The 230,686-nt window shown below is 66.6% G+C and carries 205 protein-coding genes, 8 tRNA genes and 1 other RNA gene (2 of these 214 only partly in view); 69 read left to right on the top strand and 145 right to left on the bottom strand.

The genetic code is table 11. The annotated features are described in order from the left end of the window. The 6 genes from mltG to FB562_RS05095 all read right to left on the bottom strand — a co-directional run. Nucleotides 1-517, bottom strand: partial view of an endolytic transglycosylase MltG gene (gene mltG / locus FB562_RS05120; RefSeq protein ID WP_141880157.1) — the 5' portion only. Its footprint begins 743 nt before the window's first position; only the first 517 of its 1,260 coding nucleotides appear in the window; the start codon lies at nt 515-517; its stop codon lies off the left edge, out of view. After that, a complete protein-coding gene (gene ruvX / locus FB562_RS05115; RefSeq protein ID WP_141880156.1) occupies nt 517-978 on the bottom strand; it encodes a Holliday junction resolvase RuvX in 462 nt (153 codons plus the stop codon). Before ruvX ends, mltG begins: the two co-directional genes overlap by 1 nt. 2 nt (nt 979-980) lie before the next feature. Then, on the bottom strand, nt 981-3,638 hold the full coding sequence (gene alaS / locus FB562_RS05110; RefSeq protein ID WP_141880155.1) for an alanine--tRNA ligase: 2,658 nt from the start codon (nt 3,636-3,638) through the stop codon (nt 981-983). A gap of 72 nt (nt 3,639-3,710) precedes the next feature. Then, entirely contained in the window at nt 3,711-3,938 is a 228-nt protein-coding gene (locus tag FB562_RS05105; protein WP_141880154.1) for a M15 family metallopeptidase, read from the bottom strand. Nucleotides 3,939-4,130: 192 nt separating this feature from the next. After that, nucleotides 4,131-4,760, bottom strand: coding sequence for a 30S ribosomal protein S4 (gene rpsD, locus FB562_RS05100; RefSeq protein ID WP_141880153.1), 630 nt, complete (start codon nt 4,758-4,760; stop codon nt 4,131-4,133). 193 nt (nt 4,761-4,953) lie between these two features. Beyond that, the gene (locus FB562_RS05095; RefSeq protein WP_141880152.1) at nt 4,954-6,312 is read right to left on the bottom strand and encodes a replication-associated recombination protein A; all 1,359 of its coding nucleotides are present in this window, start codon (nt 6,310-6,312) and stop codon (nt 4,954-4,956) included. 112 nt (nt 6,313-6,424) lie between these two features. On the opposite strand from FB562_RS05095, the gene FB562_RS05090 reads away from it, so the two are divergent. From FB562_RS05090 to FB562_RS05080, 3 genes are all read left to right on the top strand, one after another. After that, on the top strand, nt 6,425-7,234 hold the full coding sequence (locus FB562_RS05090; RefSeq protein WP_141880151.1) for a peptidylprolyl isomerase: 810 nt from the start codon (nt 6,425-6,427) through the stop codon (nt 7,232-7,234). Nucleotides 7,235-7,329: 95 nt separating this feature from the next. Further along, nucleotides 7,330-8,562, top strand: a complete 1,233-nt coding sequence (locus FB562_RS05085) for a DUF349 domain-containing protein (protein ID WP_185740460.1) — start codon at nt 7,330-7,332, stop codon at nt 8,560-8,562. Between the two features lie 120 nt (nt 8,563-8,682). Beyond that, on the top strand, nt 8,683-9,243 hold the full coding sequence (locus tag FB562_RS05080; protein ID WP_141880150.1) for a hypothetical protein: 561 nt from the start codon (nt 8,683-8,685) through the stop codon (nt 9,241-9,243). Here the strand turns inward: FB562_RS05080 and FB562_RS05075 are convergent. The 16 genes from FB562_RS05075 to FB562_RS05000 all read right to left on the bottom strand — a co-directional run bounded on the left by FB562_RS05075 (nt 9,233) and on the right by FB562_RS05000 (nt 22,696). Beyond that, complete coding sequence (locus FB562_RS05075) at nt 9,233-11,482, bottom strand: RelA/SpoT family protein (protein ID WP_141880149.1); 2,250 nt, start codon at nt 11,480-11,482, stop codon at nt 9,233-9,235. The two genes, FB562_RS05080 and FB562_RS05075, sit on opposite strands and share 11 nt — an antisense overlap. 44 nt (nt 11,483-11,526) lie before the next feature. Beyond that, nucleotides 11,527-11,874 (bottom strand): rhodanese-like domain-containing protein, encoded by a 348-nt coding sequence (locus tag FB562_RS05070; RefSeq protein WP_141880148.1) that lies wholly within the window; start codon nt 11,872-11,874, stop codon nt 11,527-11,529. Then, the gene (gene secF, locus FB562_RS05065; RefSeq protein WP_141880147.1) at nt 11,871-12,863 is read right to left on the bottom strand and encodes a protein translocase subunit SecF; all 993 of its coding nucleotides are present in this window, start codon (nt 12,861-12,863) and stop codon (nt 11,871-11,873) included. Before secF ends, FB562_RS05070 begins: the two co-directional genes overlap by 4 nt. Further along, entirely contained in the window at nt 12,863-14,587 is a 1,725-nt protein-coding gene (gene secD / locus FB562_RS05060; RefSeq protein WP_141880146.1) for a protein translocase subunit SecD, read from the bottom strand. Before secD ends, secF begins: the two co-directional genes overlap by 1 nt. A gap of 99 nt (nt 14,588-14,686) precedes the next feature. Then, nucleotides 14,687-15,073 carry a preprotein translocase subunit YajC gene (gene yajC, locus FB562_RS05055; protein WP_141880145.1) on the bottom strand — a complete coding sequence of 129 codons (387 nt, stop codon included), beginning with the start codon at nt 15,071-15,073 and terminating at the stop codon, nt 14,687-14,689. Nucleotides 15,074-15,144: 71 nt separating this feature from the next. After that, the gene (gene ruvB / locus FB562_RS05050; protein WP_141880144.1) at nt 15,145-16,194 is read right to left on the bottom strand and encodes a Holliday junction branch migration DNA helicase RuvB; all 1,050 of its coding nucleotides are present in this window, start codon (nt 16,192-16,194) and stop codon (nt 15,145-15,147) included. Beyond that, nucleotides 16,191-16,817: a Holliday junction branch migration protein RuvA gene (gene ruvA / locus FB562_RS05045; protein ID WP_141880143.1), complete on the bottom strand. Its 627-nt coding sequence runs from the start codon at nt 16,815-16,817 to the stop codon at nt 16,191-16,193. Before ruvA ends, ruvB begins: the two co-directional genes overlap by 4 nt. A 9-nt stretch (nt 16,818-16,826) precedes the next feature. Continuing rightward, the gene (ruvC, locus tag FB562_RS05040) at nt 16,827-17,417 is read right to left on the bottom strand and encodes a crossover junction endodeoxyribonuclease RuvC (protein WP_141880142.1); all 591 of its coding nucleotides are present in this window, start codon (nt 17,415-17,417) and stop codon (nt 16,827-16,829) included. Between the two features lie 13 nt (nt 17,418-17,430). Beyond that, nucleotides 17,431-18,195: a YebC/PmpR family DNA-binding transcriptional regulator gene (locus tag FB562_RS05035; RefSeq protein WP_141880141.1), complete on the bottom strand. Its 765-nt coding sequence runs from the start codon at nt 18,193-18,195 to the stop codon at nt 17,431-17,433. A 57-nt stretch (nt 18,196-18,252) separates the two neighbouring features. After that, nucleotides 18,253-18,876 carry a pyridoxal 5'-phosphate synthase glutaminase subunit PdxT gene (gene pdxT / locus FB562_RS05030; protein WP_141880140.1) on the bottom strand — a complete coding sequence of 208 codons (624 nt, stop codon included), beginning with the start codon at nt 18,874-18,876 and terminating at the stop codon, nt 18,253-18,255. Then, nucleotides 18,866-19,780, bottom strand: a complete 915-nt coding sequence (gene pdxS, locus FB562_RS05025) for a pyridoxal 5'-phosphate synthase lyase subunit PdxS (protein WP_141880139.1) — start codon at nt 19,778-19,780, stop codon at nt 18,866-18,868. Before pdxS ends, pdxT begins: the two co-directional genes overlap by 11 nt. Nucleotides 19,781-19,829: 49 nt before the next feature. Continuing rightward, nucleotides 19,830-20,393, bottom strand: coding sequence for an HIT family protein (locus FB562_RS05020; RefSeq protein ID WP_141880138.1), 564 nt, complete (start codon nt 20,391-20,393; stop codon nt 19,830-19,832). Beyond that, nucleotides 20,393-22,348 carry a threonine--tRNA ligase gene (thrS, locus tag FB562_RS05015; RefSeq protein WP_141880137.1) on the bottom strand — a complete coding sequence of 652 codons (1,956 nt, stop codon included), beginning with the start codon at nt 22,346-22,348 and terminating at the stop codon, nt 20,393-20,395. Before thrS ends, FB562_RS05020 begins: the two co-directional genes overlap by 1 nt. Before the next feature lie 75 nt (nt 22,349-22,423). Then, nucleotides 22,424-22,498 (bottom strand) — tRNA-Val (locus FB562_RS05010). A gap of 20 nt (nt 22,499-22,518) precedes the next feature. Then, a tRNA-Cys gene (locus tag FB562_RS05005) sits at nt 22,519-22,589 on the bottom strand. Between the two features lie 35 nt (nt 22,590-22,624). After that, nucleotides 22,625-22,696: transfer RNA gene (locus FB562_RS05000), tRNA-Gly, on the bottom strand. A gap of 136 nt (nt 22,697-22,832) precedes the next feature. On the opposite strand from FB562_RS05000, the gene FB562_RS04995 reads away from it, so the two are divergent. Then, nucleotides 22,833-22,908, top strand: a tRNA-Val gene (locus FB562_RS04995). Nucleotides 22,909-22,928: 20 nt separating this feature from the next. Here the strand turns inward: FB562_RS04995 and FB562_RS04990 are convergent. The 3 genes from FB562_RS04990 to zapE form a co-directional block, all read right to left on the bottom strand. Then, a complete protein-coding gene (locus FB562_RS04990) occupies nt 22,929-23,807 on the bottom strand; it encodes a hypothetical protein (protein ID WP_141880136.1) in 879 nt (292 codons plus the stop codon). A gap of 101 nt (nt 23,808-23,908) precedes the next feature. Further along, nucleotides 23,909-25,114: an ammonium transporter gene (locus FB562_RS04985; RefSeq protein WP_141880135.1), complete on the bottom strand. Its 1,206-nt coding sequence runs from the start codon at nt 25,112-25,114 to the stop codon at nt 23,909-23,911. 206 nt (nt 25,115-25,320) lie between these two features. Beyond that, entirely contained in the window at nt 25,321-26,367 is a 1,047-nt protein-coding gene (gene zapE, locus FB562_RS04980) for a cell division protein ZapE (protein ID WP_246081341.1), read from the bottom strand. A 154-nt stretch (nt 26,368-26,521) separates the two neighbouring features. On the opposite strand from zapE, the gene FB562_RS04975 reads away from it, so the two are divergent. Beyond that, nucleotides 26,522-27,421 carry a sulfurtransferase gene (locus FB562_RS04975; RefSeq protein WP_141880134.1) on the top strand — a complete coding sequence of 300 codons (900 nt, stop codon included), beginning with the start codon at nt 26,522-26,524 and terminating at the stop codon, nt 27,419-27,421. Nucleotides 27,422-27,485: 64 nt separating this feature from the next. After that, on the top strand, nt 27,486-27,947 hold the full coding sequence (locus FB562_RS04970) for a SufE family protein (protein WP_141880133.1): 462 nt from the start codon (nt 27,486-27,488) through the stop codon (nt 27,945-27,947). Here FB562_RS04970 and FB562_RS04965 read toward each other — a convergent pair. Next, on the bottom strand, nt 27,904-29,106 hold the full coding sequence (locus FB562_RS04965) for an alpha/beta hydrolase (protein ID WP_141880132.1): 1,203 nt from the start codon (nt 29,104-29,106) through the stop codon (nt 27,904-27,906). The two genes, FB562_RS04970 and FB562_RS04965, sit on opposite strands and share 44 nt — an antisense overlap. A gap of 22 nt (nt 29,107-29,128) precedes the next feature. On the opposite strand from FB562_RS04965, the gene FB562_RS04960 reads away from it, so the two are divergent. The 4 genes from FB562_RS04960 to FB562_RS04945 all read left to right on the top strand — a co-directional run bounded on the left by FB562_RS04960 (nt 29,129) and on the right by FB562_RS04945 (nt 34,351). After that, the gene (locus tag FB562_RS04960) at nt 29,129-29,728 is read left to right on the top strand and encodes a DUF3000 domain-containing protein (protein WP_141880131.1); all 600 of its coding nucleotides are present in this window, start codon (nt 29,129-29,131) and stop codon (nt 29,726-29,728) included. Continuing rightward, nucleotides 29,718-30,941, top strand: coding sequence for an HRDC domain-containing protein (locus tag FB562_RS04955; RefSeq protein ID WP_141880130.1), 1,224 nt, complete (start codon nt 29,718-29,720; stop codon nt 30,939-30,941). The genes FB562_RS04960 and FB562_RS04955 overlap by 11 nt, the downstream gene beginning before the upstream one ends. A 74-nt stretch (nt 30,942-31,015) precedes the next feature. Further along, complete coding sequence (locus FB562_RS04950) at nt 31,016-32,215, top strand: thiolase family protein (RefSeq protein ID WP_141880129.1); 1,200 nt, start codon at nt 31,016-31,018, stop codon at nt 32,213-32,215. After that, nucleotides 32,216-34,351, top strand: coding sequence for a 3-hydroxyacyl-CoA dehydrogenase NAD-binding domain-containing protein (locus FB562_RS04945; protein ID WP_141880128.1), 2,136 nt, complete (start codon nt 32,216-32,218; stop codon nt 34,349-34,351). 55 nt (nt 34,352-34,406) lie between these two features. Here FB562_RS04945 and dxs read toward each other — a convergent pair whose 3' ends face one another. From dxs to dut, 5 genes are all read right to left on the bottom strand, one after another. Further along, a complete protein-coding gene (gene dxs, locus FB562_RS04940; RefSeq protein WP_141880127.1) occupies nt 34,407-36,350 on the bottom strand; it encodes a 1-deoxy-D-xylulose-5-phosphate synthase in 1,944 nt (647 codons plus the stop codon). Nucleotides 36,351-36,359: 9 nt separating this feature from the next. Then, complete coding sequence (gene acnA / locus FB562_RS04935) at nt 36,360-39,170, bottom strand: aconitate hydratase AcnA (RefSeq protein ID WP_141881089.1); 2,811 nt, start codon at nt 39,168-39,170, stop codon at nt 36,360-36,362. Between the two features lie 237 nt (nt 39,171-39,407). Beyond that, the gene (locus tag FB562_RS04930) at nt 39,408-40,172 is read right to left on the bottom strand and encodes a DUF3159 domain-containing protein (protein WP_185740459.1); all 765 of its coding nucleotides are present in this window, start codon (nt 40,170-40,172) and stop codon (nt 39,408-39,410) included. Between the two features lies 1 nt (nt 40,173). Then, entirely contained in the window at nt 40,174-40,809 is a 636-nt protein-coding gene (locus tag FB562_RS04925) for a DUF3710 domain-containing protein (protein ID WP_141880125.1), read from the bottom strand. Continuing rightward, nucleotides 40,806-41,264, bottom strand: a complete 459-nt coding sequence (gene dut / locus FB562_RS04920) for a dUTP diphosphatase (protein ID WP_141880124.1) — start codon at nt 41,262-41,264, stop codon at nt 40,806-40,808. The genes FB562_RS04925 and dut overlap by 4 nt, the downstream gene beginning before the upstream one ends. Before the next feature lie 94 nt (nt 41,265-41,358). Here dut and FB562_RS04915 point away from each other — a divergent pair, with 94 nt between their 5' ends. Then, nucleotides 41,359-41,805 carry a DUF3093 domain-containing protein gene (locus tag FB562_RS04915; RefSeq protein WP_141880123.1) on the top strand — a complete coding sequence of 149 codons (447 nt, stop codon included), beginning with the start codon at nt 41,359-41,361 and terminating at the stop codon, nt 41,803-41,805. Between the two features lie 22 nt (nt 41,806-41,827). Here FB562_RS04915 and FB562_RS04910 read toward each other — a convergent pair whose 3' ends face one another. Beyond that, the gene (locus FB562_RS04910; RefSeq protein WP_141881088.1) at nt 41,828-42,121 is read right to left on the bottom strand and encodes a DUF4193 domain-containing protein; all 294 of its coding nucleotides are present in this window, start codon (nt 42,119-42,121) and stop codon (nt 41,828-41,830) included. A 204-nt stretch (nt 42,122-42,325) separates the two neighbouring features. On the opposite strand from FB562_RS04910, the gene sepH reads away from it, so the two are divergent. Continuing rightward, nucleotides 42,326-43,402 carry a septation protein SepH gene (sepH, locus tag FB562_RS04905; RefSeq protein WP_141880122.1) on the top strand — a complete coding sequence of 359 codons (1,077 nt, stop codon included), beginning with the start codon at nt 42,326-42,328 and terminating at the stop codon, nt 43,400-43,402. A gap of 31 nt (nt 43,403-43,433) precedes the next feature. Here the strand turns inward: sepH and FB562_RS04900 are convergent, their stop codons facing one another. Then, entirely contained in the window at nt 43,434-44,585 is a 1,152-nt protein-coding gene (locus tag FB562_RS04900; RefSeq protein ID WP_141880121.1) for an alkaline phosphatase family protein, read from the bottom strand. Between the two features lie 11 nt (nt 44,586-44,596). On the opposite strand from FB562_RS04900, the gene FB562_RS04895 reads away from it, so the two are divergent. Continuing rightward, nucleotides 44,597-47,059, top strand: coding sequence for a DNA gyrase/topoisomerase IV subunit A (locus FB562_RS04895; protein ID WP_141880120.1), 2,463 nt, complete (start codon nt 44,597-44,599; stop codon nt 47,057-47,059). 62 nt (nt 47,060-47,121) lie between these two features. Here the strand turns inward: FB562_RS04895 and FB562_RS04890 are convergent, their stop codons facing one another. Then, nucleotides 47,122-49,203, bottom strand: coding sequence for a DNA gyrase/topoisomerase IV subunit B (locus FB562_RS04890; protein ID WP_141880119.1), 2,082 nt, complete (start codon nt 49,201-49,203; stop codon nt 47,122-47,124). A gap of 238 nt (nt 49,204-49,441) precedes the next feature. Between FB562_RS04890 and FB562_RS04885 the strand changes: the two genes are divergently transcribed. Continuing rightward, on the top strand, nt 49,442-49,666 hold the full coding sequence (locus FB562_RS04885; RefSeq protein ID WP_141880118.1) for a DUF7455 domain-containing protein: 225 nt from the start codon (nt 49,442-49,444) through the stop codon (nt 49,664-49,666). 110 nt (nt 49,667-49,776) lie between these two features. Here FB562_RS04885 and alr read toward each other — a convergent pair whose 3' ends face one another. Further along, nucleotides 49,777-50,865: an alanine racemase gene (gene alr, locus FB562_RS04880; RefSeq protein ID WP_141880117.1), complete on the bottom strand. Its 1,089-nt coding sequence runs from the start codon at nt 50,863-50,865 to the stop codon at nt 49,777-49,779. Beyond that, nucleotides 50,862-51,617 (bottom strand): alanine racemase, encoded by a 756-nt coding sequence (locus FB562_RS04875; protein WP_141880116.1) that lies wholly within the window; start codon nt 51,615-51,617, stop codon nt 50,862-50,864. Before FB562_RS04875 ends, alr begins: the two co-directional genes overlap by 4 nt. Before the next feature lie 174 nt (nt 51,618-51,791). Between FB562_RS04875 and FB562_RS04870 the strand changes: the two genes are divergently transcribed. Next, the gene (locus FB562_RS04870) at nt 51,792-52,814 is read left to right on the top strand and encodes a sugar-transfer associated ATP-grasp domain-containing protein (RefSeq protein WP_141880115.1); all 1,023 of its coding nucleotides are present in this window, start codon (nt 51,792-51,794) and stop codon (nt 52,812-52,814) included. Between the two features lie 64 nt (nt 52,815-52,878). On the opposite strand, the gene FB562_RS04865 is transcribed toward FB562_RS04870, so the two are convergent. The 4 genes from FB562_RS04865 to FB562_RS04850 all read right to left on the bottom strand — a co-directional run bounded on the left by FB562_RS04865 (nt 52,879) and on the right by FB562_RS04850 (nt 57,450). Then, nucleotides 52,879-53,580, bottom strand: coding sequence for a coenzyme F420-0:L-glutamate ligase (locus tag FB562_RS04865; protein WP_141880114.1), 702 nt, complete (start codon nt 53,578-53,580; stop codon nt 52,879-52,881). A 29-nt stretch (nt 53,581-53,609) separates the two neighbouring features. Beyond that, nucleotides 53,610-54,950 carry an RNA polymerase sigma factor gene (locus tag FB562_RS04860; protein ID WP_141880113.1) on the bottom strand — a complete coding sequence of 447 codons (1,341 nt, stop codon included), beginning with the start codon at nt 54,948-54,950 and terminating at the stop codon, nt 53,610-53,612. A gap of 199 nt (nt 54,951-55,149) precedes the next feature. Further along, nucleotides 55,150-56,478 (bottom strand): MFS transporter, encoded by a 1,329-nt coding sequence (locus FB562_RS04855; protein ID WP_141880112.1) that lies wholly within the window; start codon nt 56,476-56,478, stop codon nt 55,150-55,152. 48 nt (nt 56,479-56,526) lie between these two features. After that, on the bottom strand, nt 56,527-57,450 hold the full coding sequence (locus FB562_RS04850; protein WP_141880111.1) for a proteasome assembly chaperone family protein: 924 nt from the start codon (nt 57,448-57,450) through the stop codon (nt 56,527-56,529). 77 nt (nt 57,451-57,527) lie between these two features. Between FB562_RS04850 and FB562_RS04845 the strand changes: the two genes are divergently transcribed. From FB562_RS04845 to sucB, 3 genes are all read left to right on the top strand, one after another. Further along, nucleotides 57,528-59,018 (top strand): leucyl aminopeptidase, encoded by a 1,491-nt coding sequence (locus tag FB562_RS04845; protein ID WP_141880110.1) that lies wholly within the window; start codon nt 57,528-57,530, stop codon nt 59,016-59,018. 93 nt (nt 59,019-59,111) lie between these two features. After that, nucleotides 59,112-60,485 (top strand): dihydrolipoyl dehydrogenase, encoded by a 1,374-nt coding sequence (gene lpdA, locus FB562_RS04840; protein WP_141880109.1) that lies wholly within the window; start codon nt 59,112-59,114, stop codon nt 60,483-60,485. 51 nt (nt 60,486-60,536) lie between these two features. Beyond that, nucleotides 60,537-62,096, top strand: coding sequence for a 2-oxoglutarate dehydrogenase, E2 component, dihydrolipoamide succinyltransferase (gene sucB, locus FB562_RS04835; protein ID WP_141880108.1), 1,560 nt, complete (start codon nt 60,537-60,539; stop codon nt 62,094-62,096). A gap of 22 nt (nt 62,097-62,118) precedes the next feature. Here sucB and FB562_RS04830 read toward each other — a convergent pair whose 3' ends face one another. Beyond that, nucleotides 62,119-63,588 carry a protein kinase domain-containing protein gene (locus tag FB562_RS04830; protein WP_141880107.1) on the bottom strand — a complete coding sequence of 490 codons (1,470 nt, stop codon included), beginning with the start codon at nt 63,586-63,588 and terminating at the stop codon, nt 62,119-62,121. 122 nt (nt 63,589-63,710) lie between these two features. On the opposite strand from FB562_RS04830, the gene FB562_RS04825 reads away from it, so the two are divergent. Further along, nucleotides 63,711-64,427, top strand: a complete 717-nt coding sequence (locus FB562_RS04825; protein WP_141880106.1) for a DUF4191 domain-containing protein — start codon at nt 63,711-63,713, stop codon at nt 64,425-64,427. 10 nt (nt 64,428-64,437) lie between these two features. Here FB562_RS04825 and FB562_RS04820 read toward each other — a convergent pair whose 3' ends face one another. Further along, nucleotides 64,438-64,851 carry an RDD family protein gene (locus FB562_RS04820; protein WP_141880105.1) on the bottom strand — a complete coding sequence of 138 codons (414 nt, stop codon included), beginning with the start codon at nt 64,849-64,851 and terminating at the stop codon, nt 64,438-64,440. A 137-nt stretch (nt 64,852-64,988) separates the two neighbouring features. On the opposite strand from FB562_RS04820, the gene glnA reads away from it, so the two are divergent. Continuing rightward, on the top strand, nt 64,989-66,413 hold the full coding sequence (gene glnA / locus FB562_RS04815; protein WP_141880104.1) for a type I glutamate--ammonia ligase: 1,425 nt from the start codon (nt 64,989-64,991) through the stop codon (nt 66,411-66,413). 73 nt (nt 66,414-66,486) lie between these two features. Here glnA and FB562_RS04810 read toward each other — a convergent pair whose 3' ends face one another. Both FB562_RS04810 and FB562_RS04805 read right to left on the bottom strand, forming a co-directional pair. Beyond that, nucleotides 66,487-69,435: a bifunctional [glutamine synthetase] adenylyltransferase/[glutamine synthetase]-adenylyl-L-tyrosine phosphorylase gene (locus FB562_RS04810; RefSeq protein WP_141880103.1), complete on the bottom strand. Its 2,949-nt coding sequence runs from the start codon at nt 69,433-69,435 to the stop codon at nt 66,487-66,489. A 17-nt stretch (nt 69,436-69,452) separates the two neighbouring features. Continuing rightward, nucleotides 69,453-70,790, bottom strand: coding sequence for a glutamine synthetase family protein (locus FB562_RS04805; protein ID WP_141880102.1), 1,338 nt, complete (start codon nt 70,788-70,790; stop codon nt 69,453-69,455). A gap of 149 nt (nt 70,791-70,939) precedes the next feature. On the opposite strand from FB562_RS04805, the gene panB reads away from it, so the two are divergent. Together panB and gdhA are read left to right on the top strand one after the other, a co-directional pair. After that, nucleotides 70,940-71,773 carry a 3-methyl-2-oxobutanoate hydroxymethyltransferase gene (gene panB / locus FB562_RS04800; RefSeq protein WP_141880101.1) on the top strand — a complete coding sequence of 278 codons (834 nt, stop codon included), beginning with the start codon at nt 70,940-70,942 and terminating at the stop codon, nt 71,771-71,773. A 53-nt stretch (nt 71,774-71,826) separates the two neighbouring features. Beyond that, complete coding sequence (gene gdhA, locus FB562_RS04795) at nt 71,827-73,176, top strand: NADP-specific glutamate dehydrogenase (protein WP_141880100.1); 1,350 nt, start codon at nt 71,827-71,829, stop codon at nt 73,174-73,176. 63 nt (nt 73,177-73,239) lie between these two features. On the opposite strand, the gene FB562_RS04790 is transcribed toward gdhA, so the two are convergent. Then, nucleotides 73,240-73,413, bottom strand: a complete 174-nt coding sequence (locus FB562_RS04790; RefSeq protein ID WP_141880099.1) for an MDR/zinc-dependent alcohol dehydrogenase-like family protein — start codon at nt 73,411-73,413, stop codon at nt 73,240-73,242. 33 nt (nt 73,414-73,446) lie between these two features. On the opposite strand from FB562_RS04790, the gene map reads away from it, so the two are divergent. Both map and ppgK read left to right on the top strand, forming a co-directional pair. Then, a complete protein-coding gene (gene map / locus FB562_RS04785) occupies nt 73,447-74,322 on the top strand; it encodes a type I methionyl aminopeptidase (RefSeq protein ID WP_141880098.1) in 876 nt (291 codons plus the stop codon). Between the two features lie 32 nt (nt 74,323-74,354). Continuing rightward, complete coding sequence (ppgK, locus tag FB562_RS04780; RefSeq protein ID WP_141880097.1) at nt 74,355-75,134, top strand: polyphosphate--glucose phosphotransferase; 780 nt, start codon at nt 74,355-74,357, stop codon at nt 75,132-75,134. A 1-nt stretch (nt 75,135) separates the two neighbouring features. Here the strand turns inward: ppgK and rnpB are convergent. The 5 genes from rnpB to FB562_RS04755 form a co-directional block, all read right to left on the bottom strand. Continuing rightward, an RNA gene (gene rnpB, locus FB562_RS04775) (RNase P RNA component class A) lies at nt 75,136-75,520 on the bottom strand. 34 nt (nt 75,521-75,554) lie between these two features. Next, on the bottom strand, nt 75,555-76,295 hold the full coding sequence (locus tag FB562_RS04770) for a zinc ribbon domain-containing protein (protein WP_185740458.1): 741 nt from the start codon (nt 76,293-76,295) through the stop codon (nt 75,555-75,557). A gap of 74 nt (nt 76,296-76,369) precedes the next feature. Continuing rightward, nucleotides 76,370-77,188: a Nif3-like dinuclear metal center hexameric protein gene (locus FB562_RS04765; RefSeq protein WP_141880096.1), complete on the bottom strand. Its 819-nt coding sequence runs from the start codon at nt 77,186-77,188 to the stop codon at nt 76,370-76,372. 23 nt (nt 77,189-77,211) lie between these two features. Continuing rightward, complete coding sequence (locus FB562_RS04760) at nt 77,212-79,881, bottom strand: cytosine permease (RefSeq protein ID WP_141880095.1); 2,670 nt, start codon at nt 79,879-79,881, stop codon at nt 77,212-77,214. 145 nt (nt 79,882-80,026) lie between these two features. Further along, nucleotides 80,027-80,099: transfer RNA gene (locus FB562_RS04755), tRNA-Val, on the bottom strand. Nucleotides 80,100-80,149: 50 nt separating this feature from the next. Between FB562_RS04755 and FB562_RS04750 the strand changes: the two genes are divergently transcribed. Together FB562_RS04750 and FB562_RS04745 are read left to right on the top strand one after the other, a co-directional pair. Further along, a complete protein-coding gene (locus FB562_RS04750; RefSeq protein WP_141880094.1) occupies nt 80,150-80,887 on the top strand; it encodes a hypothetical protein in 738 nt (245 codons plus the stop codon). Nucleotides 80,888-80,933: 46 nt separating this feature from the next. Next, entirely contained in the window at nt 80,934-81,377 is a 444-nt protein-coding gene (locus FB562_RS04745; protein WP_185740522.1) for a DUF1003 domain-containing protein, read from the top strand. Here the strand turns inward: FB562_RS04745 and FB562_RS04740 are convergent. After that, nucleotides 81,374-81,841: a peroxiredoxin gene (locus FB562_RS04740; protein ID WP_141880093.1), complete on the bottom strand. Its 468-nt coding sequence runs from the start codon at nt 81,839-81,841 to the stop codon at nt 81,374-81,376. The genes FB562_RS04745 and FB562_RS04740 overlap by 4 nt on opposite strands. Before the next feature lie 258 nt (nt 81,842-82,099). Here FB562_RS04740 and aceE point away from each other — a divergent pair, with 258 nt between their 5' ends. From aceE to FB562_RS04705, 7 genes are all read left to right on the top strand, one after another. Further along, complete coding sequence (aceE, locus tag FB562_RS04735; RefSeq protein ID WP_141880092.1) at nt 82,100-84,826, top strand: pyruvate dehydrogenase (acetyl-transferring), homodimeric type; 2,727 nt, start codon at nt 82,100-82,102, stop codon at nt 84,824-84,826. Between the two features lie 17 nt (nt 84,827-84,843). Continuing rightward, nucleotides 84,844-86,058, top strand: a complete 1,215-nt coding sequence (locus FB562_RS04730; RefSeq protein ID WP_141880091.1) for a PucR family transcriptional regulator — start codon at nt 84,844-84,846, stop codon at nt 86,056-86,058. An 88-nt stretch (nt 86,059-86,146) separates the two neighbouring features. Then, complete coding sequence (locus FB562_RS04725; protein WP_141880090.1) at nt 86,147-87,064, top strand: ACP S-malonyltransferase; 918 nt, start codon at nt 86,147-86,149, stop codon at nt 87,062-87,064. After that, the gene (locus FB562_RS04720) at nt 87,061-88,065 is read left to right on the top strand and encodes a beta-ketoacyl-ACP synthase III (protein WP_141880089.1); all 1,005 of its coding nucleotides are present in this window, start codon (nt 87,061-87,063) and stop codon (nt 88,063-88,065) included. The genes FB562_RS04725 and FB562_RS04720 overlap by 4 nt, the downstream gene beginning before the upstream one ends. A 42-nt stretch (nt 88,066-88,107) precedes the next feature. Continuing rightward, nucleotides 88,108-88,356, top strand: a complete 249-nt coding sequence (locus FB562_RS04715; RefSeq protein ID WP_141880088.1) for an acyl carrier protein — start codon at nt 88,108-88,110, stop codon at nt 88,354-88,356. Between the two features lie 127 nt (nt 88,357-88,483). Then, nucleotides 88,484-89,722, top strand: coding sequence for a beta-ketoacyl-[acyl-carrier-protein] synthase family protein (locus tag FB562_RS04710; protein ID WP_141880087.1), 1,239 nt, complete (start codon nt 88,484-88,486; stop codon nt 89,720-89,722). 14 nt (nt 89,723-89,736) lie between these two features. Beyond that, on the top strand, nt 89,737-90,918 hold the full coding sequence (locus FB562_RS04705) for a glycosyltransferase family 4 protein (RefSeq protein ID WP_141880086.1): 1,182 nt from the start codon (nt 89,737-89,739) through the stop codon (nt 90,916-90,918). 7 nt (nt 90,919-90,925) lie between these two features. On the opposite strand, the gene FB562_RS04700 is transcribed toward FB562_RS04705, so the two are convergent. From FB562_RS04700 to FB562_RS04645, 12 genes are all read right to left on the bottom strand, one after another. Then, on the bottom strand, nt 90,926-91,429 hold the full coding sequence (locus tag FB562_RS04700; protein ID WP_141880085.1) for a DUF3145 domain-containing protein: 504 nt from the start codon (nt 91,427-91,429) through the stop codon (nt 90,926-90,928). 155 nt (nt 91,430-91,584) lie between these two features. After that, the gene (locus FB562_RS04695) at nt 91,585-93,243 is read right to left on the bottom strand and encodes a bifunctional 3'-5' exonuclease/DNA polymerase (RefSeq protein ID WP_141880084.1); all 1,659 of its coding nucleotides are present in this window, start codon (nt 93,241-93,243) and stop codon (nt 91,585-91,587) included. 84 nt (nt 93,244-93,327) lie between these two features. Continuing rightward, entirely contained in the window at nt 93,328-94,152 is an 825-nt protein-coding gene (locus FB562_RS04690) for a DUF1684 domain-containing protein (protein WP_141880083.1), read from the bottom strand. 151 nt (nt 94,153-94,303) lie between these two features. Further along, nucleotides 94,304-94,507: a cold-shock protein gene (locus tag FB562_RS04685; protein ID WP_141880082.1), complete on the bottom strand. Its 204-nt coding sequence runs from the start codon at nt 94,505-94,507 to the stop codon at nt 94,304-94,306. A gap of 333 nt (nt 94,508-94,840) precedes the next feature. Next, complete coding sequence (locus tag FB562_RS04680) at nt 94,841-96,055, bottom strand: MFS transporter (RefSeq protein WP_246081340.1); 1,215 nt, start codon at nt 96,053-96,055, stop codon at nt 94,841-94,843. A gap of 28 nt (nt 96,056-96,083) precedes the next feature. Then, a complete protein-coding gene (locus FB562_RS04675) occupies nt 96,084-97,157 on the bottom strand; it encodes an alpha/beta hydrolase (RefSeq protein ID WP_141880081.1) in 1,074 nt (357 codons plus the stop codon). Nucleotides 97,158-97,233: 76 nt separating this feature from the next. Continuing rightward, the gene (locus FB562_RS04670) at nt 97,234-98,058 is read right to left on the bottom strand and encodes an alpha/beta hydrolase (RefSeq protein ID WP_141880080.1); all 825 of its coding nucleotides are present in this window, start codon (nt 98,056-98,058) and stop codon (nt 97,234-97,236) included. Between the two features lie 36 nt (nt 98,059-98,094). Next, nucleotides 98,095-98,889, bottom strand: coding sequence for an SDR family NAD(P)-dependent oxidoreductase (locus FB562_RS04665; RefSeq protein ID WP_141880079.1), 795 nt, complete (start codon nt 98,887-98,889; stop codon nt 98,095-98,097). 10 nt (nt 98,890-98,899) lie between these two features. Next, nucleotides 98,900-99,754 (bottom strand): helix-turn-helix domain-containing protein, encoded by an 855-nt coding sequence (locus FB562_RS04660; protein WP_141880078.1) that lies wholly within the window; start codon nt 99,752-99,754, stop codon nt 98,900-98,902. Between the two features lie 301 nt (nt 99,755-100,055). Next, nucleotides 100,056-100,129, bottom strand: a tRNA-Ile gene (locus FB562_RS04655). 16 nt (nt 100,130-100,145) lie between these two features. Next, complete coding sequence (locus FB562_RS04650; RefSeq protein ID WP_246081339.1) at nt 100,146-101,384, bottom strand: glycosyltransferase; 1,239 nt, start codon at nt 101,382-101,384, stop codon at nt 100,146-100,148. Between the two features lie 129 nt (nt 101,385-101,513). Continuing rightward, nucleotides 101,514-102,431, bottom strand: a complete 918-nt coding sequence (locus tag FB562_RS04645; RefSeq protein ID WP_246081338.1) for a DMT family transporter — start codon at nt 102,429-102,431, stop codon at nt 101,514-101,516. A gap of 40 nt (nt 102,432-102,471) precedes the next feature. Between FB562_RS04645 and def the strand changes: the two genes are divergently transcribed. Continuing rightward, nucleotides 102,472-103,038 carry a peptide deformylase gene (gene def / locus FB562_RS04640; protein ID WP_141880077.1) on the top strand — a complete coding sequence of 189 codons (567 nt, stop codon included), beginning with the start codon at nt 102,472-102,474 and terminating at the stop codon, nt 103,036-103,038. A 6-nt stretch (nt 103,039-103,044) separates the two neighbouring features. Here the strand turns inward: def and FB562_RS04635 are convergent, their stop codons facing one another. The 13 genes from FB562_RS04635 to dusB form a co-directional block, all read right to left on the bottom strand. Next, nucleotides 103,045-103,356 carry an AzlD domain-containing protein gene (locus tag FB562_RS04635; protein ID WP_141880076.1) on the bottom strand — a complete coding sequence of 104 codons (312 nt, stop codon included), beginning with the start codon at nt 103,354-103,356 and terminating at the stop codon, nt 103,045-103,047. Continuing rightward, on the bottom strand, nt 103,353-104,135 hold the full coding sequence (locus tag FB562_RS04630) for an AzlC family ABC transporter permease (RefSeq protein WP_141880075.1): 783 nt from the start codon (nt 104,133-104,135) through the stop codon (nt 103,353-103,355). Before FB562_RS04630 ends, FB562_RS04635 begins: the two co-directional genes overlap by 4 nt. A gap of 41 nt (nt 104,136-104,176) precedes the next feature. Beyond that, on the bottom strand, nt 104,177-105,079 hold the full coding sequence (locus FB562_RS04625) for a sensor histidine kinase (RefSeq protein ID WP_141880074.1): 903 nt from the start codon (nt 105,077-105,079) through the stop codon (nt 104,177-104,179). A gap of 57 nt (nt 105,080-105,136) precedes the next feature. Continuing rightward, nucleotides 105,137-105,209: transfer RNA gene (locus FB562_RS04620), tRNA-Asn, on the bottom strand. Between the two features lie 59 nt (nt 105,210-105,268). Further along, nucleotides 105,269-106,258 (bottom strand): lactonase family protein, encoded by a 990-nt coding sequence (locus tag FB562_RS04615; RefSeq protein WP_141880073.1) that lies wholly within the window; start codon nt 106,256-106,258, stop codon nt 105,269-105,271. Further along, the gene (locus tag FB562_RS04610) at nt 106,239-107,084 is read right to left on the bottom strand and encodes an ATP-binding cassette domain-containing protein (protein WP_185740457.1); all 846 of its coding nucleotides are present in this window, start codon (nt 107,082-107,084) and stop codon (nt 106,239-106,241) included. Before FB562_RS04610 ends, FB562_RS04615 begins: the two co-directional genes overlap by 20 nt. Further along, a complete protein-coding gene (locus tag FB562_RS04605; RefSeq protein ID WP_141880072.1) occupies nt 107,081-108,766 on the bottom strand; it encodes a dipeptide ABC transporter ATP-binding protein in 1,686 nt (561 codons plus the stop codon). The genes FB562_RS04610 and FB562_RS04605 overlap by 4 nt, the downstream gene beginning before the upstream one ends. Further along, nucleotides 108,763-109,812, bottom strand: coding sequence for an ABC transporter permease (locus tag FB562_RS04600; protein ID WP_141880071.1), 1,050 nt, complete (start codon nt 109,810-109,812; stop codon nt 108,763-108,765). Before FB562_RS04600 ends, FB562_RS04605 begins: the two co-directional genes overlap by 4 nt. Nucleotides 109,813-109,814: 2 nt before the next feature. Further along, a complete protein-coding gene (locus tag FB562_RS04595; protein WP_141880070.1) occupies nt 109,815-110,912 on the bottom strand; it encodes an ABC transporter permease in 1,098 nt (365 codons plus the stop codon). A 143-nt stretch (nt 110,913-111,055) separates the two neighbouring features. Beyond that, nucleotides 111,056-112,687 (bottom strand): ABC transporter substrate-binding protein, encoded by a 1,632-nt coding sequence (locus FB562_RS04590; protein ID WP_141880069.1) that lies wholly within the window; start codon nt 112,685-112,687, stop codon nt 111,056-111,058. A gap of 213 nt (nt 112,688-112,900) precedes the next feature. Next, nucleotides 112,901-114,844 (bottom strand): DNA primase, encoded by a 1,944-nt coding sequence (dnaG, locus tag FB562_RS04585; RefSeq protein ID WP_141880068.1) that lies wholly within the window; start codon nt 114,842-114,844, stop codon nt 112,901-112,903. A 65-nt stretch (nt 114,845-114,909) separates the two neighbouring features. After that, the gene (locus tag FB562_RS04580; RefSeq protein WP_185740521.1) at nt 114,910-116,154 is read right to left on the bottom strand and encodes a deoxyguanosinetriphosphate triphosphohydrolase; all 1,245 of its coding nucleotides are present in this window, start codon (nt 116,152-116,154) and stop codon (nt 114,910-114,912) included. 37 nt (nt 116,155-116,191) lie between these two features. After that, the gene (gene dusB, locus FB562_RS04575; RefSeq protein ID WP_141880066.1) at nt 116,192-117,379 is read right to left on the bottom strand and encodes a tRNA dihydrouridine synthase DusB; all 1,188 of its coding nucleotides are present in this window, start codon (nt 117,377-117,379) and stop codon (nt 116,192-116,194) included. 33 nt (nt 117,380-117,412) lie between these two features. On the opposite strand from dusB, the gene FB562_RS04570 reads away from it, so the two are divergent. Further along, complete coding sequence (locus FB562_RS04570) at nt 117,413-117,919, top strand: aminoacyl-tRNA deacylase (protein ID WP_141880065.1); 507 nt, start codon at nt 117,413-117,415, stop codon at nt 117,917-117,919. A gap of 173 nt (nt 117,920-118,092) precedes the next feature. Here the strand turns inward: FB562_RS04570 and FB562_RS04565 are convergent, their stop codons facing one another. The 9 genes from FB562_RS04565 to recO all read right to left on the bottom strand — a co-directional run bounded on the left by FB562_RS04565 (nt 118,093) and on the right by recO (nt 127,687). Continuing rightward, on the bottom strand, nt 118,093-118,740 hold the full coding sequence (locus tag FB562_RS04565; RefSeq protein WP_141880064.1) for a DsbA family oxidoreductase: 648 nt from the start codon (nt 118,738-118,740) through the stop codon (nt 118,093-118,095). A 104-nt stretch (nt 118,741-118,844) separates the two neighbouring features. After that, nucleotides 118,845-120,230 (bottom strand): glycine--tRNA ligase, encoded by a 1,386-nt coding sequence (locus tag FB562_RS04560; RefSeq protein ID WP_141880063.1) that lies wholly within the window; start codon nt 120,228-120,230, stop codon nt 118,845-118,847. A 114-nt stretch (nt 120,231-120,344) separates the two neighbouring features. Further along, a complete protein-coding gene (locus tag FB562_RS04555; RefSeq protein WP_141880062.1) occupies nt 120,345-121,499 on the bottom strand; it encodes a cysteine desulfurase family protein in 1,155 nt (384 codons plus the stop codon). A gap of 2 nt (nt 121,500-121,501) precedes the next feature. Continuing rightward, the gene (nadC, locus tag FB562_RS04550; RefSeq protein ID WP_141880061.1) at nt 121,502-122,353 is read right to left on the bottom strand and encodes a carboxylating nicotinate-nucleotide diphosphorylase; all 852 of its coding nucleotides are present in this window, start codon (nt 122,351-122,353) and stop codon (nt 121,502-121,504) included. Then, a complete protein-coding gene (nadB, locus tag FB562_RS04545; protein WP_141880060.1) occupies nt 122,350-123,903 on the bottom strand; it encodes an L-aspartate oxidase in 1,554 nt (517 codons plus the stop codon). Before nadB ends, nadC begins: the two co-directional genes overlap by 4 nt. Continuing rightward, nucleotides 123,903-125,180: a quinolinate synthase NadA gene (nadA, locus tag FB562_RS04540; protein ID WP_141880059.1), complete on the bottom strand. Its 1,278-nt coding sequence runs from the start codon at nt 125,178-125,180 to the stop codon at nt 123,903-123,905. The genes nadB and nadA overlap by 1 nt, the downstream gene beginning before the upstream one ends. A gap of 52 nt (nt 125,181-125,232) precedes the next feature. Beyond that, on the bottom strand, nt 125,233-125,913 hold the full coding sequence (locus FB562_RS04535) for an NUDIX hydrolase (protein ID WP_141880058.1): 681 nt from the start codon (nt 125,911-125,913) through the stop codon (nt 125,233-125,235). 116 nt (nt 125,914-126,029) lie between these two features. Beyond that, nucleotides 126,030-126,848, bottom strand: coding sequence for an isoprenyl transferase (locus FB562_RS04530; protein WP_141880057.1), 819 nt, complete (start codon nt 126,846-126,848; stop codon nt 126,030-126,032). Next, on the bottom strand, nt 126,845-127,687 hold the full coding sequence (gene recO / locus FB562_RS04525; RefSeq protein WP_141880056.1) for a DNA repair protein RecO: 843 nt from the start codon (nt 127,685-127,687) through the stop codon (nt 126,845-126,847). Before recO ends, FB562_RS04530 begins: the two co-directional genes overlap by 4 nt. 110 nt (nt 127,688-127,797) lie before the next feature. Here recO and FB562_RS04520 point away from each other — a divergent pair, with 110 nt between their 5' ends. Beyond that, on the top strand, nt 127,798-128,472 hold the full coding sequence (locus FB562_RS04520; protein WP_141880055.1) for a trimeric intracellular cation channel family protein: 675 nt from the start codon (nt 127,798-127,800) through the stop codon (nt 128,470-128,472). Between the two features lie 152 nt (nt 128,473-128,624). On the opposite strand, the gene leuA is transcribed toward FB562_RS04520, so the two are convergent. After that, nucleotides 128,625-130,391, bottom strand: coding sequence for a 2-isopropylmalate synthase (leuA, locus tag FB562_RS04515; protein ID WP_141880054.1), 1,767 nt, complete (start codon nt 130,389-130,391; stop codon nt 128,625-128,627). A gap of 340 nt (nt 130,392-130,731) precedes the next feature. Between leuA and FB562_RS04510 the strand changes: the two genes are divergently transcribed. The 5 genes from FB562_RS04510 (at nt 130,732) to FB562_RS04490 (ending at nt 136,606) form a co-directional block, all read left to right on the top strand. Continuing rightward, a complete protein-coding gene (locus FB562_RS04510) occupies nt 130,732-132,018 on the top strand; it encodes an ABC transporter substrate-binding protein (RefSeq protein WP_141880053.1) in 1,287 nt (428 codons plus the stop codon). 94 nt (nt 132,019-132,112) lie between these two features. Beyond that, nucleotides 132,113-133,114 carry a carbohydrate ABC transporter permease gene (locus FB562_RS04505; RefSeq protein WP_141880052.1) on the top strand — a complete coding sequence of 334 codons (1,002 nt, stop codon included), beginning with the start codon at nt 132,113-132,115 and terminating at the stop codon, nt 133,112-133,114. Nucleotides 133,115-133,149: 35 nt separating this feature from the next. Continuing rightward, nucleotides 133,150-134,019 carry a carbohydrate ABC transporter permease gene (locus FB562_RS04500; RefSeq protein ID WP_141881081.1) on the top strand — a complete coding sequence of 290 codons (870 nt, stop codon included), beginning with the start codon at nt 133,150-133,152 and terminating at the stop codon, nt 134,017-134,019. A gap of 47 nt (nt 134,020-134,066) precedes the next feature. Then, entirely contained in the window at nt 134,067-135,503 is a 1,437-nt protein-coding gene (locus tag FB562_RS04495; protein WP_141880051.1) for a GH1 family beta-glucosidase, read from the top strand. 80 nt (nt 135,504-135,583) lie between these two features. After that, on the top strand, nt 135,584-136,606 hold the full coding sequence (locus FB562_RS04490) for a LacI family DNA-binding transcriptional regulator (RefSeq protein WP_141880050.1): 1,023 nt from the start codon (nt 135,584-135,586) through the stop codon (nt 136,604-136,606). Here the strand turns inward: FB562_RS04490 and FB562_RS04485 are convergent. The 12 genes from FB562_RS04485 to hrcA all read right to left on the bottom strand — a co-directional run bounded on the left by FB562_RS04485 (nt 136,603) and on the right by hrcA (nt 148,046). After that, nucleotides 136,603-138,000 (bottom strand): ABC transporter permease, encoded by a 1,398-nt coding sequence (locus FB562_RS04485; protein WP_141880049.1) that lies wholly within the window; start codon nt 137,998-138,000, stop codon nt 136,603-136,605. The two genes, FB562_RS04490 and FB562_RS04485, sit on opposite strands and share 4 nt — an antisense overlap. After that, nucleotides 137,997-138,758 (bottom strand): ABC transporter ATP-binding protein, encoded by a 762-nt coding sequence (locus tag FB562_RS04480; protein ID WP_141880048.1) that lies wholly within the window; start codon nt 138,756-138,758, stop codon nt 137,997-137,999. Before FB562_RS04480 ends, FB562_RS04485 begins: the two co-directional genes overlap by 4 nt. Before the next feature lie 116 nt (nt 138,759-138,874). Continuing rightward, entirely contained in the window at nt 138,875-139,543 is a 669-nt protein-coding gene (locus FB562_RS04475; RefSeq protein ID WP_141880047.1) for a response regulator, read from the bottom strand. Continuing rightward, nucleotides 139,540-140,817: a sensor histidine kinase gene (locus FB562_RS04470; RefSeq protein WP_141880046.1), complete on the bottom strand. Its 1,278-nt coding sequence runs from the start codon at nt 140,815-140,817 to the stop codon at nt 139,540-139,542. Before FB562_RS04470 ends, FB562_RS04475 begins: the two co-directional genes overlap by 4 nt. A 116-nt stretch (nt 140,818-140,933) precedes the next feature. After that, the gene (gene era, locus FB562_RS04465; RefSeq protein WP_141880045.1) at nt 140,934-141,857 is read right to left on the bottom strand and encodes a GTPase Era; all 924 of its coding nucleotides are present in this window, start codon (nt 141,855-141,857) and stop codon (nt 140,934-140,936) included. Further along, nucleotides 141,847-143,151, bottom strand: coding sequence for a hemolysin family protein (locus tag FB562_RS04460; RefSeq protein ID WP_141880044.1), 1,305 nt, complete (start codon nt 143,149-143,151; stop codon nt 141,847-141,849). The genes era and FB562_RS04460 overlap by 11 nt, the downstream gene beginning before the upstream one ends. A 46-nt stretch (nt 143,152-143,197) precedes the next feature. Beyond that, nucleotides 143,198-143,662, bottom strand: coding sequence for an rRNA maturation RNase YbeY (gene ybeY / locus FB562_RS04455; protein WP_141880043.1), 465 nt, complete (start codon nt 143,660-143,662; stop codon nt 143,198-143,200). Then, nucleotides 143,659-144,603: a PhoH family protein gene (locus tag FB562_RS04450; protein WP_141881080.1), complete on the bottom strand. Its 945-nt coding sequence runs from the start codon at nt 144,601-144,603 to the stop codon at nt 143,659-143,661. Before FB562_RS04450 ends, ybeY begins: the two co-directional genes overlap by 4 nt. 106 nt (nt 144,604-144,709) lie before the next feature. Further along, on the bottom strand, nt 144,710-145,066 hold the full coding sequence (locus FB562_RS04445; RefSeq protein WP_141880042.1) for a histidine triad nucleotide-binding protein: 357 nt from the start codon (nt 145,064-145,066) through the stop codon (nt 144,710-144,712). 57 nt (nt 145,067-145,123) lie between these two features. After that, nucleotides 145,124-145,852 (bottom strand): 16S rRNA (uracil(1498)-N(3))-methyltransferase, encoded by a 729-nt coding sequence (locus tag FB562_RS04440; RefSeq protein ID WP_141880041.1) that lies wholly within the window; start codon nt 145,850-145,852, stop codon nt 145,124-145,126. Nucleotides 145,853-145,874: 22 nt separating this feature from the next. Beyond that, nucleotides 145,875-146,975: a molecular chaperone DnaJ gene (dnaJ, locus tag FB562_RS04435; protein WP_141880040.1), complete on the bottom strand. Its 1,101-nt coding sequence runs from the start codon at nt 146,973-146,975 to the stop codon at nt 145,875-145,877. A 48-nt stretch (nt 146,976-147,023) separates the two neighbouring features. After that, nucleotides 147,024-148,046 carry a heat-inducible transcriptional repressor HrcA gene (gene hrcA, locus FB562_RS04430; RefSeq protein ID WP_141880039.1) on the bottom strand — a complete coding sequence of 341 codons (1,023 nt, stop codon included), beginning with the start codon at nt 148,044-148,046 and terminating at the stop codon, nt 147,024-147,026. A gap of 207 nt (nt 148,047-148,253) precedes the next feature. On the opposite strand from hrcA, the gene FB562_RS04425 reads away from it, so the two are divergent. Together FB562_RS04425 and FB562_RS04420 are read left to right on the top strand one after the other, a co-directional pair. Beyond that, nucleotides 148,254-148,652, top strand: coding sequence for a DUF4870 domain-containing protein (locus FB562_RS04425; RefSeq protein WP_141880038.1), 399 nt, complete (start codon nt 148,254-148,256; stop codon nt 148,650-148,652). Between the two features lie 78 nt (nt 148,653-148,730). Continuing rightward, nucleotides 148,731-149,141, top strand: a complete 411-nt coding sequence (locus FB562_RS04420; protein ID WP_141880037.1) for a DUF4870 domain-containing protein — start codon at nt 148,731-148,733, stop codon at nt 149,139-149,141. Between the two features lie 18 nt (nt 149,142-149,159). Here the strand turns inward: FB562_RS04420 and hemW are convergent, their stop codons facing one another. Genes hemW through lepA form a run of 3 tightly spaced genes read right to left on the bottom strand, consistent with a single transcriptional unit; the run spans nt 149,160 to nt 152,918 of the window. Further along, a complete protein-coding gene (gene hemW, locus FB562_RS04415; RefSeq protein WP_141880036.1) occupies nt 149,160-150,389 on the bottom strand; it encodes a radical SAM family heme chaperone HemW in 1,230 nt (409 codons plus the stop codon). Nucleotides 150,390-150,393: 4 nt separating this feature from the next. Further along, complete coding sequence (locus tag FB562_RS04410; protein WP_141880035.1) at nt 150,394-151,047, bottom strand: DUF1990 domain-containing protein; 654 nt, start codon at nt 151,045-151,047, stop codon at nt 150,394-150,396. Continuing rightward, the gene (lepA, locus tag FB562_RS04405) at nt 151,047-152,918 is read right to left on the bottom strand and encodes a translation elongation factor 4 (protein ID WP_141880034.1); all 1,872 of its coding nucleotides are present in this window, start codon (nt 152,916-152,918) and stop codon (nt 151,047-151,049) included. The genes FB562_RS04410 and lepA overlap by 1 nt, the downstream gene beginning before the upstream one ends. Before the next feature lie 312 nt (nt 152,919-153,230). Between lepA and rpsT the strand changes: the two genes are divergently transcribed. Continuing rightward, nucleotides 153,231-153,491 (top strand): 30S ribosomal protein S20, encoded by a 261-nt coding sequence (gene rpsT, locus FB562_RS04400; RefSeq protein ID WP_141880033.1) that lies wholly within the window; start codon nt 153,231-153,233, stop codon nt 153,489-153,491. A gap of 114 nt (nt 153,492-153,605) precedes the next feature. Here the strand turns inward: rpsT and holA are convergent, their stop codons facing one another. The 5 genes from holA to FB562_RS04375 all read right to left on the bottom strand — a co-directional run bounded on the left by holA (nt 153,606) and on the right by FB562_RS04375 (nt 161,925). Next, the gene (holA, locus tag FB562_RS04395) at nt 153,606-154,661 is read right to left on the bottom strand and encodes a DNA polymerase III subunit delta (RefSeq protein ID WP_185740455.1); all 1,056 of its coding nucleotides are present in this window, start codon (nt 154,659-154,661) and stop codon (nt 153,606-153,608) included. Nucleotides 154,662-154,719: 58 nt separating this feature from the next. Next, complete coding sequence (locus FB562_RS04390) at nt 154,720-157,086, bottom strand: ComEC/Rec2 family competence protein (RefSeq protein WP_141880032.1); 2,367 nt, start codon at nt 157,084-157,086, stop codon at nt 154,720-154,722. An 11-nt stretch (nt 157,087-157,097) separates the two neighbouring features. Beyond that, nucleotides 157,098-157,781, bottom strand: a complete 684-nt coding sequence (locus FB562_RS04385; RefSeq protein WP_246081337.1) for a helix-hairpin-helix domain-containing protein — start codon at nt 157,779-157,781, stop codon at nt 157,098-157,100. Nucleotides 157,782-157,888: 107 nt separating this feature from the next. Continuing rightward, nucleotides 157,889-160,465, bottom strand: a complete 2,577-nt coding sequence (gene leuS / locus FB562_RS04380) for a leucine--tRNA ligase (RefSeq protein ID WP_281284305.1) — start codon at nt 160,463-160,465, stop codon at nt 157,889-157,891. A gap of 101 nt (nt 160,466-160,566) precedes the next feature. Next, nucleotides 160,567-161,925, bottom strand: coding sequence for an anthranilate synthase component I family protein (locus FB562_RS04375; RefSeq protein ID WP_141880031.1), 1,359 nt, complete (start codon nt 161,923-161,925; stop codon nt 160,567-160,569). 11 nt (nt 161,926-161,936) lie between these two features. Here FB562_RS04375 and FB562_RS04370 point away from each other — a divergent pair, with 11 nt between their 5' ends. Beyond that, nucleotides 161,937-162,785: an aminotransferase class IV gene (locus FB562_RS04370; RefSeq protein WP_185740454.1), complete on the top strand. Its 849-nt coding sequence runs from the start codon at nt 161,937-161,939 to the stop codon at nt 162,783-162,785. A gap of 4 nt (nt 162,786-162,789) precedes the next feature. Continuing rightward, nucleotides 162,790-163,452 (top strand): DedA family protein, encoded by a 663-nt coding sequence (locus FB562_RS04365; protein WP_141880029.1) that lies wholly within the window; start codon nt 162,790-162,792, stop codon nt 163,450-163,452. A 36-nt stretch (nt 163,453-163,488) separates the two neighbouring features. Here FB562_RS04365 and FB562_RS04360 read toward each other — a convergent pair whose 3' ends face one another. After that, nucleotides 163,489-164,112, bottom strand: coding sequence for a TetR/AcrR family transcriptional regulator (locus FB562_RS04360; protein ID WP_185740453.1), 624 nt, complete (start codon nt 164,110-164,112; stop codon nt 163,489-163,491). A gap of 228 nt (nt 164,113-164,340) precedes the next feature. On the opposite strand from FB562_RS04360, the gene FB562_RS04355 reads away from it, so the two are divergent. After that, on the top strand, nt 164,341-165,375 hold the full coding sequence (locus tag FB562_RS04355) for an App1 family protein phosphatidate phosphatase (protein ID WP_141880027.1): 1,035 nt from the start codon (nt 164,341-164,343) through the stop codon (nt 165,373-165,375). Between the two features lie 90 nt (nt 165,376-165,465). Further along, nucleotides 165,466-166,335, top strand: a complete 870-nt coding sequence (locus FB562_RS04350) for a siderophore-interacting protein (RefSeq protein ID WP_141880026.1) — start codon at nt 165,466-165,468, stop codon at nt 166,333-166,335. A 12-nt stretch (nt 166,336-166,347) separates the two neighbouring features. Here the strand turns inward: FB562_RS04350 and FB562_RS04345 are convergent, their stop codons facing one another. Continuing rightward, nucleotides 166,348-167,733, bottom strand: a complete 1,386-nt coding sequence (locus FB562_RS04345; protein WP_141880025.1) for a glucose-6-phosphate dehydrogenase — start codon at nt 167,731-167,733, stop codon at nt 166,348-166,350. A gap of 29 nt (nt 167,734-167,762) precedes the next feature. Between FB562_RS04345 and FB562_RS04340 the strand changes: the two genes are divergently transcribed. The 4 genes from FB562_RS04340 (at nt 167,763) to FB562_RS04325 (ending at nt 172,375) form a co-directional block, all read left to right on the top strand. Beyond that, nucleotides 167,763-169,547 carry a glycoside hydrolase family 15 protein gene (locus tag FB562_RS04340; RefSeq protein WP_141880024.1) on the top strand — a complete coding sequence of 595 codons (1,785 nt, stop codon included), beginning with the start codon at nt 167,763-167,765 and terminating at the stop codon, nt 169,545-169,547. 39 nt (nt 169,548-169,586) lie between these two features. Then, nucleotides 169,587-170,738, top strand: a complete 1,152-nt coding sequence (locus FB562_RS04335; protein ID WP_141880023.1) for a winged helix DNA-binding domain-containing protein — start codon at nt 169,587-169,589, stop codon at nt 170,736-170,738. Between the two features lie 183 nt (nt 170,739-170,921). Beyond that, nucleotides 170,922-171,242: a hypothetical protein gene (locus FB562_RS04330; RefSeq protein ID WP_141880022.1), complete on the top strand. Its 321-nt coding sequence runs from the start codon at nt 170,922-170,924 to the stop codon at nt 171,240-171,242. A gap of 44 nt (nt 171,243-171,286) precedes the next feature. Next, nucleotides 171,287-172,375: an FUSC family protein gene (locus FB562_RS04325; RefSeq protein WP_141880021.1), complete on the top strand. Its 1,089-nt coding sequence runs from the start codon at nt 171,287-171,289 to the stop codon at nt 172,373-172,375. A gap of 18 nt (nt 172,376-172,393) precedes the next feature. On the opposite strand, the gene FB562_RS04320 is transcribed toward FB562_RS04325, so the two are convergent. Further along, nucleotides 172,394-172,873, bottom strand: coding sequence for a hypothetical protein (locus FB562_RS04320; RefSeq protein WP_141880020.1), 480 nt, complete (start codon nt 172,871-172,873; stop codon nt 172,394-172,396). A gap of 41 nt (nt 172,874-172,914) precedes the next feature. Here FB562_RS04320 and FB562_RS04315 point away from each other — a divergent pair, with 41 nt between their 5' ends. Continuing rightward, on the top strand, nt 172,915-173,892 hold the full coding sequence (locus FB562_RS04315; RefSeq protein ID WP_141880019.1) for an NAD(P)H-quinone oxidoreductase: 978 nt from the start codon (nt 172,915-172,917) through the stop codon (nt 173,890-173,892). 9 nt (nt 173,893-173,901) lie between these two features. Here FB562_RS04315 and FB562_RS04310 read toward each other — a convergent pair whose 3' ends face one another. Together FB562_RS04310 and FB562_RS04305 are read right to left on the bottom strand one after the other, a co-directional pair. After that, nucleotides 173,902-175,314 (bottom strand): MFS transporter, encoded by a 1,413-nt coding sequence (locus FB562_RS04310; protein ID WP_141880018.1) that lies wholly within the window; start codon nt 175,312-175,314, stop codon nt 173,902-173,904. A gap of 90 nt (nt 175,315-175,404) precedes the next feature. Then, a complete protein-coding gene (locus FB562_RS04305) occupies nt 175,405-177,933 on the bottom strand; it encodes a DEAD/DEAH box helicase (protein ID WP_141880017.1) in 2,529 nt (842 codons plus the stop codon). Between the two features lie 54 nt (nt 177,934-177,987). Here FB562_RS04305 and FB562_RS04300 point away from each other — a divergent pair, with 54 nt between their 5' ends. Both FB562_RS04300 and FB562_RS04295 read left to right on the top strand, forming a co-directional pair. After that, nucleotides 177,988-179,529 carry an SDR family NAD(P)-dependent oxidoreductase gene (locus FB562_RS04300; RefSeq protein ID WP_141880016.1) on the top strand — a complete coding sequence of 514 codons (1,542 nt, stop codon included), beginning with the start codon at nt 177,988-177,990 and terminating at the stop codon, nt 179,527-179,529. A gap of 31 nt (nt 179,530-179,560) precedes the next feature. Beyond that, nucleotides 179,561-179,923 (top strand): cupin domain-containing protein, encoded by a 363-nt coding sequence (locus FB562_RS04295; RefSeq protein WP_141880015.1) that lies wholly within the window; start codon nt 179,561-179,563, stop codon nt 179,921-179,923. 10 nt (nt 179,924-179,933) lie between these two features. Here FB562_RS04295 and FB562_RS04290 read toward each other — a convergent pair whose 3' ends face one another. From FB562_RS04290 to FB562_RS04195, 20 genes are all read right to left on the bottom strand, one after another. Continuing rightward, complete coding sequence (locus tag FB562_RS04290; protein ID WP_141880014.1) at nt 179,934-181,232, bottom strand: amidohydrolase; 1,299 nt, start codon at nt 181,230-181,232, stop codon at nt 179,934-179,936. Further along, nucleotides 181,207-181,962, bottom strand: a complete 756-nt coding sequence (locus FB562_RS04285) for a trimeric intracellular cation channel family protein (RefSeq protein WP_141880013.1) — start codon at nt 181,960-181,962, stop codon at nt 181,207-181,209. Before FB562_RS04285 ends, FB562_RS04290 begins: the two co-directional genes overlap by 26 nt. Nucleotides 181,963-182,051: 89 nt before the next feature. Beyond that, nucleotides 182,052-182,813: an amino acid ABC transporter ATP-binding protein gene (locus FB562_RS04280; RefSeq protein ID WP_141880012.1), complete on the bottom strand. Its 762-nt coding sequence runs from the start codon at nt 182,811-182,813 to the stop codon at nt 182,052-182,054. Continuing rightward, complete coding sequence (locus FB562_RS04275) at nt 182,810-183,676, bottom strand: amino acid ABC transporter permease (protein WP_141880011.1); 867 nt, start codon at nt 183,674-183,676, stop codon at nt 182,810-182,812. Before FB562_RS04275 ends, FB562_RS04280 begins: the two co-directional genes overlap by 4 nt. Nucleotides 183,677-183,743: 67 nt before the next feature. Further along, nucleotides 183,744-184,598, bottom strand: coding sequence for an ABC transporter substrate-binding protein (locus FB562_RS04270; RefSeq protein WP_141880010.1), 855 nt, complete (start codon nt 184,596-184,598; stop codon nt 183,744-183,746). Nucleotides 184,599-184,745: 147 nt separating this feature from the next. Next, complete coding sequence (locus FB562_RS04265) at nt 184,746-185,249, bottom strand: cupin domain-containing protein (protein ID WP_141880009.1); 504 nt, start codon at nt 185,247-185,249, stop codon at nt 184,746-184,748. Next, on the bottom strand, nt 185,246-186,580 hold the full coding sequence (locus FB562_RS04260; RefSeq protein ID WP_342777278.1) for an amidohydrolase family protein: 1,335 nt from the start codon (nt 186,578-186,580) through the stop codon (nt 185,246-185,248). The genes FB562_RS04265 and FB562_RS04260 overlap by 4 nt, the downstream gene beginning before the upstream one ends. After that, complete coding sequence (locus tag FB562_RS04255) at nt 186,577-188,496, bottom strand: adenosylhomocysteinase (RefSeq protein ID WP_246081336.1); 1,920 nt, start codon at nt 188,494-188,496, stop codon at nt 186,577-186,579. The genes FB562_RS04260 and FB562_RS04255 overlap by 4 nt, the downstream gene beginning before the upstream one ends. A 151-nt stretch (nt 188,497-188,647) precedes the next feature. Then, nucleotides 188,648-188,724, bottom strand: a tRNA-Ala gene (locus FB562_RS04250). 85 nt (nt 188,725-188,809) lie between these two features. Further along, nucleotides 188,810-189,781, bottom strand: a complete 972-nt coding sequence (locus FB562_RS04245) for a hypothetical protein (RefSeq protein ID WP_141880008.1) — start codon at nt 189,779-189,781, stop codon at nt 188,810-188,812. Nucleotides 189,782-189,799: 18 nt separating this feature from the next. After that, entirely contained in the window at nt 189,800-190,201 is a 402-nt protein-coding gene (gene rsfS, locus FB562_RS04240) for a ribosome silencing factor (RefSeq protein ID WP_141881074.1), read from the bottom strand. Between the two features lie 52 nt (nt 190,202-190,253). Beyond that, entirely contained in the window at nt 190,254-192,065 is a 1,812-nt protein-coding gene (locus tag FB562_RS04235) for a hypothetical protein (protein ID WP_141880007.1), read from the bottom strand. Further along, nucleotides 192,062-192,661 carry a nicotinate-nucleotide adenylyltransferase gene (nadD, locus tag FB562_RS04230; protein ID WP_425459815.1) on the bottom strand — a complete coding sequence of 200 codons (600 nt, stop codon included), beginning with the start codon at nt 192,659-192,661 and terminating at the stop codon, nt 192,062-192,064. The genes FB562_RS04235 and nadD overlap by 4 nt, the downstream gene beginning before the upstream one ends. 23 nt (nt 192,662-192,684) lie before the next feature. Next, complete coding sequence (locus FB562_RS04225; protein WP_141880005.1) at nt 192,685-192,879, bottom strand: hypothetical protein; 195 nt, start codon at nt 192,877-192,879, stop codon at nt 192,685-192,687. A 74-nt stretch (nt 192,880-192,953) separates the two neighbouring features. Beyond that, entirely contained in the window at nt 192,954-194,264 is a 1,311-nt protein-coding gene (locus FB562_RS04220; protein WP_141880004.1) for a glutamate-5-semialdehyde dehydrogenase, read from the bottom strand. 47 nt (nt 194,265-194,311) lie between these two features. After that, nucleotides 194,312-195,151 carry a glutamate 5-kinase gene (proB, locus tag FB562_RS04215; protein ID WP_141880003.1) on the bottom strand — a complete coding sequence of 280 codons (840 nt, stop codon included), beginning with the start codon at nt 195,149-195,151 and terminating at the stop codon, nt 194,312-194,314. Next, a complete protein-coding gene (gene obgE / locus FB562_RS04210) occupies nt 195,151-196,740 on the bottom strand; it encodes a GTPase ObgE (protein WP_141880002.1) in 1,590 nt (529 codons plus the stop codon). The genes proB and obgE overlap by 1 nt, the downstream gene beginning before the upstream one ends. Nucleotides 196,741-196,848: 108 nt before the next feature. Then, nucleotides 196,849-197,106 (bottom strand): 50S ribosomal protein L27, encoded by a 258-nt coding sequence (rpmA, locus tag FB562_RS04205; protein ID WP_141880001.1) that lies wholly within the window; start codon nt 197,104-197,106, stop codon nt 196,849-196,851. Nucleotides 197,107-197,125: 19 nt separating this feature from the next. Continuing rightward, entirely contained in the window at nt 197,126-197,434 is a 309-nt protein-coding gene (gene rplU / locus FB562_RS04200; RefSeq protein ID WP_141880000.1) for a 50S ribosomal protein L21, read from the bottom strand. A 135-nt stretch (nt 197,435-197,569) separates the two neighbouring features. Further along, nucleotides 197,570-198,151 carry a hypothetical protein gene (locus tag FB562_RS04195; RefSeq protein ID WP_141879999.1) on the bottom strand — a complete coding sequence of 194 codons (582 nt, stop codon included), beginning with the start codon at nt 198,149-198,151 and terminating at the stop codon, nt 197,570-197,572. A gap of 43 nt (nt 198,152-198,194) precedes the next feature. Between FB562_RS04195 and FB562_RS04190 the strand changes: the two genes are divergently transcribed. Further along, nucleotides 198,195-198,473 (top strand): DUF4031 domain-containing protein, encoded by a 279-nt coding sequence (locus FB562_RS04190; protein ID WP_141879998.1) that lies wholly within the window; start codon nt 198,195-198,197, stop codon nt 198,471-198,473. Nucleotides 198,474-198,494: 21 nt separating this feature from the next. Here the strand turns inward: FB562_RS04190 and FB562_RS04185 are convergent, their stop codons facing one another. The 4 genes from FB562_RS04185 to FB562_RS04170 all read right to left on the bottom strand — a co-directional run bounded on the left by FB562_RS04185 (nt 198,495) and on the right by FB562_RS04170 (nt 204,518). Continuing rightward, nucleotides 198,495-199,913: a hypothetical protein gene (locus FB562_RS04185; RefSeq protein WP_141879997.1), complete on the bottom strand. Its 1,419-nt coding sequence runs from the start codon at nt 199,911-199,913 to the stop codon at nt 198,495-198,497. After that, nucleotides 199,910-200,755 carry a TIGR03943 family putative permease subunit gene (locus tag FB562_RS04180; protein WP_141879996.1) on the bottom strand — a complete coding sequence of 282 codons (846 nt, stop codon included), beginning with the start codon at nt 200,753-200,755 and terminating at the stop codon, nt 199,910-199,912. The genes FB562_RS04185 and FB562_RS04180 overlap by 4 nt, the downstream gene beginning before the upstream one ends. Next, on the bottom strand, nt 200,745-201,797 hold the full coding sequence (locus tag FB562_RS04175) for a permease (protein ID WP_141879995.1): 1,053 nt from the start codon (nt 201,795-201,797) through the stop codon (nt 200,745-200,747). The genes FB562_RS04180 and FB562_RS04175 overlap by 11 nt, the downstream gene beginning before the upstream one ends. Nucleotides 201,798-201,893: 96 nt before the next feature. After that, the gene (locus FB562_RS04170; protein ID WP_141879994.1) at nt 201,894-204,518 is read right to left on the bottom strand and encodes an Rne/Rng family ribonuclease; all 2,625 of its coding nucleotides are present in this window, start codon (nt 204,516-204,518) and stop codon (nt 201,894-201,896) included. 410 nt (nt 204,519-204,928) lie between these two features. On the opposite strand from FB562_RS04170, the gene FB562_RS04165 reads away from it, so the two are divergent. Beyond that, nucleotides 204,929-205,786 (top strand): vitamin K epoxide reductase family protein, encoded by an 858-nt coding sequence (locus FB562_RS04165; protein WP_342777277.1) that lies wholly within the window; start codon nt 204,929-204,931, stop codon nt 205,784-205,786. An 89-nt stretch (nt 205,787-205,875) separates the two neighbouring features. Here FB562_RS04165 and ndk read toward each other — a convergent pair whose 3' ends face one another. From ndk to FB562_RS04135, 6 genes are all read right to left on the bottom strand, one after another. Beyond that, complete coding sequence (gene ndk, locus FB562_RS04160) at nt 205,876-206,295, bottom strand: nucleoside-diphosphate kinase (protein WP_141879993.1); 420 nt, start codon at nt 206,293-206,295, stop codon at nt 205,876-205,878. Nucleotides 206,296-206,325: 30 nt separating this feature from the next. Further along, nucleotides 206,326-206,715: a DUF4233 domain-containing protein gene (locus tag FB562_RS04155; protein WP_246081335.1), complete on the bottom strand. Its 390-nt coding sequence runs from the start codon at nt 206,713-206,715 to the stop codon at nt 206,326-206,328. Beyond that, nucleotides 206,712-208,103, bottom strand: a complete 1,392-nt coding sequence (locus FB562_RS04150; RefSeq protein ID WP_141879992.1) for a bifunctional folylpolyglutamate synthase/dihydrofolate synthase — start codon at nt 208,101-208,103, stop codon at nt 206,712-206,714. Before FB562_RS04150 ends, FB562_RS04155 begins: the two co-directional genes overlap by 4 nt. Beyond that, the gene (ileS, locus tag FB562_RS04145; RefSeq protein WP_246081334.1) at nt 208,096-211,422 is read right to left on the bottom strand and encodes an isoleucine--tRNA ligase; all 3,327 of its coding nucleotides are present in this window, start codon (nt 211,420-211,422) and stop codon (nt 208,096-208,098) included. The genes FB562_RS04150 and ileS overlap by 8 nt, the downstream gene beginning before the upstream one ends. Nucleotides 211,423-211,787: 365 nt before the next feature. Continuing rightward, the gene (locus FB562_RS04140) at nt 211,788-212,804 is read right to left on the bottom strand and encodes a DUF1648 domain-containing protein (RefSeq protein WP_141879990.1); all 1,017 of its coding nucleotides are present in this window, start codon (nt 212,802-212,804) and stop codon (nt 211,788-211,790) included. Next, nucleotides 212,801-213,151, bottom strand: a complete 351-nt coding sequence (locus FB562_RS04135; RefSeq protein ID WP_141879989.1) for a GntR family transcriptional regulator — start codon at nt 213,149-213,151, stop codon at nt 212,801-212,803. The genes FB562_RS04140 and FB562_RS04135 overlap by 4 nt, the downstream gene beginning before the upstream one ends. Before the next feature lie 48 nt (nt 213,152-213,199). Between FB562_RS04135 and FB562_RS04130 the strand changes: the two genes are divergently transcribed. From FB562_RS04130 to FB562_RS04085, 10 genes are all read left to right on the top strand, one after another. Further along, nucleotides 213,200-213,826, top strand: coding sequence for a hypothetical protein (locus FB562_RS04130; protein WP_141879988.1), 627 nt, complete (start codon nt 213,200-213,202; stop codon nt 213,824-213,826). Between the two features lie 368 nt (nt 213,827-214,194). After that, on the top strand, nt 214,195-214,716 hold the full coding sequence (locus FB562_RS04125) for a PKD domain-containing protein (protein WP_141879987.1): 522 nt from the start codon (nt 214,195-214,197) through the stop codon (nt 214,714-214,716). Between the two features lie 40 nt (nt 214,717-214,756). Further along, the gene (locus FB562_RS04120) at nt 214,757-215,944 is read left to right on the top strand and encodes a MalY/PatB family protein (protein ID WP_141879986.1); all 1,188 of its coding nucleotides are present in this window, start codon (nt 214,757-214,759) and stop codon (nt 215,942-215,944) included. Nucleotides 215,945-215,964: 20 nt separating this feature from the next. Beyond that, nucleotides 215,965-216,768 (top strand): enoyl-CoA hydratase/isomerase family protein, encoded by an 804-nt coding sequence (locus tag FB562_RS04115; RefSeq protein WP_141879985.1) that lies wholly within the window; start codon nt 215,965-215,967, stop codon nt 216,766-216,768. A gap of 197 nt (nt 216,769-216,965) precedes the next feature. Next, entirely contained in the window at nt 216,966-217,565 is a 600-nt protein-coding gene (locus FB562_RS04110) for a biotin transporter BioY (RefSeq protein ID WP_141879984.1), read from the top strand. A gap of 140 nt (nt 217,566-217,705) precedes the next feature. Continuing rightward, the gene (locus FB562_RS04105; protein ID WP_141879983.1) at nt 217,706-219,349 is read left to right on the top strand and encodes an ABC transporter substrate-binding protein; all 1,644 of its coding nucleotides are present in this window, start codon (nt 217,706-217,708) and stop codon (nt 219,347-219,349) included. Nucleotides 219,350-219,381: 32 nt separating this feature from the next. Continuing rightward, nucleotides 219,382-220,314, top strand: coding sequence for an ABC transporter permease (locus tag FB562_RS04100; protein ID WP_141879982.1), 933 nt, complete (start codon nt 219,382-219,384; stop codon nt 220,312-220,314). Beyond that, the gene (locus tag FB562_RS04095; RefSeq protein WP_141879981.1) at nt 220,311-221,180 is read left to right on the top strand and encodes an ABC transporter permease; all 870 of its coding nucleotides are present in this window, start codon (nt 220,311-220,313) and stop codon (nt 221,178-221,180) included. Before FB562_RS04100 ends, FB562_RS04095 begins: the two co-directional genes overlap by 4 nt. Then, the gene (locus FB562_RS04090) at nt 221,177-222,826 is read left to right on the top strand and encodes a dipeptide ABC transporter ATP-binding protein (RefSeq protein ID WP_141879980.1); all 1,650 of its coding nucleotides are present in this window, start codon (nt 221,177-221,179) and stop codon (nt 222,824-222,826) included. Before FB562_RS04095 ends, FB562_RS04090 begins: the two co-directional genes overlap by 4 nt. A 21-nt stretch (nt 222,827-222,847) precedes the next feature. Beyond that, nucleotides 222,848-223,462 carry a TetR/AcrR family transcriptional regulator gene (locus FB562_RS04085; RefSeq protein ID WP_141879979.1) on the top strand — a complete coding sequence of 205 codons (615 nt, stop codon included), beginning with the start codon at nt 222,848-222,850 and terminating at the stop codon, nt 223,460-223,462. A gap of 503 nt (nt 223,463-223,965) precedes the next feature. Here FB562_RS04085 and FB562_RS04080 read toward each other — a convergent pair. Beyond that, the gene (locus tag FB562_RS04080; protein ID WP_141879978.1) at nt 223,966-225,414 is read right to left on the bottom strand and encodes an HNH endonuclease signature motif containing protein; all 1,449 of its coding nucleotides are present in this window, start codon (nt 225,412-225,414) and stop codon (nt 223,966-223,968) included. A 110-nt stretch (nt 225,415-225,524) separates the two neighbouring features. Further along, on the bottom strand, nt 225,525-226,529 hold the full coding sequence (locus tag FB562_RS04075; RefSeq protein ID WP_141879977.1) for an NAD-dependent epimerase/dehydratase family protein: 1,005 nt from the start codon (nt 226,527-226,529) through the stop codon (nt 225,525-225,527). Between the two features lie 227 nt (nt 226,530-226,756). On the opposite strand from FB562_RS04075, the gene valS reads away from it, so the two are divergent. Both valS and FB562_RS04065 read left to right on the top strand, forming a co-directional pair. Then, nucleotides 226,757-229,327, top strand: a complete 2,571-nt coding sequence (gene valS / locus FB562_RS04070; protein WP_185740452.1) for a valine--tRNA ligase — start codon at nt 226,757-226,759, stop codon at nt 229,325-229,327. Then, complete coding sequence (locus FB562_RS04065; protein ID WP_141879975.1) at nt 229,327-229,572, top strand: hypothetical protein; 246 nt, start codon at nt 229,327-229,329, stop codon at nt 229,570-229,572. The genes valS and FB562_RS04065 overlap by 1 nt, the downstream gene beginning before the upstream one ends. A 3-nt stretch (nt 229,573-229,575) precedes the next feature. Here the strand turns inward: FB562_RS04065 and FB562_RS04060 are convergent, their stop codons facing one another. After that, on the bottom strand, nt 229,576-229,842 hold the full coding sequence (locus FB562_RS04060) for a hypothetical protein (RefSeq protein WP_141879974.1): 267 nt from the start codon (nt 229,840-229,842) through the stop codon (nt 229,576-229,578). A 106-nt stretch (nt 229,843-229,948) separates the two neighbouring features. Further along, a protein-coding gene (locus FB562_RS04055; protein ID WP_141879973.1) for a methyltransferase domain-containing protein crosses the window boundary here: on the bottom strand, nt 229,949-230,686 show its 3' portion. 87 nt of this gene lie beyond the right edge of the window; the window shows 738 of its 825 coding nt (coding positions 88-825); the start codon falls outside the window, past its right edge; it ends in the stop codon at nt 229,949-229,951.

The raw sequence follows: 230,686 nt of genomic DNA, 5'->3' as shown, positions 1-230,686 counted from the left end.
GGGCGCTCATCTTCTCGGCGACGGTGTACACGCCCGGATAGAAGGACGGATTCTCGGCGAGGAGAAGTTCATAGAAGGCGTCATAGCTCTTCACGACATCAGCGCCGACGAGGGTCTGCGCGATGGCATCGCCGTTGTCGCCCGGCTTGATCAGGATCGTGGTCGCTGTCGTCCCCGTGCCCTCGTAGTCCTCCGGCGGGATCTCCCAGCCCATGACCTTGCGGACCTGCTCCTCGTAGTTCAGCCACACATAGCCCACGCTCCCGGCTGCCAGGCCGAGCACGACGAGCAGGGCGACAAGCCAGCCGATCCACCCTCTCCTGCGCCGGGGGCGCCGAGGCTCGTCGTCGTACGGGTCGGGGCGTTGCTGCTCGGCGGCGGCGCGAGCCTCCCTGCGGGACGACGGCGCAGCTGCCCTGCCGTCGGATGCGGGCTGCTGAGCGCCTTCGGCCGGGGTGGGCTCGGGCGTGGGCTGCGAGCGGAAGATATCGTCCCAGCTCGTATCGTCATTCGCCATCATTCGGGTCCTTCGTCCGGGACGACAAGCGTTCCAGGGGGGGTCCCCGAGGACCTCTCGGCGTCGAGGGCATGCTGCAGAATTATAACGGCGGCGACCTGGTCGATGACCGCCCGAGAGTTCTTGGTTGTGCGTCCGTTGGCGCGCAGCGCCTGCTGCGCGGAGACCGTCGACAGCCGCTCGTCGACGAGACGCACGGGAACGCCTGAGACGCTGAGTTCTCTCGCGAAGGCACGCGCGTCATCCGTCGACGGGGTGCTCCCGCCTGACAGCGACAGCGGAAGGCCGACGACGAGCTCGACGGCATCGTGCTCGCGGGCGATCGCCAACACCTCGGCCGCGGAAGAAGCGCTACGGGCGACCGTCTGCACAGGCGTCGCGAGCATCCCATGCAGGTCGCTGCGCGCAACACCCACTCGGGCCTTGCCGACGTCGACGCCGACGCGGATGCCTGCGCGCATCGTCAGCTCGGGAGTTCCGCTTCGATGGTCGACAGCGCTGCCGGAATCGCCGACACGTCGCTGCCTCCGCCCTGAGCCAGGTCGTCTTTACCGCCCCCGCCTCCGCCGAGCATGCCGGCCGCAGCCTTCGCGAGTGCCCCGGCCTTCACGCCGAGCGCCCGGGCGGCCTCGTTGCTGGCAACGATCACGGCCGGCTTGCCACCGATCTCCGCCGCGAGGGCGACGACGGCCGGCTCGCTGCCGAGCCGAGCACGAACCCCCGTGACGAGGGACCGGAGATCATCGGATGACCCGAGCGTTCCGAGCGAGTCGCTCACGAACGTCACGCCTCCGCGACGGACTGCGGCGTCGACAAGCTGCGGGATGCGCTGCGCGAGGGCTGCTGACTCGTACTCTGCGACCCGCTTCTCCGCAGCCTTCAGGTTGGCGACGAGATCCGCGATGCGCTCAGGGAGCTGCTCGCGGGGTGTCTTCAGGCTCGCGGTGAGCTGCGAGACGATGGCCCGCTCCCCCGCCAGCTCGCGGAACGCCTCGATACCCACAAGCGACTCGATCCGACGGTTCGTGGACCCCACCGACGACTCGCTGACGAGGTTGATGAGTCCGATCTCCGAGCTGCTTGCAACGTGCGTTCCCGCACAGAGCTCACGAGACCAGGGGCCACCGATGTCTACGACACGCACGGTGTCGCCATACTTCTCCCCGAAGAGGGCCATCGCGCCGAGCGTCTTCGCCTCCGCGAGCGGCATGACCCGAGTCTCGACCACGAGGTTGCTGCGGATCGCGAGATTCGAGATCTCCTCGATCTCAGACCGTGTCTCCGGCGAGAGCGCCTGATTCCAGTTGAAGTCGAGCCTCATGTACCCGGCCTTGTTGTAGGAGCCGGCCTGGTGAGCATCCGAACCCAGTACCTGACGAAGCGCAGCATGCACCAGATGGGTCGCCGAGTGGGCCTGCGTTGCGCCGCGGCGCCATTCGGGGTCGACGACAGTCGTCGCAGCGTCGTCCACGCCGACCTCACCCGAACGCACCAGGACGCGATGGCTGATCAGCCCCTTGACGGGGCGCTGAACGTCGAGCACCTCGAGTTCGAAACCAGAGCCCACGATCTCGCCGGCATCGGCCTCCTGGCCGCCGGACTCGGCGTAGAGCGAAGTCTCGGCGAGGATGACCTCAGCCGTCTGGCCCGCGATGGCCTTCGTGACAGACTCGCCGTCAACGATGAGGCCCAGTACCCGAGTGTCGGTGTTGAGGTATTCGTAGCCCGTGAAGACCGTCTCACCCTTCGCACGGAACTCGCCATAGACGGAGAGATCAGCAAGGGCCGTCTTCTTGGCCTTCGCATCGGCCTTCGCCTTCGTGCGCTGTTCAAGCATGAGCGAGTCGAAGGCCGCGCGGTCCACACTCAGCCCCGCCTCCTCGGCCATCTCGAGCGTCAGATCGATCGGGAAGCCGAAGGTGTCGTGAAGCAGGAATGCCGTGTCGCCGGGAAGCTGTCTCGTGCCCGCATCACGCGTCTTCGCAACGGCCAGATCCAGGATGTTCGTGCCGCTCGCCAGGGTGCCCAGGAAGTTCTCCTCCTCGGCGTAGGCGAGGCGCGCGATGCGGTCGTAACCGCTCTCCACCTCTGGGTAGGAGGCCTTCATGGCATCGCGAGAAGCGGGGAAGAGCTCGCCGAACGTCGCCGTGTCGACACCGAGCAGTCGCATTGATCGCACGCTCCTGCGGAGCAGACGGCGCAGGATGTAACCACGGCCCTCGTTCGACGGAGTCACGCCGTCAGACATCAGCATCAGGGCAGAACGCACATGGTCGGCTACGACGCGCATCCGCACATCATCCTCGTGGTTGGCGCCGTAGCGACGGCCCGAGAGCTCTGCGGCGCGATCCAGAACAGGCCGTACCTGATCGATCTCGTACATGTTCTCGACGCCCTGCTTGAGGAATGCAACGCGCTCAAGGCCCAGGCCGGTGTCGATGTTCCGTTTGGGCAGTTCTCGAACGACTCGGAAGTCTGTCTTGCTCTTCACATCATCGAGCAGGTATTGCATGAACACGAGATTCCAGATCTCGATGTATCGGTTGTCATCGACGGCAGGGCCGCCCTCCGCGCCGTATGCCGGCCCACGGTCGACATAGATCTCGGAGCAGGGGCCACCGGGGCCCGACTGACCGGTGTGCCAATAGTTGTCGGCCTTGCCGAGTCGCTGGATGCGCTCGTCGGGCAGGCCTGCGATCCGCTTCCAGATCTCGATCGCCTCGTCGTCGTCTTCGTAGACGGTGACCCACAGATCCCGTTCCTCGAAGCCATAACCGCCATCCGCCTCTGACGTCGTCAGCATCTCCCAGGCATAGGCGATCGCCTGCTCCTTGAAGTAATCGCCGAAGGAGAAGTTGCCGTTCATCTGGAAGAACGTGCCATGCCGTGTCGTCTTGCCGACCTCCTCGATGTCGAGGGTGCGGATGCATTTCTGCACGCTCGTCGCACGAGGGTACGGTGCCGGGATCAAGCCGGTCAGATACGGGATGAACGGCACCATGCCAGCAACGGTGAAGAGCAGGGTGGGATCATCGCTGACAAGCGAGGCGGAAGGAACCACGGTGTGGCCCCGGTCGGCGAAGAAGTCGAGCCAGCGTTGACGGATATCGGCGGTCTGCATGTGTTCCTGTACTAGCGGGTCGGCGGCGAGCCGACCGGGTGACGAAGCCGGCGAGGCGGCGAGGTTCTGTGCCTACTCCGCGGCACGCTTGAGGTCGGCGATGGTCTCCTCCGCCTCGGCCACAGCCGCACGAAGCTCTGCCTCGCGGGCCTTGTAGCCGTCGACGACAGCACCGGTGAACTCGCCGACGCGGCTGTCGACCTCTTCAAAGAAGCGGCGACCCTCCGGCGTCTTGTTGATCTGGTGGGCTGCGACGAAGCCGATCGCGGCTCCGGTGATGAGCAACAGGATGTTCTTCATGTCAAAGGCTCCCTGATTGGGTGAATCGAGACGGATCGCGGTAGGCACGATCGGTGCCGTGCCGCCAGGTTCCGTATCGAGCTTAGTGTCTGCTTTCCGTGTGGATCGCCCGACGCTACCAGATGGGCATCCGAGCGTTAACGACAGAAGCGGGCCGCCCAGGGGCGACCCGCTTCTGCGCTCTGCGAGGAACTAGCGCGCGGCGTAGTACTCGACGACGAGCTGGACTTCACACGTGATCGGAACCTCGGCACGCTTCGGGCGACGCACGAGGCGCGCCTGCAGCTTGTCGATCTCGACCTCGAGGTACTCCGGAGTCTTTGGCAGCACGTCGACGTGACCGCCGGCCGCTGCGACCTGGAAGGGCTCCATGCCCTCGCTGCGCGCGTGAACCGCGACCAGCTGGCCGGGCTTGACACGGAACGACGGACGGTCGACGCGCTGGCCGTCGACGATGATGTGACGGTGCACGATCATCTGGCGGGCCTGCGCCGTGGTGCGCGCGATGGCGGCACGGACCAGGATCGCGTCGAGACGCATCTCGAGAAGCTCGACCAGGTTCTCACCGGTCAGGCCCTCGGCGCGGCGCGCCTCCTGGAAGACGATCTTGAGCTGGGCCTCGCGGATGCCGTACTGGGCACGCAGGCGCTGCTTCTCGCGAAGGCGGACAGCGTAGTCACTGTCGGTCTTGCGCTTGGTGCGGCCGTGCTCTCCGGGCGGGTACGGGCGCTTCTCGAAGCCCTTTGCGGCCTTCGGGGTCAGCGGGATGCCGAGCGCACGGGAGAGCTTGGTCTTGCTACGAGTACGTGACTTGGTAGACACGGGTTCCTTTCGATACTGACGTCATCGGTCTTCAGCTGGTTTCGAGCGTGCCGAATGCACGACGAAATATAAGAAGAGGGATGGTGCCGCGGGCCGTCCGGCTAAAGGACGAGCCCATTCAGCGCTGGTATCGAGGCAGCCGTGCACGAATACCCACTGTAGGCATCCGCAACTCTATCATCTGTCGCAGCTTTCACCTGCCGCGGATGATGCGCAGCAGCTTTTCGAGGCGCGAGGAGACATCGCGCTCATTACCGTGATCGGTCGGCGTGTAGTAGCTCGCCCCCGCGAGCTCCGCAGGAAGATAGTCCTGCTGCACGACACCGAGTTCGGAGTCATGCGGATAGCGGTAACCCTTGCCGTGACCGAGTTTCTTCGCACCCGCGTAGTGGGCGTCCCTGAGATGCTTCGGGACCCGGCCGAAGTTGCCGGCCCGAACATCCGCGATCGCCGCGTTGATTCCCATGTACGAGGCATTCGACTTCGGCGCGGTGGCGAGATAGACGACCGCCTCCGCCAGCGGGATGCGACCCTCCGGCATGCCGATCATCTGCACGGCCGTCGCCGCCGCAGTGGCGATCACCAGCCCCTGAGGATCCGCCATGCCGATGTCCTCTGCTGCGCTCACGATGATGCGTCGAGCGATGAAACGCGGATCCTCCCCCGCCTCGATCATGCGCGCGAGGTAATGCAGGGCGGCATCCGGGTCAGATCCGCGGATCGACTTGATGAACGCGCTGATGACGTCGTAGTGCTCGTCGCCGTTGCGGTCGTAGCGCAGCAGCGCGCGATCGACGGCGAGCGACACCGTCTCTGAGGTGACGACGGGCTTCGCCTTCTTCTTCGCCGCAGTGCTCGACTCGCCAGTGGTGACAGAGAGGGCCGACTTGGATGCCGCCTCGAGCGCCGTGAGCGCCCGTCGCGCGTCCCCGGATGCGAGCCTGATGATGTCGGCCCGCGCGTCGGCAGCGAGTGTGACCTTGCCGTCAAGCCCCTGCGGAGCCACGACCGCCCGATCGACGAGGATGCCGAGATCTTCGTCGCTCAGCTGTTCAAGCGTCAGCAGCAGGGACCGGGACAGCAACGGCGAGATCACCGAGAACGACGGATTCTCGGTCGTCGCGGCGACAAGGATGACCCAACCGTTCTCCACACCGGGCAGGAGAGCATCCTGCTGTGCCTTTGTGAAGCGGTGGATCTCGTCGAGGAAGAGCACGGTCGACTGCCCGTACAGATCACGCTGTGACAGCGCAGACTCCATGACCTCGCGCACGTCCTTGACCCCTGCGGTGACAGCGGAGAGCTCCACGAAGCGGCGCCCCGAGCTGTGCGCTATCGCCTGGGCGAGGGTGGTCTTGCCTGTGCCGGGAGGGCCCCACAGGATGACGGAGACCGAACCCTCATCTCCCCCCGGCTCAGATGCGAGACTCACCAGCGGCGACCCGGGGGTCAGCAGATGTCGCTGCCCGGCGACCTCGTCGAGGCTCCGCGGACGCATCCTGACTGCGAGAGGCGTTGCGCCCGTATAGAGCCCGGGCTGTCCATCCACCATGCCTCAATCGTAGGCCGAGCGCCCGACATCCGACTGCATGTGCGGCATGGGCGTGCGGCGAGGGGCGTTCCGCTAAAGTTCTTGGGGGTTACCCCTACCCGACGGAGGACATGTGGCTGGCAGCAGGAACGGCGAGAAGGATGCGCGCGCATCGCGGGAACGACTCCGCGTCTACACAGCGCGGCGCACGGTGCACGAGAAGAGCGTGCAGAGGCGCAAGCGAGACAACCTGCTCGCCATACTCGCAGGCCTCGTGATCGTGGCTCTCGCGACGGTTGCACAGTTCACCTTCTTCACGGTGGGGCCTGGAGCCCCTGAGCCAACGCCGAGCGCGACAGCCGAACCCAGCGCCTCGCCCGATCCTGCGGCGGAGGGTGAGAACGTGGGAGACGTGCCCGATCCGGCGCTCGCGGAATCCCGCACCTGGACCGGCGAACTCGAACTGAACTCGGTTCCCCTTGCAATAGAGCTCGACGGGGCCGCAGCGCCGCAGGCCGTCGCCGCCTTCGTGCAGGAGGTCACCGACGACTACTTCGTAGACAAGAGCTGCCACCGACTCACCGACGGTGGCTTCTTCGTGCTGCAGTGCGGTTCTCTCGACGGAACGGGCGCCGGCGATCCGTCCTTCAGTTTCGGCCCGATCGAGAACGCGCCCGTCGATGACGTCTATGCTGCCGGCACGATCGCCATGGCTCGGGCCCAGGGTGACGCATACAGCAACGGTCGGCAGTTCTTCATCGTCTACGACGACACCACCATCCCCTCGGATGCCGCTGGCGGATACACCGTCATCGGCAAGGTCACCAGCGGACTCGACCAGCTCAAGGCTGAGATCACCGATGCAGGGCTCACTCCTGTCAACAGCGAGAACGACGGCACACCCGTCGTGCCGACGACCATCACTCGCGTCACGATCGGCTGACATCCGACGAAGCTGGCACCGTCGCCGGAAGCTGTGCAATAGGCTGGTGGCCGATCGGACGGCAGTGCCCGATTCCTGCTAGCTGAGGTGAGGCTTTGACGAACAACAACCAGGCACCGTGGGGTCGCGTCGACGAAACGGGAACCGTGTTCGTACGCGACGGAGACGATGAGCGTGCTGTCGGCCAGTATCCCGACGGAACGCCCGAGGAGGCGTTGGCCTACTTCGAGCGCAAGTACACCGATCTCGCCGGGCAGGTCACGCTCCTCGAACAGCGCATCAAACGCGGCACCCCGGGCGCAGACATCGCGAAGACCGTTGATGCCCTGCGGGAGACCGTCGCCTCGGCGAATGCCGTCGGCGATCTCGCTGCGCTTCGCACCCGGCTGGATGCCCTCGGTGGCTCGGTCGACGAGCTGACGGAGAAGCAGCAGGCCGAGAATCGTGCAGCCCTCGATGAGGCGATCGCCTATCGCACCGCTCTCGTCGCCGAGGCGGAGCAGCTTGCCGCTCAGGATCCCGCTCGAATCCAGTGGAAGCAGACGAGCAGCGCGCTCGACGAGCTCTTCGCTCGCTGGCAGAAGCATCAGCAGGATGGCCCGCGCCTCCCGAAGGGTGAGGGCAATGAGCTCTGGAAGCGCTTCAGGGCGGCCCGCACGACCATCGAATCCCACCGCAAGGCCTTCTTCGCAGATCTCGACGCGGTGCACAAGGAGGCTCGGGCACTCAAGCAGGAGCTTGTGGCCAAGGCCGAAGCGCTCGCGCCTCGCGGCGCCGACGGCATTCCCGAGTACCGTCGGCTTCTCGATGACTGGAAGGCGGCCGGGCGTGCCGGCAAGAAGGTCGACGATGCTCTCTGGGCCCGGTTCAAGACGGCGGGAGACGAGCTCTACTCCGCGAAGTCTGAGATCGATGCCCGTGACAACGTTGAGTTCGAGGAGAACCTTCGTCTCAAGGAGGAGCTCCTCACCGAGGCTGAGCCCCTGTTGAAGGCCACCAACCGTGACAGCGCGCGCACGACACTGCTGTCGATCCAGCGTCGCTGGGATGAGATCGGCAAGGTCCCCCGTGAAAAGGTCAAGCCCGTCGAGGACCGCCTGCGCAAGGTGGAGAACGCGGTCAAGAAGCTCGACGACGATCACTGGCAGCGCAACAACCCCGAGCGCAAGGCTCGGGCGGAGGGCCTCGCCAGCCAGCTTCAGGATGCGATCGCGAAGCTCGAGGACGAGCTCGAGCAGGCAAAGGCTGGCGGCGATGCCAAGAAGATCGCCGACGCACAGGAGGCTCTCGACGCTCGCAGGCTCTGGCTGGGTGTCATCGACGCCTGAGACGGTCGCTCCGTCGTGACGTGAGGCTCTGCTCCCTGACAAGGGGAGACATCCGAGAGACTCTCCACAGATTCCCTCGTCTCGTCAGATCGGCACGGCCGGTATGGCGATGATGGGGTCATGGCTTCCCGACTCTCCCCCGTCCTCTCAGCTCTCGACCTGCCGTGGGAGGAACTGCAGGCGGCACGCCTCGACGGCGAGGTCTTCGCGATCGATGACTGCTTCTCCCCCATCGACGAGTTCGAACGGGGAACGCACCGGGGAATGTCGCTCGCAGCGACGGTCTCGCACAAGCTCATTGCCGAGCGCAGGACGGCGGCGTGGATCCACGGGGCGCGCGCGAATCCGCCTGTCGTCCATCAGCTGTGTGTGTCGTTGTCTGCACGGGCACACGTTCCCTGGAACCCCAGGATCGCGGTCAGGGAGGTCGTCATCACTGCCGAGGAGATCCTCAGCATCGGCGGCTTCGCGGTCACGACGCCGATGCGTACCGTTCTCGACTATCTGAGGACATCCGCTGAATTCGACGAGGACGATGCCACCGAGGTGCGCGCGCTCATGCAGCTGGCACGCCTCGATCCCGCGACGTGTCGGGAGCAGATCGCATCTCGCCGCAACCTCCCGGGAAAGCAGCGGGCGCTTCAGCGGCTAATGACGCTCGAAAGTACCGTCAGGAGTTGACCCTGTAGACGTCGTAGACCGTGTCGATCCGGCGGACGGCGTTGAGCACGCGATCAAGATGGGTGGTGTCGCCCATCTCAAACACGAACTTGCTGATCGCGAGCCGATCGGTCGAGGTTGAGACCGTGGCCGACAGGATGTTCACATGATGCTCCGAGAGCACACGTGTCACATCGGAGAGCAGCCCGGAGCGGTCGAGCGCCTCGACCTGGATCTGGACCAGGAAGACGCTGGTGGAGGACGGAGCCCACTCGACGTCGACGATGCGTTCCGGCTCAAGACGAAGGGCTGCAACATTCACGCAGGCGGACTGATGGACGGACACACCGGACCCACGGGTGACGAAACCCATGATGGCGTCACCGGGCACCGGAGTGCAGCACTTCGCGAGCTTCACGAGGATGTCGGGAGCGCCCTTGACCAGGACGCCGGAGTTTCCGCTCGCACGCCGCTTGCCACGTCCGCGAGACAGCGGGATATCGGTCTCATCCGCTTCATTCTCCGCCTGGAGCGTTGCCATGATCTTCTCCAGCACGGACTGCGTGGAGACATGGCCTTCGCCGACGGCAGCGTAGAGCGCTGAGACGTCGTCATAGCGCAGCTGCGCGGCGACCTCGCTGATCGAGCCCTGGTTCATCAGCTTCTGCAGGGGAAGGTTCTGCTTGCGCATGGCGCGGGCAATCGCATCCTTGCCCTGTTCCATCGCCTCGTCGCGGCGCTCCTTGGTGAACCACTGACGGATCTTGTTGCGGGCGCGGGTGCTCTTGACGAAGGTCAGCCATCCCTGGCTGGGACCGGCATCCGGATTCTTCGAGGTGAACACCTCGACGACGTCTCCGCTGCCCAGCTCGCTCTCGAGCGGGACCAGGCGACCGTTGACCTTGGCGCCCATCGTGCGGTGCCCCACCTCGGTGTGCACGGCATACGCGAAGTCGACGGGCGTCGCACCGGCGGGTAGGCCGATGACCTTACCCTGCGGAGTGAAGACGTACACCTCCTTCGCGCCGATCTCGAAGCGCAGAGAGTCGAGGAACTCCCCCGCATCGGCTGTCTCCGCCTCCCAGTCGCGAATGTGGGCGAGCCAGGCCATGTCGGAGTCACCGGCCATCGGGCTGTCGGACGACTTGCCGCCGTTGACACGCTCCTTGTACTTCCAGTGAGCCGCGACACCGTATTCGGCCCGTTGGTGCATCTCGTCGGTGCGGATCTGGATCTCGACGGCTCGCCCCTTCGGGCCTATCACCGTGGTGTGCAGCGACTGGTAGAGGTTGAACTTCGGCGTCGCGATGTAGTCCTTGAAGCGCCCGGGGATCGGCGTCCATCTGGCGTGAATCGAGCCGAGCACCGCGTAACAGTCCCGTACAGAGTTCACGAGCACACGGATGCCCACCAGATCGTAGATCTCGTCGAAGTCCCGGCCGCGCAGAATCATCTTCTGGTAGATCGAGTAGTACTGCTTCGGCCGCCCGACGACGCGGCCCTTGATGCGCGCCGCCTTGAGATCCTCGTTCACGGCATCGATGACCTGTTGCACAAACTCCTCGCGCTGCGGGGTTCGCTGCTTGACGAGGCTTTCGATCTCGACGTAGAGCTTGGGATAGAGCACAGCGAAGGAGAGATCTTCAAGCTCCCACTTGATCGCCTGGATACCGAGGCGGTGAGCCAGCGGGGCGTAGATCTCGAGGGTCTCCTGAGCCTTGCGCTTGGCCGAGTCTGAGGACACGAAGCCCCAAGTGCGGGCATTGTGCAGTCGGTCTGCGAGCTTGATGACGAGCACGCGGATGTCCTTGGACATGGCCACGACCATCTTGCGGACGGTCTCGGCCTGGGCGCTGTCACCATATTTGAGCTTGTCGAGCTTGGTGACGCCGTCGACGAGCATCGCGACCTCGTCGCCGAAGTCCTTGCGCAGGAGGTCGAGTGTGTAGTCGGTGTCCTCGACGGTGTCATGCAGAAGGGCCGCGGCAAGGGTCCTGGGGCCGATCCCCAGCTCGGCAAGAATCTGGGCGACGGCAACAGGATGGGTGATGTAAGGCTCGCCGCTCTTGCGCAGTTGGCCTCGATGAGCGATCTCGGCGACCTGATAGGCGCGCTCGATGATGTCGACGTCCGCCTTCGGGTGATGCGCGCGGACGGTCCTGATCAGGTTCTCGATAGCGCCGGCGTACTGCGCTCGTGAGAACAGTCTCGGCAGAAGTAGGCGCCGAGCCGCAGGACTGTTAGTGCTGACCTCGGTCATGCCACCTCCTGCTGTTCAATGGTAAAACTACCACTGCAGCCGGGCTATTCCACGCCAGCGGGCCCCGGGCCCTCGCCGACGAGGTCACCACCCGCCCTGTTCCAGTCGATCATGCCGCCGGCGACGTTGACTGCGTCATAGCCCGCGTCGAGCAGGGCAGAGGTGACGCGGGCGGAGCGGGCGCCTGAACGACAGACGATGAGCAGTCGGCGTCCCGTTGGCACCTCGTGGATGCGGGACGAGAACTCGGACATCGGAATGTGGACAGCCAGAGGCGAATGCCCGCGATCCCACTCCTGCTGCTCGCGCACGTCGATGAGCAGTCCGGATGCCTCACGCCATGATGCATCCTGCGCGAGCTGCAGGGCCTCTGCCGCTGTGATCTCCGTCACTGCTGCTCCGCGACAGCCCGACGGTTCGCGAGCAGCTTGGTGCGCTGCTTCTTGATGCCCTCCTCGTTCTCACGCAGGTGCGCGTAGACCGGGGCAGCGATGAAGATCGTGGAGTAGGTGCCCACGAGGATTCCGATGAACAGGGCGAGCGAGATGTCGCGGAGTGTGCCGGCACCGAGCACGAAGGCTCCGATGAAGAGGATCGCCGCAACAGGCAGAACAGCGACGACGGAGGTGTTGATGGATCTCACGAGTGTCTGGTTGACGGCGAGGTTCACGGACTCCCCGAAGGTGCGGCTCGACTCGGAGCCGTCTTCTGAGGTGTTCTCGCGGATCTTGTCGAACACCACGACGGTGTCGTAGAGCGAATATCCGAGGATCGTGAGGAAGCCGATGACCGCTGCCGGGGTGACCTCGAAGCCGAGGATGCCGTAGACACCCGCAGTGATGATGAGGTCGTGCCCGAGCGCGATCAGGGCAGCAAGCGACATCTTCCAGGTGCGGAAGTATAGGGCCATCACGGCGCCCGCGAGGATGATGAAGACAATGAGTGCGCGGATCGACTGCCCTGTGACATCCGCCCCCCAGGTCGCTCCGATGAATGAGGAGTTGACCTGCTCGGTGGGCACATTGTAGGCCGTGGCGAGTGCCGACTTGATCTCGAGGGCCTCGTCATCGGTCACGGTGTCGGTCTGGATGCGAACGTTCTGACCACCGACGATCGTCACGCGGGGGTTCGCATTGGAGACGATCGCCTTGACAGCATCCTCACCGATCGCCTGATCGGTGGTCGCTGCCGACTCGACCTGGAACTCGGACCCGCCGCGGAACTCGATTCCGAACTGGAAGCCACCTCGAAGGAACGGGCCGGCCACGGAGATGAGGATCATGATCGCGGCGACGATGTACCAGACACGCCGTTTTCCGACGATGTCGTAGGACCTCTTGCCGGTGTAGAGGTCGTTGCCGAACTGGGAGAAGCTGGCCATCAGGAATCCTTCCCCTTCGGAGCGCTGGTCGACTGCTCCGCAGCCTTGCGCTCGGCGATCGTCTGTCGGCGTGCTGCCTCGCGACTGGCACCCGCGGTCTTCTTACTCAGAGCTGCCGCAGGCTCCCGGAACTGTGCTCGCCCTCGGTAGACGGCACCCAGGGCGCGGGGGTCCAATCCGCTGAAGCGATGTCCCTCGCCGAAGAAGCGGGTCTTGGCGAGCAACTGGAGCACCGGATGCGTGAACAGCGAAACCACGACGATGTCGATGATGGTCGTGATGCCGAGGGTCAACGCGAAACCGCGCACATTGCCGACGGCAAGCACGAACAGGATCGCCGCAGCGAGGAAGTTGACGGTGTCTGAGGCGAGGACGGTGCGGAATGCACGCTTCCATCCTGACTCGACCGCCGAGTCCAGCGCGCGCCCGTCTCTGAGTTCATCTCGGATGCGCTCGAAGTAGACGATGAAGGAGTCCGCGGTGATACCGATCGACACGATGAGGCCGGCGACGCCGGCGAGGGAGAGTCGATAGCCTTCGCGCCACGACAGCAGGTTGATGACGAGGTAGACGATCACCGCAGCCACCGTCAGCGACGCGACCGTGACGAGGCCGAGAGTGCGGTACTGGAACAGTGAGTACACCACAACGAGCGCGAGGCCGATGAGTCCGGCCAGAAGGCCGCTGTAGAGCTGGCTGGTGCCCAGCGTGGCAGAAATGTTCTCGTTGCTCTGCACCACGAAGCCGATCGGAAGCGCGCCGAACTTGAGTTGGTCGGCCAGTGTCTTGGAGGTGTCCTGCGTGAAGTTTCCGGTGATCTGGGGTTTGCCGTTGGTGATCACGGCGTTCGTCGTCGGGGCGGAGATGACGCTGCCGTCGAGCACGATCGCGAACTGGTTCTGCACTCCGGTCATCGAGAAGAGGCGCGTCGTGACCTCGGAGAACTCCTTGCTGCCCTCGTCATCGAAGATGATGTTGACGCCCCACTGGCCCGTGCTGACGCCCTGGCTGTTGGCCACCAGGCTGTGCGTCGCATCCGCGATCCGTTCGCCGGAGACCTCGACCGGGCCCAGGATGTACTTCGCGGTGCGCGTGTCGTCGCAGGTGATCAGCGGTTCGTCGGCCGGGGCGACATTCGTGCCAGCTTCGTCGAGCGTCGCGCAGTCGAAGTTCGTGTACTGGTCTTCGAGCGCGGGCGTGATCCAGTTCAGGTCGCTCGCATTGCTCGGACTCACGCTCGGGGTGCTGCTGAGGCTCTCCGTGGGCTGCTCCGCCTCGGGCGTCGCAGACGGGGCGCCGGAGGCGTCGCCCATCGAGCCGGTGGAGGCACCGGATGCCACCAGAACAGGCCGGAACTCGAGCTTTGCGGATGACTCGATACGGTCGAGCGTCTCACGGTCGGGCGTGCCCGGGATGGAGACGACGATGTTCTGGGTGCCCTGCGTGTTGATCTCGGCCTCAGAGACGCCGGAGGCGTTGATTCTCTGGCGGATGATCGAGACCGCCTGATCGAGCTGCTCGCCTGTCACCTGCTGCCCGCTCTCGAGCTGAGGTGCAAGGATGATCTGCGTGCCGCCCTCTAGGTCGAGCGCGAGCTTCGGGGTCCAGCCGGAGCCCTGCCACAGAACGCCACCGGCGTTGAGGGCGATGAGGCCGACGATGATCACGCCGAGCCAGGTCAGGGAACGCCAGGCCTTCTTGACCGGGGTCGATCGTGGTGCCACCGAGGACTCAGCTTCCTTCGCCCCGGCTCGGCAGAGTCGGGGGCGAATCAAATCGGGAGTGTTGGCCGGATGAAGTCCGACCCCACAGAACTTTAGTGCCTAGGAGTCGCGCTTGTCCGCACCGTCATCGTCGGCGCTGTCGGCCTTGTCGACGCGCTCACCGAACGCTGGCTCGCTGTCGTCATCGAGCTCGACCGAATCGGTGGTGTCTTCCGCCTCGACGGCGTCGTCTTCCACGACCTTGAGGATCGTCTGACGGTGCACGCGCAGCACAGTTCCCGGCGTGGTCTCGACAAGAGCCTCATTGCTCTCCTCGTCGATCGACAACAGCGTGCCGTACAGGCCGAACTGCGTCATGATCTCGGCTCCTGGCACCATCTTGGACTGCAGCTTCTCCTGCTCTGCGCGCCGCTTCTTCGAGTTGCGGAACTGGAAGAAGATGAAGAGGGCCAAAACGGCGACCATGACGATGAGCAACGGATCCATGTGGAGCAGAGCCTTCCGGGGAGTTTGTGGATGGTGGGCGCTAGACGATTGCGCAAACGACCATCGTTAAACTATAGGCCATCCCCTGAGTGCCCCGCCGCCTGTGGGCTGAGGCCGAAATGCTCCCACGCCGACCGGGTCGCAACCCTCCCGCGTGGCGTCCGCGTTATGAGACCGACGCGCACGAGGAACGGCTCGACCACCGACTCGATGGTCTCGGCCTCCTCCCCGACGGAGGCTGCGAGGGTTCCGAGCCCGACCGGCCCACCGTCGAAGCGTTGGAGAACAGTCATGAGCACGGCACGGTCGAGGCGGTCGAGTCCGCGTTCGTCGACGTCGTAGAGCTTCAGTGCCGCATTGACGGCTTCGAGCCCGTCGGATCGGTGCACGAGCGAGTAATCTCGCACCCGTCGGAGCAGACGGTTGGCGATACGAGGCGTTCCCCTGCTCCGCCCGGCGATCTCGGCGAGCGAACCGCTGTCGATCCGTAGCTCGAGCATGTGCGCGGCGCGCGTGATCACCTGCTCGAGTTCGCCGTCGGAATAGAACTCGAGGTGTGCGGTGAAGCCGAAGCGATCACGCAGCGGGTTCGGCAGGAGGCCGGCCCGGGTCGTCGCACCAACGAGGGTGAACGGCGCGAGATCGAGCGGAATCGAGGTTGCCCCTGCCCCTTTGCCGACCATGATGTCGATCCTGAAATCCTCCATCGCGAGATAGAGCATCTCCTCCGCCGAGCGCGCCATGCGATGGATCTCGTCGATGAACAGCACTTCTCCGGGCAGCAGAGACGAGAGCAACGCCGCCAGATCACCCGCATGCTGGATGGCTGGGCCGCTGGACATGCGAAGTTGTCGCCCACTCTCGTGGGCGACGATCATGGCAAGCGTCGTCTTGCCGAGGCCGGGTGGCCCGGCAAGCAGGATGTGGTCGGGGGTCCTGTTCTGCATCGAGGCGGCCTGCAGCAACAGCTCAAGCTGTGCCCGCACCTTCGACTGCCCGACGAACTCGGCGAGCGACTTCGGGCGAAGCGCACCCTCGAAGGCGAGCTCGGCCTGCGACTCGGGCATGGGAGTCACGATGTCGGGACCCGCCCCGACCTCGTCGAAGTCGGCGGCGCTCATGCGTCGACCGCCGAATCACGCCGCGGAATCTGGCCGGGCCCCAGAGTGCCGAGCGCGATGCGCAGCAACTGCTGCACACTCGTGCCGGGTGCGGCATCGGTCACTGCCTCCTCCGAAACCTGCGAAGCGACCTTCTCGCTCCACCCGAGGCCGACCAGGGCGGCGACGAGGCTCTCAGTCGTGGCGTCGGCACCGGTACGGATGGTTGTGGCGGGGGCGGCAGGGCGCAGCAGTTTTCCGGTCAGTGAGAGCACGATGAGCTTCGCCGTCTTAGGCCCGATGCCCGAGACCTTGCGGAAGGCGGCGTCATCGTCATCCGCGACGGCAATGGCGACCTGGTCGGGAGTCATGGCGGAGAGCACTCCCATGGCCGATTTCGGCCCGACGCCGGTGACGCTCCGGAGGAGATCGAACACCCGCAGACCCTCCGCCTCACTGAATCCGAAGAGTGCGAGATCGTCTTCGCGCACGATGAGCGCCGTCAAGACCATCGCCTCGGCACCCGCTCTGAGAGACATTGCATGCTGTGGGGTCACGGTGATGGCGAGGCCGACTCCCCCGACCTCGATCACCGCAGTGGTGCCGGATGCTGACAGCACGATGCCGCGGACGGATGAGATCATGCCCCAAGCCTACGAGGGGCCGCCGACTTTCTTCGCACTGCTGCGCTCGGCGGCGCGCCACGCCCTCTGAGCGGGGGTGAGGGCATCCTGTGCTGCCGCCGTACCCCCGGAAGAGCCGCCAGCAGACCCCCGCCAGGCGTGGCAGAGCGCGAGCGCGAGCGCATCGGCGGCGTCCGCAGGCTGCGGAGGGGCGTCGAGCCTGAGGATGCGCGCAACCATCGTCGCAACCTGCTTCTTGTCAGCCGTGCCGTAACCGGTGACCGCCGCCTTCACCTCGGAAGGCGTGTGCAGCCCCACCCGCAGACCGCGCGCAGCCGCCATGTGGAGTGCCACGCCGCTCGCCTGGGCGGTGCCCATGACGGTGCGGAGGTTGTGCTGCGCGAAGACCCGCTCCAAGGCGACCGCCGTCGGGGCGAACTCCTCGATGATGGCCTGGATGCCCTCGCCGATCAGCAGCAGCCGTCGCTCGAGTTCCATCTCGGGCGGGGTGCGGATGACCCCGTAGTGCACGAGCCGTGCTGAGCGATCGGGCTCGACGTCGACGACCCCGACCCCGCAGCGCGTGAGTCCGGGATCGATGCCCAGCACCCTGAGGGTCATCTGCGGGTCGCGACTACTCGTCGTCTGCGTCGAGTTCGGCCTGTGTCTCAGCGCTAACCGAGTAGTTGGCGAAGATGTTCTGCACATCGTCGAGGTCTTCAAGGGCGTCGATCAGCTTGAACACCTTGCGTGCGGTCTCCGCATCGACCTCGACGCTGAGGTTGGGAACGAACTCCGCCTCTGATGAGTCGTAGTCGATTCCCGCCTCCTGCAGAGCAGTACGGGCGGCGACCAGTTCGCTCGGTTCGGTGATCACCTCGAAGCCCGCGCCGCGATCGGCGACCTCTTCAGCCCCCGCGTCGAGGACGGCCATGAGGATGTCGTCCTCGCTCACATCATCCGTCTTCGTGATGGAGATGACGCCCTTGCGGTTGAAGTTGTAGGCGACGCTGCCCGGGTCGGCCATGTTGCCGCCATTGCGGGTCATCGCGGTGCGAACCTCTGCGGCGGCACGGTTCTTGTTGTCGGTGAGGCACTCGATGAGCAGCGCGACGCCGCCCTGCGCGTAGCCCTCATACATGATCGTCGCGTAGTCGATCGACTCGCCGCTGAGCCCGGCGCCACGCTTGACGGCCCGATCGATGTTGTCGTTGGGGACCGAGGTCTTCTTGGCCTTCTGGATGGCGTCGACGAGTGTCGGGTTGCCGGAGAGATCGGCACCGCCCATCTTCGCCGCGACCTCGATGTTCTTGATGAGCTTCGCAAACGACTTCGCGCGGCGCGAGTCGATGATCGCCTTCTTGTGCTTCGTGGTTGCCCACTTGGAGTGACCTGACATGCTCAACATTCTAAGTGAGAGGCGCAGGACTCCTCACGTCACCGGGCGGACCGGCGCTCAGGCGTGGATGTGGCCGCGAACCTTCTGCAGAAAGTAGTCGTGGAATCTGTGGTCGCTGGTGACCTCCGGGTGGAAGGATGTGCCGAGCAGATTTCCCTGCTCGACTGCCACAACCCTCCCGTCTTCGAGCGCGGCCAGAACAGACACGCCCTCCCCCACAGATTCGACGACGGGCGCACGGATGAACACGGCATGAAGCGGATGCTCGCCCAGCGCCGGAATGTCGAGATCGGTTTCGAAGGAGTCGAGCTGGGAGCCGAACGCGTTGCGGCGTACGGCGATGTCCAGCCCGCCGAGAGACTGCTGCCCCTCCGCCCCGTCGAGGATCTCGCGTGACAGCATGATGAGCCCCGCGCAGGTCCCGTACACCGGAAGCCCCTCGGCGATCTTCTGTTTCAAGGGTTCCGAAAGCCCGAATGAGCGTGACAGTTTGTCCATGACGGTCGATTCCCCGCCCGGGATGACGAGCCCGTCGATCTCATCGAGCTCGGATGAGCGGCGCACGGCGACCGTGACCGCCCCCAGCTCCGCGAGCACCCGCCGGTGCTCGCGGAAGTCGCCCTGGAGCGCGAGAACTCCGATGCGGGGGCTGTCGTGCTGCGTCGTCGCGCTACCAGCCACGCTCGGAGAGACGGTGCGGAGCGGCCAGATCGGCGACGTTGATGCCGACCATCGCCTCGCCCAGACCGCGAGAGGTCTCGGCGATGACGGCGGGGTCGTCGAAGAACGTCGTCGCCTTCACGATCGCGGCAGCGCGCTTGGCCGGATCACCGGACTTGAAGATGCCAGAGCCGACGAAGACGCCGTCGGCGCCGAGCTGCATCATGAGCGCAGCATCCGCTGGCGTCGCGACGCCCCCCGCGGTGAAGAGAACGACGGGAAGGGTGCCGGTCTTCGCAACCTCAAGCACGAGGTCATACGGCGCCTGAAGATCCTTCGCGGCAACGTAGAGTTCGTCGTTGCTCAGTGAGGCGAGGCGGGCGATCTCCCGCTTGATGGTGCGGATGTGCTTCGTCGCCTCGGAGACGTCGCCGGTGCCGGCCTCGCCCTTGGAACGGATCATGGCCGCGCCCTCGTTGATGCGACGCAGCGCCTCACCGAGGTTGGTCGCGCCGCAGACGAAAGGAACCGTGAACGGCCACTTGTCGATGTGGTTGACATAGTCGGCCGGACTCAGAACCTCCGACTCGTCGATGTAGTCAACGCCGAGCGACTGCAGCACCTGTGCTTCGACGAAGTGGCCGATGCGGGCCTTGGCCATGACGGGGATCGACACCGTCTCGATGATGCCGTCGATGAGGTCGGGGTCGCTCATGCGGGCCACGCCGCCCTGCGAACGGATGTCGGCGGGAACGCGCTCGAGAGCCATGACGGCGACGGCGCCGGCATCCTCTGCGATCTTCGCCTGCTCGGCGTTGACGACGTCCATGATGACGCCGCCCTTGAGCATCTCCGCAAGGCCTCGCTTGACCCGGTTCGACCCGACGCCCGCGGTCGTGTCGTTGTTCTGTGTGCTGTCAACCATGGTGGTGATTCTACCTTCGTGTGGTGGTGGGGGTTACGGCGTATGGCCGCTATGCGGGCCAGGCCGAGGAGATCTCGTCCCGGACCTCGCCGAGCAGCTTCGGCATGGCTTTGGTGCGCGCGATGATCGGGAAGAAATTGGAGTCGAGCGGCCAGCGGGGCACGATGTGCTGATGCAGATGGCCCGCTATTCCTGCGCCGGCGATCTGCCCCTGGTTCATGCCGATGTTGAAGCCTTCGCAGGACGACGTCGCGGTGAGCACAGCCATGGCCGTCTGGGTGAGGCTGCCGATCTCGGCCACCTCCTCGGGCGATGCCTCGTCGTAACTTGCGATGTGCCGGTACGGGCATACGAGGAGATGGCCGGAGTTGTAGGGGAAGAGATTGAGCAGAACGTAGGCGTGCTGCCCGCGTGCCACGATCAGGGCGTCCTCGTCGGACTTGCCCGGGGCGAGGCAGAAGGGGCAAGCGTCCGCATCCGGCTGCTGCCCGTCCTCGACGTAGACGAGGCGGTGCGGGGTCCACAGACGTTGGAAGGTATCCGGCGTGGCCGCGAAATCGGCCCCCTTCTCAACCTCGAAGCCTGCGAACTCGTCGGGATCGTATGAGGCCATCACACCTGCACCTTGGTGCGGATGGCCTCCAGGATGCGGTCGATCGCCTCGTCGACGGGCACACCGTTCTCCTGCCGGCCGTCGCGGAACCTGAAGCTGACGGCACCTGCGGCGCGGTCCTCCTCGCCGGCGATCAGCTGGAACGGCACCTTCGCCTTGGTGTGGGTGCGAATCTTCTTGGGCATCCGATCGCTTGAGAGATCCGCTTCGGCGCGCACGCCACGGGACCGGAGCCGGGTGATGACATCGGCGAGGTACTCGTTATATTCCTCGGCGACGGGCACGCCCACTACCTGAACGGGCGAGAGCCAGACGGGGAATGCCCCCGCATAGTGCTCGAGCAGGATTGCAAAGAAGCGTTCGATCGAGCCGAGAAGCGCACGGTGGATCATGACCGGCTGCTGCCGGGAGCCATCGGATGCGGTGTACTCGAGGTCAAACAGGGCAGGCTGGTTGAAGTCCAGCTGCACCGTTGAGAGCTGCCAGGTGCGCCCGATGGCGTCACGCGCCTGAACCGAGATCTTGGGCCCGTAGAACGCGGCGCCACCCGGGTCGGCGACAAGCTCGAGCCCTGACTCGATGCCCACCTGACGAAGGGTCTCCGTCGCCTCTTCCCACTGTTCGTCAGTGCCGACGGACTTCTCGGGGTCGCGCGTCGACAGCTCAAGATAGAAGTCGTTGAGACCGTAGCCGCGCAGCGTCTCGAAGACGAACTCGAGCTGACTCTTGATCTCGTCCTTGACCTGGTCTGGGGTCACGTAGATGTGGGCGTCGTCCTGAGTGAGGCCGCGCACGCGGGTCAGTCCAGAGAGCGTGCCGCTCTTCTCATAGCGGTACACGGTGCCGAACTCGGCGAGTCGCAGGGGCAGCTCACGGTAGCTGCGGCCGCGCGCCCTGAAGATCAGGTTGTGGAACGGGCAGTTCATGGGCTTCAGGTAGTAGTCCTGGCCCTGCTTGGTGATGTTGCCCTCGGCATCCTGCTCCTCGTCAAGGTGCATCGCCGGGAACATCCCGTCCTTGTACCAGTTCAGGTGCTGGCTGGTCTCGAAGAGGTGCCCCTTGGTGATGTGGGGCGTGTTGACGAGTTCATAGTCGTTCTCGAGCAGGCGCTCGCGCATGAACTGTTCGATCTCGTGACGGATGATGCCGCCGCGCGGGTGGAACACCGCGAGGCCGGAGCCGATCTCGTCGGGGAACGAGAACAGGTCGAGCTCTGCGCCGAGCTTGCGGTGATCGCGCTTGGCGGCCTCCTCAAGGCGGGTCGTGTGAGCCCTGAGCTCATCCTTGGTGGGCCATGCCGTGCCATAGACGCGCTGAAGCTGCTTGTTCTTCTCCGAACCACGCCAGTATGCGGCGGCGGTGCGCATGAGCTTCCAGCCGTTGCCGATCATGCGGGTGTTCGGCAGATGCGGGCCCCGGCACAGGTCCTTCCAGACCGTCTCGCCGCTCTTCGGATCGACATTGTCGTAGATGGTCAGCTCGCCGGCACCCACCTCGACGGACTCATTGTCGCCACCTTCGGATGCGCTGCCCTTGAGACCGATGAGTTCCAGCTTGTACGGTTCACCCGCGAGCTCGGCCCTGGCCTCGTCGTCGGTGACGACACGACGGACGAAACGCTGGCCCTGCTTGACGATGCGTTCCATCGCCTTCTCGAAGGCCTTCAGATCCTCGGGAGTGAACGGCTCCTCGACATCGAAGTCGTAGTAGAAGCCATCGGTGATGGGCGGGCCGATGCCGAGCTTCGCCTCGGGGTTGATGGATTGGATCGCCTGAGCCGCGACATGCGCCGCAGAGTGACGCAGGATGTTCAGGCCGTCCTGCGAATCGATCGTCACCGCTTCGACGTCGTCACCTGTCGTGACCGTCGCAGCGAGATCTTTCAGCTCGCCGTTGACGCGCATTGCGACGATCGAACGGTCCGTGAAGAGGTCGAATCCTGTCTGCTGGCTCATTCGGCCAAGTTTAGTGGGGCATCCGGGGTCGTCTTAACGCCGAAAGCCCCCGGTGTCCGGGGGCTTTCGTGATGGTGGTGGGCGATACTGGGATCGAACCAGTGACCTCTTCCGTGTCAGGGAAGCGCGCTACCGCTGCGCCAATCGCCCAGGTGAACCTGAGTTGAGTGAGGTGGCGACGGGATTCGAACCCGTGTGGACGGCTTTGCAGGCCGCTGCCTCGCCTCTCGGCCACGCCACCATGGTGGGTCCCCACGAAGCGTGAGACTTCACTCGAGCGGATGACGAGATTCGAACTCGCGACCCCAACCTTGGCAAGGTTGTGCGCTACCACTGCGCCACATCCGCATTTGCGCGCATTTCTGCGTGCTGCATGACTCTAACCGATGATTCCCGCGCACACCAAACTGAGCGTCTTTCGGCGTGGCGCGCCGCGCTTTCGATGGCATCGGCGCGGCAAAAGCTATGGCAAGATTGTGTGCGCGGGCGATTGGCGCAGTTGGTAGCGCGCTTCCTTCACACGGAAGAGGTCATCGGTTCGAGTCCGGTATCGCCCACCATCTGATGGCTGTCACAGCACTCATCGCATCCGCTTGTAAGCCTGCGCCAGCAGCATGGTGACGATATACGCGTAGGCCAATGAGGCGAGTCCAAGCAGCACTTCGGCAATCAGTAGGCCGGGCTGCCCGGTGAAGAGAAGGCCCCGGCTGCGTTCGAGGAGCCCGACTGCGACGAGGCCAGCACCGACGCCAGCGACTCCGGACACGCAGACGATACGCCCGAGGCTCTTCGCGTCCGTGCGCCTGCCACCGCGAAGCAGCCAGCCGGCCAGCAGGCCGGCCACCGCGCCGACGATCGCTGCGGTGCCCGGTTCGAGGAACGCCGCCGAAGCAGTCGCTGCTGCGAGGCCGGCGCTGGAGCTCGCACAGAGCGTTGCGGGGTCCAGAGGTATCCGCCGGGCCGGAATGGCAGGGAGGGAGCCGCCCAGAACGGCACAGACCGACATCAGCGTGGTGTTCACCAGGATCGTCAGCGACAAGTCATTCAGGACGTGTTCGACAGACATGAGCCAGAGCGCCCACCCGACGGTCACGATGACGACGACCATGAGCATCCGGGCGCGAGGAATCACAGTCCACTCGATTGCCGCATGCACCGTCTGGCGGCGGAACACGTGCTCGACCGCAAGGGCGGCCCCCGAGAGGGAGAGGAACACGGGGACTGCTCCTCCGAAGTCGAGCGGTTCGGCATCGAGCATCGACGAGACGGGCGACCATACTGCCCCGGGCCAGGCGAACTGCGCCAACAACGGCAGGTACACCAGCAGAAACCATACGGTCGCGGGCAGAACGGACCTGCGTCCGTGCCGGCGCTCCGACAGGACCATCGCGAACATTCCCGCAACGGCCAAGCCCAGAGCGGCGAGGAGCGCGATGAGAAGCGGTGAGCTCGTCTGCATTCGCCCTCCTTAGCCCTCGGGGAAGAGACTAGCGGCGTGTGGCGAGCAACTGCGGCGGGGCGCCATCCTCCCGGACGGCGCCCCAACCCCTGCCAGTGGTTCTACACGGTCTCGAGCGCGTAGCCCTCCTCGCCGTGGACGGTCGTGTCGATGCCTGCGATCTCATCCTCGTTCTTGACCCGGAAACCGAGAGTCTTCTCGATGGCGAAGCCGAGCACGAGTGCCACCACGAAGGAGTAGATCAGCACGCCGAGGGCGGCGATGAGTTGGACAGCGAGCTGGCCGAAGTCGCCGCCGGTGAAGAGACCGGTGTCGATGGCGAAGAACCCGAGGAAGAGTGTTCCGATGAGTCCTCCGACGAGGTGGATGCCGACGACGTCCAGCGAATCGTCGAAGCCGAGCTTGAACTTCAGTTCGACGGCGAGAGCGCAGACCGCGCCGGCGAGGATACCGAGCACGATCGCCCAGCCCGGCTCGAGGTTGGCACATGACGGCGTGATCGCGACGAGGCCTGTCACCGCGCCGGACCCGGCGCCCACCGCGGTGGCCTTGCCGTCCTTGATCTTCTCGACGACGAGCCAGCCGAGGATTGCGGCAGCTGTGGCTCCAAGCGTGTTCACGACGATGAGGCCCACTCCGGCGAGATCGTTGGCGAACTCGGCTCCCGCATTGAAGCCGAACCAACCGAACCAGAGGATGGATGCCCCGAGCAGCACGAGCGGCACGTTGTGCGGCTTGTGTGCACCCTTCTGAAAAACGACCCGCTTGCCGAGCACGAGAGCGAGCGCGAGCGCCGCGGCACCAGCATTGATGTGGACGGCGGTTCCGCCGGCATAGTCGATCACGGCGGGGAGCCCGAGGGTGTCACCGAGGTTCAGGATCCAACCACCACCCCAGACCCAGGCCGCGACCGGGAAGTACACGATGGTCGCCCAGAGGCCGGCGAAGATCATCCAGGACCCGAACTTGGCACGGTCTGCGATCGCCCCGGAGATGAGGGCGACGGTGATGATCGCGAAGGTCGCGCCGAAGGCGGCCCCGACGAGCGTCTCGTTGTCGGCGCCGGCGAGGCTGAAGTTCGCGAAGGGGTTGCCTGCGAAGTCCCACACGCCGTCAACCGCGGACATGTTGTAGCCGTACAGGATCCACAGCACGCCGATGAGGGCGAGCGATCCGAAGCTCATCATCATCATGCTGACCACGCTCTTCGCCTTGACCAGTCCGCCGTAGAAGAACGCGACGCCGGGGGTCATGAAGAGCACCAGGGCTGTGGCCGTAATGGCCCACGCAAGTTCGCCGGTGTCCATAGGAGTACCTCTCTCGATTCACAAGGGACGCAGCAAACGCCGTGCCTGCCGATGCGGGCGCCGTGCGGTGCTACGCCGCAAGTCTCATTCGAGGAGATTTCTGTGGGGAGCGCGCCCCGTTACGCGGGGGTTACAGCAAGCTCTCCCACGTAAACAGCATGTTTCGGGCCGCCACAGAACGACTGCGAATCGCCTGCGGCCCGCGGTCAGCTGAGCTGTCCGGAGGTGAGCGCGATGAGCCGGGAGACCGCCCTCAGATACTTCTTGCGATAACCACCGGCGAGCATGTCATCGGGAAAGATCTCGTCGAGGGGGGTTCCGCTGGCGAGCACCCGCACCTGGGCGTCGTAGAGCCTGTCGACGAAAGCCACGAATCGGAGCGCATCCGTCTGGTGGGTGAAAGCGTGCACGCCTCGCAATCCGATCGCCGCGAGTTCATCCACGAGCGTGACGTAGCGTGAGGGATGCACGCGGGAGAGCAGACCGAGGACCGCATCGAAGTCGTCCATCGTGGTCGGGCCGTCCACGTCGGCCACCAGCTCGTCGAGCTCTTCGTCGGGGATGACCATGGCATGACCGGAGTTGTCGCGATGCCTGAAGTCGACCCCGTCGACCCGAAGGGTCGTGAAACGGGAGGCGAGCGCGTCGATCTCTCGAAGAAAGTCCTGCGCGGCGAAGCGCCCTTCGCCGAGGGCGTTCGGAGGGGTGTTGGACGTTGCCGCGATGCGGGTTCCGGATGCGACGAGCTCACCGAGCAGCCGCGACATCAGTCGCGTGTCTCCCGGGTCGTCCAGTTCGAACTCGTCGATGCACAGGAGTGTCGCCCCCCGCAGGGCGACGACCGTCTCTGCGTAGCCGAGCGCCCCCACCAGCGCGGTGTACTCGATGAAGGTGCCGAAGTACTTGCGCCCCTTCGCCATATGCCACAGCGATGCCAGAAGGTGGGTCTTACCGACGCCGAAGCCACCGTCGAGATAGATGCCGGGCTTGGCCTCCTCCGAGGACTTTCTGCGGCCGAACAGTCGACTCGGCCGACTCGAGGAGTTCGCGGCGAAGTTGCGGATGGCGGCGACCGCGGCGCCCTGTGACGGGTAGTCACGGTCCGGACGATAGTTGTCGAGGGAGGCTGCCAGGAACTGGCGCGGTGGCACCAGATGGGCGACCATCTGCTCGCCCCCCAGCGTGGTGTCGCGATCGAGGAGACTTCCCGGGGTCGCGCGCAGGCTACCGTCGGGAGAATGCTGAACTGTCACTGCGCGGGGCCCGTCTGTCGGCGAAAGAGTTATTCCCTCCTCCGGCCGTAACAGGTACGGAGCAGCGCCTACAGTCGTATGAGGGGACTTCCCAAGTTTAGCGAAGTCACATGTGCATCACGCCGCCCGCTCGGCGGCGGAACCGGAGGACAAGATGGCAGTTCAGGCCGACGCCGATCCGAAGTTCACGGACTACGCCCATCCGGAACGCCTTGTCAGCACCGAATGGCTCCAGGGCCAGCTGGGCTCCCCCGGCCTTGTCGTCGTCGAATCGGATGAAGACGTGCTGCTCTACGAGATCGGCCACATCCCCGGAGCCGTCAAGATCGACTGGCACACCGACCTCAACGACCCTGTCGAGCGTGACTACATCGATGGCGAGGCCTTCGCGGCGCTCTTGGGGTCAAAGGGGATATCGCGGGACACGACGGTCGTCGTCTATGGCGACAAGAGCAATTGGTGGGCCGCGTACGCGCTCTGGGTGTTCACCCTGTTCGGCCACGAGGATGTGCGCCTGCTTGACGGCGGACGAGCCAAGTGGGAGGCGGAGGGTCGCGAGATGACCGCAGCACCCGCTCAGCCGGTTCCCGTCGCCTACCCTGTCGTGGAGAGAGACGACACAGCCATCCGTGCCTTCAAGGAGGACGTCCTCAGCCACTTCGGCAGGCCTCTCATCGATGTGCGCTCCCCCGAGGAGTTCTCTGGTGAGCGCACGACGGCTCCCGCCTACCCGGAGGAGGGCGCACTCCGCGCCGGCCACATCCCCACCGCCCAGAATGTTCCATGGGGCAGGGCCGCCGAAGGCGATGGAACCTTCCGCCCGCGGTCCGAACTCGACGCTCTCTACCGAGACGAGGCCGGCATCGGCGACGAAGACGATGTCATCGCCTATTGCCGTATCGGCGAACGATCCGCGCACACCTGGTTCGTTCTGACCCACCTGCTCGGTCTCGACCGGGTGCGCAACTACGACGGCTCATGGACGGAGTGGGGATCGGCGGTACGGGTGCCGATCGTCACGGGAAGCGAACCCGGAGAGCTGCGTCGGCACTGATCCGTTCGCCGAGGGCTTGTCCGTCATCGACCTGCTCGCGCCCTGCAGTGGAATACTGGATCAGGTGACGACCGTCGAGACACCTGCAGCGCTGGAGGAGATCCGCGCCGAGTTCCTTGCCCTCGATCCGAATGACCGGCTCACCCTCCTGCTCGAGTTCTCTGCGGAACTCCCCGAGCTCCCGCCCCGCTATGCGGAGCATCCGGATCTCCTCGAGCAGGTCATCGAATGCCAGTCACCCGTGTTCATGTTCGTCGAGCTGGATGAGCACGGTATCGTGCATCTCCATGTGACGGCCCCGCGCGAGTCTCCGACGACCCGCGGCTTCGCCTCGATCCTCGCGCAGGGTCTGGAGGGGTTGAGCGCCGAGCAGGTGCTGGCGGTCCCCGACGACTATCCGAACACGATCGGACTCGCGAAGCTCATCAGCCCGCTGCGACTGCGCGGCATGAGCGCGCTGCTCGGACGCACCAAGCGCCAGATCAGAGAGAAGATGGCGGAAGCAGGCGCTGAAGCCACTCGCTGATCGCCCCGTTCCAGGCGTCGGTGTCGTAGTTCCAGATTCGGGTGTGGCCGGCGCCGGCGATCGCCGGGAACGTCACGATATCGGGCCGGGCCGCGGCGAGGGCACGGGATGCCGTGTCGGGGACGAAGGCATCACCAGAGCTGTGCAGAAGCAGCATCGGCAGCTCCAGTTCGACGGCGCGGGCCACGAAGTCGAGTCTCCGCAGATCGATCGGAGCGTGCTGTCCCGTGACGACGGAGCCCCACGGCCTGCTCAGGATCCGGAGTACGGCCCGCACGACCAGCGGCGGAATCCTGAGCGTGCCGGCCTGATGCCGGAGAGCCGTGACCCAGTCGACAACCGGCGAGTCGAGCACGATTCCTCGCACTGCGAAGGAGAGCCTTGACCGGGTTGCCGCCTGCAGCACAGTTGCGCCGCCCATCGACCAGCCCATGAGCACGATGTCGCGCGCGCCGTGGTCGATCGCGTACCGCATGGCCGATTCGACATCGAGCCACTCGATGTCGCCGAGGGCGTACCGTCCGTCTTCGCTCGGCGGCGCCACCCCGTCGTTCCTGTAGGAGATGAGCAGCGAGGTGAAGCCGGCATCATGGAACACGGGGATCGCACGAATCGTCTCCCGGCGGTCGACAGCGCGGCCGTGCACCTGGATGACCCAGCGACCGCCTGTGCCGCCTCCCGGCGCGGGGACCAGCCAGGCCGGTGCCGGGCCAAGTGTCGTGTCGATGAACACCTCGGAGTACTCGACTCCGAGAGGTTCAGGGCTCCTGTAGTACCAGCCGGAGAGGCGGCACTTCATCCCGACCGCAGGTGTGCCCTTGTCGATCCCCTCGAGGCGCCGGGTCACAGAGTCCCGCCCCCGCGAGACGACATCGCCGACACGCGCATGCCCGCGTTCAGCGTCGAACCACAGCCCATAGCGGCCCGCCAGAAGCGATTCCGGGCTCTCACTCAGGGTGACCGTTCCGGCCTTCTCATCGATGTGGACGATGCGGATGTCTTGGGCACGTCGACGAGGCGGCGTGATGACGTACCTGGCGATCGCGAAGGTGGCGACGGCCGTGCCCACGGCCGCCAGGCCGGCAGCAGTTGCAGCAACGATTCCCGCACGGTGCCATGAACGACTGCGGATGTCGGCGTGCCTTCGTGAATCCCTCACGGTTGAACTTTAGTCTTCACTCGTGCCCGAAACAGTTACAGCTCCCTCGGCTCCGGCCTCCTTCGTCGAGGCGGTCGAGGCGATCAGGCGCGCCGCCCACCGTTCGGAGTTGACGGTCACCGAGATCCCCGCGCCCTCCAATCTTGCGCCCTTCGCCTTCGCCCTCTCCGCAGATGTGACCCCGGCCCGGCACGGTGCCGATTCAGAACTCGGCACCGGCCGCTTCGTCCTCCTGCATGACCCCGCCATGCCTGAAGCCTGGTCTGGCGAGTTCAGGGTCGTCTGCTTCGTGCAGGCGCCCCTTGAGACCGACATCGGCATCGATCCATTCCTCGCGGATGTCGCCTGGTCGTGGCTCGTCGATGCGCTCGCCGCACGGGGAGCGCGCTACGAACACGCATCCGGCACGGCGACCAAGGTGCTGTCGAGCGGATACGGCGAACTCGCCGATCATGGCGACGGGGCGCAGATCGAGCTCAGGGCATCGTGGACCCCCCAGGATTCGGATGTCACGGCGCACGTAGAAGGATGGGGTGAGCTTCTGTGCATGCTCGCGGGGCTTCCGCCCGCCATAGAAGGCGTCACATCCCTCACGGCACGACGGGCAGCGCGTGAACAGTAGCCCGCAGGCGGATACGCAGCCGCATCACGTCATCGCCACCCGCGAGGAGTATCTCGACGCCGTCGCGCGCATCGCCTCGGGAACAGGGCCCATCGCCGTCGACGCGGAACGGGCATCCGGCTATCGATTCTCGCAACGGGCGTACCTGATCCAGCTCTTCCGGCGCGATGCCGGAACGTTCCTCTTCGATCCTCCCGCCGTCGGCTCATTCTCCGAACTGAATGACGCGATCTCCGGCGAGGAATGGATCTTCCACGCCGCAAGTCAGGATCTCGACTGCCTGCGCGAGGTCGGCCTCGACCCGACGCGTATCTTCGACACCGAGCTCGGCGCCCGTCTTGCGGGCCTACCCCGGGTAGGGCTGGGCACCGTTGTGGAGTCGCTCCTCGGCATCCACCTGGCCAAGGAGCATTCGGCGGCTGACTGGTCAACCCGCCCCCTCCCGGAGTCGTGGCTCGTCTATGCGGCGCTCGACGTTGAACTGCTCGTCGACCTGCGCGAAGCGGTCGGGAGGCTCCTCGACGACGCGGGCAAGGGCGCCATTGCGGAGCAGGAATTCGCCAATGTGCTCACTCAGGAGCATCGCCCCAGCTCTCGAGGGGAGGGCTGGCGCCGTCTCTCAGGCGCGCACTCCATCAGGGGCGGCCGCAACCTCGCCGTCGCCAAGGAACTCTGGGAGGCGCGCGACCGCTATGCCCGCGAGATCGACACCGCGCCCGGGCGGCTCGTGCCGGATGCAGCCCTGGTCGCCGCGGCCAAGGCCATGCCGTCATCCAAGGCCGAGCTTGCGGCGCTCAAAGAATTCACGGGCCGAGCAAGCAGATCTGAGCTCGGTCGCTGGTGGGAGGCCATCGAGGCAGGCCGTGCCGCAGAGCAGTTCCCCACCCTGCGCGGAAACGGTGACTCGCTCCCCCCGCCGAGATCGTGGTCGGATCGCAACCCTGAGGCAGATCTTCGCCTGAAGGCAGCGAAATCGGCCATGGCCGAGGCATCCGAGGAGATGGCGATCCCGGTCGAGAACCTGCTGACACCAGAAGCGCTGCGGCGTATCTCATGGTCACCGCCTCAGCCGGCCGGTGCCAGCGAGATCGGCGCGGCCCTTCTCGCGCTCGGTGCACGCCCGTGGCAGATTGACGTTACTGCACAGATAATCGAGCGCGCCTTTGTGGAGGCCAGCCAAGACAACGAGAACGATGAGGAATCGGCTTCGTAGAAAGAAGCAAACGATTCCAGCCCGTTTTTCGGCCAGCCTAGGATCAGGAGCAGACCTGATATCGAGGAGGCATTGTGGCCGAAAGACAAGAAGTCGTATTCGTGGACGGGGTTCGCACCCCGTTCGGTCGAGCCGGCGAAAAGGGAATGTACTGGAACACCCGTGCAGACGATCTCGTCGTCAAAGCCATGATCGGCCTGCTCGAGCGTAATCCGAGCGTCCCCAAGGATCGCATTGACGAGGTCGCCATCGCCGCGACCACGCAATCCGGAGATCAGGGCCTCACCCTCGGACGGAGCGCCGCCATCCTCGCCGGACTCCCCCAGTCTGTTCCGGGCTTCGCCATCGACCGGATGTGCGCGGGCGCGATGACCTCGGTCACGGCCCTTGCCGGCGGAATCGCCTTTGGCGCCTACGATCTGGCCATCGCCGGCGGTGTGGAACACATGGGGCACCATCCGATGGGCTCGGGCGTCGACCCGAACCCGCGATTCGTCGCGGAGAAGCTCGTCAACGCCGAGGCGCTCAACATGGGGAACACCGCGGAGAAGATTCACGATCGCTTCCCCGCCCTCACCAAGGAGCGTGCCGACCGTTTCGCCCTGGCGAGCCAGCAGAAGGTCGCAGCAGCCTACGCAGCGAACAAGATTCAGCCCGACCTCGTGCCTGTCGCCATCAAGACGGCGAACGGATGGGGGTTGGCGACCCGCGATGAGGCGCCACGACCCGAGACCACCATGGAGGGACTCGCTGGTCTGAAGACGCCTTTCCGCCCTCACGGCCGGGTCACGGCCGGCAACTCCTCCGGGCTCAACGACGGAGCGACCGTGAGCCTTCTGGCCAGCGCCGACGCGGCGAAGGAGCTCGGGCTTGCGCCCAAGATGCGGCTCGTCAGCTTCGCCTTCGCCGGCGTGGAGCCCGAGATCATGGGCATCGGCCCCATCCCGTCGACCGAGAAGGCACTGAAGAAGGCCGGGCTGAGCATCGACGACATCGGCCTCTTCGAACTGAACGAGGCCTTCGCCGTGCAGGTTCTCTCCCTGCTCGATCACTTCGGCATCGACGACGAGGACCCGAGGGTCAACATGTGGGGCGGTGCGATCGCGATCGGGCATCCTCTCGCATCCTCAGGCGTTCGCCTGATGCTTCAGCTCGCCCGCCAGTTCGAGGAACATCCCGAGGTCCGCTACGGCCTCACCGCCATGTGCGTCGGTCTCGGGCAGGGCGGTTCGGTTATCTGGGAGAACCCCCACTACGCAGGGAAGGGCAAGTAGATGACGACCCGATTTGATGACTTGAAGGCCATGTCCGGCGACGAGGTTGTCACACATTCCCTCGTGAGCGACATCCCGCTCGCCGGCGGCAGAGTCCTCGCGCTCGTGACACTCGACAACGGTCGGGATCACACCAGACCGAACACGTTCGGCGCACTCGGCCTCCTGGAGTTCGCCGAGACCATTGATGGGCTTCACAAGCGAGCGGCGAGCGGCGAGATCCACGCCGTGGCCGTCACCGGAAAGCAGTACATCCTCGCGGCGGGTGCCGATCTCAGCAAGGTCGGCGAGATCCCGAGCAGGGATGCGGCGCGCCAGCTGGCACAACTCGGACATCACGCACTCGGCAAGCTTCACGGCCTCGGCGTTCCGACGTTCGCGTTCATCAACGGGCTCGCCCTCGGCGGCGGCCTTGAGGTCGCCCTGCACGCCGACTACCGCACTATCGACCTTGCCGGAGCGGGCGTTGCGCTGCCCGAGGTGTTCCTTGGAATCATCCCCGGGTGGGGCGGCGCTTGGCTTCTGCCGAACCTCATCGGTATCGAGAACGCACTCAAGGTCGTCATCGAGAACCCCCTCAAGAACAACACCATGCTGAAGCCGAAGCAGGCCTTCGACATGGGTATCGCGGATGCCGCATTCGGCCCCGCAAACTTCTTGGAGGAGTCGATCCGCTGGGCCGACGGCGTCATCTCCGGTTCCACCAAGGTCAAGCGGTCCAACGAACCGGGCAAGATCGAGCGCGCCGTCAAATGGGACATCGCGATCGGTATCGCCGAGAAGATGCTGAAGAGCCGCATCGGTTCGATCGCGAAGTCTCCCTACGCAGCCCTGGAGCTGCTCAAGGCCGCGAAGAACACCGACCGTGAGACCGGATTCGCCGCAGAGGACGAGAAGCTCTCCGAGTTGATCGCCGGCGACCAGTTCGTCGCGAGCATCTACGCCTTCAACCTTGTGCAGAAGCGCGCCAAGAAGCCCGCAGGTGCCCCTGACAAGACGCTGGCGAAGCCGATCACGAAGATCGGCGTCATCGGGGCTGGCCTCATGGCACAGCAGTTCGCGCTGCTGTTCGTGCGACGACTCAAGGTCCCCGTCGTGATCACCGACATCTCACAGGAGCAGATCGACAAGGGCATCGGGTACATCCACGGTGAGATCGACAAGCTACTGGAGAAGGGTCGTGTGTCATCCGACGACGCGAACCGCCTCAAGGCCCTCGTCACCGGAACCACCGACAAGTCACAGTTCTCAGATGCAGACTGGGTGATCGAGGCGATCTTCGAACAACTCGAAGCCAAGCAGGATGTGTTCGCCGAGATCGAGCAGCACGTCTCCGAGACCGCAGTTCTGGCTACGAACACCTCCTCGCTCTCGGTGGCACAGATCGGTGCGAAGCTCGCTCACCCGGAACGCCTCGTCGGCTTCCACTTCTTCAACCCGGTGGCGGTCATGCCACTGATCGAGGTCGTCAGGACGCCGCACACCAACGACGAGACGCTGAGCACGGCCATGGTCACCGCGGGCAAGCTGTTCAAGACCGCAGTGATCACCGCTGACACCCCGGGGTTCGTCGTCAACCGCATCCTGGCGAAGCTTCTCGGCGAGGCCATGCATGCGGTGGACACGGGAACCCCGTTCGAGGTCGTCAACCACGCACTCGACCCCTTCGGCCTGCCGATGACAGCCTTCGAGCTCCTTGAGCTCGTGGGTCTCAAGGTCGGTGCGCACGTGCTCGACACTCACCATGCGGCGTTCCCTGAGCGCTTCTTCGAGAGTGCGAACCTGCACCGGCTCGCCGAGCACGGCCGCATCTTCGATCGTGACGGCAAGGGCAAGATCAAGGGCTTCGACAAGAAGGCTGTCGAGATCGTCGCAGGTGGCAGCTCCCCCATGACGGCAGAGCAGATTCTTCGTCGGGTCGAGGATGGCCTTGCCGACGAGATCAAGCGGATGCTCGACGACGGCGTGGTCTCTGCCGCAGAAGACATCGATCTGTGCCTCATTCTGGGTGCCGGCTGGCCGTTCCAGATGGGCGGGGCGACCCCCTATCTGGACCGTGTGGGAGCATCCGAACGCGTGTTCGGCAGCACATTCCACTCACCGGCCATCCGCGGAGTGGACGAGCAGCGCGGCTGATGATCTGAAGAATGGCGAAGGCCCGGGCAAGACGCCCGGGCCTTCGCCATTGTTGCTAGTCCTGTGAGCTTATTCGCGGAGCCTCGAAGGCAACGTCAAGCAGGGGTCGGGCCACGGGAATGCGGCTCCCCAACACCTGTGCGACGAGGTTGCGCGTGATCGCCTGCGGGGTCAACCCGATCTGCTCCATGATCTCGCCACGGCTCGCGTGGTCGAGGAACTCGTCGGGAAGGCCCAGCTCGGTCACTGCGGTGTCCACTCCCGCGGCACGCAGGTCCTGGCGGAGTCGGGTGCCGATCCCCCCGACCTTGACCCCGTCTTCGATGGAGATGACGATCCGGTGCTCCGCTGCGAGGCCGATGATGCTCGTCGGAATGGGCACAACCCAGCGAGGGTCGACCACGGTGGCCCCGATTCCCTGGGCTGCGAGCCGCTCGGCGACCTGCAGTCCAAGCTCAGCCATGGGCCCAACCGTCATGATGAGTACGTCCTTGTGCGGTGCCTCGCGCAACACGTCCACGCCGTCTTCAGTGCGCCGCACCGCCTCGAACTCCGCACCGACGCTGCCCTTCGAGAACCGGATGACCGTGGGCGCATCATCCACGGCCACGGCCTCGCCGAGCTGCTCGCGGAGACGGCTCGCGTCGCGAGGGGCGCTCAGCCGGATGCCCGGGACAACCTGAAGGAGAGCGAGATCCCACATTCCGTGATGGCTGGGACCGTCGGGACCCGTGACCCCCGCCCGGTCGAGAACGAAGGTGACGCCCGCTCTGTGCAGGGCGACATCCATCAGGACCTGGTCGAAAGCGCGATTCATGAACGTTGCGTAGAGGGCCACAACGGGGTGCAGCCCGCCGAAGGCGAGCCCCGCCGCCGAGGTGACGGCGTGCTGCTCGGCGATGCCCACATCGAGGACGCGATCCGGGAACCGCGCAGCCAGCTTGTGCAGGCCAACGGGACGGAGCATGGCCGCCGTGATGCCGACGATTCGGGGGTTCTTCTCGGCGAGCGAGACAATCTCGTCGGCGAAGACGGAGGTCCAGGAGGGCGCCCCGGCGGCCTGGACCGGCTCGCCCGTTTCGGGATCGATCTGCCCCACCGCGTGGAACTGGTCGGCCTCGTCGGACATGGCCGGCTGGTACCCCCGGCCCTTCTGAGTGATCACGTGCACGATGACTGGGGCGGAGTACGCCTTGGCCTGCCGCAGCGCCTCGGTCAGCGCCGCGATGTCATGCCCGTCGATCGGGCCGAGGTACTTGATGTCGAGATTGGAGTAGAGCGCCTCATTGTTCGTGAAGCGGCTGAGGAAGCCGTGCAGGCCGCCTCGGACTCCACGATAGAGCGCCCGCGCGGGGGCCCCGAGGCGGTCGAAGAGGCGACGACTGGAGAAATAGAGGTCGCGGTACGAGGCCTTGGTGCGAACCCCGTTGAGGAATCGCGCCATCCCGCCGATGGTGGGCGCGTAGGAGCGGCCGTTGTCATTGACCACGATGACGAGGTTTCGGCTGTTGTCGTCGCTGATGTTGTTGAGGGCCTCCCACGTCATACCCCCCGTGAGCGCGCCGTCACCGACGACCGCCACGACCGTGCGATCCTCCTGCCCTGTCATCTCGAAGGCGCGGGAGATCCCATCCGCCCACGACAGGGAACTGGAGGCGTGGGAACTCTCGACGACGTCGTGCACCGACTCTGAGCGCTGCGGGTAGCCCGCCAGGCCGCCCTTCTGCCGGAGCCGGCTGAAGTCCTGGCGACCCGTAAGCAGCTTGTGCACATAGGACTGGTGACCCGTGTCGAAGATGATCGGGTCACGGGGCGACTCGAACACGCGATGGATCGCGATCGTCAACTCCACGACGCCGAGGTTCGGACCGAGATGTCCGCCGGTCTTGGCAACTTCGGCGATCAGGAACTGACGGACCTCCCCTGCCAGCTGAACCAGCTGTTCAGGGGAGAGCCCGTCGAGGTCCCGAGGACCCGTGATGGTCTCGAGAAGGCTCATGGTGAAAGCCTAGACGAGGCTCCTGAGCACGTACTGCAGGATGCCACCGTTGCGGTAATAGTCGGCCTCACCCGGTGTGTCGATCCGTACGACGGCGTCGAACTCGATCGTCTTCTTGCCGGCGGGCGAGTGCTCGCTGGGCTCGGCGACGACCTTCACAGTGCGCGGGGTCGTGCCCTCGTTGAGCTCGGTGAGACCGGAGATGCTGATGATCTCCGTGCCGTCGAGACCGAGCGACTCCCAGGTCTCCCCTGCCGGGAACTGGAGCGGGACGACACCCATGCCGATGAGGTTGGAGCGGTGAATGCGCTCGAAGGACTCCGTGATGACGGCCTTCACGCCCAGCAGGCTGGTTCCCTTGGCAGCCCAGTCACGCGACGATCCCGAGCCGTACTCCTTGCCGCCCAGGATGACGAGCGGGGTGCCCTGCTCCTGGTAGTTCTGCGAGGCGTCGTAGATGAACGACTGCGGAGCATCCGGCTGCGTGAAGTCGCGCGTGTAGCCGCCCTCGACACCATCGAGGAGCTGGTTCTTCAGGCGGATGTTCGCGAAGGTTCCGCGGATCATCACCTCGTGGTTGCCGCGGCGCGACCCGTAGGAGTTGAAGTCCTTGCGGTCGACATTGTGCTCCGCGAGGTAATGGCCCGCCGGGCTGTCTGCCTTGATCGAGCCGGCCGGGCTGATGTGGTCGGTGGTGACCGAGTCTCCCAGCTTTGCGAGGACGCGAGCGCTCGAGATGTCTGTGACGGGAGTCGTCTCGATCGTCATGCCGTCGAAATACGGAGGCTTGCGAACGTAAGTGGAATTCTCGTCCCACTCGAACACCTTGCCCGCGGGCGTCGGCAGCGAACGCCAGCGCTCGTCGCCCTCGAACACGCTGGAGTACTCGTGCGTGAACATCTCCGTGTCGATCGACGAGTCGATCGTGCGCTGAACCTCAGCAGAGTCGGGCCAGATGTCCTTGAGAAAGACGTCGTTGCCGTCGCCGTCCTTGCCCAGAGCATCCTGTTCGAAATCGAAGTTCATCGAACCGGCGAGGGCGTAGGCGATCACCAGAGGAGGGCTCGCCAGGTAGTTCATCTTGACGTCGGGGTTGATGCGACCCTCGAAGTTGCGGTTGCCCGAGAGCACGGCCGTCACAGCGAGATCGTTGTCGTTGATCGCGGCCGAGATCTCGTCTGCCAGCGGGCCCGAGTTGCCGATACAGGTGGTGCAGCCGTAGCCGACCGTGTAAAAGCCGAGGGCCTCGAGGTCGTCGGTGAGTCCAGCCTTGGCGTAGTAGTCGGTGACGACCTTTGACCCGGGGGCCAGCGTCGTCTTGACCCACGGCTTCGCCTTGAGGCCCTTCTTGGCCGCGTTACGGGCAAGAAGGCCTGCAGCGAGCATCACCGAAGGATTCGAGGTGTTGGTGCACGAGGTGATGGCGGCGATCGTGACCGCACCGTGGTCGAGCACGAACGACGAACCATCGTCGAGGGTGACGTTGGTGGGCTTGGACGCCGTGGACGGCGCGTGGCTCACATGCGAGTGGTGGTGCGTGTTGTGCTCGCTCTCGGGGCTGTTCCCGGGCGGGTCCGAAGCGGGGAAGGACTCGGAGGTCTCGAGGTCAACGAGGTCGTGCTCCGTTGCCGCGTAGTTGTTGAGATCGCTCTCAAACTGCGTCTTGGCGACGCTCAGCTCGATGCGGTCCTGCGGACGCTTCGGCCCGGCGATCGACGGCACGACCGTGGCGAGGTCGAGCTCGAGGTACTCGCTGAAGGCGGGTTCGACCGCGGGGTCGTGCCACAGGCCCTGAACCTTCGAGTAGGCCTCGACGAGCTTGACCTGCTCCTCGCTACGACCGGTGAGTCGCAGGTAGTCGAGCGTCACATCGTCGATGGGGAACATGGCGGCGGTCGAGCCGAACTCGGGGCTCATGTTGCCGATCGTGGCGCGGTTCGCGAGCGGAACCTCTGCGACGCCCTCGCCGTAGAACTCGACGAACTTGCCGACCACACCGTGCTTACGCAGCTGCTGCGTGATCGTGAGCACGACATCCGTGGCGGTGACACCCGTCGGGATGGAGCCGGAGAGCTTGAAGCCGACGACCTTGGGGATGAGCATCGACACAGGCTGGCCGAGCATCGCGGCCTCAGCCTCGATACCGCCGACGCCCCAGCCGAGCACGCCTAGGCCATTGACCATCGTCGTGTGTGAGTCGGTGCCCACGAGGGTGTCGGGGTACGCCTGGAGCGCGCCACCCACGGTGCGGGTGTAGGTCACGCGGGCGAGGTACTCGATGTTGACCTGGTGCACGATTCCGGTGCCCGGGGGAACGACCTTGAAGTCCTCGAACGCCGTCTGGCCCCAGCGCAGGAACTGGTAGCGCTCACCGTTGCGTTCGTACTCGATCTCGACGTTGCGCTCGAGCGCATCCTCGCTACCGAAGAGGTCGGCGATCACCGAGTGGTCGATGACGAGCTCTGCGGGCGCGAGAGGGTTGATCTTGGCGGGGTCGCCGCCGAGGTCGGCAACCGCTTCACGCATGGTCGCGAGGTCGACGATGCAGGGAACTCCGGTGAAGTCCTGCATGACGACGCGAGCCGGGGTGAACTGGATCTCGGTGTCAGGCTCCGCACTGGGAACCCAGGAGCCGAGGGCCTGGATCTGATCCTTGGTGACGTTCTTGCCGTCCTCGGTACGGAGGAGGTTCTCCAAGAGCACCTTGAGGCTGAACGGGAGCTTCTCGTGGCCGACGACCTTGTCGAGCCGGAAGATCTCGTAGTCGGTCTCGCCGACCTTAAGAGTGTCTCGTGAATCGAAACTGTTTACTGACGACATGGCGTCGACTCCCTTGCTGAGCGCTGTCTGGCGTGGCTGCTTCACCGCGAATCACTTGCAATCCTTGCGCGCGGATTCGATCGTCACCAGCAAGGCAAGCCTAAGTCCGATGATGGTGCGGGGCGATGCCTGTTCGCCATCAATTTATCTTGATATCAAGATAAATATACCATGTCGGATGCTCCCCCGACGGCAAGCACGCCGCGTGGCGGAAAGCCACGGGCCCGGCTCTGGGCCTCAGGCGGAATCGCCTCGTGAGCTCTCATCCGCACCCTCAGGAGCCTGGCGGGAGTACACGGTGCGCGCCAGAAGCCAGGTCACCCACAGAACCCCCGCATACAGCGGGACACCCATGAGCAGCTTCGTGGCGGCAAGCGCCTCGGTGCTGCTGGAGAAGTAGAGCGGTGCCTGCACCAGCAGGCGCGCGGAGAACAAACCGACCCAGAGCCAAGTGGCGACCGTGAGCACACGGCGCTTCGCCCGGTCGGCACGCCATTCGGTGAGCTCATTGGTCAGCAGCCCCACGATCAGCCCGATCAGCGGCCACCGAGTGACGAGGCTGATGAGAAGCACCACAACCGAGACGACATTGATGATGAGGCCGGGCACGAAATTGTCTTCAGCTCGCCCCGTGAACAGCGCGAACGCCGCCGAGATGGCGATCCCGATGAGTCCGGCGACGGCCGGCATCATCGTCGTACGCCCCAGCGCCCGCGTCACGACGAAGCCGACGGCGAGAACGACGGGTGCCAACACCGAGATGACGAGGTCCTGGGTGAAGGTGTAGGCGAGAAGGAAGCCGAAGCCGGGCAGGATCGACTCGACGAGTCCGCGGATGCCACCGACTGCGGCGAGAAGCGACGAGGTCGTCGGAACCTCTCCCGGCGCGACCTGCCCGATTCCGGCGCGCTTGGCTGCGCTCGCGAGGCCTTCCTTCAGAGCTTCGGCCGTGCTGTCATCCTGCCGGTCACGGTCGCCCGCTTGGGGGTAGGCGGAATCCACGCTAGGCCGTCGTCGTCGGGGTGGGCAGCTCCTGCCCACCGGTGCGCGGAACATTCAGCGGGATGAGATCGCGCGGTGGCATCGGGGTGCTCCCCCGGACCACGACGACGCTGCGGAACAGCTCCTCGATCTTTGCGGCCGCCTCGGCATCCACCACGCCCTGCCCTGCAATGACTCCGCGGAGGAACCAGCGCGGGCCATCGACACCGATGAAACGCGCCAAGCGACGCGTGCCCGCCTGTCCGGCGGCGTTCGCCGGAATCTCAGCCAGCAGCTCGGGGCCGAAGGGGCCCGTCGTCAGCTTGGTCGTTCCACCCTGCTTCGCGATCTGCTCGGAGATCTGCTGGCGGATCTCATGCCACAGGCCGCTCGAACGGGGTGCCGCGAACGGCTGGACCTGAAGCGTGGAGCCGGCATAATCGAGCCCGACAGCGACCACGCGCTTGCTGCCCTCCTCGACCTCGAGCCGAAGCTGGAGGCCCTCGCGCGGCAGGATCTTGATGCCGCCGAGGTCCACATACGGCCGAACGGGGTTCGCCTCAGCCTCGTCGAGGGGGCCGTTCTCTGCGCGATCAGCCGGAGCCGACTTCGCCTGCTCGTCTGTCGCGTCCGTTGATTCGGGGGTTGTGTCGCTCACTCCCTGGCTCCTTCTTCACTGTCTCGGTACCCTGTCGATCCGAATCCCGAGGTGCCGCGTGGGCTCTCGGAAAGACTGTCGACGGGGATGAACTCGGCTTGGACCACCGGCATGATCACGAGCTGCGCTATGCGGTCGCCGACTGCCACAGAGTACGGCACCGAAGCATCCGTGTTGATGAGGGTGACCCTGATCTCGCCGCGGTAGCCCGCATCCACCGTTCCCGGGGCGTTGACGATGCCGATGCCATGTCTGGCCGCAAGACCGCTCCGGGGCATGACGAAAGCCGCATAGCCCTCGGGCAGCGCAATCGAGGTCCCCGTTCCGACGGTGGCGCGGGCACCGGGGGCCAATTCGACCGCTTCGGAAGCCGTGAGGTCTGCGCCCGCGTCTTCGGGGTGCGCGTAAGACGGCAGGCGATCGCAGGTGATCGGTACGTGGATGCTTTCAGGCACGAGAAGAGGCTAGTGCAGATTCCCGGGTGCCTGCAGCACGGCCCAGAAGCAGCACATGTCACCGCCTCGACCCTGGATCTGGTCGAATAGAGGCATGACCCTTTACCGTGAACGGCTGTGGCCGTCCGTCGGACTGTTGGTGGCGCTCCTGCTTGTCGTGCCCGCCTGCATCCTTGTATTCCAGCCGATCAACCCGACGGTCGGCGTGATCGTCGCCATCGCGCTCTACCTGGGCAGCGCGCTCCTGCTCATCGTGACGTCGCCTGTGATCGAGGTCACGCGCGAGTCGCTGAAGGCCGGCCGCGCATCCCTTCCGATCGGCATGGTGGGTGATGCGACGGCGTATGAGGGCGAGGATGCGACGAAGCAGAGGGGCCCCGTGCTCGACACCCGGGCGTGGCTCGTCATTCGGGGCTGGATCCCACCGGTCGTTCGCATCGAGGTCGCCGATTCCGCCGATCCGACGCCCTACTGGCTCGTGTCAAGCAGACGGCCAGACGCTCTCGTGCAGGCGGTGGCCCAGGCGCGTTCAGGCGCCTGAGCCAGCCGGGCCGTACTCGGGATCAGGCAGCGCACTCCAGGCAGACCGCGCCGAGCTTCTCGGTGTGGTCGATCTGTGAGCGGTGCTTGACCAGGAAACAGCTGATGCAGGTGAACTCGTCGGCCTGCGGCGGGAGGACGACGACATCGAGGTCGAGGTCTGAGAGGTCTGCGCCGGGGAGCTCGAAGCCACCAGGATTGTCGGCATCGTCGGAGTCGACGACTCCCGACATCTTGTCTGGTACGCGCTCCTTCAGTGCCTCGATGCTCTCGGAGTCATCATCGGTCTTACGAGGTGCGTCGTAGTCGGTTGCCATGCCCATCCAGTTCTTGTGATCCGCCGAAAGTTCTCCATCGGCGGCGACAGTTTGCCTTATTACTCGTGCGAATAGCAAACGGCACTTTCGCGTCTTTTTCGTTACGTCCTAGGCAACTTACGGCACGCCCGGGTTATTCCCCTCCGGATCGCGGAACACATGACAATCTAGAGGCGAATCACGACGGCCTGAGAGGCGATCAGCATGCAAGACCTGAGAGTCATCGGAGTTGAGAACGGCGCACTCCTCGTCGCAACAGAGGACGGCGCACGTTTCCGCATCCCCATCGACGAAGCGCTGCGGTCGAAGGTCCGCCAGAGCAGCCCCGAACCGCAGGGAGGCCGCAAGGTCGCCCCCAAGGAGATCCAGCAACACATCCGCGCGGGAATGTCCGCCGACGACGTCGCCTCGATGACGGGGGCATCCGTCGAGTACATCCAGAAGTTCGAACGCCCCGTTCTCGCGGAGCGTGAGTTCGTCGTGACCGCCGCGCTCGCCGTCCCCGTGCACACCGCCCAGGACACGAGTCCGCTCGATGGCGGAACCTTCGGCCAGGTCATCCAGGAGCGCCTCGGCGATCTCGGTGCCGCCGACATCCGCTGGGCGAGCTGGAAGGATGTCGAATCCGGCTGGATCGTCAAGCTCTCCTTCACCGCAGACGAGATCGAACACGACGCCCGCTGGCAGTTCGACCCGAAGAAGTCGACGCTCGTGCCTCTCGGGAATGAGGCCATCGCGCTCTCGCAGCAGGGAGAGTTGACCGGATCCCTCATCCCCCGCCTCCGTGCGGTGGGAGGGGAACCGCGAACCCCCGACACCTCGCGCTTCGACAGCGGAGCGTTCACCGACCGGGATCTCGAGCACCAGGACACAGCCCCCTACGTCGACCCGATCCCATTCACGAGGGCATCCGACCCCGCGGTGGCCGCCGCCGCCATCAACCGTTCGCCCGATGCGTCCACGGCCGAGTCCGGTCACACCGCAGATCTGCTCGAGGCCCTGCGTCGCCGCCGAGGTGAACGCGAACCCGCCGGCTATGACGAGCTCGAGGAGGCAAAGGCCTCGCACCCCTCCACCGGCAGCATCCGGGTGATCGACATTCCCCTCGACGATTTCAACGGAGACGACGAGGCAGATCCATCCGGTCCTTCAACGCCGTCAGCTCGCGACGAGAGTCGCCCCACGCCGGTCGCCTCCATCGCCAAGGGTGGCCGAAAGGGCAGGGTGTCGATGCCGAGCTGGGACGACATCGTCTTCGGCGCCAAGTCCGACGACGACTGAGGCCGAGAAGCACCTTCGCGACGCAACCAGATCAGGATGCGGCGTAGTCGCCCATTCGCAGCAGCGGGATCTCCGTCTCGGCTGACGAGACGGAGCCGTGCTGGCCGACCATGGCGCGCGCGGAGGCGGTCGCCGTTCGGGTGTCGTAATAGGCGATCCCGTCGCGGGCGGCCACGAGGACATCGCCGATCCGCGGCAGCACCTCGGGCTTGACCACAGGGCCGAACCAGCCTGCCGCGACAGCCTCCTCCCTGGTCACCACCCACGACCTGGCGCTCTCGCTGGCCTGCCACGCAGCGAGCGTCCGAGCACGAAGCGCCTCATCGGCATCCGGATCCCAGTGCAGCTGCAGGCAGCGCGGTTCGCCTGCGACATGGCGGATGCCGTCGAGGAGTCCCGGAATCTCATCGAAGTGAACGTGTGAGCCTGCGGGGACGTCGAGCACACCATGATCGGCGGTGAGCAGGGCCCCCTCTCCCTCACGCAACCCGGCCGAGAACATCCGGACGGCGGAGTCAAGCTCCTCAAGACGGGCGATCCACTGCTCGGACTCCCAGCCGTGGCGGTGCGAGACCTGGTCGAGCTCGGGGACGTACAGGTACACGAGCGCCCTGTCATTGGCATCGAGGATGTCACGGGCCACCTCGAAGCGGCCCTCGATGGACGGTGAGGCACGGAACTCGGCTCCCCTGAGCACGGCACGGGTGAAGCCGGAATCCGCATAGCGGGCGGCTCCCACGACGAAGGCAGGCACGCCATCTGCGACGGAACGCTCGAAGAGGGTCTGCTCGAGCTGCCACCGCTCGGGTGGCATGAGGTCATCCCATCCGGTGAGCTGGTTCACGACCCGATCGTGCGCTGCGTCGAAGGCCGTGTATCCCACGATGCCATGCTCACCGGGGTTGTGCCCTGTCGTGAGAGTCGCCAGGGCCGCAGCGGTGGTCGTCGGAAAGCCGGAGCCGATCGTCGTCGGTGCGGTGTCATCGAGGAGCATCCGCATGAGTGAACGGGCGTGGCCGGACCTCGCCCTCAGCGCTGCAACGCCCAGGCCATCCGCCACCACCACGACCGCTCGATCCACGGGGCGGAGATCCAGCGCGTTGTCCTCGTGCCGCACCGAAGCGAACAAACTCGACAGCACATCGGCAAGGCTGAACCGGTGGGAATGATGGGCCGGTAACATGAGGGCATCCTATGACTACATCTGCCAAAGCCCCCGCCGACGACTCCCAGGAACGCATCGACGACGTCGATCTCGCCACCGAGATGGAAGGCTCGTTCCTCGAGTATGCCTATTCCGTGATCTACTCGCGGGCCCTCCCCGATGCCCGCGACGGACTCAAGCCGGTACAGCGACGCATCCTCTTCCAGATGACCGAGATGGGGCTTCGACCAGACCGCGGCCATGTCAAGTCCGCGCGCGTCGTCGGCGACGTCATGGGCAAGCTGCATCCGCACGGTGACGCCTCCATCTACGACGCGATGGTGCGCCTCAACCAGCCGTTCATCATGCGCGTCCCCCTCGTCGACGGGCACGGCAACTTCGGCTCCCTCGACGACGGCCCGGCTGCCCCCCGCTACACGGAGGCCAGGCTCACCGCCGCTGCTCTCGCACTCACCGCAGACCTCGACGAAGACGTCGTCGACTTCGTACCCAACTACGACAATCAACTGACCCAGCCCGAAGTCCTTCCTGCGGCGTTCCCCAACCTCCTCGTCAACGGGGCGACCGGAATCGCGGTCGGCATGGCGACGAACATGGTGCCGCACAACCTCATCGAGGTGGTCGGCGCAGCCAGGCATCTTCTGCAGAATCCGGATGCACCACTCGACGAACTGATGGCGTACGTTCCCGGGCCCGATCTTCCGACGGGTGGAACGATCGTCGGACTCTCCGGTGTTCGCGATGCCTACGAGACGGGCCGTGGCAGCTTCAAGACCCGCGCCAGGGTCTCCATCGAATCGATCACGGCCCGCAAGATGGGGCTCATCGTCACGGAGCTCCCCTACATGGTCGGCGCCGAGAAGGTCATCGAGAAGATCAAGGACGGTGTGGGCTCCAAGAAGCTCAGCGGGATCTCCGACGTCACCGACCTCACCGACCGCAAGCACGGGCTCAGACTCGTCATCGGCATCAAGACCGGCTTCAACCCCGAAGCGGTGCTCGAGCAGCTCTACAAGCACACGCCTCTCGAAGACCAGTTCAACATCAACAATGTTGCGCTCGTCGGCGGTGGCCCCAAGACCCTCGGGTTGAAGGAGCTCCTGCAGGTCTACGTCGATCACCGTGTGTCGGTCACGACGAGGCGCAGCCGCTATCGCCTCGCAAGGAGGCAGGAGCGCCTGCACCTCGTCGAAGGGCTTCTTGTGGCCATCCTCGACATCGACGAGGTCATCCAGGTCATCCGCGCGAGCGATGACGGGGAACAGGCACGCAACAGGCTGATCGATGTCTTCGACCTCAGCCAGCTTCAGGCCGAATACATCCTGGAGCTACGGCTTCGGCGACTCACCCGCTTCTCCCGCATCGAGTTGGAGACCGAGCGTGACAAGCTCCGGGCCGAGATCGCCGAGCTGGAACTCCTGCTCTCGGACTCGGCACGCATCCGTGCACTCGTCGGTGACGAACTCGAGCAGGTCGCCGAAGAATTCGGCACGCCCCGGCGCACCCTGCTCACCGAGGCGAGCCGCAACGTCGTGGCCAAGGGAGCCTCGGCATCCTCCCCGGTTCTTGAGATCGCCGACACGCCCTGTCGCGTGCTGCTCTCCACGACGGGACAGATCGTTCGCATCGACCTGGCCGAAGGCGCCCTCGACGGTGTCACGCCGGCAGCCAGGCGGGCGAAGCATGATGCGATCCTCTCCGATGTGCACACCACCAGCAGGAGCGAGATCGGCGCGGTCACCACCCTCGGGCGGATCATCCGCTTCTCCCCCGTCGACCTGCCGGTCGTGCCCGAGTCGTCGGTCTCGCTCGCAGCGGGGCGGAAGGTCGCGGAGTACATCGGCATCGATCCCCGCAGGGAGAAGGTTCTGGCGCTTGTGTCCTTCACCTCCGAGACACCGCTTGCGCTGGGGACCCTGCAGGGGGTCGTCAAGCGCCTCTCCCCCGGCGAGCAGGCGAACAGACCAGATTTCGAGGTCATCGCGCTCAAGCCCGGTGACGAGGTCATCGGGGCCGCAGAGGCGCCCGACGACGCAGAACTCGTCTTCGTCACCTCCGACGCCCAACTGCTCCACTTCGGTGCTTCAGCCGTGCGCCCACAAGGGCGCACCGCCGGCGGCATGGCCGGCATCAAGCTCTCCGCAGGCGCCCGTGCCATCCACTTCGGCGTCATCGGCGATCGGGCCGCAGCCGTCGTCGCCACGGTCTCCGGTTCGAGCGCGACCATCCCGGGAACCGATCCCGGACGGGCCAAGGTGAGTGCCTTCTCCGAGTTCCCCGGCAAGGGTCGGGCCACGGGCGGCGTGCGTGCGCACTCCCTCCTCAAGGGTGAAGATGTGCTGGTGCTCGCGTGGGCCGGGCCCGCCCCCGTTCACGCCGTCGCCGCGAACGGAACCGTGCGGCAGCTTCCTGACTCCGGCGCACGCAGGGATGCCTCGGGTACGCTGCTCGACGACGTGATCGACTCCATCGGGCACGCCTACGGAGCCTGAGGCCCGCTCAGCGCCGGGCGAGCCGCGTCGCCGCGCTGTGCCACGCCGCCGCGCTGCGGATCCTAGACGTCGATACGGTCCCGGCTCAGGGCATCCGAACCCGCGATGATGAACTCCTTACGCGGGGCCACATCGTTGCCCATGAGCAGCTCGAAGACTTTGTCGGCAGCGGCCGCATCAGACACGTTCACTCGCCTCAGCAGGCGATGTTTGCGATCCATTGTCGTCGTCGCCAGCTGCTCGGCATCCATCTCTCCGAGGCCCTTGTAGCGCTGGATCGGGTCCTGGTAGCGCTTGCCGCTCTTCGCGAGCTGAGCAAGCAGGCGCTGAAGCTCGGCCTCCGAATAGGTGTACAGGGTCTCGTTGGGCTTGGAACCCGGATTCATCACGACGACACGGTGCAGAGGCGGAACCGCCGCGTAGATGCGCCCGTCCCTGATCATGTCGGGCATGTAACGGTGGAACAGTGTCAGCAGAAGGGTGCGGATGTGAGCACCGTCGACATCCGCATCGCTCATGATGATCACCTTGCCGTAGCGGGCGGCGCTGAGATCGAAGCTACGGCCCGAACCGGCACCGATCACCTGGATGATGGACGCGCACTCCGCATTCGAGAGCATGTCGGCGACGGATGCCTTCTGCACATTCAGAATCTTGCCGCGGATGGGCAGCAGGGCCTGATATTCGCTGTCACGCGCAAGCTTCGCCGTGCCGAGCGCGGAATCGCCCTCGACGATGAAGAGCTCGCTGTTGGCCACGTCGTTGCTGCGGCAATCGACCAGCTTGGCCGGAAGCGACGAGTTCTCCAGCGCGTTCTTGCGGCGCTGGGTCTCCTTGTGCGTCCGCGCCGACACGCGCGACTTCATCTCGGCGACGATCTTGTCCAGGACGAGAGACGCCTGCGTCTTGTCGTCACGCTTGCTGGAACTGAAGCGCTCCTTGAGCTGCTGAGCGACCACCTGCGTGACGATCGCCTTCACTGCAGGAGTGCCGAGGATCTCCTTCGTCTGGCCCTCGAACTGCGGCTCGGGCAGGCGGACGGTCAGCACCGCGGTGAGACCTGCGAGGATGTCGTCCTTCTCCAGCTTGTCGTTTCCGACCTTGAGGCGTCGGGCGTTCTGCTCCACCTGGCTGCGCAGGAACTTCATCAGTCCCTGCTCGAAGCCCGCCTGATGGGTTCCACCCTTCGGCGTGGCGATGATGTTGACGTAGCTCCGGAAGACCGTGTCGTAGCCGGTGCCCCAGCGCAGGGCGATGTCGACCTCGCACTCGCGTTCCAGCTCCGTCGCGACCATGTGCCCGCGGTCGTCGAGCACGGGCACGGTCTCCTTGAAGCTGCCGGTGCCGGTCATCCGCCAGGTGCTGGTGAGGGCGGTGTCCGGGGAGAGGAAGTCAACGTACTCGGAGATACCGCCGTCGAAGCGGAACGTCTCAGTGACAGGAGCATCGGCGCGCTCGTCGATGACCCGAAGCTCGAGCCCTCCCACGAGGAATGCCGTCTGCCGCACCCTGGACAGCAGTTCCTCCGCCTGAAACGCCGTGCCCTTTGTGAAGATCTGCGGGTCAGCCCAATAGCGAACACGGGTTCCGGTGACGCCCTTGGCAACCTTGCCGACCACACGCAGTTCGCTGCCCTTCTCGAACGGGGTGAAAGGGGCATCCGGGCGAGGCTCGCCCTTGTCGGCGAAGGTGCCCGGCTCACCGCGATGGAACGACATGGCCCAGGTCTTGCCATCGCGATCGACCTGCACATCGAGTCGCTCGGAGAGAGCGTTCACGACGGAGGCACCGACACCGTGGAGACCACCGGAGGATGCATAGGAACCGCTGCCGAACTTGCCACCGGCATGCAACTTCGTGAAGACGACCTCGACGCCGGAGAGGCCCGTCTTGGGCTCGATGTCGACAGGGATGCCGCGGGCGTGATCACGCACCTCGACGCTGTCATCGGGATGCAGCACGATTTCTATGGCGCTGCCATGCCCACCGAGAGCCTCGTCGACGGAATTGTCGATGATCTCCCAGAGGCAGTGCATGAGACCGCGAGAGTCAGTGGAGCCGATATACATCCCCGGGCGCTTACGTACCGCCTCGAGCCCCTCGAGAACGGAAAGATGCCGTGCGGAGTAATCAGAACTCGCCACCGAATAGTCTCCTTCGTGACCGGTAAACAGGGCTGCGCGTCACACGGCGAAGCCGGCGGCGGGCGTCTACAAGACTATTCGCGACGGCGACTGCTGCTCTGCAGGACACCCGGTGCGCTCAGAGACCTACGCGGTGAGCGAAATACCGCGCCACGATGCAATGGAAACGCTGCCGACGTGTTTGTATAGGTAGCACGACGATCAACCATCGCCGGTGCTTCACCAGAAGGAGGAACCCATGTCTCAGATCACCGAAGAGACCGTAGAGCGTGACTCCTACCAGTTGACCGCCTCCGACCGCTGCGACAGCTGCGGGGCGCAGGCGTACATCCGCGTCGCCATCGGTGACAGTGAGCTGTTGTTCTGCGCACACCACGGACGTCGGCACCAGGAGAAGCTCGAGGCCATCGCCACCGAGTGGCTGGATGAGTCCAGCAGGTTGCTCGAGTCCAACAACGCCTGATCCGCAGATCGCCCGAAGCCACCGCTCGGGCGCTGACTGCGTTTCGATGCCGGTCCCGTTGACGGGGCCGGCATCTCTCGTTTTCTGGGCGCGCGTCCGTGAGGCGCTGATCAGCCGATATGGATGCGCGGGATTGCTGCCGAAATCCTGACGACGATCTCCTCGCCAATCGTGCCCAGCGCATCCGCCCACTCCTGGAGTGTCGCTTCGCCGTCGTCACCGGGGCCGAACAGCCGAGCCGTATCGCCGAGAGACACAGCCGAGCGGTCCACCCGAAGCCTCAGGGCGTCGACGCCGACCTCGATGACGGGCCACCGCCGGCCGCCGACCGTCACCTCGACGCGCCCCGCGCACTCGCTCAGGATGCCGTCGCCGTAGCCGATCGGGATGGTCGCGATCGAGTGCCCCGCGGCATCCGGATCATCGTCAACCGAGACGATGGGAGCGCGCAATGTCATGACGGGAGTGAGGCCGAGTTCGCCCGGGCCGATGCCGCTGCCGGGTGCGATCCCGTAGCAGAATGCGCCGAAGCGGACCATGTCAAAGCGGGCGTCATCACGGCCGAAGCCGGCTGCGCTGGCCGCGAGATGACGAACGCTGAAACTCGCACCGAGCCCCTCCGCGATCGCGATCGCCTCGGTGAATCGTGCGATCGACGCCGAATCCTCTTCGTCGGATGCCTCGGAGATGTGCGTCCACACGCCCGCTAGGACGACGCTGCCCGCCTGCTCCGCAGCGACGGCGGATGCGACGAGCGTCGGCCAGTCCTCTGGGTCGGCACCATTCCTGTGAAGACCCGTGTCGATCTTGAGGTGGATGCGCGCGGGCTTCGCTCCCGACGCCGCGATGATCGCATCCAATTCGGCGACCGTTGAGATGCCGAGTTCGACACCGCCGTCGAGAGCAGCGCGCAGATCATCGTCTGGTGAGAAGAGCCAGACGAAGAGACGCACGGCCTCTCCGATGCCCGCCGTGCGCAGCGCAAGCGCGGGGCCCAACTCGAGGACCCCAAGTTCGGTGACTCCTGCAGCAACAGCAGCCCGGGCAATGGGCACGAGGCCGTGGCCGTAGGCGTCACTCTTGATGACGGCCATCAACCGGGCCGGAGCGATCCGCGAAGTGAGCAATGCGAGATTGCGTTCATAGGCCGCGAGATCGATCACAGCCTCAGCAGAAACCTGTTTCGGGCGCGAGTTCATGCGTACCTCCGCGGCAGGTGCGAGCCGAGCATCGTGACGATCTCCGATGCGGACTTCTGTAGCTGTGCGGCGAGCCCGGCCGCCGTCGGCTCGCCCCGGGTCGGGTCGCCCAGCAGAACGGCATGATCACCGACCGCCGCAATGCCGGAGCCGGTGTCGAGCACCGAGGCATTCATCGCCACCCGGCCCACGATGGGCCGATCCGCCCCGGCGCACCAGGCCGTCGCACGGTTGCCCGCCGAACGATCGAGCCCGTCGGCGTAGCCGATCCCGACGAGGGCGAGGCGGGTATCGCGCGGGGCGATGAAGGTGTGGCCATACGACACCCCTTCTCCTGCCGCGATGCGCTTGATGGCGACCACGCGTGCTCTCACGCGGAGAGCGGGCCGGAAGCCGTCGCCGAGCCCGTAGAGCTCAGGGCCGGATGCGATGAGAGAGTCGATCTCGACGCCGCGTGAGGGCTCCACCCCGGCGATCGGGCTCACGCGCCCGCCCCTCAGGGACACGATCGCGGCGCCCAGATCGAGCTGCCGGAGCGTGGCAGCGGCCTCGGCTGAACTGACGCCGAGCGTGCGCACGCCACCGTCGACCACGGCCGACGCAGCTTCAGCGAGTCCGTGACCATAGGCATCCGCCCTCAGATCGGCGACGAGCCGCTCGGGGTCGACGCCATCGATGAGGGATGCCGCATTCGACCGGATCGCTGCGAGATCGACCTGTGCCTCATGCAGCGCATAGGGATCGAGCACCACACCTCACAACTCTCGTCTGAACCGGATCAGATGGCCAATTCTAGCCGTCCGGGTGCGAACACAGTGGGCACACCGCTCCGAGCAACCCCTCTGCAGCGGGTACGCTGAGAGCTGGAATTCGCCCGGCCGAAGGATGGCCGGCAGACGATCGTCACCGACAGGAGACCCAGCACAGTGAGCAAGAAGAGCCTCGACCTCGGCGCCCGCCTGAAGTATTTCGTGGACCGGGTCCGGGGATTCAACGGCTCCGCGCTGTGGAGCCGCGCGCGCGCTGTCGCCGCTCAGCACGGTAAGAACCCGGTTGCGATCGTCGTGGACATGCTGTGGTCTGCTGCATTCCGCAGTGCACCGTTCCAGGACTACGTCGATTGGGACTTCGCGATCCTCAATCGCACAGAACGCGCGACCTACATGACCCACGCGATCTCGAACCATCTCGCCATGACGTTCGACGAACCCGCGTATCGCGGGCTGTTCCACGACAAGATCGAGTTCAACAAGACATTCGACGGCTTCCTCGGACGCGAATGGCTCGACGTCCGCGAGGCGAGCGCCGAAGAGCTGCAGGACTTCGTCGAGCGCCACGGTGTGGTCATGGGCAAGGTTCCCTTCAGCGACTCGGGCCACGGCGTCGAACGCTACGAGGCGGCCGCCACAAGCGATTGGGCGGCGTTCCGCTCGGAGCTGCTCACGAAGGGCCAGACCCTCGTCGAGGAGTACATCACGCAGCATCCGGTGCTCGCCGCGGTGTGCCCCGGAACCGCGAACACCACGCGCGTCACGACCTTCTTCGACGGCAGCACGACGCATGTGCTCTCCATGGCGCAGAAGTTCGGTCGCGGCCAGGCCAGCGACCAGCAGACCTTCGGCGGCTTCTACACGATGCTCGACCTCGATGGCGCTTCACGTGGTCCCGGCTACGACTCCCATGACGGGGTCCACCCGACTCATCCCGAGTCGGGTGTGTCCATCCCCGACTTCCGCCTCCCCATGATCGACGAGCTCTTCGCGTTCATGCAGGAGATCGGACGAGTCGTACCGCAGATGCGCTACGTCGGCTGGGATGTCGTGATCGGTGAGAAGGGCCCCGTGCTCGTCGAAGGCAACTGGGCTGCGGGCGTCTACGAGAACAAGCCGAGTATCACGGGGATTCGCACGGGCAGCCTCCCCCGCTATCGCGAGGTCATCGGCTTCTAGCCTCGGGAGCATCTCAGGACGCGGCCTGTGCGCTCACCACTTCTGACTGCGACTCCGAGCAGGTTCAGGAGGCGGGACGGATGATCCCCATGGGCGTGCTCTGGTGCCCTTGGCCGAGCGGGTTGTCGAGCAGAACCGAACGGATGCGTTTGGTCACCGACGCACTGACGGTGGACCCGATGATGTCCCCGCCGAGGTCGTTCATGTCGACGATCACGACCTCCGCACGCCCTCCGAGCAGCTCGCGCAGTTCTCGGGCAACAGCATCGGGCTTGGCAGGTGCCAGCACGACATAGTGGTTGTACGGCGGGATGGTGCCACTCGTCGGACCGTCGATCCCCCGTGCCTGTGTTCCCGCGATCCGATAGAAGTCACCTCGGCGACCGAACAGCTTCGTGATCGCAGCAACACCGGCGGCGAAGACGATACGAGGCACACCGCATTCCTGAAGCGCCATCTCCATGGTCTCCGGCATTCCCAAACCGATGCCTGCTGGCGTCTTCGTCACACGCTGAGAGAGCCAGCGGGCGAGCGGTCTCGGCGTCACACTGTCGATCGGATAGGCGCGGCCCTGCGCGATCGCGACGATCTTCTCCGTCACGAACAGCACATCGCCTGCTTGAACGAGCGGCGCGGCGAACTCTGTGACGATCTGGGAGATGTCGTCGCCGTCGACGACGAGCCTCGTCTTGATCGGGATGCGCTCGTAGCGGACGCCGTCGACCTCCGTGACGAGCTGTTTGCCGTCATTCGCCTCAACGGTCATCGTGCCGCCTTCCTCTTGTTTCGTACGGCCTACTCGAGGTAGTCGCGCAGCGACTGCGAGCGTGACGGGTGGCGCAGCTTGGCCATCGTCTTGGACTCGATCTGGCGGATGCGCTCACGCGTGACGCCGAAGGTGTCGCCGATCTGGTCGAGGGTCTTGGGCATACCGTCACCCAGGCCAAAGCGCATCCGGATGACCCCTGCCTCACGCTCGGAGAGCGAATCCAGCAGGGACTCCAGCTGCTTCTGCAGCATGGTGAAGCCCACAGCGTCGGCGGGAACGACAGCTTCGGTGTCCTCGATCAGGTCGCCGAACTCGCTGTCGCCGTCCTCACCGAGCGGGGTGTGCAGGGAGATCGGCTCGCGACCGTACTTCTGCACCTCCACAACCTTCTCCGGAGTCATGTCGAGCTCGCGGCTCAACTCCTCCGGTGTGGGCTCGCGGCCCAGATCCTGGAGCATCTGCCGCTGCACACGGGCCAGCTTGTTGATGACCTCGACCATGTGCACCGGGATGCGGATGGTGCGGGCCTGGTCTGCCATGGCGCGCGTGATCGCCTGCCGAATCCACCAGGTCGCATAGGTCGAGAACTTGAAGCCCTTGGTGTAGTCGAATTTCTCGACGGCACGGATGAGGCCCAGGTTTCCCTCCTGGATCAGGTCGAGGAACTGCATTCCGCGACCGGTGTAGCGCTTGGCGAGGGAGACCACGAGCCGCAGGTTCGCGCCGAGCAGATGACTCTTCGCACGCTGTCCGTCGCGGGCCACCCACTGCAACTCGCGCTTGTGTGTCGGCGAGAGCTTGTCACCCTCGCTGGCGAGCTTGTCCTCCGCGAAGAGGCCGGCCTCGATGCGCATGGCAAGCTCGACCTCCTCCGCTGCGTTGAGGAGTGCCACCTTGCCGATCTGCTTCAGGTAGTCCTTGACCGGATCAGCCGTGGCGCCCGTGATGGCTGCAGAGTAGACCGGGACCTCGTCGTCCTCGTCGGCCATCGACAGCACGATCGCGCCGGTCGGGAGCTTCTCGTCCTTGGACGTGTCCTCCTTGTCGGAGTCCTCATCGTCGTCGACCTCGGGGGCGTCGATGTCGACCTTGTCGCCCTCTGCTTCATCCTCGTCCTTGGCCGCGGCCTTCGCCGGAGCCTTGGCCTTGGCGGCGGGCTTGGTGGCCGCCTTCTTGGGCGCAGCAGCCTTGGCTGGCGCCTTGGCAGCTGTCTTGGTGGCCGGCTTCTTCACGGCCTCGTCGACGACGACCTCGTCGTCCGTCGCCTTCGATGCCTTCTTCGTCGTCGCAGCCTTGGCAGCCGAGGTCTTCGTCGTGGCGGCAGCCGCCTTGGACGTCGTTGCGGATGATGTGGCTCGGGTAGCCATACGGTTACCTTTCATTCAGGATGATCGTGCGGCACCTATTCGGGCAGCACTAAGACCCATGTCAAGTCCGGATTCCAACCGCAGCTAAGCGGAATGCCTGTCCGGACGTCGAACGGGTCTCGATTGCCAATTATTGCACGCTTTCAGGGGCGCAAAGTCCACCGCGGGATGTTCAGTCGTGCAGCGGAGCAGGCACACGTCAGTGCCCTCGTCTCTTCAACACCCTGGAGACTACAACCCACAACGGCGCCACTTCTATTCCCTCATCGGTGTGCATCTGGCGGCGAGTGCGGCGTCTCGCCCGGACTATGCCAACCACCCCGACGGCGAGCACGAGGTACTGAACGAGGAACGCGAGCCGGAAGGCACCCCACGAATAGAGGCCTCCTTCACCCCCGTCGATGACGCCGTGGCGATCGATCAGGTCGAGACTGACTCCCACGAGGAACATCATGACGAAGGTCGCGACGAAACCACCGACGTTCACGAAGCCGGTCGCAGAGCCGTGGCTGCGCATGGGATTGAACTCCCGGGCGAACTCGAAGCTGATGAGTGACCCCGGCCCCCCGACTCCGAGCACCACGATGAGTACGACGATGAGCCAGAACGGCGGCTGCGTGGGCCAGAGGAGGACGACCGCCCACGCCAGCGCCGTGAGCGCGATGACGGTGAGGACCAGATTCGATCGCCTCAGTGGGAATCGTGCGGTCAGGATGCCCAGAATCGGGCCGATCACGATCGCCGAGACGATGAACAGCGTGAGGAGTGAGGATGCCGTGGACGTGTCGTACCCGAGTCCGTTGACCATCAGGGGGAAACCCCACAGAAGGGCGAACATCGACCCGGGAGACTGAGTGGTGAAGTGCGACCAGAATCCCAGCTGCGTACCCGGACGGCGGAGGGCATCGCGGAGCTGCTGCATTGCCGTCTTCCAGTTCTGCTTCTGCTCCGGCCTCCAACTGTCGTCGCGGCCATTTCGGACGACGAGCGCCGTCAGCACGAGCGCAAGGACAGCCATGGCGGCGGCGCTGAGGAATGCACTCATCCATCCATAGCCGTGAAGAATCCAGACGAAGGGCACTGCCGACAGGATCTGCCCGAGCTGTCCGATGTTTCCCGTCCACTGCGAGACCTGCGGGAGCACCCTCCCCTCGAACCAGAGGGAAAGCAGCCGGAGCACGGAGATGAAGGTGAACGCGTCGCCCGCACCCACAAGCATCCGACCCGCAATTGCCACCGAGAACTCGGGGGCGAGCGCCACCGCGACCTGGCCGAGGCCCATCAGGGCTGCACCGAAGATGATCAGTGCCCTCGGGCCGACCCTGTCCAGAAGAACACCGACGGGCACCTGGAGGGCAGCGTAGACGACGAGCTGTAGGACGGCGAGCGTTGAAAGCTGTGAGGCAGAGATGTCGAACTTCGCGCTGGCGTCAACGGCCGCGACGCCGAGCGAAGAACGCTGCAGTACCGCCACGAGGTAGGCGAAGACGGCGACGCTCCACACAAGCCAGGAGCGCGCGGAATTCACAGCCCCGATCCTACCGGCCGGTGAGTGAAGACGGCGCAGTTGCAGCGCTCAGAGGCTGCGGCCATCCTCATCGTCGCGTCGAATCGCCAAGAACTTCTCCAGCTCGGCGGCGATCTCGTCTGCTGTCGGAAGCTCCCCATCCTCGTCCATCAGGGGCGAGCGGATCGCGTTGCCCTCCATGTAGGCGTCGTGACGCTCCTCGAGCGCGCCGACGAGCCGTGCGAGCTCGTGGTTCTCAGCGACCTGGGCGTCGATCTTCGCGCGGAACTCCCTGCCCTCGCCACGCAGGCTGTCGCTCGGGAAGATCAGACCCGTCGACGAGCTGATGTTCTCGAGCGCCGCGATCGCGGCGTCGGGGAACTCCGTGTCGGCAAGGTAGTGCGGAATCAGCAGCACGAAGCCGACGGCCGGGTGATCGGTCTGCTGCAGCCTGTACTCGAGCAGGTGCAGTGCGTTGGCAGGGACGGTCGTATGCGGCTTCCACACCGAGCGCGCTTCAATGAGGTCATTGCGGTTGCCGCTCACCGTCACCCCAAGGGGTCTGGTGTGCGGAACCGGCATCGGAATGGAGTGCAGCCACGTGGTGGATGCCACCTCGAAGTGGTCGATCAGCCCGAGCATGGCGGCGGTGAAGCGCTCCCACTGGAAGTCAGGCTCGTAGCCGGAGAACAGCAGGAACTGCTGCCCGATCTCATCGGTGACGAGTGCGAGCGAGAGCCGCGCAGGCTCGTAGTCCGCGAGATGGTCTTGATCGAAGTAGATCGTCGGGCGGCGGGCCCTGTAGTCGAGCAACTGGTCATTGTCGAAGGTCGCGACAACCGTGTGCTCGAGCGTGTCGAGCAGGTGTGCGGTGAACTGGGAGACGGCAGATCCCGCATCCGCGAACCCCGTCAGCGCTGCGACGAGCGGGAGCCCACTCGGCACCAGCGCGGAGTCGGCGTGCAGCTCGTAGAGGCCCTCGGGATCATGCATGATTCGATGCTAGCCGCCGCACTCGCAGGTATCGGCCGGAGCGGCACGCCCACAGCGAACACACCTAGCATTGAGGCATGGCCATCCCCACTCTCACGATTTCGTCGACCCCTCCGCAGCAGATCGACGGGGACATCCTCGTTCTCGGCGTCACTGCGAGCGATTCGGGCCCGGCTCTCGCCGCCGCCCCTGCCGGTCTCGAGCAGCTGGAGCTCTCACTGAGTTCGATCGGCGCGACAGGCGCACGCGACGAGCTGCTGCGGGTGCCGGCATCCGGGATCTCGGCCTCGGCAATCGCCCTTGTGGGCCTCGGCTCCGGAGAGCCGACGCCCGCCACCCTTCGCTATGCGGCCGGGGCCGCATCCCGACAGCTGACCGGTGTCGACTCGCTGGTCATCGCGCTGCCCACCGCTTCCGTCGACGACGCCGCCGCCGTATTGGAGGGCGCCGCGATCGGCGCATACGCCTTCACCAGACTCCGCTCGATGTCTGCAGCGAAGACGAAGGCCCCCGCCACGTCGATCGTCGTGGCCACCACCGTCGCTGTCGACGATGAAGCGGTTGTGCGAGCGAGCGTTGTGGCGGAGGCGATGGCATCCGTGCGCGACCTCGTCAACGCTCCCGCCTCGGAGCTCTACCCCGAGACGTTCGCCGACGCCGCCGCCGCGGCGGTCGCCGGTCTCCCCATCGAGGTCGAGGTGCTCGCGGAAGCAGAACTCGAGGCCGGAGGCTACGGAGGGCTGCTCGGCGTCGGGCAGGGCTCCGATCGAGGGCCCCGCCTGGTTCGGCTCAGCTACTCCCCGGCCAATGCACAGAAGCATCTCGCACTCGTCGGCAAGGGCATCACATTCGACACCGGCGGTCTCTCACTCAAGCCTGCGACCTCGATGGTCGGCATGAAGTACGACATGACAGGGGCCGCGACGGTGCTCTCCGTCATCGTGTCGGCTGCGCGCCTCGGCCTTCCGCTGCGGTTGACGGGGTGGCTGTGCCTCGCGGAGAACATGCCCTCCGGCCGGGCCATGCGGCCCAACGACGTGCTCACGATCCGCGGCGGCACGACTGTCGAGGTGCTCAACACGGATGCAGAGGGGCGACTCGTGCTCGCCGACGGACTGGTCGCCGCGAGCGAGGAGCAGCCTGACGCGATCATCGACATCGCGACGTTGACGGGTGCGGCGATCACCGCCCTCGGCACGCGCTACACCGGCGTCATGGGAGACAGCGAACTCGTCGCCAAGGTGGTCGACATCGCGGATGCCGTCGGCGAGCCGTTCTGGGCGATGCCGTTCCCCGAGGAACTCAGGGCCAGCCTCAATTCCGACGTCGCCGACCTCGCGAACGCGAAGATGGGCACCAGTGCCGGAGGCATGCTCCTTGCGGGCGTGTTCCTCAGAGAGTTCATCGGCAAGCGTGCGGACGGCGGAGAGCCGATCGCCTGGGCACATCTCGACATCGCCGGCCCCGCCCACAACACGGGAGGCGGATACGGATTCACCGGCAAGGGTCCCACCGCCGTGACAGTGCGTGCCCTCATCGCGCTGGCAGAGGAATTTAGCAGGGCGTAGTAGGGTTTTTGCGTACGACCAATCTGCCGCTGAGCCCGACACGACATCCCGCTGCCGGGCTTGCATGAATCCTGATCCACAAGGAGTTGCCGGGTGTCTGACCAGAATTTTGATGTAGTGATCCTCGGTGGCGGAAGCGGTGGCTACGCCGCCGCACTGCGTTCCGTACAGCTCGGCTTCAGCGTCGCGCTTGTCGAGAAGGGCAAGCTCGGCGGCACCTGCCTCCATGTCGGATGCATCCCCACCAAGGCCCTCCTGCACTCGGCCGAGGTCGCCGATGTGTCGCGCGAGTCCGCGAAGTACGGCGTCAACACGACGTTCGAGGGCATCGACATCGCTGCTGTGACGGCTTACCGGCAGGAAGTGGTCTCCAGCAAGTTCAAGGGACTGTCCGGCCTCATCAAGATGCGCGGGATCACGGTCATCGAGGGCGAGGGGCGCCTTGTGTCTCCCACGACCGTCGAGGTTGCAGGCGTCCAGTACACGGGCAAGAACGTCATTCTCGCGACAGGTTCATACTCGCGCTCGCTCCCCGGGCTCGAGATCGGCGGTCGGGTCATCACCTCCGAGCAGGCCCTTGACCTCGACTTCGTTCCCAAGAAGGTCGCAGTGCTGGGCGGCGGCGTCATCGGCGTCGAGTTCTCCAGCGTCTGGAAGTCCTGGGGCGCCGACGTCACCATCATCGAGGCGCTTCCGCACCTCGTTCCTAATGAGGACGAGGCGATCAGCAAGCAGTTCGAGCGTGCCTTCCGCAAGCGCGGCATCAACTTCAAGCTCGGCGTCCGCTTCCAGAGCGTGACGCAGAACGAGGATGGCGTAGTTGTCACCCTGGAGAACGGCGAGACCGTCGAGGCAGAGCTGCTTCTCGTCGCCGTCGGGCGCGGCCCGTCGACGGCTGGCCTCGGCTTCGAGGAGGCGGGCATCCAGCTCGACCGCGGCTTCGTCACGACCACCGAGCGCCTCGCCACCAACGTTCCCGGCGTGTACGCGGTCGGCGACATCGTGCCCGGCCTGCAACTCGCCCACCGCGGCTTCCAGCAGGGAATCTTCGTCGCCGAGGAGATCGCTGGTCTCAACCCGATCGTCGTCGAGGATGTCAACATCCCCAAGGTCACCTACTCCGACCCCGAGGTCGCCTCGATCGGACTCACCGAGGCGAAGGCCCGCGAAGTTCACGGCAACGAGAACGTGTCGACCTACGACTTCAACCTTGCCGGCAACGGCAAGAGCCACATCATCGGCACCTCCGGCAGCATCAAGGTCGTCCGGGTCAATGACGGCCCCGTCATCGGCGTCCACATGATCGGCGCCCGTGTCGGCGAGCTCATCGGCGAAGCCCAGCTCGCGGTCAACTGGGAGGCCTACCCGGAGGACATCGCGCCGCTCATCCACGCTCACCCCACGCAGAACGAGGCCCTCGGAGAGGCGTTCCTCGCCCTCGCCGGTCGCCCGCTTCACGGCGTCTGAATCAGCGCGAACTATGCTTTACACAGAGTATTCACATAAGGAGTTACAGTCATGAGCCAATCCGTCAACCTTCCGGCGCTCGGCGAAAGTGTCACCGAGGGTACGGTTACTCGCTGGCTGAAGAACGTGGGCGACCACGTCGAGGTCGACGAGCCCCTGCTTGAGGTCTCCACCGACAAGGTCGACACCGAGATCCCTTCGCCGGTCGCCGGCGTCATCGAGGAGATCCTGGTTCAGGAGGACGAGACCGTTGAGGTCGGAACCGCGCTTGTGACCATCGGAGACGGCTCGGCCGCAGCGGAGGAACCGGCTGCGCCCGCGTCTGAGACCCCGGCTGCCGAAGAAGCGCCCGCCGCCGCTGAGGCCGCCCCTGCTGCCCCTGAAGAGCCCGCCGCTCCCACGGCTGAGGCCCCGGCCGCCCAGCCGGCGCCTGTCGAGGCTCCCGTCCCGAGCACCGAGGCCCCTGTTGGGGCCCCCGCAGAGCAGACGCCTGCGGCCCCCGCAGCTGTCGATGCTCCTCCGGCGGCAGAAGCCGCACCTGCTCAGGGCGAGTACCTGCCGTCCGCTCCCCCGGCCGCGGTTCCGACCGCGGAGGCTCCGGCCGCTGCCCCTGTCGCGGAGGAGGCTCCCGCAGCGGTTCCCGCTGCCGAGGCACCCGCCGCACAGGAAGCCGCGTCTGCTCCGGCAGCCCCTGCGGCCGCCCCGGCCGCCGCGAACTCGGGCTACGTGACCCCGCTCGTACGCAAACTCGCCAACGAGAAGGGCATCGACCTGTCGGGCGTCACCGGCACCGGTGTCGGCGGACGCATCCGCAAGCAGGACCTGCTCGAGGGCGCAACAACCGCTGAGCAGCCCGAAGCTGCCCCGGCAGCCGCCGTCGCCGTCGAGGACTCGCCGCTCCGCGGAACGACGGTTCCGATGTCACGCCTGCGCAAGGTCGTGGCGGAGCGCGCCGTCATCTCGATGCAGTCGTCCGCGCAGCTCACCTCCGTGGTCGAGGTCGATGTGACCAAGGTTGCGGCTCTTCGCACCAGGGTCAAGGACTCCTTCCTGGAGAAGACCGGCGAGAAGCTCTCGTTCCTGCCGTTCTTCGCCCTTGCCTCCGCCGAGGCCCTCCGCCAGTACCCGATCATCAACGCCACCATCGACGGCGACAACATCGTGTACCCGGCTCAGGAGAACATGAGCATCGCGGTCGACACCGAGCGTGGCCTGCTGACCCCGGTCGTGCGGGATGCGGGCACACTCGACATCGCGGGCTTCGCCAAGCAGATCTCCGATCTGGCGAGCCGCACGCGTGACAACAAGCTCAAGCCCGACGAGCTCGCGGGGGGTACCTTCACGCTGACGAACACCGGTTCGCGCGGAGCCCTCTTCGACACCCCCGTGGTGTTCCTGCCGCAGGTCGCGATCCTCGGCACAGGCATCGTCACGAAGCGTCCCGTGGTGGTCTCCGCTGGCGGCACCGACGCGATCGCGGTTCGCTCCATGGTCTACCTGGCGCTCTCCTACGATCACCGCATCGTCGACGGGGCGGATGCCGCACGGTTCCTGGTCTCCGTGAAGAACCGCCTCGAAGCAGGAGAATTCGAAGCCGACCTCGGCATCTGATTCCGCATCCGCCCCGCACCCCTCACAGGGTGAACAGGTCGCGGATACGCCAACCGGCCTCGGTCCTGATCATCAGGACCGAGGCCGGTTCGTTTTCGGCTCCATCCTGCACGGCAGAGGACACGAGCGCCGTGTCACCCATCCTGTCGACCAGAAGCAGCTCTGAGCCGGCGGTCTCGTCGATCGACAGGGTCGGAGCATCCGCACCCTCCTGCATCATCCTGATCGCATGGCGATCGGCCTCCCACGCGACGGAGTCGAGCTGGTCGACATCGTCGAGGCAGAGCACCGACAGCGTCTCGAAACAGTGCTCACGCAGCATGAGGAGTGCCCGCGCAGCCTCCACCGGATCATCACCGAGCACATGCGCATTCTCTTCACCGCCCAGGCCTGTGTCTGCCTCCGGCGCAGCGGGAGCGTCCTGCGCCACATCGGCGAGCTGCTCACCAGGCGCCTCCTCGGGCGACGCAGCCGTGTCATCCAGCAGCAGCAACGCGGCAATCCCCCCGACCACAAGCACGGCGATGAGCACCCAGAAGCGCGGGCGGATGCTGCGCAGAGCATTCCGCAGACGAGAAGCCACCGCATCAGGCCGAAGCTTCGCGATCGCCTGCGCGAGAGCATCCGCGATCCAGTCCGGCATCCCGGCCGAAGTGAGCCACGACGGGATCGTCGCCTCGACCGCTGGCTCGGCCGACGGAGTACCACCCGACCTCAGAGCACCTGTTCTGCCGCCCCGGGTGGCCCACGACGCACGTTCGGCAGGGGGCGCCAGCCCGATGGCGACCGGATCGGATGCCTCGAACAGTCGCTGAACGAGTACATCGGTGAAGCCGGACTCGCCAGCCGCCCCTCCCCGCGGACCGAGCCATTCCAGGAGCCCGACGACTCTCTGGTCTTCGACGGCATCGGTCCTGAGCAGGATGCCCCGGGCGAGGTCAGCCATCGCGGTGCGATCAGAGTCGAACAGCCGCGCCGCCGCCTGTTGCTCCGGCTTGAGAACGCCGCCATTCTCGGTGCCGAACACGGCTGCGCCGAAGCCGCACAGAACAGGCGTTCCCTCATCATCGAACAGCACCTTTGCCGGGCCCAGACTGTTGTGGGCGATCCCTCTCCCATGCAGGAGCGCAAGCGTGCGAGCGAGGGGAACGAGAATCGTGACAGCCTCGCCGATACCCAGCGACTCTCGAGAGCCGAGGAGTTGCACGAGCCCAACAGCCTGAAGACGCTGCAGGACGAGCGCTGGGCGACCCCCGGCATCCGTCATCACATCATCAACCCGAGCCACATGCGGCGACCGGATGCGCGACAGCGCCTCGATCTCGGCATCGATCGAGGTCGTCGACACGTCGCGACGAAACAGTTTGACCGCAGCGGTCGTCGATGTCGCCAGCGCGGCGCCGCCCTCGCCCTGCACGCGTGCCAGCCACACCTCCGCCCTTCGCCCGCTGCCCAGTCGGCGAATCAATCGGTAGCCACCCACATCTGTCATGCCCTCAGCTTCTCGGTCCAAGACCGCACCGGAGTGTGAGCAGCGGGAAGCTGTGGAGCGGCTCCGCCCAGAGCGCAATGGTGAGGAGCACAGCAGGCTCCGACAGGCCCTATCCTTGAAGGATGGCACGCCGTGACTCGACAGCCCCCAAGGCCCCCAAAGAACCCGGTCGCATCAAGCAGATGTACCAGGTCTTCCAGATGACCCGGAAGTACGACCCGAGCTCCGTATGGTGGATGCTCCTCGGCTTCCTCGGGCCGCTCGCGGTCGTCGTCACGCTCGGAATCGTGCTCTCCAGCGGTAACGTCTTCGGCATCGTGCTCTGGAGCGTCTCAGGGCTGCTGGCCGGAGTTCTGGTCTTCCTGATCATCCTGAGCAGGCGTGCCGAGCGTGCCGCCTATTCGCAGATCCAGGGCCAACCGGGCGCTGTCGGTGCTGTGCTCAAGAGCTCGCTTCGCCGTGGATGGGCCGCGAGCGAGATTCCCGTGGCCGTCAGCCCTCGCACGCAGGACGCCGTCTACCGGGCCGTCGGCCGCGGCGGCATCGCACTGATCGGCGAAGGGCCCAAGTCACGTACGACGCGGATGGTCGAAGAGGAGCGCCGCAAGATCGCGCGGATCGTTCCCAACGTCGCCATCAACGTCATCCACGTCGGGCCGGATGCCGACTCCGTGCCTCTGCACAAGATCGCCCGCACACTCGGAACGTTCAAGAGGCAGCTCAGCAAGGCTGAGATCTACGCGGTGACGAACCGGATCTCATCCCTCGACAACAAGGGTGGGCTCGCGATCCCGAAGGGCATCGATCCCACGAAGGTTCGCGCACCGCGACCTCGCTAGCTGTTCGGCTCTAGATCCGCACCAGAACCGTTCCCGCAGCCTTGTCGTGGAGACCGCGCTGATCGGCATCCCAGATGAGGGCCGGCAGGACCAGAAGCAGTACGACCGTACGCACGATCGGCCGCCACACGCCGATCCAGCCACCCCTGAGTGGCACCACGCGCACGCCGACGCAGACATGGCCAATCCCCCCGGACAACAGCATGAGGAAGCCGATCTGCGTCACGGCGAAGATCAGCGTCGACGCCCAGTACTGGTAGTCGAAGAAGACGTACGAGAGCAGCATCGCGATCGCGAAGTCGATGAGCAGGGCGAGCAGCCTTCTCCCGAAGCGTGCCACGGAACGAGGCCCGTCGGAGGGAAGGCCCAGGCGCCTGCCCGGCCAGGTGTCCTCCTGGGGCGGGGAGGGGTGCTGTGAAGACATCCGGCAAGTCTATGAGCAACCGTGCCCGTAACATGGGTGAAACAATTGCGACATGGCCGAGAAATCCCCCGCGGCTAGCGTGTGGGATGGCTGTAGACGCAGTCCACCCCCGAACACGCCCAGTTGGAGTCTTGTCAATGTTCAGTGATTCGTCAGAAGTGCTCAAGTTCATCAAAGAGAACGACGTCAAGTTCCTTGACATCCGTTTCACGGATCTCCCCGGCGTCCAGCAGCATTTCAACATCCCCGCATCGACGGTCGACGAGGACTTCTTCCGCGACGGGCAGCTCTTCGACGGTTCCTCCATCCGGGGCTTCGCGTCCATCCACGAGTCGGACATGCAGCTGATTCCGGATGTCAGCACCGCCTACATGGACCCGTTCCGGGCCGAGAAGACGCTGATCATGGTCTTCGACATCTACAACCCCCGCAACGGTGAGGTCTACGGGCGTGACCCGCGCCAGGTCGCGAAGAAGGCCGAGAAGTATCTGGCATCGACCGGTATCGCCGACACCGCCTTCTTCGCCCCCGAGGCCGAGTTCTACATCTTCGACGACGTCCGTTACGAGACCACGCAGAACAGCAGCTTCTTCTCCGTCGACTCCGAGGAGGGCGCGTGGAACACGGGCCGCGTCGAAGAGGGCGGCAACCTGGGCAACAAGACGCCGTTCAAGGGCGGCTACTTCCCCGTCAGCCCGGTCGACAAGCAGGCCGATCTGCGCGACGACATCAGCCTCAAGCTGATCGATGCGGGCCTCATCCTCGAGCGCGCGCACCACGAGGTCGGCACGGGCGGCCAGGCGGAGATCAACTACCGCTTCGACACCATGGTGCACTCGGCGGATGACATCCTGAAGTTCAAGTACATCGTCAAGAACACGGCGAACGAGTGGGGCAAGACGGCGACGTTCATGCCGAAGCCACTCTTCGGCGACAACGGCTCGGGAATGCACACCCACCAGTCGCTGTGGAGCGATGGCAAGCCCCTGTTCTACGACGAGAGCGGCTACGGCGGGCTGAGCGACATCGCGCGCTGGTACATCGGTGGAATCCTCAAGCACGCGGCAGCCATCCTCGCCTTCACGAACCCGACGCTGAACTCCTACCGTCGGCTCGTGCCCGGCTTCGAGGCCCCCGTCAACCTGGTGTACTCGGCGGGCAACCGCTCGGCGGCCATCCGCATCCCGATCACCGGAACGAACCCGAAGGCCAAGCGCATCGAGTTCCGTGCCCCCGATGCCTCGAGCAACCCCTATCTCGCCTTCGCCGCCCAGCTGATGGCCGGACTTGACGGCATCAAGAACCGCATCGAACCGCACGAGCCGGTCGACAAGGACCTCTACGAGCTGCCGCCCGAGGAGGCCAAGAACATCCCCCAGGTTCCGGGCTCCCTCGCAGAGGCCCTCGACGCCCTTGAGGCGGACCAGGAGTTCCTGCTCGCCGGCAACGTCTTCACGACTGATCTGATCGAGACCTGGATCGCGTACAAGCGCGAGAAGGAGATCCTCCCGGCAGCCCAGCGCCCGACGCCGATCGAGTACGAGCTGTACTTCGGGGTCTGAGCACCGCACACAGAAGGGGCCGCAGCAGAAATGCTGCGGCCCCTTCGTGCGTCTCCGCAGCGGCCGGGTGACCCTAGTCGATCGACGGGGTGAAGGGCTCGGCGAGCCCGTAGAAGCCTCTCTCGAACACAGATCTGGCGTGCCTCGTGACGCGGAGGTAGTCCTCCTCGAGAAGGCTCGCCGAGTCGGGCGGGTACTCCAGCAGCCGGGCGATGCCGTCGAGCTGTTGCCTGTCGGTGGGCAGCACGTCTGAGGTGCGGGCCGACCACAGGGTCATGGCCGATCGGATGCGCGAGGCCAGCAGCCATGCATCCTTCAGGATGCCTTCATCCGCCGCCGAGACGAGCCCTGCATCAACCGCTGCGGCGAGGGCGTCGAGCGTGGAGGTCGTGCGCAGTTCCTCCACCGCTGCCCCGTGCTGCATCTGGAGGAGCTGAACGAACCACTCGACATCGCTCAACGAACCGCGGCCGAGCTTGAGATGCCGTGCGGGGTCTGCGCCCTGGGGCAGACGCTCCGACTCCACGCGCGCCTTGATTCGCTTCACCTCCCGAACATCCTGCTCGCGGACATCCTTCGGATAGCGAACCTCATCGGCCAACACCATGAAATCCTGGAGGAGCGTCTCATCACCGGCAGCTCCCCTCGCCCGCAACAGCGCCTGCGCCTCCCAGGTGAGCGACCAGCGCTCGTAGTACGTGCGATACGAGGCCAGCGAGCGCACGACCGGCCCCGTGCGACCTTCGGGGCGCAGATTGGCGTCGAGATCAAAGGGCAGGCGGATGTCCTCGGTGAGGCGAAGCAGACCCGCGACGAGCTGCTCCGCACGCTTCTGGGCCCCCTGGGTGTCGTCGTCCTTGGGCCGGAACACGTACATGACATCCGCATCCGAGCCGAAGCCGAGCTCGGCACCGCCGTAGCGGCCCATGGCGATCACGCCGAACTCGATGCCGTCGTCATCACGTCGCAGGGCCTCGAGAACCCCGTGGAGCAGCATGTCGTTGATCGCAGCAAGCCCTCGCCCGAGGTCTTCGACCTTCACCAGGCCCAGAATGGCTCCCAGCGCCAGCCTGAGGACCTCCCGTCGCCTTGTTGACAGGAGTGCCCGCGCGACATCCTCAGCCTTGTCATGACGGCGCAGGAGAGCTGCGGCCTCATCACGAAGCTGGGCGGCGGGACGAGGTCTAAGCTCCTCGTCGTTCTCAAGCCAGGCGACAGACTCGGGAAGGCGCTCGAGCAGCGAGCCGACGAAGCGCGAACCGGAGAGCACGCTCGTGAGCCGCTTCGCCGCACCCGAGGAGTCGCGCAGCATGCGCAGATACCAGTACGACTCTCCCAGTTCGTCGCTCAGCCGCCTGAACGACAGCAGACCGTAGTCGGGGTCGGCGCCCTCGGCGAACCACTCGAGCATGACGGGCAGCAGATGCCGCTGGATCTGCGCCCGACGCGAGACGCCCGAGGTCATCGCCGCGATGTGCCCGAGCGCGCCCTTCGCATCGACGAACCCGATCGCCCGCAGACGATCCTCCGCCTGCGCACTCGTGAGTACCAGGCCGTCCTCGGGCAGCGCGGCGACCGCCGAGAGCAGAGGGCGGTAGAAGAGTTTCTCGTGCAGCTTGCGAACGGCCGTGCGCCGGGATGCCCGCTGCTCGCTGATTCCGGCCGCCGTCGTCGCGAGACCGCTCGCACGCGCCAGCACGCGCAGCGCATCAGGATCGCGGGGCATGAGATGCGTGCGGCTCAGCCGAGACAGCTGCAGGCGGTGCTCGAGCACGCGCAGGAACTGGTAGTCGCCGGCGAACGAGGCAGCCTCGACCCGGCCGATGTAGCCCTGTTCCGCGAGAGCGCGCAGGGCCGGGAGGCTTCCACGCTGGCGCACCTCCTCGTCGGTGTGGCCGTGGACGAGTTGCAGCAGTTGGATGGTGAACTCGATGTCACGGAGGCCGCCCGGCCCGAGTTTCAGCTGGATGTCGACCTCGTCGGCCGGAATGTGCGCGGTGACCCGCTCGCGCATCTGCTGCACACCTTCGACGAAGCCCTCCCGACTGACGCTGTTCCACACGAAGGGCGCCACTGCTGCGGCGTAGCGCTCCCCGAGTTCGGCATCGCCTGCCAGCGGGCGCGCCTTCAGGAGAGCCTGGAACTCCCAACTCTTCGCCCACCGCTCGTAGTAGGCGAGATGCGACTCGAGCGTGCGGACGAGCGCGCCCTGCTTCCCTTCCGGCCGGAGATTGGCGTCGACCTCCCACAGTCCGGGCTCGGCGGACAGATCGTGGACACCCCGCATGGTCGCGACTGCGAGCCGCGAGCCGATCGCGACGGCGCGATCCTGCCCGATCTCGTCAGACCCCTCGACGACGAAGATGACGTCGACGTCGCTCACATAGTTCAACTCACGCGCACCGGACTTACCCATACCGATGATGGCCAGCCGCGTGCCCGCCACCTCGGCAGCGTCGAACGGGATCTCGGTGCGTGCGACGGCGAGAGAGGCGTCAAGCGCCGCGCCCGCGAGGTCGGCGAGGGCCGCAGTCACAGGCTCTACCGCGGCAAGCGGTTCGGCGTGCCCCAGGTCGAAGGCCGCAAGTGCGGCCACGTGGCGTCGATAACGGATGCGGAGGGCATCCCATCCGGCCTCGCCACGGATGCCGTCGACCGAAGCGAGCATGTCTGCCCGATACTCGTGGGCATCCAGCGGTGCGCCGAGCGGCTCATGAAGCACCTCCAACTGCACGGGATGACGGAGGAAGAACTCCCCCAGCCCGCTCGAGGCACCCAGCACCCTCGTCAGGCGCTGCAGGGCCGCGGCGTCGTCGAAGAACGGCGCTACGGCATCCGGGGCCGCCTCGAAAAGCTCCGACAGCATCCGGAGCCCCTGATCGGGGTCGGCCGCGAGCCCCAGTGCGGTCAGCACTGCAGACCGGTCGGGCGCCGCGACAGCCGCAAGACGATCTCTCGCCTGCCCCAGCTCTGCGAAGCCGAGGCGTGCGAGCTCGGAGAGCGAGGGGCCTGCGTCGGTCATCGGATGCGTGAACCCGTCTAGAGCATGCCGAGGTTGCGCTTGAGCTCATAGGGAGTGACCTGCGAGCGGTACTCCCGCCACTCCTGCCGCTTGTTGAGCAGCACGTAGTTGAACACGTGCTCGCCCAGCGTCTCGGCCACGAGCTCTGACTCCTCCATCATGGAGATCGCCTGATCGAGGCTCGCCGGCAGGGCGCGGTACCCCAGAACGCGTCGCTCTGCGTCGCTGAGCAGCCACACATCCGACTCTGCCTCGGGTGGCAGCTCGTACTCGCCCTCGATGCCCTTGAGCCCAGCCGCGAGCATCAGCGAGAACGAGAGATACGGGTTCGATGCAGAGTCGATCGAACGGTACTCGACCCGAGCGCTCTGGCCCTTGTTCGGCTTGTACAGCGGAACGCGAACGAGCGCTGAACGGTTGTTGTGGCCCCAGGTGACGAAGCTGGGCGCCTCGTCTCCTCCCCACAGGCGCTTGTAGGAGTTGACGAACTGGTTGGTGACCGCCGTGATCTCGGGAGCGTGGTGCAGAAGCCCCGCGATGAAGTGCCGGCCCGTCTTCGAGAGCTGGTACTTCGCACCGGCCTCGTAGAACGCGTTCGTGTCGCCCTCGAACAGCGACATGTGGGTGTGCATCCCCGATCCCGGATGATCCGAGAAGGGCTTCGGCATGAACGTCGCGTAGACGCCCTGCTCGATGGCGACCTCCTTGATGACCGTGCGGAACGTCATGATGTTGTCGGCGGTCGTCAACGCGTCGGCGTAGCGAAGGTCGATCTCGTTCTGCCCCGGCCCCGCCTCGTGGTGGCTGAACTCGACGGAGATGCCGAGGTCCTCGAGCATGCGCACGGAACGTCGGCGGAAGTCGTGGGCGGTGCCCCCCGGAACGTTGTCGAAGTACCCGGCGTGGTCGACCGGCTGGGGGCCGTCGACGCCGAAATCGGAGTCCTTCAGCAGATAGAACTCGATCTCCGGATGCGTGTAGAAGGTGAATCCGGCGTCGGCCGCCTTCTCGAGGGTGCGCTTGAGCACGTTACGAGGATCCGCCACCGCCGGCTGCCCGTCCGGGGTCATGATGTCGCAGAACATCCGCGCGGTCGGGTCGATCTCGCCGCGCCACGGGAGGATCTGGAAGGTCGCGGGGTCTGGATGCGCAAGCACGTCGGCCTCGAAGGCTCGGGTGAGTCCCTCAATGGCGGAGCCGTCGATGCCGAGCCCCTCGGAGAAGGCACCCTCGACCTCGGCAGGCGCGATGGCCACGGACTTGAGCGTGCCCACGACATCCGTGAACCACAGGCGAATGAACTTGATGCCCCGCTCCTCGATCGTACGGAGAACGAAGTCGCGCTGCTTGTCCATATGCCCCTCTCATTCCAGCAGAATCCCGGGCGGCCCAGGCGATGGCTGTTGCCCCTACAGGCTACTGGCTGCAGGGACTCTCCGCCTCGCGCCCGCGCGGGATTCACCGCGTCATCGTGTGAGGCGGATGCACGGAATAGAGTGTCAGAGTGACCTACTCAGAAGCCGCAGCAGCTCAGGCGAACCTGAAGCGCGTTCGCACCCGGCATTTCCAGTCGGCCAAGGAGAACGGGATCAAGATCACCGGGCTCACCAGCTACGACCAGCTGACGGCCGGAATCTTCGATCAGGCGGGAATCGACTTCCTTCTCGTCGGTGACTCTGCGGGCAACAATGTGCTCGGATACGACACCACCCTCCCCGTCACGATCGATGAACTCATCCCACTCACGCGCGCAGTGGCGAACGCCGTCAGCCGCGCCTTCGTCATCGCGGATCTGCCGTTCGGCTCCTATGAGGTCGGCCCCGAGGAAGCACTGCATTCGGCCTTCCGATTCATGAAGGAGACGCACGCGCACGCTGTGAAGCTCGAGGGCGGCGTGCGCAGCGCGGAACAGATTCGACGGATCGTCGCCGCCGGTATCCCCGTCATGGGTCACATCGGCTTCACCCCCCAGAGCGAGCACGGGCTCGGCGGTCATGTCATCCAGGGTCGTGGCGATCAGGTCGAGCAGTTGCTCGCCGACGCGCGTGCCGTGCAGGACGCCGGAGCCTTCGCGGTCGTGCTCGAGATGGTGCCTGCCGAGTCGGCCGCGCTTGTCACCGCCGAGCTCCGGATCCCCACAATCGGCGTCGGCGCCGGCCCCCATGTCGACGGCCAACTGCTCGTCTGGACGGACTGGGCAGGACTCACGGCAGGACGCATTCCCCGCTTCGTTCGTCAATATGCCGATCTACGCGGTATTCTCGGCGAGGCTGCTGCCGCATATCGAGCGGATGTTGCCGAGGGAACCTACCCGGGCCCAGAGCACAGTTACGACTGAGCACAGCGATCACCTCTCGCTACGGAAATCCCACCCACCCCCAGAAAGTCCCTATGCATTCCGTGTTGTCCCCTGCCCTTGTCGGAATCTACGAGCGCGCGGTGTCCCGCAGCTCCGGAGAGGTCGAGTTCCACCAGGCGCTTCTCGAAGTCCTCGAATCGATCTCTCCCGTCGTGGAACGGCATCCGGAATACATCGAAAGCGGCGTCGTCGAGGTTCTCGTCGAGCCTGAGCGCCAGATCATGTTCCGCGTGCCGTGGGTCGACGACAACGGCACCGTGCAGGTGAACCGCGGCTTCCGGGTGCAGTACAACTCGGCGCTCGGCCCGTACAAGGGCGGCCTGCGGTTCCACCCCAGCGTCAACCTCAGCATCATGAAGTTCCTCGGCTTCGAGCAGATCTTCAAGAACGCCCTCACCGGTCAGGGTATCGGCGGGGCCAAGGGCGGCTCCGACTTCGATCCGCACGGTCGATCCGACGGCGAGATCATGCGCTTCTGCCAGAGCTTCATGAGCGAGCTCTACCGGCACCTGGGCGAGCACACGGATGTTCCGGCCGGCGACATCGGAGTGGGCGGACGCGAGATCGGCTACCTCTTCGGCCAGTACCGTCGCCTCACCAACCGTCACGAGTCGGGCATGTTCACCGGCAAGGGCGTGCTCTGGGGCGGAGCGCAGGTGCGCACCGAGGCAACAGGCTACGGTGCCGTCTTCTTCATGCAGGAGATGCTCAACACCCGCGGCGAGGCGATCGACGGAAAGACTGCGATCGTCTCCGGATCGGGCAACGTGGCCATCTACGCGATCGAGAAGATCGCGCAGCTCGGCGGCCGCGCGATCACCGCATCAGACTCGAGCGGCTACGTGGTCGACGAGGCAGGCATCGATGTGGAGCTCCTGAAGCAGGTCAAGGAGGTCGAACGCGGTCGCATCTCCGACTACGTCGACCGTCGCCCCGGTGCGAGGCTCGTGACGAACGGACGGGTGTGGGATGTTCCCGGCCAGCTCGCCTTCCCCTCCGCCACCCAGAACGAACTGCTCATCGGTGATGCGCAGCGTCTCGTTGCCAATGGTGTGCTCGGCGTCGCCGAGGGCGCGAACATGCCCACGACCCCGGATGCCGTCGAGCTGTTCCAGGACGCCGGGGTGCTGTTCGGCCCGGGCAAGGCGGCGAACGCCGGCGGAGTGGCGACCTCGGCCCTCGAGATGAGCCAGAACGCTTCACGCCAGCGCTGGGACTTCGGCACCAGCGAGGGCCGGCTGCACTCCATCATGAAAGATGTCCACCGTTCCGCCTACGAGGCAGCCGAGCACTACGGACGCCCGGGAGACTACGTCGTGGGTGCCAATGCGAGCGGCTTCCGTCGAGTCGCCGACGCGATGATCGCCCAGGGCCTCATCTAGTACAAGGCCTCAGCTGGCAGAGGCATCATCCGGTGAGGAGCCCCTTCCGGGGCGGTGGCGAACTCAGTCGCCGTCCCGAGAATCCTCCTCCGCCCACCGGCGGGAACGCTCCTCGATGAGGCGGGGCGCCTGCTCGGCCTCTTCACGACTCGCGAAGGGCCCGGCTCTGTCGATCGCGGGCGAAACCATGCCCTCCTCGACCTCGCTGGTCCTGGTGTTGTACCACCATTCGGTCATGGCACCTCCCGCGCTCGAACTAAAATCGATCCTATGCCCAAGGATTCGAACGGTCACCTCATTCCCGGAACCATCACAGGCGACAGGCAGGTACCCGTCTCCATCCCCCGTCCGGAGTATGTGGGCAAGAAGGCTCCGGCCCGCTTCACCGGTTCGGATGTCTACCCGCCGGAGAAGGTGGAGCTCATCCGGGCCGCCGGTCGGATCGCGGCGGACGCCATCCAGAAGGTGGGCGAAGCCATCCGCCCGGGTGTCACCACCGACGAACTCGACCGGGTCGGGCACGAGTATGTGATCGCGCACGACGCCTACCCCTCGACCCTCGGCTACTGCGGCTTTCCGAAGTCCCTGTGCAGCTCGGTGAACGAGGTCATCTGCCACGGCATCCCCGATGACACGGTTCTCGAGGACGGCGACATCATCAATATCGACATCACCGCATTCAAGGCAGGCGTGCACGGCGACACCAACTTCACCTTCGTCGTCGGCGAGGCCCGCGATGAGGTCACCGATCTGGTCGCCCGCACGGCCGAGGCCCTCGCTCGAGGAATCAAGGCTGTCGCCCCGGGGCGTGAGGTCAATGTGATCGGACGTGCCATCGAGGCCTATGCGAAGCGCTTCGGATACGGCGTGGTCCGCGACTTCACCGGGCACGGTGTCGGCGAGGCCTTCCACTCCGGGTTGATCGTCCCCCACTACGACTCGGCACCACAGTTCGACACCGTCATGGAGCCAGGCATGGTGTTCACCATCGAGCCGATGCTCACCCTCGGAACCCACGAGTGGGACATGTGGGATGACGACTGGACGGTGACGACCAAGGACAGGAGCCTGACCGCGCAGTTCGAACACACGCTCGTCGTCACAGAACGCGGCGCGGAGATCCTCACGCTGCCCACAGCATCCTGAACCCACTCGGAACACTGGATTAGGGTCAAGGCATGAGCACAACAGCAGTCGGCATCGACATCGGCGGCACCGGGATCAAGGGAGCCGTGGTCGATCTGGCCTCCGGCGAACTGGTCAGCGAGCGATCCAAGGTCGCCACGCCTGAGGGCGGACGGCCAGAAGACATCGTCGCCGCGGTGAAGGACATGGTCGACGAGCTCGGCGTAGACGAGCGTGACGCCCCCATCGGCGTCTGCTTTCCTGCCGTCATCGCAGGCGGCCGCACGCTCTCGGCGGCGAACGTCTCCGACGAATGGATCGGACTGAAGGCAGAGAAGCTCTTCGAGCGGGCCCTCGACCGTGACATCCACTTCGTCAATGACGCGGATGCCGCCGGCTTCGCAGAGGTGCAGTACGGTGCTGCACACAACAGCGACGGGCATGTGATCGTCACCACGCTGGGCACCGGAATCGGTACCGCCTTCATCTACGACGGCGTGCTGATCCCCAATGTGGAACTCGGCCATCTCGAGATCAACGGCGTCGACTGGGAGACCAAGGCCTCGAATGCGGCGCGGGAGCGAGAGGAACTCTCCTGGGAACAGTGGGCGGCACGCCTGCAGAAGTTCTACTCCCGGCTCGAGACCTATTTCCATCCCGAACTCTTCATCGTGGGTGGCGGGGTCTCGAAGAGCCACGAGGAGTTCCTGCCGCTGCTCGACCTGAAGACGCGGATCGTGCCGGCCAAGCTTCGCAACAATGCCGGCATCCTCGGCGCGGCAGCGCTCGCGTCGCCGGAACACGCCAGGCGAGGCAAGCACCGTTCGAAATAGGCGAATGGGCCGGCTGATACGCCGGGTTCTGTCCCTGCCGCGCGAGCGGCGATGGACGGCCATCTATCTCGGGACTACGTTGCCGCAGCCCTCCAGCGGTCTACCCGAAGACTGGGCGGGCCACCCGTGACGCCTTCTGTCTGACCTTGCTCCGGACGAGGTTTACCCAGCCGACCCGATCACTCGGGCCGCTGGTGGTCTCTTACACCACCGTTTCACCCTTACCCCTGACCGAAGTCAGTGGCGGTCTGCTTTCTGTTGCACTTTCTCGCGGGTTACCCCGGGTGGGTGTTACCCACCATCCTGCCCTGTGGAGCCCGGACGTTCCTCGGCACGCGCTGCACCTTTTCAGAAGCAGCGCGTGACGCGACCGTCTTGCCGACCCATTCGCGGCACAAGTCTAGCGGCGCGCGGCGTGACTCAGAGCCCGGACTCCGCCGTGCGGACGAGGATGGCCTGACTGTCGGGGCAGAGCACGACAGCATCCGGGGCCGCAGCCCGAATGGATGCCATGTCGCTCTCGTTGAGCCTCACGCCGCTCGCGCTCGACACCCCGCCACGCAGGAGCGAAGCCCCGGTGCCATAACGCGCCCGCTGACGTTCGTAGAGGGCGAGGAGCCCCTCGGGGATCTTTGCAGCGATCTCGTCGCGGTTCGCCGCCGCGTTGGAGCGCTCAAGATCGATCGAGGAAAGGGCGGTGTCGCGGTCATCCTCGGTCTCGGCGATGGCCGCAAGGAGTGCCGCGTTGCGCTCCTGCGTGATCGCCGATGTCGCTTCGAGCTGCTCAAGGCGCTCCATGACGCCGAGCTCGATCTCCTCCAACTCGTCACGTCGCCGGCGCAGCGCTTCGAGCTCCTGCTCGAGGGCGGCCACATCCTTGGTCGATGATGACGTCGCGAGCCGCTCCGAGTCACGCGCCATACGGGCCTCGACGACAGCGACATCCGACTCGACGCGGGAGATCTCGAGCCGTGCGTCCTCGACGGCGCCGTTCTCGCCGAGCAACTGCACCCGCACTGTTTCGCGCTCCTTCGAGAGCGCCGCCAACTGGGACAGCTGCGGGATGCTGCGCGCCTGGTGGTCGAGCTGCTGGATACGCGTGTCGGCGGCCTGCAGTTCGAGGAGCAGTTCCTGGGAATCGGGGCTGGCCGTCAATGCCATAGTGCTGTCGCCTGTTCCTTACATGTCGAATGGTGGTGCATCGTTCGGCGAAGTCTACCGAGCGGCGGAGGTGCCTACTGCACGATCGCGAAGTCCCACGGGTCGGTGCGGAGCTCGCTCACCGTGACGTCGACGCCCGGCAGCCTCTCTCGCAGCTCCGCCGCGGCCGTCTCGAGCCAGAGCCACTCACTCGCCCAATGGGAGACGTCGATCAGCGCCGGCCCGCCGAAGAGACGGGCGTTCTCCCTCGCCTCGGATGCCGGGTGGTGTCGCAGATCAGAGGTCACATAGACATCCGCAGACAGCACCGCGGGGTTGCTGAGAAGAGAGTCACCCGCTCCCCCGCACAGCGCGATCGTCTCGACGGGGCGCTCGTAGTCACCAGCCACGCGCACGCCGGAAGCGGTCGGCGGGAGGATGTCAGCCAGCGCCCTGGCGAGACGGCCGAGAGTCATCGGCTCGGCGAGCCTGCCGACACGACCGAGCCCGCGATCAGGGTCGGTGCCCGGAACGATCGGATGTGTGTCGAGCAGTTGGAGCTCCTGTGCGATGACCGCAGATGTGCCGGTCTCGACGACGTCGGCGTTCGTGTGAGCAGCGACGAGAGCGCATCCGCCACGGATGAGCCGGGAGATCAGAGCGCCCTTGTAACGGTCCTCTGCGACGGATGTGACGCCCCTGAGCAGCAGCGGATGATGGACCAGCAGCAGACCGGCACCGAGCTGAAGCGCCTCGTCGACGGTGTCTGCGACGGCATCCACGGCAAGATGAATCGACTGGACCACGGCGGCGGGATCACCGACCAGAAGGCCGGGCGCATCCCACTCCTCGACACCCGAGAGCGGCCACAGGCCTTCGATTACGGCGTTGATCTCGGCGACTGTTGCTGGCACCCGCCAAGTCTACCGAGCGGCGTTCAGCCCTGCGCCCGCTCCTGCCGACGGATCGCGGGCACACCGGAGACGAGCGGCGTGAGCAGGCCGATCGCCAACGCGACGAGCACGCCGATGTCTGTGCCGGCCACGTCACCGGTCAGCGGAAGCCCTGCAACGGAGTACAGGTAACCCTGCCAGTCGAGGCCCGCGATGGCTGCTGTGGTGAGCCCGTAGCCGATCACCGATGCGATGACGAGTGCGCCCAGGTTCACCCAGTTGACGGCCGGATAAACGCCGCCGACGCGAAGCAACGACGAGCTGTCGAACCTGCGGTTGCGGATCATCAACTCGGCAGCGAAGAGACCGGCCCACGCGGCGACAGGCACCGCAATGGTCGTGGCCAGATCACGGATGAGCACGAAGAAGTCATCGACGGCGAAGGTGAGCGCGAGGGCCACCACGATCGTGAGCAGCCCGGCGATGAGAACGGATGCCTGCCTGCGCAGGGCGACCCCGCTCGCCTGCAGGGCGAAGCCGCCGGAATAGATCGCGAGCACGGTTCCGCAGAGCAGGCTGAGGCCGAGCGCGGCGAGCAGCGGTAGAGCAAACCAGTCGGGCACGAGGCCTGCGACGAGACCAAAGGGATCCGCGCCGAACGCGCTCTGGGCATCCGTTGCCGGCTGGGATGCCGCGAGCATGATGCCGTAGCCGATCAGTATGAGGCTCGGCACCGCCATGCCCACGGTCGCCCACAGCATGGAGGCTGCTCCGGAACCGGATGTGCGCTGGTAGCGGGCGACGTCGGCACCACTGTTCGCCCAGGCGAGGCCGATGAAGCTGAACACCAGCACGGCACCGGAGACGACAAGGATCCAGGGGCCGTCCACCTTGGACAGCACCTGCGACAGGTCGACGGCCGTCCAGGTCATCGCGATGAAAGCTGCCGTGAGCACCGCGCTCAGGATGCTCAACACGAGGAACACCCGCGAGATGAGCCGATGCCCGAAATAGGCGATGATCAGCGCGGGCACGGCGACGATCGCCAGCGTGACGACCGTCACGCGGAACATCCCAAACCCGCCCAGAAGCCCCGACTCGTCGAGCACGACCGCCGCACCCTCCGCGATGAACCAGAGCATCGCCGCACCCCAGAAGACCCTGGTGAGCACCGCGAGCACCGCTGGCACGATATTGGCCCGAATGCCGAAGACGGCGCGCGACACGATCATGGTGGGCTGGCCGCTCCAGCGACCGGCGAGCGTTCCGAGGGCAAGCGGGATGAAGGACAGGGCGATACCGGCGAGAGCCGCGACGAGCGCCTGCCGGGCGCTCATGCCGAGCGCGAAAAGACCGATGCCGAGCGCGATGCCCACCGCAGAGGAGTTCACGGCGAACCACATCCAGAACAGACTCACGGAGCGTGAGTTGCGCTGCTCGAGAGGGGTCGGTTCGACGCCGGGCTCCTCGCTCGCGAACACGGGCGCAGGAGCCGGAACCACCGCCGGGCCCGTCTGTGTGCTCGCCGGGGCGGCGACGGGAGCAACCTGAGGGATCTCCTGCGAGACCGGCTCGTCGAGGTCGTCCTCGGGAACCTCGCGGAGAGCATCCGAAATCGCCGTCTCAGCCGAATCGAACGACGGCCTCACCGCAATATCGGGCTCGGGTGGCTCCACGAGCGCAGGCGGAGCATCGTCGGCGGCCGGCGCCTCCGCCGACCAGTCGATCGGGGCCAACACCGACTCTGCAGGAACGCCGTCGGCCTGCACGTCCTGCGGGATGGGCGGTGCCGCGGATGCCACTGCGACAGCGGCAGCATCGCCCGCAGGGATCACCGTGATGAGGCCCGTAAAGACGGGGCGAGCCCGCTCGACCTCATCGATCGCCTCCGGCGTGCCGATCGCGAGCATCGAACGCTCCCAGACGGAGAACTCGCGCTGCTCCTCGGCACGCAACTGCAACTGGGTCTCGAGCTCGTCGATCGCACCCAGAGCGCTGCCTGTTCGGGCAGCCTCCTTCTCCACGACCGTCGCCAGGTCGCCGTCGTCCAAGGAACGCTTGCGAGGCTTCGCGGGAAGCTCCGATCCGGGCGGAGGCACGACAACAGTGTTCGGCGCGGGCGGCGGCGCAGCCAGAAGAAGGGAACTGATTCCGGGCGTCATGCCGTCGGCGTGCTGCTGCGGAGGACTGAACGAGGGTTCATTCAAGGGCGGCGGTACGAATGCGTAGGCGGGAGCCTCCGCTGGGGCAGCCTCCGGCTCTGCCCGGTGGAATGGCTCCTCTGCGGCCTCCGTGACCTCGGTGGGTGAACTCGGCAGCCAGGACTGCGCAGCAGCCACAGGCACGTCTTCTGGAACCGGCAGCCATTCAGGGGCCGACGCAGGCCCGGTTTCGGATGCTGAGAAGTCGAACGCGTTCGCCGCCTGCTGCACGGGCATCTCCGAATGCGCAGCGATCTCTGAGGGAAAAGCTGCGAGGAACGGTTCAGGGTCTACTGCCGCGGGCACATCGTCGACGAACGACGGGACGAACTCGGAGGGAACGGGGAGCACCGGTTCGGCCGGCTCAGGAAGCAGGTCCGGGGTGATCACTGGGATAGAGGCGGTATATCGCGAGATCTCATCGGCGAGAGCCGCAGCGAGCTCATCATCGTCATGGCGGTCAGTGCCGCCCACAGGCATTTCGCGCCCGCCGCCGTCGCCCCGCTCATCCATGGCTGAATTCTAGCGATACAGAGGGTGACCCGCGGCGTGCCACGCACCGAAACCGACAAAGCCTCCCTATACAACTCCGCCGCATAACGCGAAGGAGCCCTGAGATCGCAGCATGCCGCCCAGCCACCGAGCTTCTTCCATTCTGTGGGCCCTACCGGGATCGAACCGATGACATCCACGGTGTAAACGTGGCGCTCTACCAGCTGAGCTAAAGGCCCTCGCCCTGCACTGCGGGCGAGAACAATGGTAGCGGCATACACTCGGCAGCATGGACACGGCCGCAGGAAACGACCCCGGGGCAGAGAACCACGATGCCGCAGTCGAGCGTGACGCGCGAGCTGAGCATCGCTGGCCTGCAGTCGTCGCGCTAGCCGTCGCACTGATCCTCTACGCGCTCCTGCCGAGCGACATCCTCTCCGTTCCGCTTCGGTTCACCATGGTGGGGTTGGCGATCGTGATGCTGGTGCCCGTCGTGCTACTCAACCCGCACCGGCTCCGCCGGCAGACGACGTGGTCACGCTGGCTGTCGGTGGGCCAAGCAGTCGTGCTCGTGGTCGCGAATCAGGTTGCACTCGTCCAGCTCATCTTCCTCCTCATCAGCAGTGGCACGAAGGATGGCCCGTCGCTACTCGTGGCTGCCGTGCAGGTGTGGGTGACGAACGTGATCGCCTTCGCGCTGGTGTACTGGGAGATCGACCGAGGCGGGCCTGTCACGAGGCGTCACGATGCGAGGACCGAACTGCCGTCCGCCGACTACCGATTCGCTCAGGATGAGGATCACGACGCCATCGACGAGGTCGCGGCGCGCTCCTCAGCCAGGATTGACTGGACTCCGTCGTTCGTCGACTACCTGTATGAATCCGCAACCAACTCCATGGCGTTCAGCCCCGGAGCCGCAATGCCGCTGTCACCGCGGATCAAGGGGTTGATGCTGGTGCAGGCATTCGGCGGATTCGTCATGCTCGCCCTCGTGATCGCGCACGCCGTAGGCCAGCTCGGCGGCTGAGAATCAAAGTCGCCATCCGCGCCCGACGAAATACACTGCGGGAATGATGACAAACCAACCGCGCAATTGGCACGCTGAGCATCTGAACAAGCGCACAACAGGACAGCGCGCTGCTGACGTCATGCGCAACGTCATGGGCAGCTGGGGCTTCGTGGGCTCCTTCCTGTTGTTCATGGCCGTGTGGGCCACGATCAACAGCCTGCAGACGGCATGGGATCCGTATCCGTTCATCCTGCTGAATCTGTTTCTCAGCATGCTTGCCGGACTGCAGGGGGCCATCCTTCTTATCGCTGCAAAGCGCCAAGACGCGCTCTCAGCGGCATTGGCCCAGCATGACTACGACACGAATGTCGCAGCAAAAGCAGACATCGAGGCGCTGCTGGCGATCAACAGACAGCAGGTGATCATGATCGAGGAGTTGGGGACGATCCTGCGGCATATCGACGACGAAGCAGGACCCCGCACCGACGGCGCGACGAAGACGAACTAGGCAGAGACCAGTTCCGCCACGGCGGCGCGGTAGGCGTCGAGCGCGCGGGCCTGGCTCGGCTCGTTGACGATTGTCGAGCGGATGATGCCGTCACGGTCGATCACGAAGGTGGCACGCGTCGCGATCCCCCTGTCCTCGAGGAACACGCCGTAGCTCTTGGCGACCCCGCCGTGGGGCCAGAAGTCGCTCAGCAGCGAGAAGTCGTAGCCCTCGCGCTCGGCGAACACGCGAAGCGTCGCCTTGTTGTCGACCGACACCGCCAGCAGCTCGACATCGGCATCCTTGAACAGAGCGATGTTGTCGCGAAGCTCGCACAGCTCGCCGGTGCAGGTTCCCGTGAAGGCGAGCGGATAGAAGACGAGCGCAACCGCCTTCTCTCCCCGAAACGCCGAAAGCTTGACCGTCTCGCCGAACTGGTTCTGCAGTTCGAAATCAGGTGCCGTTGTGCCGACCTCAAGCGCCAATGTCCACTCCCCTGTCTTTCGAGGCCCCGGGCGCGATCGCTGCCGGAAGACACCTCGGGAGCCATGTTATGCATCCTCCACCAACGCCCCAAATGCGATGGGCAGGATGCCCCGGATGCGGTCCGTCCGTTCTCGACGGTCGGTTCCCATGTCGGGGAAGTCAGTAGGATGGAAAGGCCCGGGCAGTGTGCCGATTGTCGTAATCCGACAGTTCCGGCGTGACGGGCATGTCTATCCGCGAAACAGAACGAGGCCAGGGTGACTATTCACGACCAGGACCCTTATTCGGTGAACCACATCGATTCGGACCCACAGGAAACCGCTGAATGGAATGAGTCCCTCGACGGGCTCGTTCAGGCGCACGGGCGCGTTCGTGCCCGCGAGATCATGCTCAGCCTGCTGAAGCGCTCCAAGGAGCTTCAGCTGGGCGTTCCGATGGTTCCCACCACCGACTACATCAACACGATTCCGGTCGAGGATGAGTCGGAGTTCCCCGGCGACGAGGAGATCGAGCGCCGCTACAGGGCGTGGATCCGCTGGAACGCCGCGATCACCGTGCACAGGGCACAGCGCCCCGGTATCTCCGTCGGCGGTCACATCTCGACCTATGCGTCATCCGCATCGCTCTACGAGGTGGGCCACAACCACTTCTTCCGCGGCCAGGATCACCCCGGCGGCGGCGACCAGATCTTCTATCAGGGCCACGCCTCCCCCGGTATGTATGCCCGCTCCTTCCTCGAAGGCCGGCTCAGCGAAGATCAGCTCGACGGCTTCCGGCAGGAGAAGTCGCAGGCGCCGTTCGGCCTCTCGTCGTACCCGCACCCGCGCCTCATGCCGAACTACTGGCAGTTCCCGACGGTGTCGATGGGCCTCGGCCCGATCAACGCAATCCACCAGGCGCAGGTCAACAAGTACCTCACCAACCGTGGCATCAAGGACCTCTCCGACTCACACGTCTGGGCGTTCCTCGGTGACGGCGAGATGGACGAGGTCGAGAGCCGCGGAGCCCTCCAGCTAGCGGCAAACGATGGCCTCGACAACCTGACCTTCGTCATCAACTGCAACCTGCAGAGGCTCGACGGCCCTGTGCGCGGCAACGGCAAGATCATCCAGGAGCTCGAGAGCTTCTTCCGCGGCGCGGGCTGGAACGTGCTCAAGGTCGTCTGGGGTCGCAAGTGGGACGAGCTTCTCGCCCGCGACACCGACGGCGCGCTCGTCAACCTCATGAACGTGACGCCCGACGGCGACTACCAGACGTACAAGTCGGAGGACGGCGCCTACGTTCGCGAGAACTTCTTCGGCCGCGACCCCCGCACGCTCGAGCTGGTCAAGGATCTCACGGACGACGAGGTCTGGGCGCTCAAGCGCGGCGGCCACGACTACCGCAAGGTGTACGCCGCCTACAAGGCTGCGACCGAGCACAAGGGCCAGCCGACCGTCATCCTCGCGAAGACGATCAAGGGCTACGGCCTCGGCAAGTCCTTCGAGGGCCGCAACGCGACCCACCAGATGAAGAAGCTGACGCTGCCCGACCTCAAGCAGTTCCGTGACGAGATGCGCATCCCGATCTCCGACGCTCAGCTCGAGGCCGACTCGTACAAGCCGCCGTTCTACCACCCCGGTGCGGGCGACGAGGCGATCGAGTACATGCACGAGCGTCGGCGCGCCCTCGGCGGCTACCTGCCCGAACGTCGCTCCAAGTACACGCAGCTCACCCTGCCGGACGACAAGGCCTACGAGATCGCCAAGAAGGGCTCGGGCAAGCAGGAGATCGCCACCACGATGGCCTTCGCCCGGCTGCTCAAGGACCTCCTGCGGTCGAAGGACTTCGGCCACCGGGTCGTGCCCATCATTCCGGATGAGGCCCGCACCTTCGGCATGGACGCCTACTTCCCCACGGCGAAGATCTACAACCCCAACGGCATGCACTACACCTCGGTGGACCGTGAACTGCTGCTCGCCTACAAGGAGAGCGTGCAGGGCCAAATCCTGCACGTCGGCATCAACGAAGCCGGCGCGTTCGCCGCGTTCACCGGCGTTGGCACCTCCTACGCCACCCACGGCGAGCCGCTGATCCCGGTCTACGTGTTCTACTCGATGTTCGGGTTCCAGCGCACCGGCGACGCCATGTGGGCAGCGGGCGACCAGATGGCGCGCGGCTTCATCATCGGCGCCACCGCAGGCCGCACGACGCTCACCGGAGAGGGCCTTCAGCACGCTGACGGCCACTCGCCGCTGCTCGCCTCGACCAACCCGGCCGTCGTCTCCTACGACCCGGCATGGGGCTACGAGCTGGGACACATCGTCCGCGCAGGCCTCGAGCGGATGTACGGCGAGAACCACCCCAACCCGAACGTCATGTACTACATCACCGTGTACAACGAGCCGCTGCACCAGCCGGCAGAGCCGGAGGGGCTCGACGTCGACGGTCTGCTCAAGGGCATCTATCTGCTCAAGCCGGCCGAGACATCCGGGGTCAAGGCGCAGTTGCTCGCCTCCGGCGTCTCGGTACCCTGGGCCCTCGAAGCGCAGGAGCTGCTGGCCAACGACTGGGGCGTTTCAGCCGATGTGTGGTCGGTGACCTCATGGTCGGAGTTGCGGCGTGACGGCCTTGCGGCTGAGGAGCAGAACTTCCTCAACCCCAACGCGGAGAAGCAGGTCCCGTATGTGACCAGCAAGCTCGCCTCGGCAGAAGGCCCGTTCATCGCGTCGACCGATTACATGCACGCCGTGCCCGACCAGATCAGGCAGTTCGTGCCCGGCGACTTCGCGACGCTCGGTGCCGACGACTTCGGATTCTCTGACACCAGGGCCGCGGCCCGTCGCTTCTTCAAGATCGACGGACCCTCCATCGTGGTTCGGACCCTCGAGTCTCTGGTCGCCCAGGGCAAGCTCGACCCGAGCCTCCCCCAGCAGGCCATCGACAGGTACCGCCTGCACGATGTATCGGCAGGAACCTCCGGCAACGCCGGCGGCGAGAGCTGAAGGCCGGCAGCACGAAGATGGCACACCCTCGCACCAAAGAGCAGACGCTCGCTTGGCTGAAGACGGTGTCGGGCGAACTCGCCACGGCCACGCTCAAGAAGCTCGACGACACGCTGCCCTGGTACGGGGAGATGCCCCCCGGCCGCCGCTCGGCGGTCGGGATGGTGGCGCAGAACGGCATAACCTCGTTCATCCACTGGTTCGACGACCCGAGCTCAACCCCGTGGATTGCGGCGGATGTCTTCGGTGCGGCACCGCGTGAGCTGCTGCGTTCGGTCAGCCTGACCCAGACGCTGCAGCTCATCAAGGTCACGGTCGAGGTCGTCGAAGAGCGCGTCAAGGGCGGCGACGAGTCCCTTCGCGAGGCGATCCTGCTCTACTCCCGCGAGATTGCATTCGCTGCGGCGGATGTCTATGCGAGGGCCGCCGAGGCCCGCGGGCTCTGGGACGCCAGGCTCGAGGCACTCGTCGTCGACTCCATCCTGAGTGGCGAATACGACGACGAACTCCCCAGCCGCATCGCTGCCCTCGGGTGGCACGGGCACGGAGAGGTCTCGGTGCTGGTCGGCACCGCCCCCAAGATGCTCGACGTCGACATGCTGCGGCGCACAGCACGGCATCTCGATGCGGATGTGCTGATCGGAGTCCAGGGCAATCGACTCGTGCTCGTCATCGGTCGCGCGACACCGGCCGTCTCAGATGGGCAGGATGAGGATGAGGACGGCAACACCCTCGTCCCGTTCATAGACATCGCCCGCGCGCTCGAGCCTGGCTTCGGTGACGGCTTCCTCATCCTCGGGCACGAGGTCTCCTCGCTCGTCGACGCCGCCCGCAGCGCGAAGGCCGCCCTCGCCGGTTTCGCCGTGGCGCGCTCCTGGCGCAACGCCCCTCGCCCCGCTCTTGCCGACGATCTGCTGCCCGAGCGCGCCCTTGCCGGCGATCCCCTCGCCAGGGCGACCCTCATCAATCGCATCTACAAGCCTCTCCAGGCGCATTCGACGGAACTGCTCGGCACGCTCTGGTGCTACCTCGACAACGGACGCTCACTCGAGGCCACCGCTCGCGAGCTCTTCGTGCATCCGAACACGGTGCGCTACCGCCTCAAGCGGGTCTCGGAGGTCATCGGGTGGGATGCCACCGGGGCGCGGGAGTCGCTCATTCTTCAGGCCGCACTCATCGTCGGCTCGATCGCGGAGACAGAGCATCTGCCGAAACGGCGCGTCACTCGCTGACACGCACTGTCAGACATGCACAAAGCTTCACCGTTTTCTTAGTCGAGCACCACACCATATTTTCTGAGCGGATTGGGAGACTGGATAAGTGATCGTCGTCGTATGCCCCGGACAGGGCTCTCAGTCCCCCGGATTCCTCGAGCCGTGGCTGGCCGAATCCCGCTACCGGGATCAGCTGGCTGAATACTCGGATGCGATCGGAATGGACCTCGCTGCCCACGGCACGGTGTCTGATGCCGACACCATCCGCGACACCGCAGTGGCGCAGCCGCTCATCGTCGCCGCGGGGCTCCTCGCCCTCAGCACACTGCTCGAGCAGCGGCGGGAGGGCATCGGCGGAATCGCCGGGCACTCCGTCGGCGAGTTCACCGCAGCGGCCGGGGCCGGCATCCTGGCGCCCGCCGACGCCATCAGTCTCGTCGCCGTGCGCGGCAGGGCCATGGCCGAGGCGGCAGCGGTGACCGCGACCGGCATGAGCGCCGTGATCGGCGCCGACGAGGCGGAGCTGCTCGCCCGCCTCGACGAGCTGGGCCTCGAGCCTGCGAACTTCAACGGCGGCGGGCAGATCGTCGTCGCCGGTGAGCTCGACGCGCTTGCGGCGCTGAAGGCTGAGCCGCCCGCCGGTGCCCGGGTCATCCCGCTGCAGGTCGCCGGGGCATTCCACACGCGACACATGGCCCCCGCGGTCGACACCCTGCGCTCCGCCGCAACCGGGGTAAGCACGAACGACGCCTCGCTGCCCATCTGGACCAACCGCGACGGCTCGCGGGTCTCCAACGGTGCCGGCTTCCTCGATCTCCTCGTCGGCCAGGTCTCCTCCCCCGTGCGATGGGACCGCACCATGGAGACACTTGCGAGTGACGGAGTCACCGGCATAATCGAAGTCGCCCCCGCTGGGGCCCTCGTCGGCCTCGCCAAGCGCGGACTCAAGGGCGTACCCACTGTCGCCATCAAGACCCCGGATGATCTGGGTGCCGCATTCGACCTCATCGATGGGAAGTCATGAAAAGCGTAGCCATCACCCAGTCAACGGGCGTTCCGTTCACCCGTATCTACAGTTACGGGGCCGCCCGCGGCGAGAACTTCGTCACCAATGACGACCTCGCCGGGCCCATCGACTCCAGCGACGAATGGATCCAGCAGCGCACCGGGATCGTGACCCGCACCCGCGCATCCGAGGGCGTGCTCGCAGTCGATCTGGCCACGGATGCCGCGAAGGAGGCCATCGAGAAGTCCGGCGTCGCCGCCGAGAAGATCGACCTCGTCATCATCGCGACCATCAGCAATGTGCAGCAGACGCCGTCGATGGCGGCGGTCGTCGCCGACCGCGTGGGAGCGAATCCCGCGGCCGCCTATGACACCAACGCTGCGTGCGCCGGGTTCAGCTACGCCATAACCCAGGCGGATGCGCTGATCAGGAGCGGCGCGGCGCACTACGCGCTCGTCATCGGCGCCGAGAAGCTCTCCGACGTGGTCGACCCCACCGATCGGTCGATCTCGTTCCTCCTCGGTGACGGCGCGGGCGCCGTCGTCGTCGGGCCCAGCGACTTCGCCGGCATCGCAGCGCCCGTGTGGGGCTCCGACGGATCGAAGGCCCACGCCGTCGGCATGAACGCCACCCTCGTCGACTACCGCGACGGCGACGCCCAGTGGCCTACGCTCCGTCAGGAGGGCCAGACGGTGTTCCGCTGGGCCGTCTGGGACATGGCCAAGGTCGCCGCACGCGCCCTCGAGGCCGCCGGCGTGACATCCGAAGATCTTGCAGCATTCATTCCGCACCAGGCCAATATGCGCATCATCGACGAGTTCGCGAAGCAGCTGAAGCTACCCGAGAGCGTCGTCGTGGCCCGCGACATCGCGACGACCGGAAACACCTCGGCCGCCTCGATTCCACTGGCCACCCACCGTCTGCTCGAAGAGCATCCGCAACTCAGCGGCGGACTCGCCCTGCAGATCGGTTTCGGCGCGGGCCTCGTGTTCGGCGCTCAGGTTATCGTTCTGCCCTAAACTTGGCTTCGGTCAAACGACACCCTCAAGGAGAAGTAAACAATGGCATTGTCAACCGAAGAAGTTCTGGCCGGCCTCGCCGAGCTGATCAACGACGAGACCGGAATCGCAACCGACACGGTTGAGCTGGGCAAGTCGTTCACCGACGACCTCGACATCGATTCCATCTCGATGATGACGATCGTCGTCAACGCAGAAGAGAAGTTCGACGTGAAGATCCCGGACGACGAGGTCAAGAACCTCAAGACCGTCGGGGACGCCGTCAGCTTCATCGTCTCAGCACAGGGCTAGTCCTCTGGCGGTGCGGCGCACCGCCAGCCAGTAACAGGGCTAGAAAAACGACGTCGTGGATCGGCTCGGCGCAAGCCGAGCCGATCCCGTCGACGTCATCGAGTACAACCCACGGAGAGTTTTCGTCATGGCCAAGAAGATCGTTGTCACGGGACTGGGAACCAGTTCGCCCCTCGGCGGGAACGTCGCCGACACCTGGAAGGCCCTGCTCGCCGGAGAATCCGGTGTCAGCACGCTCGACCACGACTGGGTCGCCCAGTACGATCTGCCGGTGACCTTCGCCGGTCAGGCCAAGGTTCACCCCTCCGAGGTGCTCGAACGCCACGAGGTCAAGCGCCTCGACCCCTCATCTCAGTTGGCCCTCATCTCGGCTCGCGAGGCTTGGGCCGACGCCGGCTCCCCCGATGTCGACCCTGAGCGTCTCGGAGTCGACTATGCGACCGGAATCGGTGGAATCTGGACCCTTCTCGACGCATGGGACACCCTGCGCGAGCGCGGCGCCCGCCGCGTTCTGCCCATGACGGTCCCCATGCTCATGCCCAACGCGGCAGCAGGAATCGCCCTGTCGATGCACCTGGGTGCGCGAGCCTTCGCCCGCACCGTCGCATCCGCCTGCGCCTCGAGCACCGAATCCATCGTCAACGCCTACGAGCACCTGCAGGCGGGCCTTGCCGACATCATCGTCGCGGGAGGCACCGAGGCCGCGATCCACCCGATCACGATCGCCTCCTTCTCGTCGATGCAGGCGCTGTCGCGACGCAACGACTCGCCGGAGACCGCATCGCGGCCGTACGACGTCGCCCGCGACGGCTTCGTGATGGGCGAAGGCGCCGGCAGCATCGTTCTCGAGACCGAAGAGCACGCCAAAGCACGAGGAGCACGCATCTATGCGGAGCTCGCGGGCGGTGGCGTGACCAGCGACGCGTACCACATCACCGCTCCTGATCCGGAGGGCCGCGGCGCGACCCGCGCCACCATGCTCGCACTCGAGCATGCGGGCGCATCGATCGACGACGTGCGCCACATCAACGCGCACGCCACCAGCACCCCCGTCGGCGACATCGCCGAGTACAAGGCGATGCGATCGGTGTTCGGCGACAGACTGGATCAGATCGCCGTCTCCGCCACCAAGGCATCGACCGGGCATCTGCTGGGCGGAACGGGCGCGCTCGAGGCCATCTTCACCATCCTGGCGCTGCACGAACGCACCGCTCCCCCGACGATCAACCTGGACGAGCAGGACAAGGACATCCCCCTGGATGTCGTCACCTCGCCCCGCTCGCTCGGCACGGGTGATGTGCTCGCGATCAGCAACTCCTTCGGCTTCGGCGGGCACAACGCCGTCGCCGCGTTCCGCAGCGTCTAGGAGTCTGCTCCCGTATGCGCATCGCCGTCATCAGCGACTACTTCCTCGACTATGTCGGCGGCGCGCAGACGTCGATGCTGCAACAGCGCCTCGCGCTGACCGAGGCCGGGCACGATGTGCTCATGGTCTCGCCCACCCGCGGGCGCGGCGCACGGTTCCAGCCTGACGGTGCGGAGCTGCGCATCCGACCGCTGTTCACGCTGCCGGGCCTGCAGCTGCCGGTCATCCCGAACAGTGCGTCGATCCGGGCCGAGCTCGGTCGCGCCTTCCGCGAGCACGGTGTCGAAGTCGTGCACGTGCAGACGGAGTTCGGGCTGGCGCACGCCGCCGCCGATGTCGCAGCAGAACTCGGAATCCCTCTCGTGCACACCGTGCACACGTTCTACTGGGCCAGCGAAGGCTGGAATGCACCGCTCGCGCCGCTGCTCAGGGTGCTGCTGCAACGCATCCTCCACAGCAGGCTGCCCCGGCTGACGCTCAGCCCTCGGCCCGTCGACAGCCTGCTGCGCAATCTGACCCTCGCGATGTCGTTGCGGGCGGATGTCGTCGTGTCACCATCCGCGCATCAGGCTCGCGACCTGACTGCGGCTGGCGTGCAGGGCGAGATCGCGATCGTGCCGAATCCGATCGCGACCCCGACTGTGCCCTCCGTGCCGTTGAGCGCCGAGATGGTGCGGGTGCCGTCATTCCTCTGGGTGGCGCGCTGTGAGGCCGTCAAACGGCCACTGGTATTCGCAGAAGCCGCGCTGGAGGCGCTCCGGACGCGCCCCGGCTCCTTCACGGTCGACTTCGTCGGCGACGGCAGCGAGCTCGCGGCGTTGCGCAAGATGACCGCGGGCGAGCCCGGCATCCGGGTTCACGGCTCGCTCACGCATGAGCGCGTCCTTGCCATCATGGATGCGTCATCCGCCGTCGTTCTCACATCGCTCGGCTTCGACAACCAGCCGATGACGATCGCCGAGGCGGTCAGCCGCGAACGCGGCGTGCTGTACTGCGACCCGAAGCTGAAGGAGGGGCTCGGCAACGCCGGGTATCTCTCGAAGACCCCGGATGCGATGGGTCTGGCGGATGCACTCACAGAGCTGAGCGAAGACCCCACCCTGCTCCTGCGGCTCTCAGAGGGTGCCGCACGCGATCGTGAGCTGTTCGGCCCCCAGGGTTACGTGAGACTCATCCTGGGTGCGTACACGCGCTGAGAGGCGCTCAGCCGACCTTGTGCAGCCAGACGACCTGGTTCTCGTCGCTCGCGTGACGGAACACGTCGAGCTCGTCATCCCAGGCCTGGCCGAGCGCAAGGCGCAGCTCACGGTGCAGCTCGAAGGCGTCAGAGCCGGCGACATCCATGGCGTAGCGGATGCGATCTTCCGGGATGACGAGGTTGCCGGCCGTGTCGGTCTGGGCGTAGAAGATCCCAAGATCCGGGGTGTGCAGCCAGCGGCCGCCATCACTGCCGGGCGTCGGGTCCTCGCTCACCTCATAGCGGAGGTGCTCCCACCCGCGCAGCGCGGAGGCGAGGGCGGCACCAGCGCCCTGCTCGCCCTCCCAATAGAACTCAGTGCGAAGGGAACCCTTGAGTACGGGCTGATCAGCCCATGTGAAATTGACGGCGCGATCAAGTGCGCGACCTGCCGCCCACTCGATGTGAGGCGCAAGCGCGCGAGGAGCGGAGTGCACAAAGAGCACCCCACGTGCAGTTGCTGCAGCCACAATCTCTCCATTCCCTTTGGTGCGACTTCCCCATCGACCAATGGAATGCGGTGTGACCCTGCAACGAACTCTGAAGTTGTGGTTGAAGTTTCCTTCACCTGAATTATGCACGACTCGAGCATGAAATCACAACACTGTGATTAGCCTGTTCACCGCTATTTCGCATCGGCGTAGCTGTCCACCACCGCGATCGTGAGGGGGAAGCGCACGGGCAACTCGCCGAACAGCAGCCGGCCCGCCGTCGCCGCGGCCTCCTCGACCGCCGCAACCACAGCATCCGCGTGCCTCGCCTCGGTGTCGATGACGAGCTCGTCATGCATGAAGAACACGAGATGGGGAGCCTCCAACAGCGGAGAACGACCACCCAGCGCGTACAGGCTACCCCGCAGCGCCGCCATCCAGCAGAGCGCCCACTCCGCAGCTGTGCCCTGCACCACGAAGTTGCGGGTGAAGCGGCCCCACGACCGCGCCTGGGAACGGGCCCGGGACTGCGCCGACACCGCAGCCGACTCCTCAGACGCCTCCGCCTGCACCTGATGCCACTGGGCATCCGGAAGCGGAGAGCCACGCCCCAGAAGCGTCGAGACCTTCTGACCGCGCTCGCCCGCACGCGCGGCAGCCTCGACCAGGGCGATCGCCCGCGGATAGGCGCGCTCGAGGGCGGGCATGAGGCGACCGCTCTCCCCCGATGTCGCACCGTACATGGCACCGAGCATCGCGATCTTCGCCTGCTCGCGCGTGCCGACGGCACCGCTCGCGACGATGCCGGCGTACAGGTCGCCCGCGGAACCCGCCTCGATCATGCCCCGGTCGGCAGCCATGCCCGCGAGGATGCGCGGCTCCAGCTGGGAGGCATCCGCCACCACCAGCTTGCGACCGGGATCGGCCACGACCGCGCCACGCACCTGCTTCGGCAGCTGCAACGCCCCGCCGCCGCCCTTGCTCGCCCAGCGGCCCGTCACGACGCCGGCAGGGACATAGTCCGGGTGAAAGCGCCCGTCGCGAACGTTCGTCTCCAGCCAGTGCCAGCCGTTCGCGCTCAGCAGCCGTGCCATCCGCTTGTACTCGAGGAGCGGGGCGACGGCCGGATGCTCCAGCTCCTGCAACTCCCACTTGCTGGTCGACGACACCATCAGCCCGGCGCGGCGGAGTGCGCGCAGCAGCTCCGGCTGCGAATCCGGATTCAAGCTCGGCGCGTCAAGGGTCAGGCGCAGCGCGCCGAGCACCTCCTCCATCAGCACTGGACGCTCGCCCGGACGCGGCCGAGGACCCAGGGTTCGCGTCAGCAGCTCATCGTGCAGATCTGCACGCCACGGCAGGCCCGCGAACCGCATCTCCACGGCGGCCAGAGCACCCGCCGACTCCGCCGCGAGCAGCAGCGAGAGGCGCGGCGTGAGCGCCTGCTGCTGCAGCAGGAACTCAGCGAGCGGATCGAGGCCCTCAGAGGCATCCGGGGTCGTGTCGAAGTCGAAGAGCGCATCCGGCATCGCCTTGGCGACCTCGCCCGGTGGGAGATCCCAGCTACTCGGCGGCGCGGATGCCAGCGCCGAGCCCGCGCTCGCCTCGGAATTGCGCAGGATGGCATGGCAGAGCCGCAGATCGACACACCTGGCCACGCGTACGCCCGCCCGGAGGAGGCTCGGATACCAGAGCTCAGTGCTCTCCCAGACCCAGCGCGGGGAGTCTCTCTCGAGCCGCGCGACCTCGGCAGGGAGTGCGGCTGTCGTCACCGCAGACGGCGCGGCAGCGACGCCATCGTCACCGACAGGGGTCAGCACGGCACCGTTCGACGAGGAGGCGATGACGATGTGCACAGTCCCAGTCTGCCGTGCACCGGCGACACCGCCCGACGCCGACACAGCCGTACGACGCGACGCAGCTCAGCGCCGGAGGGCCGCTCAGTGCAGCAGGCTGCCATCCTTCGCGAGCACGTTCTTCTCGCCGGCCTCGATCGGCACGGAGAAGCGGTTCTGCTTGGGCGGCATGGGGCAGTTGAACGCGTAGGAGAAGCCGCACGGCGGGAGCACCGCGAGGTTGAAGTCGAGCACCACCGTGCCGTCGGCCTGCGGGGCGACGAAGAGGAAGCGACCGACACTGTAGGTGGTGTCACCGCTCGTCGCGTCAGCAAAGACGAGCTGCAGCGCGCGCCCCGACTTGAACGCGGCGAGGTTGTAGTCGACGCCGTCCTTCGTGAAGGTGATCTCACCCGGGATGACCAGCTCGCGCGTCTTGCCGTCGTCCTTGAGATGCTCGAAGCCGAGCGTCGTGCCGCCCGCGATGGGGGTGAACTGTGCCGTGATCACCCACTCCGGGTTGTGCGGGAACGCGTCGATACCGCCGAAGTTCTGGATGGCATCCGAATTCGCATCCCACACCCGCAGCCCGTACACGCCGTCGTCACCCGCGATGATGAACCCGGTCACGGAGTCGCTGAACACGATCGCACTCGGCTTCTCAGCATCCTTGCCACGAACCGTCACCGTGCCGTCGACAAGCTCGCCGTCGACTCGGATGTCATCGGCCGACGATGCGGTCAGGGACACGCCGGATTCACCAGCCGGCAGGGGCGCCCACCGCCCCGGCACACCCCACACCGTCTGCTCCGAGTCGATCCACTGCGTCGTCACGAGGGCGAGGCTGCCCTGCGGCTGCACGACGGAGAGGTCGCGGCGCTCACGGAAGGTGGCGAGACGGGTTTCGGGGGTCACAGCTGTGTCGGTCATGCATCCATCCTTGTCGAGGTCACCGACAGTAACCATCGGCGACACGGAGAATGTTCCCGTTCCGCCCGAATGGGAAAAAAGAATCGGCCCCCACCTCACGGTGGGGGCCGATCGAAGTACTCACTCGCCCGAATGGTCGGGCAAGATCACACTAGAGGGGACGGATGTTCTCCGCCTGCGGGCCCTTGGGGCCCTGCGCCAGGTCGAACTCGACCTTCTGGTTCTCGTCGAGCGACTTGTAGCCGCTCGATGCGATCGCCGAGTAGTGCGCAAACACGTCGGGGCTGCCGTCTTCGGGGGCGATGAAGCCGAATCCCTTTTCAGCGTTAAACCATTTGACGGTTCCTGTTGCCATTTTTCTATTCTCCTTCAGGAGCTCTTCGCGTAACCCCGACCTCCGGGGCTACTCGTCGCGGTGCTCATCGGCCGCTCCCGAAAGAAACATGAAACCGAGGTTTCAAGCATTCAAGATCTGCGAGGTACTGCAACTGCGCTACCGACCCTAGTGCACCTTTCTGCAGAAATACAGTGATTTGTCGCGCATCCGGCGTAGTATTTCGACACCTTAACCGAGTCGTAATCTGTCATTCACTGTTCCGAAGCGCCGAAAAACGCCGTTGCCACCCCGAATCGGCACCCACAAGACCTGTCTCGGATAGGGCCCAGGAACCGGTTCGGGCGCACCTCGTCAGCGCATGCCGGCTCGGGTCGAGGCCTCGGCCCGAGGCATCCTGAGTCCGTAGAGCGCGGCAGCCGCCATCAGCACGGCCGCCGATGCGAACGCTGCGGGGTAGGAGAAGGCGTCGAGTAGTGCACCTGCGACGAGCGGGCCCACGATGGCTCCGGCGTCGGAGAAGGCCGAGAACAATGCGACGGGCGTTGCATTGCGTGGGCCGGCCGCGTCACCGACGGATGCTGCGGGCGCCGTTCCCATGAACGCGGCGGCCACCCCGTAGAGGCACAGCAGCACGATGAGCAGCCACAGGCTGTTGACGAACGGGATCGCCATCAGGAGGACCGCCCCCGCGGAATAGGCGGCGATTATGGCGGGGCGTCGGCCGATCGTGTCGACGAAGCGGCCGGCCGGCCCGAGCGCGATGGTCTGTGCGACGGCGGCGATGGCGAACGCGATGCCCGTCCAGGTGGGCGTCTCATGCAGGAGCTCGACGACGAGCACGGGGATGAGCGCGCTGCGAACACCCATCGACCCCCAGCCCTGCGCGAAGTTGGCGAGGCAGGCTGCGATGAAGCGGCGATCACGCAGAACAGTGCCGAGAGGCACGCGCGGCGTGTCGTGCCTCTCCACTCTGCTGCGGGGCGGCTGAAGCAGGAACAGCCCGACCAGGCCGGCGAGCAGCAGCGTGCCCGCATAGAAGAAGAACGGCGCCCGCAGCGAGATGGCCGCGAGCACGCCGCCGACCGCAGGGCCGGCCATGCCGCCGATGAGGAAGCCGCCCTGGTAGAAACCCATCGCGCGACCGCGCTGCCCCTCGGATGCCGAACCCAGCAGCAGCGTCATGGCCGACACCGAGAACATGGCCGAGCCGATGCCGCCCGCACCGCGCAGCAGCAGAAGCTCCGGGTAGCTCTGAGCGACGCCGACGAGGCCGCTCGACACGGCCACGATGCCGATGCCGATCGCCAAGACCGTGCGCTCTCCCCCGCGATCGATCAGCCGACCGACGAACGGCGTCACCAGCAGGCGCATCAGGGCGAACGCCGCGACGACCGCGCCCACCTCCGTGTAGCCGACGTTGAAACTGCGCACGAAGACCGGCAGCACCGGCACCACCACGCCGAAACCGACCATCACGAAGAAGGCGATCACGCCGAGCACGATCACATCACGCGGCAGGCGCGCCGAGGCATCCGGATGACTGAAGCGCCCGAGGGAGAAGGTCACCCCTCAAGAGTAGGCGTGCGCGAGCGCATCACCCGTCGCTGCCATCGACCGTGGCAAGGTAGTCGAGCGTCGCCTGAAGCGCCTCCTGCGCCTCGGGCAGATCCAGGTGGAACTGGTACTCATGTCCGAGGGCGGGTTCGTGCCCGGCCGCCCAGAACAGGGTCGTCACGTCGGTGCCCGCATCGCGCAGGGCGTTCGCCATCGGAACCGACTGGGTCCAGGTGAGGTCGTCGCCGTTGCCGCCCGAGACGAAGCTGGGCGGGAATTCGTCGACGAAGCGGATGCTCGACATGGTGAGACTCGCATAGGTCGATGACCAGTCGCGGGTACCCGTGTACGCCCACAGCGCCGCCTTCATGCCCCAGGCGTTGATGCCGTTGAGGTCACCCATCGCGGGCAGGTCGTAGACGCCGCAGTTGAGGATGATGCCGTCGAGCTGTGAACGGGACAGGGCTGGTGTCACGCCCATCAGCTCCGCGTAGTCGCTGCGCGTGGTGAGTACGGCGAGCTGGCTGGCGAGCTGCGCACCGGCCGAGTCGCCGGCAAGGATGATGCGGTGCGGGTCGATCCGCAGATCGTCCGCATTGTCGATCAGGTGGGCGAGCGCATCGTTCAGGCTCACGAACGCCTGCGGGTACTGGGTCTCCGGCCCCAGCGGGTAGTTCACGCCGACCGTCGTGTAGCCGTGCGAGGCGAGGATGCGCAGATAGGGCGCGACATCCTCCTTGGAGCCCGAGATCCAGGCGCCGCCATGGATCCAGACGATCGTCGCGAGCGGTTCGGTGCCCGAATCGGGCGTGAACACGTCGAAAGTCGTGTTGGGCCCGGCATCCGCATAGGCGAGGTCGAGCCGCTCGCTCACACCCGAGTCGGGGATGTAGGGCAGCATCTCCTTCATCGTGGCGGTTCCACCCAGCTCGAAGACCGAACGGATGAGCAGGGCCGAGGGCCACTGCGACGAGGCAAGGATGATCGCGACGAGAGCGATGGTGCCCGCGACACCGAGGAACACCTTCTGGCCGCGGGTGTACCGAGGCGCCGCCTCCTTCGCCGGGCCGTCGACTTCGTCGGCTTCGCCAGATGAGGGGGTCTCGTGGGCCATAAGCCTCATCCTAGGGATGCGCGTGGCTCGTCACGTGTCGCGCCGCATGTTCAGCAGCAGAGACGCGGCAGATCGGTCACGCTGCCGCGTTGTCGGTGGGTGTGTGGAGGTTCTTCGCAGCGAGCCAGGTGAGAGCCACCTCGGCGACATCGCGCCATCCTGCATCGATGGTCAGTGAGTGGCCGCGCCCCGGAAACTCGTGGTATTCGGTGATCGAGTCGGGGCTGGCTTCGTACATCTTTGCGACTTCGAGCGTGACCGCCTTCGGAACAGTGTGATCTTCACCACCCGAGGTCAGCAGCAGTGGCCCGCGCACGGCCTGATGGGTGTCGACCTGAGCGGCAGACTTCCGCGAGAAGTTCGCGGTGGCGTCCTCGAACAGCGGTCGACCCGGCCCCGGGATCGTCCACGCCTCGAACAGGGCGTTGGACTCCTCCTCCGTGATTGCGTTGCCGAAGCTGTATCGGAACTGCTTCGCCGTCAGCGACACCGTCCGCTTCCTGTTAGCTGGGTTGCCGAGGACAGGAAAGCCCGAACGCAACAAAGAGAACGGAAGAGCCTTGACGCCCTTGATCGGTGCCGGGTCGATGGCAACCGCCGCAATGACCAGATCGGCCGCGAGCAGCTCTTGGGCGATGAGCCCGCCGAAGGAATGTCCGATGACGATCGGTTTGGCACTGAGCGTCTGGATGTAATCCGCATAGTGGTGGCAGATCTGCTCGATGCCGACATCATCAAGCGCGTCGGCGGCGGCACGGGTTTCCGCGACTGTGGCGGCATCACCCGGCCAGCCGGGCGCGTGCGGCTCGTAGCCCCGCTCTGCGAAGAGATCGAGCCATGGCGCCCACGCGGCGGAGTGGATCCACAGACCATGGATGAAGACAACTGGCGTTCCTGACATGACGTTTCTGCTTTCTGCGGGTGGTGGAATCGGATGTCACAGGTCTTTGGTCAGTCCGCCGTCGATGCGGAAGTCGGCGCCGGTGACGTTTCCTGCCCTGCCACTGGCCAGCAGGATCGCCAGATCGGCGACCTCTTCGGGCTCAGTGAAACGGCCGGTCGAGAAGCCACCGCCACTGTCGATGATGCGGGTGCGGGCCTCGTCGGATGAGACGCCCAAGCTCCTCCCGATTGTGGCTGCGACACCGTTCTCGCCGAGCCACAGCGCGGTCGAGACCGGACCGGGGCTGATGGTGTTGAAGCGCAGGCCCGATGCTCCGAACTCCTTGGAGAGAGACTTGGAAAGATTCCAGACCGCCGCTTTGGTGGCGGAATAGTCGATGACCCCGGGATCAGGCAGGTAGGCATTGACCGAGCAGATCGTCACCACGTTTCCACCCCCGCGTTCGATCAGAAGCGGGATCGCCGTGCGGGTCGTTCGCACCGCCGCCATGAGCGTCAGATTCAGGGTGGCCTGCCAGTCGTCGTCAGTGACGTTGAGAAAGCCGTCGGTGCGTGGGGTGAGGGCGCCGACATTGTTGACGACGATATCCAAGCCACCGAATTGGGACACCCGCGACACCAACTCGGCTGGGCCATCACTGCGCGAGAGATCGATGGCGACTGCGAGAACCTGGCCGGTGTCGGAGAGGGCGACGAGATCTTCGGTGATCGATCGGGCACCGGCGACCACCTTCGCGCCCTCAGCGACCAGAGCCCGTGTGATGGCCAACCCGATTCCCTTGCTCGCGCCTGTCACGACCGCGACCTTGTCAACGAGGTTGAGATCCATGTTCGTGACGCTAGACCTGATCCGATATTCCTCCATGTCCCTGCTGCTCCCACCCTTCCTGGGCCAGTTGCTGCATCGCGGTCGCGCTGGGCGTTCCCTGCTCGGCGAAATAGAGAAAGATCGATTGGCCATCCGTGCCGACCAATGGGAGGGCAAGGTAGAAGAGGTTGAGATCACCCACACGCGGATGCGACAACAGATGCTGACCGGAGCCGATGAGTGCAACGTCTTGGCTTTGCCAGAATCGGCGGAATGACGCGCTACGTCGTGATCCTTCAGCGACGAGGGCGTCAAGTTTCTGGTCTTCACCGTGCGTGTCGGCCAGATTGCGCAACTGTGCCACCGAGCGTGCAGCCAGAGCCTCCCACCCCACATGGAATGAGCGCTCCGACGGATCGGTGAAAAGGGACAGGACGCTGTTCACTCCCGGTCGAAAGTTCGGGTTCAACGCACGTGCGAGAGCATTCGAGGCGAGCACATCGTTGTAGCGGCTGTGGACCATCGCGGCCGTGTTCGTCCAGGAATCGATCAGCCGTTGCGTACTCTCATGAACCAGGTCATCGCGATCAGCCGCCCCCGAAGCGGCCTCTGGCTCTGCCAATCTATGCAGGTAGGCTGCGGCGACCGAGTCGAGTCTCAACGCCCGGGCCAAGGCCTTCTGCACCTGACCGGATGGGTGCCTGTCACGACCCTGCTCGAGGCGGAGGTAGTAGTCGGTGCTGATCCCGGCGAGAATTGCGACCTCTTCGCGCCGCAACCCCACTACTCGACGTTGCCTGCCGCCGCCTGCCAATCCAACATCGTCTGGGTGCAGACCTTCGCGACGCGCTCTGAGATAGTCACCGAGACGACCTGTGGCGGTCACGAGTCAACGCGCCGATCACCGCAGATTGGCGTACGTTGCAGGCCTCGCGAAACGCATCGGCTCGCGAGGTGATGTGTTCTTCTCATCCCACACAGTCACAGCATCACGCACATCAATAAATGGCGCAATGCCCTGGAACCAGACGAAGTACGCCAGCGTGTGACAGGACGTGAACCCGTGGACGCCCCGGTCAGGCTCGCGCCAGCCGGGCGTCGCAGCCCCAACGGATGGAGAGCATGATGGTCGAGCCGGAGGCAGCGCGCAAGAAGTTCATCGTGTTCGGGCCGCAGCAGTGGAACAGTAGGGCGGACGGGACTTGAACCCGTGACCGACGGATTATGAGTCCGCTGCTCTAACCAGCTGAGCTACCGCCCCGTGGCGCAGGAGGCGGCTACGAAGCGGAGCCGTCGAGCGACACATCGGTCACAGGATCCGTGACCGCCTCACCACGATACAGGCTCTCGAACGTGTTCAAGGTGCGCTGGATGTCGTGCGCCTCGATCAGCTTGAGGCTCGCCTGCTTGAGCTTCAAGAGCTCGTCCTGAGGCATCCGAAGCACCTTCGTGAGCTTCTCGGCGAGGTCCGCCGAATCGCCCGGCGTGAACAGGAATCCGTTCTCGCCATTGTGCACGAGGTGAGGCAACGCCATGGCGTCGGCCGCGACGATCGGCAGCCCCGACGCCATGGCCTCCATCGTCGCGATGCTCTGCAGCTCCGCAATCGACGGCATCGCAAAAAGGGTGGCGTGCGTGAGCGTGCCGCGCAGCTCCTCATCGGACACATAGCCCGTGAAGTTCACATTGGAACGGATGCCCAGAGTCGTGGCCAGCTGCTTGAGCTGGTTCATCTGGTCGCCGCCGCCGACGATGTCGAGCTTCACATCCAGCTTCGCATCGAGCGAGGCGACCGCCCGCAGGAGCACATCGATGTGCTTCTCGCCCGTGACCCGGCCGACGAAGACGATGCGGTTCTCGCTGCGCGGCTCAAGGCTCGGCGTGTACAGGCTCGCGTCGATGCCGCAGGAGATGGCGTGCACCCCGCGCAGCTCCGTCTCGGCCTCGAGGAACGCCGCCGCCTTGCGCGTGGGCGTCGTGACAGCCTCGCAGAGCGCGAACGTCCTCGACGCATCCCGCCAGGCGAGACGGATGGCCGTCTGCCTCAGGAACTTCGGCAGCAGCGTGTGCTCGATCATGTTCTCGGGCATGAAGTGGTTCGTGGCGATCACGCGGATGCCGCGCTTGTGAGCCTCGCGGGCCATGCCGCGACCGACGACGATGTGCGACTGGATGTGCACGACATCCGGCTTCACCTCATCAAGGATGCGCGCCGCATGAGCGCGACTGCGCCACGGCAGCACGAACCTCAGCCAGTCGTGCGGGTACCAGCGCCACGAATACATCCGCTCCACCGGGAAGCTCGCACCCTCATGGTCCTCGACGAAACGACCATGCCGGCGACTCGCCGCCGGGGCTGCAACGACCACCTCATGGCCGCGCTGCACGAGGCCGGCGGCGAGGCGGGAGGCGAAGTTCGCGGCCCCGTTCACATCCGGAGGGAACGTGTCGCAGCCGATGAGCACCTTCAGGGGTGCCGTGTCCGGGATATGGGCTGGATCAGAGGTATCGGGCAAGACTGTGCGATTCCTTAGAGTCGGGGGCGTCGGGGGCAGAAGTGCGGCAGCCCGACAGAAGATGAGCGACCCCTGCGAAAGCGACCATCACGGCCGCTCCCGGAGCGGGAGGCATGAGACAAAACTACCCTAATGCCGTGTCTGGGGGTGGTATTTGGCGAGCTGGAACACGCCATAGACGGCCATCGCCCCAGCCACAAGGAACGCGAACATGATGGTCCAGTGGGCGCCGTCGGCCTCCCTCAGTACCAGGATGCCGATGAGCACGGCCACGATCGGGTCGATGACGGTGAGCCCGGCGATCACCAGATCCGGTGGGCCCGAGGAGTACGCGTTCTGCACGAAATAGCCGCCCAGCACCGTGGCCACAAGCAGCGCGACGACACAGGTGAGGGTGAGCCACTCGAAGTCGCCCGTCTTGACCCGGTCGATCACGACCTTCGCGAGGGTCGCCACGAAACCGTAGACGACGCCGGCGCCGACGATGTACATGATCGCCTTGAAACGGTGCCGGTAGGCGAGGAACAGCGCCGCCAAGGCCACCAGGACCACCGCGAGGATTGCGAGGATCACGAACACCTGAGCATCCGAAACCCTGCGTGACGTGGTCGTGAACGACGCGATCGTGACGAACAGCGCGACACCACCCACACAGAATGCGACAGCCCGGATGCTCGCAGCATCGAGCCGAACATTCGACACGCGCGCATTGAGCACGGCGGTGATGACCAGAGCCACCGCGCCGAGCGGCTGGACGACCGTGAGCGGCGCCAGGGCGAGGCTCGTGAGCTGAAAGACCACGGCCAGGCCGAGCATGAGCGTGCCGATGAGCCACGACGGGCGGGCGACCAGCGCAGCCATCTGCCGCAGGCTCAGGCCTGCCGTGCGCACAGGCGGCGCGATCTGCGCCTCCACCTTGCCGACACCGCGGTGCTGCAGCTGCGCGCCCACAGCGAGGAAGACGGCACCGATGAGCGCCACAGGAATGCCCAAGGCCTGCATCGGCGTGAGGGACTCCATCGCCAGTTCTGTCAGGTCGGGAAGCACAGAACGACCCTAAGGGTTCGCGCCGGGATATTCTTGGCGAATGGCCGTACTTCCCATAGTTATCACCGGTGACCCGGTACTCCACTCCCCCGCATCGCCCGTATCGTCCTTCGATTCCGTGCTGCGGGAGCTCGTCGGCGACATGTTCGAGACGATGGAGGCCGCGCCGGGCGTCGGCCTCGCCGCCCCGCAGGTCGGCGTCGGCCTGCGCCTCTTCGTCTACGACTGGACCGACGACGACGGAACCCTGCACCGCGGCACCGCCATCAACCCCGAACTCTGGCTCAGCCCCATCCTCACGGGGGCTCCCGACGACGAGGACGAGTCGGAGGGCTGCCTCTCGGTGCCCGGCGAGCGGTTCGCACTGCGCCGCTCCGAGCTCGCCGTGCTTCGCGCCGTCGACCTGGACCAGCATCCGTTCGAGGTGCGCGCATCCGGCTGGCTCGCCCGCATCTTCCAACACGAATACGACCACCTCGACGGCACCCTGTACGTCGACCGGCTCGACGCGAGTCGGCGCAAGGCCGCCGCGAAGGCGATCAAACGCGAAGGCTGGGGACAGCCAGGGCTCAGCTGGATGCCTGGAGTCGACGATCTCGAAGGCTGAGCGACCCTAACCGCCGAAGACGGCTCGAATCGCCGCAGCCGTCGCGGCGGCGGCCACGATGACGACGATGAACGGCACCCGCACCGAGAACAGCACCGCCGCGACGAACAGAGCAGGAACCCTCGCGTCGAGCACCAGGCCCTCGGCGGAACCGACAGCCTGCGTCGCCACGAGCGCCGCCAGCAGCGCCACCGTCAGCAGGTTGGCTACGCGAGCCGGCCGCGGGCGCTCCATGAACGCCGGCGGAACGAGATAGCCCGACAGCTTCAGGGCGAGGCAGGCCAGCGATGCCACGATGATGATCAGCCACAGGGTCATGACGCTTCTCCCCCGTCGTGACGGTGCTCGCCCAGGTGCGCGTCATGGGTGGCGACCGAATCGGTCGCGACCTCCTCGGCGAGCGTGTGCGCCTCGCGGGAGCCGAACCAGTTACCCAGCCCGACGACCACGGCCACACCCGCTGCGGCCAGCACCGGCACGCCGGCGGGCAGCCAGGGCGTGAGCACCACGGCGACGACTGCAGCGGCGACGGCCACCACGACCGGCTGCAACTGCACAAGTCGGGGCCACAGCAGGCCCAGGAACGCGGCTGCGGCCGCCGCATCCAGACCCCAACGGCTGACATCGCCGAGCAGATCGCCGATGACGGCGCCGAGAAGGGTCGTCAGATTCCAGCCGATGAAGATCAGGATGCCCGTGGCCCAGAAACCGACACGCTGGCCGCGGAGCGTCGTCTGCGCCGTCGACACCGCCGTGCTCTCGTCGATCGTGAGATGCGCGGCCGCCACACGACGGAACAGCCCCGGACCGACGATCGGCCCCATCCGCATCGCGTACACGGCGTTACGCGTTCCGAGCAGCGCGGCGCCCGCAATCGCCGCAGGGCCGGCCGCGAGGCCTCCCGACGCGATCACCCCGATGAGGGCGAACTGGGAGCCTCCGGAGAACATCAGCAGGCTCAGCACGCAGGTCTGCCACACGTCGAGGCCCGCCGTGACCGCCAGTGCCCCAAAGGACACCCCGTAGGCCGAGACTGCGACACCGACGCTCGCCGCCGCCCGCAGAGCCGACGCCGTCTCCGCATCGCGGAAGCGCATCCGCCTACCGCCCCGTCTCGCCACTGTGCCGCTCGCGCCAGTCAGTCGCGCCGCTGGGCGCCGCTGCCCTCACGGCGAAGCGTCGGGAACGCGGCAGAGATGGAGAAACCGACACCGGGCACCGAGTAGGCCGTGAACACGCCACCGAAAAGCTCAGTGCGCTCGCGCATCTCGGTGATGCCGGGCCCCTGCGCGACCGCGGTCAGCGCCGCGGCATCATCCTCGATCGTGTAACCGCCGCTGCGTGAGATCTCGTTCGGGTCAGCGCCCGCCCGACGGCTGGCCGCCCTCGTGCCGTCGTCGTCGACGAGAACATTGAAACCCTCGGCCGACCAGCGGAAGGCCACACGGGCCTCCGTGCCCTCTCCCCCATACTTGAGGGCGTTCGTCAGGGACTCCTGAAGGATGCGGTAGATCGCGAGCTCCGCGGCCTGCGTCAGCGGAAATCGAGTGCCGGTCTCCTCGAAGCGAACATCGAGGCCCGCCTCGCGCATCATCCGGAACAACTCGCGAGCCGTCTTGATGCCCGGCTGCTGGGCAGCGCCCGACTCGCCCTGCCGCATGATCGGCACGGCACGCCGCAGCTCGGCAAGCGTCGATCGCGCGACATCGGCGATGGCCGTCGCCGAACGCACGGCCGCTGCCGGATCTGCCTCGCCCTTGTACCTGGCACCATCGGCCTGGCGGATGATCTCCGTCACCGACTGGATCGAGAGCTGCTGCAACTCACGAACCATGCGCATCCGGGCCGACTGCTCGGCCAGATCCTCCTCGGATTCGAGAACCATGTGCTCGGCCTCCGCGCGCAGACGGCGCTGCTCGCGCAGGTGGCGCAGCGCCACGACCCACAGGGCCAAGAACACGAGGGCCAGCAGGATGCCTGCAGCGGCGATCGAGACGAGCACGACAGGGTCGATTCCGACGACAGCGAGCCAGATGTCCACGGGGCCTCCACCCTGAAACGAAGAATGCGCCCCGTTGGGCGCATTCTCCGAACTGTGCTCCCCGACTTGGACTCGAACCAAGAACCTGCCGGTTAACAGCCGGCTGCTCTGCCAATTGAGCTATCGAGGACTACTGGAACAGCGTGCCTACTTTACCAATTATTCGTCTCCGACAAAATCGAGTTCCCCTCAGGGGAGAAGGAAGGTGGGAGAAGGCACCATCGCCGGCCGCTCGAGCAGGCGAGGAAGGCCCGAAACCGCGTCGAGCTCGAAGCGCGACACCGTGCCGGACAACTGGTTCGAGACGAGAAGCAGACCATCGACCACGGTGAGATGCCTCGGCCAATCCCCCTCGCACGACACCGCCGCGACCGGCACCAGCGAATGGGCATCGACGACCGCGATGCGATTCGAGCCCCGGAGCCCCGCATAGAGAAAGCGCCCACCGGGGCCGACGGCGAGGCCCGCCGCCTGATCGCCGGGCACAGCATCCGTCACCAACTCGCCGGAGCGTACGAGCTGCCCGTCGACGATCTCATGGATGCGGGAGCCGAACTCTCCGAGCAGAAGCACGCGGTCACCGAGCAGCAGCAGATCGCGCGGCCCCGTGCCCGGCGGCAGCTCAAGATGCCCCGTGCGCCACAGACGACCCGAGGACGCGTCGTGCAGATACACACGATCGGCACCGAGATCGGCGCTCAGGACGCCGCCAGACGGCAGCACGAGGGTGCTGTGGGCGTGCGGACCGTCCTGCTGCGGCAACGGGCCTGAGCCCTCACCCGGCAGCCGCTGCACATGTTCGAGCAGCGACCCGTCATCGTGAAGCGAGAACACGTCGACGCTGCCGTCGCCGTAGTTCGCGGCCAGGAGCATCCGCCCCGCCACCGAGAGGTGGCACGGATGCGCACCGCTCGTCGCGAGCGAACCGAGCGGCGTCAGCGCGTTGCCGGCCTCGATGCGAAAGGCTGCCACCCGCCCCTCGGCCTCATCAGCGGCATACAACACGCTGCCGGCCCGGGCGAGATACGACGGGGATGACATGGTGGCGACGACGCCGTCGAAGACGAGCTCACCCGACGGCCGCACGCCGAGGCGCCCGATGCCGAGGGCAGAACCGCCCATCGACTCCGTGTATCCGCCGGTCCAGGCGAGAAAACCGTCAGTCGCCGTCGCGTTCATCGCGGTAGCCCTCCCGCACCGCAGCCAGCGCCTCCAGATACGGATGCGTCGGATGCTCCAACAGCGACTCGAGCGGACCGATTCCGATCAGCACGCCACCGCTCAGAACCGCAACCCGTTCCGTCATCGCCGACACAACCGCAAGGTCACTGCTCACGACGAGCGCAGAGAATCCCCGCTGCAGCTGCAGCTCGCGCAGAACACCGAGCACGCCCGACTTGACGGTCGCATCGACACCGCGGGTGGGTTCGTCGGCCACCAGCAGCGACGGCTCGAGAACGAGGGCGCGTGCGAGGGCGACCCGCTGCCGCTGCCCGCTGCTCAGCTCGTGCGGCTGCTTCGGGAGAACAGACAGCGGAAGATGCACCGAATCGACCAGCGATGCGACGATCGCCGTCGCCTCCTTCTGCCGGAAACGCCGATCGCGTTCGAAGATCGGCTCGGCCACGTTCTCGCCCACCGTCAGGCGTGGGTTGAGCGTCACCGCGCCGTTCTGCGCAAGATAGCCGACCCGCCCCGTGAGACGGTCGCGCTGCCGCCGAGAGATTCCCCGGATGTCCGTTCCCAGCACGCGCAGACTGCCGCCCCTGATCTCGGGGATGCCGTCGTCGAGCTGGCCGAGGCCCGTGAGCCCCGCAACGGCGCGTGCGAGCGTCGACTTGCCCGAGCCCGACTCCCCCACAACGCCCAGCACCTCGCCCGCTGCGACATCGAAGGTGAGCCCGTCGAGCGCCAGATGGTACGAGGACGCATTGCGCGAGAGGTAGTGGACCGACAGATCCCGCGCCGAGACGACGGCGCCGGCCTCTCCCGCAGTAACCCTCACGATGCCGCCCGGCGGATCCTCATCAGCTCATTCCTGCGCTCTGCCTGCTCTGCCGGATTCGGAACCGGGAGCGAGGCAAGCAACCGCTGGGTGTACGGATGCTTCGGCGCACCGAGAACCTCGGCCCCCGTGCCCTCCTCGACCAGTTCACCCTTGAAGAGCACACCGATGCGGTCGGCGAGCAGATCGACGACCGCGAGGTCGTGGCTGATGAACAGCGCAGCGAAGCCGAAATCCTTCTGCAGCTCGGCGAACAGATCGAGAACCTTCGCCTGCACCGAGACGTCGAGCGCGCTCGTCGGCTCATCGGCGATGAGCAGCTTCGGCTGCAGTGCGAGCGAACGGGCGAGGCTCGCCCGCTGTCGCTGCCCACCGGAGAGCTCATGAGGGAACCTGTCGCCGAACGACTTGGGAAGCTGCACGGCCTCGAGCAGCTCGTCGACGGTTCCCCGAGCCTCGCGCGAGTCTCCCACACGGCCGTGGATGATGAGCGGCTCAGCGACGCAGTCCGCGATCGTCAGCAGGGGGTTGAAGCTCGTCGCCGGATCCTGGAACACGAAACCGATGTCACTGCGCAGCGGCCGGAACTCGCGTTCGCGCATGCCGAGCATCTCGTACCCCAACACCTGCAGAGACCCGCCCGTCACGCGGGTGAGCCCGGCAATGGCACGGCCGATCGTCGTCTTGCCCGAACCGCTCTCGCCGACGAGCCCCAGAACCTCGCGCTCGGCGATGCTGAAACTGACACCGTTCACGGCACGGAACCCCGCACGACCCAGACGACCCGGGTACTCGATCACGAGATTCTCGGCGACGACCAGCTTCTCGCCCGGCCGCTCGGCCTGTGCGCTGGCACGCTCCTGCGTGCTCGCCGCGCCCGTGCCGATGTGCGGCACGGCATCGAGCAGCCGCTTCGTGTACTCGTGCTTCGGCGCCGCGAACAGGCTCGTCGCATCCGCCTCCTCGACGACCTTGCCATCGAGCATGACCGCCACCCGATCGGCGAGATCCGCAACGACGCCCATGTTGTGGGTGATCAGCACGATCGCCGCATTGAACTCGTCGCGGCAGCGCCGCAGCAGATCGAGGATCTCGGCCTGCACCGTCACATCGAGGGCCGTCGTCGGCTCGTCGGCGACGATCAGCTCCGGGTCGAGCACGAGCGCCATCGCGATCACGATGCGCTGCTTCTGCCCACCCGAGAACTGGTGCGGGTAGTAGTCGACGCGCGTGGCGGCATCCGGAATGCCCACCCGCTCCATGATGTCGATCGCCTTCGCCCTCGCCTGCCCGCGGGTGTACTTCCCGTGCGCGCGCAGGCCCTCGGCAATCTGCCAGCCGACCGTGTAGACCGGGTTCAGCGCGGTCGACGGCTCCTGGAACACCATGGCCACGCCCGTGCCCCGGATGCGGCGGAGCTCGGCGCCCGAGAGCTGCGTCACATCCTGAGACCCGATGACAACGGCGCCCGAGATCGTGGCCGTCTCCGGCAGAAGACCCAGGATGGTCTTCGCGGTGACGGACTTGCCGCTGCCGCTCTCGCCCACGATCGCGAGAACCTCGCCCGCTGAGACGCTCAGGCTGACGCCGTCGACGGCACGCACGTCGCCGCCGTCGGTCGCGAACGTCACGCCGAGATCGGTGATGCGCACGGCCTGCTGGCCCTTCGCAAGACTGCTCATGATCGTGCCTCCAGGTCGTCGATCGCCGGAACGCTGTCGAGCGAGCCGCCGGGAACCACCGACACCGCCGCCGTGGCGACAGGCGTGCCCTCGGCCCTGCGGCGCGTGCGCAGACGCGGGTCGGCCAGGTCGTTGAGGCTCTCGCCGACGAGCGTGATGCCGAGCACGACGAGCACGATCGCGACACCCGGGAACACGGATGTCCACCAGATACCGCTCGTGACATCGGAGATCGACTTGTTGAGGTCGAAGCCCCACTCCGCGGCCGAGGTCGGCTCGATGCCGAAACCGAGGAAGCCGAGGCCTGCGAGGGTCAGAATCGCCTCCGAGGCGTTCAGCGTGAATATCAGCGGCAGCGTACGAGTCGCATTGCGCAGGATGTGGCGGAACATGATGCGGCTGTTGCTCGCGCCCAGCACCTTGGCCGACTCCACGAAGGCCTCCGCCTTGATCCGCACCGTCTCGGCACGGATGACCCGGAAATACTGCGGGATGAACACGACCGTGATCGAGATGGCGGCGGCGAGCAGCCCGCCCCACAGATCGGACTGGCCGCCCGTGATCACGATGGCCATGACGATCGCGAGCAGCAGGCTCGGGAACGCGTACACGGCGTCACAGATGACAACCAGAACGCGGTCGACCCAGCCACCCAGGTACCCCGAGACCAGCCCCAGGAGCACCCCCGCGAAGATCGAGAGGATGACGGCGATGACGATGACACTGACCGCCGTCTGCGAGCCCCAGATGACACGGGAGAACACGTCGTAGCCTCCGACGGTCGTGCCCCAGATGTGCTCCGCCGAGGGCGGCTGCTGGGCGCCGAAGTTGCCGGCGTCGTCTCTCAGCTGGCCGAAGCCGTAGGGCGCGATGAGGGGCGCCAGTGCGGCGGCGAGCAGGAAGGCGCCCGTGATCACAAGGCCGGCGATAAGCATCCCGCGCTGCAGACCGACACTCTGTCGCAGCTGGTGGACGATGGGGAGGCGCGACCACAGGGAAGGCCTGCGCACGGGCTCGAGGCCCACGGTCTCTGTCTCTGCGCTCATGCTCAGTACCTCACCCTCGGGTCGATCAGCGCCGCGATCACATCGACGATGAAGTTGGTCAGGGCGACGATCACCGCCAGAAGTGCGACGATTCCCTGCACCGCCACGAAGTCGCGCGCGGACAGGTAGTTGACGAGGATGAAGCCGAGGCCCTTCCATTCGAACGTCGTCTCGGTCAGCACCGCCCCGCCGAGCAGCAGCGCGATCTGAAGACCCATGACCGTGATGATCGGGATCAGCGCCGGCTTGTAGGCGTGCCTGCGCACCAGCCTGAACTCGTTGACACCGCGGGAACGGGCCGAGTCGATGTAGTTGGCCGAGAGCGTGCCGATCACGTTCGTGCGCACGAGCCGCAGGAACACGCCGGCGGTCAGGAGGCCGAGCGCGATGCCCGGCAGTACAGCGTGCGAGAGCACATCCTGCACATTCGAGGCACTGCCCGTGCGGATGGCGTCGACCAGATAGATGCCCGTCGGGTTCTCAAGGAACTGCAGATCGAGCTCCGTGCCGGTCGAGGCGCGCCCCGCAACGGGAAGCCACTTCAGCCACACCGAGAAGATGAGTTTGAGCAGGAGACCCGCGAAGAACACGGGCGTCGCATAGCAGAGGATGGCGAACACGCGCAGCACCGCATCCGGCCACTTGTCACGGAAATAGGCGGCAAGCATGCCGAACGGGATGCCCACGATGAAAGCCACGATGAGCGTGTAGAACACGAGCTCGAGCGTCGCAGGCCCGTAAGTCGTGAGCACATCGATGACGGGTCGGCCGTCGCTGATCGTCGTGCCGAAATTGCCCGTGAAGATCTGACCGATGTACTCGAAGTACTGCACCAGGATGGGCCGGTCGTAGCCTGCCTGATGGATGCGCTCCTGCAGCTGGGCCGCGCTGAGCCGGTCGCCGACAGCCGCCGTGATCGGGTCGCCGATCGTGCGCATGAGAACGAAGACCATGGTGACGAGGATGAACACCGTCGGGATGATCAACAGCAGTCGGGTGAGGATGTAGCGGCCGAGGCTGCCCCCACCCCCCGATGATCGTCGCTTCTTCGCGGCCGACGGGCCTCCTGGTGCGGTCTGCACCGTGGCGGTTGAGCTCATGTTCACCAATCTGTTCAGCGCCGCCAGGTGTGGCGGTTGGCAACCCGCTCCATGTTCGGGAGCAGGCATACAGAGGGGGCGACCCGCGTGACGCGGACCGCCCCCTCTGGCGCGGCTAAGGAGATTTTAGCCGCCTGTCGGGCCTAGCCCTTGGACAGCACTCCGAAACGGAACTTGAACGAGGCGTCGAGCGTGTCGCTCACGCCGCTCACGTCCTTGCCGGAGACAGCCACCTGGGCGCCCTGGAGGAACGGCAGGGTCGACAGCTGGGCCGCGACCTTGTTCTGGATGTCCTCGATCATGCCCTCACGGGTCGCCGGGTCGGTCTCGACAGCCTGAGCCGGGATCAGCGTGTCGAGCTCGGGGTCGCTGAAGTGGTTCGCCAGGAAGTTGTCGGTCTGGAAGAACGGCGACAGGTAGTTGTCGGCGTCCGAGTAGTCCGGGAACCAACCCAGCTGGTAGGCCGGGTACGCGTCAGCCGAACGCTCCTCCGCGTAGGTGACCCACTCGGTCGACTGCAGGTTCACGGCGAACAGGCCGTCAGCCTCCAGCTGGCTCTTCACGAGCGCGTACTCGTCGCCCGAGCTCGGGCCGTAGTGGTCCGGGTTGTACTGCAGGTTGAGCGCGACCGGAGTCGTGACGCCGGCAGCCTCGAGGGTCGCGGCAGCCTTGTCGGCATCCGGACCACCGTTGCCATCGCCGTAGAGGCCCTTGAGCGCCTCGTTGGCACCGGTCAGACCGGCGGGGACGTAGGAGTACAGGGGCAGGTAGGTGCCCTTGTAGACCTGGTCGGCGATCGCCTCACGGTCGATCAGGTCCGCGACAGCCTGGCGCACCGCGAGGGCCTTGGCCGGGTCGGCCTCGGTCGTGGTCGCACCGAACGGCTGCGTGTTGAAGTTGAACACGATGTAGCGGATCTCGCCGCCGGGGCCCGTGTGCACCGTCACGTTGTCGTTGCCCTGCAGGTCCGAGATGTCGGTCGCAGACAGGCTGCGGGTCGCGACGTCGATGTTGCCCTCCTGCACGTCGAGCTTCAGGTTCGACGAGTCGGCATAGTACTTGAGGTTGATGGTCGAGGTCTTGGGAGCACCAAGAACGCCCTCGTAGCCCTCGTAGGCCTTGAACTGCACAAGCTCGTTGAACTTGTAGCTGGAGATGACGAACGGGCCGGCGAAGGCCTCACCGTCGATGATCTCCTGGTCGCTCGTGACGGCGTCGGCGGCGAAGACATCTTCATCGACGATGGGGCCGGCGGGGCTGCTCAGGATCTGCTGCCAGATCTGGTCGTTGGCCGACTTGAGCGTGAACACCACGGTCGTGTCGTCGACGGCCTCAGTGCTGTCGAGGTTGTAGAGCAGGGTCGACGGGCCGTTCACATCGGCGATCGCCAGCTGGCGGTCGAAGGAGAACTTGACATCGGATGCCGTGAGGTCGTTGCCGTTCGCGAACTTCAGCCCCGCCTTCAGCTTGACCGTGTACTCGGTGGGCGAGGTGAACTCGGCCGACTCGGCGATGTCGGGCTCGACATCTGCGGTGCCCGGCTTCGAGTTCAGCAGGAACGGGTAGATCTGGTTCATGACAGCGAACGAGCCGTTGTCGTACGAACCGGCCGGGTCGAGGAACGTCACCTTGTCGGTGGTGCCGACCGTGATCGACTCACCCGAGCCGCCGCCGCCGTTGCCGCCGCTGGCGCAGCCGGCAAGGACGAGAACCGCAGCGGTTCCCGTGCCCAACGCGACAAGCGCGCGCCTCTTGAATGTTGATGCGGATGCCATATCCGTCATACCTCTCTCATGTGAAGGCTCCCCCTCGGTTCGACGGGGATCCCATCGACCACAGGGAACGCGGCCCACCTGATCGGGGGGCCGCGGGATTACGTTAACTCCTTGCTAACACACGGTGGCACTCTTGCGGCCTGACACGAGCACCAAAACCGAAAAGTTTATCGATCTGCAACACGGGTGGACGCATCCGTCCGCACCCGGCGCTCAGTCCTCCCGCAGCGCGCGACGCTCCTGCTCAACCCGCACGAGTTCTCGCTGCAGCTGCGAGTAGCGTTCCGGCTCGCCCGCGGCATCCGTTCTCTGCAACCTGCCGAGCAGCTCGGCCTTCTGCCGCAGCAGGTCACGGTCGATGAGAGAGAGCGCCACGCCCTGGCAGTAGACGCTGAGCTCACGACCGGCCTTCTCCGGGAGAGGAGCGAAGCTGAGCTCACGCACGATCGTCGCGAACGGTGCCGGAACCTGGGCGATCACACGATCGAGCCAGAGCGAAGGGGCGAACCCCTCCTCCCCCTCGGCGAAAGCTGCGGCGACACCGTCACGCACAACCGCGAGAGACGGATTGGCGAAGGCCGCCTGACTGACACGCCGCACCAGGTCAGCCCCGACCTGCTCAGGCTGCTGCAGCACCGCCATGAGCGCATCGCGCTCCAGCCGCGTCGCAGGGTCGCTGGGCAGCTGCGCTATCGAGGGGCCCGCCATCGCCTCGGGAACAGCGTTGTCAGCGTCGGCACCGGGACCGGCCCCGAAGCGATCGTCACGCGCATCCGTTCTGTCATCGCGCTGCCCGGAGGCGGCACCCTTCTCCGACGCACCACGCCGCTCGGCGGACGAGACCGCGCGCGACACCTCAGCAGGGTCCACGCCCAGCCACCCGGCCAGGTTGCGCACATAGCCGACACTGAGGGCACGATCACGGATGCCTGCGACGATCGGAGCGGACGCGCGCAGGGCGGCCACCCGGCCCTCCACGGTGTCGAGGTCGTGCTGCGCCAGCACCCGCCGCACCATGAACTCGAACATGGGCTTCTTCGTCGCCACGAGCCGTCGAACCGCGTCGTCGCCGCGCTTGAGGCGCAGATCGCAGGGGTCGAGCCCGTCGGGGGCGACAGCCACGAAGGTCTGGGCGGCAAAGCGCTGCTCCTCGGCGAACGCGCGGCTCGCCGCCTTCTGCCCCGCCTCATCCGGGTCAAAGGTGAACACCACCTCACCGAGCGCCGTCGAGTCACCGTTGTCGAAGTCGCCCAGCACGCGGCGCACGACCTTGATGTGCTCGACGCCGAACGCCGTGCCACAGGTGGCCACCGCCGTCGTGACGCCCGCGAGATGGCAGGCCATGACATCCGTGTAGCCCTCGACGACAACGACCTGCTTGCCTCGGGAGATGTCCCTCTTGGCGAGATCGAGCCCGTAGAGCACCTGAGACTTGTGGTAGACCGCCGTCTCGGGGGTGTTCAGATATTTGGGGCCCTGATCGTCGTCGAGAAGGCGCCGGGCGCCGAAGCCCAGGGTCTGCCCGGTCGTGTCACGGATCGGCCACACGAGACGCCCGCGGAAGCGGTCGTAGATGCCGCGATCACCCTGACCGACGACACCGGATGCGATCAGTTCGGCCTCCGTGAAGCCGAGAGTGAAGAGATGCTTGCTGAGGGCGTCATAGCTCTTCGGGGCGAAGCCCACACCGAAACGCTCCGCTGCCGAGGGGTCGAAGCCCCGCTCGCCCAGGAACGTGCGCGCAGGCTCCGCAGCCGCCGTGGCCAGCTGGCCGACAAAGAAATCTGACGCCGCCTTGTTCACGGCGAGCAGGCGCGCCCTGTTGCCCTGCTCACGATTCGCAGGGCCGCCGTCTTCGTAATGCAGTTCGAAGCCGATGCGCGCCGCCATGCGCTCGACCGCCTCAGAGAAGGAGACATGATCCATGCGCTGCAGGAAGGTGAACACATCGCCGTCTTCGCCACAGCCGAAGCAGTGATAACGCCCCACCTGCGGACGCACATGGAAGCTCGGGCTGCGCTCATCGTGGAACGGGCAGAGGCCCTTCAGAGAGCCCACGCCGGCGCCCTTCAAGGTGACGTAGTCGCCCACGATGTCGGCGATGTTCACCCGGGCACGCACCTCATCGATGTCGTTGCGTCGAATAAGGCCTGCCATGACCCAAGTCTAGTTAGCGCGCCCGCTCACCCGAGCCGCTCTCCACAGGGTGCGAACCAGGTGGCTCAGTTGCCGACGAGACGCTCGTGCCAACTGAGCGCCGACTGATCGGTGAGGCTCGCCACCTGGTCGACGATGACACGGCGACGGGCGCCGTCATCCGCCGCCTCCCGCCAGTCGGCCGCGAAGCCCGCATCGAGAGCATCCGGACCCTTCAGGAACAGGGAGTCAGCGAGATCCGTGAGGATCTCACGCTGGTGCATGTAGATCGGCTGCCGCGTGTTGTGCGACATCACGAAGGCCGCCACGATGCCCTTCAGCACCGCGATCTCGGCCCGGATCTCGCGGGGCACCACGATGTCGGCACCGAAACGCGCAAGACTGCCCGACGAGAAGGCATCCCTCGTGGCCTGAACAGCGCCGCCCGCGAAACGCCCGATGAGCTGGCTGGTCAGGTTCTTCAACCTGCTCTGATCGCGCCTGCTGCCATCCCACGAATCGATCCACGCGGGAAGGCTGTCGAGCCTGTCGAAGGCGGCGATGAGCTCACCATGATCGAGCTCCCCGCCGATCCACTCGACCATCGAATCGACAAGCTCGTCGTGATCGACCCGAGCGCCCAGCGCAGCGACATCGACATAACCGCCGAAGATCGCATCCTCGAAATCGTGCACCGAATAGGCGATGTCGTCGGAGAGGTCCATAACCTGTGCCTCGATGCACAACCTGCCCTCGGGGGCGCCCGCACGGAGCCACTCGAAGGCCGCCACATCATCCGCATAGAAACCGAACTTGGCCCGCCCGCTCGGATCGGCGACCGACCGCGAATCGGGCCACGGGTACTTGCAACTCGCGTCGAGGCTCGCCCGCGTCAGATTCAGGCCGTACGGAGTGCCGTCGGCGCCGAAGACCTTCGGCTCGATGCGCGTCAGAAGCCTCAGCGTCTGCGCATTGCCCTCGAAGCCGCCGATGTCTGCGGCCCAGCTGTTGAGGGCACGCTCGCCATTGTGGCCGAACGGCGGATGCCCCAGGTCGTGGGCGAGACAGGCCGTGTCGACCACATCCGGCTCGAGGCCGAGGCTCGTGGCCAGCTCCCGCCCCACCTGAGCCACCTCGAGTGAATGGGTGAGCCGATTGCGGGCAAAATCGAGGCCCTGCGTCGGGCTCAGCACCTGGGTCTTCGCCGCCAGACGGCGCAGCGCGCTCGAATGCAGCAGGCGGGCGCGGTCGCGCGCGAAATCGCTTCGGCGGCTCGAGTGCTCCTCTGCGAGGAAGCGAGCGGTGTCGTGCTCGCCATAACCCGCAGGCAGGACACCCCCGGACGACGAACCCGGGTCACCCTGGGGCTCAGCCACCGCTCGTGTCCAGTTCTGCCCCGGCAAGCTCAAAGCTCTCCTCGACGCCCAGCTCGCGGCTGTCGAGCCACCCCTGCGGCAGCGCAGGCCGCTTCGGAGTGCCGGCACGACCGCGCGGCCCCTCAGCACCCGCACCCGGATACGGAGCATCCCCGTCGAGCTCACCCAAGATGTCATCGAGCTGGGCGAAACTCTCGACCGTCGAGAGCCTCGACCGGATGTCGCCACCCACCGGATAGCCCTTGAAATACCAGGCCATGTGCTTGCGGATATCGCGGCAGGCCCACTCCTCGCTGTCGAAGAACTCGCCCAACAGCTGGGCATGACGCCGCACCGCGCCAGCCACAACACCGAGGCTGGGCTGCGCCACCTGCTCCACACCGGAGAACGACGAGACGAGATCACCGAACAGCCATGGGCGGCCCAGACAGCCCCTGCCGACCACGACGCCGTCGCAGCCGGTCTGCTCGACCATGCGCACAGCATCCGCGCCCGACCAGATGTCGCCGTTGCCGAGCACCGGAACAGAGGTGACCACCTCTTTGAGCTTCGAGATCGCCGACCAGTCGGCGTGGCCGCTGTAGAACTCGGATGCCGTACGGGCGTGCAGCGCCACGGCCGCGACGCCGGCACCCTCGGCGATGCGCCCCGCCTCGAGATAGGTGAGGTGATCGGCGTCGATGCCCTTGCGCATCTTGATCGTCAACGGGATGTCGCCGGCAGCCTCGACCGCGCCCTCCACGATGTCGCGGAACAGGCTCGTCTTCCAGGGAAGCGCCGCTCCCCCGCCCTTGCGCGTCACCTTCGGGACAGGGCAGCCGAAGTTGAGGTCGATATGGTCGGCACGATCCTCGGCGACGAGCATCGTCACGGCCTCGCGCACCGTCTTCGGGTCGACGCCGTAGAGCTGGATGCTGCGCACCGACTCCGACTCGTGATGCTGAATGAGGCGCATGCTCCCCGGAGTACGCTCCACAAGCGCACGGCTCGTGATCATCTCGCTGACATACAGCCCCGCGCCGAACTCACGGCAGAGCCTGCGGAACGCCGTGTTCGTGATGCCCGCCATGGGCGCCAGAACCACAGGCACGTCAAGCTCGAGCGAGCCGATCCGCAGCGGCGCACTCGACTCGCGCACGGCCGATGCCGGGCGGGAGGAGGTAGCGTCGATCACGGTCATGCTCCAATTCTTCCAGACAAAGCGAGGCATCCGATGACAGAAGCCACAGAAACGACCGGCGCCACCGGACGTGAACGAGTCGCTGCGGATGCTGCGGCGAGAGGGCTCGACGTCGAATACGTCGAGCGCGGCCCCGCCGGAAGCCTCGAAGAAGCCGCCGCATCCCTCGGAATCGAGCCCTCGGCGATCGTCAAGACGCTCGTCGTCAAACACAAGGACGGCAGCTTCCTCTTCGCTCTCGTGCCCGGCGATCGGCAGATCTCGTGGCCCAAACTGCGCGCGCTCGTGGGCGTCAACAAGCTGTCGCTGCCGGATGCGCAGACCGCCTTCGACGCGACAGGATACGAGCGCGGCACGATAACGCCGCTCGGCAGCACCAGCCCGTGGCCCGTGTACGCCGACAGCAGCTTCGCCGGCAAGCGCGTCTCGCTCGGCGCCGGCGAGCACGGTGTGAGCCTGTTCGTCGACGGGGACGCACTCACCGCATCCTTCGACGCGGTCGTCGCCGACATCACAGAAGCGCTCGCACCCCGCAGCTGACCGCTGCCGCGCTGCGAGAGGCCACTTCTCGCCCACCCAGTGAGCTGCTCAGGGCAACTACTGCCCACTCACGACCGCGGCATCAGCGGGTGGGGCCGCGGCACCGGGAACCAAGCACGCGTCACCCTCGCACGCGATCGCATCGGGCGCGCCGAGCGGAATGAGGCCAGCCATCATGCCTGCTTCTCGTCGCGCACCTGCTGCAGCGCCTGCGCGAAAGTCGCCGCCTCCTGCGCACCAGAGATGCCGTACTTGCCGTCGATGACAAAGAACGGAACACCCTGGATGCCGTACTCCATCGCCTGCGCCTGATCAGCCTTCACCGCAGAAAGGAACTCCTCCTCGGTGAGCGAACGCACAACATCCGCACGGTCGAAACCCACCTCGGCAGCCAGATCGGCCAGATCCTCAATGCGCCCGACGTGCTCGCCCTCCTCGAAGTAGGCCTTCAGCAGCCGCTCCTTCATCTCGAGCTGCCTGCCCTGCGCCTTCGCGTAATGCAACAACTCGTGAGCCTTGATGGTGTTCGTCTGCTTCACCGAATCGAAGTCGTAATCGAGCCCCACACTCTTCGCGATGTTCGTCACATTCGCGAGCATCCCATTCACCTGCTCAAGTGGCATGCCCTTGCGCTTGCTCAAATAGTCAGCGGTGCTGCCCTCGAAATCGACAGGGGTGTCGGGAGAAAGCTCGAACGAGTGGTACTCGATCTCGACCTCGCCGCCGAACTGCTCAGCACCCGCCTCGAATTTACGCTTACCGATATAGCACCAGGGGCACTGCACGTCTGACCAGATGTCTACCTTGATGGGATCGCTCATGCTGGTGGCAACCGTGGGTGCCGGCGGGTTATTCCGTGGGCTGGTTTCGAGACGGCCTCGTACCTCTGCCCCTCAAAACCAGCAGGACATCCGCCGGTAATCGCTCACGCCCCGAGGAGGCGCTCCGCGAGGTAGCCCTGCAGGAGGTCGAGCGAGACGCGCTCCTGCTGCATGCTGTCGCGCTCGCGCACCGTCACGGCCTTGTCCTCGAGCGTGTCGAAGTCGATCGTGATGCAGAACGGAGTGCCGATCTCATCCTGGCGACGATAGCGGCGGCCGATCGCGCCCGCATCATCGAAGTCGATGTTCCAGCGACGGCGCAGATCGGTGGCCAGCTCCTTGGCGAGCGGCGAGAGCTGCTCGTTGCGGCTCAGCGGCAGCACGGCAGCCTTCACCGGGGCCAGGCGCGGGTCGAGACGCAGCACCGTGCGCTTGTCGACGCCGCCCTTCGCGTTGGGCGCCTCATCCTCGTGATAAGCATCCACAAGGAACGCCATCATCGAACGGGTGAGGCCGAAGGAGGGCTCGATCACGTACGGCGTGTAACGCTCGCCGGATGCCTGGTCGAAGTAGCTGAGCTCGGTTCCGGATGCCTTGCTGTGCGCACCGAGGTCGAAGTCGGTACGGTTCGCGATGCCCATCAGCTCGCCCCACTCGGAGCCCTGGAAACCGAAACGGTACTCGAGGTCGATCGTGCCCGCCGAGTAGTGGGCGCGCTCGCCGTCGGGAACGTCGAAGCGGCGCATGTTCTCGGGGTCGATCCCCAGGTCGATGAACCAGTTCCAGCAGGCCTCGACCCACTCCTTGAACCAGGCGTCCGCCTCATCGGGCGCGGTGAAGAACTCGATCTCCATCTGCTCGAACTCGCGGGTGCGGAAGATGAAGTTGCCGGGCGTGATCTCGTTGCGGAACGCCTTGCCGATCTGGCCGATGCCGAATGGGGGCTTCTTGCGCGACGCCGTGAGCACATTGTTGAAGTTGACGAAGATGCCCTGTGCCGTCTCGGGGCGCAGATAGTTGAGGCCCGCCTCGTTGTCGACAGGGCCGAGGAAGGTCTTCATGAGCCCCGAGAACAGCTGGGGTTCGGTGAACTGCCCGCGCGTTCCGCAGTTGGGGCAGGCGATCTCGCTCATCCCATCCTTCGCCTCGCGGCCCTTCTTCGCCTCGAACGCCTCGATCAGGTGGTCCTGGCGGAAACGGTGGTGGCAGGAGGTGCACTCGACGAGCGGGTCGGTGAACGTCGCGACGTGGCCGGATGCCTCCCAGACCGCCTTCGGGATGATGACGGACGAGTCGAGACCCACCATGTCCTCGCGGCTGCGCACGAAGGTCTGCCACCATTCGCGCTTGATGTTCTCCTTCAGCTCGACGCCGAGGGGCCCGTAGTCCCACGCCGAACGGGAGCCGCCGTAGATCTCACCCGCCTGGAACACGAAACCCCGGCGCTTGGCCAGGGAGATAACCGAATCGAGGGATGAGGCGATGGCCACGTCATTAACTCCAAAAGTCAGCCGCACTGGGTGCGCGGTCGGCGAAACGGCGCGATGCGCCACCACCCATGCTACTTCGCGGAGCGTGCTCCCCCGGCCGCTGGGTTCGGGCAATCAGCGAATGCCGCGCACGGCTGCAACGGATGCCTCGACGGCGTCCGCGACGGCGAGCAGTTGTGCTCGCTCGATCTGGGCGCCGAACGTGAAGCGCACCGCCGTCTGGGCCAGTTCCGGCTCCACGCCGATCGCCAGCAGTACGGGCGACGGATCCGAGCTGCCCGCCGCGCAGGCGGAGCCGCTCGACACCAGCACCCCTCTTCGTTCCAACTCGAGCAGCACCGCTTCGCCGCTCGTACCCGCAAAGCAGAATGACGCGCTGCCGGCGAGACGGAGGCTCGGGTGCCCCGTGAGGGTGGAGCCCTGCACCCCTGCCAGAATTCTGGCGATGAATTCGTCGCGGAGGCGACCCAGGGCATCCGCCCCCGCCTTTCGCTCGTCGTCCGCGAGCACGAGCGCCGTCGCCAGCCCGACGGCCCCGGCGACATCCTGAGTTCCTGATCTGCGCCCGCGTTCCTGCCCGCCGCCGTGCAGAACGGGTTCGAGCGGGATGCGGGCCCGGCAGAACAGCACCCCGATGCCCTTCGGCGCGCCCAGCTTGTGGCCGGCGAGGGTGAGCGCGTCGACGCCGAGCCCGTCCACGTCGAGCGGCAGCCATCCGGCCGCCTGCACCGCATCACTGTGGAACGGGACGCCAACCGCACGGCCGATGCCGGCGAGTTCGGCGATCGGCTGCACTGTGCCGATCTCGTTGTTGGCGTACATGACGCTCGCAAGGGTCGTGTCCTCATGCAGCGCCGCCTCGAAGTCAGCAGGCGCGACGAGTCCGTACGAATCGACCGGCAGGCGGGCGACCTCGAAGCCGTGAAAGCGTTCCAGATAGGCGCAGGACTCCAGAACAGACGGATGCTCGACAGCCGAGATCACGACGTGACGGCCGCGGGGCCGCGCCAGAGCCACACCCTTGATCGCGAGATTGTTCGCCTCGGTGCCGCCACCCGTGAACACGATCTCCGAGGCCCGGCAGCCGAGAACCGCAGCAACCGTCGATCGCGCCCAGTCGAGGGCTCTTGCGGCCGACTCCCCCGCAGCGTGATGGCTGGAAGGGTTGCCGAACTCAGAGCTCAGATAGGGCCACATCGCCTCGAGCACCTCACGACGCACAGGGCTCGTCGCCGCGTGATCGAGATAGAGGGGCCCGGCGTCGTCCATGCTCAACGCACGACCACGTCGAGCCCGAGGTCGAGTGAACGCACGCTGTGCGTGAGCGCGCCCACGGAGATCACGTCGACACCCGTGGCCGCGATCTCGGCGACCGTCGCGAGCGACACACCGCCGCTCGCCTCGACGAGAGCGCGGCCGGCGACGATCGCGACGCCCTCCCGAAGCTGCTCCGGCGTGAAGTTGTCGAGCATGATCGTGTCGATGCCCGCGGCGATGACCGGCTCGATCTGATCGACGCGATCGACCTCCACCTCGAAGTGCACGGTGTGGCCGAGCCGCTCGCGCGCCTCGCGCAGCGCCTCCGTGAGGTCGCGGCCGCCCCTCGTCAGCACCGCCAGATGATTGTCTTTGGCGAGCACCGCATCCGAGAGGGAGAAACGGTGATTGTGCCCGCCCCCGCAGCGGACGGCGTGGCGTTCGAGCGCACGCAGGCCCGGAGTGGTCTTGCGTGTGTCGACGATGCGCGCACGCGTGCCGGCGACGGCGGCGACATAGCGGGCGGTCTCCGTGGCGATGCCGCTGAGCCGCTGCACGAGATTGAGGCCGACACGCTCAGCCCTGAGGATGCCGCGGGCGTCACCCGAGACCCGCGCCAGCAGGGCGCCCGCCGCGAAGGCCTCGCCGTCGGCAAGCAGCAACTCCACCTCGATCGACGGGTCGACGGCGTGCATCGCCGCGGCGAAGACCCCGGCGCCTGCCAGGATGCCGGGCTCCCGGGCGGCCAGCTCGGCGACGGCCTGCGAGCCCTCCGGCAGAAGCGACTCGCTCGTGACGTCGCCCCAGGGCGCATCCTCGGCAAGGGCGGCGCGAACAACGGATTCGACAGTGGCAGCAGGGATCACAGGAGCACGGCCTTTCGGGCGGGATCGATCGACTCGTGTCCGGAGGTTCCGGATGCGAGAGAGGTGTCGCGTTCTGGGTGCACGTCGTCGCTGCGCCAGTGCGCGCCGAGCGAGTGCGTCCGCTCCGCGGCGGCCGCAACCACGGCGCGCGCCACCTCGAGCAGATTGGCCGTCTCGAGATCGTGCACCGAACCGCTGCGAGCCTCACCATGGCGCAGCGACCAGCGGTCGAGCGTGTGTGTCGCCTCAGTGAGCCCTGCCGCATCCCGTTCGAGCCCGACGAATCGCCACATGAGCTTCTGCAGATCGCGGCGATCGAGGGGTGACCCGGCAGGCTGCTCCGGGGCGAGCGCCACGGCGGCATGCGCATCCGGAACCAGTTCGCGTCCGGCCCCGATGCCCTCGAGCGCGTCGACGACGCGATGGGCGAACACGAGGGCCTCCAGCAGCGAATTCGAGGCGAGCCTGTTGGCGCCGTGCGCTCCCGTGCAGGCCGCCTCACCGATCGCGAAGAGGCCCGGGATGCTGCTGCGGCCATCGAGATCGGTTTCGATTCCGCCCATCCAGTAGTGGGCCGCCGGCGTCACCGGGATCCCCTCACTGGAAGGGTCGAAGCCATGCTTCGCGCAGAGCGCCCAGAAACCGGGAAAGCGCTGCGCGAGCTCAGTGCCCAGGCCTGTGCAGTCCAGGAGAACCGGCTCGCCACCCTGCCGTGCCATTGTGCGGGAGATCGCCCTCGCGACGACATCTCGAGGGGCAAGCTCAGCATCCGGATGCTCGTCAAGCATGAAACGGACGCCGTTCGCATCCCGCAGCACAGCTCCCTCGCCGCGCACCGCCTCGGACACGAGCGGTGTGCCGGGCACCGCGAGGGCCGTCGGGTGGAACTGGTAGAACTCGGCATCGGCGAGGCGCGCACCGGCGCGCAGGGCCGCCGCCACGCCATCGCCCGTCGCGCCCGCGGGGTTGGTCGTGTGCAGGAACAGCTGCCCAGCGCCGCCGCTCGCCACGACGACGGCATCCGCCTCGATCGCCAGCCGCACCCCGGCGCGGAGCACCTCAACGCCGACGACCACACCATCGCGAACCACCAGGTCCAGGAGAAACGCGTTCTCCACGATTCGCACGCCCGAGGCGCGCACCGCGCGGGTCAGGGCCGCAACGATCGCGCGACCCGTCGCATCACCGCCCGCATGCAGCACGCGAGCGAGCGAATGGGCACCCTCCTGGCCGCGGGCCAACGCGGCGCCGTCACGGTCGAAGTCGACGCCGAGCTCGATCAACTCGCGCACACGCTGCGGGCCCTCCTCGCAGAGCACGCGCGCCGCCTCCTCGTCGCCGGCGCCCGCTGCCGCGCGCAGCGTGTCGGCGAGGTGCAGCTCGGTGCTGTCATCCTCCGACAGCGCGGCCGCGACGCCGCCCTGCGCGTACAGGCTGTTGCTCTCGCCCAGCTCCGCCTTCGTGAGCAGAACAACCTCGTGCTCGCGGGAGGCCCCGAGCGCCGCCGTGAGACCAGCGGCCCCGGAGCCGACAACGATGACGGTGCCCATCAGCCTGCCGGCCGGGCTGCGAGCATCCGCTCAAGCGCCAGCTTCGCCGTCGCCGTGACGCCCTCGTCGACGGTGATGCGGTTCAGGACCTCGCCGCGCACGAACGCCTCAAGCACCCAGGCCAGATAGCCGGGATGGATGCGGTACATCGTGGAACAGGGGCAGATGACCGGGTCGAGGCAGAAGATGGTGTGCTGCGGGTACTGCGCGGCCAGCCGCGTGACCATGTTGATCTCGGTGCCGATGGCGAACGTCGTCGGCTCGGCCGCCGCAGCCACCGCCTTGAGGATGTAATCGGTCGAGCCCGCCTCGTCGGCGGCATCGACGACAGGCTGCGGGCACTCCGGGTGCACGATGACGCGAACGCCCGGATGCTCCGCCCTGGCCTGGTCGATCTGGGCCGTCGTGAAGCGCCTGTGCACGGAGCAGAAGCCGTGCCACAGCAGAACGCGGGCGTCGTGCAGGTGCTGCTCCTCGTTGCCGCCGAGCGGCTTGAGCGGGTTCCACAGCGGCATCAGCTCGAGGGGCACGCCCATCGCCTTGGCCGTGTTGCGCCCGAGATGCTGGTCGGGGAAGAACAGCACCCGTTGCCCCCGCTCGAAGGCCCACTCGAGCACGGCCTTCGCGTTGGATGAGGTGCAGACGATTCCGCCATGTGCACCGCAGAAACCCTTGAGCGCCGCCGAGGAGTTCATGTAGGTGACCGGGATGACCGGCACCCGGCCATCCGCATCCGGCTCCGTGCCGTACAGCGCCTCCAGCTGCTCCCAGCATTCGGTGACCGAATCGATGTCGGCCATGTCGGCCATCGAACACCCGGCGGCCAGATTCGGAAGGATCACGGCCTGCCCGTCGCGGGCGAGCACGTCGGCCGTCTCGGCCATGAAATGCACCCCGCAGAACACGATCGCCTCAGCATTCGGCACCGTCTGCGCGGCATTCGCCAACTGGAACGAATCACCCACGAAGTCGGCGTACTCGATGATCTCGTCACGCTGATAGTGGTGGCCGAGGATCACGAGCCGCTCCCCCAGCTCCGCCTTGGCGGCGCGGATGCGACGGTCAAGCTCCTCAGGCGACGCGGTGCGGTACTCCGCGGGGAGCTGGCCCTGACGCGGCGAGCCGACCGGAATCACATCGCCCATCGACGAGCCCGGCCCGTAACCCGGCACGGTGTCGAAATTCCACGGAGCCTCGACGAGATCGGTCGTGCAGAGTTCGTCTGCGGGCGCACCGGTGAGGCGGATGCGTTGAATGGTCGTGTCGACTGAGGTCACGGAAACTCCTGATGCGGTGGGTGGGGTGCTGGTTCGTGGGGCGCCGGGGCGGCTAGCCGGAGAGCGGGCCGGTGTCGCCGAGATCGACGGAGCCGATGTACCGGAAGAGGCGCGGCGGCCGATGCCTGCCACCCGTGACCACCTGATCGGTGGCGACGACATCACCCGACGACTCGATCTGGCGCCGAAAGTTGGCGGGGTCGAGCGGGCGCCCCAGAACGGCCTCGTGCACCTCACGCAGCTGCGTGAGCGTGAACGTCTCACCGAGCAGCGCGTGCGCGATGCGGCTGTACTCCATCTTGTTGCGCAGCCGCCACAGCGCGTACTCGATGATCGTGTTGTGGTCGAATGCCAGCCGCGGCACCTCATCGGCCACGAACCAGCGCACATTCTCGCCCTCGGCCAGCTGCTCGGCCTCGCCGGAGTGCACAAGCGCCCAGTACACGATCGACACGACGCGGTCACCCGGCGAACGGTCGGGCTCGCCGAACGCGTACAACTGCTCGAGGTAGCGCGGCTCGACATCGGTCGTCGATTTGAGGTTGTGCGCGGCCGCCTCGGCGAGGCTCTCCTCCGGCAGGAGCGGGCCGCCCGGCAGCGCCCACAGGCCCAGATGCGGGTCACGGATGCGACGCACCAACGGAATCCACAGCGTGGGCGCGCCGCCGTCGGGCGCGGGGCGCAGCGCGAAGATGACCGTCGAGATCGCGAGGTTCACGCCCGTGTCGCCCATCGCATCCGCCCCTCTTTCGCACTTCAGTCAGTAAAGGTCACTGCGACCTGAACAGAGAATAGCACTTAGGGTCACCATGACCCTAATTGTTACGTCTGGCGACCGGGCGGGCGCACTCAGGCGGAGGGGGCGTCGACGGCACCGCCGAAGCGGCGGTTGCGGCGCGCGTAGATCTCGACCGCCTCCCACAGCTGCTCCCGCGAGAAGTCGGGCCACAGCGTGTCAAGGAACACCATCTCGGCGTAGGCACTCTGCCACAGCATGAAGTTGCTCGTGCGCTGCTCGCCCGAGCTGCGCACGAACAGGTCCACATCGGGAAGCTCCGGGGCGTACAACCTGCGGGCGATCGCCTTCTCCGTCACCGCAGACGGCGACATGCGACCGGCGGCAACATCCTCGGCGATGCTGCGCACAGCATCCGCGATCTCGGTTCGCCCGCCGTAATTGACGCACATGGTGAGCGTCAGCGTGCTGTTGCCTGCCGTGAGCTGCTCGGCGAACTCGAGCTCCTTGATGACGGATGTCCACAGTCGCGGCCTGCGCCCCGCCCAGCGCACGCGCACACCCCAGTCGTTGAGCTGATCGCGCCTGCGGTGCAGCACGCCGCGATTGAAGCCCATCAGAAAGCGAACCTCCTCGGGCGAACGCTTCCAGTTCTCGGTCGAGAACGCGTACACGCTCAGATGCTTCACGCCGATCTGGATCGCCCCCGCCACGACATCGAGCAGCGCAGACTCCCCCGCCTTGTGGCCCTCGATACGGGTCAGGCCGCGGGCGTTCGCCCAGCGCCCATTGCCATCCATGACCACCGCGACATGGGCGGGCACGGCCGCCTTCGGCAACTGCGGCGGGTAGAGGCCCGTCCAGTCGACAGGCTTGAAGTCGACGGCGTCACGGTGCGTCTTGGCGACATGGCTGCGCGAATCGCGGGTCATGCGGGGCTCCCCTGCTCCTGAATCTGCTCCTGGGCCTGTTCCGCGGCCGGCGGCTGCTCCTGCGGTTCTGCCGCAGGCTCGGCCTCATCGTGCCGCCCCGCACGGGGTTCCGTCCTGCGGCGGTCGACATGCTCAAGCGACCGGAGCTTACGCTCCAGATGGAACTGCGTGTAGGCGGCGACGACTCCGCTCGCCTGCGATCGCGCCCGGTCGTCGGCAAGCTCCGCCGCCTCCCAATCGCCCGCAAGCAGCGCCGCGAGCAGGCCGAGGGTCGCCGGGTCGAGCCGCGGGGCACCCGGAGGCGCCACCGCATCAGCGACAACACCACCCATCTGAACCACGAACGCCGAATGCGGGCCGGCCACGCCCGTCATGGCGCAGTCGAAGAAACTCGGCGCCCAGCCGGCGATCGCCAGCGACCGCAGAAGATACGAGTCGAGAGTGAGACTCGCGCCGTGCTCGGCCCGGGCAAGCGACCGCAACGCCCCGACCAGCAGCAGATACTGCTGCAGACTGCCCTCATCCTCGGTGAGCTTGTCGGCCGCCTCCACCATGGTGCTCGCCGCCGTGTAGCTGCCATAGTCGGCCGTGATCTCGGCGCCGTAGGAACCCAACGACTCCGCCTGGGTGACGATGTCGAGCGAACGCCCCTCAAAGAACTGCACATCGGCGACCATGAACGGCTCCAACCGTGCACCGAACTTCGACGCCGTACGCCGCACACCCTTCGCCACCGCCCGGATCTTGCCGTGCCGCCTGCTCAGCATCGTCACAATGCGGTCGGCCTCGCCCAGCTTGTGGGTGCGAAGCACGACGACGTCATCTCGGTAGAGCGGCATCCATCAATTATCGGATGCTTGACTGAAGACCGCGGGAAGGCTGGCGGATGCGACGGCACGGCACCCCCAAAACGCGTGCTCGCGGGCCCCTCCCGTGATACCAATGGGAGGTGGCCGAGACCCTCTTCACCATCCCCCTCTGGGCAGACATCGTCGCGGTCGCCGTCGGAAGCGTGCAGGGCGGTCTCTTCGCCGCCGGATTCCGCGACCGCAAGCTCGATCTGCTCGGCATCGCCATCATCGGCACCGGAACAGGCCTCGGCGGCGGCCTGCTGCGCGACCTCATGCTCAACGTGCCACCCGTCGCGTTCCAGACCAACTGGTACCTGCTCGTCGCCGTGCTCGCCGCACTGCTCGGGATGCTCCTCAACCGACTGTTCACCAGAGTCGCCATCGCCATCGCCATCCTCGACGCCCTCACCATCGGCCTCTTCGCCGCAATCGGCACAGCGAAAGCGCTCGACCTCGGCCTGCCCGCCATCCCCGCAGTGTTCATCGGAGTGCTCGGCGGCGTCGGCGGCGGAATCGTGCGCGACCTGCTGCTGAACCTGCCCATCGCCGTCATGCACGTCGGATCGCTGTACGCCGTCGCAGCAGTCGGCGGATGCACCGTCATGGTCATCGCCGTCGGCCTCGGCGTCGAACTCACGGTCGCCGCCATCGTGTGCGTCGTGCTCACCACGCTCGTGCGCATCCTCGCCATGCGCTTCGGCTGGAGCCTGCCGGAGCAGCGCGAACTCAGTCGGCTGCCCCGGCTACCGCGATGGCCGCGGAACGTGCGGTGACCTGGGGTTCTGTGCGGCCGGTCTCGAGACTGTCGCCGTAGACGGCGACACCTCGACCAGCGGGATGCTCGTAGCCGTAGACGGCGACACCTCGACCAGCGGGATGCTCGTAGCCGTAGACGGCGGCACCTCGACCAGCGGTGGCGGTGGCGTCAGACGGCGGCGAGCTCCTGGTCGCGGTTGCCCGCCTCCGAGCGCACCGCACGGTTCACCGCCGACACGATCGCCTTCAGCGACGCCGTCGAGATGTCCGCATCGATGCCGACACCCCACAGGGTGCGACCGTTGACGTTGAGCTCCACATAGGAGGCCGCCTGTGCGTCGCCGCCGGAGCTGAGGGCGTGCTCGACATAGTCGTACAGCGTCACATCGACACCCTGCGCGCCGAGCACCGACAGGAACGCCGCGATCGGGCCGTTTCCTGTGGCATCCGTCGACAGCGTCTCGTCATCAACCCGAAGATCGACATGCAGTGACACTTCGCCGCCCATGTCGCTCGACGTGCTCGTGCGCTTCAGTTCGAAGCGGCCCCACTTCTGCTCCGCGTCATCCGCAGGCAGGTACTCGTCGGTGAAGATGTCCCAGATCTGGCCGCTCGTGACCTCGCCGCCCTCGGCATCCGTCTTCGCCTGCACCACACCGCTGAACTCGATCTGCAGCTTGCGCGGCAGGTCGAGCGCGTGGTCGTTCTTCAGCAGGTAGGCGACGCCGCCCTTGCCGGACTGCGAATTGACACGGATGACCGCCTCGTAGCTGCGCCCCAGGTCCTTCGGGTCGACCGGCAGGTACGGAACAGCCCAGACGAGATCGTCGACGGAGACGCCCTGCTCGGCGGCCGCCGCATCCATCGCCTCGAAGCCCTTCTTGATCGCATCCTGATGCGAACCACTGAACGCCGTGTAGACGAGGTCACCCGCCCACGGGCTGCGCTCAGGCACAGGCAGCTGGGTGCAGTACTCAGCGGTGCGCTTGATGCCGTCGAGGTCGCCGAAGTCGATCTGCGGGTCGATGCCCTGCGTGAACAGGTTGATGCCCAGCGCGACGAGATCGACGTTGCCGGTGCGCTCACCGTTGCCGAAGAGGCAGCCCTCGATGCGATCCGCGCCGGCCATGTAGCCCAGCTCGGCCGCAGCGACCGCAGTGCCGCGGTCATTGTGCGGATGCAGGCTCAGGATGACGTTCTCGCGGTGGTTCAGATGGCGCGACATCCACTCGATCGAGTCGGCGTAGACGTTCGGCGTCGCCATCTCGACCGTCGCCGGCAGGTTGATGATGACCTTGCGCTCGGGGGTGGGTTCGAACACCTCGAGCACCTGGTTGCAGACATCGAGCGCGAACTCCAGCTCGGTGCCCGTGTAGCTCTCGGGCGAGTACTCGTAGAAGATCTCGGTGCCCTCGGCGATGTGCTCGGCCGCCCGGCACAGGCGAGCACCCTCGAGGGCGATGTCGATCACGCCCTGCTTGTCGGTGCGGAAGACGACATCGCGCTGCAGCACGCTCGTCGAGTTGTACAGGTGCACGATCGCGCGCTTGGCACCCTTGAGCGACTCGTAGGTGCGGGTGATGAGCGACTCGCGAGCCTGCGTCAGAACCTGGATCGTCACATCGTCGGGAATCGCATCGCCCTCGATGAGGCTGCGCACGAAGTCGAAGTCGGTCTGGCTCGCCGACGGGAAGCCGACCTCGATCTCCTTGTAGCCCATCTTCACGAGCAGGTCGAACATGATGCGCTTGCGCTCGGGGCTCATCGGGTCGATGAGCGCCTGGTTGCCGTCGCGCAGGTCGACGGCACACCAGCGGGGCGCCTGCGTGATGCGCTTCGACGGCCAGGTGCGGTCGGGGAGATCCACGTTCAGGACCTCGTTGTACGGGCGGTACTTGTGGATCGGCATCGCCGACGGTGACTGTGTGTTCTTCATGGTCCTAAGGTTTCTCTCTCGCTCTGATCGGTCAGCCGACGACGAACACCGCGACGAGGGAGGCCTGGGAACTAGGACTCGTCGCGGCAGCTAAGGAGAAGCAGACCGAACAGCACCTCTCCAGCGTAGCACTGCACGGCCACGGTTCGAAGGACACCCTCGAACGACGGAATCATGCGTGGCATCGTGATTCAGGACAACATGGAACCGTTTCCATGCTTTCTGTTGACACACCACAATCACCCGGCGTAGTGTCCCGGTAAATCCATGGAAGCGGTTCCATGCTCATTACCCGGACCGCTCCGCCATCCGATGCACCACGCAAACACAAGGGAGTGTTGTGGCCAATTCACGACGCACAATCGCCGCCTCGATCGCCGCAGCCGCTGCGCTCGCGCTCGTCGCAACCGGATGCAGCGCATCCGGTGACAGCGGCAAGACCACGCTGTCGATCACGACATTCGGCACCATGGGTGTCGATGCCAACTACGAGAAGTACATGGAGGAGAACCCCGACATCATCATCGAGGCGACCAACCTTGAGGGCGGTGGCGCAGCGCGTGACGACGCCTACGCGAAGATCGCCGCCGGCACCGGACTCAGCGACATCGTCGCCATCGAGGAAGGCTGGCTCGGCAGCATCCAGGAGGTCGCCGGCTCCTTCGTCGACCTGCGCGACTACGGGATCGAAGACCAGGCAGACACCTGGCTCGACTGGAAGTACGAGCAGGGAACGGATGCCGACGGCCGCGTGATCGGCGCCGGCCTCGACATCGGCCCTCAGGGCATCTGCTATCGCGGTGACCTCTTCGCGGCCGCAGGCCTTCCGAGCGAACGCACCGAGGTCGCCGAGTACCTCGGCGGCGACGACGCCACCTGGGAGCGTTTCTACGAGGTCGGGCAGGAGTACCTCGCCGCCTCGGGCAAGGCCTTCTGGCACAGCCCGCGCTTCTTCTGGAACTCCTTCGTGAACCAGCAGGACGAGGGCTACTACAAGGCCGACGGCGAGACCCTGAACATCGAGGGCAACAACGTGCTCAAGGAGCACTTCGTCGGACTCGTCGAGGCCGAGATGTCTGGCCTCGGAGCCAAGCTCCCGGGCTGGGATGTCGGACCAGAGGCGAAGGAGGACAAGTTCGCGACCTACATGTGCCCGAGCTGGATGCTCGGCATCGTGCAGGGCTACTACGACGCGGGCACGACCGACAGCGGCTGGGACTTCGCTGATGTGCTCCCCGGCGGTGCGGCCAACTGGGGCGGTGCCTTCCTGGGAGTCGCAGACTCCTCGCAGCACAAGGAGGAGGCCGCCAAGCTCGCGCTCTGGCTCGCTGCCCCCGCGCAGCAGGCAGCATCGTTCGAGCTCGCAGGCCCGTACCCCAGCACCATCGAAGGCCAGGAACTCGTGAACGACACCACCAACGAGTTCTTCAACAGCGCCCCGGTCGGCGAGATCTTCGCCGCCCGCTCCGAGGGCGTCGTGGCCCAGGTGAAGGGTCCTGAGGATTCGAACATCCAGGACAACGTGTTCGGGCCGATCCTCGACCGGGTCAGTCAGGGCGAGATCACCGACGGTGAGACCGCCTGGAAGGAAGCACTCACACTGCTCGACCAACTCGTCGGCAGCTGACGGTCGCAAACCCCGGCGGCCCCCATCCCCACGGATGGGGGCCGCCATCCCCCTGCCTTCAACAGGCCCGCCCCTCTCGCAGATTGGCTGAGTGATGGCCCTCACCACCACCGGGCACCGGCCGCCGGCCGCCCTCACGTTCAAGCAGAAGATGGCACGCCTCGACTACAAGGCGTCGCCATACCTCTACGTGGCACCGTTCTTCATACTCTTCGCCCTCATCGGCATCTTCCCGATCGCCTACACCCTCAACGTCTCGGTCTACGAATGGCATCTGCTCAAGGGGCAGGGCGACTTCGTCGGCATCGCCAACTTTCAGGCGGTGCTCGGCGACCCGTTCTTCTGGAACGCCTTCGGTAACACCATCAGCATCTTTCTACTCTCGGCCATCCCGCAGCTCGTGGTCGCCACAGGCATCGCCGCACTGCTCGACCAGGCGCTGCGGTGGCGCACGTTCTGGCGCATGAGCATCCTGCTGCCGTACATCGTCGCGCCGGTGGCGGTCTCGGTGATCTTCCTGCAGATCTTCAACCAGTACCACGGCCCCGTCGCAGGCCTGCTCGAATCCTTCGGGCTGGACCCCATCCGCTGGGCCTTCGATGTGTTCCCCTCCCACGTGGCGATCGCCTCAATGGTCAACTGGCGTTGGACCGGCTACAACGCCCTCATTCTTCTCGCCGCGATGCAGGCCATCCCCCGGGATGTCTACGAGTCGGCGGCCCTGGACGGTGCGAGCAAGGTGCGCCGGTTCTGGTCGATCACGATTCCGATGATCCGCCCCACGCTGATCTTCGTGGTCATCACCGCCACGATCGGCGGGCTTCAGATCTTCACCGAGCCGAAGCTCTTCGACGGGCGCACCAACGGCGGAGGCGACCGTCAGTTCCAGACGATCGTCCTCTACCTCTATGAGCTCGCATTCCCCCGCCGCGACTTCGGCCGGGCCGCCGCCACCGCCTGGATCCTGTTCATCATCATCATCCTGGCGGGGCTCATCAACTACGCCATCACGCGGGCCATTCGCACCAACGAGGTGCGTGCGGTCAAGATACCCGCCGGTGCGCTGCCGCAGAACACATTCGGAGGCCGCAAGTGACCGCCATCAAGCAACACGCACAGGCACCGCACCGGATGGATCCGGTTGCCGTCATGGAGCGGCGCGCCCGCCGACGCAAAGCATATGAACGCCCGGGGATGCTCACCTACGCCCTACTGATCGCCTACTTCGCCGGATCGGCGTTTCCGCTGTGGTGGTCGTTCGTGATCGCAAGCCGGCAGTCATCCGACACCAATCTGGTGCCACCGGCGATGCTGCCCGGGGAAAACTTCTTGGGCAACGCGGCAAAGGTCTTCGAGACGGTTCCCTTCTGGCAGGCGCTGCTCAACAGCGTCATCATCTCGGGCGCCATAACCGTGTCCGTCGTGTTCTTCTCCACGCTCGCGGGGTACTCCTTCGCGAAACTGCGGTTCAGGGGTCGAAGCGGGCTTCTCGTCGCGGTCATCGCGACCATGGCGATCCCGACGCAGCTCGGCATAATCCCGTTGTTCATGCTCATGGCCGACTGGGGCTGGATCGGAACGTTGCAGGCCGTGATCGTTCCCGGGCTGGTCACCGCCTTCGGGGTGTTCTTCATGCGGCAGTATCTCGTCGACGTCATCCCCGACGAGCTCATAGAAGCAGCCAGAGTCGACGGCGCGAGCATGTGGGGCACGTTCTGGCACGTCGCCGTGCCCTCTGCACGCCCGGCCATGGCGGTGCTCGGCCTTTTCACGTTCATGGCGGCCTGGACCGACTTCCTCTGGCCTCTCCTCGTGCTCGGCCCGAGTAACCCGAACGTGCAGACCGCGCTCGCCACACTGAGCGCCAGCGGAGGGCAGACCCCCGATCACTCCATGGTTCTGGCCGGTGCCGTGCTCTCTGTGATCCCGCTGCTCATCCTGTTCCTCGTCGCCGGTAAGCAACTCGTCGCCGGCATCATGCAGGGCGCCGTCAAGGGCTGACCGACCGCTCGAACCACCACCACACCACACAACAAGGACAATCCACTGTGACCATCAGCACCACCTCCCTGACCTCCACCGACGATCACCGCGAATCAGGTGCAGCTCTGCCTCAGGGCTTCGTCATCGGCTCGGCAACAGCCTCGTACCAGATCGAAGGTGCAGTGGATGAGGCTGGCCGCGGCCCCTCCATCTGGGACACCTTCAGCGCCACCCCCGGCGCGATCGTCAACGGCGACACGGGGGCCATCGCAGACGACCATTACCACCGCATGGAGGACGACCTCGACCTCATGGCCTCGCTCGGCCTAGAGGCCTACCGTTTCTCGATCGCGTGGCCGCGCATCCAACCCCTCGGTTCAGGGGAGGTCAACCAGGCAGGTCTGGACTTCTACAGCCGGCTCGTCGACGGGCTCATCGCCCGCGGCATCCGCCCCATCGCAACCCTGTACCACTGGGATCTGCCGCAGGCGCTTGAAAACGAGGGCGGATGGACGAACCGCGAGACCGCCTACCGCTTCGCCGAATACGCCGCGATCGTCGGTGCCGCGCTCGGTGATCGGGTCGCGACCTGGACGACCCTGAACGAGCCGTGGTGCAGCGCATATCTGGGCTACGGGTCGGGTGCTCACGCCCCCGGGCGCAAAGAACCGCTGGCCGCGCTTCGCGCCGTTCACCACCTGAACCTCGCTCACGGCCTCGCCATCAAGGCTCTGCGTGAGACGGTCACGCTCGACGCGGAGTATTCGATAACGCTGAACTTCCATGTTCTGCGTGGCGACCACGAGAGCTCCCCGGAGGCGATTCGCCGCATCGATGCTCTCGCCAACCGCTGCTTCACCGGCCCCGTGCTTCTCGGGGAATATCCCGCAGACTTCCTCGCCGACACCGCGGACATCACCGACTGGGCGTTCGTGCTGCCCGGCGATCTCGAGATCATCCGGCAGCCGCTCGACTTTCTCGGCGTCAACTACTACTCCACCGCCACCGTGCGCATGTGGGACGGCGAGTCACCGCGCCAGAATGCCGACGGACACAAGGATGTCGGTGGCTCGCCGTGGCCGGGAAGCCGCGATGTCGAGTTCCAGGTGCAAGACGGGCCCTACACGGCAATGGGCTGGAACATCGCCCCCGATGGGCTCGAAGAGCTGCTCGTCTCGCTCTCGGAACAGTTCCCCGATCTCCCCCTCATGATCACGGAGAACGGCGCCGCGTTCGACGACGAGGTGCGTGATGGCCGGGTCGACGACCCGGAGCGGGTCGACTACCTCCACCGGCACTTCGTCGCGGCGCACCGTGCGATGGCCCGGGGAGTCGATCTGCGCGGCTATCTGGTGTGGTCGCTGCTCGACAATTTCGAATGGGGCTACGGCTACAGCAAGCGCTTCGGGATCGTGCATGTGGACTACGAGACCCAGAAGCGCACCGTCAAGGCGAGCGGACACTGGCTGCAGCAGCTCATCGCCGAGCGACGCATCCCCTAGCCTGACGGAGCGCCACGCCGCCGTTGGCTAAGCTTCGCAAAGATCGGATGCGGCTGGAGCACCGTCATGAAGGGGTCGGGATGACGATCGGTAACGAGCAGGGGGGCACCGTGGCGACGCTCCGCGACGTCGCCGCGCTGGCCGGCGTGTCGCTCGCCACGGCCTCGCGCGTGATCAACGGGTCGACACAGGTCACCACCGCATCCGTCGCCGCCGTCAGCAGCGCGGTCGCGAAGCTCAACTATGTGCCCAACCGGGCCGCGCGCAGCCTCGCCCGTCGCAAGACACACATGATCGCGATGGTCATCCCGGAGCAGACCTCGAAGTTCTTCTCCGACCCCTACTTCGCCGCGGTGATCCAGGGCGCTGCCATGCGTGTCTCGTCAACCGATTACACCCTGACGCTCCTCATCGAGTCGGACGCCGACCCCCAGAAGACGATGCGCTTTCTCGAAGGCGGAAATGTCGACGGCGCTCTCATCCTCGCGCGCCACAGCCGCGACGCCTCCTACGTCGAACTCTCCCGCAGCCTTCCCGTCGTGTTCGGGGTTCGGCCTCTGATCGACGACGGCAGCGAACACTACGTCGTCGATGTCGACAACGTCGAGGCCGCCGCGAAGGCAACGCAGCACCTCGTGGATCGCGGTTGCCGCCGCATCGCCACCATCTCGCCGCCGCTCGACACCTCCGCTGGTATCGACCGCTCGGCCGGGTGGCGCCACACCCTCAGGGATGCCGGGCTGGATGCGGCGCAGCTGGAGGAGGGCGACTTCACCCCCGCCGGTGGTGCGGCCGCCATGAGGCGAATGCTTGAACGGGGGCCACTGCCCGACGGCCTCATGGCTGCCTCTGCACAGATGGCATCCGGAGCCCTCGGAGTTCTGAAGGAGCACGGCCTCACCGTGCCGGGCGACATCGCGGTCGCCACGATCGACGACAACTACTTCTCCACGAACTCCAGCCCCCCGCTCACCACGGTCGATCTGGCGACCGACACGAAGGGGGCGATCATGGCCGAGACCCTGCTCGATCTCATCGAGGGTCGGCCGGTGAAACCCCTCACGACCATAGAGACGCGGCTGATCGTGAGGGATTCCGCCTAGTCGACGGCGAGAGCCTGCACAGGTGACACACGGGTCGCCCGGCGGGCGGGCGCCTGCGCGGCGGCCAGCGTGAGCAACCCCGCGCCGACGACGAGCACCACGAGTAGCAGCCACGGAACCGACGGTGCCACGAGGCCGGGGCTGCCGTAGATCGCGCCGAGAAGCGACTGCGCGCCCGCCCAGCCATAGACGACACCCAGTATCAGGCCCAGCCCGACTCCCGTGACGGTCAACTGCACGCTCTCGGCGATGATCATCGCGCGCACCTGCCGGGCCGTGAAGCCGAGTGCGCGCAGCAGCCCGAGCTCTCGCGAACGCTGCAGCACGCTCAGCGAGAGATTGTTGATCATGCCGATGGCTGCGATGAGCGCCGAGAACCCGATCAGCACACTGAACACGCCAACCGTGACCAGCAGGATGCTGTCAACCGCTTGGTAGGACTCCGGCTCGTTCACCTGCGCCGCCCGGATCATGTCGAGATATCCCTGAGCCGCGACCGCGAAGGTCGTGACCAGGGTGACGCCGATGACGAGTCCGATCGTCGTACGAGCACTGCGCTCGGGGTAGCGGATGCCGTTCTGTGCCGCCAGCCGGGCCGACGACGATGACCCGAGGAGGCGACCGCTCACGGCGAGAAGGCGGGGAATGACCAGATGGGCACCGGCCACGACCCCCGAGAATGATGCCATGCCACCGACAAAGGAGACCAGGAAGCCGAGAGGCGAGACCATGCCGATCGCAACGCCCGCAGCCAGCACCACGAGCCCGCCGAAGAAGAGCACGCCGGCCATGGCGTTGCGCACAGGACGACGCATCGACTCCTCGCGGCTCGGCTCCTGTGCCGCACCGGTCGCTTGGATGGGCGTCACAGCAAGAACCTTCTTCGACCCGACCCACGAGGCCCACCAGGTGGTGAGCACGACGAAGACCATCGGCAGCACGACCAGAGGGTCGACGGTGCCGTAGTCGAGGCGCGGCACGAAACCGCTCGTCACCATCGCCGACAACCCGGCTATGGATATCAGCAGCCCGAGGAGCGTGCCGGCGATCGCGCCGAAGATCCCGACGAGAAGACCCTCGGTCGCGACGGAACGCCGCAGCGCCGCCGAGCTCGACCCGATCAGACGCATGAGCGCGATCGTGCGGGTGCGCCCCGCGATGATCGTCGCGAAGGTGTTCGCGGTCACGATCGACCCGACATAAACGGCGATGACGATGAACACGCCCGCCACCATCGCTAGGGCTACCTGCACCGAGCCGTGGGAGGCGATGTCATCGGCCGAGATCATCGTCGCCAGATAGCTCGTCGCCTGGATCAGCGCGACACCGAAGGATGCGCTCAACGTCGTCACGACAAGGCTCGAGACGTGGTCGCGCAGGCTCATGCTCTTCATGCCGTCTGCTCCATGCCCAGCATGAAGCTGCTGATCTCCTCGGGCGTCGAACGCTCGCGCTCCTCGACGACCTTCCCATCGGCGAGGAACAGGATGCGATCGGCGAAGCTTGCCGCGATCGGATCATGGGTGACCATGGCGATGCTCTGGCCGTAGCCGGAACTCGCTGCGGCCAGCAGCGAAAGCACCTCGCGCCCCGTCCTCGAATCGAGGTTGCCGGTGGGCTCGTCCGCGAACACCAGATCGGGTCTCGTCGCCAGCGCGCGGGCGATCGCCACCCGCTGCTGCTGGCCGCCCGAGAGCTGGTGTGGGCGGTGGCTGAGCCGGTTGCCGAGGCCGAGCGAATCGATGAGCTCCGTGATCCAGCCGCGCTCCGTCGTGTTCGGCTGACGCCCGTCCAACTCGAACGGGAGATGGATGTTGCCGCTCACGTCGAGAGTCGGCACCAGATTGAACGACTGGAACACGAAGCCTATGCGGCGGCGGCGCAGAACCGTCAACTCCGAGTCGCCGAGATGCGTGATGTCGGTGTTGCCGAGCCAGACCTGGCCCGATGTGGGCGAGTCGAGACCGGCCATGATGTGCATGAGCGTCGACTTGCCGGAGCCGCTCGGCCCCATGATCGCAGTGAACTCGCCCTGCCGGATCCCGATGGAGACGCCGTCGAGCGCGGTGACGCGGCTCGTACCCTCACCGTAGGACTTGCTGAGCTGGGAGACCCGGGCGACGAGGCCCGCTTCTGAATGATTGAATGCCATGCTTCAATCGTCTGATTCGCGGCGGGCCCCGGGCATCCGGCGCAGGTCGCGCATCCGTACATCTGAAGGATGACTCCGGATGCCCCGCAGGATGGCGATCCGCGCAGGCGGCACCTTCAGTCGGCGAGCCCGTTCTCAAACGCGAAGACCACGAGCTGCACCCGATCACGCAGACTCAGCTTTGCGAGGATGCGGCTGATGTGGGTCTTCACCGTCGCCTCGCTCAGAAACTCCTGCCGAGCGATCTCGGCATTGCTGAGCCCCTTCGCCGCCAGCGTGAAGATGTCGCGCTCCCTGCCGGTGAGCATGGCGAACTCCTGCGGCTCGCTCAGGCTCGAGGGCCTCTCCGCAAAGTGCTCGAACAGTTCCCGGGTGGCTGAGGCCGCGATGACCGAGGTGCCGGCGTGAACCGTGCGGATCGCCGCAAGCAGGAACTCCGGCTCGGCATCCTTCAACACGAAACCGCTCGCACCCGCCCTGATCGCGCGCGTCGCCGCCTCATCGAGGTCGAAGGTCGTCAGCACGATCACGCGAGGCGGGCGCCCACCACGGGCCTCGGCATCAGCGAGAATCGTTGCCGTCGACTCGATGCCGTCCATGACAGGCATGCGGATGTCCATCAGGATCACATCCGGCCGATGCTCCCTCGCCATGGCGATGCCCTCAGCACCATCGGCCGCCTCGCCGACGAAAGCGAGATCCGACTGCGACGACACGAGCATCCGGATGCCCGCCCTGAACAGGGCCTGATCGTCGACCAGCCCGACCGTGATCGGCTCACTCATTCGTGCTCCCCCACCTCGGCGCCCGCCATCCGGGGCTCATTTCCTGTCAATTCGGCGCTTCGCGGTTCGAACGGGATGCTCGCCGTGACGACAAAACGCTCACCCTGCACCCCCGTCACCAGCGAACCGCCCACGAGCGAAGCCCTCTCCCTCATACCGGCGAGACCGTGCCCGTGTGTGCCCAGCTCAGAAGTGTTCTCCGCCACTGCATTGTCGATGAGCAACTCGAGCCCGTTGGCAGACCAGTCGAGCACAAGCGATACCTCCTGCGTAGTGTCGCCATGGCGCAAAGCATTCGTGAGCGCCTCCTGCACGATGCGGAACACAGCCAACTGCTGACCCGAACCCAACTGACCAGGCAGCGTCCGAGCATCCCGAGCTTCGCCCCTCAGAAGCTCACGGCTGTCGATCACAAGCCCCGAAGCGCCCATCTGCTCAATGAGACGATCCAGATCGTCGAGCGTCGGCTGCGGGCCCACACCCTGGCTGTGCCTGAGCTGCCCCAGCAGGATGCGCACATCGCCGAGCGCCTCACGCGCCGTACCCGAAATGGCCGCCAACGCCTCCTCCACCGCACCGGGGTCGGACTTCGCCACATAACGGGCGCCGTCGGCCTGCGCGATCACAACCGCAAGCGAATGAGCCACAACGTCATGCATGTCGCGGGCGATGCGATTGCGCTCCTGCTCGACGATCGCCAGGCGCTCCGCCTCCTCCTGCTCCAGCTCAGCCTGCCGTTGCGCCGCCCGGCTCTCCGATGAGAGACGGCGGGTGCGCCCCAGAAGCCCGAGAGTCCAACTCAGCACGAAAGCGACAAGGCTGCTGACGAAGATGAGGCCGAAGACGAGCGTGAAATCGACGATCTGGTTGCGGAGGCAGCCGAGTGTCGACTCCACCGAACAGACCCCTCCGAGCGTGCCGCTCTGCAGGAACATGTACAGCGCAATGACCAGTGCACCAGCGCCGGCCGAGCCGAGCCCGAACCAGCGCACCGTGCGAGAACCATAGGCGGCCGTCGCGAACAGCACCGGCAGGATCGCCAGATTGGAGACATCCGGCTGCTGCAGGGTGAGCACCTGCAACAGCGCCCCGGCCCACGCGACCATGAGCGCGAGCTGAGGATTCGCGCGACGCAGCCCGAGAGCGGCGCCCATCGCCACGATCACGACCGCCATCGCCAGGTCGGGCACGCCGAGCGCCAGCCTGACGAGCACGCACGACGCCGACACCAGGATGTCGAACAGTAGCTGGCGCGTGGTCAGGGAGCGGAACATCCCTCCACGGTACGGCCTGAGGGGCTCGGTGCCGTCACCGGACGGGGAAGATCATCCTTGAGATGTAGCGGGGGTGCGAGGGTTTCGAGACGCTCCTCAACCCGCGAGGGGTGGGATCAGAAGCCCAGACGGCCAAGCTGCTTCGAGTCGCGCTGCCAGTCCTTTGCGACCTTCACCCGCAACGACAGGAACACCCTGCTGCCGATGAGCGGCTCGATCTGCGCCCTCGCCCGAGCACCGACCTCCGCAAGCCGGCTGCCCTTGTGGCCGATGATGATGCCCTTCTGGCTGTCACGCTCCACGAAGAGATTCGCGTAGATCTCGACAAGATCCTTGTCGTCGCGCTCCACGATGTCGTCGATGGTGATCGCGATCGAATGCGGCAGCTCATCCTGCACACCCTCGAGCGCCGCCTCCCGGATCAGCTCCGCGATACGATCCTCCAGCCTCTCCTCCGTCACCGTCTCCGCCGGGTACAGGGCGGGCGACTCCGGCAGGAGGGCGATCAGCTCGTCGGTGAGAGTGTCGAGCTGGATGCTGGTGAGCGCCGACACCGGAATGACCGCCTCCCAGTCGCGCAGCTCAGACACCGCCAGAAGCTGCTCGGCCACATGGGCCCGCCCCGCCGCATCGACCTTCGTGACGATGGCGACCTTCTTCGCGCGCGGGAAGGCATCCAGCTGCTCGTTGATGAAGCGATCGCCCGGCCCGAGCTTCTCGTTCGCGGGCACGCAGAAGCAGATCACGTCGACCTCGCCGAGCGTGTCCTGCACGACCGTGTTCAGCCGCTCGCCCAGAAGAGTGCGCGGCCGGTGGATGCCGGGCGTGTCCACCAGAACGAGCTGGCCGGATGCCCGGTGCACGATTCCGCGGATCGCCCGGCGGGTCGTCTGCGGCTTGCTGCTCGTGATGGCGACCTTCTCGCCGACGAGGGCATTCGTCAGCGTCGACTTGCCCACGTTCGGGCGCCCGACGAAGGTGACGAACCCCGCCCTGTGCGTCGCCGCGCCCGCCTGCTCGCCTGGTGTGTCACTGCTCATTGGGTGTCCTCATCTCGCGGAAAGCCTCTTGTGCGTCGATCAGCGCCGCATCGCGTTCGACCAGTACTGTGCTGAGGCGCTTGCGGCGCCCCTCGGTGCGCTCGGCGGTGAGGATCAGACCGGATGTCCTCGCAACAGAACCCGACTTCGGCAGCCGGCCGAACACCTTCGTCAGCAGCCCACCAACCGAATCGACGTCATCGTCGTCGAGGTCGATGCCGAAGAGCTCACCCAGCTCATCCACCGGCAGTCGTGCAGCAACCCGGAAGCGCCCGTCACCCAGATCCTTGATCTCCTCGACCGCACGGTCGTACTCGTCTGAGATGTCGCCGACGAGCTCCTCGATCAGATCCTCGAGCGTCACCAGCCCGGCAATGCCGCCGTACTCGTCCACGACCATGGCCAGGTGGTTCGACTCCAGCTGCATCTGACGCAGCAGGTCGTCTGCCTTCTTCGACTCGGGCACGAACAGTGCGGGCCGGGCCAGCTCGGCCATCGTCACCGACTGCGCGTCGATCGGCTGCTCGTGGCTGAGCCGCGCCACATCGCGCAGGTACAGCACCCCCAGAACCTCGTCGACGTCGTCACCGAGCACCGGCATGCGGGAGATCCCCTGACCGAGGAATGCCGACATGGCCTGCTCGATGCCGTCGACCCCGTCGATCGTCATCATGTCGGTGCGCGGGATCATCACCTCGCGCACGACCGTGTCGTTGAACTCGAAGATCGAATGGATGAGCTCACGGTCCTGCTCCTCGAGCACGTCGAGTTCCGTCGCCTCGTCGACCATGCTCAGCAGCTGCTCCTCAGAGCTGAACGTGACCGTCTTCGGCCGGCCCGGGGTGACCCTGTTGCCGATCGCGACGAGCGCCGCCGCGACCGGGCCCAGCAGCACGCGGATCGCGTGCACCACCCAGGCCGAGGCCCGCAGGATGGGTCTGGCGTGCTCGCGCCCCACACTGCGCGGGCTGGAGCCGACCAGAACGAAGGAGGTCACGATCATGATGAACGCCGAGCACAGCAGCGCGAGCCACCACTGCTCGAACAGGGTCGCGAACGACATCGTCACCAGAACGGCCGCCGTCGTCTCGGCAACCACGCGCATGAAGTTGAGGGCGTTGACATGCGCTCCCATGTCGGAGGAGATCGCCAGAAGCGAGCGACGGAAACGCGAATCCTGGGCGAGATCCTGCACATCGGCGCGGGAGAGCACGCCGATCGCGGCGTCGGCGGCAGCCAGCAGGCCACCGAAGGCGACGAGGAGCACCGCCGCGATGACGAAGACGATCGTCATGACGTTGCCGCCCGCTCAGGCCGCTGTGGGCATCCGGGCATCATCGTCACCGGCGACGTCTCTCCTCGGCGGCGAAGCCGAGCAGGATCTCACGCTGCAGACCGAACATCTCGCGCTCCTCATCGGGCTCGGCGTGGTCGAAGCCGAGAAGATGCAGGATGCCGTGGGCCGTCAGCAGGAGCAGCTCATCGAGCATGCTGTGCCCCGCCGTGTCGGCCTGAGACTGCGCCACCTGCGGGCAGAGCACCACATCGCCGAGCAGCCCGGCAGGGGTCAGTTCGTCGTCGGTGCCCGGGCGCAGCTCGTCCATCGGAAAGCTGAGCACATCGGTCGGCCCGGGCTCATCCATCCACTGCACGTGCAGCTGTTCCATCGCCGCCTCGTCGACGAGCACGATCGACAGCTCGGCGTCGGGGTGCACGTGCAGCTGGTCGAGCGCGTAGAGCGCGAGGCGCTGCAGCGCGGCCTCGTCGACCTCGACGACCGACTCGTTGTTGACCTCGATGCTCACGGGCGTCCCTCTCGTTCGAAGCTGTTCATCTGTCGTTCCGCGTCATAGCGGGTGTAGGCGTCGACGATGCGGCCGACAAGCGTGTGCCGCACGACATCGGCGCTCGTGAGCATCGCGAAGTGGATCTCGTCGATCTCGTCGAGTACATGGGTGACCAGCTTCAGCCCGCTCGACCCCATCGGCAGGTCCACTTGCGTGACATCCCCCGTGACGACCATCTTCGAGCCGAAACCGAGCCTCGTGAGGAACATCTTCATCTGCTCCGGCGTCGTGTTCTGCGCCTCATCGAGCACCACGAAGGAGTCATTGAGCGTGCGCCCACGCATATAGGCGAGCGGGGCGACCTCGATCGTGCCGATCGCCATCAGCTTGACGACCACATCGGGGTCCATCATCTCGTTCAGCGCGTCGTACAGCGGGCGAAGGTAGGGGTCGATCTTGTCGGTGAGGGTTCCCGGAAGGAAGCCCAGCCGCTCGCCAGCCTCGACCGCCGGACGGGTCAGGATGATGCGGTTGACCTCCTTGCGCTGCAGGGCCTGCACAGCCTTCGCCATCGCCAGGTAGGTCTTGCCGGTGCCCGCAGGGCCGATGCCGAACACGATCGTGTTCTCGTCGATCGCATCGACATAGTCGCGCTGACCGAGCGTCTTCGGTCGGATGCTCTTGCCCCGGCTGGTCAGGATCGGCTGCCCCAGAACATCGCTGGGGCGCTCCCCGTCGCTCGCGATGAGTCGAGCAGACTCGCGCACATCACCCACGCCGAGATCATGCTCGGCCCGGGCCAGCACGGCGAGCTCATCGATGAGCCTGCGCACGGCGCGCACCTGATCTACAGGCCCATCGAGTTGGATCTCGTTGCCACGGACGTGCACCGAGACGAGCGGATGCTGTTCCTCCATGGTGCGAAGCAGGCGATCCTGCGGCCCCAGAAGGTGCACCATCGCCACGCCGTCCACCCGAAAGCGCTCGCTTGTGACGGCATCCTGCGCGCCGCTGCCGTCGGAGCCGCCCGGGGATGCTGGGCCGTGCGCCGATTCGAAGCCGTCGTCAATCGCCAAGGGAGCCTTCCGTGAGCCCGCCGCCCATGATGTGGGCGTGAACGTGGAACACCGTCTGGCCGGCATCCGTGCCCGTGTTGAACACGAGACGGAACTGGCCGCCACAGTGTTCCTCTGCCAGCGTCGCAGCCGCGGCGACCATCTCTGCGAGGAGCTCCGGATCGCCCGCCGCGAGTTCGACGACATCACGGAACTGCGGATCCTTCGGGATCACAAGCAGGTGCACAGGGGCCTTCGGCGCGATGTCGCGGATCGCGATCAGCCGCTCGCTCTCGAAGACGACGTCGGCCGGGATCTCACGATCGATGATCCTCGTGAAGATGGACGGTTCGGCATGGTCAGGCATACGACAAGCCTAAGCGACAACCGGCCCGGCACTGCGGCGCGAGCGTGGCTGCCGCCACTACCAGCGGCCCAGGCGCGCGCTCAGTACCGCGATCGCCGCGGGACCCGCCGTGGAGGTTCGCAGCACCCCGTCGCCGAGACGCACAGCGACGGCTCCTGCCGCGGCCAACTGCTCGAGCTCGGCCGGCGCGATGCCTCCCTCCGGCCCCACGACGACGGCAACATCGCGCCCGTCGAGTTCGAGCTCAGACAGCCGCTGTTCCGCCGTCGGCTCCAGCACGAGCACACGCAGTTGCGACGCCAGCGCGGCGACTGCGGTCGTCGACGCCAGCTCCCGCACCTCAGGGATGCGCGGCCTCATCGACTGCTTCGTGGCCTCGCGCACGATCGCCCTCCACCGCTCGATGCCCTTCGCCACCTTGGGGCCCTGCCATCTCACGATCGAGCGCTGCGCAGCCCACGGCACAACAGCATCCACACCGAGCTCGGTCGCCGCCTGCACGGCGGACTCATCGCGATCGCCCTTGGCCAGAGCCTGCACGAGCAGCACCGCAGGCGACGGCACCGGGGTCTCGACGACGTCGACGGCCTCGACGACGAGACGGGCAGCATCCGCCTCCACAACCGGCCCGGTCACGACAAGCCCCGCACCGTTGCCGATCGACAGCGACTCCCCCACCCGGATGCGACTCACCGTGACGGCATGCCTGGCCTCGGCACCCTCGATCGAGACGGATGCGCCCGGCGCCGCCGACACTAGCGACTCGTTCAGGTAGAAGTGCGCCACGCTCGTCTCCCGCCTGTCGCAGCTAGATGTTCAGGAAGCGGTCGCGCAGCTTCTGGAACAGCCCCTGCTGGAAGTGCGCCAGATGCGGCGGCACCGCATTCTGCACGCGGGCCAGCTCGGCGATGAGCTCCTTCGACTTCGAGTTGAGCTTCGTGGGCGTGAGCACCTGGATGCCGACCTTCAGATCACCACGGCCCGAACCACGCAGGTGGGTGACGCCACGATCCTTGACCGTGATCACCTCCGCGCTCTGCGCGCCGGGCTTGATCTCCAGCTCGACCGGACCATCGAGCGCGTCGAACGTGGCCGTCGTGCCGAGGATCGCATCCGTCATCTGCACCTCGAGCGTCGCCAGGATGTCGTCGCCATTGCGGCTGAACACATCGTGGTGGCGCACCTTGATCTCGAGGTACAGGTCGCCGTTGGGCCCACCGGCCGGGCCGACCTCGCCCTGACTCGGCATCTGCAGGCGAAGGCCCGTGTCAACGCCGGCGGGGATGTCGACGGGGATGCGACGGCGGGCGCGCACGCGGCCCTGGCCGGAGCACGTCGAGCACGGGTTCGGGATGACCGTGCCGAAGCCGCGGCAGGTGCCACAGGGGCTCGAGGTCATCACATTGCCGAGCAGGCTGCGCACGGAACGCTGGATGAGGCCGGAGCCGCCACAGATGTCGCATGTCGCCATCTCGGTGCCCGGGGCGCAGCAGGAGCCCGCGCACGTCTTGCACGTGACGGCCGTGTCGACCTCGACCTCGTGCTGCGTGCCGAAGATGACATCCTCGAGCGTCACCTCGATGCGGACGAGCGCATCCTGCCCTCGCTCCGTGCGAGAACGCGGAGGGCGATTGCCGCCGCCCCCACCGCCGAAGAAGGTCTCGAAGATGTCGCCGAAGCCACCGAATCCACCGCCGAAGCCGGCCTGGTCGCCCAGATCGTACTGCTCCTTCTGCTTGGGGTCGGAGAGCACGTCATAGGCGTGGGTCACGTCCTTGAAGCGATCGGCGGCATCCGCTCCCGGATTCACATCGGGGTGCAACTCGCGGGCAAGACGACGGTACGCCTTCTTGATCACCTCGGGGGTCGCATCCCGGTCGACGCCGAGTACTTCGTAATGGTCAGCCACTGCAGTTCCTTAGATTCTTGTTCTCTCGTGTGACGCGCCGCGCCACAGTCAACTCTCGCCCAACAGGCGCGACAGGTAACGTGCAACCGCACGAACCGCCGCCATATTGCTGGAATAGTCCATCCGGGTCGGCCCCAGAAGCCCCAGGCGGGCAAGCTCGCCGCCGGCCGCCGTGTAGCCCGTGCTCAGCACGGAAGCCTCGCCGAGGCCGAAAGACTCGTTCTCCCGGCCGATGCGCACCGAGATGCCAGCCTGATCCTGCTCCATCTCGCCGAAGAGCTTCAGCAGGGTGACCTGCTCCTCGATCGCCTCCAGAACAGGATAGATGCTGCCGGCGAAGTCCTCCTCCGTGCGCGCAAGATTCGCAGCCCCCGCCATCACGAGCCTGTCGTGCCTGTTCGCGAGAACCTGCTCGGCCAGGCTGGCCGCGATCGGATGCACCACCTCGCGCCGAGCAGGAGCGAAGTCGTCGGCGAGCGAGTCGAGGCGCGCAGCCGCCTCCGTGAGGAGCAGCCCGTCGAGGGCCGAGTTGATGCGCATCCGCAGGTCACTCAAAAACTCGTCATCGAGGCCGGGCCCCACGTCGACCATGCGCTGCTCCACCCGACCGGTGTCGGTGATCAGCACGGTGAGAATGCGCGACTCGGTGAGCGGCACCAACTCGACATGACGGATGCGCGAGCGCCCCAGAGACGGGTACTGCACAAGAGCGACCTGATGCGTGAGCTGCGAGAGCAGGCGCACCGTGCGCGCGAGCACGTCATCGAGATCGGCCGATTCGCCCAGGAACGCGTGGATCGCCTGCCGCTGCGCCGCATTCAACGGCCTGAGATCGGCGAGCTGGTTGACGAAGAGGCGATAACCCTTGTCGGTCGGCACACGGCCGGAGGAGGTGTGCGGCGCGGCAATCAACTCCTCCTCCTCGAGCTGGGCCATGTCGTTGCGGATCGTCGCCGCGGACACGCCGAATGAATGGCGCTCGACGATCGACTTGGAGCCGACAGGCTCTCGGGACTCCACATAGTCCTGCACGATCACCCGGAGCACCTCGAGACCGCGATCTGAGACCACAATCCACCGCCCTCACGGTCATTGGCACTCGAACAAGTTGACTGCCAATTGTATCGTGACACGCCGCTTCCGCATTCGTTGCGCGGCGCGGCGAAGAGGCACTACCTTATGGGATAGCCTTCGCTGCCCTCATTCAGGGGGCACTCAGCAGCGTCAGGTGTCCCGGCATGCACCGGGCAACTCCCGAAAACCGGAAAGGCATACGCAATGACCGATCAGACCCCTCCCCCCGCGTCACCGGCGGCAGCAGCACCGCTCACCCCTGCCGAGGACAACCAGTGGGCGTCGTTCGCACACCTGGGTGGCATCCTGTGGATCCTCCCGCCGCTCATCATCTGGCTCGTGTTCAAGGACCGCGGCACCCACACCGACCGTGAGGGCAAGGAGTCGGTGAACTTCCAGATCGCCGTCACCATCGGCCACATTGCGATCCAGATCATCAACGCCGTGCTGACCGCTGTCACCTTCGGCTTCTGGATGCTCATCGGATGGATCCTGCCGCTCGCGCTCTGGATTCTCACGATCGTGTTCTGCATTCAGGGTTTCAACGCCGCGAAGAACGGCCAGTCCTACCGCTACCCGGTCAACCTGCGCCTCATCAAGTAGTCGCAGAGCAGACGCAGGGCCGGGAGCATTGCTCCCGGCCCTGCGTCGTTCACGGGCGGGTTTGCTTTAATGGGCCGTATGACGAATCAGGCACCCCCACCACCGCCCTCCGGCTACAACGCCGCACCGCAGCCGCTCAGCCCCTCAGACGAGAAGCTGTGGGCGACGCTCATCCATGTCGGCGGCATCTTTCTCGGCTTCCTGCCGGCGCTGATCGGCTATCTGCTGTTGAAGGACCGCGGGCCGTTCGTGCGTGAGCACACGAGGTCTGCCCTCAACTTCCAGATCTCGTTCACCATCTATGCGGTCGCCCTCAGCATCGTGGGCAGCATCATCGTGGCCGTGACGTTCGGAATCGGGGCGATCATCGTTGTGCCGGTTCTCATCGCATTCGGTGTCGCCGCCATCGTCTTCATGATCATCGCAGCGGTCAAGGCGAACTCGGGGCAGTACTACAAGTACCCGGTGACGATCGAATTCATCAAGTAGCACCCGGGACGGGCGGCATCAGCCTTCGTCGAGGAGCCGTCGCACGACGGCATCTGCGAGCAGCCGCCCGTTCCTCGTGAGCACGATCGTGCCGCGCACCGCACTCGCACCCTCGACGAGGCCGTCGGCGATGAGCCCCGCGACGGCCGTGCGGCCCTGCGGCCCCAGCTCCCCCGCCGATATTCCTTCACGGATGCGCAGCTGGAGGAGCACACGCTCGACCCGTCTCGTCTCCTGGTCGAGCGTCTCCCGCCCGGCGGCAGGCGAATGCCCCGCCATGATGCGGTCGGCGTAGGCGGCCGGATGCTTCACATTCCACCAGCGGACCCCGCCGACATGGCTGTGGGCGCCGGGCCCGACACCCCACCAGTCGTGACCCCTCCAGTAGGCGAGGTTGTGACGGGAGCGGTGGGCATCCGTCGTCGCCCAGTTGCTCACCTCGTACCAGTCGAATCCGGCCGCGCCGAGCAGCTCGTCGGCCAGCTCGTACATGTCGGCCTGCAGATCCTCATCAGGCTGCGCAACCTCGCCGCGCCTGATCTGCCGGGCCAGCTTCGTGCCGTCCTCCACGATGAGCGAATAGGCGGAGAGGTGATCCGGCGCCTGCGCGATGGCGTGCTCGAGCGAGCGGCGCCAGTCGTCGAGCGACTCCCCCGGTGTTCCGTAGATGAGGTCGAGGCTGACGTCGAGGCCCGCCTCGCGGGCCCACGCGACCACCAGCGGCACGCGCTCGGGGTCGTGGGTGCGCTCCAGCGTCGCCAGAACGTGTGGGACGGCCGACTGCATGCCGAACGACACCCGCGTGAAACCGGCGCGCCCCAGCGCCATCAGGTAGTCGAGGTCGACCGAATCGGGGTTCGCCTCTGTCGTGACCTCCGCATCCGGAGCGATTCGCCAGGCGTCGCGCACAGCGTCGAACATCGAGACCAGATCGGATGCGGGCAGCAGCGTCGGAGTGCCGCCGCCGAAGAAGACGGTTGACACCGGCCGCTCGGGCAGGCCCGCAGCATCCATCACGCCACGTGCCAGCGCGACCTCCTGCACAGCCTGGCTCGCGTAGTCGCTGCGCTTCGCACCCCGAAGCTCATCTGAGGTGTAGGTGTTGAAATCGCAGTAGCCGCAGCGCACACGGCAGAACGGCACATGCAGGTAGACGCCGAAGTCGCGGCCCTCCGCGCCCTCGGCGACGGATGCCGGAAGGGCGCCGTCGAGGGGCGCAGGGTCGGCGATGGGCAGGGCGGAGGGCATCGTGTCAGTCGACAGGGCCGGTGAGGGCCTTCAGATAGCGGGCACGGATGATGCGCTGCCCGATCGCGAGGAAAGGACGCGCCCACCCCCACCCCGTCGCAGAGCGAGAGATCGTGCGGACCGTGAGCCACACGGAGCCGTCGTCTTCGAGGTCGACGACGAACGACTCCTCACCGCTGATCTGGTGGCCGGGCAGGGTGCCGTAGGCGAAGCCCTTGCGATTCGGTTCGTCGATCACGTAGACGACGCGCACAGGCTCATGGATCTTGAACGGGCCGACGTGCAGCACCAGCCAGGCCGAGTCGCCGGGCGAGACGAAGGGCAGGCCGTCCGGCCCGTACACCGTCTCTGTCGACGGGCCGGTGATGGCAGGGGCGACGGGCGTGCCCGCCGTGTCGAAGGAGACGGGCGCGTAGCTGCCCTCGGTGACCTCCGGAGGGGTCTCCGTCAGCTCGATCGTGAAACCGCTGCGGACCTTGATACCCCACGCGAGTGTCGCGTGCCAGGCGAAATCCCAGCGCGCGGGGCCGGTGCCGATGCGCACCCGCTTCTCGAAGACGCGGTAGCCCTCCGGCGGGTAGCGCAGCGTCTCGGGCGACTGAGTGGCCCCCACCGCCGCGTAGGTGACAGGAAGATTCCAGAGCGCGGGGCGCGACACTACTTCTTGTCCTTCTTCTCGACATCACCCGAGAGGGCGGCAATGAACGCCTCCTGAGGAACCTCGACGCGGCCCACCATCTTCATGCGCTTCTTGCCCTCCTTCTGCTTCTCGAGGAGCTTGCGCTTGCGGGTGATGTCACCGCCGTAGCACTTGGCCAGAACATCCTTGCGGATGGCACGGATGCTCTCACGAGCGATGATGCGAGCACCGATCGCCGCCTGAATGGGCACCTCGAACTGCTGGCGCGGAATCAGCTCGCGCAGACGCCCCGTCATCAGCACGCCATAGGCATACGCCTTCTCGCGGTGCACGATCGCGCTGAACGCATCCACCTGCTCGCCCTGCAACAGGATGTCGACCTTTACCAGGTCGGCCTCCTGCTGACCCGACGGCTCGTAGTCGAGGCTCGCATAGCCGGCCGTCTTGCTCTTCAGCTGGTCGAAGAAGTCGAACACGATCTCGCCGAGCGGCATCGTGTACTTGATCTCGACCCTGTCCTCGCCGAGATAGTCCATGCCGAGGAGCGTGCCGCGGCGCCCCTGGCAGAGCTCCATGATCACGCCGACATAGTCCTTGGGCGCGAGGATCGCCGCCTTCACGATCGGCTCGCTCACCGAATCGATGCGGCCCACCGGGAACTCGCTCGGGTTCGTCACGGTGACCGTCTTCCGGTCCTCCGTCGTCACCTCATAGATGACGGATGGCGCAGTCGTGATCAGGTCGAGCCCGAACTCGCGGTCGAGCCGCTCCGTGATGATCTCCAGATGCAGGAGGCCGAGGAAGCCGCAGCGGAAACCGAAGCCCAACGCAACCGAGGTCTCCGGCTCATAGACGAGCGAAGCATCCGAAAGCTTCAGCTTGTCGAGCGCATCGCGCAGCGCCGGATAGTCGCTGCCATCGATCGGATACAGGCCGGAGAAGACCATCGGGAGAGGCTCCGTGTACCCGGGAAGGGCCGCGGATGCCGGCTTCGACGCCGTCGTCACCGTGTCGCCCACCTTCGACTGGCGCACATCCTTCACACCCGTGATCAGATAACCGACCTCGCCGACCCCTAACCCCTTGCTGGGCACCGGCTCAGGCGAACTGACACCGATCTCGAGGATCTCATGCGTCGCACGCGTCGACATCATCTGGATCTTCTCGCGCGGATTCAGCTGGCCGTCGACCATCCGCACATACGTGACCACGCCACGGTAGCTGTCGTAGACCGAGTCGAAGATCATGGCCCGCGGCGGCGCACTCGCATCACCGACAGGCGGCGGGATGACACTCGTGACGCGGTCAAGCAGCTCAGGAACACCCACGCCCGTCTTTCCGGAGACCCGGAGCACATCGTCAGGCGAACCGCCGATCAGATCGGCGAGCTCCCGCGCATACTTCTCGGGGTCGGCCGCAGGCAGGTCGATCTTGTTCAGCACCGGAACGATCGTCAGGTCGTTGTCGAGCGCCAGATACAGGTTCGCCAGCGTCTGCGCCTCGATGCCCTGCGCCGCATCCACAAGCAGGATGGCGCCCTCGCAGGCGGCAAGGCTGCGCGAGACCTCATAGGTGAAGTCGACGTGCCCGGGGGTGTCGATCATGTTCAACGCGTAGGTGCCCGCCGGAGACGGGCCGGTCTGCGCATCCAGAGCCCACGGCATCCGCACCGCCTGGCTCTTGATCGTGATGCCACGCTCACGCTCGATATCCATGCGATCGAGATACTGGGCGCGCATATCGCGGTCACTGACGACACCCGTCACCTGCAGCATGCGATCGGCCAACGTCGACTTACCGTGGTCGATATGGGCGATGATGCAGAAGTTGCGAATGAAGGCGGGGTCGGTCGAAGCCGGCTCGAGGGCCTTCTGTGCTCTGGGGCTCACGCGTTCCTCTGAAGACTCTGGTGGCAGGCCGCATGCGGCGCGCCCGGGGGATGATATCCGTCGATTCTCCCATGCCTGAGGCCGCTGCCCGAATCGGCGCCCAAAGGCGGGGCGCTTCGCACGCGGCGCGCCGACGATCGGGGAATTGTCGGATGCCCCTCAAGACTGGTAAAGTTGCCTGTTGGCTTGCGCACCGCGTTCATTTCCCACGATCACGGGTGCGAATTGCAGCCCTCAGCCGAATCGATGCCCTCTACATCGACGCGGTCACGGCTGCCGAACATCATCCGGAACAACAGAAAGTTACTCAACGTGGCAAATATCAAGTCGCAGATCAAGCGCATCCTCACCAACAAGAAGGCGACCGACCGCAACAAGGCCGTCCGCAGCGAGGTCAAGACGGCAGTTCGCGCAACGCGCGCCGCCATCACCGAGGGCAACAAGGAGAAGGCTGCAGCCGCTCTCCTCGTCGCCTCCAAGAAGCTCGACAAGGCCGCCAGCAAGGGCGTCATCCACAAGAACCAGGCGGCAAACCGCAAGTCGTCCATCGCGAAGCAGGTCAACGCGCTGTAGCAGCACCCGCTCGCGACCGGCAGCAACGCCGGACCGAACGAACAGGACCCCGCCTCACTGAGGCGGGGTCCTTCGCTTTGTGCCGGCGCCTGTGTCTGTGCCGAGCCAGCGGCCCTATCCCCCGGGCTGCTCGCCTCGGCTCGCGATCACGCCCACCATGCGCTCGAGTGCGAAAACCGGATCGCGCTGGGCGCCCTTCACCGCGGCATCCGTCTCGGCGAGCATCTCGATGCAGCGGCCGAGACCCGAATCTGTCCAGCCCTGCAGGTCACGCTTGGCGCGATCCACCTGCCACGGCGCCAGACCGAGCTGGCCGGCCAGCTGACCCGAACCGCCCCGCGCGCCCGAAACCTTCGCCATCGTGCGCAACTTGCTCGCGAACGCGGCGACGATCGGAACAGGGTCTGCACCGGAAGCCAGTGCGTGCCGCAGCATGACAAGGGCGTCGCCCTGCCGGCCCGCGATCGCGATGTCGGCGACCGCGAACGCCGTCGTCTCGACGCGGCCCGAATAATATTTCTCGACGGTCGCCTCGGTGATCTCCGCCGCCGCATCCGACACCAACTGCTGGCAGGCGGATGCGAGTTCGGCGACATCATCGGAGAACGCGGCGACGAGCGCACGGATGGCGCCGGGGCTCACCCGTCGGCCGGCAGCAGCGAACTCGGCGCGGGCGAAGTCGACCTTGTCGGACTCCTTCTTCAGCTCGGTGCAGACGACCTCGATTCCACCGCCGAGCCCTCCCCTGATGGCGTCGAGCAGCTTCTTGCCGCGCACCCCGCCCGCATGACGGAGCACCAGATAAGTGCCCTCGGCCGGATTCTCAAGATAGGCGAGCGTCTCGGTGATGAACGCATCCGTACACTTCTCGACGGCGACCGTGCGGATCATCCGCGGCTCGCCGAACAGCGACGGGCTGGCCACCGTGAGCAGCTGCCCGGGGGCGTAACCGTCGGCCTCGAGGTCGCTCACCTCGAGGCTGGGGTCCTCGAGGCGGAGCATGTCGCGCAGCATCCGGATCGCCCGGTCGGCCAGGAAGCCCTCCGTGCCCGAGACGAGCACGACAGGGGCGGGGCGGATCTGCGACCAGCCCAGCTGCGGAATCGCGGCGGCCGCCTTCGACGCTCCGGATCGTCCGCTCGCGGACCTGCCTGCTGGCCTGGCTGCCACGGGACTCCTTCGGTTCTTCACGCTGGTGACTGCGCGGCGCCGGGCCGCGCCCACAAGCCTATTCGCCTCCCCCGACCGTCGGCTCCGGCAGGCGCTCCCGCCAGACGCGGATGCCTCCGGTGCCGTCCGACGACAGCAGCACGAGCCCGTCGGTGTCGGAGCGGGTGACCTCCGCGCCTGTGCCCTCGAGCACGTCCAGAATGGAAGCATTCGGATGCCCGTAGCTGTTTTCCGCGCCGACCCCGATGACCGCGACCCGCGCCGACAGCGCCTCGTACAGGCGGGCGCTCTGGTCGCCCGATCCGTGATGCGACACCTTCACGACGTCGACGGAACCGAGTGCGGCGACCTGCGCGCGGCCCGCTGCGAGCATCCGGGCCTGCGCCTGCTCGCCGAGGTCTCCGAGGAACACCGAGCTGAGGCATCCGGCATCGCACCGCCCGACGCCGGAGAACGACAGGACGACACTCAGATCGTTGCCCGGCTCGAAACCCGACGGCCGCTCGGCCGGCCACAGCACCCGCCAGCGCAGTTCGCCCAGCGCGCCGATCATGCCCCTGCCCGCCGGCGTCATCGTGGCCCCGCCCCGCTCCAGCGCCGCAAGGACGGCATCGTCATCGGCAGCGCCGGGCGGGCCATGCAGCACCGCGCCCACCCGGCCCAGAACCGCTGAGGTGCCGCCGACATGATCGAGATCGAAATGGGTGAGCACGAGCAGGTCGATGCGCGCGACACCCAGACGGTCGAGGCAGTCGGCGAGCAGTGCGGGGTCGGGGCCCGTGTCGACGAGCGCGATGGCGCCCGCGCTGCGCACCAGCACGGCGTCACCCTGCCCGATGTCGCAGGCGGCGATCTGCCAGTCTGCGGGCGGTGCGAGCCGCCGGCGCAGCTGCTCACCGCCGACGGCACCCAACCAGGCCATCAGAAGCACAAGAACCAACACGCCTGAGCCTGTGCGGATGCGACCGGGCGAGGCGAGCACGCCCAGCACCGCCGAGATGGTGACGATCGCGGCGAGCACCGCCCCTGCAGCACCCTCGGCCCATGGCAATCCGCTGCCGGGCAGCCCCGCGAAGAACATCGCGACCGCCGCGATCCAGCTCGACGGGAACCACGCCACCCACGCCACAAGCTGGGCGAAGCCCGCCCACAGCGGCGCGATGAGGCAGGCCACGAGCCCCAGCACCGTCGCAACCGGTGCGGCCGGCCCCGCGAGGATGTTCGCGACCACGCCGTACAGCGGGATCGTCGGTGAGAGCAGGATGATGATGGGCTGGCAGGCCAGCTGGGCGGCCAGCGGAACCCCGATCAGGAGAGCGACAGGAGACGGCATCCACGCCGACAGGAATCGCGCCAGCGGGCCGGCCAGCACGAGCAGTCCTGCCGTGGCGAGCACGGAGAGCACGAAGCCGAAGGAACGCGCCAGCCATGGGTCGATGGCGAGCAGCACGAGCACGGCGAGGGAAAGCACAGGCACCCCGCCCGCCCCACGCCCGCCCAGCCGGGCGAACAGCACCGACACCGCCATGACGGCGGCTCTCAGCACGCTCGGCTCGGGGGTGACGAGCACCACAAAACCGGCCAGGACGACGACGGATGCGACGATCCGGGCCGCGATCGGCATCCGGAGCATGCCGCCCAGCACGAGCACCAGCCCGACGACCACCGCGCAGTTGGCACCGGAGACCGCCGTCAGGTGGCTGAGTGAACTGGCCTTCATTGCCGCGTCGAGTTCTGAGGAGACGGCCGCGGTGTCTCCGATCGCGAGGCCTGGAAGAAGACCTCCGCCGAGACCGGGAAGCGACTGCGCGAGGTCGAGGAAGCCGGAGCGCAACGCGGCCGCAGCACCGAGCACCCCGCCCGGTTCGCCGAGCACGCTCGCCGTGCCACGCGAGAACACCAGGAAGGCGGCGGCGTCGCCGGGCTCGTTCGCCGTCAGGGTGCCGGAGAGTTGCACTGTGGCACCGATGATCGCCGAGGGCCGGTCGATCGAGGCGAACACGACGATCGGCACGGAGACCGCAAGGGTCTTCCCCTCCAGCTGCACAGAGTCGGCCGTCGCCGCGAACCGCTCACCGCCGTCATGAACGGTCTGCGTGAGCGTCGCCTCGATGGACACGAAGCGGCCCTCCTGCGCGGCCTGCAGCATCACCGCAGGTTGCCGGGCATCCGCCCTCGCCATCGCGCCGAGAAGAAGAACGGATGCCGCCATCGCGCAGACCGCGAGCAGGGCCAGCACCCGCCGCAGCCCGCCACGGGCCCGCAGGAGAAGCACGGCCCCCGCCGCCAGTACGGCCACCGCGCCCCCGACCGCTCCCCCGAGCGCCGCGCCGGGAGGGTTGCCGATGAGAACAGCCACGGCAACCCAGCCGACGACAGCGGGCAGCGCCAACCGCAGATCGAGGCGCGACGAAGATGGGGCCATCGGCTCCGCCGTCACACCGTCACCAGATCCTTCAACGCCGCGAAGGTCTTCTCCCCCACCCCGGACACCGCCTGCAGATCCTCGACCGTCGCAAAGCGGCCGTTCGTCTCCCGCCAGTCGATGATGCGGGCCGCCATCGCCGGCCCGACCCGGGGCAGGGTCTCCAGAGCTGCGGCATCCGCCGTGTTCAGATTCACGCGGCCGTCACCGCCCACCCCCGGCTGCGCGCCCGGCGCCGCCGCCGGCACCTCGCCCAGCTGCGGCACATGGATCTGCTCGCCATCGCTGACGAAGCGCGCCAGATTGAGCTGCGCGCGATCAGCCTCCTCGGTGAAGCCTCCCGCCGCCGCGACGGCGTCGACCGCCCGAGCGCCCTCGCGCAGTTGGTAGAGGCCCGGCCGCTTCACCGCGCCCAGAAGGTGAACGTAGATCGTCGCCGTCGGAGCATCCACCCCGACGGTGCCGGGATCATCCGGCGCAGCAGAGGCACCGATCGCCGTCACCGAGCCCGAGGAGCCCAGCGCACTCACCAGCACGGCGACTCCAAGGCCGAGCAAAACGAGCACTACCGCGGCACCCACCCGCATGCGCAGGCGCACACCCGGGCCGGAGCCTCGTGGGCCCTCGACGATACGGTCGGCCGGCTCCGCGGCGTCGACGAGCGGACCCTGGGCCCTGTGACCGTGCGATGCCATGCCGCCACGTTAAGCGTGCTGTGACCTCGCATCCGGCCGACCGGGCCAACCCGGTGGACAAGCCCAGCCGACGCCGGATGGTGAGGAGAAGCCCGCGAGCAGCGAGACTAACCGCGCGTGCTGATGCTCACGATCTTGGGGGCCCGCACGATCACATTGACGACCTCGCGGCCGGCGATGGAACGGATCGCGCCGGCGGTCGCGAGAGCGAGCCGCTCCAGCTCCGCAGGATCGATCGTCGGGCTCACCTCGAGCTTGTCGCGCACCTTGCCGTCGACCTGCACGACGGCCGTCACCGACTGCTCCACGAGCAGCACGGGGTCGGCCTTGCGCCAGCCGGCGAGGGCGACCGGTGCGGGGTGGCCGAGGCGCTCCCACATGTCCTCCGCCGTGTACGGGGCGAACAGGCTGAGGCCGAGGGCAACCGTCTCGGTCGCCTCCCGCACCGCCGCATCCGAACCTCCCGGCGCGCCATCGATCGCCTTGCGGGTCGCATTCACGAGCTCCATGAGGCGGGCGACCACGACATTGAACTTGAACGACTCGATCAGCTTCGGGGCATCCGCCAGGAAGCGATGCGTGACCCGACGGAGCCCCACATCACCGGTCTTCCAGAGCACATCGGGCGCACTCGTGACATCGCTCGCGAGCCGCCACGCCCTGGCGAGGAACTTCGCCGAGGCATGCGGGGAGACGTCAGCCCAGTCGATGTCGTCCTCGGGCGGGCCGGCAAAGGCCATCGTCAGGCGAACTGCGTCGACGCCGTGCAGTGCCAGCTGCTCGCTGAGCTGCACGATGTTGCCCTTCGACTTGCTCATCGCCGAGCCGTCCATGAGCACCATGCCCTGGTTGAGCAGAGCGCTGAACGGCTCGGTGAAGCTCACATAGCCCAGGTCGTACAGCACCTTCGTGATGAAGCGCGCGTAGAGCAGGTGCAGGATGGCGTGGGTCACGCCGCCGACGTACTGGTCGACGGGGGCCCACTTCTCCGCCTCCTTCGGGTCGAAGGCCTGCGTGTCATCGTGCGGGTTCAGGAAGCGCAGAAAGTACCACGAGCTGTCGACGAACGTGTCCATCGTGTCGGGGTCGCGGCGTGCGGGCGAGCCGTCAACCGGGTTCGGCACGTTCACCCAGTCCTCTGCTGCTCCGAGCGGCGACGAACCCTTCGGCTTGAGGTCGAGGCCCTCGCTCGGCGGCAGAGTGACCGGCAGCTGGTCCTCGGGCACCGGCACCATGCTCCCGTCCTCGGCGTGGATGATCGGGATGGGGGTCCCCCAGTAGCGCTGGCGGGAGATCAGCCAGTCGCGCAGCCGGTAGTTGCGGGCCGAGCGGCCGGTGCCGGCCTCCTCGAGCTGGGCCGTCACCCGCTTGATGGCGTTCGCCTTGCTGAGCCCGTCGAGGGGGCCGGAGTTCATCATCCGCCCCTCCCCGCCCAGCGCCTCGCCTGTCACGGCGGGGTCGAGCGACGGCAGCTCCGGCAGAACCGGGTCGCCGTTCTCGTCGGTCTCGATGACCGGGATGGCACCCGTGACGGCGGCGTTCGTGTCGACGACGACGCGCACGGGAAGGCCGAACTTGAGCGCGAAGTCGAGGTCGCGCTGGTCGTGCGCCGGGACGGCCATGATGGCGCCCGTTCCGTAGTCGGAGAGCACGTAGTCGGCAGCCCAGATCGGCAGCCGCTCACCGTTGACGGGGTTGACCGCGAAACGGTCGAGAAACACGCCCGTCTTCTCCCGGGCCGCATCCTGACGATCGATCTCACTCGTCTTCTGCACCGCGGTGAGATAGGAGGCGAACTCCTGCTTCACCGCGTCGGAGGACCCCGCAACCAGTTCGGCGGCGAGATCGGAGTCGGGGGCGACGACCATGAACGTCGCGCCGTACAGCGTGTCGGGGCGGGTCGTGAAGACCGCAACCTTCTCCTCACGGCCTTCGACCTCGAAGTCGACCTCGGCTCCGATGGAGCGCCCGATCCAGTTGCGCTGCATGGCGATGACCTTGGACGGCCAGCTGCCCTCCAGCTGGTTCAGGTCGTCGAGCAGGCGGTCGGCGTAGTCGGTGATCTTGAAGTACCACTGCGTGAGCTTCTTCTTCTCCGCTGTGGCGCCACAGCGCTCGCACACCCCGTCGACGACCTGCTCATTGGCGAGCACCGTCTGGTCGTTGGGGCACCAGTTGACCCAGGATGCCTTGCGGTAGGCGAGGCCCTTCTCATACATCTTGAGGAACAGCCACTGGTTCCACTTGTAGTACTCGGGGTCACTCGTGTGCAGCACGCGATCCCAGTCGAAGGATGCCGCATACAGCTTCATGCTGCGCTTCTGCTGCTCGATGTTCTCGTACGTCCAGGCGCGAGGGTCGATGCCGCGCTTGATGGCCGCGTTCTCGGCGGGGAGGCCGAAAGAGTCCCACCCGATGGGGTGCAGAACGTTGAATCCCTGCTGGCGCCAGTAGCGGGCGATGACGTCGCCGAGCGCGTACGCCTCCGCGTGCCCCATGTGCAGGTCGCCCGAGGGGTACGGGAACATGTCGAGCACGTACTTGCGTGGGCGGGTGTCGTCGGCGGTTGCGGTGCTGAACGGCTTCAGCTCGTCCCAGCTCGCCTGCCACTTCTCCTGCATCGACGCGAAGTCGTAGTCGTCGTGCTCGTCGGACCGCGAGTTGTCTGAAGGGGCTGATGCCACAGGATTCTCTATTCGTTGCAGAAGTCGATGCTGTCGTCGTCCGTCACGGCCGAGGGCCTCGTTCCGGCACGCTGTGCCACCGGACCGACGTACCTTCCAGATTAGCGAACGGATGCCCCGAGCACCGCCATGAGGGCGGCCGCCTTGATCCGAACCTCCTCAAGCTCCTCCTGCGGCACCGACAGCGCGGTGATACCGCCGCCGGCGCCGATCGTCGCACCCCTCGCATCCACCACGATACTGCGGATGACCATGGCCAGGTCGGCGCGCCCGTCGAGCCCGAAATGGCCGAAGGCACCCGAGTACACACCGCGCGCGCGGCCCTCCAGCCGATCGAGGATGCGCGTGGCGCTGCGCTTGGGCGCACCGGTCATGGACCCGGCCGGAAAGCAGGCCCGAACCGCGTCGATCGCGGTCAGGCCGGGCCGCAGGTGCCCCGTGACGGTACTCACGAGCTGATGCACCTGGGGGTACGACTCGACGGCGAGCAGCGACGACACCCGAACCGTTCCGGTGACGCACACCGTCGACAGGTCGTTGCGCATGAGGTCGACGATCATGAGGTTCTCGGCGCGCTCCTTGTCGCTCGCGAGGAGCTCCTCGCGCAGCCGCGCGTCTTCCTCCTGATCGGCTCCCCTCCTCCGAGTGCCCTTGATCGGCCGGGTCGTCACGACGCCGCCGGGCCGCACCTCGAGGAACTGCTCCGGCGATGCGCTCAGCAGCGACTCCGCGCCGAAGCGCAGAAGCCCTCCGTGGTGGGCCGGGCTGGCCGCGCGCAGCCGCAGATAGGCCTCGAGTGGCTCCACCTCGACGTCGAGCGAGGCCTCGTTGGTGAGGCAGAGCTGGTAGGCGTCTCCCGCCCGGATCGCATCCTGGCACTGCGCGATCATGGTGAGGTATTCGGCGTCGGAGTATCGCCAGCGCGCGCTTCGAGAGGCAAGTGCCCCGGATGCCGGGCGCGGCTCCGCGTCTGCCTCGCCGCATGAGGTCTCCCGCAGCACAGCGATGACCTCGTCGCGCCACTCGGCCAGCTCGCCGTTCCACGACTCGCCCAGCGCCAGCAGCCGCATCCGGCTCCCACGGTGGTCGAACACGAGGGCGCGATCGACGAACATCATGGTGGCCCGAGGCTGGCCCGCACCCCGAGCGACGGGCTCCCCCATCGTCGTCTCGCGCAGTTCGTAGCCGAGCCAGCCGACCCAGCCGAGACGAAAACCCTCGCCCTCTCCGGCATCGACGCCTGCGGCATCCGCCAGCCCTCGATCGAGTGCGTCGAGAATCGGATGCCCCGGGCCATCGATGAGAACGACATCCGACGCCCCCATGGCACTCATGCCCGAGACGGCATCCGTTCCGCTGTCGAGCCAGAAGGAGTTCTCGCGCCGCGCGAACAGCGCGCTGTAGGCCTTCGCGGGGTCGATCCATGGCACCCAGTCAGACTCGAGCACCCGGCGACGCATACGCTGAGTCTATGAGTGAGAGCACCCTGCACGGATGGGTCGACGGCGAGCTGCGCGCGCTCGGCCTGGAGGACGTGGCGGGCGCGCGGATCGAAGCCGCCGACTCGTGGCTCGTCAGCGAGGGGCGCGTGCTCGCCCTGGAACTGCACAGGATGCGTTTCTTCGACGCGGTCGAGCGCGCTGCCGCGAGGACCGGACACACGCGGGTCGACCCCTCAGGGTTCTGGGACGCCGTCATCGACCGCCTCCCCGACACGGGCGAGCGATTTCCCCGTGTCGATCTCGTGACACGGCAGGATGCGCCGCTCCTGCTCTTCAGAGACCGTCCAGCGCCGGAGCGCGGACTGCAGCTGACCCTCGCCAGCCACAGCGGCCCCGAGCCCCGTATCGAGCCGGGCGTCAAAGGCCCGTCGCTCGAGAACTTGGAGAGCATCCGTCGCGAGGCCTCAGCATCCGGCGCCGACGATGTGGTGCTGCTCGACAACGACGGTCACGTCATCGAGGGTGCCAGCACGGCGCTGCTGTGGTGGCGCGGGGAGATCCTCTGCCTGCCCGACCAGGAGCTCGAACGGGTCGACAGCGTCACAGTGCGATCCGTCGCAGCCATGGCGACGGCCCTCGGCATCGACCTGTCCTGGGAGAAGACGACGCCGGCCGAACTCGACGGGCTCGAGATCTGGGCGGCCAATGCTCTGCACGGCCTGCGCATCGTCACCCGCTGGATCGACGGCCCGTCGCCTGCCGAGGAACCCGGCCGGCTGCGCGAGTGGCGAGCCCGCCTCGATTCGCTTCGGCGGCCCGTGGCGAGGAACAGGCGGCACACTGCCAGCATCGAGGGCAGCCCGCCCGTGAATAATTGAGCTGATGAACGAGATACTCACGTGGATCCTCGACCTGGTCCAATCGGTCGACCCCGTTCTGCGCACCGCCCTCGCAGGCGTGGGGATGCTGCTCGAGACCTCCGTGCTCGTGGGCCTCGTCGTTCCCGGCGACACGATCGTGATCGTGGCGTCGACAGCGGTCGCCAATGTGGTCGAATACGTCGCGCTCGTGCTCACCGTGATCGTCGGCTCGCTCGCCGGCGAGAGCATCGGCTTTCTGCTCGGCAGGCTCTTCGGGCCTCGCATCCGTTCCAGCCGTCTCGGCCAGAGGATCGGCGAACGGCAGTGGCGCGTCGCGCAGCGCTACACCGACAGGCGCGCAGGCATCGCGGTGTTCATCTCGCGCTTTCTGCCCGTGCTGCACTCACTCGTGCCCCTCACCGCAGGGATGAGCACGATGCGGTACCGCACCTTCATGAGCTGGACCATCCCGGCCTGCACCATCTGGGCTGCAAGCTATGTAGGGGTCGGATGGCTCGCCGCCGGCTCCTACCGCGAGCTCTCCAGCCAGCTGCACTGGGCGGGTGCCGTGTTCGTCGCCATCATCGTGGCCTTCCTCATCCTCGTCGCACTGGCGAAGTGGCTGCTCGGGCGGCTTGAGGCCCGTCACATGGAACGCCAGGACGGCGACGCCGACGACGACTGAGCCGGATGCATCCGGTTCAGAACTGAGACTGCCTGCCTACGCGGCGTCCCCGTAGAACCCAGCGAAGTACTGCCGCACGATCGCGCGGGCCTCAGCGATGATCGCCTCGTCACCCTTGGTGCGCAGCAGGAAGGCGCGACCCAGCAGCGAGTCGATGACCTGAAGACCGACCTCGACGCGGAACGCCAACTGCTTGCCACCTTCGAGACCGAAGCGTTCTGAGAGGACATCCGCGATGTGCTCTGCAACGACAGCAGACTGCGTGCCACCCTCGACCGGGCGGACGTCGATGACGTCGCCGAAGCGGATGGAGCGGAAGCCCGGCTTGGAGCGGAAGGAGGCCACCGAGACGTCGATGACGGCGTCGACGGCATCCGCCCAGCCTGAGAGCTTGGGGTTCTGAAGTGCCGCGCCCACCTCATCGATGTATTCACCGACGAAACGTGCACTCAGGCTCTGGAGCACCGCAATGCGGTCGGGGAAATAGCGGTAGACGGTTCCGATGGATGCGCCGGCGCGTTCAGCGACCATGGCCGTCGTCAGACGCTCATAGCCGATCTCCTCAATCACCTCCGCGGCGGAGTCAAGAAGGCGGGTGAGGCGCGCTGTACTGCGGGCCTGAACCGGCTCGTTTCGCAGATTTGCGAGGGTTCCAGGCACTGATTCGTCCCGGTTGCGGTGCGGCAAAGATTTCTCCTCAAATGTCTCTGTCTGGAAGTGTATAGCGCGCCCCCATTGCGGGGGCGCGAACCATCCGATGCACGAGAATGTCTCGGCGGATTGCCAGAAAAACACGACAAAAGCAGACGAAAGCGTCTGCTTGCAGCACGATTCACACACCCCGGATGCGGGCACAGCGAAGTCGTCACTCCATGCCAGACTGGGAGCATGGCAGCGTCCCCAGAAGCGACCGCTCGCATCCCGGGGACCAGTCCGCACCTCGCCTCGCGGATCGAGGACTGGTTCCACGACGTGCGAGAGAAGTCGGCCCGCCGTCGCGGTCACACCGCCACGATCATCCCCTACACCGGCTACGGTTCCCCCGGCTGGGTCAGGGTCCTGTGTCGGGTGCTGCTGTCGAAGCCGGGAACCGGCACACGGTACAAGAAGATCCGGGGCTGGCGCAGCTTCACGAGCGTTCCCCTCAATGACGCATCCGTCATCATCACCGTCAACGGGATCGAACACAGGGTCACCGCTGACCGCGGCGGCGTCGTCGACACCGTCATCGACTGTTCGCTCACCCCCGGCTGGCACAGCATCGGCATTCGCACCGAAGACTCCGAGGAGGTCGAGGCGCCCGTGTTCGTCGTCGACCCCGCAGCGCGATTCGGGCTCGTCTCCGACGTCGACGACACCGTCATGGTCACAGCACTCCCCCGCCCCCTGCTCGCAGCGTGGAACACCTTCGTGCTCGACGAGCACGCACGACGCCCCGTTCCCGGAATGGCCGTGCTCTACGAACGTCTGCTGCAGGATCATCCGGGGGCTCCCTGCTTCTACCTCTCGACAGGCGCCTGGAATGTCGCCCCCACGCTCAACCGCTTTCTGCGCCGACACCTCTACCCCAGCGGCCCGCTGCTGCTCACCGACTGGGGGCCCACCCATGACCGGTGGTTCCGCAGCGGCCGGGCACACAAGGAGGAGACCCTCCGCCGACTGGACGCCGAGTTCCCTGATCTGCGGTGGCTGCTCGTCGGCGACGACGGCCAGCACGACGAGGAGATCTACAGCGCCTTCGCGGAGGAGCACCCCGGGCGGGTGCAGGCCGTCGCCATCCGACAGCTGTCCACAGGCGAGGCGGTTCTCGCGGGCGGGCGCAAGAGCGACGAGGAGCGCAGCGCTGCAACGGCCGTTCCCTGGTACTACGCCCCGACCGGCGCGGGCCTCGCCGAGCAGCTGCTCGGCGACACGAGGCGCTGAGCGCCCCCGCTTCGGGCCGGCCGCATCTCCAGACCATGCGCTAGCGTGGATGGCCGGGCCATCCCCGTCCGCCCGCATCTTGGAGCAGTAATGATCGAAGCAACACCCGTGGTCGAGCACAGCCCCATCGAACATGGCCCTGTTGAGCGCCATCCCTTCGCGATCCGCCATCTGACCGTCACCTCGGTGCGACAGATCGGCATCTCCTTCGTGCGAGTGACCCTCGAAGGCGCCGACCTCGACGGCTTCGCGAGCACCGGCCCCGCCGACCATGTGAAGGTGTTCTTTCCCGACCCCGCGAGCGGCGAGCTGGCCGTGCCCGTCATGACGCCGGATGGCCCAGCGCGCCCCAGCGAGGGAACCGTCATCTCGCGCGACTACACGCCGCGAAGCTTCCGGCCTGCCACAGCCGACTCCCCCGCGAGCCTCGAACTCGACTTCGTCGTGCACGGCGACACCGCCCCGGCCACCGCATGGGCGTCAAAGGCGAAGGTGGGCGACGCCCTCGTCGTCGCGGGCCCGCGCGGCTCGCGGCCAGCGCCCACCGGCATGACGAAGGTTCTCCTCGGTGCGGATGAGAGCGCGCTGCCCGCCGTCGCACGCTGGATCGCCATGCTGCCGGAGAACGTGGAGATCTCGGCCTTCATCGAGCTCGACCACGACTCCGATGCCGTCTACCTCGACCCCGAGGTCGTTCAGCGCGCACAGGTGATCTGGCTCTCCAAGGGCGATGGAGCGCTCGAGCGCGCCATCCGCGGCATGGGAGACTCCGGAGCCATCGACGACGGCACCTACATCTGGGTGGCCGGCGAGACCGGCGGCCTGGTCGCCATCCGCCGCTACCTGCGTCGCGAACTCGGCCTGCCCGCATCCCGGGTCACCGTCGACGGCTATTGGAAGCGCGGCGTGGCCGGTCGCGACCACCACGCCCCCATCGACCCGAGCGACCCGGAGGACTAGGCCTTCGGAGGGCTAGGCCTTCGGAGGCACGGCGGACCATGCGGCCGGGCCTGCCGAGCCGGCCGGGTACTCCTCGAGCGGCACATCGCCGTTCCTCCAGACTGCGAGAACAGGCTCGACGATCCGCCAACACTGCTCGACGACATCGGCGCGCAGCGACAACGTCGGATCGCTCGACAGGATGCCGGACAGGACCTCGCCATAGGGGCCCAACCGCCCCGCGCCGAATTCGGCGGACAGCGTGACCTGATCCAGTTGGAAGGGATCGTCCTCCCCGTTCATCGCGACGTCGAACTCGATCCGATCGGGGCCGAGCACAAGGCGCAGTCGACTCGGGCCCACCCGCCCCGACAGCCCCTCCGGCAGGTGAGGCACCTCACGAAACGTCACCACGATCTCCTTGCGGCGATCGGCGAGGGCCTTGCCGGAACGCAGGGTGAACGGCACGCCGGCCCACCGCCAGTTGTCGACGGTGACCGTCATCTCCGCCAGGGTCTCGGTGCCGTTCTCCGGATCGACGCCCTTCTCATCGGCGTAGGAGGGCAGGCGTCGGCCGCCGATCGTGCCCGGCGTGTACCTGGCGCGCCTGCTCGATCGGCGAGGGTCATCATCCTGCGGCCGGACCGCGCGCAGCACCTGCGCGATCGAGCCCCTCAGATCGTCGGGGTCGAGCGTCGACGGCGGCTCCATCGCGACGAGGGCCAGCACCTGCAGCAGATGGCTCTGGATCATGTCCACCAGCGCACCGGCATGATCGTAGTATCCGGCCCGGCCCTCAAGGGCGAGGTTCTCGTCGAAGACGATGTCGACGCGCTCGATGGCATCCCTGTTCCACGACTGCTCGAAGAAGCGGTTCGCGAAACGCAGACCGATCAGATTGAGCACCGTCGACTTGCCAAGAAAGTGATCGACCCTGTGCACGCTGTTCTCCGGCACCACCCTCGCCAGTAGGGCGTTGAACGCCTGGGCACTCGCAAGATCTGTTCCGAACGGCTTCTCGAGCGCGAGCACTGTGCCCTCAGGAACCCCGATCTCCGCCATCGTCTTCACCACCGCGACGGCGACCGCGGGAGGCAGCGCGAAATAGAACGCGGGGGTGCCATCAACCGCGGCGATCACGCTTCTCAGCCCCTCGGCATCCGTCACATCCGCCGTGAGCCAGGCCGTTTGTGCGGCCACCCGGGAAGGCTCGGCACCCTCGGCGGCGCCGCTCTCGAACGACCGTGTGACGCGCTCCCGCCATTCGTCATCCGACAGCGCATCCTGCCCCACCCCGATCAGCGTCAGACCATCGGCCTGACCCGAAGCAAGCAGCTGCCCCAACCCCGGAAGGAGAAGGCGGCTCGTCAGGTCGCCACCGGCACCCAGGACAACCAGAACATCGATCTTCACAGTCATCGCTTCACGCTACGTGCAAACATTGGACGATGGCTAGGAAGATCGAAGACTATGCATTGATCAGCGACTGCCACACAGCGGCACTGATCGGAAGCGACGGCGGCATCGACTGGCTCTGCTTTCCGCGATTCGACTCCCCGTCGATGTTCGGGGCGCTCCTCGGCACCGAGGACCACGGCCGATGGATGCTCGCCCCGGTCGGCGACGTCATCGAGAGTTCACGTCGTTACATCGAGAACACCTTCGTGCTCGTCACCCGCTGGCGCACCGCAACAGGTGAGGTCGAGGTCACCGAGTTCATGCCGCACGGCGACAGGCGCGCAGACGTCGTACGCCGCGTGACGGGCCTGAGCGGCACGGTCGAGATGCGTCAGGAGCTGCGCATCCGTTTCGGCTACGCCGACGCCGTGCCCTGGATCCGCCAGAGGCCGGAGAAACAGGGAAACGCCCTGATCGCGGTCGCCGGCCCCGACGCCGTCGTCGTGCGCGGGCCGAGACTCACCGCATCCGATCACATGCACGCCTGCAACTTCACGGTCGCCGAAGGCGAGACAGCCGACCTGACGCTGCACTGGTACCCGTCTCATCGCGAAGTGCCGCCGCCGCTCGAGGTCGAGAAGAGCCTCCGCAACACGATCGACTGGTGGACGAAATGGGCATCCGCTGTCGACGTCGGGGGCGCCTATGCCGACGCCGTGCAGCGATCGCTCCTCGTGCTGCGGGCGCTCACACACGAGGACACGGGCGGTGTCGTCGCCGCGGCAACGACGAGCCTCCCCGAGCAGTGGGGCGGGGTGCGCAACTGGGACTACCGCTTCGTGTGGCTGCGAGACGCCTCACTCGCGGTCGAGGCGCTCGTGCAGCGCGGCTTCACAGACGAGGTCGAACACTGGCGCGGCTGGCTGCTGAGAGCGATCGCGGGAGACCCCGCGGACATCCAGATCATGTACGGAATCGCGGGCGAACGCGAACTCACGGAGCGCACGATCGACAGCCTGCCCGGCTATGAGGGCGCCGCCCCCGTGCGTCAGGGCAACGCGGCGTTCACGCAGTACCAGGGTGATGTCTTCGGCGAGGTGATGATCGCCCTCCGCCGCGCACGAGAGGCCGGCATCGAGGAGGGGCGGTTCTCGTGGCCGCTCCAGCGGGCCATCATGAGCTACGTCGAGGACAACTGGCAGAGGCCGGACAACGGCATCTGGGAGATCCGCGGCCCGCTGCGCCATTTCACGCACTCGCGCGTGATGCTCTGGGCGGCCCTCGACTGCGCGATCGAAGGCGTTCGAGTGCACGGCCTGCCCGGCCCCGATGATCACTGGGAGCGACTGCGTGATCGCATCGCCGAGGAGATCGAGACCGAGGGCTTCGACAGCGACCTCGGCGCCTACACGCAGTTCTATGGCGGAGCGGGCGTGGACGCATCCCTTCTGCAGCTGAGCCATGTCGGCTACCTCGACTACGACGACCCGCGGATGCTGGGCACCGTCGCCGAGATGGAGCGCACCCTGCTGCGCGACGGCCTGCTGCTGCGGTACCGCACGGAGGAGAACGTCGACGGTCTGCCGCCCGGCGAGCATCCGTTCCTTGCCTGTTCGTTCTGGCTGGTCGAGCAGTACGCGTGCTCAGGCAGGATCGATGACGCCACATCGCTCATGGATCGGCTTGTCGGTTTCTGCAACGATGTCGGTCTGCTCTCGGAGGAGTACGACGTCGACGAGCAACGACAGGTCGGCAACACTCCGCAGGCGCTGTCGCATCTCGCGCTCGTGCGTGCGGCCGGCGCGATTGAGAGGGCCGTCGCGAAGGCATCCTGAGCCAGTCGGGATGTCGGAGGCGGGCGGCATACTGAGGGAATGACGGATGCCTCGCTGACGATGAAGGAGCGCACGCGGCTGGCACGGCTCCGCCTCACCGCGCAGCTTGTGGCGGCACGCCCGTCTGCCGCGATCTCCCGGCCCGCAGACGTCGTCAGACGGATGCTCGCGATGCAGGCCCAGGACTTTCCCGCGTCGGTCTGGGCCGTCGCACTCCGGCTGCCGGGCGGCACAGCTGCGCATGTCCTGCAGGCCCTCACCGACGGCAGTATCGTGCGTTCCTGGCCCATGCGCGGCACCCTGCACCTGACCGCTCCCGAGGATCTCGGCTGGATCCAGTCGCTCACGACCGAGCGCCTCCTGCGCTCGGCGAGCACCACCCATGCGGCGGCCGGGCTCGGCCCGCGCGAGTTCGCGGTGGCTCGTGACGCCGTTCTCGGCGCGCTCACGGGCAACCGGATGCTCACAAGGCCAGAGATGTACGAGCTGTTCCGTTCTGTCGGCATCGCGCCGGAGGAGCAGCGTGGCTACCACCTGCTCTGGCATCTCGCCCAGACCGGCGTCATCTGCCTCGGCCCGCCCCTGCAGGGCGCAGGCAATCAGGCCCAGAGGCAGAGCTTCGTGCTCGCATCCGAATGGATCCGTGCTCCCCGGCTGCTGGAGCGAGAAGAGGCCCTCGCCGAGCTCGCCCGCAGATATTTCACCGGGCACGGCCCTGCCACGGTTCGCGACCTGGCCTGGTGGGCCGGGCTCACCCTTGCGGATGCGAGGCTCGGCGTCGAGCAGGTGGGCGGCGAATTGGCGACGCTCACGATCGGTGGCAGCGACTACCTGCTCTCCCCGGAGCTGCTGGATGCGGGACCGGCCGCCGCCGCATCCGGGGTCTTCGCTCTTGCCGGCTTCGACGAATTCGTGCTCGGCTATCAGGATCGTTCGGCGCAGCTCGCCGCCGAGCATGTGCAGCGCATCGTTCCGGGCAAGAACGGGATGTTCCTGTCCACGATCGTCACAGGTGGGCTCATCGCCGGCACCTGGCGACGCACCATCGCACGCTCGGGCGTGGCCGTCACCGCCGAACCCTTCGGCAGCCTCTCCGCCACAGTCTCTGCGCGGTTCGATCGAGAGGCCCGTCGCTACGCGAGGCATCTGGGCCTCCCCCTCATCGCGGCCGCGGCTCCCGAACCAGCCTGAGGGTCGTGCGAGCGACACACCGTCGACACCACTGACCCGGATGCTTGACCCGCCCCTCCGACGCTGGTAACTTCAGCTTGCCGATGATGCGGGCGCACCCGAACTGCCGCACGTATCCGACGGATGCAGCATCCGACCGCTCCCCCGAACCGGTCGTCGACTTACCCGAGAGTCCAACCCGATATGAGCTCAGCCGTTCCTGCGATGCTGGCGTGGCAGGTGAACCCCGAAGCGTTCACCCTTGTCGTCACACTCGCCACAGCCGTTGTCGTGCTCGCCGTCATCGCCGTCGATCTGCGTCGCCTTCGTGTCGCATCCGGTCTCACCGTGGCGCACGGCGTGGTCGGAGCGTCATTCGCGCTCGTCGTGCTGCTGCTCACACTCATGATGGCGAGCTCGCTCGTGAGCATCGCCGCCAACGCCGATGAGTCGGAGCGCGGGCAGGTCGCCGAAGCGCCCGAGTTCCCCGCAGACCTGCAGCTGCCGACACTGCCACTCGAGTAGCTCGGCGCAGCTGACCCGAACGCGCGAACGGTACGGTGGGGGGGATGCGACGGTTCACGTTCTCCGGCGCCGTGAAGACGGTGGGCCACGTTCGATCGTCGTCCCGAGGGCCGCTGCTCCAGGTTGTGAAGACCTCGATTGCTGCGGTGCTCTCGTGGTTGGTATGCAATGTTCTCCTCGACCAACCGCTTCCGATCTTCGCCGCCATCGCTGCCCTGCTGGTCGTGCAGCCGAGCGTGAACCAGTCGCTGGCCAAGGGTTTGGAGCGCAGCCTCGGGGTCATCCTCGGCGTCGTTCTCGCCTATGGGGCCGGGCTCCTGTTCGGCTCCTCCAGCTGGATCGTGCTGGCGATCATCGTCGTCGCGCTGCTGCTCGCCTGGGCTCTCCAACTGACCCCGGGCTCGGCGAACCAGATACCGATCAGCGCCATGCTGGTTCTGGCGATCGGCGGCGGCCACAATCCGCAGTACTCCCTCGAACGAATCATCGAGACCATCATCGGCGTCATCGTCGCCCTCATCGTGAACTTCGCGATCGTGCCACCGGTGCTCCTCGGGCCGGCGACGACGGCCGTGCAGCGCCTCGCATCGCGCGTCGCCGCAACCCTCGACGGGCTCGCCGATGCGCTCACGACACCGACGAGCGGCACCCAGCTGAGCTCGATGCTCGCCCACGCCCGCACGCTGCGTCCGCTGCAGTTCTCTGCCGCAGAGTCCGTCACACGGGCCGAGGAGAGCCTGCTTCTGAATCCGCGCGGCGGGCGGCACCGGCAACGCCTCGCCCGAGACCGCGAACTGCTTGCGCGACTCACCGTGCTCGTGACGCGCGTACTGGGCATGACGAGGGCCCTGCACGACCACTACGACGAGCACCTCCCCGAGGAACCCATGGCGCGCTCGATCGCCACCGAGCTGACCAGGGCGGCCCACGACCTGCGCCTTCTCGCGGGCCCCCCCATCGACAAGCTCGACGCCGCGGGGAAGGTCGCCACCATCACGTCGGAACTGCCCGCGCTGACCGCACCGCTCGTCATCGCGGTGCCGCATCCGCAGCACTGGGTACTCATCGGATCCCTCATGGAGGACCTGCGTCGCGTGCGCGAGGAGATCATCGGCGGCACGACGGCCGACTGAGATCAGTCGCGGGGTCGCTCAGACCTGCTCGAGGTGCCAGTTGAGGGTGGCGAAGTCTTCGAGACCCAGGCCAAGGTCATGGGCGTGGTGGGCGACCTCGGCCCTGAGCTCCTCAACGACCGCGCCCTCTCGCACGAGAACACTGAGCCCGCTCGGCACGAGCGGCGTACGCCGGTAGCGGATCACGATGGCGTCGCCCCCATGGCAGCTTCCGGTGGCCTGCCAACGCCCCGCGACGACCCGCAGAATGCCGCTGCCATGCCAGACGAACTCGCCGGCGATCTCGCGGGACTTGCCTGTCACCGTCGACGGCTTGCCATCTGCCTGCACGAATTCGACGCTCTCGTTGAAGACGAGAGGCGCCGTCTGTGCGATCGAATATCTCAGGATGGGGTCACGGCGGCGACCGTCGAGCCACATCTTCATGTTCGTGGCCTTGACGACCCAGCTCCCCGGCAACACTTCGGCGAGGTGATGCGCCGACAGAGGTGTGTGCATGGCTAAACGCTATCGCCTCGAAGAGCGCATACCGTGGAGGCATGCAGGCCATTACCGTTCCAGAGTCCGGCGGGCCCGACGCCCTCACCCTCACGGAGGTGCCGGACCGCGTTGCGGGGCCCGGCGAACTGCTGCTCACGGTGGCGGCAGCCGGAGTCAACCGTGCCGACATCAACCAGAGGGAAGGCCACTATCCCTCACCGCCCGGCGCGCCGCCATGGCCCGGGCTCGAGGTCTCAGGCACCATTGCGGCGGTCGGCGCCGGCGTCGAAGGCTGGAGCGTGGGCGACACGGCATGCGCGCTGCTGCCGGCCGGCGGGTATGCCACTGCGGTGACGGTGCGGGCGAGCCACGCGCTGCCCATTCCGGCCGGGGTCGATCTGATCGACGCCGCCGCGCTGCCCGAGACCATGGCCACGGTCTGGTCGAACCTTGTGATGCTGGCCGGCCTGCGGGCTGGCGAGACCCTCCTCGTTCACGGCGGCTCGAGCGGAATCGGCACCACCGCCATCCAGGTCGCCAAGGCCCTCGGCGCGACCGTCGCCGTGACCGCCGGTTCGCCAGAGAAGTTGGAGGCCTGCCGCACGCTCGGTGCGGACATCCTGATCGACTATCGCACTCAGGACTACGTCGAACGGATGCTCGCCGAGACCGACGGACGCGGCGCCGATGTCGTGCTCGACCCCGTCGGTGGGGCCTACCTCGCGCGCAACATCGACGCCCTCGCACCGCACGGGCGCATCGTGCTCATCGCCAACCTCAGCGGCGAGGATGGCTCGGTGAGCGTGCGCAGGCTCATGGGCAAGTGGGGCACCATCCACGGTACGACGCTGCGGGCCCGCACCGACGAGGAGAAGGACGAGATCATCCGCGAGCTGCGCGCGCACGCCTGGCCGCTCGTGGAGTCCGGGGCGATCAGACCCGTCATCGACAGCCGTCACGCCTTCTCCGACGCGGCACGCGCTCACGGGCGCATGGAGTCATCTCTGCACGTGGGCAAGATCCTGCTGCTCCCCTGACGCCGACCGTCACTCGGCGGGCGAGGCCACAGTCTGCTGCGCGGTGGCATGGGGAGGATTGCGGATGCCCACAGCCGACACCAGACCGCCCGCGATCAGCAGCGTAGCCGTCACGATCAGCCCCCTGTGCAGGCCATCGAGGTCGAGGCTCTCGCCCACGATGATGCCGAGCAGGGCGATCGCGACGAGGCCCGCCACCCGGGAGATCGCGTTGTTCACCGCCGAGCCGATGCCCGACTGGCGCGGGTCGATGTCGCCCAAGATCGCGGAGGTCAGCGGCGCCACCGTTGTGCTCAGGCCGAGGCCGAAGAGCAGGATGCCCGGCAGCAGCTGCGTCCAGTAGTCCACCGGCAGCGTCGTCGTCAGCATGAGAAGGAACCCGACGCCAGCGATGATCGGCCCGGCCGCCATGAACAGCCGCGGCCCGAATCGGCCGGAGAGCCCGCCGAAGAAGCTCGACGTCGCGATCATGATGATGGTGACGGGCAGCATCGACAGGCCGGCGAGCACGGCGCTGAAGTCGGCCTGCTGCTGGAGGAACACGACGATGATGAACCCCGACAGCGAGAGCGCCCCGTAGACGAGCACGGTCGCCACATTGCCCACCGAGAAGTTGCGGATGCGGAAGATACTGAACGGCATCATCGGCACGCGTGCCCGCCGCTGCCGCACCAGGAACAGGCCGAAAGCGATCACTCCCCCGATGAAAGGGCCCCAGATCGCCGGATGCGCCCAGCCCAGATTTCCCTGCTCGATGAGGGCGAAGACCGGCCCGCCGAGGCCGATGATCGCCAGCACTGCGCCCGGGTAGTCGACCGAGGCATCCGGATCTCTCCTGTCTCGCTGTGTCAGGCGAGACATGAGCACGAGCGTCACCGTGATCGGCAGGATGTTGATGAGGAACACCCAGCGCCACGACAGGCCGTCGACGAGGAGGCCGCCGATGAGCGGCCCCACGATCATCGCGGCGCTCGTGAAGGCCGTCCAGCGACCGATCGCGCGGCCCTGCGCCGGGCCGCGGAAGTTCGACATGATGAGCGCGAGCGAGCTGGGCACCAGGAGAGCGCCCGCTATGCCCTGCAGGCCCCGGGAGATCACGAGGAACTCCGGCGTCGGCGCGAGCGCGATCATGACCGAGGTCACGCCGAACCCCACGAGGCCGACCCTCATCACGACCAGCCGACCGTAGACATCCGACAGCGATCCGGCCACAAGGATGAGGGCGCCGAGCGTGATCAGGTAGGCGTCGACCGTCCACTGCTGCACAGCGAGCCCACCGCCGAGCTCCTCGGTGATCGCTGGAAGCGCCACGTTGACGACCGTGCCGTCGAGGAACGCGACGAAGGATGCGAGGATCGCGATCGACAGCACGAGGCGCAGTTCTCTCGTACCCGCCTGTGCCGCACCCGTATCGATGCCCATGCCACCCTCGACTCCCCGCGGGCACGGCCCGCTGTGCCGATGTTACTCCGACGACAGCCGATCACGAGCTGACCGCTCAGAGCCGCGAGATCAGAGTCGCGAGACGCCCGTGATCCGCACGACGGCGACGCCCGAGTCGTCGGATTCGGCGAGGTTGACGACGGCGTCCATGCCCCAGTCGTGATAGCCCTGCGGGTCCGCGAAGACCTGTCGCACACGCCATTCGTCTGCGTGTCGCTCGATCGACAGCATCGCCGCACTGCGCGCATCCGGCCCCGTCAGCAGCTCGTCGTGCTCCGCCCAGTAGCCGTCCATGGCCTCAGCCCAGCGCTCGGCTGTGAACCCCGACCCCGCATCCAGCTCGCCGAGGTCGTCGTAGCGTTCCAGCGCGGCCAGCTGAACCCTGCGGAACAGCTCGTTGCGCACAAGAACCATGAACGCGCGCTCGTTCGACGTGACCCCGCGGGGTGCCGGCGGCAGGGCGGGCGCGTCATGGTGCGCATCCGGATCCGGGTGACTCAGCTCCTCCCACTCGTCGAGCAGACTCGAATCGACCTGCCGCACCAGCTCGCCCAGCCACTCGATGAGGTCGCGCAGCTCGTCTGTCTTCAGCTCGTCGGGGATCGTCTGCCGGGCCGCGCGGAACGCATCCGAGAGATAACGCAACACGAGACCCTCACTGCGGGCCAGCTTGTAGAAGCCGATGTAGTCGTTGAACGTCATCGCCCGCTCGTACAGGTCACGCACCACCGACTTCGGCTTCAACTCGAAGTCGCCCACCCACGGCTGCGATGCGCGATACGTCGTGAACGCCGCCTCGAGAAGCTCCTCGAGCGGCTTCGGGTAGCTGATCGTCTCCAGCAGTTCCATGCGCTGCTCGTACTCGATGCCCTCAGCCTTCATCGCGGCGACCGCCTCACCGCGCGCCATCGACTCCTGGGCGGAGAGGACGGGGCGGGGATTCTCGAGGGTCGCCTCGAGGATGGAGACGATGTCGAGGGCGAAGCCCGGCGGATGCTCCCCCGGCGTTCCGTCCGGAGCCATCGGCGGGCTGATCAGATCGAACACGGCGAGAGCGAACGGCGACAGCGGCTGGTTGAGCGCGAAGTTCGGCTGCAGATCGACGGTGAGGCGGATGCCCTCCGGCCCGTCCTCTACGACGCCGGCAGTGCGCAGCGTGCGATAGATCGCGAGGGCCTGGCGCAGCAGCGCGAGCTGCGAAGGCCGCGACTCGTGGTTGTCCTCGAGCAGCGACCGCACGGCCGAGAACGGGTCTCCCCCTCGCGCGATGACGTTGAGCAGCATCGCGTGACTCACGGCCATGTGCGAGGTGAGGCGCTCCGGCTCGGCCGTGATGAGCCGGTTGAAGCTCGGCTCGCCCCACGAGACGAAACCCTCGGGCGCCTTCTTGCGCACAAGCTTCTTGAGCTTCTTCGGGTCGTCGCCCGCCTTGGCGACCGCCTTCGCGTTCTCCGACTCGTGCTCCGGCGCCTGCACGACGACCGTGCCGGAGGTGTCGAACCCCGCACGGCCGGCCCGCCCCGCGATCTGGTGGAACTCTCGCGCTGTCAGCTGACGCATCCGAGTGCCGTCGAACTTGGTCAGGCCGGTCAGCAGCACCGTTCGGATCGGCACATTGATGCCGACGCCGAGCGTGTCGGTGCCGCAGATGACACGCAGGAGCCCCTGCTGGGCGAGCTGCTCCACGAGGCGGCGATACTTGGGCAGCATGCCGGCGTGGTGCACGCCGATGCCCGAACGCACGAGGCGCGACAGCGTCTGACCGAAGCGGGTCGTGAACCTGAAATCGCCGATCGCGTCGGCGATCGCATCCCGCTGCTCCCGCGTGGCGACGCGGATGCTCGTGAGCGCCTGCGCCCGCTCGAGCGCGGCCAGCTGTGAGAAGTGCACGATGTAGACGGGCGCGCGCTGAGTCTCGAGCAACTGCTCGACCGTCTCATGCACGGGCGTCGTCACATATTCGAAGTGCAGGGGAACCGGCCGGTCGACACCCGTCACGGTCGCCGTCTCGCGGCCCGTGCGCCGGCTCAGGTCGAGGGCCAGCCAGTCGACGTCGCCGAGCGTCGCCGACATGAGGATGAACTGGGTGTTCGGCAGGGCCAGCAGCGGCACCTGCCACGCCCAGCCTCGCTCGGGGTCGGCATAGAAATGGAACTCGTCCATGACCACCTGGCCGACGTCGGCATCCGCCCCCTCGCGCAGCGCGATGTTGGCGATGATCTCGGCGGTGCAGCAGACGATGGGCGCGTCGGCGTTGACGCTCGAATCGCCCGTGACCATGCCCACATTGGATGCCCCGAAGATGTCGACGAGGGCGAAGAACTTCTCCGACACGAGCGCCTTGATGGGGGCGGTGTAGTAACTGCGACGCCCCTCGGCCATCGCCGCGAAATGAGCGCCGATGGCGACGAGCGACTTGCCACTGCCGGTCGGCGTGCTGAGGATGACGTTGGCGCCCGTGACGAGCTCCATGACCGCCTCCTCCTGGGCGGGATAGAGCGGCAGTCCGCGACCGCTCGCCCACTGCTCGAACAGTGCGAACGCCGCATCCGGGCTCGTCGCCTGCGGCAGCAGTTCAGGCAGGGTCGGCGAGGTCACGCCTAACCCTTTCACATTCGTGGCCCGGCGACCGTGCCGGGTAGAATCGGCCCAATGACCGCCGCACCCGAATCATCCGCCGACTTCGACGAGACGGCACCCGCCGACGCTCCCCGTGTGAACAGCGAAGGCTTCTCGACGATCGACCCCGACGACCTCGCAACCACCCTCCGCGTGCTCTCATCGATGGACGACATCGACGAGGAGCACCCCGACTTCGTGACCGTTCGCCAGGCGACCGCGCGGATGTTCAAGGCCGTCAAGCGCAATCGTCGCCTTGAGAAGCGCGCCGTGATCGCCGACGCCGACAGGGCGGTCGTGGCCGCGACGGCTACCGGCGCAGCCGACCGCATCGACGACGAGACGCGCGGAATCCCGCTGGAGCCGGGCACCGAGGCCCCCGTCGCCGGCCACCTCATCAAGTCGCGCGCCTGCTACATCTGCAAGCAGCACTACACACAGGTGGATGCCTTCTACCACCAGCTCTGCCCCGACTGTGCGGCGTTCAGCCACAGCAAGAGGGATGCCCGCACCGATCTGAGCGGCAAGCGTGCGCTGCTGACGGGCGGCCGCGCCAAGATCGGCATGTACATCGCGCTGCGACTGCTGCGCGACGGAGCCCACACCACCATCACCACGCGGTTCCCGCGCGACGCCGTGCGCCGCTTCTCGTCGCTCGAGGATTCGGGCGACTGGCTGCACCGCCTACGCGTGGTCGGCATCGACCTGCGCGACCCCGCCCAGGTGATCGGACTCGCCGACTCCGTCGCGGCGGCCGGCCCGCTCGACATCCTCATCAACAATGCCGCCCAGACGGTGCGACGCTCCCCGGGGGCGTACAGCGCGCTCGTCGACGCCGAGCTCGCCCCGCTGCCGGACGGCCCGCTGCCCGAACTGGTGACCTTCGGGCACACCAACGACGCGCATCCGCTCTCGATCGCCGCATCGGTCGGCGCGCATCCGCTGCTCGCCCGCACGGCCCTCGACGCCGACAAGCAGACCGTGGCAGAGAACCTCGCCGCCGAGGCCATGATGGCCGGCTCATCCTCGCTCGAACGGCTCGCCGCCGGAACCGCGATCGACGCCGGCGGGCTCATCCCCGACGAAGACCATGTGAACAGCTGGACCCAGCACGTGCAGCAGGTCGAACCGCTCGAGATGCTCGAGGTGCAGCTCGCCAACGCGACGGCGCCGTTCCTGCTGATCAGCCGCCTGCGCGCGGCGATGGCGGCATCCCCCGCCCACCGCAAGTACGTCGTCAATGTCTCAGCCATGGAGGGCCAGTTCTCGCGCCGCTACAAGGGGCCGGGGCATCCGCACACCAACATGGCGAAGGCGGCCCTCAACATGCTCACCCGCACGAGCGCCGGCGAGATGCTCGAGACTGACGGAATCCTGATGACCGCCGTCGACACCGGATGGATCACCGATGAGCGCCCGCACCACACGAAGGTGCGGCTGGCCGAGGAGGGCTTCCACGCGCCCCTCGACCTCGTCGACGGCGCCGCCCGCGTCTACGACCCGATCGTGCAGGGCGAAGCGGGCGTCGACCTCTTCGGCGTCTTCCTCAAGGACTACAAGCCCGCCGCCTGGTGAGCATGACCGAACGGACGAGAGAGGCACAGTCATGGGTGACGAGCACGGAGAGAATACGACGCACGGCCTGACGGTCGTCGCAACGGGCCTGCAGGATCTGGCGGATGCGCATCCGTTCATCGAAGGGCGGGTCGCGCCGCAGCGCATCCTCGACGCCGATCGTGCGCGCGTCATGCATCTCGCCTTCGACGCAGGCCAGGAGCTCAAGGAGCACAAGGCCCCCGTTCCGATCCTCATTCAGGTGTTGGAGGGCCGCTTCACATTCACGGTCGGCGACTCGGCGAACGTGCTCACACCGGGCGCGCTGCTGCATCTCACGGCGGGCCTGCCCCACGCAGTGCTGGCCCACGAACCTTCTCGGCTGACGATCACGATGCTCCGAGGCGACGACTGAGCCAGTCGGTTCACACCCCCGAGGGGCCTGCCAGCCAGGCGAGCGCGGCGACGACCGCCGTGCCCGCACGCAGCGTCGGCTCGATGACGGGGGCGAACTGCGGCGAATGGTTCGCCGGGATCGTGGTCGAGACGGTCCCTGCGGCCTCCGCGGCGGCGTAGACCTCCGGGTCGGTGCCGCCGATGCCCCAGTACACGTAGGGCACGCCGAACGCCCGCGGAATCTCGCTGAAATCCTCGCTCGCCGACTGGCGGTCGATGGTGAACGCATCGCCGCCGAAGTGAGCCCGGAACGCGGCATCCACCCTCGCCGTCGCATCCGCATCGTTGTCGGTGAGGGGAAAGTGGTCGTAGATCTCGAACTCGGGCTCCTGCGGCGAGCCCGAGGCGGCGCACTCGCCGCGCACGACCCGCTCGATGGCCGCCAGCAGCGTCGCCCTGGTCTGCTCGCTGTAGCTGCGGATGTTCAGTTCGAGCACCGCGTGGTCGGAGATGATGTTGCTCTTCGAGCCGCCCGCGATCCTACCCACTGTCAGCACCGCGAACTCGTCGGGCGCGATCTCGCGGGCCACGACCGCCTGCAACCGCACGACGATCATCGCCGCAAGAACGACCGGGTCGACGGAGAGCTGCGGCATCGAGCCGTGGCTGCCGCGCCCGTAGACGGTGACGCGCATGCTGTCGGCACCCGACAGGAACGGGCCGGGGCGCACGCCGACCCGGCCGGAGGGGAAGGCGAGCACGTGCTGAGCCAGCGCCACATCGGGCTTCGGCACGAGCTTCGTCACTCCCCCGTCGACCATTGCGGTCGCCCCCGTCGCGACCTCCTCCGCCGGCTGGAACAGCGCGACGAAGGTGCCCTGCCACGCATCCATGGCGCCGGCGAACAGTTTCGCCGCACCCAGCAGGCAGGCGACGTGGATGTCATGACCACAGGCATGCATCACGGCCGTCCCCGCGCCGGAGTCGTCGGTGGTCGTCTCGGTGCTCGCATAGTCGAGGCCGGTCTTCTCCGCCATCGGCAGCGCATCCATGTCGGCCCGCATCAGCACGGTCGGCCCGTCACCGTTGCGCAGCACGCCCACGACCCCCGTCGTGCCGATCTTCTCGTGCACCTCGAAACCGAATCCGCGCAGGGCCTCGGCGGCGACGGATGCCGTTCTCACCTCGTGATGGCCAAGCTCCGGATGCCTGTGAAGATCCTTGTAGAGGCCCTCCTGCCAGGCCTGCATCGCGGCCTGGCCTGAGAGCACGCTCGTCGCAGCGGCCCCGAGGTCGCCGCTGTCATTCGCTTCGATCGTCGCCGCCATTTGCTTCTTCCTTCGTCTGCCCGGGTCGTGCTCCCGGTCTGCGGGCCCCGCTCCACCACCGGCTCAACCAGCCCGTCATCACACCCGCATTCGGATGCGGGAGTCGTACCTCTGTGGGAAGTATCCACCCGAAGCGGCGAGCCAGCAAGGAGAGCGCGGCGCCGCTCAGGATCGCCACGACGGAGCCGATCACCGGCAGGCCGAGACTGCTGAGCACCACCATCTCGATGCTCGCCACAAACGCGCTCGTCGCGTACAGGGTGTTGCCGCCGAACACGGTCGGCACCTTCATGAGGAACACGTCGCGCACCATGCCCCCGCCGATCGCGGTGACCATGCCCAGGATGATCGCGGGCAGCCACCCGAGTCCGGCGACGAGCGCCTTCTGCGTGCCCGCCGCCGCCCAGCATCCGACGGCCAACGCGTCGAGGAGGATGAGCATCCGCTGCGATGTCCTGCTCGTGAAGGAGATGAAGAACGCGACGACCGCACCGAGGATCGCCATGTACAGGTAGAGCGGGTCGGTGAACGCGACGGGGGTTCCGCGCTGCAGAAGGGTGTCGCGGATGATGCCGCCACCGAGCCCGGACAGTATGGCGAGGATGATGAATCCGACGATGTCGAGGCGTGCAGCCCGCGCGGCGATACCGCCCAACACGGCGTTGCCGAGCACTCCGGCCAGATCGACGACGTTGATCCAGTCGCTCAGAACCACCTCGGTCGAGTCCATGCGACCCTCCGCGGCCACAGTAGCAATCGACGCCGTGGCAACGGCATCTCTCCCGCTATCGTCGCGTGTCTGATCCCACCGCAGGAGCCCTACGCGAGCGGATCGCGCAGTCGGGAGAGGAACTCGCGGGTCTCCTCCTCGCGCGGCGCGTCGAAGATCTGCTGAGGCGTGCCCGACTCGATGATCTTGCCGCCCTTGAGAAAGACGACCCTGTCGGCGACGCGACGCGCGAACGACATCTCGTGCGTCGCCATGAGAATCGTGCTGCCGCCCGCCTTGAGCTCGTGCACGAGGTCGAGCACCTCCCCGACCAGCTGTGGGTCGAGCGCGCTCGTGATCTCATCGAGCAGCAGCAGCTCGGGGTCGGTCGCGATGGCGCGGGCGATGGCGACGCGCTGCTGCTGTCCGCCCGAGAGTCGATCGGGATACTCGCGGGCCTTGTCGGCGAGGCCGATGCGCTCGAGCAGTTCGAGCCCCCGCTTCTCTGCTGCGGCGCGCTTCACCCCGAATACCTGTCGGCTCGCGAGCGTCACGTTGTTCAGAACGTTCATGTGCGGGAACAGGTTGTAGTGCTGAAAGACGACACCGATGCGACCCCGGATGCTGTCGGCATCGATGCGCGGATCGGTTATGTCGGTCTCGCCGAGGTGGATCTGGCCGTCGTCGACCCCCTCGAGCAGGTTGATCGTCTTGAGCAGCGTCGACTTGCCCGAGCCGCTGGCGCCGATGAGCGCGACGACCTCGTGGCGGGCCACCTCGATGTCGATGCCGCGAAGCACGGGGGTGTCGCCGAACCATTTGTGCACGCCGTCGATGCGCAGCACCGACCCGGCGGAAGCCTGTTCGCTCACACCGCACCCCCGATCTGCTCGCGGCGTTGCGCCCGGGCCGTGTACCAGTCGGTGAGCCTGATCATCGGCCACGAGAGCATGACGAAGAGGATGCCCGCGAGCACATAGGGCGTGAAGTTGTAGCTGTGCGCGACCTCGATCTGGGCGGCCCGGATCGCGTCTACGGCGCCGAGCACCGAGATGAGCCCCACGTCTTTCTGCATCGAGACGAAGTCGTTCATGAGTGCCGGGGTCACCTTGCGCACGGCCTGGGGCATCACGACGAGCCTCAGCGTCTTGGCATAGTTGAGCCCGAGCGAGCGAGAGGCGAGGCGCTGCGACGGATGCACGGCCTCGATGCCGGCCCTGAGCACCTCGGCGACGTACGCCGAGTAGGTGAGGATGAGCGCGATCGTTCCCCAGACCTGGGCCGGGAGGCGGCCGAAGATGTCGAGGCCGGGCAGGCCGAAGCCCACCAGGTAGAGCACGAGCAGCAGCGGGATGCCGCGAAAGAAGTCGGTGTAGACGGCCGAGGCGTAGCGCAGCGGCGTGAACACGGGGCCGCGCAGCGTGCGGGCGATGGCGAGCAGGCTGCCGAAGATGGCCACGCCGATCGCGGAGAAGAACAGCACCTGGATGTTGAGCCAGAGGCCCTTGACCACTGCGGGGAACGCCGCGACACCGACATCGACGTTGAAGAACGACTTCTGCACGCCCGCCCAGCCGGGGCTGTTGACGAGCCCGACTGCGAGGAGGCCCGCGAAGACGATGGTGCTGATGATGCTGATGGCGAGCGACTTGGCGCCCTGCCGCTTGCGAAAGGCGCGTCGATCAAGCTCGACGGTGCTGGGCTCGTGGGTTCCTGCGGTGTTCGACGTGGTCAACGAATAACTCGGATCTGCTGATGCGCGGTGTGGGTGCGGCGCTGTGCCGCCCCACACCGCGCGGCGGCTACTTGAGGACCGGGGCGCCGGCGTTGTCGGCGATCCAGGTCGCGGCGAGCTCGTCGAGCGTGCCGTCGGCGCGAAGCGTGTCGACGGCCTTCGTCACGGCAGCGGTGAGCGGTGAGTCCTTCTCCAGGAGCAGCGCGAACTCGTCGCCGCCCTCGTCGCTGTCGAGCTGGCCGACGAGCACGCCGTCATCGAGCTGGCCGTAGGCGTTGTAGAACGCGGTGGGCAGGTCGGTGACGAGCACATCGATCTGGCCCGCGATGAGGGCCTGCACGGTGTCTTCGTTGTTGTTGAAGATCGCGACCTCGACGGAGGGGTCGATGAGCTCCTTCACGACGCCGATCGTGGTGGTGCCGGCGGCGACACCGATCTTCACGTTCTTCAGGTCGGCGATGCTCGTGGCGTCGGCTCCCGCGTTGCCGGCGATCGACACGACGGCCTGGCTGGTCACGTAGTACGGCGACGAGAAGTCGACGACCTCGGCCCGCTCGGGGCTGGTCGAGAACTGCTGCAGGTTGAAGTCGAAGTCCTTGGGACCCGGAGCGATCACGCTGTCGAACGTGGTGCGCACCCACACGACATCGGCGGCGTCGAAGCCGAGCTCCTCTGCGACCGCGTACGCGACGGCGGCCTCGAAGCCCTCGCCCGAGGCGGGGTCGTCGTTCTCGACCCACGGCGAATAGGCCGGCTCGCCCGTTGCGATGGTGAGCTTGCCGTCGACAAGGGTCTCGAGACCGGTCTGCGATCCCGTGCCGGGCGCCTCGCTGTCGGTCGTGCCGGCGCACGCCGTGAGGGCTAGCAGGGCTGCCGTGGCGACGGCGATTCCGGCGGTGCGCAGGCGGGTGGTGCGAAGCATGTGTCTCCTTGGTGGCTGGGTATCCCCGCCGTGAACACGCCGAAGCGTGCACGCTGTGCGCGGGTGATCGTTCATGAGCTTCCACCGTGGTGAACACGGCGGAGCCTGCTCAATTTTACCCGCGTCCGCCGCGACGCGGCGCCAATGTTACCCAGGGTTAACGGTATTCGCTTCGAGCTGCCAGTCGGCGAAGTCGAAACCCGGTGTGACAAGGCAGCTCACGAGCACCCCGTGATCGTCGAGACGACGACCTTCAGGGCGAGCGGATGCGTCGGCCTCCGCAGGAACGGACTGCTGCCAGACACCGGCGGGCACGAGCATCTGCTGCACCGCCCCCGGGGTTCCGGGGGCGTCGAGGCGCACGACCGTCTCGGTGCGGGGCTGCTCACCCGTGCCACCGAGATGCACATCCAGCGGTGCAGGCCCGTGCCACAGCCACACCTCATCGCTCGACACCCTGTGCCATGCGGCATGCTCGTGCTGCTGCAGATAGAAGTGGATCAGCGTCGCCGCAGGCCGCCGGCCATTCGATGTGTCGAGCCCGTGGGAGGCCGTGTAGACGCGTCTGAACCAGCCACCCTCGGGATGCGGCGCAAGGTCGAGTTCGCGCGCCCGCGCGGGGCGGGCATCCGGGGTCTGCTCGTCGGTCATGATGCGGCCCTTTCGTGACGCAGCTCGCCGGCGATGATGGTTCGCGCGCATGTTCCTGCGCCCGCCTCCACGAGATGGGCGAGCGTGTCATCGGGGGTCGTCACCGGCACATCGAAGAACGCGAGATCGGCGAGGGCCCCGACGGCGAGCTGGCCGACGCGCTTCTTGCCCATGCTGATTCCGAGGGCGGTCGCCCCGCCGAGGGTCGCAGCCGAGAAGAGTCTGGCGTGCAGGTCGCGGGCCGCATAGCCCTGGCCGACCGCGATGCGGTGGAGGGCGCTCACATCGTCGAGCAGATCGAGCGAGGGTGAGGAGGCGAGCGAGTCGGTGCCCACAGAGATGAGATTGCCCTCCATGAGATAGGCGGCGACGGGCGGCTCGTCGAGCCCGATGATCGCATTCGATCGCGGGCAGAGAGCAACGCTGGTGCTGCGCGCCCGCAGCAGGGCGCGGTCGAGGGCGCTGACATACACGCCGTGCGCGATATGGCAGTCGGGGCCGAGCACGCCGAGGTGATCGACGAACTGGGTCGAGGAGACGCCGACGCCCTGCGAGCGGAGTGCCCGAAAACTCGCGGCATCGGCCTCCCGCCAGAGCTCGCCGCCGTCGTCATGCTCGCGCTCCATGTGCGCCTCAGCGAGGTGGATGTGCAGCCGCATCCCGCGCTCACGCACGATGTCAGGAACCTCGAGAAGGGGTTGCACCTCGAGCGAATACGGGGCATGCGGCGAGACGCCCACGCCCGGTGATGTGGGCATCCGTTCAAGCTGCTCGACGACCGCCTCGCGGGCACCGGCACGCCAGCTCTCGTTGCTCATGCCGTACACCTCCCAGTAGGCGATGCCGTGCATGCGCGCGTCGTGCAGCGCGCTGATCGCGGCGATGTCGGTGACGACGTCGGCCGCACTGGTCACGCCGTGGGAGATCGAATCGCGGGCACCGCGCGCCGAAGCAGACGCCCAGTCGTGCCCCTGCTCGCGCTCGTAGACGATGTCGAAGGCGTCGCCCCAGTCGTCGAATCCGGCGTAGGTGCGCTGGGCCACCTCGCCCATGTCGGTGTACTGCAGGTGGGTGTGAGCGTTGACGAGCCCGGGGGTGATGACGCCAGGCCAGTGCTGCTCGCTGTAGGGTCGGCCGGCCTCGGCCAGCTGGCCGAGCACCCAGCGTCGATCTCCGACGTGCAGGATGCGACGACCGCGCACCGCCACGGCACCATCGACGATGCGGGGGCCGGTGACCGGCATGACGAGCCCGGCAGAGTAGACCCGGATCTGCGTCTCCGGGTCGTTCTCGAGTTGGTTCGCAGCGGGCTTCGGCGGGTTCTCGATCACTGATCCATCTTCGCACCGCTCGCAGGTGGCTCTGCACCGGAGGGGACGGGCGGATGCTCGCCGCTCTCGCCGACACCCGTGCGGCGATAACGGTGCTCGCGCCAGCCGCCGCCGTTCCCCGCACCCTTGACCGCGTTCCAGGCCTCGGTCGCAACCCCGCGCGCGCTGAGGGCCGCCTGTGCGACCGCACGCTCCCCTTCCGCGCGAAGCTCATACACGCCTGTCGCGAGCACGCTTCGGCCACTGGAGTCGACGGAATCGAGCAGCATGCGCAGGGCCAGTATCTGGGTGGCGAACGAGAGATCCATGATCTCGATGGGGTTGCCCTCCCCCGCGGTGTAGTTCACGCCGTCGCCGCCGGCGAGCAGCACGAGTTCGCCGCCGTCTGGCCGGTGCAGCCGCTCGACGTACGGCAGCACCGGGGTTCGACGGAAGCCACGCGCCAACGCCAGGTCCACGTCGATCTCGTTCTCGACTCCCCCGGCGACGGCGAACACGCATCCGTCTGCGGCCTCGGTCAGCGCGTCGACAGTGATCGTGTGCGCATGCCCTGTTGCGCTGACGACCACATCGGCCGAGACGATCGCCTGTGCGAGGGTGTCGACCTCGTATCCGTCATACAACGCGCCGAGGGCACGCACCGGGTCGCGCTCGACAACAGTGACGGATGCGCCCATGGCTGCCGCATGCCGCGCCACGCCGACGCCCACAGGGCCGTATCCGACGACGACCCAGCGCCCGCCCCGCACGGCACCACCACGAACGTCGGCGGCGTCGAGCAGGTCGGCAATCGCGAGCACGCATGACTGCCCCGTGCCGTGCACGTTGTCGAAGAGGGTCTTGGTGCGGGCATCGTTGACCGCGATGACGGGCAGGCGCAGCGCGCCCTCCGCCGCCATCTCTCGCAGCGGCCGAACGCCGCTGGTGGTCTCCTCTGCCGCCCCGAGCAGGGTGTCCAACGCCGCCGGATGCTCGGTGTGGGCAAGGCGCACGAGGTGGGCGCCGTCGTCGATGAGCAGCTGCGGCGCCCAGTCGAGGATCTCGGCGGCGTGCCGGGCGTCGCCATCGGCACCGGCATCCGCCGCCGCGAACACCGTGATGCCCAGTGTCTCGAGCGCCGCAGCGACCTCGCCGTCGGTCTCACCGGCGTTGGCGAAGACGGCGACCTCACCACCAGCCTGGGCGAGGGCCAGGGCAAGTACGGCGGTCTTGGGCTCGAGCACGAGGCTCACGCCGATACGGCGGCCGCGCAGCAGGCCCGTGGCGGCGAGGTCATCCGCAAGCCGAATCGTCGTGCGCATGAAGCGGCGGGCCCAATCGATGCGGGCAACTCCCCGGGCGACTGCAGATGTTTCGGGTGCCGTACTCGGGGAGGGTGCGCCATCCACTGATCGGGTCGACGGCGACACGGGCCCGGTGCGTGGCAGCTCGCTCGGCTGGACCCGCACAAGGAACCGCGAAAAACCCGCGCCGTACACCAGCTGAACACCGGGGCGCACTTCCTTCTTGTGGACCTCAGCCTGCTCGTCGGCCACGGCCCCCAGTTGTTCGAGCAGCGCCGTGACACCCGCATCGACGATGATCGCGCCATCGGCGAGCCAGTCAGCGCTCAGAATCTCGCGGAGATCTGGAAGCTGCTGGGCAGCATCCGGCCGTTCCCCTTCGATCGGGTCGCACACGAAGAGCATTTCGATGAGGGGCAGGCCCGCCTGGCGTTGACCGATGCGACCGTTCTCGTCAACGGAGACCTCGTGCACACGCGCGCCGAACCCCCTCAGCATCTCGCTGAGTCGGCGACTCGCCGCGCCCGTGCCGAGAACGCAGATCGGGGTTCCCGCATAGATGAGGTTCGTGGCCGCGGCGACCGCGCGCGCAACCCTCTCGGCGGCCAACGACTCGCCGCCTAAGTCAGTCATCGTCCCATCGTATTGCGCTCCGCTGGGGTCCACCGCGTGCCGTCATCCTCAACGCCGCCGAGGACCACGGCCCAAAAACGAGAAAACCGCCGAACCCTGGGGATTCGACGGCTTTCTGTGCCCCTTACAGGACGGCCCTGAAACAGGACTCTGGTGGATCCAAGGGGATTCGAACCCCTGACCCCCTGCATGCCATGCAGGTGCGCTACCGGGCTGCGCCATGGACCCTCGGTGTGCCGCCTCTCGCGAAGCAACTTGTCTAGATTACTACATCCGGGCCGCCGCCGAGAACATCTGCGGCGCGTCGCCCCGATCATCCGCCGCTCAACCGGGCCCTCAATGAGGCCATGCCCCGGATGCCCGAGCGCAGTTCCTGCAGAAAGTGCTGCACCAGAAACGGCTGGGTGAGCGCCCCCAGGTCGTTCGCGCTCTCGCTCACGCCCACCGTCTCCACTGCGAGCCCGTAGTCGGCGCCGAACACCTCCACGGCCCCCGCCGCCTGGTACGGCACGTAGATCGGGGTGGTGATGACCAGCACCGAGCGGCACTCTGGCCTGCGCCGGTGCTCCGCCCAGAAGCGGTACGTGTCGACGGTGTTGGCCCGGCGCAGTTCCGGCTCGGACGAGGGCGCAGCCAGCACGCTCAGACGTGGTGCACCAGCCCGAGCCGGCCACGAATGCTCAACCCATGACGCCGTGTCGCCCGGTTCACCCTCTCCCTCGACAGCCGGGGGTTCCTGCAGCCCGAAGGCGAGGCGCATGCCCGCCTCCATTCCGTGGAACTCGTCGCTGCCGACCACCCCGAGCTTCGGGGCCACATCAAGTTCGTCGCCAGCGAAGGGCCGAAATCCGCCGAGGTACACCGCAGAGTCGAAACTCACTCCGGCATCCAACAGTTCGCGCAGGAAGCGCGGCTTCACGATGCCCGCCCGCACCATCCCACCCGTCATCACGACGGCGTCGTAGTGCCGACGGCTCGGCCATGACGGCGCCAGGCCCAGTCCGGGCGCGGCCTCGAGGACGGCAGCGCGCTGCGCATCCGTGAACTCGGCGCTCACCGCAAGATTGCGCTCGCGTCCGCGCCGGAAGTCCCAGTGGGCGGCAGAGAACTCGCCCAGGTAGTCGAGCGTTCGCACGGATGCCACGGCCGAGGTGTCGCCGCCGAACGCTCCGACGATGCGCGCCATCTGCGGCGAACCCGCCCAACGATCGATCAGCGCAATGGTGGCCGCAGCATCCGTCGACTCCCCCGTCCACCGGGGCAGTTCGAGCGGGCGATCAGGCACCACTCCGCCTGGGCCGTGTCAGTCGGCCGTTTCGACGGTTTCGGCCGTCTCGTCGGCAGCACTCGGCAGCTCGATCGGAATCGCCGGGCAGTCCTTCCACAGGCGCTCGAGCGAGTAGTAGACGCGCTCCTCCTCGTGGAACACGTGAACGACAACGTCACCGAAGTCGAGCAGCACCCAGCGGCCCTCGGCCCGCCCCTCGCGTCGCACCGGCTTCGCGCCGGCCTCGATCATCTTGTCCTCGATCTCGCTGGCGATGGCGATCACGTTGCGCTCATTGCGCCCGGATGCCAGCAGGAAGATGTCCGCGAACGGCAACGGACCCGAGACATCCAGCGCGACGAGGTCGGTGGCCTGCTTCGAATCGGCCGCAGCAGCGGCAACGGTCAGTAATTCGAGGGCACGCGCGGTCGCAGTCACAGAATCCAATCAGGGAAGTTCGGGGTGGAGAAGAATCGTCGCATCACAGGGCTTAGAACGTGTCGAACATGAATCCGACGATGACGAGCACGGTGACGCTGACCATCATCGCACCGGCAGAGATGGCGAGCACCATCGGCAGCCTGCTGCCGCCCGACTTCTGCGTGGAGGCGATGATGTCGCGCGGGGAGGTGTGGGTGCTGACGGCGCGGATCGCGCGCACGGGGGCGGAGTCGCCCTCAGCGTCATCGCGGTCGGTCGCCTCGATCATGGCGTCCAGATCGGAATGGTCGTAGCGGGACGGATGCGCCCCCGTCGTGCCGAGGCTCGCCGGAAGGTTGATGGAGCCCGTGATGAGCACCTCGCCCGTCGTGCTGAACGGCGCCGAGAGATCAGAGCCCTGCGGGATCGACGGCAGCACGAGCGCGCTGCTGGTGATCGGGCCGGTCGTGACGCTCAGGTCGCGGCCGGGCGTCGAATCGGCGAGCTGGCTGCTGTCGTCGAGCTGCTCCTGGGTCGTCCAATGCCCCGACGGGGCGGCAAGCATCTCGGGCGCGTGATCGACGCCACGCTCCGAATCGGCGACAGACCCCGGCACGAAGAGCCCGGATGCCTGCGGCGGCACGGACTGCGACTCCGGCAGAGCCGTGGCGGGCACGACCGGCGCTGGCATGTCCGCGAGCGGAGCCGACGGAGCAGGCATTCCTGCGAACGGGGATCCGGGAGCCGGAAGATCGGCAAGAGAAAGCCCGGGGGTCGACAGCTGGTCGATGGTCGGTGAACCCACCGTGGACCAGTCGATCGGACCGCCGAAGGGAGCAGACGGCTCGATCAGAGGAAGAACCGGCTCGGGCTGCAGCGTCGGGGCAGGCAGCTGAACAGCAGCGGGGGGCTCCGTCGGCGCAGGAAGATCGACCGGGGCAGAGAACGGCGCAGGAAGATCGACCGGAGCAGAGAACGGCGCCGAAGCATCGAACGGGGCAGGAAGATCGATCGGGGTCGAATCGGGAGCAGGAGCAGACGAATCGAACGGGACCGGCGCATCGAACGGAACCGGCACCTCGAACGGCACGGGAGCCGCGAACTGCGCAGGTGCTTCGAACTGCGCAGGTGCTTCGAACTGCGCAGGCGTTTCGAACTGCGCAGGCGTTTCGAACTGCACCGGAGCCTCGAAGGCGACCGGCTGCTCGGCACCCGCCTGCTGTTCGGCTGCGAGCTCAAGCGCGCGACGCTCACGACGCGTCAGTAGACGGTCAGTGGCGGCGGGAGCCGAGGGGGCGAAAGCAGTCTCGATGGGCGCAGGCTGCTCTGCCTGCGGCTCGGGAGCGGAAGACCGGGCGTCGGGCGCGGCGGGAGCAAGCGGAGCCGAGGCGTCAAATGTCGAAGGAAGGAAGGAAGGCCCTGCGTCAGCGCCACCGGGGGCGACGAAAGCGGACGGCGCTGCCGTCGTCTGTTCCGGTGTCGGCAGCGCATCCGTCATGGAGAAGCTCTGGCCGCGCCCCTCAGTTCCGACATCGCGCTGGCGGAACGCGCGAGGGCGCCACGCCTGATCGTCGGCCTCGGGCTGCTGCTGCGCCTCGGCTGCGCGCTGCGCGCGGCGGCCCAGAGGTGCGGACCCGCCTGACGGGGCCGGCGTGACCGGGCTGACCGAGGCATCCGTCGCCTGGCTCGTGTCGAAGCGGCGCTCGCTCTCGGGCGTGCCCGCGGGGTCGGTGGTCTCGATCGTGTCGCCGGGGAACGCCTCGAAGGGGGTCTCCTCCGTCTGCAGCGGGGCGAGTCCGAATGGCGCGTCGGCGCTCGCGCCACGCTCATTCATCCTGACCTGCCGCCGCGTCTGCGGTGGCTGGTCCTGCCACGCTGTCATATGAGACTCCGATACAAATGGTGCTTGGCGATGTACTGCACAACTCCGTCGGGAACCAAATACCAGACGGGAAACCCCCGGCCAACCCGGCTACGACAGTCCGTTGAGGAGATAGCCAGAGCAGGCACTTCCAACAAGCTTACGTCCTGCTCAGGCAATCCGGAAATAGTCAAGGGATGCCCGGGTCTTGATACAGCAACGAAATGTGCCAGGTCGAAGAGCTCGTCGACGTCCTTCCACTCAAGGATCTGGGCGATCGCATCCGCCCCCGTGATGAAGAACAGATCAGCATCGGGCCGCGCATCGCGCATGTCACGCAGCGTGTCGATCGTGTACGTCGGCCGGTCACGGTCGATGTCGATGCGGCTCACCGTGAAGCGCGGATTGGATGCCGTGGCCACGACCGTCATCAGGTAGCGGTGCTCACTGAGCGAGGCATCCGGCTTCTGGTATGGCTGCCCGGTGGGCACGAACACGACCTCATCGAGCCCGAAATGCTGGGCGACCTCGCTGGCGGCCACAAGGTGACCGTTGTGGACCGGGTCGAAGGTTCCGCCCATGATCCCGACGCGCGGCCTGCGCGCATCCGGATCCACTGCTGTCATCGTCAGCCGACCGACTAGTGGTGATCGGTCCCGTGGGCCGCAGCGCCACCCGTCTTGTGCGAGTGCCGATTCGCAACGTCACGGAAGCTGTAGGTGACAACGCCGAGGGCGACGAACACCGCAGCCGCGATGATCGGGAACCAGATGACATCCATCACCATGGGAGCCAACTCGTGCGCCTCTTCAGCGGCGAATACAGCAAAAGACATCTTTTCTCCGTTCACTGCGCGTCGGCCTGCAGATGAAGACCGCGCCCAACCAATCTAGCGTGTGCGACAGCCTGCTAGCTGCGAACCTGGCCCGTGCCGCGCACGATCCACTTGGTGCTCGTCAACTCGGGCAGCCCCATGGGGCCGCGCGCGTGCAGTTTCTGCGTCGAGATGCCCACCTCAGCACCGAAGCCGAACTCGCCCCCGTCGGTGAACCTGGTGGATGCGTTCACCATGACGACCGCAGAGTCGACCTCTGCCAGGAACCGCTCACTGTTGGCGAGACTCTGCGTGATGATCGACTCCGTGTGGTGGGTCGAGTAGCGGCGGATGTGCTCCATCGCCTCGTCGAGCCCGTCGACGACCCGCACCGCGAGATCGAGGCTCATGTACTCCGTCGCCCAGTCGTCCTCGCTCGCGGGCACGACATCCGGGAACACCGCAGCGGTGCGCTCATCGCCGTGGATGGTGACACCGGATGCCCGCAGGCCGCCCAGAACGCCGGGAAGCAGCCGCTCTGCCGCAGCAGAATGCACGAGAAGCGTCTCGAGCGCATTGCAGACGCTCGGTCGCTGGGTCTTCGCGTTGTGCACGATCGCCGCGGCCAGATCCGCATCGGCAGACTCGTCGAGGAACACGTGCACGATACCGTCGCCCGTCTCGATGACCGGAACCTGCGATTCGCGCACGACCGTCTGGATGAGGTTCGCGCTGCCGCGCGGGATGAGCACATCGATGAGTCCGCGGGATCGCATCAGCTGGGTGGCGCCCTCGCGCCCGAACTCGTCGATCGTCTGCACCAGCTCGGAGGGAAGGCCGACGGATGCGATCGCCTGCTGAATCAGCTCGACCAGGACGCCGTTCGAGTTCTGGGCCGCGCTGCCGCCGCGCAGCACCACCGCGTTCCCGCTCTTGAGCGCGAGCGCCGCGATGTCGATCGTCACATTCGGGCGAGCCTCGTAGATGGCACCGACCACCCCGAACGGCACCCGCACCTGGGTGAGCCCCAGCCCGTTGGGCAGCGTCGAGCCCCTCACGACCTGGCCGACGGGGTCGACAAGCGCTGCGACATCGCGCACCGCATCCGCAAGCCCCTCGAGGCGTGCCAGGTCGAGGCGGAGACGATCCTGCAACCCCTCGCTGAGCCCGGCCTGCCGGCCCGCCTCAAGGTCGAGCTCGTTGGCTGCGATGACCCGCTCCGCCCCCGACAGCACAGCCCGGGCGATGGCCTCGAGCGCGTCGTTCTTGACCTGGGCCGTCGCGGTCGCCAACGACCGTGACGCCTCACGAGCCGCGAGCAGCTTCGTGTTGAACGGGCCGAGGAACGAATCGGGCGACGAAGTGACGGCGGCCTCATCGGCAGCGCGGACAGAGGTCTCAGACATGCCCCAATAGTACCGCCGCGGTGCGCGCTCGCCCGGGTGTTACGGGCTCAGCCCGCGGCGCGCTCCGGCCGACCCGCTTCGAACCAGGTGCCGATGGCCCTGCCACCGAGCGCCTCGTTCACCTGGGCCGTGGCCGCCAACAGTACGGGCGTTCCCGCCGCCGCCGCGATCTTCGCCGCCGCGACCTTCGTTCGGGCTCCCCCGGTGCCGACGCCGGCCGCGCCGATGCCGCCGAACTCGACATCGGCCAACTCGTCGTCGAATGCGACCTCGTCGATGCGCTGGGACCCCTCGAGCCACGGCGGCTTCGTGTAGAGGGCGTCGACATCCGAGAGGAGAAGAAGCAGATCGGCGTCGATCAGGCGTGCGACCCTGGCCGCCAGCTCGTCGTTGTCACCGAACTTGATCTCCTCGGTCGCCACCGTGTCGTTCTCGTTCACGATGGGCAGGATGCGCAGTTCCAGCAACCGCTCCATGGCACGTCGGGCGTTGCGCCGCGTGTCGGGGTTCTCCAGGTCACCCGCCGTCAACAACACCTGCCCTGCCACGATACGAAAACGGTCGAGACTCTCCTGGTAGCGGAAGATGAGTACGTTCTGACCGACCGCCGCGGCGGCCTGCTTCGTCGCCAGATCGCCGGGGCGCCCGTCAAGCTTCAGATACGGGAGGCCCGTGGCGATGGCACCGGATGACACCAGCACGATCTGCGTGCCGCGCCCGTGCACTGCGGCGAGGGCGTCGACGAGCATCGGGAGCTGAGCCGAGTTGGCACCACTGATCGAGGAGGAACCGACCTTGACCACGACGCGCCGCGCCTGCGGAATCCCCGCGCGCGACGTCACAGCGCTGAGCGTGGGGATGCTGCTGGTGGTGGGCGCGCTCGGCATCACTCGCTGCTGTCTCCTGTGGTTGAGTCATCGGGTGCGGAGTCGTCATGCTCGCCCGCGGGCGCTGCCGCGTCGCGGTCGATGGCGAATCCCTCATCATCATTCCACAGGCCGGCGTCGCGCTCGCGGATCAGCTCAGCACGAGCCGCGGCCTTCGCGTCCATCCGCTCGAAATAGGCGTCACGGCGAGCACTGCGGGTCGGCCTGACACGTTCGCCGAGGCGATCATCCGTGCCGCGCGGCCCCGTGAGGAGCTCGGCGGTCGAGGTCAGCGTGGGCTCCCAGTCGAAGACCATCCCGTCGCCCGGGCCGATCACGACGGTCGAACCAGCCACCGCGCCGGCCTTGAACAGCGCGGTCTCGATGCCGATCTTCGCAAGCCGGTCGGCGAGATAGCCGACGGCCTCGTCGTTCGTGAAGTCGGTCTGCGCGACCCAGCGCTGCGGCTTCTCGCCCAGGATGCGGTAGACGTTGCCGTAGCTGCCACCCTCGACCGTGATCGTGAACCCGGCCTCGTTGACGGCGCGGGGGCGGATGACGATGCGCTCGGTGCTCGGCACGGCAGCCGCAGCCCTGTTCTCCTCGACGATGCCGCTGAGCGCATATGACAGCTCGCGCAGACCCTCGTGGCTCACCGCGGAGATCTCGAACACGCGGTAGCCGCGCGCCTCGAGCTCTGGACGCACAAGTTCTGCCAGCTCACGGGCATCCGGAACATCGACCTTGTTCAGAACGACGAGCTGCGGACGCTCCAACAGCGGAAGCTGCCCCTCGGGCACATCGTAGGCACCGAGCTCACCCAGAATGATGTCGAGGTCGCTCAGCGGGTCGCGGCCCGGCTCGAGCGTGGCGCAGTCGAGCACATGGACGAGCGCGGAGCAACGCTCTACATGGCGCAGGAACTCCAGGCCGAGGCCCTTGCCCTCGCTGGCGCCCTCGATCAGGCCGGGCACGTCGGCGACCGTGTAGCGGGAATCCCCCGCCTGCACGACGCCGAGGTTCGGGTGAAGTGTGGTGAACGGATAGTCGGCGATCTTCGGCTTCGCGGCAGACAGCGCGGCGACAAGGCTCGACTTGCCCGCGGAGGGATAACCGACGAGCGCGACATCGGCCACGACCTTCAGCTCCAGCTGAACGTCACCCTCCCACCCGGGAGTGCCGAGGAGTGCGAAGCCGGGCGCCTTGCGCTTGGTGTTCGCCAGCGCGGCATTGCCGAGCCCGCCCTGCCCACCGGGCGACACGACGACGCGCATGCCCGGCTCGGAGAGGTCGACGATGACGCTGCCGTCTGCATCCTTCACAACAGTGCCGACGGGAACAGGAAGCACCATCTCTGCGCCGGTCGTGCCCGAGCGGTGGTCGCCCATGCCGGGCTGGCCGTTGTCCGAGCTCCTGTGAGGCGAACGGTGATAGTTCAGCAGCGTCGTGATCTGGGCGTCGCTCTCCAGGATGATGTCGCCGCCATCACCGCCGTTGCCACCATCGGGGCCGGCAAGCGGCTTGAACTTCTCACGCTTGACCGAGACACAGCCGTTGCCGCCGTGTCCCGACCGCAGGTGGAGGGTCACATGGTCCACGAAGGTTGCCATAGCCGTGATCCTTATCTGTCGGAGCGGGGGTTTGACGGATGTTGTCACCCCAGTGAAACGCGGAAAGGGCGAGCCGAAGCCCGCCCCACCGTGTGAAGTTGTGTGCGCCTAGGAGGCAGCCGCCACGATGTTGACGACCTTGCGGCCACCCTTCGCGCCGAACTCGACGGCGCCGGCCTCGAGTGCGAACAGCGTGTCGTCACCGCCACGGCCGACGTTCACGCCGGGGTGGAAGTGAGTGCCGCGCTGGCGGACGATGATCTCGCCCGCGCTGACGACCTGGCCGCCGAAACGCTTGACGCCGAGGCGCTGTGCGTTGGAATCGCGACCGTTACGAGTGGACGATGCGCCCTTTTTGTGTGCCATGTCTCAGCCCCTTAATTCTCTACTTGATGCTGGTGATCTTGACGCGGGTCAGCTCGGAGCGGTGCCCCATGCGACGCTTGTACCCGGTCTTGTTCTTGTAGTTCTGGATGACGATCTTCGGGCCGCGCTCGTCTCCGAGAACCTCAGCCGTGACCGTGATCTTCGCAAGCGCCTTCGCGTCGTGCGTGATCGTGTCACCGTCGACGAGCAGCACGGGGGCCAACTCGATGTTGCCGTTCTTGTCGGCCGAGATGCGGTCAAGAACGACGACCGTTCCAACCTCGACCTTTTCCTGCCGACCACCGGCGCGCACAACTGCGTAAACCACTTGGGAACCCTAACTACTTGAACGAAGCTTCACTGTTTCATCGAAGACTGAGGCTCCGAAGAAGAATTTGGCGTTGAAAGCGGGCTTTGCCAGCGCACGCCAAGGATCAATACTACTTGATTTCTCGGGGGCCGGTCAAACCTCGTCAAGCATACCTGAAACCTGATGGGAAACCGGATGACGCTCCAACCACATCCAGAGAAAAACACCCGCCAGGACCACGAGCGGCACGAGATCGATGAACGAGCCCACAGCCGTCTGCATCGCGAAGCCCAGCCGGTACCCGATGTCACTGCCCGAGAAGCCCGAGAACGGGAATGACGCGCCGAACAACCCACCCCCGACCCAGATGCCCACGACGAGGGCCTGGAAGCCCTGAACGACGAGAACGAGCACCGCACCGGCACCCGCGGCCAGCACCGACCGTGTGATGACATGCGCCAGACGAAGCTCCGCCGCAACCGGCGCGACAAGCCACAGACACAGGAAGACACCGATCGCGAACGGGAACTCGACAAGCGCCACCGATGTGGTGACATCCGACCAGATGGTGCCCACATAGCCGAGATCGGGCATCCCGAGCGAGAACAGCGTCGACGTCACGCCCCGCAGCACACCCTGAACGACGATGACGGCGAGCACTCCCACGGCGATCACCGCGGCGGCGAGAGCACCCCTGCGCTTGACCAGGCGAACCAGACTGCTCTGCTCGGTCATCCGTCGCCCTTCGCTCATCCGTGCCCTGTCTAGGATTCAAGACATGGCCATTCTCATCGACCAGCCTATGTGGCCAGCGCACGAGATGCTGTGGAGCCACCTCGTCAGCGACACATCACTCGACGAACTGCACGACTTCGCGAAACGCGCCGGCCTGCCCGCGCGCAGCTTCGACCTCGACCACTACGACGTGCCCGAGAGTCGACACGCCGAACTGGTCGATCTCGGGGCCGAGCCCGTGGCCAACCGCGAACTCGTGCGGCGGCTCCAGGCCAGCGGCCTGCGCATCACGCAGAGGGAACGTCGCGACGGCATCGGCTGAGCGCCGCAACAGGCGCCGCACTCACCACTCGACGTCGAAACCCGCCACCTCGGCGACAACCGCACCAGACACGAGATCGATGAAACGCGTCGTGATCGACGTGGGGCGCGCCAGCGGATAGTAGGCGTCGGAGACCATCGCCGAGACATCCGGGATCACCTCCACAACCACGAACTGGCCGTTCGGTGACACCGTGAAGTCCTCGATGCTCGTCGTGCCGGGAACCGATTCGAACAGGATGCGCGACACGGCACCGTCGTCGACGACGATCTTGCCCTCGAAGAACCCCGACCCCTCATCGAAGACGCTGACCTTCTGAACGCGAGCCGGGCCCTCGAGCAGAAGCGCCACCTGACCGCCGAACGGGCTCACGCCATCGATCGGCGTTGGGCCGAAGGGAAGCTCATCTCCCGGCACTCCCCCGGCGGAGTCGTCGAGCACCAGCAGAATCGTGTCGTAGAGGTCACGTACGATCGCCGTGCTGCCATCGGCCGACACACTCTCGATGCCCTGGTAGTCGCCCAGCGGAAGCGTCGGCGACTCCCCCGTCGGATCGACCCGTTGCAGCACATTGTCTCCGCTGAGGGCCAGCAGCTCTCCGCTCGGCAGGAACCGCCAATCGATCGGCTGCAGAGCGGAACCATCGATGCCCGCCACCGTCTGCGGCACATGCGACCCCTCGAGATCGATCCACATGAGCGTGTGCACACCCTCGCCCGTTGCCCGGGTGCTCTCCGGTGTGAAGCGGAAGCCCAGCGCGGCCGAACCCCCCGAGCGCAGCTCATCGAGCGTTCCCGGCTCCGGAAGCACGATCTCCTCGACCATGCCGTCGGCGAGACTGACGAGGCTCAGATGATGCTGCTCGGCGCCCTGTTCGCCCTCACGGGTGATGACCGCGAGGGCCTGCCCTATGACCGTGAAGTCCATGATGCCCTGAGCCGAATACACGGACTCCTGCCCGGAGAGACCTTTCGCATCCAGCGTCGATCTCATGACACGGTCGGGTTCACCCGTCTCAGGATCTGCCCGATCCAGATGGAAGACGGGCCGCGCATCCGTCGTGAACTCGTAGCGGAACACCGCATCGCTCGTGTTGTGCAGGCTGGTCACCCCAGACACGGTCACCGCGTAGTCGAGGCCATAGCCGAGTCTCTGCTCGAACGTGATCGACACGATGTCGCCGACCGTGTCGACCGAAAAGGCCGCCGCGGGCTCCACCGAGACCTGCGACGCGTCGACCTGCGCCAGCGACTGATTCGCGAACATCCTCAGCTGCTGGCCCGACGAGGCGACCACGGCCTGCGTGTCTAACTGCGCCGACGACAACTTCGGCCCCTGGAACCAGGTCAGGCCCAAGAACGCGAGGCAGAAGACGACGAGCACCGCCACGACGGCGGCAAAGGCTCGCCGGAACGGCGCTACTGCGGTCTCGGCACTCAATACAGGTACGGCTCGCTCGGCTGATCGACCGTCTCTGCGCTGACGGGCAGGAGGGCCAGCGGCTGCTTGCTGCTGCGGCTCGGGTTCGTGTCGAACACGCCCTGGACCTGCACCCACGCATCCGCCTCGAACTGCTCGCCCCAGCCCGGAAGATACACGGGCACGCCCACCGGCTGGGCGTCGACCGCACAACAGGTGACCATGAAACGGGACACATAGAACGAATCATCGGGGTCATCAGGATCGGGCGTGACGAAGCCGATGACATCGGCCGGCTTGTCGGCGAAGAAGGAGCGATCGGATGTCTGGCGCAGCAGAGAGGCCCAGTCCAGCACCGTGAAGCGGTCGAAGACGGCGGTCGAGCCGCTGGCATCCGCGACCGTCGCCGATGTGTCGTCCAGCGCGGTGCTGTTGATCTCGCGCTGCGAGGCCGTCGCCGTCGTCAGGGTTGCGGGCGGCACGATGACCAGCCCCACCGCGAGGGCAAGAACGAGCACCGTGGAGGCCACAGACAGCACCGACTGCCACGGACGCCGCGCAGGTTCGTGCTCATGGTCGACCCGCATGACGCTGCTCGCCACAACGAAGACGAGGCCCAGCACCGCCATGATCACCGTGAAAACGATGTAGCGAGGATGGATATACAGAACCAGTTGATTGGTCACAGCCAGCCACAGCGTCGCCACGAGCACGATCGTGGCCAGCACGACCCCCTGCCACCGCCGCCACAGCTGCCAGAGCCCGCGCGAGGCCTCTTCGCCATCGTGCGGATGATCGTGCGGATGCGAGTGCTCGGCCCCATCATCGTGGAGCGTGCCGTCGCCACCGGGCTCAGAACGCATAGTTCACCACCAGACCGATCGCCGCGCTGAGAAGTGCCACGATCACGGTCATACGCACCAGAACAGCCGTCGTGAACGTCGTACGCAGCAGGGCAAGCATCTTGATGTCGATGATCGGGCCGAAGATCAGGAAGGTCGCAATCGAGCCGGGCATGAAACTGCTCGCGAACGGAAGGATGAAGAACGCGTCAACACTCGAACACACCGAGATGACGAACGCGAGCAGCATCATCGCGAGGATCGACCAGAGCGGGTTGCTGCCGAGACTCACCAGCACATCGCGCGGAACAGCGACCTGAACCAAGCCCGCCAACAGCGAGCCGATGAACAGAGCGGGCATGATCACGCCCGCCTCACGCACGAACAGCGAGACGCTCTTCTGCCAGCGAGTGCCTCCATGCCCATGCGCATCCGGGGCACGGCACTCGGCCGCGAACCGCTCCGTGAGAAGCGACTGCGGGTCGGGGTGCCGGCTGAACACCCACCCGATGACGTTCGCGACCAGGAAGCCACCCAGAAGGCGCGCCACGAGGATGCCGTCGTCGAAACCGAAGGCCTGATGTGTGGTGATGATCGTGATCGGGTTCAGGATCGGCGCCGCCAGCAGGAACGTCATCGACTCCGAGACGGTGAAGCCCCTCAGAACAAGCCCCCGCGCGAGCGGAACGTTGCCGCACTCACAGACCGGCAGGAACATGCCCAGGAACGACACCATCCCGCGTCGAAGCCACGGATTGCGCGGCATGACCCGGGTGATCCAGGCATCCGGAATCCAGTGCTGAACGACGATCGACAGGAGGATTCCGAGCACGACGAATGGGAGCGACTCGACGATGACCGCGATGCCCAGCGTCAGAAGATCCTGCACCGCATTCGGCAGGCTCGGCAGCCCGATCGAGGGAGTGACGGCACGCAGCACGAAGAGCCCGGCGATGCCGAGCACTCCGACGGTGAGCCCGATGATGCTCCCCGCGCCCGGTCGCCGAGCCTGCCCGAACCCGGCGGAACGGGTCGGACGTCTGGTGGCGGTTCGGGTTTCCATCGTCGGCAAGCCTACCCAAGCCACACTGGGCCCCGCACAAGCCTCAGGAGGCTGGTGCGAGGCCCAGATGACAGGGAATCGACGAAGGGCCCGCGGCTACTCCGAGCCGTCTGCCGTGGTTGCGCTTGCGCTACCCGCCTGCACAACACCGGAGCTCGAGGCACGACGCGACGTGCGCGAACGGCCCTGGCCCGGCTGCTTCGGCTCAGGCAGTGCGTCGAGCACGGAGCCGAGGATCTGCTCGGCCTCCTTCGCAACGACACGGCGCTGCGTGCGCGGCGACTTCACAACCGGAATGTCGAAGATCTCGACGACCTCAGCCTGGGGCGCGGCACTGTCGGATGCCTTCGTCTCGGATGCCTTCGCATCCGACTCACCGGAATCGGTCGTCTTCGCCGCAGAACCAGCAGAACCAGCAGAACCGGAACGCCCGCGACGGCCACCCGTGCGCGGCGACTTCTGGCTCACCTTCGCCAGCGAATCGACTGCGGGAGCCTCGGCGGCCGGAGCCGCCTCGACGGGCTCGGGTGCCGACTGCTCACCCTCGGCCGCGTGCGGTGCGATCGTGCTCGCCGCGATCTGGGCGAGTGCGTTCTTCACATCCTCGGTGATGGCGTGGGTCGCCGCCGGCTTGCTGCTCGAGGAGCCGCCGTTGCCGTTACCGCCGCCGTTCCCGCCGCCGTTGCCGCTGTTGCCGCCGCCCTTGCCGCCGCGGCTGCGACGGGTCTCCGGCTGCGGCGACTGACGGTGGCGCGTGATCGGGTCGTGGTAGACGATGATGCCGCGGCCGGCGCAGGACTCACACGGCTCGCTGAACGACTCGATGAGGCCCAGGCCAAGCTTCTTGCGGGTCATCTGCACGAGACCCAACGAGGTGACCTCGGCGACCTGATGCTTCGTGCGGTCACGGCTCAGGCACTCCACCAGGCGGCGCAGCACGAGATCGCGGTTCGACTCGAGCACCATGTCGATGAAGTCGACGACGATGATGCCGCCGATGTCGCGCAGACGCAGCTGGCGGACGATCTCCTCAGCAGCCTCGAGGTTGTTCATCGTGACGGTCTCTTCGAGGTTGCCGCCGGAACCGACGAACTTGCCCGTGTTGACGTCGACGACGGTCATCGCCTCGGTGCGGTCGATGACAAGCGAACCACCGGACGGCAGCCACACCTTGCGGTCGAGAGCCTTCTCGATCTGCTCGGAGATGCGGAACTCGTCGAAGGAGTCCTTGCCACCGATGTGCGGCTCGATGCGGTCGAGCAGGTCAGGAGCCACCTGGGTGAGGTAGCGCGTGATCGTGTCACGCGCATCCGTTCCCTCGATGACCAGGCGGTGGAAATCCTCGTTGAAGACATCGCGAACGATCTTGACCAGAAGGTCGGGCTCGCTGTGCAGCAGAGCCGGGGCGGAGACCGTCTCGAGCGCAGTGCTGATTGACGCCCACTGCGAGGTGAGGCGGTTCACATCAAGCGTGAGCTGCTCCTCGGTCGCACCCTCGGCCGCGGTGCGCACGATGACGCCCGTGTTCTCGGGCAGCGCCTCCTTGAGGATCTTCTTGAGGCGCGCACGCTCCGTGTCGGGCAGCTTGCGGCTGATGCCGTTCATCGAGCCGTTCGGCACATACACGAGGTAGCGGCCGGGCAGCGAGACCTGGCTGGTCAGGCGGGCGCCCTTGTGCCCGATCGGGTCCTTCGTGACCTGCACGAGCACCTTGTCGCCGGGCTTGAGCGCCAGCTCGATGCGGCGGGCCTGGTTCTTGCCCTCAGCCGAATTCTCGGCAGCGGCCTCCCAGTCGACCTCGCCCGAGTAGAGCACCGCGTTGCGACCGCGGCCGATGTCGACGAATGCCGCCTCCATGCTCGGCAGCACGTTCTGCACGCGACCCAGGTAGACGTTGCCGATGAGCGACGCCTCCTGCGACTGCGCCACGTAGTGCTCGACGAGCACGCCGTCCTCGAGCACACCGATCTGGATGCGGTTGTTCTTCTGGCGCACCACCATGACCCGGTCGACGCTCTCGCGGCGGGCCAAGAACTCGGCCTCGGTGATGACGGGACGGCGACGCCCGGCGTCACGACCGTCGCGGCGACGCTGCTTCTTCGCCTCGAGACGGGTCGAGCCGCGCACCTTCTGCGGTTCGTTGGAGGGCTCAGGCTGCTGGCGCGGCTGGCGCACCTTCACCACGTTGTTGTTGCCGTTTGCGCCGTTGTTGTTCGAGCCGCCGCGCTCGGAGTCGCCACCGTCTTCGCCGGAGCGGCGACGCGTGCGACGACGGGCACTCGACGACTCGCCCGAGACGTCGTCATCATCTTCGTCGTGCGTCGGCGGGATCATCGTGGGCAGATCGGGAGCCTGGAACAGCAGCGAGGTCGTCGGGCGCACAGGCGCGGACGCCTTCGGCGCCTCTACGGGCTTCTCGGCAGGCTTCTCAGCAGCATCGGTGGATGCCGTGGTGCTCGCCTTCGCAGGACGGCGTGTGGCCGGCTTGCGGGCCGGAGCAGCGGGAGCTGCCTCGGTCGTGTCTGCAGCGGGAGCCGCTTCGGCCACCTCTGCTGCGGGTGCCGCAACCTCCTGCGCCGCCGCCGGAGCATCCTGTGCTCCCGACGCCGCCGTGGATTTGGCCCTCCGACCGCCGAACAGCCGCACCCTCTTCAGGACACCGCCATCCTTGCCCGTGTTGTCTTTGCTCTGCTCGTCATTGTTGTCGTTTGTCTCCACCATTACTGGTGCACTCCTAGCCGGGGCGGATAACCGCGCTACCCACCCGGTACTCTCTCGTGCGACCCGCGCCGTAGGCGGTGGCCACTAATTCTTCACGCCTCAAGATCGGCGGGTACATCGTGCGCAGGCCCCGTGGGCTCTTGCTCCAGTGGTACCGGCTCTGGTCTCGTACGTCTTCTTGTTGTTCCTGTTCGGTGCCTACCGGTCGACTGTCGACCGGCTGCCCGGAAAGCTTTCTCTTCACGTCCCCTTGAGCGCGGCTCGAAGGTGACCTTCTCAAATTATCGCACGCCGGGCCGTCTGCGCGGCATTTGGCTCGTAATAGATCGACCGGATGCTCACCATGCGCCAGACAAGAGCCTGGCGGAGGCCGGGAGATCGGCTCAGGCTCCTGGTGCGAGAATGGCCGCATGTCCGACATCCCGACCCCGCAGAACAGTGGCGCGCGCACTCCGACAGCACGCCGAGAGCACGGCCGGAGCCCCCTCCTCGCCCTCGCTCTCATCGTCGTCGGGGCCGCGGCCTGGATCGCCTGCTTCGTGGCGACACTCGGCGTGTTCGCAACACTCGAGGAGGGCTCGCCGGTGCCCGACGGCATCCTGGGCGTGCCGTGGGCGGCGGCCGGGCTTGTGCTGTTCACCCTGCCCGTCGGAATCGGAACCGTCATGCTCGCAGGCCGCGGTGCAGCATCCGGGACACGCCGCCGCCCTGTGCTCGGCGCGTTCCTGATCATCGCCGGTCTCGTGGGCCTGTGGGCCGCCTGGACGCTCACCATGGACAAGGTCATCACCCTTGTCTCGCCCGAGGCACAGCTCGGCTGCAACTTCAGCGTGCTCGTACAGTGCGGGGCCAATCTCAGCTCTGCGCAGGGCGCCGTGCTCGGCTTCCCGAACCCCCTGATCGGCCTCGCCGGCTGGGCCGCCGTTCTCGTGATGGGCTTCGCGCTCATCGCCGGCGCGCCGCTCGCACAGTGGTTCCGTGTGCTGTTCGCGCTGGGCGTCACAGGGGCGATGGTGCTCGTCATCTGGCTGATCGGCCAGAGCGTCTACGTGCTGGGCACACTGTGCCCCTGGTGCATCGTCACCTGGTCGGTGACCATCCCCACGTTCTGGGCGGCCTGGGGCCTGCTGCTCTCGCATTCTCGAAACGGTGTCGCGAGCAGGGCCGGGTCAATCATCCTCGGATGGGCTCCCCTGCTCACGGTGCTCAGCTACACCGTCGTCGCCGTTCTCGCCCAGCTGCGCCTCGACTACCTGTCGATGCTCTGACCGTCAATGCACCGATCTTTCAAACACTGGGAAATAGCAACGGCGCCGCACCCCACGCGGGGCACGGCGCCGTCAACTGCCGGGAGCGGCTAGAACCAGAGCGCGAGCTCGCGGGCGGCAGACTCGGTCGAGTCACTGCCGTGCACGAGGTTCTGCTGCACCTTGAGGCCCCAGTCGCGGCCGAGGTCGCCGCGGATCGTGCCGGGCGCTGCGGAGCTCGGGTCCGTGGTGCCCGCGAGCGAGCGGAAGCCCTCGATCACACGGTTGCCGGCCACGCGGGCGGCGACGACGGGGCCGCTCTCCATGAACTCGACGAGGGGCTCGTAGAAGGGCTTGCCCTGGTGCTCCTCGTAATGCTGTGCGAGGAGATCGCGGTCGGCGTGCACGAAGCGCAGGTCGACGAGCTGGTAGCCCTTCGCCTCGATGCGGCGCAGGATCTCACCCGTCAGGCCGCGGGCGACGCCATCCGGCTTGATGAGTACGAGCGTTTCTTCAACTTCGAGGGACATTTCTTCTCCTTGAGGGTCGGTTGAGATGGACTAGGCGGTCGTGGGCCCGCCGGCCAGAAAAGCGGCTTTGCGACGGTCAAGCCTGCGACCGGTGATGTAGCAGTAGATCCAGATGGCGACGAATATTCCGCCTGCGACATACAGGGCGGGGTGCACGAGGCCGAGCAGCACGAGCACGAGCTGCAGCGCCCAACCGACCCACACGCCCCAGTCGTGGCGCACGAAGCGACCAGCCAGAATGAGCGCGACCATCAGCGCGGCGCCGCCACCGAAGGCGAGAGCCGGATGCGCGAGATCGAGCCCGAACACGGTCAACATGACGAAGATCATGAGAACCGCCTCGAGCCCCAGCACGATCGAGAGCAGGCTCTCGGTGGCGCTGCGTTCCCGGCGCGGCGCGCGGGCCGGCTGCGCGGTCACGGCTTCCACCCCAACTGTTCGGCGAGCTGCAGGACCTCACCCACGAGAGTGATCGAACCGGTCACCACGACGGCACGCTTCGGCTGCTCCGCGGCCCAGCCGCGCGCCGCATCCGCCGCCGCGACAAGCGAGTCGTACTCCCACACGGCGTCGGGGCCGGCGATGTTGCGCACCACATAGGCGAGATCGTCGGATGGGATGGCGCGCTCCGAGTGCGACTGCGTCACATAGAAGCGGGTCGCCACCGGCGCGAGCGCCCGAACGACGCCCTCGACATCCTTGTCTTCGAGAACGCCCAGAACGATGCCGACCTCGTCGAAAGTGAAGTACTCCCCCAGCGCACTCACGAGAGCGGACGCACCATCAGGGTTGTGCGCGGCATCGACGAGCACGGTCGGCTCGATGCCTACCAACTCGAGGCGGCCGGGCGATACAACCGTCGCGAACGCCTCCTCCACCACATCGGGCGCGAGCGCCTGGGTCCCGCCGCCGAGGAACGCCTCGACCGCGGCAACCGCAACGGCCGCGTTCTGCGCCTGGTGGCTGCCATACAGCGGCAGGAAGACATCGTCATAGCTGCCGACGAGGCCCCGGATGGAGACCAACTGGCCGCCGACCGCCACCGAATGGCTCGTGACGTCGAAAGCCTCGCCCTGCACGCGCAGATCCACGTCGAGGCCGACGGCCTTCTTCGTGATCTCGGCCAGAGCATCCGGCGACTGCGCAGCGGAGACCACAACCGAGCCGGGCTTCACGATGCCCGCCTTCGTTGCCGCGATCTCGCGCACGGTGCTGCCCAGCCTGTGGGTGTGGTCGAGCGAGATCGGCGTGAACACGGCCACCTCACCGTCGGCGATGTTCGTGGAATCCCATTCGCCGCCCATCCCCGTCTCGACGACGGCGACATCGATGGGAGCATCGGCGAAGGCCGCGAAGGCCAGCACAGTGAAGGCCTCGAAGAATGTCAGCGCGGGCTCGCCTGCCGCCGTGAGCTCCGCATCCACCATCTCCAGATACGGCCGGATGTCACGGTAGGCGGCAATGAACGCCTCGTTGCTGATCGACTCACCGTCGATGACGATGCGCTCGTTGACGCGCACGAGGTGCGGGCTCGTCAGGAGCCCGGTGCGCACGCCGGTCGCCCGCAGCAGGCTCTCGGCGATGCGGCTCGTGCTGGTCTTGCCGTTGGTGCCGGCGAGGTGGATGACCGGGTAGGCCCGCTGGGGGTCGCCCAGCAGCTCGGCGGCCCGGCGCGTCGGCTCGAGGCGCGGGCGCGGCGCGGACTCTCCCACGCGGCCCAGCAGCTCGGCATAGACGGCATCGGCCTGCGGCTGCAGGAGTGCGTCGTCACCCAGCTCCGGGTCGTCAGACAGTGGCTTCTTAGACATCTACTGGGGCTCCCCACACTGAAACATCGATCGTCACGGCACCCGTGTTCGCGTACTGCCCTGCGGTCACGACGGAACGATACGCGCCGACGCTGGAGTCGAGCTCCGAGCCGGCACCCGCATGCACCGACACCTGCTTCGCGAGTGTCTCCTCCGCGATGATCTGGGCGAAGGCCTCGATGCTGGCGGCCTCGCCCGAATCCTCCACGAACAGCTCGAGGCGGATGCGATCGCTCACGTCGAGACCGGCTCCCTTGCGCGTGTCCTGAACGGCACGGATGATGTCACGGGCCAGACCCTCCGCCTCCAGCTCCGGGGTGGTCGCTGTATCGAGCAGAACGAAACCGCCGCCGCTGAGAAAGCTGATGGCATTCGCCTCATCGCCGGAGCTGAGCTCAAGCTCGAACTCGCTCGGCAGCAGTTCGACGCCGCCGACGATCACGTTGTCGCCATTCGGCTCCCAGTCTCCGGCCTTCGCCGCCTGGATGACCTGCTGAACCGCCTTGCCGATGCGGGGTCCCGCGGCGCGAGCGTTCACCGTCAGACGGCGCACGATGCCGAACTCGGTGAGGCTGCCCTCCTCGAGTGGCTCGAGGCGCACCTCCTTGACGTTCAGTTCGTCGCGCAGGATGTCTGCAAAGGCGCCCAGCTGTGCGCCGTCCTCACTCACGACGGTGAGGCTCGCCAGCGGAAGCCGCACGCGACGCCCCGTCGACTTGCGCAGCGCCAGACCGGCGGATGCGATCTCCCGCACACGGTCCATGCTGCGGGCGAGCGTGTCATCCGCAGGGAACAGCTCGGCATCCGGCCAGTCCGTCAGGTGCACGCTTCGGCCACCCGTGAGGCCCTTCCAGACCTGCTCGGTGACGAGCGGAGCCAACGGCGCGGCAACCCTCGTGAGCGTCTCCAGAACCGTGAACAGCGTGTCGAAGGCGTCGCGCCAGTCGGCACCACCCTTGTCTCCGCCCCAGAAGCGGTCGCGGCTGCGACGCACATACCAATTGGTGAGCACATCTGCGAAGTCGCGCAGGCTCTGCGCGGCCAGCGGCGAATCGAGCGCATCGAGATGCGTCGTCACATCCACGATGAGCTGGCGCGTCTTCGCCAGCAGGTAACGGTCGAGCACATTCGACGAATTGGTGCGCCACGTGGCCTCGTAGCCGCCCTCCGTCGCCGCGTTCGAGTACAGCGCGAAGAAGTAGTACGAGTTCCAGAGCGGCAGCAGGAACTGCCGCACACCCTCACGGATTCCCTCCTCCGTGACGATCAGATTGCCACCGCGGATGACCGACGACGACATCAGGAACCAGCGCATCGCATCCGCGCCGTCACGGTCGAAGACCTCAGACACATCGGGGTAGTTGCGCAGGCTCTTCGACATCTTCTGGCCGTCGTTGCCGAGCACGATGCCGTGGCTGATCACGTTCTTGAAGGCCGGACGATCGAACAGCGCCGTCGACAGAACGTGCATCATGTAGAACCAGCCGCGCGTCTGCCCGATGTACTCGACGATGAAGTCGGCCGGGTTGTGGCTGTCGAACCACTCCTGGTTCTCGAACGGGTAGTGCACCTGCGCGTACGGCATCGAGCCAGAGTCGAACCAGACATCGAGCACGTCCTCGATGCGGCGCATGGTGGACCTGCCGCTCGGATCATCCGGATTCGGCCGGGTCAGCTCGTCGATGTACGGCCTGTGCAGGTCGACTTCGCCGTCACGGTTCAGCGGCAGGCGGCCGAAGTCGCGCTCCAGCTCCGCCAGGGAGCCATACACGTCGACGCGCGGGAACTCGGGGTCGTCGCTCTTCCACACCGGAATCGGCGAACCCCAGTAGCGGTTGCGCGAGATCGACCAGTCGCGGGCATTCGCCATCCACTTGCCGAACTGGCCGTGCTTCACATTCTCGGGAACCCACGAGATCTGCTCGTTCAACTCGACGGCGCGATCACGGAACTCTGGCACGCGCACGAACCAGCTCGACACCGCCTTGTAGATGAGCGGGTTGCGGCAGCGCCAGCAGTGCGGGTAGCTGTGCTCGTAGCTCTTCTGCTGCAGCAGGCGACCCTCCGCGCGCAGGAGCTGCGTGAGCGGCTTGTTGGCTTCAAAGACCTGCAGACCCGCAACCGGAGCAACGCTCGGCAGGAAGCGGGCGCCATCGTCGACGGAGATGACGATGGGGATGCCGGCGGCCGCACAGGTGATCTGGTCGTCCTCGCCGTAGGCGGGCGCCTGGTGCACGATACCCGTTCCCTCACCCGTCGCGACATAGTCGGCGACCAGGATCTGCCAGGCGTTCTGCGTGCCGTACGTGTCGACATCCGCATAGAAGTCCCAGAGGCGGTCGTACTGCACGCCCCCCAGATCTGCGCCCGTGAAGGTGCGGCTCACTGCGGCCTTCGCGGCAGCAGCATCCGCGTAGCCGAGCTCCTTCGCGTAGGCGGCGATCGTGTCGGCGGCGAGCAGATACTCGGCGACGCCCTCCTCGGCGCCGTCGCCTCCGCCGAGCGGGCCGCTGGGGAGCACCGCGTACTCGATCTGCGGGCCGACCGCGAGGGCCAGGTTCGTCGGAAGAGTCCACGGGGTCGTCGTCCAGGCGAGCGCCCGAACCGCCGTCAGGCCGAGCGCCTCCGCCTTCTCGCCCACAAGCGGGAATGTGACCGTGACGGTCTGATCCTGCCGCGGCTTGTAGACATCGTCGTCCATGCGCAGCTCGTGATTGGAGAGAGGGGTCTCGTCGTTCCAGCAGTACGGAAGCACCCGGAAGCCCTCATAGGCGAGGCCCTTGTCGTGCAGGCGCTTGAACGCCCACACGACCGACTCCATGAAGTTCGTGTCGAGCGTCTTGTAGTCGTTCTCGAAGTCGACCCAGCGCGCCTGGCGGGTGACGTAACCCTCCCACTCCTTCGTGTAGCGCAGCACCGAATCGCGGGCGGCGGAGTTGAACTCCGTGATGCCCATCTGCTCGATCTCCTCCTTGCGGGTGATGCCCAGCTGACGCATCGCCTCCAACTCGGCCGGCAACCCGTGAGTGTCCCAACCGAAGCGGCGGTGCACCTGCTTGCCGCGCATCGTCTGGTAGCGCGGGAAGAGATCCTTGGCATAGCCGGTGAGCAGGTGCCCGTAGTGCGGCAGGCCGTTCGCGAACGGCGGGCCGTCGTAGAAGACCCACTCGGGGCATCCCTCACGCTGATCGATCGACGCCTGGAAGGTCTTGTCGCCCTTCCAGAACGCGAGGATGCCCGTCTCGATGTCGGGGAGACGAGGGCTCGGCGTGAGAGGCTCGGCGGGGCTCCCGTCGGCGGCGGGGCGGGGATAGCTCAATGTGACTCCTGGCAGTGACGACTCTGCACGAGGACGGCCGATGACGAGATCACCTGCCGCGGTACCACCCCGCTTGCCACACCCCGTGAGGAGCGCGACCGCTTGTTCTTTGGCTGTGACGGGCCAGACCCGTTCGGTTCTACTGGGCTGATGCCAGGGCATCCGCCGTTCTTCCGAAGACTCCCCGGTGATGGCCGGATCGCAGTCTCTGCCGCAAGTTTAGCCGATCGCGCCGGGGCTCGCGTCTGGGGCGCTCGCATCCGTCAACCGAGCGTCGAGCCGGCGCTTCTGCAGGAGATTCTGGGTGACACGCCGGCTGATCGTGGCCGGGCGCGGCGCGTCGGCAAGAATCTCCTGCTGGGCGCTCAGTCGCGTGCGCGGAGGGCCGCGAGCACGGATGCCCCGGTCTCGGCATCATCGACGGTGATCACGAAGCGACGACCGGATGCGCGGGTCACCTCAATCGCGGAGCCATGGCGGAGAACGACCCCGCTGCGACGGTCGCCGCCCCAGCGCCAACCCCAGCCGCCGAATTCGGCCATCGGGTCGACGGTGGTGACCGAGACATCCGTCATGTCTTCGAGACGGATGCGCTGCCTCGGCCAGCCGAGGACGCTGCGGACGGTGAGACCGCGGCGGTCGGCGGTGACCCGCCACATCGCGGTGACGGCAGCCAGAAACAGGACGACAATGAGAGCGATGACGGAGATCGCGAGGCCCTCCGGTGCGGCGACGGCGCACACGACAACGGTGCCGACCACCAGCAGGATCGCGCCGGCGAGAATGAGGAGCGCCGGCGTCGCGATGTGCGCCGTGCGCGACCATGCGATCAGTTCACCGGGCGCTGCGGGCAGCGGCTCGGCCGCCTGCGCTGCGTTCAGCCTGGCGCTGTCGTGGGCGGGCAGCAGGAACCAGGCTCCGACAGCGAGCAGCGTGGCGACACCGAATCCGATGGCCATGATGCCGCCGATGGTTCCCGTCTGGGCGGCATCGTCGAGGCCGCGCTGCTGGGCGAGTGTGCCCACGGCGATGACGCTGATGAGCATGGCCAGCCAAGTGCCGGTGGCAAGAACGAAGCGTTGCGTCCACACGATGCGACCGCTCGGAGTGAGCCTCCACGATGAGGCGACCGCGATTCCACAGAAGAAGATCGTGAGAACGAGCGGCATGAGGATGGACATCCACGCGCTGCCGTAGCCGTCGGGTTGACCGTTCGCGCCCCAGTGGATGGCGATGGGATCGGGCAGTTCCGGCAGCCATGCGACGCAGATCGCGGTTGCGACAGCGGCGATGAACACGGGCACGACGACCCCGACAAGCAGCACCCTGGTACGCGTGGCGCGGGCGGTGTCGGTGAGCGAGGCGGATGCCTGCTGGGTCATTGGTAGGCCTCTCTGATGAGTGTGGACAGTGCTGCCGGCGAGACGTCGTGCGCCCGCGCTTCGGCGACGACGGAGGCGATGGCCGCGGTGAGCCCGCTGTAGTCGCGCGCCTTCGCCGAGACGATGGCGCCGCGGCCGCGACGAAGCTCGATGAGGCCCTCGTCGCGAAGCTCCTGATACGCGCGCAGAACGGTGTGCACGTTGATGTCGAGCGACTCGGCCAGCTCACGCGCCGACGGCAGGCGCTCCCCCGTGGGCAGCGACCCCGACATGATTGACACCCGGATGCCGGTGGCCAGCTGATCGAACAGCGGAACCTCCGACGACGGGTCGACTCGAACCAACATGCCGCCAGTCTATTGTTCTAGTTGCAATAGCACAAGTCATGTTGATGGATGTCTGCCGATAAGTGTCTGCCGGTGGCTGTGGAAAACTTTCGCGGCACTTCGCAGCTCTCCGCTACCGTCGAGCGCATGCCCCTGAGACGCACCGCCGTTATCGCCGCCATCACCTGCACGCTCGCGCTGACCGCGTGCACCACACCCGCCCCGACGCCGAAGCCGAGCCCGACCAGCAGCGCGCCCGTCTTCGCATCCGATGAAGAGGCGCTCGCTGCGGCCGAACAGACGATGGCCGACTACTGGGTTGTCATGAACACGATCTTCCAGGAAGGTGGGGCGAACCCCGAACGTATCGAGCTTCATGCCGAAGGTCGTTGGCTTGAGAAAAGCATTTCGTCCGCGAACCTGCTCTCGAAGGCTGGTGAGCGCCAAGAAGGAGCTATCACCGCCGATTCAATGGAACTTCAACAGGTTTTCGGGCGGGGCCTCAACACCACCGTAATCACGTACGCATGCAATGACTTCTCCGCGAGAGAGGTCATAGACAGCGACGGTCGCCAAGTAGATCTCTCAGGTGTACGACCTCGTAAGGGCTATCAGCTGACCTTCTCTGTGGACAGTCTCGATCCGATTGTGCTGAAACTCACCGACACTGAGTACTGGGAGAAGAAAAGTTGTTGACTCTCCTAACGCTCTTCGCCTTGATGGGGATCGCAGCCACCCCTTTTCCAATGCTCAGCGTCCCCGCTGCAGTGCCATTTGAGGAGCAAGCCGCATCAGAGGCTTCAGAGAGCGAGAAAGAAGCCTCAGAGAGCGACGCGGAGAAAGACGCAGGCTATTTTGGTCGAGAAGAAGAACCCGCGCCGACCGCAGAAGTAGACGCTGACTCGGTCACCCTTTTTGCAGAAGGCACCAGAACCGGTAACACTCCACCACCTCGGGCAGAAGCAACCCCAGGCATCCGCGCCATTGTTCCACCGCCGCCGGTGAAGCCGCTGGATTCGTGCCCGCGCGCCTTTTCCGAGTGCGCACCGCTGTACAACGATCCTGTGGCGGGCGATGCCGTTCCGATCCCAGCGGTCACGGCATCCGATTTCGTTTCGTTCCGCCCGAGTGCCGGCACCATCCTCATGGAGCCTGCTCGCGTCGCTGTTGTCGGGTTGGAGACGAACTTCTACACCGACGCACTCACGCACACCCGCGACGGCATCCTCCTTGAGCAGCCGGCCGGCGCACGTTTCACCCCGTACTCCTACCGCTGGGACTACGGCGATGGCCAGGGTGCCACCGTGAATGCGGCGGGGGCACCGTGGGCGCAGCAGCGACTGGGCGAATTCGATCGCACCACGACCAGCCACAGCTACGAACGGCGCGGCGAGTACACGGTGACCCTCACCGTCTACTACTCCATCGAGGCGCGGTACGCGAGTGAAACCGATTGGTGGCCGGTACGTGGCGCACTCGCCGTCGACTCCGATCCCATCACCCTCACCGCGGTGAGCGTCAAAACGGTGCTCGTCGCCGACGACTGCAACGCCAACCCGCAGGGCGTCGGCTGCCGCGCATCCTGAAACACCCCACCACGGGCAGCGCAGGTGCCATGCTGGGGGCATGGCCGTCACAGCTGAGACCCTCGACAAGCTCCGCCAGCGCACGAGCGAGAAGTGGCGCTCCCACCCCGACGACGTGCTGCCGCTGTTCGTCGCCGAGCTGGACTTCCCGCTCGCCGAGCCCATCGCCGAGGCCCTGCATGACGCGGTGAGAAGATCCGACACCGGGTACACGGCCGAGCGAACCGAACTGCCCGAAGCGTTCAGCGAGTTCGTGCTGCGGCGGTGGGGTTGGCGCGTCGACCCCGCGTTCGTGCGCACCACCGCCGACGTCAGCATGGGCATCGTCGAGGTGCTGCGCCGTGTCACCGAGCCCGGCGACACCGTCATCATCACCCCGCCCGTCTATGCGCCCTTCTACGAACTCATCGCAGAGGCAGGCGCACGGGTCGCCGAAGTTCCGCTGATGCTCCTCGACACAGGAGTCGGTACGGCAACAGAAGAGCCCGACGCCCGGTGGGAGCTCGACCTCGACGGCATCGATGACGCCTTCGCCGCCGGGGCGCGCGCCATGGTGCTGTGCAATCCGCACAACCCGCTCGGGCATCCGCACCCCCGCGGGCAGCTCGAGAAGCTCGCCGCGATCGCCGAGAAGCACGGCGCGACCATCATCGCCGACGAGATCCACGGCCCGCTCACCCACAGCGACGGCCACTACACGCCGTTCCTCACCATCTCGGATGCGGCGCGCGAATACGGCGTCGCCATAACATCCGCCAGCAAGGGCTGGAATCTTGCCGGCCTCAAATGTGCACTCATGGTCACTGCCTCGCCGCGCATGCGCGCCGTCGTCGATGGCATGCACCAGGAGGTGTTCTGGCGCACCAGCATCTTCGGCGTGCAGGCCGCGACGGCCGCCTTCCGCGACGCGGAACCCTGGCTCGACGGTGCCATCGCAAGCCTCGAAGCCAACCGCCGCCTGCTCACTTCCCTTCTGGCCGAGCGGATGCCCGAGGTCGGCTACCGTGAGCCTCGCGCCAGCTATCTGGCCTGGCTGGACCTGCGGGCCCTCGGCTGGGGCGACGACCCCAGCCGCCACATCCTCGAGAACGCCAAGGTGGCTCTCAGCTCGGGCCCCACATTTGGCGCACAGGGCACAGGATTCGCGCGATTGAACTTCGGATGTTCACCCGAAGTGCTAACAGAAGCGATCGACCGCATCGCGAACGCTAGGCTCGCCCGACCCTGAACGCGAGGAGCGAGAGACCGATGAGTACACCCCAGGCCACTGCCGCAGCCGAAACCTCAACACCGGAGCCGGCCATCCTGTTTCGGGTCGACGGCGGACTCGCCCGGGTGACCCTCAACCGGCCGAAGCAGCTGAACGCCATCAATGAGGAGGCCGCGCACCTGTGGCGTGACATTGCGGCGGAGATCGACCGGCGTGACGACATCCGCGCCGTGCTCTTCGACGCCGTCGGGCGCGCATTCTGCGCCGGGGGCGACGTCGCCTCGATGGTCGGCACCTCCGGCGAGGATGTGACCGCGCTGGCCGACGTGATCCACGAAGGCCACAGCATCCTGCGCGACACGCCAAAGCCGATCGTGGCAGCCGTGCACGGAACAGCCGTGGGTGGCGGGCTCGGGTTCATGCTCGTCGCCGACCACATCGTCGCCGCCGAGAGCGCCGTCTTCGGCTCCAAATATGCCGACATCGGGCTCACCCCCGACTGCGGCGTCAGCACGCTGCTGCCCGAGGCCATCGGCATGCGCCGCGCCCTGCAGCTGACCCTCAGTGACCGGATGCTCACAGCATCCGAAGCCGAAGCGTGGGGCCTCGTCACCGAGACGGTCACAGACGATGAGGTCGCCGCGCGGGCACAGGCCGTCGCACAGTACTGGCTTGACGGCGCAACGGCCGCTTACGGGCAGGCCAAACGGCTCCTGCGTCAGGCGCCCAAGCGCAGCTACCGCGAGTCGCTCGACGACGAGGCCCGCACGATCGGTGCGGCAATCGGCAGCCCGGATGCGCAGGCCCGCATCGCCGCGTTCGTCGCCCCTCGCACACGCTGAGTCAGGCCGGATAGGCAGCGCAACCGCCCCATCTCCGTGGACATCCCACAGAGTCCTGACAGAACTTTGGTGGACTCCCGCGCACGCGCCGAATTCGGCACCCCTACTATGAACAGGTACCGAATCATCCGTGTCTCATCCCGTCGCGCCGGCAACAGCGCGACACGAGGCCGCAGATCCCCGGAAAGGAGAGTCGCGTGTCGACCCTCACCCTGACCCTCGGCCGCCCGACGCTCGCCGACAAGCTCTTCTCGCGCAGCCTCACCACGGACATCGTGCTCGTGACCGCTGGTGCCGCCCTCACCGCCGTCGCCGCGCAGCTCGCCATCCCGCTGCAGCCCGTTCCGATCACCATGCAGACGCTCGCCGTGCTCCTCGTCGGCAGCACCCTCGGCGCCACCCGCGGCGCCCTGTCGATGGTGCTCTACGCCGTGCTCGGCCTCGTCGGCCTGCCCGTGTACAGCGACGCCACATCCGGCCCCGCGGTCCTGTTCGGATCGACCGGTGGGTACATCGTGGGCTTCATCTTCGCGGCGGCCCTCATCGGCTGGCTCGCCCAGCGCAACTGGGACAAGAAGTTCTTGGGCGCCGCGCTGTCCTTCCTCGGCGGCACCGTCGTCACCTTCGTGTTCGGCCTCGCTGGGCTCGCACTCGTCTCGGGTGCCGGGCTCGAGCAGGTGCTGCAGTGGGGCCTGTACCCGTTCATCCTCGGCGGTGTGATCAAGGCTGCCATCGCGGCGGCGATCATCCCGAGCACCTGGAAGCTCGCCAGCTGGCTGGAGACGCGCCGCAAGTAACAGCGGCCCCTGGACAACGCCGGCCCGGCACGGGAATATCTCCCGTGTCGGGCCGGTTCCTTTTTGGCGATAGGCTTATTGGACTGAGTCAAACAATGGCTCTTCTTCCACAGCATCCGCATCACACCAAGAGGTCAAGCATGCCCCGCGCTCCGAGAAACATCCTGCTCTCACTCGGCGGAATCACCGCCATCGCCCTGCTCGCCACCGCATGCTCCACGCCCGAAGCGGCCGGGACAGAGCCCACGGCCGGCGGCACTCTCGTGTACGCCTCAGGCGACGCCGAGCCCGTATGCCTCGACCCGCATGTCGGCGGCAACTACCCGCAGGCACTCATCTCCACCCAGTACCTCGAGTCGCTCGTCTCGAAGAACAAGGACGGCGAGGTCCTCCCCTGGCTCGCGACCGAGTGGGAGGAGAGCGAAGACGGCCTCAGCTGGGATTTCAGCATCCGCGATGACGTCAACTTCACGGATGGCACGCCTCTCAACGCCGAAGCGGTGAAGGCGAACATCGAGCACCTCAAGGACCCGGCGACCGCATCCTCGACCGGCTATCTCGCCGTCGGCAAGATCGACACGATGGATGTCGTCGACGAATTCACGCTGCGTCTGAACCTGAGCACACCCGACAGCGGCCTGCTCGACTCCTTCTCGCAGCCGTGGGTCGCGATCGAGTCGCCCACCGCTCTGCAGCGCAGCCAAGAGGAGAACTGCGCGAGCCCCGTCGGCACGGGCCCGTTCGTGGTCGACGAATGGGTGAAGCAGGATCACGTCACGCTCATTCGCAATGAGGAGTACAACAGCGCACCGCAGGATGCCGCGCACGACGGCACCGCCTGGCTCGACTCGATCAAGTGGCGCTTCATCCCCGACTCGGCCAGCCGCTACGCAGCCCTGCAGACCGGCGATGTCGACGTGATCGACAATGCGCAGCCTGACAGCATCGCCGCATCCGCCGCGGCTGACACGGGAATCACCGAGCTGAACGCCCCGCGGCCCGGAGCATCCAACCGCATCGAGCTGAACTCGGGCAAGGCACCATTCAACGACGAGCGTGTACGCGAGGCGTTCATCCGCTCCGCCGACGTCAACGACGGCATCCAGAGCCTGTTCTTCGGCACGGCCGAGCGCTCGTACTCGGTTCTGTCGAGCGTGGAGACCTATGGTCTCTCGGCGCCCGAGTACTTCGATGTTGATCTCGACGCCGCGAACACCCTCCTTGACGAGGCGGGATGGACGGAGCGCGACTCCGACGGCTACCGGGTGAAGGACGGCCAGCGCCTCTCGCTGGACTTCCCGATCAGCACCAACCAGTCGATTCCGGCCGAGCAGTCGCTGTTCGAGCAGATCCAGGCGACGACGAAGCTCGCCGGCTTCGAGGTCACCCTCCACCCGCTCGACCTCTCCAGCTGGTACGGGATGCTCTTCACCAACGACTACAACCTGGTGAGCGCGCCGTACACGAAGGTCGGCCCGGATGTGCTGCGCATCCTGTACCACTCCGATGCGATCGTTCCTGCGCCCAGTGGCTACTACGCGAACCTCGCCCAGCTGAGCGACCCCGAGCTGGATCGCCTTCTGACCGAGGCGAGCGAGGTCTCCGACCCGACACTTCGCGGCGAGCTGTACGACCAGGCGCAGGAGATCGTGCTCGGCGGCTACTACGTTCTGCCGCTCTACGACCAGCAGAACCACTACCTGTACGGGTCCGCCGTCAACGGCCTGCGTGCGCTGCCGACCGTGTTCACGCCGACGTTCTACGACACGTGGCTCAGCCGGTGACCCGTCGGCCGCGCGCCCAGTAGCCTGACGCCATGAAGGTGTTGGCCTGGCTGCTGGCGCGCGTGGGCGGCGGCGTCTTCGTGCTGTGGGCCGTCGCCACGCTGATCTTCTTCGGGCTGCGCATGATCCCCGGCGATCCGGCGCAGGCTCTGCTCGGCGGGCCCGGCTCGAATGCCTCGCAGGAGGCGCTCGACCAGGTGCGGCGCGACTACGGCCTCGACCAGCCTGTGATGGTGCAGTATCTCGTGATGCTGGGGCGCCTCGCGACAGGCCAGTTCGGCACCTCGTACTCGCTCAAGGTGGGCGTCGCCGAGCTGATCGGCGAACAGTTCTGGGGCACCCTCCTTCTCACGGTGCTGTCCCTTACGCTCGCCTGGTTGCTCGCGCTCGGTCTGGCCACCTGGGCGAGCCGTGGCGGACGAGCCGGGCGGATGGTCGGCTCCGGCATGGAGATCGTGGCTGCGGCGGTCCCCCACTTCTGGCTGGCCTCCCTGTTCATCCTGCTGTTCAGCACGACCCTGCACTGGTTGCCGCCGATCAGCGTGCCCGGCCCGCTCGGGCTGGTGCTCCCCGTGTTCACCCTCGCGATTCCGCTCGCGGGGTTCCTGGGTCAGGTCATGCGGGAATCACTTGCGGATGCTCTCGAGTCGCCGTTCGCGCTGTCGGCGCGAGCCCGTGGCGAGTCGGAGACGGGGGTGCGCTGGCGCCACGCCATCCGTCACGCCGCCCTTCCCGGCATCTCCCTCTCCGGCTGGGCCTTCGGCTCGCTGCTGAGCGGCGCCGTTGTGGTCGAGACGATCTTCGCCAGGCCGGGCCTCGGCCGCACCCTGCTGAACGCGGTCGCCCTCCGGGACATCCCCGTGGTGACGGGGGTGGCTCTCGTCTCAGCGCTCGCCTTCATCGTCGTCACGACGGCCACCGACGCCATCGACCGCATCGCCGACCCGCGACTGAGGGCATCATGAGCAGGATCGCCACGGGCGCGACGCCCGGTGTGGCCTCCGCCTCCATCGCCCGGCGTGCCGGCACCCCGACCATCGGCGAGATCGTCTCCGTCGTCATCCTGCTGTTCCTCGCGGTGGCCGCGATCATGCCGTCGCTGCTCGCCCCCGGCGACCCGCTCGCGATCAGTCCGGTGGAGGCGTTCCAGTCACCCTCGCTCCACCACATCTTCGGCACCGACGAATCGGGGCGCGATGTGTACACGCGTGTCGTGCACGGGGCGCAGTCGTCGCTGCTCATCGGCGTCAGCGCGACCGCCATCGGCATGGTGCTCGCCCTTCTGCTGGGCGTTCTCGGCGGCCTCGGCAACCGTGTCGTCGACTTCTCCGTGACCCGTGTGAACGAGGTGCTCTTCGCGCTGCCCGGGCTACTGCTCGCGCTCGTGTTCATCGCCATAACGGGCCCCGGCATCGTCACCTCCACCATCGCCGTCGGCCTCTCGACGGCGCCCGGCTATGCCCGCATCATCCGCAGCCAGATCAGGGCGGTGCGCGGCTCCGCCTATGTCGAGGCCGCGACGGTGCTCGGACGGAGCCCGGGCGCCATCCTGTTCCGTCACACCCTGCCCAATGCGGTGGCACCCGTCTTCGTGCTCGCAACCCTCGGCGTCGGCCAGTCGATCGTGTGGGCGTCATCGCTCAGCTATCTGGGCCTGGGAGCCGTGCCGCCCGCAGCCGAGTGGGGCGCCATGCTGTCGGCGGGGCGCACGTACATCAACGTCGCCTGGTGGATGACCGTGTTCCCCGGCCTGTTCATCGTGCTGACCGCCGCATCCGCCACCGCACTCGGCCGCAGCATCCAGGCCAGAACCCGTCAGGAGCAGCGATGACCACGCCACAACGGCCGCTGCTCAGCGTGCGCGGCCTGCGCGTCGGCTTCGGCCGAGGCCGGCACCACGGCGATGTCGTGCGCGATATCTCCTTCGACATCGCGCCCGGCGAATGCCTCGCGCTCGTCGGCGAGTCCGGCTCGGGCAAGAGCGTCACCGCAAGGGCGCTCATCGGGCTCGCGGGAGACGGCTCAGCCGTGAAGGCAGACAAGCTGGAATTCGAGGGGACGCAGCTGCTCGGTCGCAAGGCCGGCGCGTGGCGCTCCGTCAGGGGAAGCCGGATCGGTCTTGTGCTGCAGGATGCCCTCGTCTCGCTCGACCCTCTGCGGCCGATCGGCCGTGAGATCGGCGATGTGCTGCGGCTCCACACCGAGCTCGGCACTGAAGAGCGGCACGCGCGAGTCATCGAGCTGCTCGAATCGGTGGGCATGCCCGACCCGGAGGTGCGGGCGAGGCAACGCTCTGGTGAGCTCTCGGGCGGGCTGCGGCAGCGCGCCCTCATCGCCTCCGCCATCGCCGCGGGGCCGTCACTCATCATCGCCGACGAGCCGACGACGGCGCTCGACGTGACCGTGCAGGCGCAGGTTCTTGACCTTCTGGGCCGGCTGAAGGCATCCGGAACCGCACTACTGCTCATCAGCCACGACCTCGCCGTCGTCAGCAGCATCGCCGACCGGGTCGCGGTGATGCGCGCCGGGCAGATCGCCGAGCAGGGCCCGACCGAGCAGGTGCTGCGCCGACCGGAGCACCCGTACACGAAGCAGCTGCTGCGGTCGGTGCCGTCGGATGTTCCGCGCGGGCAGCGACTGTCCGTCGAGCCGCCGCGTGGTTCCGTGCTTGAGGCGCTCAAGGGTCGCGACGCCGAGGAGACGCCCGGCGCGCCCGATGCGCCCGCGCTTGAGGCTCGCGGGCTCGTCAAGGAGTTCCGCAGGCCCGGTGCTGACCCGCTGCGCGCCGTCGACGACGTCTCCTTCGTGCTGCCCGCCGGCACGACGCTCGGCCTCGTCGGCGAGTCCGGTTCAGGCAAGACCACGGTGGCCCGGCTCGCGCTCGGCCTCGAACATGCCGACGGCGGGGAGGTGCTGCTCGAGGGCGAGGCGTGGAGCGCGCTGCCCGAACGCGAGAGGCGGGCGCGACGCCACCGCATCGGGGCCATCTATCAGGATGCCCTCAGTTCGTTTGATCCCCGGCTCACCGTCGGCGAGATCCTGCGAGACGCGCTCGGCGTTCCTCGTCGCGGCGGCGCGGCATCCGCTCGCATCGCGGAACTGCTCGACGCGGTGGGCCTGGCCAGCGTCACCGCCGAGCGGCGGCCGTTGCACCTTTCTGGCGGCCAGCGGCAGCGGGTCGCGATCGCCCGGGCCCTCGCGCCCTCGCCGCGCGTGATCATCTGCGATGAGCCCGTCTCGGCGCTCGATGTGTCGGTTCAAGCGCAGGTGCTCGACCTGCTCAGCGAGGTGCAGTCATCCCTCGGCGTCGCCTATCTCTTCATCTCGCATGACCTCGGCGTCGTGCAGCACATGAGCGACTCGATCGCCGTGATGCGCGCAGGCCGTATCGTTGAGACGGGCACGGCGGAGCAGCTGTTCACCGCGGCCCGGCACGAGTACACGCAGCAGTTGATCGCCGCCGCGCCGCGCCTGTAGCAGCCGAATCAGGAGCCGACCGTGACGAAACCCGCACCCCAGCCGAGTGGCCCCGGACGCCCGCCGGCAGCCTCCCGCGACATCCTGCAGGACGCCGCATTCGAGCTTTTTCTCGAGAACGGTTACGCCGGAACGACGGTCGATCAGGTCGCGCGCAGGGCCGGGGTGAGCCGCAACACCTTCTTCAACTATTTCGACGCGAAGGGCGACGTGTTCTGGGTGGAACTCGATGAGGCGATCGAGCACTTCACGGCGACCCTGGCTGAGATGCCGGCGGATGCTTCGCCGCTCCGTTCGGTCGGAGACGCCCTCGTCTCCATCGGCGACGAGTTCGGCCCGTCCCGCGTACCGTTCGCTCTGACGCAGCATGACCTCATCGGCAGCGCCCACGACCTGCAGGCCTCTGCGCTGGGCCGATTCACGACGCTCGGGCGAGTGATCCGCGACTTCCTCGTGCGCGGCGGCGTGGGTGCGGCCGCCGCGCAGGCCGCCGCTTACGCCCTACTCGGTGCAGCAGTTGCGGCAACTCAGGTGTGGGCTGCGGCGGGCACGGGCAGGGGTGAGCTGGGGCCGTACCTTCGTGCGGCGGTCGGTCCCGTTGTGGCGGGGTTTGCGGGAGCAAGCCTGTCGCACTGAGGCGCATGGAGGGGCGGGTTGGCTACAGGCCCCAAGATACGTTGCCCATTCAAGTAACGGAGCCGCGCTACGCGCGACTCTATTCTCCGGCTCGTGCGACGTACTGGCTCAGAACTTCTGTCGACGTGTACGGCCCGTCCCCATCTCCATCCAACTGAGGTTCATCGAACCTCACCATGTAAACAAACTTATTTCGGCGCGAGGCCTGAGGCGTCAAATTCCGCGCACGCGCTACGGAGATAACCGTTGCAAGGCATTCGTTTGGCCATGGTCCGACGAAAACCGGATCTGGCAGGATCAACACCCGATCCCCGGGCGAAAGTGGGCGCTCGAAGCACTGACGAATGCGCATCTTCTGATTGTACGCAAGCGGGCGCATTTACAGTTTGTCCCTTCGTCTGTGAGAGTCGGGCCGCCGTCACGCAGCGTGATCGCCCTGCACCCGGGCGAAGCCTCGCCACGAGTGACCGAGCTCGCCAGAGCAGCTCAAGAACTTGCAGCCCTCAGCACAACCGCTCACGCAGCTCCCGCGACCGGCGGGTCGGGGACTTGCCGGCGGGCAACCAGCGGCCGCTTCCTCCGAGCCAAGGTGGTGCCTTGATCTGGGGTGAGCCTCGCGACATCCGAATCTCCCAGCCCGAAGTGTCGATGCTGCGGTGGTGAAACCAGCAGAGCAGCACGCCGTTGTCTGTATGAGTCGGGCCGCCGTCTGCGTCGGGGACGACATGGTGGATCTCCGCCCAGGCAGCGGGCACGCGGCAACCGGGGATGACGCATCCGCCGTCGCGCAGCGTGATCGCCCGGCGCTGGGCCGGGGTGAAGCACCGCTGCGGCGAACCGAGCTCAATGATGCGGCCGTCGCTATCGATCACCACGCGCTGCACACCGCCGGCGCAGGAGAACTGTTTGATCGTGCGGAGCGAAACAGGCGTGTCGATGCCGTCGATGTGGCCGACACCATGACCGCTGCGAAGTGACTCCGCATCGACGCTGACAAGCACCGTCGGGGCAGCGCCACCGATCGTGGGCGCCTCGCCCGACCGTGCAAAGGTGTCGACCATGGCTGCGACGACGTCGTGCCGCTGCTGATCGGGAGTGCGGGTGTCGGCCGGAGCATCAGCATCCGACTCAAGGGGCGCGTCGAGGAACACCCCGGCCGTGCGCGGCGAGAGGCACGCATCGAACAGGCGCGTGAATTTGGCCGCGATCTCAGGAAGCAACGAATAGGTGCCGTACACGAGGCCGTCGCGCTCGACGCCTCGCGAGAACGAGCGGCGCTTCATCGCGCGCTCCTCGCTGGGCTCGGCACCGTCGGGGTCAAGGTAACTGCCCCAGACCTTCGCCTGCTCCGCAATCTCATCGGCGGTCGCCGGGATGCCCTGCTCGACGGCGCCCTCTTCGACGTCACTGCGCTCGCATAGACCCAGCGCGGATGCCACAAGCTCGACCTCCGCCGCAGCGACAGCCCCATCGCCGACACGACGCACAACCGAGGACAGGCCGGAGACGATGGCCAGCGCCGAATCCATGCCCAGAACACCCTCCTCAACGGCCGCCGCGACCTGAGGGAACGACGCAGGCAGCACCTCACCGGTCAGCGACATCGCCGGGCGGAGCAGCGTGCCGAGTTTGATCCTGCGCGCGGCCGTCGCCCCAGCCACCAGCGTCACGCGACGGAGCATCTCCGCTGCGGTGCGGCATCCGCGTCGAGCTGCCAGAGAATCAGTACCCAGGCCGGATCGTGAGCGATGGGCGATCTCGCCCGCCACGGCGACACGGAGCGAATCCACGCGGCGCCCCATCTCCTCCACAAGTGCCGCCGAGGCAAGCAGATCGCCGTCTGCCATCGCCCGAAAATCGACATCGAGAGCCTCGACGCCATCCCCCTGAACACGCCCTCCGATGGAGGCGTGGAACCCCGGAATTACGGGGCGAGAGAGGGTTTCGAGCATGATGCAATTCTCTCACATTCGAACGTATGTTCGAAGTAAATGGAGGAATCTGTGGATAACTTCTCGGACGCGCAGCAGGTCCGCGACCGACCACATCCACACCCCGCAATTCACACCGCAGGCAACCCCGCCAGCACCGCCGCCTCCTTCTCGGGGTCAAGCCCGACGGCACGGCGATCGACCCGCTGCGGCGCAGTGCCACCCCGCGACTGCAGCCAACGCCAGGTGTCCGACACCGTCTCCGACAGGGGGCGGATGCTGAGGCCAGCCGTCACCGCCCTGCTCACGTCCGCGCGATGCATGGTGTCGTGGTCCTCGCCGGGCGGAATCCAGACGGGCAGCTCCATCCACGGTTCGATGCCTGCCGCGAGAACGGTCTCGGCGTCGACCCACCGAAGCGTCGCATCCGACCCCGTTGCCTCTACGCACGCCCGCAACAGCTCACCCATCGTCGCGGCACCCTCGGGGCTCACGATATTGAACGCGCCACCCTCACCGGCCGCCGCCGCATCGAGGCACCACGCGGCGAGGTCACGAGCATCGACATACTGAACCCCCGCATCCGGTTCGCCGGGTGCAAGCACCGCGCCGCCCCGAGCAATGCGGGAGAGCCACCACGGCAGCCGACCGATATTCTCCCTCGGCCCGAGGATGAGCCCAGCCCTGGCAAGAATCGCGCGGTCACCGAACGCTTCGATCACCGCCAACTCCGCACCACGCTTGGCGCGCGCATAGTCATCCGCGCTGTCATCGCTGCCGGGTGCCACCAGCGCAGCAGACTCGTCCGCTGCCGCCGGCGTCGGCCACTCGTAGACGGAGCGAGTCGAGATGTAGACGTAGCGCTCGACGCGGTCAGCAAGCAGCCCCGCCGATTCACGCACGGCGCGCGGCTCCCATGACCAGGTGTCGACCGCGACATCCCAGCGCGCGCTGCCGAGAACGTCGCGCAGTTCGGCGGAACCCGGCGATCTCCTGTCGGCCCGCAGCATCCGCGCACCGGGCGTCACCTCAGACAGGCCGCGGTTGACCACCGTCACCTCCCAGCCCCTCGCAAGACCATCCTCGACAACAGCACGGCCCACGAAGTCGCCGCCGCCCAACACCAGTAGCCTCATCGCCACACTCTCCGCTCTCGCCGAGGCCACCGTCTCCGGCACACCCGAGCATCGCAACCATCCTGCAGCGTCCAGCAAAGCACCACTCCACCATCAGACCAACGGAGTTCGCTTCGGGCACACCATCGTTCTCAGACCGCCCCACCCGCTCCGGTACGATTGATCCAGACCATATTCAGGCACCTCAGAACCGACACGGTGCCGCCCACATCGAACCGGAGACACCCATGGCCGACGCCATTCCCGAGAAGCCCGCACTCGAAGGCCTCGAGCAGAAGTGGGGTGACCGCTGGGAGTCGCAGGGCAGCTACCTGTTCGACCGTGCGGCAGCGACTCGCGAGAACATCTTCTCCATCGACACTCCCCCGCCCACGGCATCCGGTTCGCTTCATATCGGTCACGTCTTCAGCTACACCCACACGGATGTTGTGGCCCGCTATCAGCGCATGATCGGCAAGAAGGTGTTCTACCCGATCGGCTGGGACGACAACGGCCTGCCCACCGAGCGTCGCGTGCAGAACTACTACGGCGTGCGCTGTGACCCGACCCTGCCGTACGAGGCCGACTTCGTGCCGCCGTTCGAGGGTGGCGACAACAAGAGCTCCAAGGCCGCCGACCAGAAGCCCATCAGCCGCCGCAACTTCGTGGAGCTGTGCGAGAAGCTCACCCTCGAAGACGAGACCCAGTTCGAGGATCTGTGGCGCAAGCTCGGCCTCAGCGTCGACTGGACCCAGACGTACCGCACCATCGCCCCCGAATCCCAGGCCGTCGCGCAGCGCGCCTTCCTGCGCAACCTCGCCCGCGGCGAGGCCTACCAGGCGGATGCCCCCACCCTGTGGGATGTGACGTTCCGCACCGCAGTCGCCCAGGCCGAGCTGGAGGACAAGGAGCAGCCCGGCGCCTACCACCGGCTCGCATTCCACGGCACGGCCGGTGACATCCACATCGAGACGACCCGGCCCGAGCTGTTGCCCGCCTGCGTGGCGCTTGTCGCGCATCCGGATGACGAGCGCTATCAGGCACTGTTCGGCACGACCGTGCGCACGCCCCTCTTCGACGTCGAGGTTCCCGTCGTCGCGCACCACCTCGCCCAGAAGGACAAGGGATCGGGCATCGCCATGATCTGCACCTTCGGCGACCTGACCGACGTCATCTGGTGGCGCGAACTCGACCTGCCGAACCGCACCATCATGGGTCGCGACGGCCGCATCATCAGCGAGGCGCCCGCCGCCATCGAGAGCGAAGCAGGGCAGGCCGCCTACGCGCAGCTCGCCGGCAAGACCGTGTTCAGCGCCAAGCAGACCGTCGTCGAGCTTCTGCGCGAGAGCGGCGAAATGGTCGGCGACCCCAAGCCCATCACGCACCCCGTGAAGTTCTTCGAGAAGGGCGACAAGCCGCTCGAGATCGTGTCGACCCGCCAGTGGTACATCAGCAACGGCGGCCGCGACGAGCGGTTGCGCGAGCGCCTCGTCGCGCTTGGTCAGGACATCGACTGGCACCCCGAGTTCATGCAGGTGCGCTACGACAACTGGGTCAACGGCCTCAACGGCGACTGGCTGATCAGCCGCCAGCGCTTCTTCGGCGTGCCCATCCCCGTCTGGTACCCGCTCGACGGCGACGGCAACCCCGTCTTCGACTCCCCCATCGTGCCGACAGAGGCGCAGCTGCCGGTCGACCCGTCATCGGATGCCGCACCCGGCTTCGACGAGACCCAGCGCAACCAGCCGGGCGGCTTCGTCGGCGAGCTCGACGTCATGGACACCTGGGCGACATCCTCCCTCACCCCCCAGCTCGCGGGCGGCTGGGAGAGCGACCCCGAGCTCTTCGATCTCGTGTTCCCCTACGATCTGCGCCCGCAGGGCCAGGACATCATCCGCACCTGGCTGTTCTCGACCGCCCTGCGCTCGCTGCTCGAGCACGACGGCGTCGCGCCGTGGAAGCATGCCGCAATCTCCGGCTTCATCGTCGACCCCGACCGCAAGAAGATGTCCAAGTCGAAGGGCAACGTCGTCACCCCCGCCGGCATGCTCGACGACCACGGCTCGGATGCTGTGCGCTACTGGGCCGCATCCTCGCGCCTCGGCACCGACGCGGCCTTCGACCCGCAGAACCCGAAGCAGATCAAGATCGGCCGCCGCCTCGCCATCAAGGTGCTCAACGCGGCCAAGTTCGCCTACTCCTACGAACTGCCGAGTGGCGATTTCACGGTCGCCAACCCGATCGACGTGGACATGCTGGCCGTGCTCGACCGGGTCGTCGCGAACGCCACGAAGGCATTCGACGAATACGACCACGCCCGCGCGCTGGAGTCGACAGAGCAGTTCTTCTGGACGTTCTGCGACGACTACCTCGAGCTCGTCAAGGAGCGCGCCTACGGCTCCTCCACCGCCGAAGGTCAGGCGAGTGCCGTGCTCGCACTCCGCGAGGCGATCGACGTGATGCTGCGCCTGCTCGCGCCGTTCCTTCCGTTCGCCACAGAGGAGGTGTGGTCGTGGACGCATGACGACTCCATCCACACGGCCGCGTGGCCCATCGCATCCGGCACGACCACCCCCTCTGGTGTACTGTCGGCCGTCGGCGAGGCGCTCATCGGCATCCGCCGGGCGAAGACGGATGCGAAGGCCTCACAGAAGACGCCCGTCACCTCAGCCGTGATCACCGCGCCAGCCGCAACGATTGCGCTGCTGGAGCAGGCAGCCGACGATCTGAAGGCCGTCGGACGCATCGAAACGCTCACCCTCGTTGAGGGCGACGAGTTCGCGGTCACGGACATCGTGCTCGAAGAGGTCGCAGAATAATGCAGCTCGGCACGCGGTGGACGGTGGGGGCGGATGCTCCTGCCGCACTCCCCGAGGCTGTCGTGGCGGCCGTGCGCGAGGTCGAGGCGGAACTCGCGGCGATCGACGAGCCCGGCTTCGACCCGTCGCAGTGGCGCTGGACGCTCACCTGGCTTGAGGGGCGGCCGGTCGTCGAACTAGACGACGGAACGCGCATCACCTACGACCCGACATCCGGAACTGCCTCGGTCACAGCGCCCGAGTGACGTCTACCGCATCTGGTGGTAGTACGCCGCCTGGGCGCGCATCTCGTCGCGCAGGCGCTCCGCCTGCCGAACCAGCTCATGGTATTCGGCCACGCTGGGCATGCTGGAGGCACGAATCGTCTCCCGCTGCGCCCGCACCTGGGCGTGATCCCTCGCGAATCTGAGCATCGCAAGGCCTGTGACCGACACGAGCCTGTCGATCCCCCGCGGGCGCACCCGATGCGAAACGGGTGTGATGGCGGGGCACATCTCTACAGCTGTCGCAATCATCTCTTCACCTCTCACTACGGGTGAATCTACGACCATCCACCGACATTCCAGTTGCGGTCACACCTGGCGGTAATGAGTGGAGAAACTGTCGGGAAGGGCTGCTCCGTCAGCCCCGGCCGAGCACCTCACCGTGGGGCATCGCCATCCACCCGTTCGGGTCGAGCGCCCACTCCTGCCAGGCATCCGAGATCTGTTGCAGCCCATCCTGGGTGGCGTGGCCGTTGCTGACGGCGTCGCCCGCGAAGGCGGACTGCAGCACGCGGTCGCGCCACATCCCTCCCCACCAGTCGCGATCCTCATCCGAGGAGAAACACCAGACGGATGCCGTGCTCACCACATCGGTGAATCCCGCCTCGCGCGCCCACTGCTTGAGTCTGCGCCCCGCATCCGGTTCGCCACCGTTGCCGCGGTGCACCAGCTGGTAGACATCCGCCCAGCTCGCGATGCCCTCCGTCGTGGGGTGCACGATTGTGCCGCCGTAGTCGACGTCGCGTGCGGCGACCACACCCCCGGGCCGGACGATCCGCCGAGCCTCGCGCAGCACGGCGACCGGGTCGGCGACATGCTGCAGCACCTGGTGCGCGTGCACGACGTCGAACGAGTCGTCGTCGAAGCCCGTCGCGTACGCGTCGCCCACCACGAACTCGACGTTGTCGACGCCCTCCTCGCGGGCGTGGGCCGCGGCCTTCTCGATGACATCGGCGGCAGCATCCATGCCCACAACACGGCCGGGAGCGACCCGACGAGCCAGGTCAACGGTGATGGTTCCCGGGCCGCAACCGAGATCAAGAACCTCGAGACCCGGCCGGATGCTCGGCACCAGATATGCGGCAGAGTTCTCGAC

Source organism: Homoserinimonas aerilata, assembly GCF_006716125.1.
GTDB lineage: Bacteria > Actinomycetota > Actinomycetes > Actinomycetales > Microbacteriaceae > Homoserinimonas > Homoserinimonas aerilata.
This window is presented reverse-complemented; position numbering and strand designations above follow the sequence as displayed.

Excerpts from the sequence above, each read along its gene's own strand:
- FB562_RS04105 (WP_141879983.1), top strand. The coding sequence starts at position 217,706 with ATGCCCCGCGCTCCGAGAAACATCCTGCTCTCACTCGGCGGAATCACC.
- FB562_RS04265 (WP_141880009.1), bottom strand. The coding sequence starts at position 185,249 with ATGACCGACGAGCAGACCCCGGATGCCCGCCCCGCGCGGGCGCGCGAA.
- FB562_RS04500 (WP_141881081.1), top strand. The coding sequence starts at position 133,150 with ATGGATCCGGTTGCCGTCATGGAGCGGCGCGCCCGCCGACGCAAAGCA.
- FB562_RS04325 (WP_141880021.1), top strand. The coding sequence starts at position 171,287 with ATGCGACGGTTCACGTTCTCCGGCGCCGTGAAGACGGTGGGCCACGTT.
- FB562_RS04420 (WP_141880037.1), top strand. The coding sequence starts at position 148,731 with ATGACGAATCAGGCACCCCCACCACCGCCCTCCGGCTACAACGCCGCA.
- FB562_RS04490 (WP_141880050.1), top strand. The coding sequence starts at position 135,584 with ATGACGATCGGTAACGAGCAGGGGGGCACCGTGGCGACGCTCCGCGAC.
- FB562_RS04710 (WP_141880087.1), top strand. The coding sequence starts at position 88,484 with ATGGCCAAGAAGATCGTTGTCACGGGACTGGGAACCAGTTCGCCCCTC.
- FB562_RS04505 (WP_141880052.1), top strand. The coding sequence starts at position 132,113 with ATGGCCCTCACCACCACCGGGCACCGGCCGCCGGCCGCCCTCACGTTC.
- acnA (WP_141881089.1), bottom strand. The coding sequence starts at position 39,170 with ATGTCGTCAGTAAACAGTTTCGATTCACGAGACACTCTTAAGGTCGGC.
- FB562_RS04985 (WP_141880135.1), bottom strand. The coding sequence starts at position 25,114 with ATGGACACCGGCGAACTTGCGTGGGCCATTACGGCCACAGCCCTGGTG.
- FB562_RS04335 (WP_141880023.1), top strand. The coding sequence starts at position 169,587 with ATGACGGATGCCTCGCTGACGATGAAGGAGCGCACGCGGCTGGCACGG.
- FB562_RS04730 (WP_141880091.1), top strand. The coding sequence starts at position 84,844 with ATGGCACACCCTCGCACCAAAGAGCAGACGCTCGCTTGGCTGAAGACG.
- secF (WP_141880147.1), bottom strand. The coding sequence starts at position 12,863 with ATGGCCAGCTTCTCCCAGTTCGGCAACGACCTCTACACCGGCAAGAGG.
- FB562_RS04310 (WP_141880018.1), bottom strand. The coding sequence starts at position 175,314 with ATGGGCATCGATACGGGTGCGGCACAGGCGGGTACGAGAGAACTGCGC.
- FB562_RS04600 (WP_141880071.1), bottom strand. The coding sequence starts at position 109,812 with ATGAGCGCAGAGACAGAGACCGTGGGCCTCGAGCCCGTGCGCAGGCCT.
- FB562_RS04690 (WP_141880083.1), bottom strand. The coding sequence starts at position 94,152 with ATGACCGACACAGCTGTGACCCCCGAAACCCGTCTCGCCACCTTCCGT.
- FB562_RS04745 (WP_185740522.1), top strand. The coding sequence starts at position 80,934 with ATGACAAACCAACCGCGCAATTGGCACGCTGAGCATCTGAACAAGCGC.
- FB562_RS04595 (WP_141880070.1), bottom strand. The coding sequence starts at position 110,912 with ATGAGCTCAACCGCCACGGTGCAGACCGCACCAGGAGGCCCGTCGGCC.
- FB562_RS04180 (WP_141879996.1), bottom strand. The coding sequence starts at position 200,755 with ATGCGTTCTGAGCCCGGTGGCGACGGCACGCTCCACGATGATGGGGCC.
- dnaG (WP_141880068.1), bottom strand. The coding sequence starts at position 114,844 with ATGGCAGGCCTTATTCGACGCAACGACATCGATGAGGTGCGTGCCCGG.
- FB562_RS04130 (WP_141879988.1), top strand. The coding sequence starts at position 213,200 with ATGTCTGCCGATAAGTGTCTGCCGGTGGCTGTGGAAAACTTTCGCGGC.
- map (WP_141880098.1), top strand. The coding sequence starts at position 73,447 with ATGCCCAAGGATTCGAACGGTCACCTCATTCCCGGAACCATCACAGGC.
- leuA (WP_141880054.1), bottom strand. The coding sequence starts at position 130,391 with ATGAAGAACACACAGTCACCGTCGGCGATGCCGATCCACAAGTACCGC.
- FB562_RS04860 (WP_141880113.1), bottom strand. The coding sequence starts at position 54,950 with ATGGCTACCCGAGCCACATCATCCGCAACGACGTCCAAGGCGGCTGCC.
- dusB (WP_141880066.1), bottom strand. The coding sequence starts at position 117,379 with ATGACCGTGATCGACGCTACCTCCTCCCGCCCGGCATCGGCCGTGCGC.
- FB562_RS04270 (WP_141880010.1), bottom strand. The coding sequence starts at position 184,598 with ATGCTTCGCACCACCCGCCTGCGCACCGCCGGAATCGCCGTCGCCACG.
- FB562_RS04385 (WP_246081337.1), bottom strand. The coding sequence starts at position 157,781 with ATGGCATCGCACGGTCACAGGGCCCAGGGTCCGCTCGTCGACGCCGCG.
- FB562_RS04665 (WP_141880079.1), bottom strand. The coding sequence starts at position 98,889 with ATGGATCTCAACCTCGTTGACAAGGTCGCGGTCGTGACAGGCGCGAGC.
- FB562_RS04975 (WP_141880134.1), top strand. The coding sequence starts at position 26,522 with ATGGCAGTTCAGGCCGACGCCGATCCGAAGTTCACGGACTACGCCCAT.
- ndk (WP_141879993.1), bottom strand. The coding sequence starts at position 206,295 with ATGTCCCTCGAAGTTGAAGAAACGCTCGTACTCATCAAGCCGGATGGC.
- FB562_RS04895 (WP_141880120.1), top strand. The coding sequence starts at position 44,597 with ATGACTACATCTGCCAAAGCCCCCGCCGACGACTCCCAGGAACGCATC.
- yajC (WP_141880145.1), bottom strand. The coding sequence starts at position 15,073 with ATGGATCCGTTGCTCATCGTCATGGTCGCCGTTTTGGCCCTCTTCATC.
- FB562_RS04315 (WP_141880019.1), top strand. The coding sequence starts at position 172,915 with ATGCAGGCCATTACCGTTCCAGAGTCCGGCGGGCCCGACGCCCTCACC.
- hemW (WP_141880036.1), bottom strand. The coding sequence starts at position 150,389 with ATGCCCTCCGCCCTGCCCATCGCCGACCCTGCGCCCCTCGACGGCGCC.
- FB562_RS04885 (WP_141880118.1), top strand. The coding sequence starts at position 49,442 with ATGTCTCAGATCACCGAAGAGACCGTAGAGCGTGACTCCTACCAGTTG.
- FB562_RS04190 (WP_141879998.1), top strand. The coding sequence starts at position 198,195 with ATGGCCATTCTCATCGACCAGCCTATGTGGCCAGCGCACGAGATGCTG.
- alr (WP_141880117.1), bottom strand. The coding sequence starts at position 50,865 with ATGAACTCGCGCCCGAAACAGGTTTCTGCTGAGGCTGTGATCGATCTC.
- dxs (WP_141880127.1), bottom strand. The coding sequence starts at position 36,350 with ATGAGCCTTCTCGAGACCATCACGGGTCCTCGGGACCTCGACGGGCTC.
- FB562_RS04235 (WP_141880007.1), bottom strand. The coding sequence starts at position 192,065 with ATGACAGCGTGGCAGGACCAGCCACCGCAGACGCGGCGGCAGGTCAGG.
- FB562_RS04750 (WP_141880094.1), top strand. The coding sequence starts at position 80,150 with ATGGACACGGCCGCAGGAAACGACCCCGGGGCAGAGAACCACGATGCC.
- FB562_RS04705 (WP_141880086.1), top strand. The coding sequence starts at position 89,737 with ATGCGCATCGCCGTCATCAGCGACTACTTCCTCGACTATGTCGGCGGC.
- FB562_RS04350 (WP_141880026.1), top strand. The coding sequence starts at position 165,466 with ATGATCGAAGCAACACCCGTGGTCGAGCACAGCCCCATCGAACATGGC.
- FB562_RS04530 (WP_141880057.1), bottom strand. The coding sequence starts at position 126,848 with ATGACCCGCGATTCGCGCAGCCATGTCGCCAAGACGCACCGTGACGCC.
- FB562_RS04565 (WP_141880064.1), bottom strand. The coding sequence starts at position 118,740 with ATGAGCGATCCCATCAAGGTAGACATCTGGTCAGACGTGCAGTGCCCC.
- gdhA (WP_141880100.1), top strand. The coding sequence starts at position 71,827 with ATGCATTCCGTGTTGTCCCCTGCCCTTGTCGGAATCTACGAGCGCGCG.
- FB562_RS04370 (WP_185740454.1), top strand. The coding sequence starts at position 161,937 with ATGAGTGAGAGCACCCTGCACGGATGGGTCGACGGCGAGCTGCGCGCG.
- FB562_RS04555 (WP_141880062.1), bottom strand. The coding sequence starts at position 121,499 with ATGGACGACGCCGGGCCCCTCTATCTCGATCACGCGGCGACGAGCCCT.
- ruvA (WP_141880143.1), bottom strand. The coding sequence starts at position 16,817 with ATGATCTCATCCGTCCGCGGCATCGTGCTGTCAGCATCCGGCACCACT.
- FB562_RS04845 (WP_141880110.1), top strand. The coding sequence starts at position 57,528 with ATGGCCATCCCCACTCTCACGATTTCGTCGACCCCTCCGCAGCAGATC.
- FB562_RS04810 (WP_141880103.1), bottom strand. The coding sequence starts at position 69,435 with ATGACCGACGCAGGCCCCTCGCTCTCCGAGCTCGCACGCCTCGGCTTC.
- proB (WP_141880003.1), bottom strand. The coding sequence starts at position 195,151 with ATGCCGAGCGCGCCCACCACCAGCAGCATCCCCACGCTCAGCGCTGTG.
- FB562_RS05075 (WP_141880149.1), bottom strand. The coding sequence starts at position 11,482 with ATGACCGAGGTCAGCACTAACAGTCCTGCGGCTCGGCGCCTACTTCTG.
- FB562_RS04375 (WP_141880031.1), bottom strand. The coding sequence starts at position 161,925 with ATGCGTCGCCGGGTGCTCGAGTCTGACTGGGTGCCATGGATCGACCCC.
- FB562_RS04485 (WP_141880049.1), bottom strand. The coding sequence starts at position 138,000 with ATGAAGAGCATGAGCCTGCGCGACCACGTCTCGAGCCTTGTCGTGACG.
- FB562_RS04345 (WP_141880025.1), bottom strand. The coding sequence starts at position 167,733 with ATGACTGTGAAGATCGATGTTCTGGTTGTCCTGGGTGCCGGTGGCGAC.
- FB562_RS04165 (WP_342777277.1), top strand. The coding sequence starts at position 204,929 with ATGTCCGACATCCCGACCCCGCAGAACAGTGGCGCGCGCACTCCGACA.
- obgE (WP_141880002.1), bottom strand. The coding sequence starts at position 196,740 with ATGGCAACCTTCGTGGACCATGTGACCCTCCACCTGCGGTCGGGACAC.
- FB562_RS04170 (WP_141879994.1), bottom strand. The coding sequence starts at position 204,518 with ATGGTGGAGACAAACGACAACAATGACGAGCAGAGCAAAGACAACACG.
- FB562_RS05020 (WP_141880138.1), bottom strand. The coding sequence starts at position 20,393 with ATGGCCTCATACGATCCCGACGAGTTCGCAGGCTTCGAGGTTGAGAAG.
- FB562_RS04590 (WP_141880069.1), bottom strand. The coding sequence starts at position 112,687 with ATGGCATCCGCATCAACATTCAAGAGGCGCGCGCTTGTCGCGTTGGGC.
- FB562_RS04225 (WP_141880005.1), bottom strand. The coding sequence starts at position 192,879 with ATGTCTTTTGCTGTATTCGCCGCTGAAGAGGCGCACGAGTTGGCTCCC.
- FB562_RS04675 (WP_141880081.1), bottom strand. The coding sequence starts at position 97,157 with ATGGCCCACGAGACCCCCTCATCTGGCGAAGCCGACGAAGTCGACGGC.
- rpmA (WP_141880001.1), bottom strand. The coding sequence starts at position 197,106 with ATGGCACACAAAAAGGGCGCATCGTCCACTCGTAACGGTCGCGATTCC.
- nadB (WP_141880060.1), bottom strand. The coding sequence starts at position 123,903 with ATGGGCACCGTCATCGTTGTCGGCTCCGGGGCCGCTGGTCTCACGGCG.
- FB562_RS05095 (WP_141880152.1), bottom strand. The coding sequence starts at position 6,312 with ATGGTGGATGGACAGCCCGGGCTCTATACGGGCGCAACGCCTCTCGCA.
- FB562_RS04460 (WP_141880044.1), bottom strand. The coding sequence starts at position 143,151 with ATGACGATCGTCTTCGTCATCGCGGCGGTGCTCCTCGTCGCCTTCGGT.
- FB562_RS04615 (WP_141880073.1), bottom strand. The coding sequence starts at position 106,258 with ATGAACGCGACGGCGACTGACGGTTTTCTCGCCTGGACCGGCGGATAC.
- FB562_RS04685 (WP_141880082.1), bottom strand. The coding sequence starts at position 94,507 with ATGGCAACAGGAACCGTCAAATGGTTTAACGCTGAAAAGGGATTCGGC.
- ruvB (WP_141880144.1), bottom strand. The coding sequence starts at position 16,194 with ATGAGCGCCGCCGACTTCGACGAGGTCGGGGCGGGTCCCGACATCGTG.
- recO (WP_141880056.1), bottom strand. The coding sequence starts at position 127,687 with ATGCCGCTCTACCGAGATGACGTCGTCGTGCTTCGCACCCACAAGCTG.
- FB562_RS04120 (WP_141879986.1), top strand. The coding sequence starts at position 214,757 with ATGGCCGTCACAGCTGAGACCCTCGACAAGCTCCGCCAGCGCACGAGC.
- FB562_RS04365 (WP_141880029.1), top strand. The coding sequence starts at position 162,790 with ATGAACGAGATACTCACGTGGATCCTCGACCTGGTCCAATCGGTCGAC.
- FB562_RS04830 (WP_141880107.1), bottom strand. The coding sequence starts at position 63,588 with ATGACAGATGTGGGTGGCTACCGATTGATTCGCCGACTGGGCAGCGGG.
- sucB (WP_141880108.1), top strand. The coding sequence starts at position 60,537 with ATGAGCCAATCCGTCAACCTTCCGGCGCTCGGCGAAAGTGTCACCGAG.
- FB562_RS04790 (WP_141880099.1), bottom strand. The coding sequence starts at position 73,413 with ATGACCGAATGGTGGTACAACACCAGGACCAGCGAGGTCGAGGAGGGC.
- FB562_RS04195 (WP_141879999.1), bottom strand. The coding sequence starts at position 198,151 with ATGACCGAGCAGAGCAGTCTGGTTCGCCTGGTCAAGCGCAGGGGTGCT.
- FB562_RS04290 (WP_141880014.1), bottom strand. The coding sequence starts at position 181,232 with ATGGCGGCGACGATCGAAGCGAATGACAGCGGCGACCTCGGGGCCGCT.
- FB562_RS04820 (WP_141880105.1), bottom strand. The coding sequence starts at position 64,851 with ATGTCTTCACAGCACCCCTCCCCGCCCCAGGAGGACACCTGGCCGGGC.
- FB562_RS04450 (WP_141881080.1), bottom strand. The coding sequence starts at position 144,603 with ATGGTGCACCTTCTGGGGCCGCAGGATCGCCTGCTTCGCACCATGGAG.
- FB562_RS04425 (WP_141880038.1), top strand. The coding sequence starts at position 148,254 with ATGACCGATCAGACCCCTCCCCCCGCGTCACCGGCGGCAGCAGCACCG.
- FB562_RS05105 (WP_141880154.1), bottom strand. The coding sequence starts at position 3,938 with ATGAAGAACATCCTGTTGCTCATCACCGGAGCCGCGATCGGCTTCGTC.
- FB562_RS04535 (WP_141880058.1), bottom strand. The coding sequence starts at position 125,913 with ATGGGCGACACGGGCGTGAACCTCGCGATCTCGACGGTCATCTTCGCG.
- FB562_RS04715 (WP_141880088.1), top strand. The coding sequence starts at position 88,108 with ATGGCATTGTCAACCGAAGAAGTTCTGGCCGGCCTCGCCGAGCTGATC.
- thrS (WP_141880137.1), bottom strand. The coding sequence starts at position 22,348 with ATGAGCCAGCAGACAGGATTCGACCTCTTCACGGACCGTTCGATCGTC.
- FB562_RS04915 (WP_141880123.1), top strand. The coding sequence starts at position 41,359 with ATGACCCTTTACCGTGAACGGCTGTGGCCGTCCGTCGGACTGTTGGTG.
- era (WP_141880045.1), bottom strand. The coding sequence starts at position 141,857 with ATGAGCAGTGACACACCAGGCGAGCAGGCGGGCGCGGCGACGCACAGG.
- FB562_RS04090 (WP_141879980.1), top strand. The coding sequence starts at position 221,177 with ATGACCACGCCACAACGGCCGCTGCTCAGCGTGCGCGGCCTGCGCGTC.
- FB562_RS04255 (WP_246081336.1), bottom strand. The coding sequence starts at position 188,496 with ATGACTGACTTAGGCGGCGAGTCGTTGGCCGCCGAGAGGGTTGCGCGC.
- FB562_RS04480 (WP_141880048.1), bottom strand. The coding sequence starts at position 138,758 with ATGGCATTCAATCATTCAGAAGCGGGCCTCGTCGCCCGGGTCTCCCAG.
- FB562_RS04175 (WP_141879995.1), bottom strand. The coding sequence starts at position 201,797 with ATGGAAACCCGAACCGCCACCAGACGTCCGACCCGTTCCGCCGGGTTC.
- FB562_RS04095 (WP_141879981.1), top strand. The coding sequence starts at position 220,311 with ATGAGCAGGATCGCCACGGGCGCGACGCCCGGTGTGGCCTCCGCCTCC.
- FB562_RS04670 (WP_141880080.1), bottom strand. The coding sequence starts at position 98,058 with ATGTCAGGAACGCCAGTTGTCTTCATCCATGGTCTGTGGATCCACTCC.
- FB562_RS04770 (WP_185740458.1), bottom strand. The coding sequence starts at position 76,295 with ATGGCATTGACGGCCAGCCCCGATTCCCAGGAACTGCTCCTCGAACTG.
- FB562_RS04910 (WP_141881088.1), bottom strand. The coding sequence starts at position 42,121 with ATGGCAACCGACTACGACGCACCTCGTAAGACCGATGATGACTCCGAG.
- FB562_RS04445 (WP_141880042.1), bottom strand. The coding sequence starts at position 145,066 with ATGCCTGACCATGCCGAACCGTCCATCTTCACGAGGATCATCGATCGT.
- glnA (WP_141880104.1), top strand. The coding sequence starts at position 64,989 with ATGTTCAGTGATTCGTCAGAAGTGCTCAAGTTCATCAAAGAGAACGAC.
- FB562_RS04825 (WP_141880106.1), top strand. The coding sequence starts at position 63,711 with ATGGCACGCCGTGACTCGACAGCCCCCAAGGCCCCCAAAGAACCCGGT.
- FB562_RS04075 (WP_141879977.1), bottom strand. The coding sequence starts at position 226,529 with ATGAGGCTACTGGTGTTGGGCGGCGGCGACTTCGTGGGCCGTGCTGTT.
- ppgK (WP_141880097.1), top strand. The coding sequence starts at position 74,355 with ATGAGCACAACAGCAGTCGGCATCGACATCGGCGGCACCGGGATCAAG.
- FB562_RS05080 (WP_141880150.1), top strand. The coding sequence starts at position 8,683 with ATGGCTTCCCGACTCTCCCCCGTCCTCTCAGCTCTCGACCTGCCGTGG.
- FB562_RS04295 (WP_141880015.1), top strand. The coding sequence starts at position 179,561 with ATGGGTGACGAGCACGGAGAGAATACGACGCACGGCCTGACGGTCGTC.
- FB562_RS04285 (WP_141880013.1), bottom strand. The coding sequence starts at position 181,962 with ATGGACTCGACCGAGGTGGTTCTGAGCGACTGGATCAACGTCGTCGAT.
- FB562_RS04900 (WP_141880121.1), bottom strand. The coding sequence starts at position 44,585 with ATGTTACCGGCCCATCATTCCCACCGGTTCAGCCTTGCCGATGTGCTG.
- FB562_RS05035 (WP_141880141.1), bottom strand. The coding sequence starts at position 18,195 with ATGTCAGGTCACTCCAAGTGGGCAACCACGAAGCACAAGAAGGCGATC.
- FB562_RS04805 (WP_141880102.1), bottom strand. The coding sequence starts at position 70,790 with ATGGACAAGCAGCGCGACTTCGTTCTCCGTACGATCGAGGAGCGGGGC.
- def (WP_141880077.1), top strand. The coding sequence starts at position 102,472 with ATGGCCGTACTTCCCATAGTTATCACCGGTGACCCGGTACTCCACTCC.
- FB562_RS04080 (WP_141879978.1), bottom strand. The coding sequence starts at position 225,414 with ATGCTCGAAACCCTCTCTCGCCCCGTAATTCCGGGGTTCCACGCCTCC.
- FB562_RS04720 (WP_141880089.1), top strand. The coding sequence starts at position 87,061 with ATGAAAAGCGTAGCCATCACCCAGTCAACGGGCGTTCCGTTCACCCGT.
- FB562_RS04340 (WP_141880024.1), top strand. The coding sequence starts at position 167,763 with ATGGCTAGGAAGATCGAAGACTATGCATTGATCAGCGACTGCCACACA.
- FB562_RS04060 (WP_141879974.1), bottom strand. The coding sequence starts at position 229,842 with ATGATTGCGACAGCTGTAGAGATGTGCCCCGCCATCACACCCGTTTCG.
- FB562_RS04945 (WP_141880128.1), top strand. The coding sequence starts at position 32,216 with ATGACGACCCGATTTGATGACTTGAAGGCCATGTCCGGCGACGAGGTT.
- FB562_RS04320 (WP_141880020.1), bottom strand. The coding sequence starts at position 172,873 with ATGCACACACCTCTGTCGGCGCATCACCTCGCCGAAGTGTTGCCGGGG.
- FB562_RS04220 (WP_141880004.1), bottom strand. The coding sequence starts at position 194,264 with ATGTCTGAGACCTCTGTCCGCGCTGCCGATGAGGCCGCCGTCACTTCG.
- FB562_RS04115 (WP_141879985.1), top strand. The coding sequence starts at position 215,965 with ATGAGTACACCCCAGGCCACTGCCGCAGCCGAAACCTCAACACCGGAG.
- alaS (WP_141880155.1), bottom strand. The coding sequence starts at position 3,638 with ATGCAGACCGCCGATATCCGTCAACGCTGGCTCGACTTCTTCGCCGAC.
- FB562_RS04630 (WP_141880075.1), bottom strand. The coding sequence starts at position 104,135 with ATGCGCTTCCGCGATGCGGAGACGGCGTCGGCTCTGCGGGCGGCGGCG.
- FB562_RS04635 (WP_141880076.1), bottom strand. The coding sequence starts at position 103,356 with ATGACCCTGTGGCTGATCATCATCGTGGCATCGCTGGCCTGCCTCGCC.
- FB562_RS04065 (WP_141879975.1), top strand. The coding sequence starts at position 229,327 with ATGCAGCTCGGCACGCGGTGGACGGTGGGGGCGGATGCTCCTGCCGCA.
- FB562_RS04330 (WP_141880022.1), top strand. The coding sequence starts at position 170,922 with ATGAGCTCAGCCGTTCCTGCGATGCTGGCGTGGCAGGTGAACCCCGAA.
- FB562_RS04865 (WP_141880114.1), bottom strand. The coding sequence starts at position 53,580 with ATGACCGTTGAGGCGAATGACGGCAAACAGCTCGTCACGGAGGTCGAC.
- FB562_RS04605 (WP_141880072.1), bottom strand. The coding sequence starts at position 108,766 with ATGAGCAGTCTTGCGAAGGGCCAGCAGGCCGTGCGCATCACCGATCTC.
- FB562_RS04475 (WP_141880047.1), bottom strand. The coding sequence starts at position 139,543 with ATGAGTGAGCCGATCACGGTCGGGCTGGTCGACGATCAGGCCCTGTTC.
- FB562_RS04570 (WP_141880065.1), top strand. The coding sequence starts at position 117,413 with ATGACAGAAGCCACAGAAACGACCGGCGCCACCGGACGTGAACGAGTC.
- valS (WP_185740452.1), top strand. The coding sequence starts at position 226,757 with ATGGCCGACGCCATTCCCGAGAAGCCCGCACTCGAAGGCCTCGAGCAG.
- FB562_RS04300 (WP_141880016.1), top strand. The coding sequence starts at position 177,988 with ATGACCGCCGCACCCGAATCATCCGCCGACTTCGACGAGACGGCACCC.
- FB562_RS04135 (WP_141879989.1), bottom strand. The coding sequence starts at position 213,151 with ATGTTGGTTCGAGTCGACCCGTCGTCGGAGGTTCCGCTGTTCGATCAG.
- FB562_RS04140 (WP_141879990.1), bottom strand. The coding sequence starts at position 212,804 with ATGACCCAGCAGGCATCCGCCTCGCTCACCGACACCGCCCGCGCCACG.
- pdxS (WP_141880139.1), bottom strand. The coding sequence starts at position 19,780 with ATGGTTGACAGCACACAGAACAACGACACGACCGCGGGCGTCGGGTCG.
- ruvC (WP_141880142.1), bottom strand. The coding sequence starts at position 17,417 with ATGACCCTCAGGGTGCTGGGCATCGATCCCGGACTCACGCGCTGCGGG.
- FB562_RS04355 (WP_141880027.1), top strand. The coding sequence starts at position 164,341 with ATGGCAGCGTCCCCAGAAGCGACCGCTCGCATCCCGGGGACCAGTCCG.
- FB562_RS04100 (WP_141879982.1), top strand. The coding sequence starts at position 219,382 with ATGAAGGTGTTGGCCTGGCTGCTGGCGCGCGTGGGCGGCGGCGTCTTC.
- FB562_RS04990 (WP_141880136.1), bottom strand. The coding sequence starts at position 23,807 with ATGCAGACGAGCTCACCGCTTCTCATCGCGCTCCTCGCCGCTCTGGGC.
- FB562_RS04390 (WP_141880032.1), bottom strand. The coding sequence starts at position 157,086 with ATGGCCCCATCTTCGTCGCGCCTCGATCTGCGGTTGGCGCTGCCCGCT.
- ruvX (WP_141880156.1), bottom strand. The coding sequence starts at position 978 with ATGCGCGCAGGCATCCGCGTCGGCGTCGACGTCGGCAAGGCCCGAGTG.
- FB562_RS04850 (WP_141880111.1), bottom strand. The coding sequence starts at position 57,450 with ATGCATGATCCCGAGGGCCTCTACGAGCTGCACGCCGACTCCGCGCTG.
- FB562_RS04760 (WP_141880095.1), bottom strand. The coding sequence starts at position 79,881 with ATGGATGAGCGGGGCGACGGCGGCGGGCGCGAAATGCCTGTGGGCGGC.
- FB562_RS04470 (WP_141880046.1), bottom strand. The coding sequence starts at position 140,817 with ATGTTCCGCTCCCTGACCACGCGCCAGCTACTGTTCGACATCCTGGTG.
- FB562_RS04150 (WP_141879992.1), bottom strand. The coding sequence starts at position 208,103 with ATGTCTAAGAAGCCACTGTCTGACGACCCGGAGCTGGGTGACGACGCA.
- sepH (WP_141880122.1), top strand. The coding sequence starts at position 42,326 with ATGCAAGACCTGAGAGTCATCGGAGTTGAGAACGGCGCACTCCTCGTC.